The 230,686-nt window shown below is 67.8% G+C and carries 156 protein-coding genes, 2 pseudogenes and 1 riboswitch (2 of these 159 cut by a window edge); of the genes and pseudogenes, 54 read left to right on the top strand and 104 right to left on the bottom strand.

Annotated features, from left to right (window positions below):
- From F0U60_RS28570 to F0U60_RS28555, 4 genes are all read right to left on the bottom strand, one after another.
- Positions 1-47, bottom strand: partial view of a HEAT repeat domain-containing protein gene (locus F0U60_RS28570; protein WP_395804232.1) — the 5' portion only. 1,561 nt of this gene lie to the left of the window's left edge; only the first 47 of its 1,608 coding nucleotides appear in the window; it begins with the start codon at positions 45-47; the stop codon falls past the left edge of the window.
- Positions 48-228: 181 nt separating this feature from the next.
- Positions 229-1,407 (bottom strand): ARPP-2 domain-containing protein, encoded by a 1,179-nt coding sequence (locus tag F0U60_RS28565; RefSeq protein ID WP_395804230.1) that lies wholly within the window; start codon positions 1,405-1,407, stop codon positions 229-231.
- Positions 1,407-2,900 (bottom strand): hypothetical protein, encoded by a 1,494-nt coding sequence (locus F0U60_RS28560; protein ID WP_395804228.1) that lies wholly within the window; start codon positions 2,898-2,900, stop codon positions 1,407-1,409. The genes F0U60_RS28565 and F0U60_RS28560 overlap by 1 nt, the downstream gene beginning before the upstream one ends.
- A 222-nt stretch (positions 2,901-3,122) precedes the next feature.
- Positions 3,123-4,283 carry a hypothetical protein gene (locus F0U60_RS28555; RefSeq protein WP_395804226.1) on the bottom strand — a complete coding sequence of 387 codons (1,161 nt, stop codon included), beginning with the start codon at positions 4,281-4,283 and terminating at the stop codon, positions 3,123-3,125.
- Positions 4,284-4,328: 45 nt separating this feature from the next.
- Between F0U60_RS28555 and F0U60_RS28550 the strand changes: the two genes are divergently transcribed.
- A complete protein-coding gene (locus F0U60_RS28550) occupies positions 4,329-4,745 on the top strand; it encodes a hypothetical protein (protein ID WP_395804224.1) in 417 nt (138 codons plus the stop codon).
- Positions 4,746-4,760: 15 nt separating this feature from the next.
- On the opposite strand, the gene F0U60_RS28545 is transcribed toward F0U60_RS28550, so the two are convergent.
- The 9 genes from F0U60_RS28545 to F0U60_RS28505 form a co-directional block, all read right to left on the bottom strand.
- Positions 4,761-5,546, bottom strand: a complete 786-nt coding sequence (locus tag F0U60_RS28545; RefSeq protein WP_395804222.1) for an ABC transporter ATP-binding protein — start codon at positions 5,544-5,546, stop codon at positions 4,761-4,763.
- Positions 5,543-6,598, bottom strand: a complete 1,056-nt coding sequence (locus F0U60_RS28540; protein ID WP_395804220.1) for a FecCD family ABC transporter permease — start codon at positions 6,596-6,598, stop codon at positions 5,543-5,545. Before F0U60_RS28540 ends, F0U60_RS28545 begins: the two co-directional genes overlap by 4 nt.
- Positions 6,595-7,713 (bottom strand): ABC transporter substrate-binding protein, encoded by a 1,119-nt coding sequence (locus F0U60_RS28535; RefSeq protein WP_395804218.1) that lies wholly within the window; start codon positions 7,711-7,713, stop codon positions 6,595-6,597. The genes F0U60_RS28540 and F0U60_RS28535 overlap by 4 nt, the downstream gene beginning before the upstream one ends.
- Positions 7,714-7,822: 109 nt before the next feature.
- The gene (gene mxcL / locus F0U60_RS28530) at positions 7,823-9,109 is read right to left on the bottom strand and encodes a myxochelin B biosynthesis transaminase MxcL (protein ID WP_395804216.1); all 1,287 of its coding nucleotides are present in this window, start codon (positions 9,107-9,109) and stop codon (positions 7,823-7,825) included.
- A 38-nt stretch (positions 9,110-9,147) separates the two neighbouring features.
- Positions 9,148-10,371: a myxochelin export MFS transporter MxcK gene (gene mxcK / locus F0U60_RS28525; RefSeq protein ID WP_395804214.1), complete on the bottom strand. Its 1,224-nt coding sequence runs from the start codon at positions 10,369-10,371 to the stop codon at positions 9,148-9,150.
- A 187-nt stretch (positions 10,372-10,558) separates the two neighbouring features.
- Complete coding sequence (locus tag F0U60_RS28520) at positions 10,559-10,990, bottom strand: hypothetical protein (protein ID WP_395804212.1); 432 nt, start codon at positions 10,988-10,990, stop codon at positions 10,559-10,561.
- Positions 10,991-10,993: 3 nt separating this feature from the next.
- Positions 10,994-11,788, bottom strand: coding sequence for a hypothetical protein (locus F0U60_RS28515; protein ID WP_395804210.1), 795 nt, complete (start codon positions 11,786-11,788; stop codon positions 10,994-10,996).
- Positions 11,785-13,689, bottom strand: coding sequence for a protein kinase (locus F0U60_RS28510; protein ID WP_395804208.1), 1,905 nt, complete (start codon positions 13,687-13,689; stop codon positions 11,785-11,787). Before F0U60_RS28510 ends, F0U60_RS28515 begins: the two co-directional genes overlap by 4 nt.
- Before the next feature lie 143 nt (positions 13,690-13,832).
- Positions 13,833-14,774 (bottom strand): LysR family transcriptional regulator, encoded by a 942-nt coding sequence (locus F0U60_RS28505; RefSeq protein ID WP_395804206.1) that lies wholly within the window; start codon positions 14,772-14,774, stop codon positions 13,833-13,835.
- A 108-nt stretch (positions 14,775-14,882) separates the two neighbouring features.
- On the opposite strand from F0U60_RS28505, the gene F0U60_RS28500 reads away from it, so the two are divergent.
- A complete protein-coding gene (locus F0U60_RS28500; protein WP_395804204.1) occupies positions 14,883-15,971 on the top strand; it encodes an L-dopachrome tautomerase-related protein in 1,089 nt (362 codons plus the stop codon).
- A gap of 23 nt (positions 15,972-15,994) precedes the next feature.
- On the opposite strand, the gene F0U60_RS28495 is transcribed toward F0U60_RS28500, so the two are convergent.
- Entirely contained in the window at positions 15,995-16,567 is a 573-nt protein-coding gene (locus F0U60_RS28495) for a tRNA-uridine aminocarboxypropyltransferase (RefSeq protein WP_395804202.1), read from the bottom strand.
- A gap of 273 nt (positions 16,568-16,840) precedes the next feature.
- On the opposite strand from F0U60_RS28495, the gene F0U60_RS28490 reads away from it, so the two are divergent.
- Positions 16,841-18,883, top strand: coding sequence for a hypothetical protein (locus tag F0U60_RS28490; protein ID WP_395804199.1), 2,043 nt, complete (start codon positions 16,841-16,843; stop codon positions 18,881-18,883).
- A 66-nt stretch (positions 18,884-18,949) separates the two neighbouring features.
- On the opposite strand, the gene ppdK is transcribed toward F0U60_RS28490, so the two are convergent.
- Entirely contained in the window at positions 18,950-21,757 is a 2,808-nt protein-coding gene (gene ppdK / locus F0U60_RS28485) for a pyruvate, phosphate dikinase (protein WP_395804197.1), read from the bottom strand.
- 387 nt (positions 21,758-22,144) lie between these two features.
- Here ppdK and F0U60_RS28480 point away from each other — a divergent pair, with 387 nt between their 5' ends.
- Positions 22,145-23,731 (top strand): cellulose binding domain-containing protein, encoded by a 1,587-nt coding sequence (locus tag F0U60_RS28480; RefSeq protein ID WP_395804195.1) that lies wholly within the window; start codon positions 22,145-22,147, stop codon positions 23,729-23,731.
- Between the two features lie 4 nt (positions 23,732-23,735).
- Here the strand turns inward: F0U60_RS28480 and F0U60_RS28475 are convergent, their stop codons facing one another.
- Positions 23,736-25,688, bottom strand: coding sequence for a permease (locus tag F0U60_RS28475; protein WP_395804193.1), 1,953 nt, complete (start codon positions 25,686-25,688; stop codon positions 23,736-23,738).
- 191 nt (positions 25,689-25,879) lie between these two features.
- Between F0U60_RS28475 and F0U60_RS28470 the strand changes: the two genes are divergently transcribed.
- The 3 genes from F0U60_RS28470 (at position 25,880) to F0U60_RS28460 (ending at position 29,193) form a co-directional block, all read left to right on the top strand.
- Positions 25,880-26,284: a hypothetical protein gene (locus tag F0U60_RS28470; protein ID WP_395804191.1), complete on the top strand. Its 405-nt coding sequence runs from the start codon at positions 25,880-25,882 to the stop codon at positions 26,282-26,284.
- Position 26,285: 1 nt separating this feature from the next.
- Positions 26,286-28,562: a heavy metal translocating P-type ATPase gene (locus tag F0U60_RS28465; protein ID WP_395804189.1), complete on the top strand. Its 2,277-nt coding sequence runs from the start codon at positions 26,286-26,288 to the stop codon at positions 28,560-28,562.
- A 130-nt stretch (positions 28,563-28,692) separates the two neighbouring features.
- The gene (locus tag F0U60_RS28460; RefSeq protein ID WP_395804187.1) at positions 28,693-29,193 is read left to right on the top strand and encodes a DUF3060 domain-containing protein; all 501 of its coding nucleotides are present in this window, start codon (positions 28,693-28,695) and stop codon (positions 29,191-29,193) included.
- A gap of 84 nt (positions 29,194-29,277) precedes the next feature.
- Here the strand turns inward: F0U60_RS28460 and F0U60_RS28455 are convergent, their stop codons facing one another.
- From F0U60_RS28455 to F0U60_RS28440, 4 genes are all read right to left on the bottom strand, one after another.
- Positions 29,278-30,840 (bottom strand): phytase, encoded by a 1,563-nt coding sequence (locus tag F0U60_RS28455; RefSeq protein ID WP_395804185.1) that lies wholly within the window; start codon positions 30,838-30,840, stop codon positions 29,278-29,280.
- A 176-nt stretch (positions 30,841-31,016) separates the two neighbouring features.
- A complete protein-coding gene (locus F0U60_RS28450) occupies positions 31,017-35,510 on the bottom strand; it encodes a discoidin domain-containing protein (protein WP_395804183.1) in 4,494 nt (1,497 codons plus the stop codon).
- A gap of 181 nt (positions 35,511-35,691) precedes the next feature.
- Entirely contained in the window at positions 35,692-38,301 is a 2,610-nt protein-coding gene (locus F0U60_RS28445) for a carbohydrate binding domain-containing protein (RefSeq protein ID WP_395804181.1), read from the bottom strand.
- 370 nt (positions 38,302-38,671) lie between these two features.
- Complete coding sequence (locus F0U60_RS28440; RefSeq protein WP_395804179.1) at positions 38,672-39,631, bottom strand: transporter; 960 nt, start codon at positions 39,629-39,631, stop codon at positions 38,672-38,674.
- A 388-nt stretch (positions 39,632-40,019) separates the two neighbouring features.
- Here F0U60_RS28440 and F0U60_RS28435 point away from each other — a divergent pair, with 388 nt between their 5' ends.
- Positions 40,020-40,904, top strand: a complete 885-nt coding sequence (locus F0U60_RS28435; protein ID WP_395804177.1) for a hypothetical protein — start codon at positions 40,020-40,022, stop codon at positions 40,902-40,904.
- A gap of 133 nt (positions 40,905-41,037) precedes the next feature.
- A complete protein-coding gene (locus F0U60_RS28430) occupies positions 41,038-41,940 on the top strand; it encodes an IclR family transcriptional regulator (RefSeq protein ID WP_395804175.1) in 903 nt (300 codons plus the stop codon).
- A gap of 155 nt (positions 41,941-42,095) precedes the next feature.
- Here F0U60_RS28430 and F0U60_RS28425 read toward each other — a convergent pair whose 3' ends face one another.
- Genes F0U60_RS28425 through F0U60_RS28415 form a run of 3 tightly spaced genes read right to left on the bottom strand, consistent with a single transcriptional unit; the run spans position 42,096 to position 46,534 of the window.
- Positions 42,096-43,676, bottom strand: a complete 1,581-nt coding sequence (locus F0U60_RS28425) for a DUF1501 domain-containing protein (RefSeq protein ID WP_395804173.1) — start codon at positions 43,674-43,676, stop codon at positions 42,096-42,098.
- Between the two features lie 12 nt (positions 43,677-43,688).
- Positions 43,689-44,699, bottom strand: coding sequence for a hypothetical protein (locus F0U60_RS28420; protein ID WP_395804171.1), 1,011 nt, complete (start codon positions 44,697-44,699; stop codon positions 43,689-43,691).
- Positions 44,699-46,534 carry a DUF1549 domain-containing protein gene (locus F0U60_RS28415; RefSeq protein ID WP_395804169.1) on the bottom strand — a complete coding sequence of 612 codons (1,836 nt, stop codon included), beginning with the start codon at positions 46,532-46,534 and terminating at the stop codon, positions 44,699-44,701. Before F0U60_RS28415 ends, F0U60_RS28420 begins: the two co-directional genes overlap by 1 nt.
- A gap of 159 nt (positions 46,535-46,693) precedes the next feature.
- Between F0U60_RS28415 and F0U60_RS28410 the strand changes: the two genes are divergently transcribed.
- Together F0U60_RS28410 and F0U60_RS28405 are read left to right on the top strand one after the other, a co-directional pair.
- Positions 46,694-47,488 carry an ABC transporter ATP-binding protein gene (locus F0U60_RS28410; RefSeq protein ID WP_395804167.1) on the top strand — a complete coding sequence of 265 codons (795 nt, stop codon included), beginning with the start codon at positions 46,694-46,696 and terminating at the stop codon, positions 47,486-47,488.
- A 242-nt stretch (positions 47,489-47,730) separates the two neighbouring features.
- Positions 47,731-48,102: an STAS domain-containing protein gene (locus F0U60_RS28405; RefSeq protein WP_395804165.1), complete on the top strand. Its 372-nt coding sequence runs from the start codon at positions 47,731-47,733 to the stop codon at positions 48,100-48,102.
- A 12-nt stretch (positions 48,103-48,114) separates the two neighbouring features.
- Here F0U60_RS28405 and F0U60_RS28400 read toward each other — a convergent pair whose 3' ends face one another.
- The 4 genes from F0U60_RS28400 to F0U60_RS28385 all read right to left on the bottom strand — a co-directional run bounded on the left by F0U60_RS28400 (position 48,115) and on the right by F0U60_RS28385 (position 52,315).
- On the bottom strand, positions 48,115-49,383 hold the full coding sequence (locus tag F0U60_RS28400) for a hypothetical protein (RefSeq protein ID WP_395804163.1): 1,269 nt from the start codon (positions 49,381-49,383) through the stop codon (positions 48,115-48,117).
- A gap of 99 nt (positions 49,384-49,482) precedes the next feature.
- Positions 49,483-51,063 (bottom strand): hypothetical protein, encoded by a 1,581-nt coding sequence (locus tag F0U60_RS28395; RefSeq protein WP_395804161.1) that lies wholly within the window; start codon positions 51,061-51,063, stop codon positions 49,483-49,485.
- Positions 51,060-51,812, bottom strand: a complete 753-nt coding sequence (locus tag F0U60_RS28390; RefSeq protein ID WP_395804159.1) for a DUF4384 domain-containing protein — start codon at positions 51,810-51,812, stop codon at positions 51,060-51,062. The genes F0U60_RS28395 and F0U60_RS28390 overlap by 4 nt, the downstream gene beginning before the upstream one ends.
- Positions 51,809-52,315, bottom strand: coding sequence for an RNA polymerase sigma factor (locus F0U60_RS28385; protein WP_395804157.1), 507 nt, complete (start codon positions 52,313-52,315; stop codon positions 51,809-51,811). Before F0U60_RS28385 ends, F0U60_RS28390 begins: the two co-directional genes overlap by 4 nt.
- Before the next feature lie 166 nt (positions 52,316-52,481).
- On the opposite strand from F0U60_RS28385, the gene F0U60_RS28380 reads away from it, so the two are divergent.
- The gene (locus F0U60_RS28380) at positions 52,482-53,540 is read left to right on the top strand and encodes a hypothetical protein (protein WP_395804155.1); all 1,059 of its coding nucleotides are present in this window, start codon (positions 52,482-52,484) and stop codon (positions 53,538-53,540) included.
- Here the strand turns inward: F0U60_RS28380 and bluB are convergent.
- Positions 53,475-54,176: a 5,6-dimethylbenzimidazole synthase gene (bluB, locus tag F0U60_RS28375; protein WP_395804153.1), complete on the bottom strand. Its 702-nt coding sequence runs from the start codon at positions 54,174-54,176 to the stop codon at positions 53,475-53,477. The genes F0U60_RS28380 and bluB overlap by 66 nt on opposite strands.
- Positions 54,177-54,257: 81 nt before the next feature.
- Here bluB and F0U60_RS28370 point away from each other — a divergent pair, with 81 nt between their 5' ends.
- From F0U60_RS28370 to F0U60_RS28360, 3 genes are all read left to right on the top strand, one after another.
- The gene (locus tag F0U60_RS28370; protein WP_395804151.1) at positions 54,258-55,058 is read left to right on the top strand and encodes a cyclase family protein; all 801 of its coding nucleotides are present in this window, start codon (positions 54,258-54,260) and stop codon (positions 55,056-55,058) included.
- 305 nt (positions 55,059-55,363) lie between these two features.
- A complete protein-coding gene (locus F0U60_RS28365; RefSeq protein WP_395804149.1) occupies positions 55,364-56,143 on the top strand; it encodes a YgaP-like transmembrane domain in 780 nt (259 codons plus the stop codon).
- A gap of 13 nt (positions 56,144-56,156) precedes the next feature.
- Positions 56,157-57,329: a zinc-dependent alcohol dehydrogenase gene (locus F0U60_RS28360; RefSeq protein WP_395804147.1), complete on the top strand. Its 1,173-nt coding sequence runs from the start codon at positions 56,157-56,159 to the stop codon at positions 57,327-57,329.
- Between the two features lie 137 nt (positions 57,330-57,466).
- Here F0U60_RS28360 and F0U60_RS28355 read toward each other — a convergent pair whose 3' ends face one another.
- The 5 genes from F0U60_RS28355 to F0U60_RS28335 form a co-directional block, all read right to left on the bottom strand.
- Positions 57,467-58,240: a hypothetical protein gene (locus tag F0U60_RS28355; RefSeq protein WP_395804145.1), complete on the bottom strand. Its 774-nt coding sequence runs from the start codon at positions 58,238-58,240 to the stop codon at positions 57,467-57,469.
- 173 nt (positions 58,241-58,413) lie between these two features.
- Positions 58,414-61,035: an ATP-binding protein gene (locus F0U60_RS28350; RefSeq protein ID WP_395804143.1), complete on the bottom strand. Its 2,622-nt coding sequence runs from the start codon at positions 61,033-61,035 to the stop codon at positions 58,414-58,416.
- 4 nt (positions 61,036-61,039) lie between these two features.
- Positions 61,040-62,611 carry an ABC transporter substrate-binding protein gene (locus F0U60_RS28345; RefSeq protein ID WP_395804141.1) on the bottom strand — a complete coding sequence of 524 codons (1,572 nt, stop codon included), beginning with the start codon at positions 62,609-62,611 and terminating at the stop codon, positions 61,040-61,042.
- Positions 62,612-62,631: 20 nt separating this feature from the next.
- Positions 62,632-64,215, bottom strand: a complete 1,584-nt coding sequence (locus F0U60_RS28340; protein WP_395804139.1) for an ABC transporter substrate-binding protein — start codon at positions 64,213-64,215, stop codon at positions 62,632-62,634.
- 86 nt (positions 64,216-64,301) lie between these two features.
- Positions 64,302-66,494, bottom strand: coding sequence for a response regulator (locus F0U60_RS28335; protein ID WP_395804137.1), 2,193 nt, complete (start codon positions 66,492-66,494; stop codon positions 64,302-64,304).
- Positions 66,495-66,918: 424 nt separating this feature from the next.
- Here F0U60_RS28335 and F0U60_RS28330 point away from each other — a divergent pair, with 424 nt between their 5' ends.
- From F0U60_RS28330 to F0U60_RS28320, 3 genes are all read left to right on the top strand, one after another.
- Entirely contained in the window at positions 66,919-67,824 is a 906-nt protein-coding gene (locus tag F0U60_RS28330; RefSeq protein WP_395804135.1) for a LysR family transcriptional regulator, read from the top strand.
- Positions 67,825-67,903: 79 nt separating this feature from the next.
- Positions 67,904-68,359: a hypothetical protein gene (locus tag F0U60_RS28325; RefSeq protein WP_395804133.1), complete on the top strand. Its 456-nt coding sequence runs from the start codon at positions 67,904-67,906 to the stop codon at positions 68,357-68,359.
- Between the two features lie 147 nt (positions 68,360-68,506).
- Positions 68,507-71,482, top strand: coding sequence for a TonB-dependent receptor domain-containing protein (locus tag F0U60_RS28320; protein WP_395804131.1), 2,976 nt, complete (start codon positions 68,507-68,509; stop codon positions 71,480-71,482).
- A gap of 93 nt (positions 71,483-71,575) precedes the next feature.
- Here F0U60_RS28320 and F0U60_RS28315 read toward each other — a convergent pair whose 3' ends face one another.
- From F0U60_RS28315 to F0U60_RS28300, 4 genes are all read right to left on the bottom strand, one after another.
- Positions 71,576-73,909 carry a hypothetical protein gene (locus tag F0U60_RS28315; RefSeq protein ID WP_395804129.1) on the bottom strand — a complete coding sequence of 778 codons (2,334 nt, stop codon included), beginning with the start codon at positions 73,907-73,909 and terminating at the stop codon, positions 71,576-71,578.
- Positions 73,910-74,067: 158 nt separating this feature from the next.
- Positions 74,068-74,238: a winged helix-turn-helix transcriptional regulator gene (locus tag F0U60_RS28310; RefSeq protein WP_395804127.1), complete on the bottom strand. Its 171-nt coding sequence runs from the start codon at positions 74,236-74,238 to the stop codon at positions 74,068-74,070.
- 61 nt (positions 74,239-74,299) lie between these two features.
- The gene (locus F0U60_RS28305) at positions 74,300-78,307 is read right to left on the bottom strand and encodes a GH92 family glycosyl hydrolase (protein WP_395804125.1); all 4,008 of its coding nucleotides are present in this window, start codon (positions 78,305-78,307) and stop codon (positions 74,300-74,302) included.
- 73 nt (positions 78,308-78,380) lie between these two features.
- Positions 78,381-78,767 (bottom strand): DUF2809 domain-containing protein, encoded by a 387-nt coding sequence (locus F0U60_RS28300; RefSeq protein WP_395804123.1) that lies wholly within the window; start codon positions 78,765-78,767, stop codon positions 78,381-78,383.
- An 89-nt stretch (positions 78,768-78,856) separates the two neighbouring features.
- On the opposite strand from F0U60_RS28300, the gene F0U60_RS28295 reads away from it, so the two are divergent.
- Together F0U60_RS28295 and F0U60_RS28290 are read left to right on the top strand one after the other, a co-directional pair.
- Positions 78,857-80,224 (top strand): TIGR02996 domain-containing protein, encoded by a 1,368-nt coding sequence (locus tag F0U60_RS28295; protein ID WP_395804121.1) that lies wholly within the window; start codon positions 78,857-78,859, stop codon positions 80,222-80,224.
- Positions 80,225-80,518: 294 nt separating this feature from the next.
- Positions 80,519-82,024 (top strand): hypothetical protein, encoded by a 1,506-nt coding sequence (locus F0U60_RS28290; RefSeq protein ID WP_395804119.1) that lies wholly within the window; start codon positions 80,519-80,521, stop codon positions 82,022-82,024.
- Between the two features lie 135 nt (positions 82,025-82,159).
- Here F0U60_RS28290 and F0U60_RS28285 read toward each other — a convergent pair whose 3' ends face one another.
- Complete coding sequence (locus F0U60_RS28285; protein WP_395804117.1) at positions 82,160-83,041, bottom strand: NAD(P)-dependent oxidoreductase; 882 nt, start codon at positions 83,039-83,041, stop codon at positions 82,160-82,162.
- A 169-nt stretch (positions 83,042-83,210) separates the two neighbouring features.
- Positions 83,211-86,159, bottom strand: coding sequence for a hypothetical protein (locus F0U60_RS28280; protein WP_395804115.1), 2,949 nt, complete (start codon positions 86,157-86,159; stop codon positions 83,211-83,213).
- Between the two features lie 643 nt (positions 86,160-86,802).
- Between F0U60_RS28280 and F0U60_RS28275 the strand changes: the two genes are divergently transcribed.
- The 4 genes from F0U60_RS28275 to F0U60_RS28260 all read left to right on the top strand — a co-directional run bounded on the left by F0U60_RS28275 (position 86,803) and on the right by F0U60_RS28260 (position 89,393).
- Positions 86,803-86,943 (top strand): hypothetical protein, encoded by a 141-nt coding sequence (locus tag F0U60_RS28275; RefSeq protein WP_395804113.1) that lies wholly within the window; start codon positions 86,803-86,805, stop codon positions 86,941-86,943.
- A 96-nt stretch (positions 86,944-87,039) separates the two neighbouring features.
- Entirely contained in the window at positions 87,040-87,774 is a 735-nt protein-coding gene (locus F0U60_RS28270; RefSeq protein WP_395804111.1) for an SDR family oxidoreductase, read from the top strand.
- A gap of 183 nt (positions 87,775-87,957) precedes the next feature.
- Positions 87,958-89,166 carry a hypothetical protein gene (locus F0U60_RS28265; RefSeq protein WP_395804109.1) on the top strand — a complete coding sequence of 403 codons (1,209 nt, stop codon included), beginning with the start codon at positions 87,958-87,960 and terminating at the stop codon, positions 89,164-89,166.
- Positions 89,163-89,393, top strand: a complete 231-nt coding sequence (locus tag F0U60_RS28260; protein ID WP_395804107.1) for a hypothetical protein — start codon at positions 89,163-89,165, stop codon at positions 89,391-89,393. Before F0U60_RS28265 ends, F0U60_RS28260 begins: the two co-directional genes overlap by 4 nt.
- A gap of 13 nt (positions 89,394-89,406) precedes the next feature.
- Here F0U60_RS28260 and F0U60_RS28255 read toward each other — a convergent pair whose 3' ends face one another.
- Entirely contained in the window at positions 89,407-91,365 is a 1,959-nt protein-coding gene (locus tag F0U60_RS28255) for a BTAD domain-containing putative transcriptional regulator (RefSeq protein WP_395804105.1), read from the bottom strand.
- A gap of 160 nt (positions 91,366-91,525) precedes the next feature.
- On the opposite strand from F0U60_RS28255, the gene F0U60_RS28250 reads away from it, so the two are divergent.
- The 3 genes from F0U60_RS28250 (at position 91,526) to F0U60_RS28240 (ending at position 96,077) form a co-directional block, all read left to right on the top strand.
- Positions 91,526-92,698 (top strand): Kelch repeat-containing protein, encoded by a 1,173-nt coding sequence (locus F0U60_RS28250; RefSeq protein WP_395804103.1) that lies wholly within the window; start codon positions 91,526-91,528, stop codon positions 92,696-92,698.
- 568 nt (positions 92,699-93,266) lie between these two features.
- Positions 93,267-94,514: an alpha/beta hydrolase gene (locus tag F0U60_RS28245; protein ID WP_395804101.1), complete on the top strand. Its 1,248-nt coding sequence runs from the start codon at positions 93,267-93,269 to the stop codon at positions 94,512-94,514.
- A 495-nt stretch (positions 94,515-95,009) separates the two neighbouring features.
- On the top strand, positions 95,010-96,077 hold the full coding sequence (locus F0U60_RS28240; RefSeq protein WP_395804098.1) for a glycoside hydrolase family 105 protein: 1,068 nt from the start codon (positions 95,010-95,012) through the stop codon (positions 96,075-96,077).
- A 61-nt stretch (positions 96,078-96,138) separates the two neighbouring features.
- On the opposite strand, the gene F0U60_RS28235 is transcribed toward F0U60_RS28240, so the two are convergent.
- The 33 genes from F0U60_RS28235 to F0U60_RS28075 all read right to left on the bottom strand — a co-directional run bounded on the left by F0U60_RS28235 (position 96,139) and on the right by F0U60_RS28075 (position 127,893).
- On the bottom strand, positions 96,139-96,915 hold the full coding sequence (locus F0U60_RS28235) for an adenosylcobinamide-GDP ribazoletransferase (RefSeq protein ID WP_395804096.1): 777 nt from the start codon (positions 96,913-96,915) through the stop codon (positions 96,139-96,141).
- Positions 96,915-97,985, bottom strand: a complete 1,071-nt coding sequence (gene cobT / locus F0U60_RS28230) for a nicotinate-nucleotide--dimethylbenzimidazole phosphoribosyltransferase (RefSeq protein WP_395804094.1) — start codon at positions 97,983-97,985, stop codon at positions 96,915-96,917. Before cobT ends, F0U60_RS28235 begins: the two co-directional genes overlap by 1 nt.
- Before the next feature lie 17 nt (positions 97,986-98,002).
- On the bottom strand, positions 98,003-99,481 hold the full coding sequence (locus F0U60_RS28225) for a cobyric acid synthase (protein WP_395804092.1): 1,479 nt from the start codon (positions 99,479-99,481) through the stop codon (positions 98,003-98,005).
- Positions 99,478-100,530 (bottom strand): pyridoxal phosphate-dependent aminotransferase, encoded by a 1,053-nt coding sequence (locus F0U60_RS28220; RefSeq protein ID WP_395804090.1) that lies wholly within the window; start codon positions 100,528-100,530, stop codon positions 99,478-99,480. The genes F0U60_RS28225 and F0U60_RS28220 overlap by 4 nt, the downstream gene beginning before the upstream one ends.
- Positions 100,508-101,464, bottom strand: coding sequence for an adenosylcobinamide-phosphate synthase CbiB (cbiB, locus tag F0U60_RS28215; RefSeq protein WP_395804088.1), 957 nt, complete (start codon positions 101,462-101,464; stop codon positions 100,508-100,510). Before cbiB ends, F0U60_RS28220 begins: the two co-directional genes overlap by 23 nt.
- Complete coding sequence (gene cobU, locus F0U60_RS28210; protein ID WP_395804086.1) at positions 101,461-102,006, bottom strand: bifunctional adenosylcobinamide kinase/adenosylcobinamide-phosphate guanylyltransferase; 546 nt, start codon at positions 102,004-102,006, stop codon at positions 101,461-101,463. Before cobU ends, cbiB begins: the two co-directional genes overlap by 4 nt.
- Positions 102,003-102,689 carry an adenosylcobinamide amidohydrolase gene (locus F0U60_RS28205; protein WP_395804084.1) on the bottom strand — a complete coding sequence of 229 codons (687 nt, stop codon included), beginning with the start codon at positions 102,687-102,689 and terminating at the stop codon, positions 102,003-102,005. The genes cobU and F0U60_RS28205 overlap by 4 nt, the downstream gene beginning before the upstream one ends.
- Positions 102,686-104,077, bottom strand: coding sequence for a cobyrinate a,c-diamide synthase (locus tag F0U60_RS28200; RefSeq protein ID WP_395804082.1), 1,392 nt, complete (start codon positions 104,075-104,077; stop codon positions 102,686-102,688). Before F0U60_RS28200 ends, F0U60_RS28205 begins: the two co-directional genes overlap by 4 nt.
- Positions 104,077-104,607, bottom strand: coding sequence for a cob(I)yrinic acid a,c-diamide adenosyltransferase (gene cobO, locus F0U60_RS28195; protein ID WP_395804080.1), 531 nt, complete (start codon positions 104,605-104,607; stop codon positions 104,077-104,079). The genes F0U60_RS28200 and cobO overlap by 1 nt, the downstream gene beginning before the upstream one ends.
- A complete protein-coding gene (cobA, locus tag F0U60_RS28190; RefSeq protein ID WP_395804078.1) occupies positions 104,604-105,938 on the bottom strand; it encodes a uroporphyrinogen-III C-methyltransferase in 1,335 nt (444 codons plus the stop codon). Before cobA ends, cobO begins: the two co-directional genes overlap by 4 nt.
- Positions 105,928-106,695: a precorrin-4 C(11)-methyltransferase gene (gene cobM / locus F0U60_RS28185; RefSeq protein ID WP_395804076.1), complete on the bottom strand. Its 768-nt coding sequence runs from the start codon at positions 106,693-106,695 to the stop codon at positions 105,928-105,930. Before cobM ends, cobA begins: the two co-directional genes overlap by 11 nt.
- Before the next feature lie 10 nt (positions 106,696-106,705).
- On the bottom strand, positions 106,706-107,101 hold the full coding sequence (locus F0U60_RS28180; protein ID WP_395804074.1) for a precorrin-3B C(17)-methyltransferase: 396 nt from the start codon (positions 107,099-107,101) through the stop codon (positions 106,706-106,708).
- 2 nt (positions 107,102-107,103) lie between these two features.
- A complete protein-coding gene (gene cobJ / locus F0U60_RS28175) occupies positions 107,104-107,937 on the bottom strand; it encodes a precorrin-3B C(17)-methyltransferase (RefSeq protein WP_395804072.1) in 834 nt (277 codons plus the stop codon).
- Positions 107,930-109,069 carry a cobalt-precorrin 5A hydrolase gene (locus F0U60_RS28170; RefSeq protein WP_395804070.1) on the bottom strand — a complete coding sequence of 380 codons (1,140 nt, stop codon included), beginning with the start codon at positions 109,067-109,069 and terminating at the stop codon, positions 107,930-107,932. Before F0U60_RS28170 ends, cobJ begins: the two co-directional genes overlap by 8 nt.
- Entirely contained in the window at positions 109,066-109,836 is a 771-nt protein-coding gene (gene cobI, locus F0U60_RS28165) for a precorrin-2 C(20)-methyltransferase (RefSeq protein WP_395804068.1), read from the bottom strand. Before cobI ends, F0U60_RS28170 begins: the two co-directional genes overlap by 4 nt.
- Positions 109,833-111,083, bottom strand: coding sequence for a precorrin-6y C5,15-methyltransferase (decarboxylating) subunit CbiE (gene cbiE, locus F0U60_RS28160; RefSeq protein ID WP_395804066.1), 1,251 nt, complete (start codon positions 111,081-111,083; stop codon positions 109,833-109,835). Before cbiE ends, cobI begins: the two co-directional genes overlap by 4 nt.
- Complete coding sequence (locus F0U60_RS28155; RefSeq protein ID WP_395825476.1) at positions 111,080-111,724, bottom strand: precorrin-8X methylmutase; 645 nt, start codon at positions 111,722-111,724, stop codon at positions 111,080-111,082. Before F0U60_RS28155 ends, cbiE begins: the two co-directional genes overlap by 4 nt.
- A gap of 5 nt (positions 111,725-111,729) precedes the next feature.
- Positions 111,730-112,836 carry a cobalt-precorrin-5B (C(1))-methyltransferase gene (locus F0U60_RS28150; protein ID WP_395804064.1) on the bottom strand — a complete coding sequence of 369 codons (1,107 nt, stop codon included), beginning with the start codon at positions 112,834-112,836 and terminating at the stop codon, positions 111,730-111,732.
- A complete protein-coding gene (locus tag F0U60_RS28145; protein WP_395804062.1) occupies positions 112,833-113,570 on the bottom strand; it encodes an FAD-dependent oxidoreductase in 738 nt (245 codons plus the stop codon). The genes F0U60_RS28150 and F0U60_RS28145 overlap by 4 nt, the downstream gene beginning before the upstream one ends.
- Before the next feature lie 4 nt (positions 113,571-113,574).
- On the bottom strand, positions 113,575-113,949 hold the full coding sequence (locus F0U60_RS28140; RefSeq protein ID WP_395804060.1) for a DUF3209 family protein: 375 nt from the start codon (positions 113,947-113,949) through the stop codon (positions 113,575-113,577).
- 11 nt (positions 113,950-113,960) lie between these two features.
- A complete protein-coding gene (locus F0U60_RS28135) occupies positions 113,961-115,169 on the bottom strand; it encodes a CbiX/SirB N-terminal domain-containing protein (protein ID WP_395804058.1) in 1,209 nt (402 codons plus the stop codon).
- Complete coding sequence (locus F0U60_RS28130) at positions 115,166-116,023, bottom strand: energy-coupling factor ABC transporter ATP-binding protein (RefSeq protein WP_395804056.1); 858 nt, start codon at positions 116,021-116,023, stop codon at positions 115,166-115,168. The genes F0U60_RS28135 and F0U60_RS28130 overlap by 4 nt, the downstream gene beginning before the upstream one ends.
- On the bottom strand, positions 116,020-116,658 hold the full coding sequence (locus F0U60_RS28125; protein ID WP_395804054.1) for an energy-coupling factor transporter transmembrane component T family protein: 639 nt from the start codon (positions 116,656-116,658) through the stop codon (positions 116,020-116,022). The genes F0U60_RS28130 and F0U60_RS28125 overlap by 4 nt, the downstream gene beginning before the upstream one ends.
- Positions 116,655-116,873, bottom strand: coding sequence for a hypothetical protein (locus tag F0U60_RS28120; protein WP_203405053.1), 219 nt, complete (start codon positions 116,871-116,873; stop codon positions 116,655-116,657). The genes F0U60_RS28125 and F0U60_RS28120 overlap by 4 nt, the downstream gene beginning before the upstream one ends.
- Entirely contained in the window at positions 116,870-117,694 is an 825-nt protein-coding gene (locus F0U60_RS28115; protein ID WP_395804052.1) for an energy-coupling factor ABC transporter permease, read from the bottom strand. The genes F0U60_RS28120 and F0U60_RS28115 overlap by 4 nt, the downstream gene beginning before the upstream one ends.
- A 28-nt stretch (positions 117,695-117,722) precedes the next feature.
- Positions 117,723-117,931, bottom strand: a riboswitch (cobalamin riboswitch).
- A 45-nt stretch (positions 117,932-117,976) separates the two neighbouring features.
- Positions 117,977-119,395, bottom strand: a complete 1,419-nt coding sequence (locus F0U60_RS28110; protein WP_395804050.1) for an NAD(P)/FAD-dependent oxidoreductase — start codon at positions 119,393-119,395, stop codon at positions 117,977-117,979.
- Positions 119,392-120,789 (bottom strand): radical SAM protein, encoded by a 1,398-nt coding sequence (locus tag F0U60_RS28105; protein WP_395804049.1) that lies wholly within the window; start codon positions 120,787-120,789, stop codon positions 119,392-119,394. The genes F0U60_RS28110 and F0U60_RS28105 overlap by 4 nt, the downstream gene beginning before the upstream one ends.
- 25 nt (positions 120,790-120,814) lie before the next feature.
- Positions 120,815-121,648, bottom strand: coding sequence for a hypothetical protein (locus F0U60_RS28100; protein WP_395804047.1), 834 nt, complete (start codon positions 121,646-121,648; stop codon positions 120,815-120,817).
- A complete protein-coding gene (locus F0U60_RS28095) occupies positions 121,645-123,042 on the bottom strand; it encodes a hypothetical protein (RefSeq protein WP_395804045.1) in 1,398 nt (465 codons plus the stop codon). Before F0U60_RS28095 ends, F0U60_RS28100 begins: the two co-directional genes overlap by 4 nt.
- A gap of 27 nt (positions 123,043-123,069) precedes the next feature.
- Positions 123,070-124,554, bottom strand: a complete 1,485-nt coding sequence (locus F0U60_RS28090; RefSeq protein WP_395804043.1) for a ferritin-like domain-containing protein — start codon at positions 124,552-124,554, stop codon at positions 123,070-123,072.
- A 170-nt stretch (positions 124,555-124,724) separates the two neighbouring features.
- Positions 124,725-125,798 (bottom strand): 3-deoxy-7-phosphoheptulonate synthase, encoded by a 1,074-nt coding sequence (locus F0U60_RS28085; RefSeq protein WP_395804042.1) that lies wholly within the window; start codon positions 125,796-125,798, stop codon positions 124,725-124,727.
- Positions 125,799-125,839: 41 nt separating this feature from the next.
- Positions 125,840-126,856 carry an endolytic transglycosylase MltG gene (mltG, locus tag F0U60_RS28080; protein ID WP_395804041.1) on the bottom strand — a complete coding sequence of 339 codons (1,017 nt, stop codon included), beginning with the start codon at positions 126,854-126,856 and terminating at the stop codon, positions 125,840-125,842.
- Between the two features lie 110 nt (positions 126,857-126,966).
- Positions 126,967-127,893 (bottom strand): MBL fold metallo-hydrolase, encoded by a 927-nt coding sequence (locus F0U60_RS28075; protein WP_395804039.1) that lies wholly within the window; start codon positions 127,891-127,893, stop codon positions 126,967-126,969.
- Positions 127,894-127,958: 65 nt separating this feature from the next.
- Here F0U60_RS28075 and F0U60_RS28070 point away from each other — a divergent pair, with 65 nt between their 5' ends.
- The gene (locus tag F0U60_RS28070) at positions 127,959-128,852 is read left to right on the top strand and encodes a LysR family transcriptional regulator (RefSeq protein ID WP_395804037.1); all 894 of its coding nucleotides are present in this window, start codon (positions 127,959-127,961) and stop codon (positions 128,850-128,852) included.
- Here the strand turns inward: F0U60_RS28070 and F0U60_RS28065 are convergent.
- A complete protein-coding gene (locus F0U60_RS28065; RefSeq protein ID WP_395804035.1) occupies positions 128,847-129,284 on the bottom strand; it encodes a hypothetical protein in 438 nt (145 codons plus the stop codon). The genes F0U60_RS28070 and F0U60_RS28065 overlap by 6 nt on opposite strands.
- A gap of 86 nt (positions 129,285-129,370) precedes the next feature.
- Between F0U60_RS28065 and F0U60_RS28060 the strand changes: the two genes are divergently transcribed.
- Entirely contained in the window at positions 129,371-130,699 is a 1,329-nt protein-coding gene (locus F0U60_RS28060) for a M24 family metallopeptidase (protein WP_395804033.1), read from the top strand.
- Here F0U60_RS28060 and F0U60_RS28055 read toward each other — a convergent pair.
- The 5 genes from F0U60_RS28055 to F0U60_RS28035 all read right to left on the bottom strand — a co-directional run bounded on the left by F0U60_RS28055 (position 130,677) and on the right by F0U60_RS28035 (position 136,063).
- On the bottom strand, positions 130,677-131,207 hold the full coding sequence (locus F0U60_RS28055) for an alpha-ketoglutarate-dependent dioxygenase AlkB (protein WP_395804031.1): 531 nt from the start codon (positions 131,205-131,207) through the stop codon (positions 130,677-130,679). The two genes, F0U60_RS28060 and F0U60_RS28055, sit on opposite strands and share 23 nt — an antisense overlap.
- Positions 131,204-132,265, bottom strand: a complete 1,062-nt coding sequence (locus tag F0U60_RS28050) for a DUF2891 domain-containing protein (protein ID WP_395804029.1) — start codon at positions 132,263-132,265, stop codon at positions 131,204-131,206. Before F0U60_RS28050 ends, F0U60_RS28055 begins: the two co-directional genes overlap by 4 nt.
- A gap of 42 nt (positions 132,266-132,307) precedes the next feature.
- The gene (locus tag F0U60_RS28045; protein WP_395804027.1) at positions 132,308-133,321 is read right to left on the bottom strand and encodes a PKD domain-containing protein; all 1,014 of its coding nucleotides are present in this window, start codon (positions 133,319-133,321) and stop codon (positions 132,308-132,310) included.
- A 135-nt stretch (positions 133,322-133,456) separates the two neighbouring features.
- Entirely contained in the window at positions 133,457-134,047 is a 591-nt protein-coding gene (locus tag F0U60_RS28040) for a hypothetical protein (protein WP_395804025.1), read from the bottom strand.
- A 90-nt stretch (positions 134,048-134,137) separates the two neighbouring features.
- Positions 134,138-136,063, bottom strand: coding sequence for an ATP-binding protein (locus F0U60_RS28035; protein WP_395804023.1), 1,926 nt, complete (start codon positions 136,061-136,063; stop codon positions 134,138-134,140).
- 191 nt (positions 136,064-136,254) lie between these two features.
- Between F0U60_RS28035 and F0U60_RS28030 the strand changes: the two genes are divergently transcribed.
- From F0U60_RS28030 to glnD, 4 genes are all read left to right on the top strand, one after another.
- Entirely contained in the window at positions 136,255-136,872 is a 618-nt protein-coding gene (locus F0U60_RS28030; RefSeq protein ID WP_395804021.1) for a TIGR02265 family protein, read from the top strand.
- A 22-nt stretch (positions 136,873-136,894) separates the two neighbouring features.
- Positions 136,895-137,659: a DUF3592 domain-containing protein gene (locus F0U60_RS28025; protein WP_395804019.1), complete on the top strand. Its 765-nt coding sequence runs from the start codon at positions 136,895-136,897 to the stop codon at positions 137,657-137,659.
- 100 nt (positions 137,660-137,759) lie between these two features.
- Positions 137,760-139,427, top strand: coding sequence for an N-acetylmuramoyl-L-alanine amidase (locus F0U60_RS28020; RefSeq protein WP_395804017.1), 1,668 nt, complete (start codon positions 137,760-137,762; stop codon positions 139,425-139,427).
- 76 nt (positions 139,428-139,503) lie between these two features.
- On the top strand, positions 139,504-142,194 hold the full coding sequence (glnD, locus tag F0U60_RS28015; RefSeq protein ID WP_395804015.1) for a [protein-PII] uridylyltransferase: 2,691 nt from the start codon (positions 139,504-139,506) through the stop codon (positions 142,192-142,194).
- On the opposite strand, the gene F0U60_RS28010 is transcribed toward glnD, so the two are convergent.
- On the bottom strand, positions 142,195-142,938 hold the full coding sequence (locus tag F0U60_RS28010; protein ID WP_395804013.1) for a TVP38/TMEM64 family protein: 744 nt from the start codon (positions 142,936-142,938) through the stop codon (positions 142,195-142,197).
- Positions 142,939-143,284: 346 nt separating this feature from the next.
- Between F0U60_RS28010 and F0U60_RS28005 the strand changes: the two genes are divergently transcribed.
- From F0U60_RS28005 to xerD, 6 genes are read left to right on the top strand one after another with little or no spacing between them, the layout of a single operon-like run.
- Complete coding sequence (locus F0U60_RS28005; protein ID WP_395804011.1) at positions 143,285-143,725, top strand: general stress protein; 441 nt, start codon at positions 143,285-143,287, stop codon at positions 143,723-143,725.
- 37 nt (positions 143,726-143,762) lie between these two features.
- Positions 143,763-144,101 carry a hypothetical protein gene (locus tag F0U60_RS28000; RefSeq protein WP_203405040.1) on the top strand — a complete coding sequence of 113 codons (339 nt, stop codon included), beginning with the start codon at positions 143,763-143,765 and terminating at the stop codon, positions 144,099-144,101.
- 34 nt (positions 144,102-144,135) lie between these two features.
- Positions 144,136-145,362, top strand: a complete 1,227-nt coding sequence (locus F0U60_RS27995) for a sodium:proton exchanger (protein ID WP_395804008.1) — start codon at positions 144,136-144,138, stop codon at positions 145,360-145,362.
- Positions 145,359-146,657: a cation:proton antiporter gene (locus F0U60_RS27990; RefSeq protein WP_395804006.1), complete on the top strand. Its 1,299-nt coding sequence runs from the start codon at positions 145,359-145,361 to the stop codon at positions 146,655-146,657. Before F0U60_RS27995 ends, F0U60_RS27990 begins: the two co-directional genes overlap by 4 nt.
- A 10-nt stretch (positions 146,658-146,667) precedes the next feature.
- A complete protein-coding gene (locus tag F0U60_RS27985; RefSeq protein WP_395804004.1) occupies positions 146,668-147,279 on the top strand; it encodes an L-threonylcarbamoyladenylate synthase in 612 nt (203 codons plus the stop codon).
- Positions 147,280-147,331: 52 nt separating this feature from the next.
- On the top strand, positions 147,332-148,291 hold the full coding sequence (gene xerD, locus F0U60_RS27980) for a site-specific tyrosine recombinase XerD (RefSeq protein ID WP_395804002.1): 960 nt from the start codon (positions 147,332-147,334) through the stop codon (positions 148,289-148,291).
- A 4-nt stretch (positions 148,292-148,295) separates the two neighbouring features.
- Here xerD and F0U60_RS27975 read toward each other — a convergent pair whose 3' ends face one another.
- Entirely contained in the window at positions 148,296-148,622 is a 327-nt protein-coding gene (locus F0U60_RS27975; RefSeq protein WP_395804000.1) for a DUF3574 domain-containing protein, read from the bottom strand.
- Between the two features lie 241 nt (positions 148,623-148,863).
- Between F0U60_RS27975 and F0U60_RS27970 the strand changes: the two genes are divergently transcribed.
- Positions 148,864-149,466: a Uma2 family endonuclease gene (locus F0U60_RS27970; RefSeq protein ID WP_395803998.1), complete on the top strand. Its 603-nt coding sequence runs from the start codon at positions 148,864-148,866 to the stop codon at positions 149,464-149,466.
- A 57-nt stretch (positions 149,467-149,523) separates the two neighbouring features.
- Here the strand turns inward: F0U60_RS27970 and F0U60_RS27965 are convergent, their stop codons facing one another.
- Together F0U60_RS27965 and F0U60_RS27960 are read right to left on the bottom strand one after the other, a co-directional pair.
- Positions 149,524-153,486 (bottom strand): protein kinase, encoded by a 3,963-nt coding sequence (locus F0U60_RS27965; RefSeq protein WP_395803996.1) that lies wholly within the window; start codon positions 153,484-153,486, stop codon positions 149,524-149,526.
- A 96-nt stretch (positions 153,487-153,582) separates the two neighbouring features.
- Positions 153,583-154,776, bottom strand: coding sequence for a DUF4388 domain-containing protein (locus F0U60_RS27960; RefSeq protein ID WP_395803994.1), 1,194 nt, complete (start codon positions 154,774-154,776; stop codon positions 153,583-153,585).
- 236 nt (positions 154,777-155,012) lie between these two features.
- On the opposite strand from F0U60_RS27960, the gene trpS reads away from it, so the two are divergent.
- The 7 genes from trpS to F0U60_RS27925 all read left to right on the top strand — a co-directional run bounded on the left by trpS (position 155,013) and on the right by F0U60_RS27925 (position 164,796).
- Entirely contained in the window at positions 155,013-156,026 is a 1,014-nt protein-coding gene (trpS, locus tag F0U60_RS27955; RefSeq protein ID WP_395803992.1) for a tryptophan--tRNA ligase, read from the top strand.
- 18 nt (positions 156,027-156,044) lie between these two features.
- Positions 156,045-156,911, top strand: a complete 867-nt coding sequence (locus F0U60_RS27950; protein ID WP_395803990.1) for a segregation and condensation protein A — start codon at positions 156,045-156,047, stop codon at positions 156,909-156,911.
- Positions 156,898-157,875 carry an SMC-Scp complex subunit ScpB gene (scpB, locus tag F0U60_RS27945; RefSeq protein ID WP_395803988.1) on the top strand — a complete coding sequence of 326 codons (978 nt, stop codon included), beginning with the start codon at positions 156,898-156,900 and terminating at the stop codon, positions 157,873-157,875. Before F0U60_RS27950 ends, scpB begins: the two co-directional genes overlap by 14 nt.
- A gap of 31 nt (positions 157,876-157,906) precedes the next feature.
- On the top strand, positions 157,907-159,913 hold the full coding sequence (locus F0U60_RS27940; RefSeq protein WP_395803986.1) for a pseudouridine synthase: 2,007 nt from the start codon (positions 157,907-157,909) through the stop codon (positions 159,911-159,913).
- Between the two features lie 66 nt (positions 159,914-159,979).
- Positions 159,980-162,100 carry a HEAT repeat domain-containing protein gene (locus F0U60_RS27935; RefSeq protein WP_395803984.1) on the top strand — a complete coding sequence of 707 codons (2,121 nt, stop codon included), beginning with the start codon at positions 159,980-159,982 and terminating at the stop codon, positions 162,098-162,100.
- A 1-nt stretch (position 162,101) separates the two neighbouring features.
- A complete protein-coding gene (locus F0U60_RS27930) occupies positions 162,102-163,889 on the top strand; it encodes a cyclic nucleotide-binding domain-containing protein (protein WP_395803982.1) in 1,788 nt (595 codons plus the stop codon).
- Positions 163,890-163,971: 82 nt separating this feature from the next.
- Positions 163,972-164,796: a hypothetical protein gene (locus F0U60_RS27925; protein WP_395803980.1), complete on the top strand. Its 825-nt coding sequence runs from the start codon at positions 163,972-163,974 to the stop codon at positions 164,794-164,796.
- Between the two features lie 2 nt (positions 164,797-164,798).
- On the opposite strand, the gene F0U60_RS27920 is transcribed toward F0U60_RS27925, so the two are convergent.
- Positions 164,799-166,046 carry an SLC13 family permease gene (locus F0U60_RS27920; RefSeq protein ID WP_395803978.1) on the bottom strand — a complete coding sequence of 416 codons (1,248 nt, stop codon included), beginning with the start codon at positions 166,044-166,046 and terminating at the stop codon, positions 164,799-164,801.
- Positions 166,047-166,112: 66 nt separating this feature from the next.
- Here F0U60_RS27920 and rtcA point away from each other — a divergent pair, with 66 nt between their 5' ends.
- A complete protein-coding gene (gene rtcA, locus F0U60_RS27915; protein ID WP_395803976.1) occupies positions 166,113-167,186 on the top strand; it encodes an RNA 3'-terminal phosphate cyclase in 1,074 nt (357 codons plus the stop codon).
- A 54-nt stretch (positions 167,187-167,240) separates the two neighbouring features.
- On the opposite strand, the gene F0U60_RS27910 is transcribed toward rtcA, so the two are convergent.
- The 3 genes from F0U60_RS27910 to F0U60_RS27900 form a co-directional block, all read right to left on the bottom strand.
- On the bottom strand, positions 167,241-168,236 hold the full coding sequence (locus tag F0U60_RS27910) for an SDR family NAD(P)-dependent oxidoreductase (RefSeq protein ID WP_395803974.1): 996 nt from the start codon (positions 168,234-168,236) through the stop codon (positions 167,241-167,243).
- 105 nt (positions 168,237-168,341) lie between these two features.
- Positions 168,342-168,536 (bottom strand): hypothetical protein, encoded by a 195-nt coding sequence (locus F0U60_RS27905; protein WP_395803972.1) that lies wholly within the window; start codon positions 168,534-168,536, stop codon positions 168,342-168,344.
- 26 nt (positions 168,537-168,562) lie between these two features.
- Entirely contained in the window at positions 168,563-170,032 is a 1,470-nt protein-coding gene (locus F0U60_RS27900; protein WP_395803970.1) for a hypothetical protein, read from the bottom strand.
- Between the two features lie 688 nt (positions 170,033-170,720).
- On the opposite strand from F0U60_RS27900, the gene F0U60_RS27895 reads away from it, so the two are divergent.
- Entirely contained in the window at positions 170,721-171,449 is a 729-nt protein-coding gene (locus tag F0U60_RS27895; protein ID WP_395803968.1) for a Nif3-like dinuclear metal center hexameric protein, read from the top strand.
- A gap of 26 nt (positions 171,450-171,475) precedes the next feature.
- Here F0U60_RS27895 and F0U60_RS27890 read toward each other — a convergent pair whose 3' ends face one another.
- Together F0U60_RS27890 and F0U60_RS27885 are read right to left on the bottom strand one after the other, a co-directional pair.
- Positions 171,476-172,684, bottom strand: coding sequence for a M48 family metallopeptidase (locus tag F0U60_RS27890; protein WP_395803966.1), 1,209 nt, complete (start codon positions 172,682-172,684; stop codon positions 171,476-171,478).
- Between the two features lie 34 nt (positions 172,685-172,718).
- On the bottom strand, positions 172,719-173,270 hold the full coding sequence (locus tag F0U60_RS27885) for an ester cyclase (RefSeq protein ID WP_395803964.1): 552 nt from the start codon (positions 173,268-173,270) through the stop codon (positions 172,719-172,721).
- 51 nt (positions 173,271-173,321) lie between these two features.
- Between F0U60_RS27885 and F0U60_RS27880 the strand changes: the two genes are divergently transcribed.
- The 3 genes from F0U60_RS27880 to F0U60_RS27870 are packed head-to-tail and all read left to right on the top strand — an operon-like array spanning position 173,322 to position 182,438.
- Entirely contained in the window at positions 173,322-176,675 is a 3,354-nt protein-coding gene (locus tag F0U60_RS27880; RefSeq protein ID WP_395803962.1) for an AAA family ATPase, read from the top strand.
- Positions 176,672-180,145: an AAA family ATPase gene (locus F0U60_RS27875; RefSeq protein WP_395803959.1), complete on the top strand. Its 3,474-nt coding sequence runs from the start codon at positions 176,672-176,674 to the stop codon at positions 180,143-180,145. Before F0U60_RS27880 ends, F0U60_RS27875 begins: the two co-directional genes overlap by 4 nt.
- Complete coding sequence (locus F0U60_RS27870; RefSeq protein ID WP_395803957.1) at positions 180,138-182,438, top strand: AAA family ATPase; 2,301 nt, start codon at positions 180,138-180,140, stop codon at positions 182,436-182,438. The genes F0U60_RS27875 and F0U60_RS27870 overlap by 8 nt, the downstream gene beginning before the upstream one ends.
- A gap of 12 nt (positions 182,439-182,450) precedes the next feature.
- Here F0U60_RS27870 and F0U60_RS27865 read toward each other — a convergent pair whose 3' ends face one another.
- From F0U60_RS27865 to sbnA, 15 genes and pseudogenes are all read right to left on the bottom strand, one after another.
- Positions 182,451-183,236 carry an aspartyl/asparaginyl beta-hydroxylase domain-containing protein gene (locus tag F0U60_RS27865; protein ID WP_395803955.1) on the bottom strand — a complete coding sequence of 262 codons (786 nt, stop codon included), beginning with the start codon at positions 183,234-183,236 and terminating at the stop codon, positions 182,451-182,453.
- 52 nt (positions 183,237-183,288) lie between these two features.
- Positions 183,289-184,614 carry a nucleotide disphospho-sugar-binding domain-containing protein gene (locus F0U60_RS27860; RefSeq protein WP_395803953.1) on the bottom strand — a complete coding sequence of 442 codons (1,326 nt, stop codon included), beginning with the start codon at positions 184,612-184,614 and terminating at the stop codon, positions 183,289-183,291.
- A 42-nt stretch (positions 184,615-184,656) separates the two neighbouring features.
- A complete protein-coding gene (locus tag F0U60_RS27855) occupies positions 184,657-186,177 on the bottom strand; it encodes a hypothetical protein (protein ID WP_395803951.1) in 1,521 nt (506 codons plus the stop codon).
- Positions 186,174-188,285, bottom strand: a complete 2,112-nt coding sequence (locus tag F0U60_RS27850; protein WP_395803949.1) for a condensation domain-containing protein — start codon at positions 188,283-188,285, stop codon at positions 186,174-186,176. Before F0U60_RS27850 ends, F0U60_RS27855 begins: the two co-directional genes overlap by 4 nt.
- A gap of 302 nt (positions 188,286-188,587) precedes the next feature.
- Positions 188,588-201,805, bottom strand: a pseudogene (locus F0U60_RS27845) (non-ribosomal peptide synthase/polyketide synthase); the annotation flags it as partial.
- A 26-nt stretch (positions 201,806-201,831) separates the two neighbouring features.
- Positions 201,832-206,385, bottom strand: a complete 4,554-nt coding sequence (locus F0U60_RS27840; protein ID WP_395803947.1) for an SDR family NAD(P)-dependent oxidoreductase — start codon at positions 206,383-206,385, stop codon at positions 201,832-201,834.
- A complete protein-coding gene (locus tag F0U60_RS27835) occupies positions 206,385-210,251 on the bottom strand; it encodes an amino acid adenylation domain-containing protein (protein WP_395803945.1) in 3,867 nt (1,288 codons plus the stop codon). Before F0U60_RS27835 ends, F0U60_RS27840 begins: the two co-directional genes overlap by 1 nt.
- Positions 210,252-210,407: 156 nt before the next feature.
- A pseudogene (locus tag F0U60_RS27830) lies at positions 210,408-210,551 on the bottom strand (hypothetical protein); the annotation flags it as partial.
- Positions 210,547-221,316 carry an amino acid adenylation domain-containing protein gene (locus tag F0U60_RS27825; protein ID WP_395803943.1) on the bottom strand — a complete coding sequence of 3,590 codons (10,770 nt, stop codon included), beginning with the start codon at positions 221,314-221,316 and terminating at the stop codon, positions 210,547-210,549. The pseudogene F0U60_RS27830 and the gene F0U60_RS27825, both read right to left, overlap by 5 nt.
- 57 nt (positions 221,317-221,373) lie before the next feature.
- Positions 221,374-222,870 carry a GMC oxidoreductase gene (locus tag F0U60_RS27820; RefSeq protein WP_395803941.1) on the bottom strand — a complete coding sequence of 499 codons (1,497 nt, stop codon included), beginning with the start codon at positions 222,868-222,870 and terminating at the stop codon, positions 221,374-221,376.
- Positions 222,867-223,949 (bottom strand): Gfo/Idh/MocA family protein, encoded by a 1,083-nt coding sequence (locus F0U60_RS27815; RefSeq protein ID WP_395803939.1) that lies wholly within the window; start codon positions 223,947-223,949, stop codon positions 222,867-222,869. The genes F0U60_RS27820 and F0U60_RS27815 overlap by 4 nt, the downstream gene beginning before the upstream one ends.
- Positions 223,946-225,580, bottom strand: coding sequence for a cyclic peptide export ABC transporter (locus F0U60_RS27810; protein ID WP_395803937.1), 1,635 nt, complete (start codon positions 225,578-225,580; stop codon positions 223,946-223,948). The genes F0U60_RS27815 and F0U60_RS27810 overlap by 4 nt, the downstream gene beginning before the upstream one ends.
- A gap of 60 nt (positions 225,581-225,640) precedes the next feature.
- A complete protein-coding gene (locus F0U60_RS27805; protein ID WP_395803935.1) occupies positions 225,641-226,936 on the bottom strand; it encodes a glycosyltransferase in 1,296 nt (431 codons plus the stop codon).
- On the bottom strand, positions 226,937-227,950 hold the full coding sequence (sbnB, locus tag F0U60_RS27800; protein ID WP_395803933.1) for a 2,3-diaminopropionate biosynthesis protein SbnB: 1,014 nt from the start codon (positions 227,948-227,950) through the stop codon (positions 226,937-226,939).
- A gap of 53 nt (positions 227,951-228,003) precedes the next feature.
- Positions 228,004-228,963, bottom strand: a complete 960-nt coding sequence (gene sbnA / locus F0U60_RS27795; RefSeq protein WP_395803931.1) for a 2,3-diaminopropionate biosynthesis protein SbnA — start codon at positions 228,961-228,963, stop codon at positions 228,004-228,006.
- Between the two features lie 190 nt (positions 228,964-229,153).
- Between sbnA and F0U60_RS27790 the strand changes: the two genes are divergently transcribed.
- Together F0U60_RS27790 and F0U60_RS27785 are read left to right on the top strand one after the other, a co-directional pair.
- On the top strand, positions 229,154-230,026 hold the full coding sequence (locus F0U60_RS27790; RefSeq protein WP_395803928.1) for a serine hydrolase: 873 nt from the start codon (positions 229,154-229,156) through the stop codon (positions 230,024-230,026).
- Between the two features lie 62 nt (positions 230,027-230,088).
- Positions 230,089-230,686: the 5' portion of an outer membrane beta-barrel protein gene (locus tag F0U60_RS27785; RefSeq protein ID WP_395803925.1), read on the top strand. 206 nt of this gene lie beyond the right edge of the window; 598 of the gene's 804 nt are visible here — the first part of the coding sequence; its start codon is at positions 230,089-230,091; its stop codon lies off the right edge, out of view.

The raw sequence follows: 230,686 nt of genomic DNA, 5'->3' as shown, positions 1-230,686 counted from the left end.
TTCAGCGCCTCCAGCAGGGCCCGGGCACGTGGCGAGAGGTTTCTCATAACGGCTCCTGGACGCGCCGGGGACGGGAGGACTGACGTGTGTGACTTGGGCGCCGATGGTATCGCTGGAGCTCAACAAGAGGTTACTTCCACGTCGATAGCGATGATGACGATGTCATTCCCGAGGTGTGGGAGATTAAAAACGGGCTCCTCCAAAAGAGGAAGAGAAGTGGGTAGCCATCTATCGTCGGCCCTGCTGCCGCCGCAGGGCTGCCTCGAGCACGGACTCCTTGAGCAGGTAGCCGAAGCCCGCATTGCTCAGTCGCGCCACCAGGTCGTCCCGGGTTGTCTTCAAATTCCCCGCAGTGCGCTCCAGGTTCCACTCCGCATGCGCGAGCTGCTTGAGCAGGTAGGCCCGCCGCGTCTGCGCCGCCGACAGGCGGTACGTCTTGAGGTACTCGAGCGTCCCGTCCCCGCGCACGATGACCTCGCCGATGTGGTTCTCCTCGGTGGGCACCAGGCCGGTGACGAAGCGCTGGAGCTGGAACGGCCCCGCCTCGTAGACGGTGCTCGCCGAGACCTCCACGCCGAAGAGGCCCCCGGCCATGAAGCCCTGGAAGCTGGCCCAGTCCTTCCTCATCTGCTCGACGGCGGCCCGTAGGTCCCCGACCGAGGATACCCGCTGCTCATCGATAGACAGTCCCAGGGGCGGCACGTCTCCGAGGAAGCCGTATTGGAGCAGCAGGTCTCCGTAGAAGTCCTCCACCAGCGCTCGGTGCAGCGCGCGGTAGTCCTCGGGGTGCGAGACGATGAAGGCGGACAACAGCAGATCGGCATGGAAGATGAGCACGCCCACCTGCTGCTCGTGGATTTCAAAGAGCCGCAGGGCCTCGTCGAAGGCGGTGCTCGCCCAGCCCCCTACGGACCACTCGCCGCGGGGGTTCAACCCCCGGGAGAGGGCCTCCTGCGAGTACTCGGACCACGCCACCTCCGGTCCGCCGAAGTGCAGGGCGAGGAAGCCCTCCATTGCCAGGTGCAGCGGCAACAGCCGCAGCCGGTTCTTCTCCTCCCGGTGCACCATGCGGTGCATCAACCGGACGGTGAACGGACCCACCTTCAGCGCCTTGCCCTCGGGCTTGTGGAGCTGCGTCCCGAAGGCCGCTGCCGCGCTCCGGCTCCGGTCGTCCCACGCCATCACCAGGCCGTGCGGCACATAGGAGACGTACTTGAGCCCGGGCTCCATCAGCCCGCCTTTCAGCGCGACGACGGTGAGATCGTCATCGTACGTCCGCCGGGCGAAGCGCAGATCTCCCCGCACCTCATCCCTTAGCACCGGCACCAGGCGGATGCTGCCCCACGCCTGCGCGGGTGCCAGCCGCAAGCCCGTGGGAAGGAGGTGCTTCGTCTCTGTGCGGGCCATTACTCCTCCTCCTCGACAGTGGACGCTCCGGCGGTCTCCTGGGGCTCCGCACGCGTCTGGCTCCGCTGACCGCGCTCCATCAACCGCCGCACGCGTGCCGCGAGATAGTCCTCGAGCTCCGACAGCGGGGCCGCGCCCTCCGCGAAGCGAGCGAAGCCGAGCACCGTCGGCAGATCCTCCGCATCCCGCACGCCCACCGTGGGTACGTGGAGGCCAATGCCTCGGGGGGCGTAGAGCTCCGAGGCGAACACGGGGTTCACGTGGACGATGGACGTGCGACGAGCCGGGTCCAGCTTCGTGCGGAAGACGCGGGTCACCTCGGCCACGGCGTTCGGCGGATCATTGTCGTAGCCGTCGGACACGACGACGACCAGGTCTGGCTTCCAGTCCAGGGCATCGAGCAGCGGGGTGGACAGATCGGTCTGTCCCCGCGCGCCCATGAGGAGCGGATCCTGCACGGGGCTCGTCCAGAAGGCGCGGTACTCGCGGGCCGAGGCTGACAGCAGGTAATGCGCGGCGAGAGCCACCCCCAGCGGGCGGCGGCGCTTCTCGGTGGAGCCCGAGGCGGAGTAGCTGTTGTCCAGCACGGCGGCCACCCGGCCCAGGGGCACGGAGGCCCGGCGCAGCGTGCGGGTTGCTGCCTGCTCTATCGCGGCATGCAGCTCGGCTTGTCGCTCTCGCCTCACCTCCGGCTTCAAGGAGAGCACGTAGAGCGCCAGCTTCGTGAGCGGTGCGCGCCCCAGCTCAAATGAGAGCGTCACTCCGTCCTCGCGAGCGGCCGACCCCTGCAGGCGCAGCCGCTCGGCGGCGGTGAGGCGCGGCTCGATACGCGTGAGGAACACGTCACGGGGAATGCCGTGCTTCACGGCCAACCCCTCGGCGACGGTGAAGGGCAGCTCGAAGAGGGCGGACGCGTCGTAGTGGGCTTGGCGGAACTTCTCCAGCAGCGGCGTCGTGAACACGCGCTTGCGCCAGCCGTGGAAGAGGAAGGGATTGAGCTCGCCCCCGAGCTTCAGGTGCCCGTGCGCCACCGCGGCCCGCAGCTTGGCTCGGTACTTGATCGCATCGAACCCCAGGTCTGGCCGTCTCTCTAGATACTCCTGGACGATGGCGCGCGTCCGGCGGTTGTTGATGCGCCGTTCGCGCAGCACCTCCAGCACCCGGAAGGCCCGCTGCGGTGGCAACATCCGGAGCGCCGCCGCGATGAGTGCTCCCTCCTCACGCCGATCCGTGGCCGGCGTTTGCTTTCCGGTGGCCAGCAGGTTGAGGATGATCTGCGCCTGGTTGAAGTGGTTAATGCCCGCGGCCAGCGTCCGCGCATAGAGGCGGCGGTAGTTGCCCAGGATATAGGCGTGCAGGAACTCGATGGAGACCGCCTGCCCGCGCGCGTCGTTGTAGAACTCGCGCTGCCCCGTGCAGGAGAAGCACGCGTTCACGAACATCACCAGGTCCTCGCGTGCGACCTGCTCGGCGCGAGCCAACGCCACGTCCATCACACGTCCACCTCCCGAGAGCCTGTCTGGGCCTGGGCGAAATGAAGGAGCCGCTCGGGGAAGGCGGACACGACCAGCTAGTCAAGCTCCAGAGGCTCGGTTCGGAAGTCGCATCACAGTCCCGCGAGCGGCCCCTTCACCCTAGCACGACGGACGGTGCGCCAATTCCTGACGCGCCCGGAGGGGCATGTGTCCCCTCACTTCCCCATTCGTTGATTTCAGCTAGGGCTTCGGCTCCGCAGGGGAGAGACGGGAGAGCCGGCCGAAGGCGGTGGTGCTCACGGGCGGGTAGCGGGCGTGGTCCGGGTGGGCGACGAGCCGACTGAAGGTGATGGTCCGGCCTGTGTGCTGCGTTCCGAGCGCGACCTCTGTCTGCGGAGCAGCCCCGGGCGCGTCCGCATCCGAAAAGATGACGGAGAAGGGCTTTTGCCAGGAATCTGCCCGCGGGTTCACGCTCAGACTGGAGAGCAGCAGGTCCACGAGGAAGGAACTCCCGTCGAACGCTACGGTGGGCGGGGGCTCGGTGGAGTCAGGGGGCGGGTGCCAGCGGACGAGTGGTCCCCCCTGCTCGGTGCGTGCCACCACGAGCTGGCGCCTGGGATCGTAGCCCCACTGGATCTTCAGGTGGTCCACACCGAGCAGCTCCGTGTCGCTCAGACCCTCCGAGGCGGGAATGAGGCGATCATCGCGCACCTGGATGTGCAGGCGGACGGTGTCAGCCCTCAGGGGGAACGCGGTGACTCGCACGGAGGCGTCCTTCTCGCCCGTCCAGTGCTCGCGCCCAAAGAGGACGTGGTTGTACGTGGGAGGGAGCGCGGCGGCGGCCTCGGGTGAGGCGAGGACGGGGAGGATGGCTCCCTCGAACCGCTTCGTGCCGTGCTTCTCCGGGACGGAGTGGGTCATCGAGAAGCGAAGTCCCTCCCAGTCCTTCTCCTCGGAGGAGGTGCCGGGGCCGTGCATGAAGGGACTGCTCCGCGAGGACGCAACGAAGACGGGCTGGCCCTCGCGGAAGGCGAGGCTGACGCGGGACTCCTCATGCCCGTCCTTTCGTGACAGCTCCAGTCGGGAGGGCAGTGGCCTCGCTCGAGGGGGCTTGGAAGGGCAGGGGAGCTGCTCGGGAGGGGCGTCGAGGCCCCAGAGGATGCCGGGTTGCTGCTCCAGCACGTAGACGGAGGAAGAGGGCTCGCGAGGGTTACACAGGCGGGCGAGGTGCTCAGGCGCGGGGTCCTCGTCGAGCTGGGCACTGGAGCTCCAATCCACGGAGAGGGAGCGGTGGCGAGCGTACGCCTCGAGCTGCTCGCGGAAGGAGGGCGCGGCTCTCACGAGGGAGGGCCCGAGGAGGAGCGCGGCGAGGAGCGAGCGGGGGACGTCGGGAAGTCGCATGGGAGGGATATAACAACAGCGTGTTCCAACCCGTAAGATGAGCGAATGGATTCCCGACCAGCGAGTGACGACGAGTTCCTCGAAGCAGTGGAGGCGGCGACGTGGCCGGGTGAAAGCTTCGGACACCGGGAGCACGTGCGGCTGGGATGGCTGTACCTGCGCCGGCACGGGAGCGAGGCGGGATACGCGCGCATCCAGGAGACGATCCGCCGCTACGCGACGGCGTTGGGAGCGGCGGGCAAGTACCACGAGACGATGACGAGGGCGTGGAGCGCGCACGTGTACGCGGCACTCCGGGAGACACCAGAACTGGAGCGCTTCGACACCTTCTTGGCGGCGCACCCGGAGCTGCTGAACGGAAAGCTGCTGGAGCGGCACTACCGGAAGGAGACGCTGGAGTCGGATGAGGCGCGCCGGAACTGGGTCGCGCCGGACGTCTCACCGCTGCCGGGGTTTCCGTGACTCAGCAGGCCGCGATCACCGCGTTTCCACCGCGTGATCGATCAGCACCACCGGCATATCCAGTGAGCAGCGTTCCACGCGCCCTTCGACACCGTACGCCTCGCGAAGGATGTCGGACGTCATGACTTCGGCCGGAGGGCCCGCCGCCAGCAGACCCGGCTTGCCCAGGACGATGACGACATCACAGAAGCGCATGGCCAGGTTGATGTCATGCACCGCCATCAGGCAGATGGCCCCGTCACGGGTTGTAATGGTGCGAACCGTCTTGATGACGCTCAACTGCCACCGCAGATCCAGCGCGCTGGTCGGCTCGTCGAGCAGGAGCAACCGCGGCTTGCGCACGAGCACCTGTGCCAGGCCGATCATCTGTCGCTGCCCACCCGACATCTCCGCCAGGCGTCTCAGCGCCAGGTCGGAAAGGCCCAACGCGTTGAAGGTTTCCGACACCAGGGACTCGGCGCGCTTGGTGGGAAGGTCGGGGCGAACCGCTCGCACCGCGCTCAGCATGGCTTCGTAGGCGACGAGAGACGTTGGCTGCGGCAGGGTCTGCGGCAGATAGCCCACCAGACGGACCCGCTGGCCAGGGCTCTGCGTCATCAGCTCCACGCCGTCGAGCAGGATGTTCCCCGTCGCCTTGTGCAGTCCGGCGAGGGTCTGGAGCAGCGTCGACTTCCCGACCGCGTTCGGGCCGAGCACGGCGACCATCGAGCCCGGCGTGATGACCGGCAGGCTGAGGCCTGACAGCACCCGACGCTTGCCGTAGCCGGTGGAGAGCTGGGTGACCTTCAATCCCTCGTTCACGATCGCCTCCGCTGCGCGAGGATCAGCCCGACGAACAAAGGAATCCCCACGAACGTGGTGACCATGCCCACAGGGAGGATGAGCCCCGGCACCAGCGACTTGCTGACGATGGAGGCGAGCGAGAGGGAGAGCGCCCCCGCCAGGGTGCTGCCGGGCAGGAACACCTTGTGGTTCTCTCCCAGCGCCATGCGAGCAATGTGCGGTCCGACCAGGCCCACGAAGGCGATCTCACCCACGAACGAGACCGCCACGGCCGCGAGCAGGCTGACCCGCAGGAGGACGAGCAGCCGCAGTCGCTCGACGGAGATGCCGAGGCTGCGGGCGTGGTCCTCGCCCCCGCGAAGCGCGGTCAGGGACCAGCTCTGACGCATCGACAGCGGCAGGCAGAGGGCGAGCGTCACCGCGACGATGCCGATCTTGTCCCAATTGGCGCGCGACAGGCTGCCCATGGTCCAGAAGATGATCTCCTGAGAGGCGCTGGCATCCGCCATGAAATGCACCAGCGAGACCATCGATTGGAAGGCGAAGTAGAGCGCGATCCCGAACAGGACCACGACGTCGAGCGAGGCGCCATAGAACCGCGACAAGCTCTGGATGAGGAGGGTGGCGCAGATCGCCCCCACGAAGGCGCTGGCCGAAATCACGTAGTTCGAACCCACCCCGGGGAGATCGAACTGGAACACGATCGCCAGCGAGGCCCCCAGTGTCGCGGCCCCCGAGATGCCCAACGTGAAGGGGCTGGCCAGTGGGTTGTTCAGCACCGTCTGCATCTCGGCGCCCGAGAGGCCCAGCGCCGCCCCCACCAGCACCGCCATCACCGCATAGGGCAGGCGCACGTCCCAGAGAATGACCTGCTTGCCAGCATCCAGCGCCGAAGGCTCGATCAGGCCCGTGACGATGTCGCCTACGGGGAACGTCGACGGACCCGTCGCGACATCGAACAGGAAGGACAGCACCAGAGCGGCGGCGAAGCCCGCAATGACGAGCAGCCGCACCAGCAGGTAGCGGCGGTAGCCCGTGGCAAGAGAATCACCCGACGCGGCAGCGATCACTTCAATCCAATCCAGTAGGTGCCATCCAACTCCATGGGCTGGAAGCGGCTGTAGAGGGTGCGCAGGGTCGCCTCGGGATCAACGTCGGCGAACAGGTCCGGGTGCAGCCATTTGGCGAAGGCCTGGACGGCGGCGACGTTGAAGGGCGAGTTGTAGAAGTGATGCCACACGCCAAACGCACGTCCCTCCTTCACTGCCTTCAGCGCGCTGATGCCGGGACGGCTGGTCGCCCGCTTCAGGGAGGCGCGCGCGACCTCCGGTGTGACGTGCGCACCCAGCGCGATCTGGTGGCCGCTCTTCGTGGCGGTTGCCGCCGTGCCGATGGCGGTGCCCACGTAGACATCCGGCTGGTGGGTCAGCAGGTATTCCAGGCTGACCGTTCCGTGGACTCCCGGCACCACGTCACGCGCGAGGTTGGTTCCGCCAGCCCATTCGACAAAGCGGCCCATCATGCCGTTGACCATCGTGCTGCAGCACTCTTCAGAGAGCCCGACGCGGTTGTCGATGAAGACCGAGGGCTTCTTCTGGGCCTTCGCGATGCGATCGGTGACCCGCTTCATCTGCTCGTTGTAGAAGCCCACGAAGTCGGCCGCGACCTTCTGCTGGCCCAGCACCTTGCCCAGCAGCTCGATGCTGCGCGGCGTGTTGACGAGTGGGTCCTGACGGAAGTCGATGAAGATGACCGCGATTCCGGCGGCCTCCAGCTTGGCGATCACATCTCCCTGGGAGGGAGACGGGCCATGGCCCTCGAGTCCGAAGATCGCGACCTGCGGCGACAGCGACACCGCCTTCTCGAGGCTGAACGTGTCCGCCGACGCATTGCCGATCAACGGCACCTTGGCCAGCTTCGGGAAGCGGGAGAGATACTGCGCGTACCCCGCCGGATCCAGGCGCTGGAACTCGCCGAACTGCCCCACGACTCGCTTGAGGGGATCCTCGCGATCGAAGATCGCCAGCACCGGCACGTAACGGCCTTCGCCAAGAATCACCCGCTCGACCTTGGCGGGCACCTTGACGGTTCGCCCAGCGAGGTCCGTCACGGAGAGGGTGTCAGCGGCAAGCGCCGAAAGGGGAGTCAGTACCAGGGAGAGTGCGAGCAGAAGCAGACGCAGCATGACGGCTCCGGAGAGTATGCGTTTTTGACGGAGAGGGCGATGCTTTCCGTGAGGCGGCTCCCCCCAGGAGTACGGAGGGGGGAGTCTCAAGGCCCGGGAACGTCCGGACTCAGGCCGCGCTGGTGGCGGAGGCCTGCTGGAGGCACTCGCGCATCGCTTCCTCGGCCATGTCGATGGTGTAGTCGATCTGCTCGACCGTGTGAGCCGCACAGATGAAGTTGAGGTCGCGGCGCAGCAGGATGCCACGGCGTGCCATGCCCGCCTGGAAGGGCTGGGTGAGCTTCGCGTTCTCCACGGGGTTCTTGGAGAAGCGGAACAGGGGGATGGCGTCATAGCCCAGGATGCGCAGCGGCGAGCCCACGCGCTCGGCCCGGGCGTTGATGCCCGTGGCCAGCCGACGGCCCAGGTTCGCCAGGTGCTCGGTGAAGCCCGGCTCGCGGCTCACCTTGAGCACGGCCTCGCACACCGCCAGCGACAGCAGCTCGCCGCCGAACGTGGTGGACACCTGCAGATCCGCCAGCTTGCTCAGGAACTTCTCCGGCCCCGCCACCGCCGACAGCGGCATGCCCGCGGCGATCGCCTTGGACAGACAGACGAAGTCGGCCCGCACGTCGAAGTACTGCTGGGCACCGCCCGGCGCCAGCCGGAAGCCGGTGATGACCTCGTCCTGGATGAGCAGCACGCCGTGCGCCGTGCACGTGGCGCGCAGCTTGTGCATGAACTCGCGGGTGAGGCAGCGGTTGAAGGGCACCGACAGCAGCACCGCCGCGAGCTTCTGACCCGTCTCCTCGATGCAGCTCAGCAGCGCCGCCTCGTCCGGCTCCTCGAAGAGCGGCATGCGCCGCGTGTACTGGGACAGCACCGCGGGCACTCCCGGTGTGTCATACATGAAGTGGTCGTGCCAACCGTTGTAGCCCACCGTGATGATGTGCTCCTTGCCCGTGACGTAGCGCGCCAGGCGCACCGCCGCCGAGGTGGCATCCGCTCCCGTCTTGAAGAAGCGCGCCATCTCCGCGCCGGGGATCATCTCCACCAACGTCTTCGCGGCGCTGACCTCCCAGGCCGTGGGCAGCGAGTGCAGCAGCCCCTCCTCCAGGTGCTTGCGGATGGTGTCCACGACGGCCGGGTGGTTGTGGCCGAGCGAGCTCGCGCCCAGTCCGCAGATGTAGTCGATGTACTGCTGACCATCCACGTCCTCCACCAACGCGCCCTGTCCACGGGCGAGGTAGACCGGGAAGGAGCCCGGAGCGAACATCTCCGGCTTCTTCATCATCGTCTGGGTGAGACCGGGCACCAGCCGCTTCGCCTCGGCCAGCAGGCGGTTGGAGTTGGTGAGATCCATCTTGCCCACGATGGGCCGGGGCAACGACGGATGCCTGTTCGTTTGTGCGTCCATGGGATTCCTTCGTGTGAATGGGAACTGCGTTGGAAGACTCAGGCCGGCACCGCGCTCGGAGCAGGGGTACGCCGGTCAAACAGCCAGAGCATGCCGAGCGCGCAGCCCGTCACCCCGGCGGCGATCCAGCCCACCCGGCTGAACCCCACCAGCGCGCCATCCGGCGCCACCGTCAGCAACAGGCCTCCGACCCACGCGCCGAACCCGGAGGCGCCATCGCTCGCCGCCATGTTGATCGCCATGTAGCGGCCGCGCAGCGCGGGAGGCACTCGGGAGGCGACCAGCGCCAGGGTGGGGATGGCCCGCCCGGAGGTCAGCACCATGAACAGCACGAACACCCCCGCCACGGCCGGCAGCGGTGCCGGGGACAGGTGCGTAAACAACAGGTGCGGCCCCAGGGTGCCCACCAGCAGCGCGCCCAGGACGCGGGCCGGACCGAACCGATCAGCCAGCCGCCCCATGAAGCGCGAGCTCAACAACGTGGCGGCGCCGCCCGCCAGATACACCCAGGACAGGTCGGACAGCTGCAACCCGAGGTTGCCCACCATGAAGGGGCTCAGATAGGGAATCAGCAGGAAGCCCGAGGACACCACGCAGAAGGTCAACACCCACCCGAGCGCCAGGGCGGGCGTCCAGCTCTGCACGGGCGCGGAACCGCCTCTCGCATCAGGGCCTCTTGACGGGTGTGGCGGGACCGGGGGCAGGGCGGACAGCAGCGCGAGCCACAGCACACTCCCGAGCGCGCCAATGACCCAGAACGGCGAGCGCCACCCCCACTGGCTCGCCAGCCACAGCCCCAGGGGTACGCCCGCCACCGCGACCAGGCCATACGATGACATCACCGTGCCAATGGCTCGGCCCCGACGCTCCGCGGGGATGACGTCCCCGATGATGGCCTGCACCCCCGCGCTCATCAGCCCCGCGCAGGCTCCCGCCACGGAGCGCGCCACGAACAACCCGAGGTGGCTGTCCGCGACGCCGCACAGCAGCGTGGACACGATGAACCCCGCGTAGAGCCCGAGCAGCGTGCGCTTGCGATCGAACCGATCCAGCCACAGCCCGCCCAACAACCCCATGCCCGCGGAGGCCAGCGTGTACGCGGACACCAACGCCCCGAACTGCGCGGCCGAGATGCCCAGGCGCCGCATGAACTCCGGCCCCAGCGGCATGACGATCATGAAGTCCAGCAGGTGGGTGAACTGCACGGCCGCCAGCAGCCAGAGCACCCGCTGCTCGGATTTCGGCGAGGAGGAAACGCTCACGACACGCTCCGGGGACACGACGTTTTTTTAATTCGTGATATTGAGAATGAGAATCAAAATCACGAACCGGGCGCACTGTAGGCGATGTGGAGGGCATTCGGCAAGTCCCTCCATCTCTCCGAGAGGGTGTCAAAGGACTCGCGAGGAGGCGGAGGTCCGTGAGGAGGGGGGGATTGTCCTGGGGCGCTTATGGGTCGAATCGCCGCCCGGACTTCTTGTCCGAGAGGTCGTGAACGAAGTGGTACGCCAGCCCGTGGTTCGGCACTTCGCGTACCCTGAATCCGAATCGCTCAAGCACGCGGCGCAGCTTCAGGTTGGGTTGGGCGCAGTGGACCGCATGAACAATCCACTCGACCGAGGCCAGCTCACGGGTGCTCGCATATCGCTCGGCGAGGAGCCAGAGGGTCTGGAGGATGCCTTCACCGCCTCCGTCGATCTGTGCCAGCTCCACGACGAGCTGGTTCTCCTTCACCTGGAATTGGCCGAGGACTTGCGCCGAGCCAGCCTGGAAAACAAGAGGCTCGTTCGTGAAGACGAAGGCCCGAAGCTCTTCATCGGAGAGCTGGAGGATGCTCTCCGGCGTGTAGCCCTCGAGCAGGAGTTGTCGGCGAGTCGTCATGGTCTACTCGTGCAGGCGCACGTCGAAGCCGAGCCCCGCATGGGCCGTCAATGCGAAGCGCTGGTAGGCGTCGTCGCCGATAAGGAAGTAGTCCGCCCCCACGTCCACCAGTGCGACGAAGCCAGCCGGCAGCGCCAGCCTGCCGCCCACCACCGCGCCGACGCCATAGCCTCCTGCTCCGGGGTTGAGGGTGGCGCGTACGCCCACGAAGGGCCGCACGCGGCCCCGGCTCGGTACAAGCCCTCCCTGGAGATGAAAGGCCGGAGGGCCCCCGAGCCACACATGGGCCCCCGCCTCCAGCAGGCCCCGGTTGATGGAGACGCCCGCGCCCGGTCTCCACACGCGATTCAGGGGCTCAACGAGCGCCAGGGCTTCCGGCCGCAGGATGAGCGTCTTGCGTGCCCGCTCCAACGCCTGGCGCTCGCGCAGAGCCGCTTGCTCCGCCGCGTACAGCTTCTCGGCTTCCACCCGCTCACGGATACCCTCCGCGAGGGCGACCAGCTCGGGCGGGAAGCGGACGGGATCTACCCTCATCCCCGGGTGCTCACGCGCGAGCAACTCGAGCTCCTGCTGGACTCGGTTCGCATAGCCGAGCACCTGCAGGGAGGCTGCTAGGTACATGCGCGCCATTCCCCGCTCCTCGGCGGGACGCTCCGGCCCGGCCAGTACCTGCTCGCAGGCCTGGACCGCCGCCTCGTACTGCCCGCTTTCATAGAGGCCGCTGCACGACGGTGGCTCCGCGCGGATGGCCCGAGGCAGGAGCAGCAGCACCACGAAGGCGAGGACGCTTGGGCTCATGGCAGGGGGGAGGCCAGCTCAATGGGCTCGAGTTGGGTGGTGTACGTCAGGGTTTCGTTCGGGGAGATGACGATCTTCTGTCGGTGGGGCTTGATGCCGGGATTGCGCAGCTCGAGCTCATGCTCGCCCGCGGTCAACACGTAGCGGTGCAGGGGCGGCACCCGCCCGAGCATCTCTCCATCCACCCAGACGTGGGCCCAGGCGCCCTTGACGGTGAGGTAGAGCGTTCCGGTGGTGCTCATCACCGGGGGCTTCTGCGTGGACTGAGTCGTGGTGGGCGGCACGGCCGGTTGCGTGACAGGTGATTTCCCAGTGGCGTTCGTCACCAGGGGGGCGGGCTTTGCGGGCGGGGGCGTCTGCTCGCGCACAGGAGCCGGGCGGGGTGTCTTCTTCGCCACGAGGGGAGGGGATTTCGCAGGGGCAGACGCCGCCGGGAGCGGCGAAGAAGCCTCTGGGTTAGGCCGGGGCTCCGGGTCAGGCGTAACAGAAGGGGGCGGTGGGGCCGCCAGGGCGGGGCTTTCTTCGGCCACGGCCGGCACCTTCGTCACGGGCGTCACGGAGGAAGGTCCGCGGCCCAGAAGCGAGACGCCCCCGAGCCCGAGGACCAGCAGCCCGCCCGCCACCAGGCCCTGCTGCCAACGCGCACCGCGTGCAGGAGATGGCTGAGGCTCCGCTCGCACCATCGGCGTTGGCGTCGCCAGGGACTGCATGGGCGTTGGCGTCGCCAGGGACTGCATGGGTGTTGGCGTCGCCAGGGACTGCATGGGCGTTGGCGTCACAGTGGGCGCCAGGCGCTCACCGGAGGGGGAGCCAGAGCCAGCGGACGGTCCCCGGAGGGTCGCGTCATCCAGGAAGGCGAGGGCAGGTGCGGGCTTCACCTCGTCGAGGGAAGAAGGCTTGCTCCTGGCGTTCCCGGGCTTCTCCTGCTCCTGAAGCAGGGCTCTCATCTCCCGAGCCACCTCGCTGGCTGAGCCCGGGCGCTGACTGGGCTCCTTGGCGAGCAATTGGAAGACGAGATCATCGAGCCTGGGAGGCAACACCACGTAGGAGGAAGGCCGGATCGGCGGGCTCTTCAGGTGATGGGCCACGATCTCCATGGACGAACGGCCCGGGAAGGGGCGCCGTCCAGTCAACATCTCGAAGGCGATGACGCCCACCGCGTACAGGTCGGTCCGCGGGCTCACCGCTTCGCTCAGGGCCTGCTCCGGAGCCATGTAGTGGGGCGTGCCGACGATCAGGTCCGAGCGTGTCTGGGATGCGGTGCCATCGGGCTGGGTGCTGTGCTTGGCGAGCCCGAAATCGAGCACCTTCACGAGCTCCGTGCCGTCCACTTCCCGCACGACGAAGATGTTGCTCGGCTTGAGGTCGCGGTGGATGACGCCTCGGGCGTGGGCGGCCGAGAGTGCATCGAGCACCTCACCCAGCAGCTCCACAACCCGAGCGGGTGGCAGGGGGGCATACCGCGCGATGACGTGGCTGAGCGGCTCGCCCTCGAGGTACTCCATGACGAGGAACTGGCCGATGCCTGGCTCCTGGCCGAAGCCGAAGACGTCGATGATGCCGCGGTGCTGGATGGCACCCGCGGCCCGGGCCTCGGCCAGCAGATTCCTCGCGTGGGGGCCCCGGGCGTGCTCCTCACGCAGCAGCTTGAGGGCGACCCTGCGACCGATGGCCACATGCTCGGCCTCGTAGACGACGCCCATGCCCCCGCGGCCGATGCACCGGAGCACCTGGTACTCGCCGAGCCGCTGGCCCACGAGCGCGTCATCCTCCGCCGTGGGCTGCACGTCCCGCCCATCATCCGATGGCTCGGTGATGGGGCCGTGCAGAGGGCACGCCACCGCCCCCGGAGGCAGGGAGTTGCCGCAGCTCGGACAGGAACGAGAGGCAGGCGGGCTCATGTGGGTATCAACTGGCGCTGGCTGTCGTACCACACATGGGAACCCCTGCGGACTCCCGAGCCCGAGTATGGCGCGGAGTGAACCTCCTCTACCCTGAGTGTTCAGCTTGCCTGCTCACGGGACGGGCATCGTACTCAACCCGGTCAGGGGCGCCTCGAGGTGGCTCCTCGGGGCCCCGCACCGGGAGCGGACGCGAGGGCGGCCTCGGTGGCCTCGAGGACGGCGCGCAGCCGGGGATGCCGCTGGAAGTCCCGGTGATAGCCCACCCAGATGTCCCGGCCAGGAGGTGGCTCGCCGAGGTTCACCCGCTCCAGGCCGGGCAGGGCATCTCCCATCTGACGAGGCAGCACCGCGAGTCCCCCTCCCGCGGCGCACATCCTCGCCTGCACATCGCGGCTGTTGCTGCGCCCGGTGATTCGCGCCTCGGGCAGTCGTCCCGTGAGCCAGCCCACGTCCGCCAGGTGGTTGAACGCCGAGTCCATGGTGATGAGCCCATGGCCCGCGCCGCCCGTGGACGGGTCCGGGCGCCCGCGCCGCTCCAGGTAGTCGCGGGAGGCGTAGGCCTCGTAAGAGATGTGTATGAGCCGTTTCTGCACGACGTGCGCTTCCTCGAAGCGGCGGAAGCGGAAGACGAGGTCGGCTTCCCGGCGATCGAGGTTCAACAGCCGGGTCTCCGTGACGAGCTCCACTTGCAGCTTCGGATGCTGGAGCTGGAGCCGGGCGAAGATGGGCGCCAGGACGTGGCTGGCGAACCACTCCGAGCTGGAGACGCGCAACGTCCCCTCCACCTCGCTGTCCCGCCCCGCGAGGCGCCGCGCGAAGGCCAGGGCTTCCTCCTCCATGCGCTCGGCGTGGGCAAGCACCGCCGAGCCCTCCTCCGTCAGGACGAATCCCTCGGCGGTGCGCCGCAGCAACTTGCAGCCCAAGGCCTGCTCCAGCGCCTGGAGCCGGCGTCCCATCGTGGGCTGCGTCTGGCCGATGGCTCGCGCCGCGCCCACCAGGGAGCCCGCTCTCGCGATGGCCAGAAACACCTTGAGATCGTCCCACTGGGTGTCGTGCACGTCCTTCGCCTGGTTCGCTCGCATGCATGAACGCATACCGCGAATTCAGAACTGTCGATTTCCGAAGGCGGTTGTCTTGGCCATTTTGTGCGCCGTGACGGTGCCCACACCGTTCTTCTCAGGAGCATCGACGTGAGATCTCTTCCGCTCGTTACGAGCCTGCTGTTGTCCTCCGCTTGTGCCACCTCCACGGTTCAAAACCCACCGGCCTCTTCGCTCGTCGTCGCCGCCGAGAGCGACAGCATGATCTGGAACGCCGTGGCCCTCTCCGACGAGGGGTCCGTGTTCGTCGCGGGCCCGCGCTGGACCGGGTCCACGGGACCGTCCCTCGCCCGCCTGGACGCGGAGGGCCAGCCGCACCCCTATCCCGATGAGCGCTGGAACGGGTGGCAGCCCGGGCAGGACGCCCGCGAGGCCTTCGTGAACATCAATGCCATCCATCGAGGTCCGGAGGACTCGCTCTGGGTCATCGACACGGGCTCTCCCGACTTTGGCGGAGCGCCCCTGCCGGGTGGGGCGAAGGTGGTTCGCATCGACTTGAAGAGCGGCCAGGTGCTCCGGGTCTACCCGCTGGGGTCTGAGATCGCGACGCCCACGAGCTATGTCGATGACATCCGCCTCAAGGGCACCCGGGGCTATCTGACCGACGCGGGCCGTCCGGGACTCATCGTGCTCGACCTGGAGACGGGCGCGGCGCGGCGGGTGCTGGACAACGCCCCCGCCACCACGGCCCCCACGGATCGTCCCATCGTGCTGGAGGGCAAGGTGCTCCATGCTCCGGATGGTTCCGCGCTCCGGGTGCACGCGGATCCGCTGGAGCTGAGCCCCGACGGACAATGGCTCTACTTCGCCTCCCTGCATGGGCCCTGGTCCCGCATCGAGACACGTTGGTTGGACGATGCCAGCCTCACGCCCGAGGCTCTGCTGGCCCATGTCGAGCCCTGGGCCGATCTGCCTCCCACCGGGGGCACCTGGCTGGACACGAATGGGGACCTCTACTTCAGCGATCTCGCGGAGGACGCCCTGAAGAAGCGCACGCCCGAGGGACGCATCGAGACCGTCGTCGCAGATCCCCGGCTGCACTGGGTGGACGCGCCCTTCCTCGCCGCGGACGGATGGCTGTGGTTGCCGGTGCCGCAGATGGACCGCGTAGCCCTGTTCAACGGCGGAGTGGCGCGTACGGTTCGGCCCATCCAACTGCTGCGCCTGCGGGTGCGTTGAGCCTCGTGGAAGGCCGCCTGGGACTACATCAGCGTCCCGCAGTCGGCGATCCGTTGCACTCGAAGCGCGGCCAGCCGCTCCAGTGGTGCCGCCGCTTCCGGTCCCTCGAGCATCGCCACCGCGCGGGCGATCGCATCCAGGGTGGACATGCCTGACGGGTGCGTGGGCTCGCGGAGCCGGAGCATCCCGGGCGAGGGCGGTGGCAGCACCAACCGGGGGAGCGTCCGCAGCGCGGGGATCCGCTGGGTCATCCGCCGGGCCTGCGACCAGCTCGCGTCCAGTACCACCAGTTGCTTCGGCGCGGGGGCGTCCGGCGGTGAGGTGGGGCCATCGGGGTAGAGCAGCCAGGTGCCGGGCTCGGAGAGCAGGGCGGTGTCGAGGGACTCGTCCTGTGCCCCATAGGTGAGCAGCTGGGAATTCGCGAGGGCCAGCGCAGCCAGCCGCCCGGTGTTGCTCTTCTTCCAGGTCTCCACCACGTGCTGAAGGAGGAGGATACGGGTGCGCGTCTCCACCCGGGGGAGCTCGGCACACAGGCACAGGTGCTGCGGAAGGTTGCAGCGGTCACAGCGGGGCCGGAGGAAGACGCGGGGAGACATCCTTCGGGCATCCTGTTCCGGGAGCCACGGGAAGAGAAGTGTTCGTTCGTGGCCTCGCCGCACTGTGGGCTTCTACCTTCTGTGGGCACGGACGAGCAGCTCGAACGATCGGTGTATGTGTTGACGAGCAGGGGGGCGGTGCCTCACAAGGAGCCTCGTTTTTTCATGGCGGGCCGGCGCCTTTGCGAGGGGGATATCGTGAAAGATTTCCGATGGGTTGGATTGTGTGCCGTGGTCTGGGCGGCTTGCGGAGCACCGGTGCAGGAGCAATCCGTGCTCATGCGCGTCGAGGAGGAGCCAGCCGGCGCGTCCTGCGGCTTCGGAGGAAAGGCCATCCACCGGGGGGTCGATCGGAATGGCGACGGCCAGTTGCTCGATGCGGAGGTCGAGTCCACCGAGTACGTCTGCCGGGACACGCCGGCGCCCGCTCCCTCGGTGCTGGTGCGGCGGGAGAACGTGGCGCCGGGCACGCCCTGCAAGGCCGGAGGCGTCCGGGTGGAGGCCGGGGCCGATACGAATGGGAACGGCGAGCTTGAGGCAGGCGAGGTGCGGTCCACCGAGTACGTCTGCCAGAACGAGCCCGAGCCCGCTCCATCCGTCCTGGTGACGCAGACGCCCGATGCCCCGGGGCCCGCCTGCGCGGCCGGGGGATTCTTCGTGCGCGCCGGAGCGGACACCAACCGCAACGGGACGTTGGACGACGCGGAGGTGCAGCGCTCCTTCCATAGCTGTCAGTCCGAGCCCGTGGCCGTGTTGCTGCGCACGAAGGCCGAGCCCGTTGGGACGAACTGCGCCGATGGAGGAGTGGCCGTGCAGGCCGGCCCGGATACGAACGAGGATGGTGCGCTGGGTGACGGCGAGGTGGAGACGACGTCGTACGTGTGCGGCGAGGCGCCCGAGTCCGTGCTGGTCAAGACGGTGACGTTCTCCTCCAACGCGCAGTGCGAGGAGGGCGGCACCCACGTGCTCGCGGGTGCGGATGTGAATCGCGACGGCGTCCTGGACGACGCCGAGGTGACGACCCGGAAGACGGTGTGCGCGGAGAAGCAGCCCGGCTGGACGTACTACGGTGACTACAAGATCCTCACGGCGGCGGACGTGGTGGCACTGCAGGGCGCGAGCCGCATCCGGGGCAGCCTGCAGATCGTGGGCGCCGAGGTGGAGCAGATCGATCTGCCGGACCTGTGGTTCGTCGACGGGGCCGTGTCGATCCACGACAACCCGAAGCTGACGCAGTTCTGGGCGAGGATCCAGAGCATCAGGAACATCTTCCTCGTGCATCAGAACCCCGTGCTCACCTCGGTTTCCATCTTCGGCGGTGGAGTGCTCGGCGGCGACGTCATCCTCTCCCACAATCCGCTCCTCGGTCATGTCCGGTTGGGTCGCGATCCGACACGGATCTCCGGCAACGTCTCGGTGGAGGACAACGCGGCGCTGGGGTCGCTCTCTGGGTTGGAATACGTCTCCCGCATCGACGGGACTGTGTCCGTGACACGCAACGCCTCGCTCACGTCCGGGTGGGGCTCGCTCATCGACTCCTGGCCCAGGGGGCCGCGTTTCATCGGCGGCCGGCTGACGGTGTCGCAAAACCCCAAGCTCTCGGAGTTCGTCACCCACCTGGAGGGGGCGGGGGATGGCATCTACGTGATGGACAATCCGAGCCTCTATCGGTTCGAGGTGGAGCGGGTGGAGTTCCTGCCGGGCAGCCTCGTCCTCCAGCGCAACCCGGTGCTGAGCTACCTGCTTGGTTTTGAGCTGCTGCGGGTCGTCGGGGGAGACCTGACCCTGGAGGGGCTCGCCGCGTTGGAGGCACTCCGCCTGGATGCCCTCTTACAGGTGGGCGGGAGCTTCTCCTTCGTCGACAACGACAAGGTGTGGAGTTTCTTCTTCCTCGACAACCTGCTTTCTATTGGCGGAGATCTGCGCCTGACCGACAACGCAGTCCTGGTGGACGCGGGCTTCCTCCGTCTGCGCGCCGTGGGGGGCGGCGTCTATGTCGCGCGCAACGCCGCGATGATCTTGCTGTTGGGTCAGGAGGGACTGACAGAGCTTCATGCACTCGACATCCGCGACAACCCCCAACTGCGCTCGCTCCGCAATCTGATGCGGTTGTCCAGGGTGGAGTATCTGGAGGTCTCCCGCAACCCGATGCTCAGCTCGTTGGAGCTGCCCGCGCTCAAGTACGTGTCCTCATTGACCATCACGGACAACACCGGGTTGTCCACCTGTCTGGCCAAGGGACTGCTCGGGCAGCTCTCGCCCGTGCCTGGCTCCGTCACCATCAGCGGGAACGGCGTATCTCCCGAGTGCCCGTGACGAGGGGGAGGACCTGCTGCGGCGGGCTCAACACTCGGCCCGCTGCGTTGGCTCCTGCTCCGTGAGCTACGGCGCGGTGGCGAGCGCGGCGTGGGCCGCGGCCAGGCGCGCGATGGGCACCCGGTACGGCGAGCAGGACACGTAGTCGAGCCCGATGCGGTGGCAGAAGGCGATCGTCTTCGGGTCACCGCCGTGCTCGCCGCAGATGCCGATATCCAGCGTCGGCCGTGTCTTGCGGCCGAGCCTCACCGCCATCTCCATGAGCGCTCCCACCCCCCGCTGGTCGATGGTGGCGAAGGGGTTCTCCGGGAGGATGCGCTTGCTCAGGTACTCGCTGAGGAAGCCCGTCTCGGCGTCATCGCGCGAGATGCCATAGGTCGTCTGCGTGAGGTCGTTCGTCCCGAAGGAGAAGAACTCCGCGTCCTGGGCGATCTGATCCGCGGTGAGGGCCGCTCGGGGGATCTCGATCATCGTCCCGAACTGGTAGGCCACCTTCAGGCCCCGCTCCTTCATCACCGCCCGAGCCTCGGCCTCGAGCGTCTCCTTCTCCACGCGCAGCTCGTTGCTGTGCGCGATGAGCGGAATCATCACCTTGGGGAAGACACGCACGCCCTCGCGGGCACACTGGCAGGCCGCCTCGAAGAGGGCCCGCACCTGCATGCGCACGAGCGCCGGCAGGTGGATGCCGAGCCGCACTCCGCGCAGGCCCAGCATGGGGTTGGCCTCGCGCATCGAATGCACCGCCTCCAGCATGCGCCGCTTGCTCGCGAGCGTCGCCTCCATCCCAACCGCCTCGGGCTTGCCCTTCAGCAGCTCCAGCCGGGTCTCCAGCTCAGTGACGTCGTGCAGCAGTTCGTCGTGGCTGGGGAGGAACTCGTGCAAGGGCGGGTCAATGAGGCGGATGGTGACGGGCTGGCCGTTCATTGCCCGAAACAGCCCGAGGAAGTCCTCCCGCTGGAAGGGCAGCAGCCGCGCGAGCGCCTCGTCCCGCTCTTCATCGGTGCGCGCGAGGATCATCCGTTGCACGTGCGGCAGGCGGTCCGTTTCGAAGAACATGTGCTCGGTGCGGCACAGCCCGACGCCCTCCGCGCCGAGCTCCCGGGCCTGCTGCGCGTCCCGCGGGTAGTCCGCGTTCGCGTACACGCCCAGCTTGCGGAAGCTATCGGCCCACTCCAGCAGCTTCAGGATGTGCGGATCCTTCAGGTCCGGAATGACGGTCTCGAGCGGGCCCGCGAAGACCTCGCCGGTGGTACCATCGATGGAGACCGTATCGCCCTCGTGCAGCACGCGCCCGGCGACGGTGAGCTGCCGCTTCTCGCAGTCCACCTCCATCGCCGACACGCCCACCACCGCCGGCTTGCCGAACTGCCGCGCCACCAGCGCCGCGTGGCTGGTGCGCCCGCCGCGGCTGGTGAGGATGCCCCGGGCCGCCAGCATGCCGTGCACGTCGTCCGGCTTCGTCTCGGGCCGCACCATGATGACGGCCTTCTTGACCTCCTTGCTCCAGCGCTCGGCGGTGTCGGCATCGAAGGCCACCACACCGCTGGCCGCGCCCGGCGACACGTTCAGCCCCGTGGCGAGCAGGTCTCCCCGCTCCCGAGCCGCCTTCTTGTCGGCCGGAGCGAACTGCGGGTGCAGGAAGAAGTCGATCTGCTCCGGCTTCACCCGGAGGACAGCCTCTTTGCGGTTGATGAGCCTCTCTCCGGCCAGCTCCACCGCGATGCGCACCGCGGCCTGGGCTGTGCGCTTGGCATCGCGTGTCTGCAGCATCCAGAGCTTGCCCTGCTCGATGGTGAACTCGACGTCCTGCACGTCCCGGAAGTGCCGCTCCAGCTTCTGGCAGTACCGCTCGAGCTGGGCATAGAGCTTCGGGTGCAACTCCTTGAGCGCGGAGATGCGCAGGGTGGGGCGCGTTCCCGAGACCACGTCCTCGCCCTGGGCGTTGGACAGGTAGTCTCCTTCCATCTCCCGCTCGCCGGTGGACACGTTGCGCGTGGTCACCACGCCCGTGCCCGAGTCCTCGCCGCGGTTGCCGAACACCATGGTGACGATGTTCACCGCCGTGCCCAGGTCATGCGCGATGCCGGCGGCGTTGCGGTAGTCCACCGCGCGCTTGCCATTCCAGCTACGGAAGACGGCCTCGGTGGCCAACCGGAGCTGCTCCACGGGCTCCTGTGGGAAGTCCCGGCCGGTCTTCTCGCGGACGATGGCCTTGAAGGACTCGGTGATGGCCTTCAGGTCCTCGGCGGGCAGGGCCGCGTCGTTCTCCACGCCCTGTTGGCGCCGGTGCTGCTCGAGCACCTGCTCGAAGGGCTCGTCGGGCACGCCGAGCACGACGGTGCCGAACATCTGCACCAGCCGGCGGTAGGCGTCGTAGGCGAAGCGCGCATCGCCCGTCCGAGCCGCGAGGCGCTCGGCGACGGCGTCATTCATCCCGATGTTGAGGAGGGTGTCCATCATCCCGGGCATGGAGAACCTGGCGCCGGAGCGACAGGACACGAGCAGCGGGTTCTCCGGATCCCCGAGCGAGCGGCCGGCCCGCTTCTCCAGCTTGCGCAGAGCGGTGAGCTCCTGCTCCCAGAGTCCCTCGGGGAAGCGGCTGCCCGCGGCGAGGAAGGCATTGCACGCCTGGGTGGTGACGATGAATCCGGGAGGTACCGGCAGTCCGATGCGGGTCATCTCGGCGAGGTTGGCCCCCTTGCCGCCGAGCAGGTCCTTCATGTCTCCCCGGCCCTCGTCGAAGAGGTACACCCACTTCTCCCGGGAGGCCGGGCGGGCACGCGAGCCCTTGGGCGCGCGGGAGAGCCGAGCACTGCTCGAGCGAGCGAGGGAACGGGGTGGAGGGAGCGGAGTCTTCCGGGCACGAGTAGGCATGGTGCTGCTCCGTCAAAGGGCGTGAAAGCCACGCAGGGAGCCACAGAGCATTCGCTGCGCCAGAGGGTTTCCGAGGGAGCGGCACCTCCCGGCGCGCAATTCTTGCGGCCCCATCCCTGGAAGTTGGGGGTGGGGCGATCGGTCGCGCAAGACGAGAGGACGCTTGCTGGCGCGACGCCCCAGCGGGTTGGCAGGCCTCGTGGGGAGGACCGCTGCCGGGTGCAAGCAGGAACGTCCTTTCTTGTTTTTTGAGCAAACAGCTCTTGCGTTTCAATCAAGAGGTGAGTGCTGATTGGAGTATAAATAAATCACTACTTGCAATGTCATATCGAAATCAGGATAACCACCTAGTCAGGTGAAGAATGTATTCCTGAAAAGGGAGGCTCCATGAGTTCGAGCTGGAAACGCTTGGGAGTTGTCGAGCGATGTAGGCAAGTCTGGCAGCACAGCTTCGGTCTGCGCCGCACATGTGCGACCCTGCTCTCCGTGGTGTCCCTGGTGATCCCCTTTGAAGAGAGCCTCGCCGGGACGAATGATTTTACTGTGCAGTATCAGAACATAAACAGCGACGGCCCGAATGACGACATCCTCGAGGCCGAGATCAAGATTCGCAATAACACCTCGGCCTCGATTCCCCTGAGCAGCATTGTCGTGCGCTACTGGTTCACAAAGGGCAATGCTCCGGACGCGACGGTCGCATGCTGGTATTGGAATGGGTCTGCGGCTTGCCCCAACCTGACGGTGTCGTCGGGAATTGTGTCCTACACGGGGGCTGACCGGTACGCTGAGATTCGGTTCACCAGTGGTGCGGGAAGCTTGGCGCCTGGTGCGTGGATCAGTCCTATCGATCTCGGGGTGATGTTTGGCGCCAATACCAACGAGACCGACGACTACTCATACGGCAGCCACAGCACCTTCATCGATTGGAGCCGGATCACCGTGCACGATGTCGGTTCCACGCCCACGGGTGGGCTGCGGGGCGGAACTCCTCCCTCGGCGGGAGGCAGTGACGGAGGAGTGGGTGACGGCGGTGTCGGTGATGGTGGTGTCGGTGACGGAGGAGTGGGTGACGGCGGTGTCGGCGATGGTGGTGTCGGTGACGGAGGAGTGGGGGACGGTGGTGTCGGTGACGGCGGAACGATCACGACCGAGTTCTTCGACGACTTCAGCTACACGGGTACCAGCGACTCCAGCTTCAGGAGTTGGTGGTACGTGCGCAATGACTCCAACTGGTCGGGCCCTGGGCCTCAGCCGGACTATGGCGCTCCGTGGAGCTCGGCCAACGTGTCCTTCGTCGCCGACTCTTCGGCGGCCAGCAACAAGCTGATGCGACTCCAGGCGAGCACGGGCGGCACGACTGGGAGCACGCTGCAGGCCGAGGTTTCCTCCACTGCGAGGAAGTTCAAGTTCGGCACCTATGCTGCCCGGGTGAAGTTCAACAACACCCCGCTGTCGGGCACCCGCTACTTCGCTGACAAGCCCGTCGAGACCTTCTTCACCATCACCGAGTACGTCCAGAATGATCTGAACTACTCGGAGCAGGACTTCGAGTACATGCCCAATGGCGGCTGGGGACAGGGCAACCTCAGCACCCTCTGGATGACCTCGTGGGAGGACACGAGAGCCGACATCCAGCAGTCAGACAAGGTTTCGAACCGTGTCAATGGAGACTATGCGTCGCAGTGGCAGACACTCGTCCTCCAGGTCTCCGAATCGTCCATTCGCTATTACGCCAATGGCGTGCTGCTGGCGACGCACAGCGACCTCAAGTACCTCCCCGAGACAGACCAGTTCATTTACTTCAATATCTGGTTTGATCAGCTGGACAGGACCAAGACCACCTCGCGGACGTATCACCAGGATGTGGACTGGGTGTACTTCGCCGAGAACGCCCTCCTGTCGTCCTCGGAGGTTACCGCGAGGGTTGCCGGCTTCCGTGCCTCTTCGACGACCCGCAAGGACACGGTGAAGTAAAAGGCTAGGGCCTGCTGTGGGAGCAGGCCGCGCCGTTCTGGCACTCGGGGCCGTGGACGTGCGCCTTGGGGAGCAGGAGGAGGGGCGCGCGGGCACCGTGCTCGTGCGTACAGCCAGGACCGTGGACGTGCGCCTGGGGAAGAAGAAGAAGGGGCGCACGGGCTTCGGAGCTGGGGTGAGCGTGGTCGTGGCCACATGCCGGCCCGTGGACATGCAGCTCCGACAGCTTGTTGCCGGTGGGCACCGTGCTTTCGCCAGAATCCCCACCGGGCAGCAGCTGCGTGAGGAATGCACGCGGGCCCTGCCGCAGTAGCGAGGCGAGGAAGAGCGCGCCCAGCAGCACCAGCCCCACCCACTCCACCAGCCCTTCGTGATCCGCGTGCTGCGGTTGATGGGCCAGGCCCGTCTGCGCCGGGAGCAGCATGTTGAGTGCCAGCCCCAGCCCAATGGAGCTGAGCGCCACCACCGCACCGAAGGCCAGCGTCACCTTGCGCCCGTGCAGCCGGGACATCACCGCGAAGGTGGTGACGTTGGTGGCGGGCCCCGTGATGAGGAAGGCCAGCGCGGCGCCTGGCGACAGGCCCTTATGGAGCAGCACCGCCACCAGCGGCGTGGCTCCCGAGGCGCACACGAAGCTGGGCACACCCAGCAGCGCGAAGAGGGGCACGTCCAAGCCCGGCGGCAGGCTCGAGAGCCACTCGGCCGCCAGCAGCGGCTCCACCAGGGCCGCCATCCCCAGCCCTACGAGAATCCAAGGCGCTGTGTGATCCACCGACTCGACGAGCCCCTCGCGCAGCCCGTGGGCCAGCCGCTGACGCAGGGGCAGGGTGGAGGAGCCCGCGGACGGGGAGGCCATGGCCGCGACCTGTGAGGCCGGAATCAGGCGGCTCACGAGGACGCCGGAGAGTACAGCCACGGCGAAGGCCCCACCCAGGCGCGCCAGCGTGAGAGGCCAGCCAATCAGCGGCACGGAGACAAGGAAGGCGCTTACGCCCAGCTCCGGCGCGGCCACCAAGAAGGACAGCGCGGCGGCGATGGGAACGCCCTTGCGGATGAGACCGCGATACACGGGCAGCACCCCACACGAGCACAGCGCCAGCGGCATGCCCACCATGCTGCCGCGCAAGGCCTGTGACAAAGCAGAGCCGCGACTGAGCCAGCTCAGCGAGGCCTCGCCAAGCAGGGCCTGGAAGAGGCCGGTGAGGACATAGGCGGCCAGCAGGGCGGGTGCTGTCTCCAGCGACAGGTGAAGGAAGGTGGTGCCCGCGCCGAGCTCGCCGGGCTGCGCGCCCAGCACCGGGTGCGCGTGGGAGACGAGCACCAGCAGCGCGATGGCCGCGATAGCCCCCAGCCCCGCGGCAAGGCGCTGCGCTGGCTCCTCTGCACTGCCTGCGCGTCCCCGGAAGAGGGCGGGGAGGAAGGCGCCAGCGGTGAAGGCTTGGATGAGGGCAGCTCCCTTAAGGAGGCCGGGTTCGAACGCCGACCCGCCCCAGCCCATGCCCATGCCCCCGACGAGCGCCACGGTCACCAGCAGCGCACTGGCGCCCAGGGTCCCCACCACCGGCCGGACGAGCCACCACAGGCCCAGGCCCAGCGGCAGCCGGTGCAGCACCACGGCGAGCAGGGCGAGCACTCCACTTCCGGTGCCGTGCATCGACAGGGCTCGCCCTTCGAGCGCCGCGTGCACCGCCAACCCCACCACTGCCAGCACCAGTCCGGCTGCTGAGGGCAGCCGCCGCCCCAATGCGAGGGCCAGTCCGAGCCCTCCCACCGCCGCCCCCAACGCTCCCATCCCCGCCAACGACAGACTGTGTGGAAGGATGTGCACCAGCACCATGCCGCCCAGCGCGACGAAGACGAGGCCCTCCAGTGCCGCGGTGGCCGGGCGCCTTCCCCTCACACACCACTCGACAAAGGGGGCCATCACCCACGCCGCCAGACTCAGGGGGAGCGTCATCGGGGTCATCCTCGCATTCTAGGACAAAACCGAGAGGTTTGCCCTGGGGTTGTATCTGCAACTCAATTGCGTTCCAAGTCTTTGAATTCTCGTGCTTTCTGGAGCGGGTATCGGCCTGGCGCTCAAGCGATAGGTTGTCGGGTGAAGAACACCGCCCTATCTCGACCAGAGTGGGATGAAAGGAGAGGGACATGGCCGAAGGGTCAAGGGCCAAGGCAAGGGTGATGAGGGCTCGGGTAAAGGGGGATGAGGGTGTGGAGGTGGAGTCAGGGGGGAGAGAAGCTGTCCCCCGCCGGGGCGTCAGTGGGCTCACGGGCTTTGGCCTGGGCTTCGCGCTGGCGGCGGTCATGGGGGCCGCGGGAGGGCCCATGGCGAAGGCCTTCCGGCCTGTGTTGCGGACGGCCGTGAAGGGAGGCATCCGGACGGGCCGTTGGCTGTCTCAGGTGGCCGAGCAGACGCGAGAGCACTTCGAGGATGTGGTCGCGGAGGCGCGCCACGAGATGGGCGAGGAGGGAGAGCCGCACGGCCACCACCACCACGGGCACGATCACGGGCACGTCCATCCCGTCCCGACTCCTCCCAAGAAGGAGAGCTGAGATGGCGGTGGCCGGAGCGCGACGCGTGGAGGTGCTGTCGGACATTCCGGGACGCACGCGCTACCGGGTGGCGCGGGTGAAGGGGCGGAGCCGGCTCGCGCGGGCGCTCGAGCTGGAAGTGGCTCGCCTGCCTGGGGTGGAGCGGGCGCAAGTCAACCCGCTCACCGGCGGTGTCCTGTTGCTCTGGCGCGGCGAGGCTCCGCCCACCGAGGCGTTGGCTCAGGCGGTGGAGGCGCTCGCGTCACGCCCGGAGCCGCCCCCGGAGGCGTCGCAGTCGCGGGGCACACCCCACGTGCATGAGTTGTCGGGCAAGCACACCGACACCGAAGGCGTTCCGGGCCACCATCACCACCATGACAACCCCTACGAGCTCACCCCGGAGGAGAGTGATGCGGTCGAGCGGGGACACATCCTCCGGTTGATGATCGGCGGGGCGGTGCTGACGCTGGTCTTGGCCAAGAAGCTGCTGGTGGGCCGGCGCGACGCACCTGTTTCGGGACCTCTGAAGACGGTGGCGGGCCTGGTGACGCTCGTGACGGGCTACCCCTTCTTCAAGGGGGGCGTGCGCAGCCTGGGGCAGCCGAGCCATATCGACACGGACACCCTGGTGACGGTGGCCACCATCGCCAGCCTCGTGCTGCGCGAAAACGTGCCGGCGCTGGTCGTCATCTGGTTGCTCAACCTGGGCGAGTACCTCCGCTTCCTCACGTTGCGGCGCTCGCGCCAGGCGATCGAAGAGCTGCTGTCGCTGGGCGAGGACACGGTCTTCGTGGTGGTGGATGGCACCGAGGTGAAGCGTCCGCTGAGCGAGGTGCAGGTAGGGCAGACGGTGGCCTTCTACGAGGGCCAGAAGGTGGCTGTGGACGGCACCGTGCTGAGCGGCAACGGCACCGTCAACCAGGCGCCCATCACGGGTGAGAGCCTCCCGGTGATGAAGTCTTCGGGAGACGAGATCTACGCCGGCACGCTGTTGGTGGCGGGCAGCCTTCAGGTGAAGGCGACGCGCCTGGGCAACCAGACGGCCATGGGGCGGCTCATCCAGCGGGTGGAGGAGGCGCGCGAGCACCAGGCCCCCATCGAGCTCGTGGGTGAACGCTTCAGCAGCCGCTTTGTGCCGTGGTCCTTCGCCATGTCTGGCCTGGTGCTGCTGCTCACCGGGGACTACCGCCGGGCCCTGACCATGCTGGTGGTGGCCTGCCCGTGCGCTGCCGGTCTCGCCACGCCTACCGCCGTCACCGCCACCATTGGCAACGCGGCCCGGCGCGGCATCCTCATCAAGGGTGGTGCCTACCTCGAGGAGGCGGGCTCGCTGGACACCATCGTCTTCGACAAGACGGGGACGCTCACCGTGGGGACGCCACGGGTGACGCGCGTTGTCTCGTTGGACCCGGAGTACCCGCCGCTGGACGTGGTCACTGTTGCAGCCAGTGGCGAGCTGCACAGCCAGCACCCGCTGGCGCTGGCGGTGCTTCAGTACACCAGCGAGCGGGAGATGAAGGTGCCAGAGCACACCAACTGCGAGGTGGTGGTGGGCCGGGGCATGCGGGCGGACCTGGCGGGAAACCGGATTCTGGTGGGCAGCCGCCGGCTGCTGCGCGAGCACGAGGTTCCTGTGACGGAGGCGCTCGACCGCGAGGTGGAGGAATTCCAGCGCAGCGGCGACACCGCCATCTGCGTCGCGGTGAACGACAGGGCTGTCGGCGTGGTGGGCGTGGCCGACACAGTTCGGCCCGAAGCCGCCGAGGCCATCAAGGGCCTGCGGGCCTCGGGTATCCGTCGCATCCTCATGCTGACGGGAGACGCTGCCACGAGTGCCGCCGTGGTGGCCCGCCACCTGGGCATCGACGAGGTGAAAGCGAACCTTCTGCCGGACGACAAGTATGCCCTCGTCCGCCAGTTGCGCGACGAGGGGGCCCGGGTGGCCATGGTGGGTGACGGCATCAACGATGCTCCCGCGCTCGCGCTGGCCAATGTGGGCATCGCGCTGGACACCGCCGGCAGCGACGTGGCCGTCGAGGCCGCGGACATTGCCCTGGCCTCCAATGATTTGCGCGGGGTGGTGGACGTGCTGTCGCTCGGACGCCGGACGCTCCGTGTCATCCAGCAGAACTACGCTGTGTCCGTGGTGGTCAACTCGGGCGGTGTGGCCATTGGCGCGCTGGGCCTGCTCAACCCGGTGATGGCGGCCATCATGCACAACCTGAGCACGCAGATCGTGGTGCTCAACTCGCTCCGGTTGATGCGCTACCAGCCGGCACTACCGGAAGGCCAGCCGTGAATGGGAGTTCCAAGGGTCCCGCCCACGCCCTCCGGTAGCCCTCCCCATTGCACTCCGCTCAAGGTCCGTGTTGATTGCGCCCCCAGCGGAGGCCCTCCCCGGCCTCCGAGACATCACAGGGAGGGGTGCAATGTCGAAGTTCGTTCGTGGTGCGGTGTTGTCGGGTGTGGTCTCGAGCCTTCTGCTGGCTTCGGGCATGGCCGCGGCGCAGGCATCCGTGAAGGTGGGCAAGAACGGCCAGGTCGAGGTGAAGGCGGGCAACGCCTCGGTGACGACTGACGGGGCCGAGGTGAATTCGCAGGTCGGCGCCGAGGTGCGAGCGGAGGGCAATGGCGAGGGCGCGACCGCTGGCGCGCAGCTCGAGATCGCGGGCTCCAGCAGCCAGGAGACGCATCGCTGCTCGCCGAAGACCGAGGTGAATATCAGCGGCAGTGACAACGAGATCACGCTGACGGGTGAGTGCAAGAGCGTGAGTGTGAATGGCTCCAGCAACAAGGTGAAGGTGGAGGCCGTCGCCGCCATCAACGTGACGGGCAGCGAGAACGAGATCACCTGGAAGCGGGCGGTGGGCGCCAAGAAGCCCAAGGTGAACCGCCTGGGCGTCGACAACAAGGTGACGCAGGCGCGCTGAGCTCGGTTGACGAAACAGGGCTCCGGGCTGCACGAAAGACGTGGGTCCGGAGCCCTCGGGATGCAGGGGTTGCTTCAGCGCCGCTCAATCATCGTGCGGGTCGCGAGGATCGTACTCCTTCGTCTCGACCTTGAAGCCAGGAGGGACCGCCTCCGCGATGTCGTCCCAGCGCACGAGTTTGAACTGCGTCGAGCCGTCATACTCGTAGCCATTCACCGGGTCGGTGTTCGCTGGGGGCGAGGCCTTGCCCGTCTGAAGGACGACGAGCCCCCGCGGGAAGTTGGCGCCCATGGGCACGTTCACCACGTCATGGCCGTCCGTCTCGCCCACGCCTTCCACGCGGAAGCTTCCGAGATGGCGGTTGCCGCGCTCGCGCGTCCATCCCCCCTCGCGGTCGTAGATGTGGAGCGTGTCATCGCCCTGGCTGGAGACGAGGAGATAGCCCTCCTTGTCCTCCGTGTAGTACAGCGCGAGCCCCTCGACATCCGCCTTCAGGTGCTTGCCACCCACGGAGGGGTTGCCCGGTACGGCAATGGTTCCCTCGGGCATCGGAGCCGGAGCCTCCAGCTCGCAGGTGTATTCGTCCTCATCCGGGACGGCCCAGTACGGGGCGCCGAAGGACTTCACCGGATCGATGAGACGGCTCGGCGGGACGTCCACCACACGCGGGAGCGACACGGTGAGCGGCACCTTCCACAGCCCCACCACTTCCTGCGCCGCGTAGAGAATGCCCTCCTGCTGGTCCACCACGAGCCCTTCGAGTTGCGGATCCTCCGCCGGCTCCTCACGGCAGGGCGACCACAACAGCTGTCCGTGGCCATCCGGCGAGGGAAGGGAGAAGCGCGGGTTGAAACGGAACTCGCGCACCTTCCGGTAGCCGACCTGATCCGTGCCCGCCTCGTACAACTCAAGCCAGGCCACGACACTGCGGCTGCGCTGCGTCACGAACGCGTGAAAGCGATCGGACGGGTCGCGGTACAGCCCGAGCCCGTAGGCCGTGCTCTGGTCATCCAGCGGATTCGGCTGCAAGCCCACCGCCTCACCCGTGGGCTGGAAGGGTGAAGGCTGCACGTAGCGCTCCGGAAAGACGCGCGCTGCCGTGCGCGCGGTGACATCGAACAGCGGTCCGCCCGCGCGTCCGGGCTCAATGGCATAGATGCGAAGCCGGTCACAACCGCGGTCCGTCACCACCGCGAGATCCACCTTCCGGACCCGACCATCCGTGCCGCGCAGCGGAAAGCCATACTGGATGTCCACGTTGTTGAAGCGTCCGAACGTCTCGCCGTCCTCGCTCTCCGGGCACGCGGAGGTCCCCGCTTCGGGCTGTGGCCCGGGAGCGATGGGATCCTGGGCCGAGAGCGCTGGACGGTTCGGCGGGAGAACGGTCTGCACCACCCGTCCGTTCAGATCATAGACCTGAAGGCCGGCCTCCTTGAGCACACCAATGACGAGGCCCCGCTCCGGACGACTCGGGTGGACCCAGATGGCCGGGTCATCCGAGTCCGGGGTGCGCGGCGCATCGTCGTACCGGTGCAAGACGGGGGTCTCGGCACGTGGAGGAATGACGGGCAGCTCGGCGTTCGACGCGAGCGGAACCAGCACGAGCGCCAGCGAGGCGCTTCCCAGGACACAACGCTTTCCGAACATGGACTCCTCTGCGGTGGATGCGCTGCCCATGCAGCGCGGGCGGCGCATGTTGGAGGAGCCTGCGTGGCGCTTGAGCAACAAAGCCGTCAACAACGGGGGCACCACGTCGAAAGGGGCGGCCCCTCGCGGAGCCGCCCCCTTGTTTTCACCTTTTCGGAAAGTGCTACTCGCTAGAGCTACTTCGTGAACGAGATGGGGCCGTTGGACTGCGTGCTGTTGTTGGCTCCGTCCACAGCGCGCACGCGCCAGGTGTGGCTTCCGGCCGCCAGCCCGGTCAGCGAGGTCTGATGCGTGGCCAGGCCATACACCTCGAACTCCCACAGCGAGTAGCCAAACTGCGTGGAGCGCTTCACGCCACGCATCCGTACGAACTGGCCCACCCCGCTCAGATTGGAGAGGTCATCGATGCCGCCGTTGCCAGCGGTCTCCGTGTAGAGCGGCTTCCAGGTGGTGCCATCGAGCGAGGTCTCCACCACGTACTGGGAGCCGTACGCGGCCTCCCAGTTGAGCACCACGCGCTTGATTGAATAGACGGCGCCGAGATCGACGGTGATGGACTCGGTATCCGGGCTGGCGGTGTCCGAACGGCTGGCCCAGCGCGTGGCGGGGTTTCCATCCACCGCGTCGTTGGCGCTGCCGAACTCGTTGGAGGTGGCGGTGACGTTGCGGCCGCGCGCCAGGTTGACGGTCGGGGCCGTGTAGGCACCGGCGGTGATCGCGGGAGTGCGGTCCGTGCCGTCCACGGTGAGGATGTACTGGGCGACGCCCGCGCCCACGTCGTTCGTGCGCTCCCAGATGAACTGCGTCGAGCTCCCGGGAACCGACGAGCCCGCCGCCGGAATGAGCGCGGAGAAGGCCGCGGGAGGCGTGGTGTCATTGAGGGTGAACGTGAACGTGGCCGAGGTGGTGGTCACGTTGGCCCAGTTGGTGGCCTTCACGTACCAGGTGTGCTGGCCGTTGGAGAGCTTCAATCCCTCGAGCGCGGCGGAGGTGGCCTTCGTCCTGCTCCCCAGCACGGCCTGACCGTCGATGAAGAGCTCGTAGTGCTGGATGCCCGTCTGCGGATCGCTGCTCGCCGTCCACGAGAACGGAGGCCGCGTGCCGGTGATGGTGGTTCCGTTCGCGGGCGTCTGCAGGGTGAACGTCGTGGGCGGCGTGGAGTCGGTCAGCCCGAAGCCCTGGATGCCGTCGCCGTAGCGGTAGAACGGGTTGCCATAGATGGGCTGCACGGGCAGACCCTTGGCGATCCGGTCGCGGATGGCGGCGCGCTCGGCCTCGGTGGCCCCGAGGTCGAACGGCAGATCCCAACGCTCCTTCTGGTCGGTCTCCACGTCCGTGCCGATCTGATCCAGCGAGCGCGGCAGATCCCACGGCAGCTTGCCCCGGGGCAGCACGTCGCCGAACAGCACGTCCGCCAGCGCCACGCCACCCAGGTCTCCGGGCCGGTAGACGACCACCAGCGCGTTGCTCTGCGGCGCCACGTTGGTGAGGATGTAGGGCCGGGGCAGGACGACCACCGTGGTCGTCGGGATGTTCTGCGACTTGAAGCGGGTGATGATGCCGTAGTGATCGCGGGGCTCGTCCGGCCTGGAGAAGGCGGTGTGCGGAGGACCCGCCGGGTCACCCGGGATGTAGGGCTTCTCCTTGTCCCATGCGGTGCCGTGCGTGAAGTAGCTCTCGCCCACCACCACGATGGCCGCGCTCGGGGTGACTCCCGCGGGGGCTGCGTCCTTGTACACCGTGATGCCCGCTGCCTCGGCGCGCTGCTTGATGGCCTGGTAGATGGTCAGAGCCCCGAACTCCGTGTTGTGGAAGTCCGAGCGCCACGTGACCATGCAGGACGGGTCGTCGGCGCGCGGGCCGGCGACGACGAGCGAGGAGCCCGCGCCCATGCGCAGCGGCAGGGCGCCGTCGTTCTTGAGCAGGGTCATCGACTCCTGGGCGGCCAGGCGGGCCGCGTTCTTGTTGTTGGCCGTGTGCCACTCGGCGGTTCCCGCGAGACCCTTGCGATAGGGGTCCTCGAACAGGCCGAGCCGGAACTTCAGCTCGAGGACGCGGCGGGCGGACTCGTTGATGCGGGCATCGGTGACGCGGCTCTCGAAGTCACCCATCTGTCCGGGGTCGGCGCCGCCCATCACGTCGGAACCGGCCATGAGCGAGCGGACCCAGGGATCGCCCGCGGGCAGCCAGTCCGTGCAGATGACGCCCGTGTAGCCCATGTTCTGGCGCAGGTAGTTGATGATGCCGGGGCTGTCGCCCGCGCCCCACTGACCCGGGGCCAGGAGCTTGCTGCCGGCGTAGCCGGGCATGATGCCGCTGGTGCCTGCCTCGAGCGCGGCGTGCCACGGACGCATGTGGTAGTGGATGGTGGTGCCGTCGTAGGTGATGCCGCCCTCGCCACCGGCGCCCTGGCTCGGCCAGTGCTTGGTGGTGACCCAGACGGAGTGAGGATTCACCTCGGGGCCACCCTGCAGACCGGCGATGAGGGCGCGCGTGAAGCCCGCCGCCACGTCCGCGTCCTCGCCACTGCCTTCCTGGATGCGCGGGTAGAGGATCTTCGTGCCCACCTCGGCCAGGGGGGACAGGGTGCCGCGGCTTCCCACGGCCAGCTGCTCGCGCCGCTGGATGTCTCCCATTTCATAGGCGAGCTGTGGGTCGCGCGTGGCGACCAGACCGGGCTGGGTGGGCCAGCTCGTCTTGAAGCCGTGAATGGAGTCACCCGCGTCGATGTAGGGGATGCCCAGCGGCGTGGCCGCGGAGGCCTTCTGGAAGGCGACGATGTCCTCCGGCGCCAGCGGACCCATGGTGAAGCCCGCCTCGGGGTACTCCTTGGCATTGAAGAACAACTGCATCGCCTTCTGGTGCCGCGTCATCCGGCTCATCAGATCGTTGACGCGCGTGGCGATCGGGTTGCGCCAATCCTCGTACGGCTCGATGGTGCCGTTCTTGTTCAGGTCGCGCATGCCGTTGATGACCGGCACCCCATCCGCGACGGTCTCGACCTCCGGAATGTAGACGCTGAAGGTGCGCAGGTCCGAGCGGCTGGTGGCCCCGCTCGCGAGCGTGGCGACGACGTACCACTTGTAGGTCCAGCGATCGACCAGGTCCTGGTTGAGGGTGAGCGAGGTGCCGGTGGTGGAGCCCACTTCGCTGAAGCGGTTGATCAGGTCACCGGGCGCCATCCAGTCGTAGTCATTCCGGGTGATGTTGACGAAGAGCTTGTAATTTGTGGCGCCGGTGACGGCGGCCCATTGGAACGTGGGGCGGCGGGTGTTGGTGATCATCGCGCCATTGGCGGGCGCGGTCACCGCGAACGAGCCGGTTGTCGCCGGAGGGGCCACCTTCACGTACGGGTCGGGGATGATGGGGCCGGAGGGATTGCCAGGGTCGGTGGTTCCGGTGCTGTAGATCTCCACCTGCCACACGGCGTCCTGCACCGCGAGCGCGGTGACGGACTGCGCGCGCTGGGTGGTGCCCGTGAAGTCCGTGACCACCAGGCGGATGTCGGTGTTGGGCTGGGTGGGGGAGAACTGGTTCTTGGACATCGTCACCGTGGTGTTCGGCGGGAAGGTCACGGAGTAGGTGACCACCTTCGCCGGGTTGCGCACGGAGGGGGTCGCGAGGCCTTCTTCTGGAACGGGTGACACGGCCAGCGGCGTGGGCGAGATGCTCACCTTCGCGTAGGCCAGGTCGGGGAAGACCAGCTTGACGGTCTGGTTGGTCGTCTGGATGGGAGGCTGCTGGGTGCCACCGGGCTTGTAGACCTCGAAGGACCAGAGCGAGTAGCCATAGGCCGTGATGCCGCGCGTCGTGCCGCGCATGCGCACGTAGCGGTACGTGCCCGACACGGGAATCTCCCGGCGGCCCGCCGCGCCATCGGTGATGGTGGCCAGGGTCGTCCAGGTGGCGTCGTCGTTGGAGCCATCAATGGTGTATGCCTTGCCATAGGCGTTTTCCCAGTCGAGCACCACCTTGCCCAGCTGCTGGGACGAGCCCAAATCGACACGGATCGACTGAGGATCCGACGCGCCGGAGGACCAGCGCGTGTTGGCGTTGCCGTCGAAGGCGAAGGAAGGCCCGAGGTTGACGTCGTTGTTCTCGATGCTCGTGGCCGTGGCGGGACGGCCCCGGGCGAGGTCCGTGTTCGCCGTCGGCCCACCCTCGCCATACACCTCGAACTCCCACAACGAATAGCCGTAGCCGGTGAGGGCCCGGAGCTGTCCGAGCATCCGGATGTAGCGGCCCGAGCCGGATACAGTCAGCTCGTCGATGCCCCCATCACCGTTGGTGACGGTGCTCAGGGTCGACCAGTTCGATCCGTCGTTGGAAACCTCGAGCTTGTAGCTCTTGCCGTAGGCGCTCTCCCAGTTGAGGACCACGCGGCTGATCGTCACGGCCGATCCGAGGTCGATGGAGATCCATTCGTTGTCGGAGAAGCCGCTGCCCCAGCGGGTTCCGGGATCGCCGTCGACCGCGGAGGGACCTGTGAACACGCTTTCCGACGAAGACACCGTGACGGGCTTGCCGAGGGCGAGGTTGGTGAGGGTTTGCGCTTGCGCGGCGACGGGCCAGGCAGCCGTCATGCCCACGAGCACCAGGCTCGCGCAGGCAGACGCCCACCGTGTCCAGGCGCCGCGTGCGCCCTGGAAGAGGGAGTGGATGGGATTCATGGAGGGGGTGGGGGAGGGGAGAAGCGGTTGAAGAATGTCAGACAGCCACAGCCAGGCAATGACAGCCGGAACAAGGACATCCAGACAGCAGGCAACAACCGACAACGACAACCCGGATGAACGAAGGACCCCGTCCGGCGGACAGTACCGGAAGGGGCCCTCGCGACATCCTGGGGGACTGCTACTTCAGGTCGAGGTAGTCGACCGAGAAGACCCAGCCGTTCGGGTGGGTCAGGCCCGCCAGGCACAGCGTGCCCGTGCCGCTCGCGGAGACCGCCGTGGTGAGGTTCGTCAGGCTCGGGCTGCTCCAGCCCCCGCTCGCCGTGCTCATGGTGAACGTGCCGAGCACCGTGCCATTGAACTTCAGCTGCGCCTGGCCACCGGTGTACGGCGCGCCCACGTGAGCCGTCGCGGAGGTGATGCCAGACATGTTCACGTTGCTCCAGCAGATGGTGTCATTGCCCTCGAAGGCGACGACCTTGCCACCGCTGTCACCGCCGGCCTCGGCGAAGCAGCCCGTCAGCGTGGCGTTCTCCGCCTCCAGGCGCACGGGCGTGGGGCCCGTGCCGACGCACTGGCCCGAGCTGTTGCACGTCGTCCCGGTGCCGCAGGTGCCGCAGGTGCCGCCGCAGCCGTTGCTGCCGCACACCTTGCCCGAGCACGACGGCGTGCAGGTGCTGGTGCACTGGCCCGAGCTGTTGCACGTCTGCCCGGTGGCGCAGGTGCCGCAGGTGCCGCCGCAACCATCGCTGCCGCACACCTTGCCCGAGCACGAGGGCGTGCAGGTGCCGCCGGACGCCACACACTGGCCCCAGCTGCCGCAGGTCGTTCCGGTGCGGCACGCGCCGCAGGAGCCACCGCAGCCGTCGCTCCCACACAGCTTGCCCGTGCAGTCCGGCTGGCAGGCGTTGGTCGTGGTGCCGAGGTACATGTCGTCCAGGTAGAGCTGCGCGCCGGTGTAGGCGGAGCCACCCAGGGAGAGCTCGAACTTGTAGGTGTCCGTAGCGGGCGCGGTGAAGTTGGGCCCGGTGCACGTGGTCCACGAGGTGCCCACGTTGCAGTTGAAGGTGGCGATGGCCGTCCACGGATCGTGCGCCTGGACGATCTTGATGGGCACCGTGCGCGCCGCGTTCGACTTCAGGTCCACCTTCCACTTGTACGAGGTGCCGGCCTGGAGCTGGAAGCCCTCCTGCCGCACCTGCACGCTGTGGTTCGCCCAGCCGCCGTTGTCCACGCGCACCCACTGCACGTAGCCGCGCGTCCCGCCCTCGTTGATGACCTCGGTGAGGCCCGCGCCACCGTCGAAGAACAGGTCGGCGCGGTGGTAGGTGAAGTCCTCGTTGAAGCCGCAGTTGCGGATGAGGTTGTCGGGCACGCCGTTGCCGTCGATGTCCTGGCACGAGGCCCGGGGCGCCTGCGCATAGCCCGAGTTGCGGTGGTACCAGCGGATGTAGTCCACCTCGAGCTTGGCCTTGTCACCATGGGCCGCCCAGTCGATGTTGATGCACGAGGCCGCCGTCTCCTGGCACTTGCCATTCGTGCACGCCGCGCCGTTGGCGCACTGCGCGCTGGAGGTGCAGGCACGGTCCTTCCAACCCAGGCAGCCCAGCTCGCCTCCCACGGCGTTGTTGAGGATCAGGTACATCGGCTGGCGGAACTCGGTCGCGCCGTCACCAATGGAGAACGTGCCCACCGGCTGACCGCCGTTCTGCGGCATGTTGTCGATGTAGATCTTGAAGCCGTTCTCGTCCCAGAGGAAGCCCCAGGTGTGCCACTGGTGGTAGTCGATCGTCTTGCCGTTCCAGGTGGCTCGCGCGCCGCCCACGTCCCCATCGCACTTGGCGTCACCGTTGTTGGGCCAGGAGCTGCACGCGTTGGGCTCCCATCCGCCGGGGTTGGCCGCCAGCTCACCCGCCTCGGGGAACTCGCGCCACAGCACGTTGTAGCCCATGGCCTCGTTGGACGGGTAGAGGGCCTTGTTCTCCTTGATCTGCGTGTACTCCATGATGTCGATCTCGCCATTCATGGGCCAGGTCGAGCTGTCATCACGGCCACCGTTGGTGATGGCGCCATTGGCGCCGAGCAGCCAGATGGCGGGCCACATGCCATTGGGCGGCGTGGCCCCGGCGGGCAGATCCGCGAAGGGCATGCGCGCGCGGAACTCGATGTAGCCGTAGCGGTACTCGACCTTCTCGTCGCTCTTGATGCGACCCGAGGTGTACTTCGTCCCGTTGGTCGGCGCGTTGGCCGTGCCATTGAACGGCGCGCACTCGTCGTGATCGTAGACGCCGTTCTTGTTCTGGTCGTAGACGCAGTAGCCGGTGGACGCGCACGTGCCGTTGGTGCCGCATTGGCTGGTGCTGGTGCACTGCTGCCAGACCACGCAGTCCAACGGCTCCTGCCGCGCCAGCAGCGTCAGCTTGCCGTTCTCGACACAGTAGTTCCAATTGTTGGGATTGTTGGGACACTCCCGGTTCGTATATGCCTGCTGCTCGAAGTTGACGCCCAGGTTCTCCTTGGTCCAGTTTTGGGTGTTGAGATAGGACTTGGGCTGGCCCTTGTTCAGGTCGCCACCAAAGTCATCCTCCCACGTCAGTCCGAAGGTCTGTCCTCCGATGGTGAGTGTCCTGGAGCCGTAGGACTCCAGTGACGCCTCATACCCGGGCTCCGTGGGGTCCATGGCCTCCTCGCTGGTGGCCACCGCGCAGCCTACTCCCGCGATGACTCCCACGGCCCAGAAACCACCTGCCACCGCGAACTGCTTCCAGGACGAGCTCCTGCTTCGTTTCATTCCCTGAACCTTTCCACGTCGCCTGAGTACGCAATACGAGAAGAAGAAGTAAAACGAGGAAAAGGAAATTTTTATACCAATCCCTCGCCCCGGGGAACGAGAAAGTGTTGACGCGACGCGGCGGGCTGGAGGCGGCCTGGAAAATCGAAACGATTCGATTTGATGCTTCCTGACGGCCCAGGTTGGGACGACGACGAGGTCCTACGAAGCCCGAAGTCCCTGAGACGACAGGGGTTGTCAGACGCGCCACGTCATGCAGCCTCGCGCGCGGAGGAGGCGCGACAGAGGAGGCGTCTTCCAGTGCACAAACATCAAGACCCCGGACGCCATCAGGCGAGCCGGGGTCTTTCTCGTGAGGGGTGGCTCAACGTCAGAAGAAGTGGGTGAACCGGACCTGGTAGGACTGGTTCCTGGAGGCGCCACCGGTCGCCCTGAAGTCCTTCTGGTATTGCAGCATGAGCAGTGACGAGGGATTCAACCGGATGGTCGGTGAGAAGCGCACGCTCTGGACGGTCTGTTTCTCCGTCAGGACGAGGTTGAGCTGCTGCCCGCCCAGATCGGCCCTGAGGTTCTGCCTCCCGTTGGCTGTCAGAAAGTAGGAGAGGGCGAGGTAGAAGCTCTTGGAGAGGTCGACCGCCAGGTGTCCCTCGAAGCTGTAGGACAGCTCGCGGCTGTTCTGGAACTGGACCAGTGTCGGGGGAGTGCCCGCGGGGGCCACGTTGAGGCGGAAGTCGTCATTCGTCGTGGAGAAGCCCACGTTCCCGACAAGCTGCGCGGTGAGGATCTTGTACCGCTGGTAGATCGAGAGCTGAGGCCGGAAGATCCAGCGGTTCTGCCCGATATTGAGTGGGCCTCGATTCGGGTCGTAGTCGCCGACGGGAATGGTCACGTACACGGTGCTCGCCACGGCCGTGGGGTGGTCCGATTGCTCGTTGAAGCCAAGCCCGAAGGTCGGGGCGTAGATCAGGTCGGAGATGCCCGTCATACCGACCTGCTGGCCGCCCGTCGCCGCGCTCGTGATGTTCACGTTCGTGGCAGCGAAGATGAGATCGATGGGCGCCATGCCGATGTTGCCGTACTTGAGCAGGTAGGTTCCGCGCAGCACCATCGTGGCTTGCGAGGCGAGCTGCTGGTCCGACGTGGACGAGTAGCGCAAGTAGGTGTTGAGCATCAGGGTCTTCGAAGGCAGGTAGATACCGGCCTCGTAGTCTCGCGCATCTGTTTGTGCGAGCGCCCTCTGCGGCAGCAAAAAGAAGAGGGCCAGCACGCAAGAGATCAGGAGCGGTATGCCGTGACCGCGCTGCGCGGTCTTGGAGGGGTTGTTCATCATGGTCCGGGTCGTTCCTTGCTGGTTCCGCAGGTAGCGGGAGCTCCAGGATACCCATGAATCCCTATCCGAGCTCATAGCGCGTTGGCATGACGCAACCCGCCAGCCAAGACCATGCAAATATTGCCGAGACACTGGTGCTGCGGCTCCTTCCGAGCGCCGAACCTCCTGTCGCTGGGGTCTCATTTCGCATAGCGAAATGAGCTGAGAGTGATGGGGCTGTTTCGCATGGCGAAATGAGCTGTGAATGACAGAGCTGTTTCGCATGGTGAAACGGCTTGCATGGCAATGAGATGCTTGAATGTGTTGGCTTGATTTTCTGTTTTTCATCGGTAGTGTGTGTGATTGCCTGGGAATGCGGTCTAGCCCCCTCCGGGCAAAGGGAGAAGTCATGAAAGCGACGGCAGGTTCGAGGATCCTCGTTGCGCTGCTCTTGTCCATGGCGTGGAGCACCTCCGCCCTGGCCCAGAGTCTGACCAGCTTCACGGCGACGTATAGGGGCGGTAGCGGCGCTATCTGTGGCACGTCGTACAGCATCAGGGGCAGGGAGCCCTTGTCCTCACAGAGCAGATACCCGGTGTTCATCTATACGGTGGGCACCACGGAGGGGTACGACCACGCCTCGGCACTGGCCGCCGTCGAGGAGATGGCGAGCCGTGGCTATGTCGCGGCCACCGTCGAGTATGACAACGCCACCTTTGGCTCCTGCTCCACGCTGGAGAGCCGTGCCAGGTGCATCTTCGATTCGAGCCGATCGACCAGCGCCATCAACACGATCTGTTCGCGCGCCAAGGCGGATTGTTCCAAGGGCGTTGTCGTGGCCGGCTTCAGCCAAGGGTCCATCATGGCCATCCTGGCCAAGAATTATGACAGCCGGGTGCAGGCCGCCTATGGGCTGGGAGCGGGGGTTGAGTATTCCATCTACGACCTTCGCTCCTGCGTCGCCAACGGCAACCGTGCGCTGCCGAGCGACCGGCTCCGGGTTGTGAATGGAGAGAACGACGCGTTCATGGGCTCGACCGAGCTCACCGTGCGCGGCCAGGTTCAGGAGATGACGGGGCTGTCGTGTCCGTTGGCGACCTCCTGCTTCCGCAGCAACAACAGCGGCTGGTATATCGTGGAGAACTCCGAGGCCTCGGATGGGAGTGCCGACCACTGCTACATGCGTCAGGGAACCTGCATTGGCCTCACCCTGGACCAGAAGTGGCGCACGGGCACCTACGGCTGGTCATTGAGGACCAACCTGAACTGGCTGACGCAGTTCACCCAGCCATAGCGAGCGGAGTGTTTCGCTATGCGAAACGGAGTTCCGCCCACTATGCGAAACTGGGTTCCGCCCACGTTGACCTGACGTGTTTGGGGCACCTATTGTCCTGATACCTGTAAATTCCAGGACTTCTAGGACGTCCATGCTCCGTTTCTCCGACCTCCCCTTGCCCCTGCAGGACTCCGCGGTCTCCGATGTGGGGCTCCTGCACGATCCCGATGAGGAAGAGGCCAAGGACCGCCAGTTTGTGACGGCGCTGGCGCGCGGACTTGAGGTGCTCCGTGCGTTCACGCCTCACACCCCGCTGCTTGGGAACCGGGAGCTCGCGGCCAGAACGGGCCTTCCCAAGCCGACCATCTCCCGCCTGACCCATACCCTGACCCGACTCGGCTATCTCAAATACTCGGAGCGTCTGGGGAAGTACCAGCTCGGCACGGGGGTGCTGTCCCTGGGCTACGCGGCGCTCTCCAGCATGAACGCTCGCCAGCTGGCCAGACCCCTGATGCAGGAGATGGCCGACGAGGTCAACGCCATGGTCTCCCTGGGCACCCGGGACAGGCTCAGCATGGTGTACGTCGAGCACTGCCGCTCCAACTCAGCGGTGACCGTGCGCCTCGACGTCGGCTCGCGCATCCCGCTGGCGACCACGGCCATGGGGCGAGCGCTGCTCGCCGCCCTGCCCGAGTTGGAACAACGTGTCATGATGGAGCGCATCGCCAGGCAGGACCCGGATCAGTGGCCACGCCTCCGCGCCGGCATCGAGCAGGCTCTCGAGGAGTACCGGACCTATGGGTTCACGCTCTCCATCGGCGAATGGACCTCGGATGTGAATGCAGTGGGCGTCGCCCTCATCCCGCCCGATGGGGGTCAAATCCTGGCGTTCAACTGCGGCGGCCCAGCTTCCCAGCTGCCTCGCGAGCGGCTCATGGGTGAGCTCGGTCCCCGTCTGGTGAACCTTGTCCGCGGTGTCGAGGAGAGTCTGCAGCACCGCTGCGAGGCGCAGCCAGGTGCCCGCCTTCACGGTCAGGGCGAAGGCGGAGCGTAGGTCCAGGCAAGGAGCTCTGTGTGCTGCACGGAGCTCCCGTCTCGCAGGACCTCCGTCCCCCGTCGGATCCACATACTTGCGCGCCACCATGGGATTGGACCTCGGAACGAGGCCCTGGGGGACGAGGCGGACTGGCTGGACACCGCTCGCGAGCCCTACGCCTTCCGGATCCCCGCGACCTCTCCGTAGCCTCCGGGGATGAAGAAGTCGTGCATCTCCATGCCCATGATCCGCAGCGCGGTGGTCACGGCATCAGCGGCTCTGGGCACGCGCTTGGAGGGCTGACCGTTCTCCTCGATGATGTCCACCGGAACGCCGAGTCCACGCGGGGTGTACGAGCCCACCTGCCGATTCGCCGCCACGTTTCCGCCCGCGAAGCAGACCGAGGTGTACGGGTGGTGGTCATCCGGCAGGGAGTAGGTGCCGTCACGTCCGCGCGAGGCCCAGCTGCGGCCGAACTCGCTCATCACCAGCACGAGCGTGTCATCGAGCAGCGTCTTGCCCGGCTTGCCGGGAGCAGGCGCGGCCTTGAGCTCGCCCAGGAAGCGCGCGACGCAATCCATCAGTCCGCGGCCGTGCGCGCAGCTGTAGCCGTGGCCGGAGGCGTTGTGCGTGTCGAAGTCGAGCTGCAGCGAGACGTGCACCGAGGTGCAGAGGTCCGACTTGAGCAGACGCAGCGCGAGATCCATTCGTGGGTCGAGCCCGGTGAGGTGGAAGTTCGCGAGGCCGAACGAGTACGTGAACGACTGGTTCCCGAGGTAGCTCGCCAGGTACGCGGGACGGTTCGCCGTCAGCAGGTCGATGCCCTTGGTGCTCTCCAGTACGGACACGACATCCGTCGCGAGCACGCGCGAGACCGACGACAGCGAGCCGTGCAGGCCCTCGAGGTAGTTGTCCACCTTCGCCGTCGAACGGCCCATCATCTGCGGGGTGCGCGAGAGCGAGAAGCGCTCCAGCATGTTCGTCTTCAGTGTGCCGCCGGTGGGCTGACCGCTCGCGTCCAGCTCGGGACCTTCGGTGCGCGCATCGAGCCCCGTCCACCAGGGATTGTCCGAGGGTTTCGCGGAGAGCTGCGGCTTGAGCGCATCGATCGATGGAACGCGAACGGGCGAGGCATGTGAGGGCAGCCCCATCCCGAGTGGCGTGCCGCGCTCCCCGGCAACGACCACGAACGGCAGCGGCCTGCTCTCGCGGTACTTCTCGAACAGGTGGTTGGCGATCACCGAATGAACGGCGGGCGCCCGGTAGTCCGCACCGGCGACACCGCACATCGACGCGATGAACGCACTCGAGTGATCGTTGGAGCCCTGGTCGATGCCGTGCAGCACGCTCAGCTGCTCATGCAGCGCGAAGTGCGAGAAGCCGTACATGAGCGGGCTGAAGGAGTCGCGCTCGGCGGGGTTGGAGGGGTTCCACGACTGCCAGGTCCGGAGCGGCTTGTAGGGACCGTTCGGGGGCGCGAGGTTCACCACCTTGCTCGCGTCGAAGAAGACGGGCTCGCCGCTGTAGCTGGAGGGCGCTGGCACGCAGAGCGGAATGTCCGCGTCGTCCATCGGGGTGAAGTAGTACGCCGGTCGGTAGCCGCCCGGGATGTAGAGGACCGCGAGCCGGGAGGGGACGTCGATGTCCGCGGCGCGCGCGGCGCTCGAGCCGAGGAGACCCGCGCGTTCGAGGAGCGCGAGCTGTCCCGCTCCGAGGGCCCACTTGAGCAGCGTGCGACGAGAGGTGTTCGGCATGATGTTCTCGGCTCAGTAAGTGATCCACAGCGGGTGACGGATGAGCGTCGCGCAGACGCCAATCCAGCCGAGGCGCGCGTTCTTCTGCGCTTCGAGCGGGACATAGACCTGTTCGTACAACTGCTTCGCCTCCTCTTCCGAGGGCGGCTGCCCGAGCATGCGCAGGTAGAGCGCGCGCAGGTTCTTCTGTACCGCGTCCGGATTGCTCGCGGAGGTGTCGGCGAGTGTCACGTAGCGCAACACGGCCGTGTTGCCCTTCTTGTCCACCGCGCGCGCGCACCAGGCCTGCGACATCTGAACCAGCGTCTGCGCGGCGGAGGGCCCGAAGCCCACGTCCTTCTTGCGGTACAAGAGCGAGTTGCCGCCTCCGAGTGCCTCGAACCGCTCGATGCTGCGTAAGTCGGAGACGTACTGGTCCGAGATACCGGGAGACCAATCACCGGGCCACACGAAGAGCTTGCCGCCATTCACCACGTACGCCTTGTTGCGCCAATCGGGATCGCTGGTGCTGACGAAGTCCTCGAGCGTGAGCCCGAGCTGATCCATCAAGCTCACGACCATCTCCTCGGCGGAGAGCCGGCGGACGGTGAACGCCTCCGCATCCGGAGCCTCCAGCCGCGCGGGAGGAGGAGGCAGATCTCGAATCCAGGCCTTCACCTGCTCGATGGTCAGCGAGGTGCGGCCATGGGCGACGAGCTCTTCGTAGGGCTGACCCGGCGGCATCTGCGGGTAGCTTCCGGCCGCGGTTCCCTCGAGCATCTGGACCAGCATGCTGTTCTCGGGGTCCCCCCGCTTCACGTACCTCTCGTCGTACACGAGCCCGTTCTCGAACGCGGTGAGCGAGGCGAAGAACGGCTTGTTTCCGGCGACGTGGCAGCCCGCGCACGCGGGCGCGAGCCCGAGCCGGATCTTTTCGTTCTCGCAGTTGTCATCTGCGCCCGTGACCTTCCCGGTGCAGGCCCCGGAGGTGAGCACGAGTGAGGCCAGCGTGACGGCTCCCAGTATCGAACGCAGCATGCGCATCACAGGCCCCTCCGCAGTTCGGGCTGTTCGAAGAGGTATCGGATGAAGGGCCGGAGCTTGCGGTCGCGTGCGACGAACTCCCTCGCGAGCTTGTCGATGAAGCCCTTCTCGGTGGCCGGGTTCAACTCACGGCCGATGAACATCGCGTAGAGCTTGCGCGAGGCGCAGCGGTCGAACTCGCCGGAGCGGACGAGGAGCTTCCCGAACCCGAGCGGACCCATCGTGCCGTCGCCTTGCATGCCGAGCAGCGTGTACGTCTCGGGCATCGTGTCGAGCAGCACCGCTTCCGGATTGGCCGCGATCTGCTCGGGGGTGACCGGGGTCATCACGGTGTTGGGAAGGAACGCGTTCTTCCACCGGTAGCCCGGCGAGTTGCCGATGTACGGATATCTACCGGACAGCCAGTCCTTCGTGACGCGGTGACGGCCCACGCCCGGAATGAAGGGCCACGGCACGTAGGTGCTCGAGGCTGCACCGAAATCCCACCGCTTGAACGAGATCGCCGCGGGATCGAGCGTCTTGTGGCAGTGCAGGCATGTTCCGCCGGTGGCGGGATCGACATCGTACGGAGGGAAGTGCACATCCGCGGGAGGGGGCGAGAAGCTCTGGCAGGCGAAGATCTCGAGGAAGCGCGCGGCCCGGACGCGCTCGCGCGGGAACGAGGACATCGCGCCGATCATGGTGAGCACCCCGGCGGTGGGGAGACCCTTCGGCGCTTCGGTTGTGGTGCGGGGATCGAATCTGTACGTGCGATCGAGACTGCCGGAGCGCGCCCGGTTGTTGGTGAGCGCGAGATGGAAGGGCTCCAGGTCCTCGACCACGAACTCGCGCCACGCCTGTGGATCATTCGGCGTCGGGTGCAGCGGATCGCGAGGGGCGTTGTCCGCGTCCGGGCGCCACCAGGTCGTGTTCGCGTCCAGCGCGTTGCTGCCCATCTGCCGGCCGAAGCGCACGTACAGCGCTCGCAGCCAGTTGGTTCCGACCGAGTAGTTGCCGAGGACGAGATCCGAGAGCGGCCGGTCGTGCCACGCGAGGTGCGCGAACAGGCGCGCGGGTTCCTCGTACGGATGGCGTCGTTGAACGCGGAGATCGTTGTTGCTCTTGGTATGCAGGCCGACCAGCGGCGCGCACCACACCAGGTTCGGTCCGCAGCCGCACCCGGTGGGCAGCATGGGATCGTAGTAGCCGCCGCCCGCGAGGCCGCAGTCGAGCGTCTGCCCCTTGGAATCGACGACCTGCGTGACGTTGGAGCCGGCCTTCCCCAGCACCTGGACCTGCGTTCCCGGCGCCCACCAGGGCTCGACTGTGTGCACCTCGGGCACCGCGGTATTGCCGTCCGCATCCTGGTCCTTGCACTGCCTGTCCGGATTGCCCGAGCTGAACTCGTTCACGTGGTAGTACGCGCCCGGGTGCAGGCTGTCCGCGGGGCACTTGAAGAGGTGGCCGGACATGTCGCCCTGGTACGCGTCGCCAGCGGCCCCGGTGGTGAACGCGCCCACCGCGATCCACTCGTGTCCGAATCGCAGCATCCGCTCGTAGAACTTCGGCGAGGCGAGCGCCTCATCGAGCGCCGACCGCAGGATCGCTTCTCGCGCTTCAGGCGTGGTCGCGGTCTCCATCGCTTCGTACTGTTCGAGGGTCGGCGTGGTCCCGGTGAGCCCGAGCACGATGCGCCGCAGGAGCCGTGTGTCGCTCATCTGGTCATTGAGAGGCTTGGCCGTCGCAGGAGCCTCGGGACCACATTGCTGAGCGTGCGCGTCGACCCCGACGAGTCCGGAGATCGCGATCATCACGGCCAGCACGGCTGCGCTCTTCGAATGCAGATACCAGTGCATTCGAGGAATCCTACAGAATCGAATATTTCCATGTAAAGGACTTACGCGGGTTTGTGGTCTCGGGTTGGGTCGCCCGCACCTCATGACGCACCAGGCAAAGCTCCTTGACGAGACTCTTCCACGGGACGAACTTCGGACGCGCACGGGTTCAGGTGGGCGATGAGCGACACGAGTAGCGAGTCAGCACACAAGCTGGCCATCGAGGTGCGGGACCTCCACAAGTCCTTTGGAGACAACGAGGCCCTGCGGGGCGTGGACCTCGTGGTGCCCGAGGGCACCACCTGCGTGCTGATGGGGATCTCCGGCTCGGGCAAGTCGGTGCTGATGAAGCACATCATGGGTCTGCTGCGACCAGACCGAGGGACGGTGCTCGTCGAAGGCCAGGATGTGGCGCAGATGGACGAGGCCACGCTGGACCAGATGCGCCGCAAGCAGGGCATCCTCTTCCAGGCCAATGCCCTCTTTGACTCGCTCACCGTCTTTGACAACGTGGCGTTCCCCCTGCGCGAGCGCACCCGCATGTCCGAGGCGGAGATCCAGGAGACGGTCAACAAGACGCTGGCCAAGGTAGGCCTGTCCCATGCGACCACTCGCTTCCCCGGTGAGCTGTCGGGCGGCATGCAGAAGCGCGTGGGCTTCGCGCGCGCCACCATCCTCCAGCCCCGGATCCTCCTCTATGACGACCCCACGGCCGGTCTGGATCCGCTCACCACGGCCGCCGTCAATGAGATCATCACCACCGGAAAGCAGCAGCTCGGGGCGACCTCGCTCGTGATTACACCGGATGTGGCCGCCGCCTTTAGCATGGCCGACAGCCTCGCCCTCATGCACGAAGGTCGCATCGTCGAGGTGGGCCCGCCGGACGTGTTCCGCGAGTCCCAGCACCCCGCCGTGAAGGCCTTCATCCGCAACTGGTTGGCTCGTCGTTCGCAACACCGCAAGCACCAGGGTTGATGGCGCTCAGGCTGTCGGCAGGGGCTCCACACTGGTGTGGAAGGTGCATCCCTCCACCGCAGAGGCTCCCGCGCCCGTCAGGGTCGCAGGAGAAGAGAGAGGCGGTCCTCTGGATGGGAGGGTGCAGGCCCTGCACGTCACGGGCGCGGGCGCGCATGAATTGCGCCCGGGGAACCGGTCCATCGAGCGGGTGTGGTTGGCACGTAACTTTCATGGCTCCCGTTGTGAAAGGAGGGATGACCATGGTCGAGACAGTGCTCATCACCGAAGCTGTGGAAACGACTCCGGAGCTCCCCAGCCTCGAGCTTCAGGGGAGCTTCGATGTCCGGGCGGCCCGGAATGCCTTGGAGACCCTCCGGCGGTATGCCGGCACGAGCTTGGTGCTGGTGGACTTCAGCAAGGTGCGCTTCTTCCAAGACTTCGCTCTGGATTTCTTTGCCCAGGAGTTGAGCCAGCTCCCGGAGATACGTCTCCAGACGCGGGGACTTCCGGGCCACCCGGCGCGTCTTCTCGAATATCTGCACATCGACCCGCACACGCTCACGCCCATCCGAGTGAGCCGCCGCTGCCCGGCCTACCACCCGGCACGGGACAATCGAGACCTCGACGACTGAGGTTTTACCGGGCTATGGCGCGAAGGTGAACGCCTGCTCGCGCACCAGCGCCACCATCACCAAAGCCTCGACGTCAAGCGAGTGGATGCGGGCCTCCACCTGGACCGTTCCTTCGGGCCCCGCGTACCTGGTGTCGAAGGTGTGCGAGAGCGAGCCCTCGCCGACGGTGGTGCTGCTGCCCGCGCTGCCCGAGGAGAAGCTCACGTAATATTCGTCGGTTCCCTGGGAGGCCGTCCATCGCAGCTCCAAGGGCTGACTCGCGCTCACCTGCTCGTCCGCGGCGGGGGAGGTGATGTCGAAGTCACCGGGCATCTGGAAGGTGCGGCGGATGGACTCGCCGCCCGCGTTCACCACGAGCTCGAAGCTGCCGCCGGGTACCAGCAGTGTCGTGTCCTCCTCTTCGAGGACATAGGCCTCGCGCTCTACGTCATAGGGGAGGGGGCGGCCCGCGAGCGTCACCGCCGCGTCCTGGAGCGGCGTGTTCTCGAGGGTGACCTCCAGCTCGGCCCTCGCCTTCGCGCCATCGAGTGTCACATGGCCGTCCACCGCGAGCTTGGTCGGTTCAATGATGATGCCACCGTCCAGGCCGCACACATCGAGGAACATGAAGGTGAGCCACCCGGCCTCGCAGACGAGCGCGTCGTAGAAGGGGCCGCCCTGGGTCAGGGTGAGCGGCATGTGGGTGTCCAGAGGCACCACCGCGCTGTTCTCGGAGTTCACCGCCTGGATGAGGTTGAAACCGGGCTTCAGGCCTGTCTCCGCCGGCTGTTCCGTGGTCACGTAGATGACGGTGAAGGCGGCGGAGGTCGGCTCGGCCAGAAGCGAGGAGCCGATGATCCGGTCCACCGGCGCGCCGTTCGTGGGAATGGTGTCGAGCTTCGCGTTGCCGTTGCCGTCCTGGTACGCCAGGAGGATGCCGAAGGCGCCCTTGCCTTGGAGGCCATCGCCGAGTGGCTTGAGCGCGCTCTCCGGCGGCGGGTGATAGAGGTGGAAGCTGTAGTTGGCCGGGAAGCTGCCCTGGTAGACCACGTCCTCGGTGACCACGTCCACGGGCCCACCTTGCGAGCCGCCCGTATCCTCCGCGGCCAACCACTGCGGGTACCACACAAACGCCAGACGCACCGGCCCTGTGATGCGTGCATCCGCCGTGGGGTTCATCTGCCCCTGGATCGTGACGAGGGGCTCGCCCGGATGGTGGGGGCCCACCACGCTGCCGCAACCCGCGAGGGTGAGTAGCAAGGAGAGCAGAAGGAAGAGAAGGCTGGGAAGTTGCCGAGACATGTGTCCCCCCCTTTGGGGAAGTCAGGTAGAGCGGCCCGGGATGGGCGCTCATGAAGGAAGACCGGCCCGGTGCCTGAAAATGGGAACCGCGTTTTTTCGCTAGAAGCGCCAGCCGGCGCCCGCGGAGACGTGCGCCGCGGGGAGCAGGGCGGGCTGTTCCGTGCTCGGCAGGTAGCGCAGGAGGAACTGCGCCTGGAGGAGCGCGAAGGCCTGACCGGGCAGTGGCACCTCCACGCCCGCGACCGGGCCCAGGCCCAGGCCCAGTGCCCGGCGGGGCGGTAGTGGCTCGACGCCGAAGGTGTCCCCGATCTCCTCCTCCCGCTGGCGCCGCAGTCGCTGCTCCAGGCCGGTGAGCTCCACTCCCATACCCACGTAGGGCACCAGCGCCCATTCCAACCAGCGGTAGCCGGCGGTCACCCCAGCGCTCAGGGCGCGCTCTCGCACCTCGAGCTCCACGGCCGGGTAGCCCGCCTGATTGAAGCTGACGACGCCCAAGGCCCACCAGGAGCCCCAGCTATGACGGTAGCCGAGCCCCGCGGAGAGGCGTGTCCCCGTGCCTCGCACCGGTGCGCTCTCCAGCCGCGCGAACCCCAGCAGCGCCGAGCCGCGCAACTCCACGTGGCCGCCCTTGAGCGCCACCTCCGTGTAGGGGCGCCACTTCAACTCCTCCTCGCGCACCTGGCGCTCACCGCCGTAGGGCAATTCCAACTCGAGCAGGCCGGTGCTGGCGCCCGCGCGCTTGCGCAAGAGGTAGCGGCCTGGTGGCACCGCCAGGCGCAAGGGGCGCCCCGGTGCCTTCTCCACCTCGGCCACCACGTCCGGCCGAGGCTGGCTCGCCACCACATAGCGGCCAGCGAGCGCCGCGGGGAAGATGAGCGCGCTGCGGGCCGCCTGGGGTTCGGTGAGGATGAGCTCCCCGGTGCCCGACAGCTCCCACGCATAGGCCGGGTGCTGACCCGCTCCAGCGGCTCCCGCGACCGTGCGTCGGTAGGCGTAGGCGTACGCCTCGGCGAGCGACACCCGCCCGTCATCCTCCACGTCCGCGTCCCCGCGCAGGCCCGTGAGCAGGTGATGGGTGAAGAGCGAGCCCTTGAGCGAGTCCCACTCCTCGGAGCTCTCCCCCGGGCCGCTGGAGGAGATGACCACCTGGCCGTGCAGCGGAATCTGCTCGAGCGACACCGAGAACTCCGGGCCCGCTCTACCTCCCTTGCGCCGTGCCAGGGTGCCGCTCTCGCACGCGTCTACGAGGAGCACGCTGAGCCGTGCACCCGCCTGGTTCGCGCTGTCTCTCAGCTCGGCGAGCGGCAGGTGGCTCCCTCTCAGGTGCAGCACGCCGCCCTTCGCGTGGGCCGAGACGTACACGATGAGCACTGCGTCGTCTCCCGCGGCGCGCAGCTCGGCGATGCGGCCGGTGACCTCGGCCAGTCGCTGGCGCACCACGGAGGCGGGTTGATCCACCACCAGATAAGAACGATCGGCGCGCACCCCGCCCAGCTCGACGAAGAGCTGCCTCACGCGTCCGGCGTCATCATCCGCGAAGCGGAGCACGGCGTCGTCGGGATCCCCCACGTTGGCGCCGATGGCCACCAACAGGCGGACGGTGGCCGCGGCGGCTCGCAAGGGACAGAGGAGCAGCGGCAGCGCCGCGAGAAGGAACCAGAGCGGGCGGGGTGGAATCATGGGCGCTTCTGGAGACGGAGCGTACTCACACTGCAATCGGGACACGAGAGGGTGAGCTCGGCGCGTCCTGCCTGCGTGCGCAGGGCTTCGAGCAGGGGCGCGGCTTGTAGCGGGCGGGGCGAGAAGACGGCGAGGAGCCATTCCGGGCCGGGCGCGTCGTCGAGCACCACGCTTCCTGGAAGGAAGTCGCGCTGCCCGGCTGGCAGGGGCGCGGAGGTGGCCGAGCCATAGGGATAGAAGACGCTCGCGGCCCCTCTCCCGTCCAGCTCGAGCACGAGCAGGTGTCCGGCCTCCTTCGCCTCGTAGGAGAAGCGCAGCGCATCACCCGACTGAACCTGTGCGTCGGGGCCCAGCAGCTCGGGGGCGCCCCCAGCGCGTGAGGCCGCCACACGGAACTCGCCGCCCTTGATACGCACGCCCTCCTCTTGTTCCAGTCGCGGAACGAGCACCAGCAGGGCCAGCAACGGGACACAGGCGCCGAGCACGGGGAGCAGCCAGCGCAAGCCTCGCCGCGGTTGGGAGGCGGCGCGCCGCTCCAGCTGGCGCAGGAAGAGCTCGGGGGGACGTGCGCGGACGAAGGCTTCGCGAGCGGTGGTGAGCGCCTCGAGCTGGCCACGGCAGTCGGCGCAGCCCTCCACGTGGGTACGCGTGGCCTCGGGGGCGGCCTCGCCAGCGCTCATCGCCTCGAGCTGGGCGGCTGGCGGACAGTGGGGACCGCGAGGAGAGGGGGGGAGGGGAGTGGGGCTCATCGTGTCTCCTTGAGGCCGGCGCGCGCCTGCCAGAGCTGACGGATGCGATCCTCGAACTGTTGGAGCTTCTTGCCGATGGTGCGGCGCGAATAGCCGGTCTGCGTGGCGACCTCCTCCTGGGTGTAGCCGTCCAGGAAGTGCAGCACCCCAATGGTGCGCGTCTTTCCATCGAGTTGGCGCAGCGCCAAGCCGAGCATCGCCCGGCGGTCTGCGTCCTCTGGTGAGCCTTCTCCTCGTTGCTCCAGGGCCGCCAGTTGTGACTCCTCCGCGGGCGGCTCCCGGCTGCTGCGTTCCATCAGATCGAAGCAGCAGCGCTGGGCGATGGTGTAGAGCCAGGCCAGCGTGGCGCCCCCCTCACGAGGTGCGCCATAGCGCTTCGCCCTCAGGAAGGTCTCCTGGAGCGCGTCCTCTGCATCCTCGGGGCGGCGCACCAGCTGCAGACAGCGGCGGTGCACGAGGTATCCGTATTGCGCGTACAGCTGGGCCAGCCAGGCGTCATCCATGGCATGGCCCTCCGCTGACGTGGTGTTGTGGGGTTGTCAGGCTCAGGGCGCTCTCCTCTCAAGGAGAGACTGGTCGAGGCCCGGAAAATGGGAACCAAGAAAATGACGTGAAGTGGGCGCTTCACCCGCGCATAGGGAGAGGGCTTCCTTGCGGCCAGGGGGGAGGGTGCCCACCTTTCCTCCAATGGGCCGGTGTGTATCTGCATGGGCGGTGACGCTCGTGGTGGTGCTCCGGGTGCTCCCGGCCAGTGCGGAGCCCCTCGAGCTACACCAGAGGATGGTTCCGCCCACGGAGCTACCCGATCGCCCCGCGTTCGAGGAGCTCCTCTGGTACTTCGCGGATCCGGGGCGGGCCTTGCAGGGGGGCTTCACCGTGCCGTCCCTCTCGCTTGCCGTGCGCGCGCGGGCTTGGGCATTCGTTCCGCCCGGAACGCGCGAGCAGCGGGAAGCCCGGGACGCCTTCTCCCTCGCGACGCAGGATGTCACCCTGTCGGAAATCCCCGCGGGAGGCCGTCTCGCCAGCTTCCTGGAGCTCGGTCCCGAGGGCGAACGGTTCCGGGTGCGTGACCTCGGCCATTGGCTCAGTGGGCCCCAGAGCCCCATTCAGGCAGCCGTGCGACCCTGGCTCGAACGCCTGCCTGGACAGGAGACGACCGCGGTGATTGCCGCGGGCGTGGCGGGGCTCGGGCTGGCCTACCAGTTCGGCACCGCGCATGCCCAATCCCTGGGACTGACGCCCGAGGTCAGGGGCACCTTGCTCCAGGGACGCCTCCACGCGTCCGTGCGGTTGCAGACGGAGCCCCACTTCAAGAATGCACGCGCGGACGTGGGGGCGCGCCTGCTCCTGCCGGAGTCGCTGCGGCTGCCGCAGATCGGCGGTCGGCTTGAACAGCTTGAGGTAGGAGGCTCGGCCGCGCGCGGTCCCGAGGGGCTCCTGCTCGATTCGCGGTGGGCCACGCTACGGGGCCGGCTGTCCTGGCTCGAGCTGGCCCTGGGGGTTCACTCCAACTCCGCCGACCCGTACATCTGGACGGATCTCGAGACGTGCGTGCGGCGCGAGCGCTTCGACCTGCGCGCCGTGTTCAGCCGCCAGTGGATGACCATGCGGACCTACACCACGGCCACGGCCACGCTGCGGACGGGTCCGGTGCTGTCCGGGCTATTCCTCGGGATGCAAGGGACCCTGAGGCGCACGTTCGGTCTGGTGAGCATGGGCTCGTTCTAACCACCGGTTCTCCCAGACCAGCTCTTCCAGCGGTCGGCGCGAGTCCCAGCCCTCCAGCTCCAGCATCGGCCGCTCATAGAAGGCCTCGACATGGCCGAGGCACAGGATGGCGATCGGCTCGCTGCCTTCCGGCGCCCTCAACACCTCCGCCAGCCGGGCGGGGTCGAACAGCGAGACCCACCCCATGCCAATCCCCTCGGCCCTCGCGGCGAGCCAGAGGTTCTGGATGGCGCAGCTCGCAGAGGCGAGGTCCATGTTCGGCATGGTGCGTCGGCCGAAGACATAGCGTTCACGTTGGTCCGTCAGCGCGACGACCCAGAGCTCGGGGCACTCCTTGATGCCCTCCACCTTGAGGCGCATGAACTCCCCGCCACGTGGGCCCAGCGCTTCGGCGGTACGGAGGCGCTCCTGTTCAACCAGGTCTGCGATGTCGTTCCGGAGTGCCCCATCGGTAATGCGAATGAAGCGCCACGGCTGCATGAAGCCCACGCTCGGCCCGAGATGCGCCGCATGGAGCAGCCGCGTGATGATCTCCGGCTCAATGGGCTCGGGCCGAAAGTGGCGCATGTCGCGGCGCTCACTGATCGCACGGTAGACAGCTTCTCGTTCCGCGGGAGAAAAGCGGTGGTTCGTCATGGGTCGTCGGGCCTTTGCCAAGGCATCTGCCGGGGCGCTCCATAGTACATTCCGCGCTTCACCCACAGTCGGAGTGCATGAATGACGAATCGTTCACCCTTCCTGCTCGTTCTTCCGCTCGTGGTCTGCGCCTGCGCGACGACGGCTCCCCGTTTCCCGTCGGGAGCGGTCGTCGACATGACCTATCCGTTCGACGAGCAGACCATCTACTGGCCCACGGAGGCGGGCTTTCAGCTCAAGAAAGAGGCCTATGGGCACACGCCCCAGGGTTACTTCTATGCCGCCAACAGCTTCTCCTCGGCCGAGCACGGCGGAACGCACTTCGACGCGCCCATCCACTTCGCGGAAGGGCACCCCTCGGTCGACCAGATTCCGCTCGAGAAGCTGATGGGAGAGGCCGTCCTCATCGACGTGACGCGGCAGTGCGCGGCGAACCCGGACTATCAGGTCACCCAGGAGGACTTCGCCGCCTGGGAGAAGGAGCACGGGCGGATTCCGGACGGAGCCATCGTCCTGTTGAGGACCGGCTATGGCGCGCGGTGGCCCGATCGCAAGAGCTACCTGGGCACGGAAGAGCGCGGCGCGGAGGCGGTCGCGAAGCTCCACTTTCCGGGGCTCCACCCCGAGACCGCCCGGTGGTTGGTCGGCAACCGCTCCATCAAGGCCATCGGCCTGGATACGGCGAGCATTGACTACGGCCAGTCCACGCTCTTCGAGAGCCACCAGGTGCTCTTCGCGCACGACATCCCGGCGTTCGAGAACGTGGCCAACCTGGACCGTCTGCCCGCCAAGGGCTTCGCCGTCATCGCGTTCCCGATGAAGATCAAGGGCGGCAGCGGAGGGCCGCTACGGATCGCCGCCGTCCTGGGCCAGGGCTCCTGATCCACGCTCACGAGGAATCGCCCGGTCCTCTGCTCGCCGTGCCTCCGGCCCTTTGAGCGCCCAGGGTGCGGCTCGCTCCCTGACGGAGTGTTGTGCACCGGGCTTGTTGCACTGGGAGTGTCTCCCAAGCTTCTCCGGACGAACGACCCGCGTCGTCTTCCAGACAGGCACAAGAGGAGACACTGCCCATGACAGAGAAATCTCAAGAGCCGTTTGCCCCCACGCCACGAGGTCCGGTTCCGAAAAAGGGAGCCGCTCGTAAGGGAATTCTCGACGAACCCTCGGGCGCGAAGGGCAAGCGAGCAGTGAGCCGGAAGGAAAAGCATGAGGCCAGCGCCCCACGGGAGTCGGCTCCTTCCTCCTCGAAAATCAATGTCGGCGCCGTGGAGCGAGTGGCCTCCACGGTGCTCGGCGGAACACTCCTGACGCTCGGCGTCGGGCGTCGCTCCCTGGGTGGAGCAGCGCGGGCAGCACGGACGATCCTCGGGGGAGGGCTCCTCTACCGGGGCGTCCGCGGGTACTGCCATCTGTACCAGGCGCTCGGCATCAACACCGCGAAGGATCGCGGGCAGGGCGAAGCCGGAGTGGTGGCCGGTCCCATCGAGCTGCAGCGCTCCATCACCATCGGCAAGCCCGCGGACGAGCTCTACCGCGCGTGGCGCGAGGCGCGGAACCTGTCGCAGATCCTGGGTCACTTCGCCGAAGTCACCGCCGTGGGTTCGGATCGCCAGCATTGGAAGGTGAGTGGTCCTGTTGGGAAGGGCCTCGAGTGGGACTCGCGGATCGTGGATGAGCGCCCCGGCGAGCTCCTGAGTTGGGAGTCGCTCCCAGGTGCGGATCTTCCCAACGATGGCTCGGTGATCTTTCGGCCCGCCCCGGGTGAATGGGGCACCGTGGTGACGCTCCACTTCCGCTTCAACCCGCCGGGCGGTGTGATCGGCGAGGCCGCCGTGAAGCTCCTGGGCATCGTGCCCGACACGCTCGCATTCACGACGCTCCGGCGATTCAAGAGCCTCGTCGAGACCGGCGAGATTCCGACGACCGCGAAAAACACCTCCGGCCGCGCGAGCGCCCACACCCACTGAGGAGAACACATCAATGCGAGCACTCTGCTGGAATGGGATCAACGACCTGCGCGTGGAGACGGTTCCCGATCCGGAGATCGTCAATCCGCATGACGTCATCCTGCGCGTGACGATGTCCACGACCTGCGGCTCCGACCTGCACTTCATCGATGGGTACCTCCCGACGATGCGCGAGGGGGACATCATCGGCCATGAGTTCATGGGCGAGGTCGTCGAAGTGGGCCGTGAGGTGAAGAAGGTGAAGAAGGGTGACCGTGTGGTCGTCCCGTCCTTCATCTGCTGTGGCAACTGCTGGTACTGCCAGCACGACCTCTGGTCGCTGTGTGACAACACCAACCCGAAGGCGGAGCTCCAGGAGCCGGCATTTGGATATCCGACCGCCGGTATCTACGGCTACACGCATGCCTTTGGCGGCTACGCGGGAGCGCACGCGCAGTACGTCCGGGTGCCGCATGCCGACAATGATTGCTTCCTTGTCCCCGAGGGGGCGACGGATGAGCAGATCATCTTCCTGTCGGATGCCGTTCCCACCGGCTACATGGGCGCTGACTTCTGCAACATCCATCCCGGGGACACCGTCGCTGTCTGGGGTTGCGGTGGTGTGGGCTTGATGGCGATGAAGAGCGCTTTCCTCCTGGGCGCCGAGCGGGTGATTGGAATTGACCGCTTCCCCGAGCGGCTGAAGATGGCGCGGGAGAAGGTGGGCGCGGAGACCATCAACTACGCCGAGGTCGACAGCGTTCTGGAGCTGCTGAAGGAACTGACGGGTGGGCGCGGTCCGGATGCGTGCATCGACGCGGTGGGCATGGAGGCCCACGGGACCGGGGCCGAGTACGCCTATGATCGCGCGAAGCAGGCGCTTCACCTGCACTCGGACCGCGGCGAGGCGCTCCGCCAGGCGATCCGCGCGTGTCGCAAGGGCGGAACCCTGTCCATCCTGGGTGTCTACGGGGTGATGGACAAGTTCCCCATCGGCGTCATCATGAACAAGGGACTCACCGTCCGCACCGCGCAGCAGCACGGACAGAAGTACCTGCCGCGCCTCCTGGAGCACGTGAAGCGGGGTGAGCTGGATCCCTCGTTCCTCGTGACGCACCGGTTCTCGCTCGAGGAGGCGCCGCGCGGCTACGAGATGTTCAAGAAGAAGGAGGACGGGTGCGTTCGGGCAGTGTTCCTGCCCTCCTGATGACCCACGCCCCTAGGGCGTGAAGAGACTCTATTGGGGCTTCTTCACGCCCAGCACTTTCGCCCGAAGAGGGTGTCGTCGTACCTGACGGCACCCGGTGGGCAGGCCTCCTCGAGCGGCTCATCGATGTGGCGCAGTCACTGCGGGCGGACAGACTGCCCGATGAGGTAGGTGATGGTCATTCCCCCCGCGCGCTGGACTCCGCTTTTCCAGCGGTACCCATCACCGCCGAGCCCCGTTGTCAGCCGCTCGAGGTCCGCGGGTGCATAGGTCCGCAGCGACGACACCACGCCATCCCACAGGATGAGCAGGGGGATGATGGGCACCAGATAGGTGAGGACCAGGCGCCACCCGTGCTGCGGACGGATGAGCGGGGTGAAGCCCCACACGAGGGGGATGACGAGCAGGAACTGGCCGAGGAGGTACGGCAGCGAGCGCTGGGTGATCTCGAAAGCGGCGAAGGGAACCCCGCGTGCGGCGGCGTCCGCGAAGAGGGCGCGGGCTTTCTCCGGAGGGAAGTGGTGCAGCCCTTCGAAGAGAGTCCGCACCCCCGTCAGCTCCTCGGGGATGCGAGTGGCGTCGACCGGGGTGTCGCGGTAGTGCGCGCCGGGAGGCAGATCCTGCCTCGGGACGGGATGGAGGTCGGTGAGCACCACCCCGGCCCCGCCGTGCACCGCCTGCAGCGCCGGGAGCAGGGTGCGCCACGGGCCCCCCGCGCCGGAGCAGAGGTCGACGACCTGGTCCGTGCCCGCCGTGCGGAGCAGCTCCGCCAGTTGCGGCGCCACGCCGTCATAGGGCCGCATGCGGTCGAGCACGATGCGCAGGTAGTCGACCACGCCACGGCGCAACGGTGCGGGCAGCCACGACTGGTCGAGGAACTCGAAGAGTTGGAGGCGGGGGAGCAGGGGCATTGAGAAGAGGATAAATCCCGATCGAGACTCAAATCCTCTGAATTCTAAGCGGGTGTGCCTCATTCAAGGAGCCAGGACACCGTGTCTCCATGCGCGCCAACAGGCGGTGAAGAGAGCGCTCGCGGCCAGAGCCGAGACCGAGCGCAGCTCTACAGGCTCATGATGAGCTCCTGTCAGGTCGCGCCTCGCCCCCGGCGACTGCCGTCCGTCAGGTGACGCTCCACGAGCCCGAGAATGGCTCTGGACTGATACCCCCGTGCCAGTTGGCTGACCTTGGTGGCGAACGGACCATACTGCTCACCGCGCTCCGTGAGCTGCGTCGCCCAGTGGAGGATGTCCCGCATGTTGCCGGCCAGGGCGAGTTGGTGAAGCAATGCCAGCTGATCCTGGGGTGGGGGAGTCAGCTGTTGGGCGGTGTCTTCCTGCGCGGCGGGTTGTTCCCGGGGTGGCTCGTAGGTCCAGCTCAATCCCAGGCAGGCGCCCATTTCCTTCAGCAGCACCCCGTCATGGATGGGCTTGGCGATGAACGCGTTAGCGCCGGCCGCCAGACTCCTGTCCCGATCTTCCTGGGCGGCACTGGCGGAGACGGCGAGGATTGGCACTTCCCGCCCATGCGGCAACTGGCGAATCCGGTGCGTGGCCTCCAGGCCGTCCATCACGGGCATCATGGTGTCCATCAAGATCAGGTCCGGTTGGTGGATTCGCGCCTTGTCCAATCCCTCGCGGCCGTTCTCCGCCTCGGTCATCTCGAAGCCGAGCCGGCCCAGCAGTTCGACCACCATCGCCCGGTTCTCAGCGACGTCGTCCACCACGAGGACCTTCTTGCGCGGCCCCTGGTAGCCAGCCACGACGCCATCCAGCGGTGGCGGGGCAGTCTCAACCTTCACCACAGGCAGCTCCAGCTCGAACCAGAAGGTGCTGCCCTGGCCGACCCGGCTCTCGACCTGGATATCCGCGCCCATCATCCGCACGAACTGCCGGCTGATGGCCAACCCCAGGCCGGTTCCCCCCTGCCGACGCCGTGCCTCGCCCACCTGTTCGAACGGCTGGAACAGGATGCCCAGCTGGTCCTCGCTGATGCCGATGCCTGTATCCTGCACCTCAAAGCGTATCCGGTCGGGAGGCGCAAAGCGCACGCTCAGCCGGACCTGGCCGCTATCGGTGAACTTGACCGCATTGGACAACAGGTTGAGCAACACCTGGCGCAAGCGCTTTTCGTCGGCTCGCACCCAGGCTGGCAGGTCCGGTGCCATGTCGCAGCTGAAGTCCAATCCCTTCTGCGCCGCCCTGACGCTGATCATCTCGGTGATGGTGCGCAGGAAGCGGGCGAGCTGGAGGTCCGTGACGTAGAGCTCCAACTTGCCCGCTTCAATCTTGGCGAAATCCAGGATGTCGTTGATCAGCGTCAGCAGATGCTCGCCGCTTTGCTGGATCACGTTCACACCCGCGAGCTCCCGTTCACCCAGCCTCTTGTCCCGGCGCAGGATCTGCGCGTAGCCCAGAATGCCGTTTAGCGGGGTGCGCAATTCGTGGCTCATGTGGGCCAGAAACGTGCTCTTGGCGCGGTTGGCCGTTTCGGCCGCGTCCTTCGCGCGCCGCGCCTCGGCGAAGACCGTTTCCAGGTGGCCGATGGTCTCGGCCAGGCGCTGCGTCATGATGTTGATGCTGATGGCGAGCACGCCGATCTCGTCGCTCGATTCAACCGTGGCGCGCGCGGACAGATTGCCGGCTGCCACCTGTTCCGCCACGCCGGTCAGCCGGTGCACCGGACCGACGATGTTGCGCCGGAACAGGAAGGCCATGGCGAAGCTGAAGATGACAGCCACCAGCCCACCCGCCACGGTTTGCAGGCGCGCCTTGGCGAGGCTGCTGCGTGCCCGCGCGAGATCGGTCTGCAACTGGGCCTGCTGATGCTCGGTCACCTTCCCCAGCAGGCCGAGCAGGATATCCGCCTGCGGTGTGACCTGGGTGCGGTACAGGTACAGGTCCTCGTACGCGTGTTCGCCGTTGAGGATGCTGACGAGCTGCAGCGCCAGCTCCGAGAATCCGGCCCGATCCCGCGCGATGTCATCGAGTGTGGCCCGCTGCTCGGCGGACAGCAGGTGGCGCTTACTGGACAGCTCATTCCAGATGGTCGCGTTGGTCGCCAGCTGGGGCCCGTAGGCCAGCTTGAAATTGAGCTCCCCGGAGGCGCCGTAGGCCATCAGGTTGGTCGCCATCGCATCGAACGAGGTCTGGAAGCCCAGCATGTCCGCCAGCAGCTCGCGGCTCTGTGGCGAGGCGCCGCGTGTCTTCTGGAGGTCGATCAAGGTGTCGATCTGCTCCAGGATCTGGATCCGCAGCGCTTGGATGTCGACCCGGGCGAGCCGTAGCGCGGGCCGGTTCTTGAGTGGGTTGTCATGCAGCTCGAACAGGTGCTGTGGCAGCTTGACCCAGCGCGCATAGGTCTCGGTCAGTTCGGCCACCCACCTGGCCTCTTCGTCGGGCCAGTTGACGGACATCGCCTGCAGCGAAGACAGACTGTCCTCGAAGGACTTTCTCGCCAGGTGGTATTGCTCGATGTCCAGCGGATCGGACAACACCAGATAGCCGCGCACGTGCAGTTGCATCCGCAACAGGCTGGCCTGAGCCTGCGCGGATGCCAGCGACGCTGGTCCGCGCACGCCCTCGGTGATGTTGATGTCTTCGGTGGCGCTGCGCCCAGCAACGAAGCCCAGCGCCACGACCAGCAGCGTGACAGCGGCCAGCGTGCCGAAGCCGAGCGTGAGCTTGCGTCCGATGCCCAGGGGCTTCAAGCGGTCACAACCCCAGCGATGCCCGGTAGGCACGACGCTGACGCTCGCGCCCGAGCCGGAGGGTGATTTCCTCGAAGTCGACGGCGGCCGCCTTCAAGGCCGCTTCCGGGCTCAACTGGCCGCTCTCGGCTTCCGCCAGGTGAACATCGAGCGCTTGCCAATAGCTGTAAGCACCGGGAATGCGCAGATAGGGCAACTGCAGCGGGTTGCCGAAATTGTCAGAATAGGCCCGCAGGTAGTCGCGGATGTCCGCCTCGTCCCAGCCCGCCTTCAGGTAGGTGTCGAGCTTCCCGCTGCCGTCGGGCGGCAGGAAGTGGAAGCGGCGGCCCGGATCAATGCCATCCCAGCCGCGCGCCGCGTACACCTGGGACTTCTCCTTGCTCGCCATGAGCGCCAGCAGGTAGTAGGCCGCCTCCGGCGCCTTCGAGTACTTCGAAATCACGCCAGCCCACGAGCCGCCGGTGGTATTGCCCACCAGGTTGGGCTGTCCGGTCTTCACCCACTTGCGTTGCGCGATGTTGTAGTAGCCGTGGGTGCCCGGAATGGGAGCGGCGCCGATCCTGCCCTTGACCTTGCTGCCCTCCTGCTGCGCCAGCGCGCCCAGATCGCCCCAGGTGAAGGTGAGCGCGGCTCGCCCCTCCAGGAAGTAGTCCCAGCTTTGCCCGTGGTCCCAGGTCAGCATCTCCCTGGGCCCGAACCGGACCAGCTCGACCAGTAGCTCGAGTGCCCGCACATGGCCGGGGCCATCAATCAGCGGCTTCATGGTCTTCGGATCGAACCAGTACAGCTTGGGATTGTCCGGTCCGATCACGAACGGCGCCGATAACAACATGAAGTGGAACAAGCCCTGTGCACCGGGTTTCAGGAACATCGTCAGGCCGCTGTCGGACACGCTATCGCCGTTGAGATCGCGGCCGTTGAAGTACTCGGCCACATCCCGGAACTGCTCCCAGGTCTTCGGTACGGCCAGCGCATAGCCGAACTTCTGCTTGAAGGCGGCCTGGTGCCGTGGGTCCTCGAGCAGGTCGCGACGGTAGTACATGACCTGCCCGTCATGGTCGTTGGCGACCATGTACTTCTTGCCGCCGTAGAAGAGCAGGCTGCGCGGACCTGGCAGCACCTCGTCGATGTCCCACTTTGGAAAGCGCGGGTCGTTGTAATACTTGTCGTAGGCAAGGATGTAATCGCCAGCCACCAGTTCGCCCAGCCACCAGGCGCCGGCGATCGATGCGTCGTATTTGCCAGCGCCATTGAGCACGTCGGAATAGAAATTGTCGAAATGCTCGCTGAACGGAACCTGGACAACCGTGAGGGTGGCACCAGTGGCGGCCTCGAACTCGTCCTTCAACTCCGGAATGGCCCAGGCGATAGGCCCGATGGACACGATCACCGTCACGTGCTGGCCGGCGAACGGGCAATGACCGGGTTTGCACGCGGGTGCCACCCGAGGAGGGGGGAGGTTGCCTGTCTTGACCACCGTGACCGCCGTCCCCCCGGGTTTCGAGCTCCCGGCCAGCGATGCCGGAGCAACCAGGAGCGCCAGGAGGATGCCGAGGCCTGCCTTTGAGAGTTTCATGCGCATCCTCACATTTCCCACTAAAGCCCCAGCGATACCCGGTAGGCACGACGCTGACGCTCGCGCCCGAGCCGGAGGGTGATTTCCTCGAAGTCGACGGCGGCAGCCTTCAAAGCTGCTTCCGGACTCAGCTGGCCGCTCTCGGCCTCCGCCAGGTGAACATCGAGCGCCTGCCAATAGCTGTAGGCACCGGGAATGCGCAGATAGGGCAACTGCAGCGGGTTGCCGAAATTGTCAGAATAGGCTCGCAGGTAGTCGCGGATGTCCGGCTCATCCCAGTCCGCCTTCAGGTACGTGTCGAGCCGCCCGCTACCGTCGGGCGGCAGGAAGTGGAAGCGACGGCCCGGATCAATGCCATCCCAGCCGCGCGCCGCGTACACCTGGGACTTGTCCTTGCTCGCCATGAGCGCCAGCAGGTAGTAGGCCGCCTCCGGCGCCTTCGAGTACTTCGAAATCACGCCGGCCCACGAGCCGCCGGTGGTATTGCCCACCAGGTTGGGCTGTCCGGTCTTCACCCACTTGCGTTGCGCGATGTTGTAGTAGCCGTGGGTGCCCGGAATGGGAGCGGCGCCGATCTTGCCCTTGACCTTGCTGCCCTCCTGCTGCGCCAGCGCGCCCAGATCGCCCCAGGTGAAGGTGAGCGCGGTGCGCCCCGCCAGGAAGTAGTCCCAGCTCTTCCCCAGATCCCAGGTCAGCATCTCCCTGGGCCCGAACCGGACCAGCTCGACCAGTAGCTCGAGCGCCCGTACATGGCCGGGGCCATCAATCAGCGGCTTCATGGTCTTCGGATCGAACCAGTACAGCTTGGGATTGTCCGGTCCGATCACGAACGGCGCCGACAACGACATGAAGTTGAACATGCCCTGTGCACCGGGCTTCAACGCGATTGCCAGGCCGTTATCGGACACGCCATCGCCGTTGAGATCGCGGCCGTTGAAGTACTCGGCCACATCCCGGAACTGCTCCCAGGTCTTCGGTACGGCCAGCGCATAGCCGAACTTCTGCTTGAAGGCGGCCTGGTGCCGGGGGTCCTCGAGCAGGTCGCGACGGTAGTACATGACCTGCCCGTCATGGTCGTTGGCGACCATGTACTTCTTGCCGCCGTAGAAGAGCAGGCTGCGCGGGCCTGGCAGCACCTCGTCGATGTCCCACTTTGGAAACCGCGGGTCGTTGTAATACTTGTCGTAGGTGATGATGAAGTCCTGCGCCACCAGTTCGCCCAACCACCAGGCACCGGCGATTGCCGCGTCGTACTTGCCGGTGTGATTGGTCATGTCGGAAATCAAATTGGCGAACAGTTCCTCGTGCGGCATGTAGATGATGTTGAGCCTGGCACCTGTGGCGGCCTCGAATTCATCCTTCAATTCCAGTACTGGCCTTCCAATCAGACGGCTGTTGACCACCAGCACCGTCACGCTCTGGCCAGCGAATGGGCAATTGCCGGGCTTGCACGGTTGCACCACTCGGGGCGGAACGATATCGCCCATCTTGACCACGGACGCGTCCGTCGGACCGGTCTGATTTGATTGTTCCTGGTCCGCACCCCACGCGGACAACGCGAGCAACGTGAGCAGTCCACCCAGCCACCTCATCTTGCGGCTCATGTCACGCTTCCTCTCGAGGATGGGCGAGCGGAGGTTGAGCGCACACAGTCCGAGAACCCGATCGCCGGTCTACTCCTTTTCCCTGCTCATGCACTCGACATCGCTTCGCGATAGGTACGGCCGGCCAGACTCGCCACATAGGTCATCAGCTCCAGGGGATCCACCGGCTTGGCCAGGTGCATTTGGTATCCCGCCAGGATCGCCCGCGTTCGATCCTCGGCGCGAGCGAACGCCGTCAGCGCCAGTGCCGGCACGGCCCCCCCGTGAGCCTGCGGCAACCGTCGTATCTTTTGGATCAACGAGTACCCGTCCTCCTCCGGCATGCCGATGTCGCTCACCAGCACCATCGGATCGAAGCGGGCGAGCTCCGCCAGCGCCTCCGCCGCCGAGCACACCGTCCGCACCTCCGCGTGGTGCTCCGCCAGAACCATCGCAATCAACTCGCGCGTGTCGGGCTCGTCGTCCACCACCAGCACTCGGACTCCCTGCAACTCCACGAGCTTGCCGCTGAGCTCCGAGGTGGCCCGACGCCGGGGCGCCGCGGCTGTCCTTTCAGCCAGGACCCCGGCATGGCTGGCTTCCCTGGGCAGCTTCACCGTGAAGCTCGATCCCTGGTTCTTCCCCGCGCTGGCCACCTCCACCGTCCCCCCGTGCAGCTCTACCAGGCACAGGACGATCGCCAGACCCATCCCCAGCCCACCGTGTCGTCGCGTGCTCGACGCGTCCGCTTGCCGGAAGGGCTCGAACACGTGCGGCAGGAACTCGGGTTCGATGCCGATCCCCGTATCGCTCACCGTGAGCTGCACATGCGGGCCCTGTTGACTCAGCGCTACCTTCACCCGTCCGCCCTGCGGCGTGAACTTGATCGCGTTGCTCACCAGATTCCAGGCGATCTGCTGCAGACGATTCGGGTCCGCCATGAGCTGCCCGACCGACGGGTCGAGCTCCTGTTCCAGCTGGATGGCCTTCGCTTCGGCCGCCGGTCTCAGCGACTCCACCACCGCTTCGAGCACCGCCGTCGGACCGACCACCCGCACATCCAGACGCATCCGGCCGGAGACGATGCGTGACATGTCCAGGAGGTCATCGATGAGCTGGGCCTGCGCCCGCGCGTTTCGTGCGATCGTCTCGAGCCCGCGACGCAGATCCTGGGTCAAGGTGTGGCGGGTGAGGAGTAACTGAGCCCACCCGAGAATGGAGGTCAGCGGCGTTCGCAGCTCATGGCTCAGCGTTGTCAGGAACTCGTCCTTCATCCGGCTGGTGCGTTCGATCTCTCCCCGTGCTGCCCGCTCACTGGCGAGGAGCATCTCCCGCTCTTCCTCTATCCGCTTGCGCTCGGTGATGTCCGTGGAGATCCCACAGATCGCATAGGGCAACCCTGACTCATCCTGGAGTGGGCATTTGATCGAGATGTAGGTGTGGAGCCCGTCGTCCTGTGGCATGAGCTCCTCCGCTTCCAGGGCCCTCCTGGTCGCCACCACCCGCTGGTCGAAAGCGCGAAATGCGTCGGCATTCGCCTTGGGGAACAAATCGTAGTCGGTTTTGCCGAGGACCGACTCCCGGGTGAGGTGAAACAGCATCAGGAAGCGGCGGTTGGTCAACAGGTAGCGGCCCTCAACGTCCTTGACGGAGATCACCGCTGTCGAGTTGTCGATGATGGCTTGAAGCAGGCGCTGGCTCTCACGCAAGGCCTCTTCTATCCGCTGGCGATCGGCGATCTCCGCCTTCAGGGTGGTGTTCGCGCTGGCCAGATCGGTCGTGCGCTCCTGTACCCGTTGCTCCAGCTCATCCTGGATGCGCCGCAGTGCCGCCTCTGTCTCCCGGCGCGTCGTGATCTCCCGCTGCAGCTGTGTGTTCTTGGCTTCGAGCTGTTTTTGAGCCTCGCGCAGGGCCAGGTGCACCCGGGTCCGGGCGACCAGTTCTTCGATCTGGAAGGGCTTGGTGACGAAATCGACCCCTCCCGCCTCGAACCCCGCGAGCTTGTCGGCCGCGTCCGAAAGGCAGGTCATGAAGATGACGGGGATCTCGCGGGTGCTTTCGGCCATCTTCAGGCGCCGACAGGTCTCCAAGCCATCCAGCCCCGGCATCACCACATCCAGCAGGATGATGTCGGGCCTCATGTGCTCGGCCCGCTCTAACGCCTCTTCACCATCCTGGGCGACCAACACCCGATAGCCCATGAGTTCTAGATGCTCTACCGCCACGCCCAGGTTGGCAGGGGTGTCATCGACAATCAGGATGGTGGAGGGACAGCCGTCAGGCGTGGAGGTGCTGCTCATGCTCCTCGCCCCCCATACGCCGCGACAGCGAGCTTCGTAGTCCCGGTGCGCTCGAATGCTCGCCTCCCCAGGCCTGTGCTGTTTGACCGGATCCACGATCGCCAGGAGAGAGCCCGGGCTCGCGCTTTGGGTTGGAAACAGGCTTCCACGGAATGGGTTGGAAGAGCGGCACGGGTTGGTCCTGCAACTGGAGCGTCATCCCATTCCCCTGGTGGAAGATCCTGGCGTGCAGCCGCAGCCAACTGATCCTCACAGGCGCAACATGCGCGTCCCCAAGGGCCATTCCTCATCTCATGAGTCCTCAGATGACGACGCGCAAGGGGACCCATAGGCTCTTAAGCGGTGCTTCACAGTGGGGCGTAAGCGCCTCGGTCGCATCGTCCGCAGTCGTGCTGGTGGCCCGGCACCGGAAGGTACTCTCGCAATGAATACGGCTCTCCTCCCGCAGCTCCAGGTGTTCCTCACAGTTGCCCGCCTGCGCAGCTTCAGCGGCGCAGCGCGCGAGCTGGGAGTCTCCACCCCCGCGGTGAGCCAGTCAGTGCGGCAGCTCGAGGAGCAGCTGCGCGTGGTGCTGCTTACCCGCACGACGCGCAGCGTGTCGCTGACGGAGGCGGGGAGGCGGTTGGTGGAGGGCGCAGGCCCGGCACTCGGACAGGCGTTCGCTACCCTCACCGAGGTGTCCGCTCAACCGGGAGAAACGGTGGGCCGGGTGCGGCTGTCGGTGCCTCGGGCGGCGGTGCCCTACGTCATCACCCCGGTGGTCCCCACTTTTCGAGAGCGTCACCCGCGGGTGGAGGTGGAGGTCGTCATCGAGGAGCGCTTCGTGGACATCGTGGCGGAGGGCTACGACGCGGGCGTGCGGCTGAGCGAGGCCATCGAGCGAGACATGGTGCAGGTGCGGCTCACCGATGCCTTTCGCTTCGTGGTGGTAGGAGCCCCCAGCTACCTCGAACGTCACGGTACACCCCAGCGGCCCGAGGATTTGCTGCGCCACGAGTGCATCACCTTCCGCATGCGGAGCACCGGGGCGCTCTACGCTTGGGAGCTGGAGCGGGGCCGCAGGAACTGGCGCGTGCCGGTGCGCGGGGGCGTGGTCACCAACGACAGCCAGCTGACGGCGTCCCTCGCGGAGCAGGGCCTGGGGCTGGCGTACGTCTTGGAGCCCATGGTGACGGAGCAGCTCCGCACCGGGCGGCTGCAGCGGGTGCTCGAGGCCTACGCGCCCACGGTCCCGGGCTTCTTCCTCTACTTCCCCAGCCGTGCGCAGCGCTCCCCGGCGCTGCGTCTCTTCGTGGATGCGGCGAAGGAGCTGGCCAGGCACGCGGTGTGAACGGCCTGGGCAGAAGGGAAACGCGGGCACGGATGTCAGTCCTCCTTTGTACCGTGTGTTTCCCTTTCACGGAGGAACCATGCGTCACATCATGTTCGTACCGCTCCTGTCCCTCTCCCTCTTGTTCGGCTGCGCGACCGTGCAGGGAAGCACCCTCTCTGACAAGGAGGTCGCCGACTATGGAACGATGAGCTTCAACGCTCCTCGGGACAGGGTCATGGCAGCCGCAGTGGCCACCCTCACTTCGATGGGCTTCGTGGGGGCCGTCGTGGACCTGGAGAAGGGGCTCATCCAGACCGATCGGAAGATCATCCGAGTGGATGGGGTCCAGACCGCGCAGGATCAGGTGGTCAGCCTCACCTACTCTCGCCAGTACGTGCTCCGCTTCACGGAGAACGGCGACACCACCGTGGTGAGCGCCAAGCCCCGCCTGTACGAGAACGACGTGGAGATCTCGGACAAGCCCATCTGGAGCATTCAAGGCGAGCAGCAGCTCTGGAAGCAGCTCTTCACCGACATGGACACCGTCCTGTAGCGCGGGAGGAGCCCGCGTCTGTCACGGCTCCTAGGAGTCCCAAGTTGTGCACACTGCGTCAAAGAGCTGACTGCTTCACTCTGAGGGGACCTTCCTCACCTTGACGCCGTTTACACCCAGCGGGGAAGCGTCTAGATGCGCAGGAGAATGACCGGAATCGCTCGGGACAGCTCAGAGGACAGCATCAAGGACATGGCTCGCAGTGCTCGCGCCTCCAGTGCGAGGGGGGCGCGAGCTGCGCGCATCGGGAGCGCGTGGGGACTCGCCGTGTTGCTCACGGCCGCGCCAGCGCTCGCGCAGAAGACGACGGCGGACATCCGGGTCGGCCTCAGCAAGCTCAGCGGGCCGGCCACCGGCGTGACCGTCGTCGCGGTGAACACCCACAGCGGCTTCTCGACGAAGGGGATCGCGCGCTCGGATGGCTCCTTCTTCCTGACGGGCCTTCAGCCCGGCGAGTATGTCATCACCGTCACCCAGCCCGACGGCAAGGAGGTCTACCGGACGGTCACCGTCCAGGTCGGCCAGACGGTGGACGTGAACATCAACGTCGAGGAGGAGGTGGCACTGGATCTCGGCCAGGGCGAGACCCTGTTCGTCCAAGGCAAGGCCCCCGAGAGCTCGACCTCCGAGGTCGCCACCAACGTCAGCCGCGAAGAGATCGCGAACCTGCCCCAGAGCAACCGCAACTTCCTCAACTTCGCGGCCCTCGCCCCCGGCGTTCGCGTCTCCAACGATGAGTTCAACAAGAACTTCGCGTCTGGCGCGCTCGCGGCGCGCAACACCAACGTGTTCGTGGATGGGGTGAGTCTCAAGAACAACGTCATTGAAGGCGGGCTGGTCGGTCAGGACTCGAGCCGCGGAAACCCCTTCCCCCAGCTCGCGGTCAGCGGGTTCCGCGTCATCACCCAGAACTACAAGGCCGAGTACGAGCAGGCCAACGCCGCGATCATCTCCGCGATCACGCGCTCGGGCGGCAACGAGCTCCAGGGCGACCTCTTCCTCACCTTCCAGAACCAGGCGTTGATGGCCCGGGATCACTTCGCCTTGCTGCGTGGCGAGCTGGAGCGGCCCGAGCAGTTGCGCTCCCAGTTCGGGGCGGCGTTGGGGGGCCCCGTGGTGAAGGACACGCTGCACTTCTTCGTGACCTATGAGGGCAACCTGCAGGACCGCTCGAACCCGGTGACGCTCGGCAATCCGACGGAGGAGAACCTGAGCCGGTTCGGCCAGTTCCAGGGCAACTTCGGCAGCCCCTTCCGAGAGCACCTCGGCTTCGCGAAGCTGACCTGGAGGCCGGCGGGCAACCAGACCCTGGATGTCAGCGCCAGCCTCAGGCGGGAGACCGACATCCGCAGCTTCGGTGGCGTGGTGAGCTTCGAGAGCGCCGAGAACGTGCGCAACAATGTCATCACCACCTCGGCCAGGCATCAGCTGCGGCTGGGCTCGCTGACGAACGAGGCCACGCTTCAGTTCCTCGACTCGCGGTTCAACCCGGTCGCCACGATCTCCGACGTGGTCGGGCGGGACTACGAGGGCGTCATCCGGCTCGGCGGCCGCGATACCAGCCAGGACATCCGCCAGCAGGCGTTCACGTTGCGCAACGACACGACGTTCGCGAACTTCGACTGGGCCGGCCAGCACGTGGTGAAGGCGGGCGCCAAGCTTTCCTTCCAGCACTACCAAATCGAGCGCACGCAGTACGGGAACCCCGTTTTCCGCTTCCGCCAGGATGCCGAAAACGGCCTCAGCTACGACTTCCCGGCCGAAGCCTCCTATGGCATCGGCGACCCGAAGGCGGCCTCCAACAACACGCAAGTGGGCCTGTACCTCCAGGACGATTGGGAGATCGCGAAGAGGCTGACCCTGAACGTGGGCCTCCGGTGGGATGTCGAGACCAACCCCCTGAACAACGACTACGTGACTCCCGCGGAGGTCCGCGCGGCGGTGGAGGAGCTTGCTGGCATCGTCGCGCAGACGAATGGGCCCGACTTCTTCCCGGTCCAGAACTACCTGACCAACGGCAAGCAGCGCCCTGTCTTCCTGGGCGCGGTGCAGCCGCGGCTCGGCGCGGCTTTGGACGTGATGGGCAACGGCCACACGGTTCTCTTCGCCGGTGCTGGGCGCTACTACGATCGCACCCTGTTCAACACCGGCGTGGACGAGCGGCTTCGTCTTCAGTACCAGGTCCGCACGTTCTATTTCTCGCAGGACGGCGCCCCCCGCTTCGGGCAGCCGACCATCGCCTGGCGGCCCGAGTACCTGAGCCGGGAGGGGCTCGATTCGCTGATCGCAAGCGGCGTGGCACCCGCTCCGGAGATCTTCCTGCTCGAGAACGACACCCGGCCGCAGTACAGCGACCAGTTCAACGCGGGCGTCCGGCAACAGGTGGGCCCGGTCAACACCTCGGTGACGCTCACGCACATCCGCAGCAGGAATGGCATCGGCTTCTATCCCGCCAACCGCCTGTCGACAGGCTCCCGCGACTACATCCCCACGCCGGGTGGCTTCGGCAGTGTCCTCATCTCGGTCGACGACCGGACCTCCGTCTACAGCAGCGTGCAGGTCTCCGCGGAGAAGCCCTTTTCGAATGAGCTCTCGGCGGGGGGCATTTCGTGGGGGGCCTCCCTGGCCTACACCTTTGGTGTCGCCCGGGAGCGTGGGGGGGACTTCAACTTCGACTACCCGACCGTCAAGGACAGCCCCATCACCCCCACCGCCACGGACGAGCGCCATCGGCTCGTGCTCTCCGGCATCGTGGGGCTGCCCCTGGAGTTCAAGCTGTCCACGCTGATCACCCTGGGAAGCGGCTTGCCCTACACCATCTCCGATGCCTCCAAGGGCTTCGGTCCCACCGAGTTCGTGCTCCGCACCCATGGAGGCCGGGCGGAGGGCTTCATCCAGTTCAGCCAGGTGGATGTCCGGTTGGCGAAGGACTTCACGATCTCCAAGGGTCACCGGATCAACGCCTTCGCCGAGTGCTTCAATCTCTTCAACACCAAGAACTTCGGCGGATACGACGGGTTCATTCCACCGGAGGACGAGCCCGCGAACCCGAACTTCGGCAAGCCCACGATCCTGGTGGGGCCGCCGCGCAGCTTCCAGTTCGGAATGGGCTACAGCTTCTAAAGAGGACGACCTGGGGGTTCCTCCCAGGAGCGGGTGCGAAGGATACCGCCGCGGCAATGCGGGCCGCGGCGGTAGGCTGCCTAAAAGCCCCCTTTATGGGGCTGGGTTTGGCTGTCCGAAGGATTCCGTGCTGCAAACATAATAGTGCAACTTCGGGTCTTTCATGCAGGTTGCGTTAGGGATATCCTCCACCCATTGCCTCTGTGGCCAGACAATATTCGCCCACGCTGCGACATCCTCGATAAGCGGCCTCTCGACGCCGAAGTTTTTGAAGTGCGGAAGCATGTACCAGATCCTGTTTCCCGCGGAGCCCGTGTAGAAGCCATTGATGACTTCCGAGGGGCTGGCAACTTCGGGTGGTTTCCTCCACCAGACATCGGTGCTCGTATAAGTTTTGGTTTTCTGGAACCAGGCAAAAAGCATGGTTCGCAGAATGTTTTTTCGCTCCTCCTCCGTGATGTCGCGCCATCCTCGGATGAAGTTGGGCACCACGAGCTTGCTGATATCCACGACGGTTTTCGGAGACCAGCCAGGAGAAGGAATAGAGGGATCCAGGAGTCCATGCTGCTCATCGCGCTTGGTGTATTGCCCATCGGGCCCGATGCCGTTGTCCGCCACATGCATCGCCTTCATCAACCAGAGCGTCAACAGACCATTCAAGGGGACGTACAGCTCGGGTTTGTTCTGGAGATCTGCCGGTTTGCTTTGAAGCTCCGCGAGAAAGTCATAGGCGTAGGGCCAGTCGATGGGGCGCTGTCCGTCCCGGTTTCTTCCATCGGCGTGGTTGCCATTGTAGATCGTGAACGAGACCTGGTACCACGCCGCGGAGAAGTAGGTGAACATCAGCTTTGAGTTGTTGTTGATTCCCGTCTGGTCCCGATGCAGATGGAGCAGGTTGGGGGACGTGTCGAAGCTGTAATTGCTCATCCACCCCCACTCCTCCCGGGAGTCCGAGAACAACTGCTTCTGGTGCCCCTCCAGACCGAACTCCTGCATGATCTCCCACATCTTGACCATGGACCAGAGCGCGGTGGAGTACATCTTCTGGCCATACTCCGCGTCATGGCCAATCTTCTCGTCGGGGATCTTCTCTTTCCCACCGGGGAATATGAAACATCTATCGTTGGGATACCTCGGACAGAGGAACTGGTAGAGTGCGAGGGTCCACCGCTGGCTCGCGTAGTGCATCTGATTGAAATAGTCTACGTAGCCGTGATCTTTGGTGAGTTGCGCACGAGCGCGCATGTTCTTGGGATGAGCATCAATGGAGGTGCAGTCACCCGTCGAGCCGTCGTAGCATCTGTACGCATTGTCGTTGAGGATTTCGTCTCCCCACGCGTCCTTGGGATGGATGGTGGGCAGCCAGTGATTCCAATCCGGGAGTTGCAGGGGGATGGGCGTGATGCGGGTATTGATATAGCCCTTCGTGCTCACGTCACCTAGATCGATTTTGGGGAAGTTGGGGAAGAGGTACGGGAGGATGTCCCGGTCCTTCTCCAGGACGGCGTCAATACCCGCTCCCGCGGCCCAGTGCGAGACGGGTCGGAATTCGACGCTGGGACCCGGCTGGTACGGAGGATTCCATGGCCGGCCAGGGTTGAGAACACCCTGGAGCGTCCGGATATAGGAGGCGATCTTCTTGCCCTCGTTCTCGTCCAGCCCGTGGAACTTCGCGCGCTCGATAATGGCATGGTTCGAGTAGTTGAAGTACTTGAGATCCCTGCCGTCCCGGGTGTGGCAATCCATGCAGTACGCTTTGATTTTGGCGAAGTTCGGGTCGTTGGTGGGGTTCGGGATCCTGTTGGATTTTTTCAGTTCTCTTCTTTCCCACAGCGCTTTACCCGCCTCGATGGAGGCCGCATCCGTGAAGGGCGGCTGCCAGGTGTTTGGATCCTCCTGGGTGAACTGGCTCTCCGCGAAGACCCGGCTGCCATCGGGCCGGATGAAGTTGAGCTTCAGCACCCGGAATCCAATGGTCCGTTGATCATCGCATGGTTGGGTGATGGGCACCGTCTCGCATGGTTTGTATCTGAAGTGGAGCGTGTTGTTCCCGGGCTTGAGGGCACCAGCTGGGAGGGCGACTTGCAACCGGAGCGTGGCAAAGGCGCCTCCAATTCCGCCGTAGTTCTTCCCGAGCCCTTCGACGGTGACGGTCGAATTGGTGAGGTCCATCCAGGCGCCCGTGTTGACGCGGATGCTCGCCTTCTTCTCGGAGCTCAGGTTGTGGACCTGCAGCCAGAGCGTGAGGGAGGAGAGCACCTCCTGCTCCGGGATGGAGACGGAGATTGACCTCTCGGCTCCAGTCGCGCCGATGACCTCGATGGGCAGGGTGATTCCGAGAGAAGCGGCGCGTGGCTCGGTCGGCTGTGCTTGGGGGCTCCATGCGCTCGTGACCAGGGCGATGAGCGCGAGGAGGGTCGCACGCAATACCGCCGACGGTATCGCGTCGCGATGGGGTGAGGACTGCTCTGCTTGATAGGACATGCACTGAAACTACCTCGCGTTTTGTCTCAGTGCTTGTGAGAAGCCCATGAACTTGCGTCTGCTTCTTTGGACGCAGTGTTCGTGCATCTTTTAAACAGGGCTTAGTCAAGGTTCTTGGAACCTGAGGATTTCGCGGCCCACGATTGGCGCCGACGCTGAAGTTCCTCCCACCAATCGCCCAGTGCATTGAGCAGGGGGACCAACTCGCGGCCATCCGCCGTGAGCTCATAGTCCACGCGCGCGGGAACGCCCGGGTAGACCGTACGGGACACGATCCCGGCCGCAGACTGCTCAGGCCGGCCGCGAGTGCTTACGGCCGGCCCAGTGCTCGCGCTACGGCCTGGCGAGGAGCTCGAGCTCGGCGAGCGACATGCCCGCCGCGCCGGTCAGCTCGAGGCGGTAGTACGCGTAGGCACCCGGGTTCGCGACCCGGAAGGCGCGCGTCTGCGTGCGCCAGCTGAACGTCTGCGCGCTGCGCTCGTCGAGGGTCGTGAAGGTCACGCCGTCGTTCGAGCCGCTCAACGTCCAGCCCATCGGGTCGACCGCGGTGGTGCCCGACGTCAGCGTGTAGAAGGTGACCTGCCGCGCGCCGGAGGTGAAGTGGTACAGCACCGAGGGGTTCTCCGCGGTGAAGCTCACGCTCGTGGTCGAGGTGTTGTCGAAGAGCGCGCTTGGGTTCGTGCCGTCGCTCGAGGTTGCCACGCCGTCCGTCGCGGTGTCGCGCAGCGGCTGCGGGACGCTGCCATCGGTGGTGATCGAGGGCGGCGCGTCCTCAGCTCCGGTGCCCCACGTGGAGGGCGAAGGGCCCATCTCGAAGTCGAGCGTGGCGCCGGCGGTGAGCTGCGCGTGCGTCACGTAGGTCTTCGTATACGCCGTCCCGTTGACCTTCAGCGCCTGCACGTAGACGTTCTTCGGGCTGTTGTTCGGCGCGTTGATGGTGATGTTGCGGCCGTTCTCGAGGTGGATGACCGCCTTGGTGAAGAGCGGTGAGCCAATGACGTAGTTCTCGCTCCCCACCGCGAGCGGGTAGAAGCCGAGCGCGCTGAAGAGGTGCCACGCCGACATCGCGCCGTTGTCCTCATCGCCGATGTAGCCCTGGCCGATGTTGCTCCCGACAAAGAGGCGCGCGAGCGCGTCGCGAACCTTCTCCTGCGTCTTCGCCGGCTGTCCGGCGTGGATGTACATGTACGGGATGTGGAACGAGGGCTGATTGCTCAGGCCGAGCTGGCCCATGCGCACGTCGCGCGCCTCGACCATCTCGTGGATCACTCCGCGGTAGGAGCCTACGAAGCTCGCGGTCTCGGGCGTGGCGAAGAACTGGTCGAGCTTCGCGGCGAGCTGGGTCTTGCCACCGTACAGGTTGGCGAGGCCGAGGCCGTCGAAGGGCGCGTCGAAGGCCATGTTCCAGCCGTTGGTCTCGGTGTAGTCGAAGCCCCAGATACGCGGATCGTAGAGGCTCGCCGGCGTCGCGAAAGCGCCGCTCGCCGTCCTGCCCTGGAAGAACTGGATCGCCGGATCGAACAGGTTCACGTAGTTCTGTGCGCGCTCGAGGAAGTACTCCGCGCTCTCGGCGTACTCCTGGTGGCGCGGGTCGCTCACGTTCTTGGCGAGCTCGCTCGCCATGTTCGCGATGCCGAAGTCGTTCAGATAGCCGGCCATCGCCCACGACAGGCCGGCGTCGATCGAGTTCGGGGTGTAGCCCAGGAAGATCGACGACTCGAGCCCCTTGCGCCCGACGCTGCGGTCCGTCGGACGGACCGTCGCGTTCCGCACGGCCGCATCATAGGCCGCCGCCACGTCGAAGTTCCGGATGCCCTTCACGTAAGCGTCGGCGAAGGCGACGTCGGAGCTCGTGCCGGTCATGAGATCGGCATAGCCGGGCGAGGACCAGCGCGTAATCCAGCCGCCTTCCTTGTACTGCTGCACGAAGCCGTCGATCAGCTCGCCCGCCTTGGTCGGCGAGAACAGCGCGTAGGCGGGCCAGGTCACCCGGTAGGTGTCCCAGAAGCCGTTGTTCACGTAGATCTTGCCGCTCACGATCTTGGCGCCGGTCTTCGTGGGCGTGCTTGCGCCGACCGGAGCCGCCACCGGGCTTGCGTGCGCATATTCGGGCGCGTTCGCCGTGCCGATGTTCTCGAATCCCGAGTTCGGATAGAGGAACAGCCGATACAGGTTGGAGTAGAGCGTGGTGAGCTGGTCCTCACTGGCGCCTTGGACCTCGATGATGCCGAGCTTCTGGTCCCAGAGCTGCTGCGCGCGCGTCTTCACATCTTCGAAGCTCTCGGTGTTCGCGATCTCGAGCTCGAGGTTCTTCTTGGCCTGCTCGACGCTGAGGAGCGAGGTGGCGATGCGCATGGTCACGGTGCGGTCGTCCGCCGGGACGGTGAAGCGGAAGTAGCCGGTCACGTTCGCGCCGCCGCCGCCGGTGAGCATGCCGCTCGCGGCCACCGGCTTGTCGAACGTGGCGTAGACGAAGATCCGCGTGGCGCCCACCGAGAGCCCGCTGCGCGCGTCGGAGTAGCCAGTCACCACGCGCGAGGAAGGGTCGAGGGTGAGCCCACCGTTGTTGTTGACGTTATCGAAGATGAGGCTGGCGTCGTCGCCGGGGAACCTGAAGCGGAAGATCGCGGCATGGTCGGTGGGCGTGAGCTCCGCCTGGATGCCGTTGTCGAACTTCACGCCGTAGTAGTAGGGCCGAGCGATCTCGTTCTCGTGCACGAAGGAGAGGGCGCGTGCGGCGCGGTTGGCGTTCGGCGTGCCTGTGGCCGCCGAGGGCATGATCTGGAAGGTCTGCCGGTCTCCCATCCACGGGCTCGTCTCGTGGCTCAGGGAGAGCGCCTGGAGCGCCGGGTGGTTGTTCGCGTCGTTGCGGCGGTGGTACTCGTAGAGCCAGCTCATCGAGCTGGCGTCGGTCACCGGGGTCCAGAAGTTGAAACCATGCGGGACGGCCGTCGCGGGGAAGTTGTTGCCGCGCGAGTATCTGCCGCTCGAGTTGGTACCGCGCAGGGTGGTCACGTAGTCCGACAGGTGCTCGGGCTTCACGTGCGTGGGCCTGGCGGTGATCCGCACGTCGTCGATCCAGCCGCCGAAGGCGGAGACCGGCCCCTGCGGCTGGTCGTAGCCGACCAGGATGCGCTTGATCCTCTTGCCAGCGGCGACATCACCGATGCGGGAGACCTTGTGGTTCCACTCGTTGGGGTAGAGCGTGCGCGACGCGCCCTGGCCCACCGGGCTCAGCGTCGCATGGTGCTGGTCGACAGCGTTCAGCTCGCTCAGGTAGGTGCCGTCGTCGAAGGCGAGATCGAGCGCTGCGTAGGTGCTCGGGGCGGTCGGGTCGTTCATCGTCGCATCGACGAAGAGCAGATACGACAGCTCCGTCGTCGGCGTGACCAGGATGTCGACGTCGAAGAGCTTGTTGTAGGAGTAGCCGCGGCCGTTTGCCAGGACCGCGCCCGCGAAGCGGAGGGCATGCGTGCCGGTGAAGCCAGCGCCGAGCTTTGCATTCCACGAGGAGCCAGGACCGTTGCCGACGACGCTCTTCATGTCGGTCACCGGCGGCGGCGTGTCGTCGCCATTGGAGAGCTGGAGATCGGCGATCTGCAGGATGTTGCCGCTGTGGTTGGCGGTGACGTTGAGCCGGTAGTAGCGATAGGCCGTGGTGTTGGTGAACTCGTAGGTGTGGGTCTCGAAGCGGGCGGAGAACGACTCGTTGCTGCGCTGGTCGAGCGCGGTCCAGCTCGTTCCGTCCTGCGAGCCTTCGAGGGTCCAGGCGGAGGGGTCACGCTCGGGCGCGTCGTTGGCGGAGGAAATGGCGTAGCGCTTCACGGCGATGGGCTGCGCGAGCTCACACCTCACCCAGCCAGTGCTTGTGAACGTCAGCCACTTGGAGGTCAGATCCCCGTCGGCGATGCGGGGGGCGATCTCGTCGGGAGGGTTCTCGCCGCTGGCGGTCACGCTGGTCACCTGATCCATGATGCTGCCGCGGATCCGCGTCTCCGGCTCCCCGGTGACCCCGGAGGACTTCTTCTGCCCCTTCGCGTCGAGCTCGACCGTGGAGATCCATGTGGGCTGCGGATCCGCAGCCTCGAACGATGAATAGAAATCCTGGGGAGTTTCGGTTGACCCGCCATCGGTGCCAGCGTCGGTGTCAGTGCCGGCGTCGGGGTCAGTGCCAGCGTCGGTATCGGTGCCAGCGTCAGTGTCGGTGCCGGCGTCGGTGTCAGTGCCAGCGTCGATATCGGTGCCCGCGTCGGTCCCGGGTTGGGGCGAAGGGTCGCAACCGATGGTCAAGGCGGTAGCGATGGCGAGTAAGCAAGTGAAACGCAGTGAACGAGCGATCATGCGTAGACCCTTGGGGGGGTGAGGGGGCCGAACATCCTAGACGAAGAGTGCTCTCTGAATAGCCGGGAAGGTGTCAAAAGCCGCGTTTTCTCCACCTCCATTCGAGCAGCACCGAGAGGGTGAGTCCGATGGCGTACACCAGCAGATCCCAGGCATCGAAGGTGGAGCCCGTCACGATCACCAGGGGAGCCGACGCTCGCGTGGTAAAGATACGCGCCCATTGCGCCAGCTCGATTCCGACGGCCAGCACGCCAATGGCGCCAGCACGAGCCGCGGCGGGGCCTCGCCAGAAGAGGCTGAGCAGGTGATAGAGAAAGCCGACGACGAAGAGATCCCCTAACGTCCCGCGGGTGAAGCGCCAGCCAGGGCCTCGGTAGAAGAGGACGAAGAGGCCCGCGAGCAGGAAGGCGCATCCGGCGGCGAGGTGGAAGCGGCGGAAACCGTCGAGTCGTTGCTGCATGGGCCTCCCTTGCCATGGAACCTTGAGCGGGAGCCAGTTCCCACGTGGTGGCGCCTGTAGCGCGCGTCTCACCGGTATATCTTTCCGACATGGCTTCTTCTGAAGAGCAGGTGCTCCTGAGGGCTGTCCTGGATGCTCCCCGGGAGGATGCTCCACGGCTCGCGTATGCGGACGGGTGCGCCCGGTGGGGCGACTCAGACCGGGCGGAGTTCATCCGCGTGCAGTGCGAGCTTGGCCGCATGAACTGGGGCGAGCCCCGGGGCCGGCCGTTGTACGAGCGCATGCAGGCGCTGCTCGAAGCCCACTTCGACGAGTGGGCAGGAGCGTTGCAGCCCGTGGTGGCTCCAGCGGGTTTCTGGCGTGGGTTCATCGAGTCCGCCCATGGCTCTCCCCAGGCGCTCCTGTCGCACGCGGACACCCTGAACGAGCGCACGCCCCTCGAGCGGCTCCGTCTTGAGGACTACCCCGAGACTGTCGACGATGACTTCCGCCAGCTGGTGGCCCATCCCCTCATCGAGCGGGTGCGCGACGTGCGGTTCGCCGAGACAGCGATGGGCGCGGAGGGCGTGCGGCTGCTTCTCTCGTCCCCCCGGTTGCGAAGGCTCGAGACCCTGCATCTCGGCGATGAGGAGTGCACGCCCGCGGTCGCGCGTGTGGTCGCGGACCTCCTGCCGCCCTCGGTCAAATCGCTGGCCTTCCTGGGCTTCGAGGCGGCCACCTTCGGTGATGGCGCGGCGAAGGTGCTCGCTGAATCGCCGCGCCTCGGGGGACTGGAGACCCTCTACCTGTACAATTGCCGCATCGGCCCGGAGGGAGCCAGGGCGCTCGGGCGCTCCGAACATCTGGTGCGTCTGGAGAACCTGTATCTCGGGCTCGGGCAGCCTACGGGCAATGAGATACAGGCGGAGGGGGCCAGAGCGCTGGCCAGCGCGGTCTTCCTGTCGGCCCTGGTGGAGCTGGATCTGGATTTCAATTCGATTTCGGATGAAGGGCTGAATGCCCTGGTGGATGCGCGGCGCTCACAGAAGCTCAGGTACCTGCATCTCCGGGGAAATGAGCTCACCGACGCCAGTGTGCGGCGGCTGTGTGAGTCTACGATGATGGCTACCCTGGAAATGCTCGACCTCCGCTCCAACCGGCTGGGGCCCGCGTCCGCCGAGGCGCTGGCTCGTACGAACCCGCCGCGGTTGACGACCCTGTGGCTGTCCGCCAACGCTCTCTCGGATGAGGGCGTGCGAGCGCTCGCACGCAGTCCCTGGATGGCCCAGCTCCGCGAGCTGAACCTGGACGGCACGGGCATGAGCGACAAGGGGGCAGAAGCGCTGTTGCGGTCGCCTTACCTGGACTCGGTTCGCAAGATCATCTGTTTGAACAACAGACTCTCGGGGACGATGGAACAGCGATTGAGCGAGAAATTCGGCTCGCGGCTCGACCGGTCGCGTCTCTCACCCATGTGATCCCAGAGATTGAAATAGTTCTCCATCTCGATCTTTCCGGGACCCGTTCCACCATGCTGAACGAGCTGATTATGGCCTGCGCGGGCCTTCGCTCCTACCCACCTCGCCTGCACCTCAGTCTTTTCGGCCTTCTTGATGCGGAGACCCGTGTACGGCTACGCTGAATCCTCAGCTAAGGGGGGCAACATGGCCGAGACAACCGGTGACAGCACCCGGCAGGGCGCAAAACCCAATAAGAGATGGCTTGCCAAAACGGGCGGAATCGTTCTGGCGCTGACTGCTGTGATAGGAGTGGTGCTCATCATCCTGAGCATCTTCGTACCACCGGAGTTGCGCATCCCGACATCGGTGGGGACTGCCATTGAATTCATCCGGGGTTTGATGGGGCTCGGGGTCATTACTCCCAGCCGCCTCTTCCTGGGGTTGCTTGTCACGGGCAGCATCGCCATGCTGTTGCTCTTCAAGGACAATCAGGGTTTGCGATTGGTCCTCGGGCTGGTGGTCGGGGGACTGACCGTCATCGGTGTCGGCGGAAACCTGCTCGATCCCCAGGTTGTGTGGGGGTGGACTCTTGCCGCGCTCCCGGCTCTGCTTGTGGTCAACCACGGGCTCTACCTGGCACTCATCAAGCCCCGGTTCATCACGGAAGAGGTGCGGCAGAAGGTCGTCCAGCCGCAGGGTCAACTCAAGGAGCTGTTCGATTCGAGTGACCGGTACTTCAGCTCCACCAACATCGCTCTGCGCTACGGCCTGTCGGCCCTGGTCATCTTCGCGATTGGCACCATCATCTTCTTCTGCCTCAACCCGGTCACGGACTGGGCGCTCAACACAACGCTCCTGAAGAACGACAAGGAGTGGATCACCTATCCAACGCTGGAGGCCGCTCGTTTCGGGGCCGTGGGCGCCTATGTCTATGTGTTGCTGTATCTGGGCCAGCGTGGCTTCCGCCATGACATCACCAGCGGTGCCGCATTCTGGTGTGCGGTGACCCTGGCCCTGGGCCCTATCTTCTCGGCGGTCTTCTCCAAGGTCTGGCTCCCCCAGGGGCCGCAGGGCGCTACCAACTGGACCACGCAGGCCATGTACTTCGTGGTGGGCCTCTCTCCTCGCCACATCGCGAAGTTCGTCGAGCAACTGGCACGACGCCTCACCCTCGATCCTGGCAAGCAGCCTCCTCCAGATCGCACCACCCCGTTGACCACCATCCGGGGCATCACTCCGCAGGTCGAGGAACGGCTCATCGAAGAAGGAATTTTCGACACCGCGAGTCTGGCGACCGCGGATCCGCTGCGGCTCCAGCGTGCCACCCACTTCGACAAGCACCAGATTCTGGGATGGATCGACGCGGCCATCCTTGTGCACACCCTGCCCGACTCCTGGAGTGATTTGGAGAAGAAGGGCATCCGGGGCGCGACGGATCTGGTCTGGTACGTACAACAGCCCGGAGGAAGTACGGGCGTAGGTCTCGCCGCGCTTGCGTCTTCTCCCCTGACGCGGGGGCTTCTGGAGGACATCTGCCGACGGCTCGAGGCTGACGTGCAGGTCCAGCGCATCTTGTTGCTCGAGAAACTCACCGCCAAGGAGCTGGCGGTGGAGGAAACTCGGGAGACGGAGAAGAACCCCGGGTCCGCGCAGCAGTCCCCCCCATCTGAGCTCGCGGTCGACTCACTCGCCAAAGCCCTGATGAGAACCGCTCTTCCGGTGGCCACCCTCCTTGTGGGTGGCCCAGACGGTGGGGGGCCAGGCGGTGGTGATGGTTCCCAGGCTGCGGACAATAGGAAGCAGAAAGGGAGCGGGTAGTGGCAGGCCCAGGATAGGCAATCTCCGCGAGCGGGGTGGTCTCGCGAACAAGGCAGACGCACCCCGAAGCTCTTGACACGGGCAGGTCGGTCGGGCCGAACAGCTCCTGCTCGTCCGGCCTCGATGACCCGGCCACTACTCCTGCGTCAGGGTCTGGAACACAGCCGGCAGTTCCTTCTCACCCAGGCCCGCGCTGAGCGCTCGCTTGTAATTGTCGAGCAACTCCTTCGGGAAGCGCGCGCTGAGACGAGCGTCCTTGCTCAGCCGCACGATGTGCTCGATTGCCGCGACGTGGGTATTGAGACTGCACTGGTCGCCAGAGAAGTCGTTGTTCTCAATCATCCCCTGCGCGGCGTCGGCGGTGACGGAAATCAACCCGAGGAACGAGTTCTTCTGAGAGAAGAAGGTCTTGGGGTCCAGGCCTTCCGCCTTGCACATGGCCGCGGCGTGGAGGAATGCCAGGGAGCCTCCGTAGTAGGCCTCGAGAATCGCGCAGTCGAGCGTCGCGGCGGAGCCGATCTTCTCGTCGACGTAGACGGAATTCCTGGCAATGGCCTGGAGGGTTTCGAGGTGCCGGTCGAAGACCGGACGCGACCCGGCGTAGAAGACCGTCGCGTAATCGGTGGCGACGAAACCCGGGTAGGCGAGGATGGCGGCGTCCAGGTAGTCCACGCCGTGTGCCTTCGCCCACTCCAGTCCCGAGCGAGCGTCCGCGGGTGAGCCGCTGGTGAGCTGCACGAGCGTCGTTCCGGCCAGCGCCGGGGCGACGCCCTTGGCGGAGAACACCTCGAAGGAGGCGGCGTAGTTGGACAGGGAGACGACGACCAGTTCCCGTCCCGACACGGCTTCGACCAGGTTCTCCATCGCGACCGTGCCACTGCCCACGGCCTTTGCCTTGCCTGGAGTCCTGTTCCAAACGGCGACGTCGTGACCCGCCGCCGAGAAGGCTCGCGCCAGGGCGCTTCCCATGAGACCACAACCCACCACCGCGATTTTCACAGACCTGCTGGGGGCCATCTTCCGTCTCCTCTCGTTTCGAGCCAGCCGGGGTACGGCCTGGCGGATGGGGCACGCCGGGCAGCCGGACGGCCCAGGAGAAGCTCACCCGTGAGCTTCCCTGGCGAGAGTAGCCGACCCAGGGCCGCTGGCGCATCCGCACCCGGAGGGTGACAGGCCCTTCCATGACTCAGGGAGACAGAATGAGTCGTGCCATCACACGCTCGCTGTTGGTGCTCGCCGAAGCATGGGAGCTGCGATAGGCGACGAGCGAGCGTTCCCCTCCCATGGAGGCAAGAACGGGCTGGGCTTCATTCATCGGCTCGGCGGAGATGACGAAGCCATGGGTGTCGAGCACCGTGCCGGTTTCACTCACCCGCGCACCGTAGACATCAGAGTAGCCGGTGCCGCCACGGAAGTCCTCCCACACGACCAGGAAGTTCGCGCCGTCGTAGACCACCGCCGGGGTGTATTGAATGCTCGTGGAGCCAGCGATGGAAATGCCACTGCGGTCGAGCACCGTGCCGTCGCTGCGCATCCTCGCACCGTAGATGTCAGCACCGCTGCGACGATCCTCCCACACGACCAGGAAGTACCTCCCGTTGTAGGCTACCGCAGGGTCATACTGGCTGTTGGTGGCGGAGGAAATGACGATTCCGTTCGTGTCGAGGACCCTGCCGTCGCGTCCTACCCTCGCACCGTAGATGTCAGCGTTGGTGCTGACGAGGTTGCGTTCGTCCCGCCACACGACCAGGAAGTTTGTCCCGTCGTGGACCAACACGGGGTCAGCCTGGCTATAGGCGGCGGCGGAGATGAGAATACCGTCGGTATCGAGCACCGTGCCATTGCTGCTCACCCTCGCACCAAAGATGTCATGGCTGGTTTCGCTGCGGTAGACCTCCCACACGATCAGGAAGTTGGTCCCGTCATGGGCCACCGCGGGGGCGTACTCGGAGTTGTTGGTGGTGGAGATGGAGATGCCGTTGGTGTCGAGTACCGTGCCGCCGCTGCTTACTCGTGCACCGTAGATGTCGCTACTGCCGCTGCGGGAGTCCTCCCACACAACCAGGAAGTTGGTCCCGTCATGGGCCACCGCGGGGGCGTACTTGTAACTGCCATAGGTAGAGATGGGAATACCGCTCGTATCGAGCACCGTACCGGTTTCATGCACCCGTGCACCGTAGATGTCGCTACTGCCGTTGCGGGAGTCCTGCCACACCACCAGGAAGTTCGTCCCGTCGTGAGCCACCGCGGGAGCGTTTTGGCTATTGGCTGAGGTCGAGATGGAGATGTCACCTGTACCGAGCACCGAGCCGGAGCCGCCTACCTGCGCACCTTGGATATTGGAACTGTTGGCATGGGTGTAGTCCTGCCATACCACCAGGAAATTCGTCCCATCATGAGCCACCGCGGGGAATTCCGTGTAACTGGCGGCGACAGAGATGAGAATGCCGCCGGTGTCCAGCACCGTACCGGTGCTGTTCACCCGCGCACCGTAGATGTCATAGCTGCTGTAGTCCCGCCACACGACCAGGCAGTTCGTCCCCATACAGGCCAACGCGGGGTTCACCTGGTCATAGTCACCCACGAAGATGGGGATACCACTGGGGTTACGCACCACGCCAGTCCCACTCACCTGCGCACCGTAGATGTCATAGCCCTTATCGTTGCGGGAGTCCTGCCACGCGACCAGGAAGTCCACCCCGTTATAGGCAACGACGGGGCGTTCCTGGTTGTTGTAGTCGGTGGAAATGGGGATGCCGCTGGTATCTAGCACCGTGCCGGTGCGGCTCACCCGCGCACCGTAAACACCGCAGCCTTCGCCATAGCCATGGTCGTCACGGGAGTCCTGCCACACGACCAGGAAGTTCGTCCCGTTGTAGGCCACTGCAGGATATCTTTGCTCATTCGCGGCGGTGGAAATGGGGATGCCGTTGGTGTCGAGCACCATGCCGGTACCGCTCACCCGTGCACCGTAGATGTCATAGGAGGTGCCGCTGCGGTAGTCCTCCCATACAACCAGGAAATTCGTCCCGTCGTGGGCCACAGCGGGGGAGCTCTGGCTGTCAGTGGCGGTGGAGATGGGGATGCCGTGGGTGTCGAGCACCGTGCCGGTACCGCTCACCCGTGCACCGTAGATGTCGGAGTAGCCGTTGCGGTGGTCATACCAAACGACCAGGAAGTTCTCGCCACCGTGGGCCACCACAGGTTTGTACTGGAGACTGCTCTCGGTGGAGATGCGAATGCCGCTGATGTCGAGCACCGTGCCGGTACCGCTCACCCGTGCACCGTAGATGTCGGAGCCGTTGCTACGGGAGTCCTCCCAAACGACCAGGTAGTTCGTCCCGTTGTAGGCCACCGCAGGAGTGTATTGGTATCTATCCGCAGGACCATACACTGGCGCGTCCATCCCGAACTCAGGCGATACGATGGGGTCGAGCACGGCCGGATAGGTCGAGGCATCCACCACCCACGCCGGCACGCTCAACACGATGGTGCCCGCCACGAAACGGGCGGACACGGGCGTGCGGTGGCCATCCGCATCCACCCAGGTACCGTGGCCATAGCGCACACCCAGTCCCGAGGCCCCAGCGGCGAAGTGCAACCCGTTGGCTGTCTCTCCCACAAAGCGCCCGCTCTCCACCGGCAGCCGCACCTCGAGCGCCCCTGTTCCCCCGGGCCTCTGCTCGAAGCTCCAGCTCTGCTCCACTCCGTCCTCGCTGTTGCGGAAGTGTTCGGCCACTTCTCCTCGGTCAAGGGTGAGCCCTCCGGTGTCCTTCACCTGGCCCCGCGCCCTCCTGCTCGGCAGCAACAGGTCCCCACGGCTCACCCGGGCGGCGCCAATGCGCACGGGCTCTCCTTCCACGTACTCGCGGGAGGCGGACGCCACCCCTTGCCCTCTCTGCTCTGGCGAGCGCCTCGGGGCCTCCGCTCCCTCGGACTGGACTCGAGGGTGGTGGTAGGGCGTCATGCTGAAGCCGTTGGCCGCCACCTGCACCGCATAGGTGCTGTGCCCTCCCTCCCAGGCCTCGCCTTGGGGCCGGAACGCGAAATGCACCTGCTCCATGACCTTCTGCACATCGAAGGGGGCCTTCTCCTGCCCCGGCTTCGCCGTGTGTGCAGGGGCTTCGTCGTGCAAGGGAAGTGTGCGCTCTTCTCGCGCACAGCCTGACAGCAACCAGGCCGCGAGAACTCCCGCAGCCCATCGAATGCTTGAATGGATATTCATTGTCGGGGTTTATGTGTTTGGAGGTTTATTTCCACCACGAGCCATTGTTCTGCCGTGGCGCCACTGACTCTACCCCAAGACCCGTTCACGGGCGCGGCGAGCCGTGTCACTGCATGAAGAGGTCGCCTCACTGCATCGCCCTCAAGTCGGCTGGTATACTTTCCATGGCCCCCCGATCTCCCTCTGCACGAAAGCACCGTTCGCCGCGCCATCCCTCGTGGACCACATCGTTCGCGCGCACGGGGGCTCGGGTCGGCCACTCCCTCGCGCTCGACGACGTGGCTCCACCCGTCCTGGAGGCGCCGCTCGGCCGAGCGGCAAACGGGCGCTTCACCCGGGCAGGCGAGTAGCGAGCCTGCGCTCCCTCATCTCCCTCTCAGGCACGAGCGAGCCGGTGGTGTCACTTCGATGCTCGTGCGTCTCAATCCTGTGAGGGCCTGCGCTGTTCTTCCTTCCCGGGAGTCTGTCCTCACCAGGCCCGTGGGCACTCTCGCCCCAGAGGCCTGTCGCTCCTGATCGAGGTCAGGGACCGCGCACAGGAGGGGGGTGCACCATGTCATTGGATCATACTCGGGCCGCGAACGTGGAGGGGCTCGTCCAACTCCTGCGAGGGCTGTGCGAGAAGGCGAGCCGGCTCGAACAACGCGGAGAGCGGCAACCCTCGCGCGGTGGGCAGCGGGGGCTTTACTGTTGAAATGCTGGCCGAGTTGCTCCGTCTCACGCGCGAGGCTCAGGCCCGGCTCTTCCCATCCACCGGCCTGGGCTGCGAGGCTGATGAAGAGGTGATGCCATGCGAACCGCAATCGTGACGGGAGGATCCCGCGGTATTGGCCGAGCTGTTGTTCGGAAGCTGGCGGCAGATGGGTTTCGAGTCATCTTCACGTACAGCCACGACGCCGCGGCAGCGAACGCAGTCGAGGAGGAGGAGGCTCGGCTCGGGGGGCAGGTAACGGCCATCCGCTGTGACCAGGCGGTACCGAGCGAGCATGCGGGTTTGCTCGAACGAGCTCGACCCCAGCCCTCGGACACTCCCTATCTCGATGCCCTGATCGTCAACGCGGGAATCATCGACCACGGCTTCATCGCGGACACCACGGAGGCCACTTTTGATCGCGTGTTCGCGGTGAACGTCCGGGGACCGTTCTTTCTGCTGCGAGAGGCATTCCGGCATTTGAAGGACGGCGGCAGGATTGTGTGTATTTCCTCGACGAGTACCGCCTGGCCGTCACGTGGGGAAGCCGTCTACGCCGCGAGCAAGGGCGCGTTGGAGCAGGTGTGTCGCGTGGCTTCGCGCGAGTTTGGCGCTCGGGGCATCACCGTGAACATCCTTTCGCCTGGCCCGACGGACACGGACATGCTTCGGGGTGCAGTGGACGAAGGAACGCTGGCTGCGCTCGCCCACATGACGGCACTCGGCCGGGTGGGCACACCGACGGACGTTGCCGGGATCGTCTCGTTGCTGCTTCGCCCGGAAGCAGCATGGGTCACAGGGCAGAACATCCGGGCCGACGGAGGCCTCACGTGAGGGACGGAGATCCGGCTGCACGATGAGCGCACCGGCTCCAGGCGCGAGCCCGTTCACAGGAAAAAAAGGCCAGTTCACCGCACCGAAGGAGCAACTCACGGAATGTCTCCGGTGCACGCGCGTGCCGCGCTGTAGCGTGGCTGCGCAGAGAGTGGCTGGCACTCTCATCCAAGGAGGGGACTCGTGTTTCGACGTGCGGGAATGGCAGTGGTGCTGGCGTGGGTGGCTGCCGGATGCGGGGACGTGCGCCCGCTCGAGTCCTCCTTCGGCACGCTGCACCACGGAGACGGGGTGCAGCAGTCCGCCCAGGCGGTGGACCTGGTCTGGGAGCTGGTGGCGGGCAGCGGCCAGGGCGTCACGGAGGGTGGCATTGCCACGCAGTCGAGCTTCCCGGTGAATCATCTCACCGCGGGGCCGGACGGGTCAGTCTATGCCCTGGACATCCAGGCCGGCGTCGTTCGCCGCATCTCGCCGGACGGACGTGTCTACACCGTCATTGGTTGCAAGACAGGATGTGCTGTCACGGATGGTGGCGTGGGCGCGCCCGCCACGGCGACGGACTTTGGCTCGCTCTGGGCCCATGCGCTGGGTCCGGACGGGAGTCACTACGTCACGAAGAACAACAACCGCATGTACCGCATCACGCCGGATGGGATTGTCCATCATTTCGCCGGCAATGGTGAGACGCCCCAGGTCGGCACCCATGGAGAGGGGGGGCTCGCCACCCAGGCCAGTATTGGCTACGTTGGTTTCATCAAGGTTTCGCAGGGTGGGGATGTCTACTTCAGCACCGCCGCCAATGCTTATGCCCATCAAAGGCGTATTCGTCGGGTGGATGCGGCGGGAGTCATCACGACGGTGGTGGGCGACGGCTCGGATGTGAAGAGCTCCATGCCTGTTTTTCCCTTGAGCACGGGCGTAGGAGCGTATACGCGCGCCGCGGGATTCACTTCGTCGGGAGCCCTGTATTTCGCGGGGCAGAATGATTACCGCATTCGGATGCTCGGCGTGGATGGACTGGTGCACAGCATCGTGGGGAACGGGGTCTCGGGCTACTCGGGGGATGGTGGGCCGGCGGTGAATGCAGGGATCAGCAGCTTCTTCCGCGAAGGTGGACTCACACTGGGGCCTGATGGTTCGCTGTATTTCGTGGATGGCAATCGAGTGCGCCGCATCGGGCCCGACGGGATTGTCTCCACTGTGGCGGGGACCGGAGTGTATGGAGTCGGGCATCCAGTACCTGGGACCAGCGCCCTGCAGACGGACCTGTATCCCGCGCCCATGCACCTGGCGGTGACTCCGGATGGCGCACTCCATATCGCCTTCAACGCTCCGCACCGTGTGTACAAGCTCGTCCCGTCTTCCATTGACTGGCAGCATGTTCAACCTTGAGGAAGGCCCTTGCCGGGACGTGTGCGCTGGGGCCCCTCGCGGCGGAGGCGGTGCCGGTGCTGCTCCAGTGCGTGCGGACGGGTCGCGGCCTGCTTCAGGTGGAGGTGGCGGAGTTGGTGGGGCGGTTGGGCATGGCGCGCGCGGAGCTGGAGGCCCTGCTCTGCGAGCTGCTCCCTCAGGCGGACAGCGGGGCCCGGGGCAGCCTGGATCCGAGGCCTTCGAGCTGACACCTCCCCGCGCTCAGGCACCTCGTACGACCAGCGCCTCCTGCTGCGAGCGTTCGTCGAAGAGCGCGGCGCGCGCGACGTCTCCCGCCTCCCTCCAGTGGTGGGCGAGGAGCGAGGCGGGAACCTTCCGCTGGGAGAGGTGCTCCGCGACGCGCTGGTGCAACCACACCCCGACCGGAGCGGGAAGGTGCTGGAGCACGGCCTCGTAGAGGAGGTCGTGCGTGAACCAGTGGTCGCGCACGAGCTGCGCGGCCAGCAGCTCCTCCCAGCCCTGCTCGATGTGCAGCGGGTGCGCGTCCAGCACCTGCGCGGCCAGCTCCAGTGAGAACTGCTGCCGGGCCACCGCCAGCAGGCGCGCGAGCCGGAGCGCCGGTGCGGACAATCGCTCCAACCTGCGCTCGAGGATGGCGCCCACCCGGCCCGGAGGGGGAAGCGCGCGGGGCAGGCCCCGGGCCAGCTCCCCGGACTCGATGAGGCTCTTGAGCGTCTCGACGATGAAGAGGGGATTGCCCCCGGTGAAGCGGGCCAGGGGCTCGGCGAACCCCGAGGCCTCGGGCATGTCCACGCCGCCCAACATCTCGGCCACCTCGGACGTGGAGAGCGGTGCCAGATCCACGCGCACCGCCAGTCCGGCATCCGCCATGCGGCGGATGAGTGCCTCCACATGCGGGGCCTCGCCGGGGCGCAGGCCCGCCACCAGGTGCGGCAACCGCGGCATCATCCCGGTGTCCGTGGCGGTGGACACCATGTTGGAGATGGCCTCGAAGCTCGCCGCGTCCATGTACTGGAGGTCGTCGGCGATCACCGTCCCAAAGGACTCGCCCGTGAGGCGCAGCAGTTCCAGCATGGCGCTGAAGAGGCGCACCTTCTCCACCTCACCGGAGGGGGGGAAACTGCCGTCCTCCAGCTCCGGGAGGATGCACGCCAGCGCGCGGCGAGCCCAGGGCGGCAGCACGACGTCCGGCCGCTGCGCGAGCATCAGCCGCCAGAAGCGCGCGTGGCTGGCGAAGGGCACGGTGGTGTCCCCCGGCCGCGAGGCGAAGACAATGGGCCGGCCGCAGGTGGCGGCGAACTCGGTGAGCAGCCGCGTCTTGCCCAGACCCGGCTCGCCCACGACGAAGGCCGGCATGCGTGCCTTCCAGGCCGTCTCCAGCAGCGCCCAGGCCCGCTCTCGTCCGGCCAACACCCGCGGACGCAGGACGGACAGGGGAAGCTCCCGCCGCACGGGCCGTTCCGAAGAGAGCTCTGGCACGCCGCGCTCGATGTCTCGTGCCAGCGCCTGCGTCTCCTCCATGGGCGGCGTCCCCAGCTCGTGCTCGAGCACGGCGCAGCAGCGGGAGTAGGCGCGCAGCGCGGAGGCGCGGTCTCCGAGCAGGCAGTGCAGGCGCATCGAGCGGCGCCAGGCGGACTCGCGGGTGGACTCCTGCTCCAGCACGCGCAGGTTCCACTCCAGGGCGGCGCGCAGCTGGCCCTCGCGCTCGAGTCGCTCTGCCTCCTCTTCGCAGGCACGCAGGCGCAGATCGCGCAGGTGGGCGCGCTGGCCGTGCACCCAGCCACCCAGCTCGCCGCAGTCGTCATAGGCGTAGCCGTGGAGGAACTCTCCCTCCTGGCGTCCCACTTCGGCGTAACGACCGCTGGAGAAGGCTTGCACCAGCCGGGCCGCGTCGCAGTTCAACCGCGGAACGAGGCGCAGCGTCTCCTGCGAGGTATCCACCAGTCCGGTGCCAACGGCCTCCCGTAGCCGGCGCAGGAGTTGGCGCAGGTTGTTGCGCCCCGTCTCGCGTTTGGAATCGGGCCACAGCAACTCGGCCAACGGGGCGCGCGCCGTGGCACCTCGCAGCGCCAGATAGGCCAGGAGCGCGGCCGTCTTGCGCTCCAACCGCTCCAACCGTACCGCCGGTCCCTGGAGGACTGCACCGCCGAGCAGCTCCAGCCTCCAGCCCGTCCCGGCTCCGTCGTCGTGCGCCACCATGCGTCGCCGAACCATCCTTCCGGACGCGCAGCATGCCCCCGAGCCTGGGAGCCAGTCACCTGCCAGTCACTCTCGGCGCGGTAGGTCTTTCGTCCAGGAGGCGGCCCGAGCGTCTCCACAACAAAAATCCGCCTGACTCGCATCCCAAACAGAGGAAGACATGAATCACACGAAATTGCGAACCCTGATGTGCCTCGCTCCCGTGGTGCTGTCCGGTTGCGGCGAGTGGCCTGAAGAGGTGGTCCGTCCCGTGGGCGTGCAACAGCAGAGGCTGGCGGCCTGGGCGCCCACCGCGTCTCCAATGAGTCACGCGCGTTACGATCACACGGCGACGGTGCTCCCCAATGGCAAGGTGCTCGTGGTGGGAGGGCTCGGCGGGAGCACGCTCCTCGCCAGCGCGGAGCTGTATGATCCGAGCACCGGCGCGTGGACCCCGGCCGGCTCGCTCCAGACGGTGCGTTACCGTCACACGGCGACGCTCCTGCCGAACGGGAAGGTTCTGGTGGCGGGAGGTTATGCGGATGGATGGACCGAGAATTCGGTCGAGCTCTACGATCCGGAGACGAACAGCTGGACCCAGAAGGCCTCCATGAACGAGAGCCGGGCTGGCCACACGGCGACGCTGCTGCCGGATGGCAAGGTCCTGGTCGTGAGCGGCGAGGTGAACACCGAGCCCGTGTACACCTTCGAGCTCTACAACCCGGTGACGAACACCTGGAAGTCGAGCGAGGAGCTGTGTGTCGTCAATTCCTTCCCTTGCGAGACGCCGTATTTCTCGCAGCCTCGCTCCGGTCACACGGCGACACTGCTGCCAAACGGCAAGGTGCTCATCATCGGGGGAGGGGGCCTGTATGAAGACGTCGTCAGCGTGGAGCTCTATGACCCGGAGACCTATGCGTGGACCCCGCTCACCAACCTGACCGACGAACGCTCCAGTCACACGGCGACGCTGCTGCCGGATGGCAAGGTGCTCGTGGCGGGTGGCTACGATGCGTCGTTCAAAATCCTGGCTTCCGCGGAGTTGTACGACCCTACCGGGAACGGCACCACGACCTGGCTCGAGCACACCCTGAGCGAACCGCGCCGGGGTCACACGGCGAGCCTGCTCGCGAACGGCAAGGTCCTCGTCGTGGGAGGCAGGGCCAATACCTCCGTCAGCAACTCCGCCGATCTCTACGATCCCTCCACGAAGACCTGGTCCACGACCGTGCCCATGACCAGCGGGCGCGTCTGGCACGAGGCGAGCGTGCTGCCGACGGGGCAGGTGCTGGTCACGGGCGGCTATGACTCGAGTGGAGCCATCCTGTCCTCCGCCGAGCTGTACACGCCATAACCTGGCTCAGCCGCGGCGCGCCTGACGCTTCGTCTCATGGGTGTCGACAGCCGGGGCAACCCCGCGCTCGCTTGGCACGAGAAAGACGTGGTGCTGGTGCGTCGCTGGACCGGCACCGCGTGGGCACACATCGTGCATTGAAGGCCCATGCCGAGGAGGCGGCGGAAATCGACGCCCTGGGTGACACTCCGCGGGTCCGTGGGGTTTCAGGGAGCAAATGAATGAATCACGAAACAGAAGAACGAAGCCAATGCCCGAGGTGGTAACCTCCCTCCCTGCTCACCTCCAGCGTTCACGCGGTTCGCAGTGGGGTCTGCTCTCCGTCTTGATTCTGACGGCCGTGGCGGGTTGCTCGGACAAGGCCCCTCCCGACGCGGCTCCGGGGGAGGGGAGGCCCCTCCTCTGGGGGAATTGCCCGGCGCTTCCGGAAGGCGCCACCCGAGACCCTCGCCAAACATGTGCGACCCTTCAGGTCCCGCTGGATTATCACCACCCGGATGGGCGCACCCTCGAGCTCGCGATCTCGCGCATCGCCACCGCCAAGCCGGACTCCCGACGAGGCGTTCTCTTGTTGAACCCGGGTGGACCGGGGCTCGGAGGACTGGATCTTCCGAGTCTGGCCGCCACCGTGCTGCCTTCCGAGGTTCTCGAGCGCTACGACCTGATCGGATTCGACCCTCGCGGTGTGGGTCACAGCTCTCCTGTCACCTGCGGGCTGACCGACGTCAGCCTCGTCGACCTCTTCCCGTACCCCGCCGCGGACGGCTCGATCGACGCGAACGTCGCCCTCGCCCGCGAGACCGCGGCTCGATGTGCCGCATCCACTTCGGGCGACGTCCTGCCATTCATCACCACCGCCAACACCGCCCGCGACATGGAGCAGATCCGTCAAGCGCTGGGGGAGGGGAAGATCTCCTACTGGGGCCAGTCCTATGGCACCTACCTGGGGGCGGTGTATGCGTCCTTGTTCGCCGAAAACACCGACCGGATCGTGCTCGAGGGAAATGTGGACCCCACGAGTGTCTGGTATGGCACCTACCACTACTGGGGCGAGGGCATGGCCAGCCGATTTCCCGATGCCGCCCGCTTCGCCGCGGCGAACAACGACACCGTCCACTTCGGCACGACCGTGGAGGAGGTGACGGAGGCGTACCTCGAGCTGGCGAGCCGGCTCGACGCGACCCCCGCCTCCATCCCTGGAACGAGCGCGCGGATCTCAGGGGGGCTGTTCCGAACCGTCACCTACAGCCTGTTGCAAAGGAATGAGCAGATTCCGCTCCTCGTCCAATTCTGGCGCGCTATCGACAATCTCACCGCTGGAACTCCCACCGCCGAGGATGCCGCGCTGCTCCAGCAGGTCTTCGCCCAGGAACCGGCCAGGGCGGACGTTCCCGCCGACAATCAGACGGCTGTCTTCCTGTCGCTCGCCTGTGGTGACGCGAGCTGGCCCACGGACATCGAGGTCTACAGGAAGAAGACCGCCGAGGACCGGGCTGCCCATCCGCTCACCGCCGGCATGCCTTTCAATATCTGGCCGTGCGCTTTCTGGAAGACCCAGCCTCGGGAGGCCCCAGTCGAGGTGACCCGCCAGGGAGAGCACAACATACTCCTGCTGCAAAACCGACGCGACAACGCGACCCCATGGGAATCCGGGCTGGGCATGCGAAAGGCCCTCGGGGCGCGCGCGACGTTTGTCGAGCTCGACGCGGGCGGCCACTATGTCTACGGTCAGGGCTCATCCTGCGTGGATGGCGTGTTCAATACGTTCCTCGTGACCGGACAACTGCCCCAGGGCGACGTCTCCTGCGCGAATTAGCGCGGTTGGAGCGCTTCGAGGCCCCCATGCTCGAGAGGCTCTCCGCCATGGGCCGGCGGCTCGGGCTCCGCTCCGAGCCGCGGGTGTTCTTCCTGTGGGAGAACTCGGACTGACGGCTCCGCACGCTCGGTCAACGGACCACGCGGTCGGCGGGATCGATTGATTCAGGAACGGTATTCATCGATGCAGACTCTGGTTTAGACGGGAACGGCGCTTCCTTTCATAGTCTGGCATGCCGCTCGCCTCGCCATGTCATTGCCAGGCGGGGCATTGCTTAGGCTTGAGTCGTTTTCGTGGAAGTCTTCAGCGCCACCCAAGTGGTGATTGCGCTCTAATCGGGGGTAGACAATGATTGCATCGAGAGCGGTGGTTTTTCGAAAGAAGCGCCATTCATTCCAGTCCCTGGCGTTGATGGGTGTATTGAGCGCGGCCCTGGCAAGCACCTCCTGCGATCCGGACGAACCCGCCCCTCCAAGTAGCACTCCGAGCGTCGGAGTGGCACTGGCTGACTCCATCATCAAGGAGTGGCCAGACCCGGATACGATTACGACCAAGAAGTGGGAGTACACCAACGGCGTGCTCTTCGTCGGTTTTGCCCGGCTCTATGAGAAGACGCAGGACCGGCGGTACCTGGACTACATCAAGACGTGGGTGGACAAGTACGTCGACAGCAACGGGGACATTCCGTCATATCCCGCCGAACACAACCTGGACCTCATCCAGCCCGCCAACCTGTTCTTTCCGCTGTACGAGGCCACCCAGGAGCCGAAGTACAAGCTCGCGGCGACGAAGATCCGTGCCAGGTACGCCGACTTTCCGGTGAACACGGAGGGTGGGTTCTGGCACAAGACCAAATATCCCGACGAGATGTGGCTGGACGGCATCTACATGGCGGGGCCGTACATCACCCAGTACGGTGCCGAATTCGCGACGTCGGAGGAGGAGCGAACCGGGTCCTTCGATACGGTGGTCAAGCAGATCAAGCTCATCCACCAGCACACCTACAATCCCACGACGAAGCTCCACTTCCATGCATGGGATGCGGATCGGAACGTTGCGTGGGCCAATCCTGATACGGGCGTCTCCCCCATCCACTGGAATCGCAGCATGGGGTGGTTTGCGATGGCGCTGGTCGACACGCTCGAGCACCTCCCCAGCAGTCATTCGGGCTACCAGGACATCCAGGACATCTTGCGGAACGTGGCCGAGGGTTTGAAAAACACGCAGGATCCAGCGACCGGCTTGTGGTTCCAGGTGCTCGACAAGGGTGATCAGCCGGACAACTGGCTGGAAACCTCGGGCAGTGCCATGTTCGTCTACGCTCTGAAGAAGGCCGTGACTCTTGGCTACATCAGCAATGATTACGCCAGTGTGGCCCAGAAGGGGTGGGAGGGCGTGAAATCGAAAATCACCTACGGACCGGATGGGCACGTGGTGGTTCGCGACTCCGTTCAGGGCATGGGCGTCCAGGTCGACTACGCCAACTACGTCAACAAGGAGCGCGTGGAGAACCTGCCCCAAGGGATGTTCGCCGTCATGCTGGCCTCCACGGTGATGGAGTAACGGGAGCTCTGAATGCGCCCTCGGGTGTCTGGTGCTCGCCGTGGGCCAGCATGTTGAGGAGTCAGGCCGCCTCGCCGCGTGTCAGCGCCAGGACGAGCAGGAGGGCGCATTCCGCTATCTGTTGTGTGGCCCCGAGGAAGTCCCCCGTGATGCCACCCGCGCGCACCCAGAAGCGCCAGCCACACACGAGCGCGGTGAGGCCCGCTGCCGCCAGGAGCGCCCACGCCGTGGTCGTCTCCAGCCAGCCCGTCCAGAGGAGTCCGCCCATCAGCAGGACGGGGCAGGCCGTGGCCAGCATCGCCTGGGCACCGGTGATGCGCGCCACGGTCTGGCTGCGTGAGGTCGTACTGCTCGTCACGTAGGGGAGGGCGACCATCAGCCAGATGGGTGGGGTTCGTGCCAGGCACCCGGTGAGCACGAGGGCCAGGGGCGCGATTGCCTGGAGTCGCGCCAGAAGCGCGATGCGCAGCACCAGCACGACCACCAGCGCCGCCGCGCCGAAGGAGCCGATGCGACTGTCCTTGAGGATCTCGAAGAGGCGCGCACGCTCGTACGCCCCACCGAGCGCGTCCGCGGTGTCGGCCAGTCCGTCTTCGTGAAATGCACCCGTGAGCAGCATCCCCACGCCCACCACCAGTGCGGCGGCGGCAAACGGTCCCGCGCGCTCGACGGCCAGCCACACCAGGGCCAGCAGTCCTCCGAGACAGGCACCCACCAGCGGAAACCACCCCGAGGCCCACTGCCAATCGGCCGGGCTATAGGGAAAACCTCCGACGGGAATGCGGGTGTAGAAAGCAAAGGCCGCGCGGGCCCCCCGCAGCACGGGAGGAAGCTGCATCAGCCTTGCCCCCGGTCCGGGACTCCGGCTTCCTCGAAGGTGGCCATGCCCGCATGCAGTGCGCACGCGGCGTCCACCAGCGGCAGCGCTGTCAATGCGCCACTGCCTTCACCCAGTCTCAGTCCCAGGTCGAGCATCGGCCTCGCGCCGAGTGCCTCCAGGACGTGCTGGTGGCCCGCCTCTGCCGAGCGGTGGGCGAACAGCATCCACTCCCTCGCGCCCGGCGCCATCCGCTCCAGCGCCAGCATGGCCACCGAGACGATAAAGCCGTCCACCAGCACCACCTTGCGCCGCTCGATGGCTCGTGCTGCCGCTCCCACCAGGGCCGCGATGTCTCTTCCTCCGGCGGATTGGACGGCACGCTCGGGGCCAGCACCCTCGAGCCGCCGCACCGCATCGCCCACCACCTCCACCTTGCGTGCCAGGCCCGCGTTGTCCACCCCCGTGCCTCGGCCTACCACTTCCTCTGCCTTCCGCCCGAGGAGCAGGGCCGCCACCGCCGCCGCTGCCGTCGTGTTGCCGATGCCCATCTCTCCCAGCATGACAAGGCGCACGTCGTCCGGGAGTTTGTCTACCTCCTCGGCTCCCGCCGCCAGCGCACGCCGGAAGGTGGTCTCGCTCATCGCATCCTCGACCCGCAGGTCTCCCCCTGGCTCGTCCGCCACTGGGTCGCGCCGGAAGGAGATGCCCTCGTCGGGGGGTCGAGCTGGCTGTCGCAGCACGCCCACGTCGACCACGTGCAGCGGCACTCCCAGTTGCCGACACAGGACACTGGAGGCTGCGCCTCCCCGCAGGAAGTTCTCCACCATGGCCGCGGTGACGGCTGAAGGGTAGGGCGAGACGCCGTGCCGGGTGACGGCATGGTCCGCAGCGAAGAGCAGGGCCGCCGCGGGCCGGCTCCGAGGCAGCGGCGTGCCTTGCAGGGCGGCCAGCTTCACCGCGACTTCCTCCAATACACCCAGACTCCCTGGAGGCTTGGTGAGGCGGGACTGCCTTTCCCGTGCACGGTCCGCCGCCGTCTGATCCGGTGTCGGAATGTCCCAATGTCCCGGCTGCGTCTGCGTCTTCATCGCGCTCGTCCGTCCGCTCACAGCCCCACCATCCGGTCGAGATAGGCGAGGTCCAGGGCCTTCTCGAAGTGGTCGGCGAGCACCTCGTAGGGATCGGCCCGTGATGCGCCCGCCGTCACGCCGAGCTCCGTCAGCACCGCCCGCCGCACCGACTCGTTCTCGAAGAGGCCGTGCACGAGAGTGCCTGCCACCGTTCCGCCAGCCGCGACGCAGCCTTCGGTCTGCTGGCACGCCTCATTTCCGCGCCGCAACCATGTGCCGAAGGGCCGCGCCTCCGGCGCCACCGTCACTCGGCCACAATGGATTTCGTATCCCCGCACCTCCATCCCTCCGGCAGTGCGCATTCCCGGCAGTCCTTCCCCGAGTCGCACCGACACCGGCGAGGTGGCCTTCTCCTTCTCGAAGCGCGTCACCACCGGCAGCAGGCCCAGCCCCGCCACGTCCGGCTCAGGGGACTCGACACCCAGTGGATCGAGGATGCGCTCGCCCAGCATCTGGTAGCCACCGCAGATGCCTAGCACCGGCTGCCCAGCGTGCACCCGTTGCACCAGCGCTCCCGCCAGCCCGGTTCGCCTCAGCCAATGCAGATCATTCGCTGTGCACTTGGTGCCTGGAATGATGACGAGCCGCGCGCCCTCCAGCTCCTCGGGCCGCTCGCACCAGCGCACCTCCAACCCCGGTTCGCGCATCAGTGGCTCGAACTCGTCGAAGTTGGACAGGCGCGGCAGCTTCAGGATGCACACGAGCGCCCCGCCAGTCGCCTCTCCGGGCCGCAGGTCCAGTGAGTCCTCACTGGCGATGCCCGTGTCTCCCAGGTGGGGGATGACTCCGGCCACGCGGATGCCGCACTTCTTCTCGAGAAAGCTCACGCCTCCTTGGAAGAGGGAGGGGTCTCCGCGGAACTTGTTCACCACCAGGGCTTGAACTCGCGCTCGCTCGGAAGGCTCGAGCAGCTCCAGCGTGCCCACCAGCGCCGCCAGCGCTCCGCCTCGCTCGATGTCTGTGACCAGCACCACCGGGGCGTCAGCACGCTCGGCTACCCACATGTTCACGAGGTCGCGGTCCTTGAGGTTCACCTCCGCCGGGCTCCCCGCTCCCTCGATGATGACCAGATCATGGCGCTCGCGGAGGGTGTCCAAGGCCTGGCCCACCACCTCGCGCAGCTCGGGCTTGCGCCGGTGGTAGTCACGGAAGTGCATGCTCCCCAGCACCTTGCCCATCACCACCACCTGTGAGCCGGACGTCGTCTCCGGCTTGAGGAGGATGGGGTTCATCTCCGCGCACGGCACCGCCCGCGCCGCCTCCGCCTGGGCATATTGGGCGCGGCCAATCTCCGCTCCATCCGGCGTCACCGCCGAGTTGAGCGCCATGTTCTGTGACTTGAAGGGTGCCACCTTGAAGCCCCGCCGCGCGTAGATGCGGCAGAGGGCCGTCGCCAGCAGGCTCTTGCCCACGCTGGAAGCAGTGCCTTGGACCATCAGGGTACGGGCCTTCATTCGAATGTCTCCCGGATGCGCCTCCAGGCGGCGCGCAGAAGGGCGTGGTCCGACTCGAGTCTCACCCCGAGGCGGATGTGGTGGGGGAGGCCAAGGCTGGTGCAGTCGCGCACCCGAATGCCGGCCTGGACAGCGGCGGTGGCGAAGGAGCGGGCCTCGGGTACCCGGCACAGCAGGAAGGTTCCTCCGGTGGCGTCCACCTGGGCTCCGGCCTCGCTCAGGAGCTCCTGCTGCGCTCTCCGCAGCCGGCTGATCTCCGTGCGCACCGTGTCCACCTGCCCGAGGCACTCGAGCGCCACCCGGCCCGCCGCCAGCGCTGGGGCCGACACGTTCCACGGTGGGAGGGAGGCTTGCACCGCGTGCACCAGTCGAGGCTCTCCCAGCAGGTAGCCGAGCCGCAGTCCCGGCAGGGCGAACACCTTGGTGAGGGAACGCAGCACGACGATGTTGCCTTCCGGGCGCATGGGCTCCACGCCCTCGAAGAGCGGCTGGTAGGCTTCGTCCACCACCACCAGCGTCTCGGGCGCGGCCTTCGCTGCGGCTCGTACCGCCTCCAGCGGGAACACGGCGAGGCTGGGGTTGCTCGGCCGGCAGATGAAGAGGAGGGACGGCTTCTGGCGGCGGAGCGTGGCGAGCAACACCTCGAGGTCCCACTCGAAGGGCGGCCCCTTCGCGGCCAGCGTGTCCACCGTGGCTCCACTGGCGCGCACCGCCTGCGCGTACTCCCCGAAGGCGGGGGTGAGCACCAGCGCGTGACGCCCCGGGCCAGCGAAGGCGCGGGCCAGGGCCCAGATGAGCTCCACCGAGCCATTGCCCACCACCACTCCGTCGAGCGGCATCCCATGCAGCCTCGCGACAGGCTCTCGCAGGGGAAGGGCCGTGGGGTGGGGGTAACGCCGGACGTCCGCGGCACGGAAGGCCTCGAGCACCGCCAGCGGGGGCGGCAGTGGAGAGACTCCCGTGCTGAAGTCCACACACCCTGGCGCCGCGTCCCCTCCGTGCGGGGCGGGCTCCAGGTGCTGCAACTCAGGGCGAGGCAAGGGCAACACGGAATCCCTCCCCGCCGACATAGGCAGCCGTCAATGCCGCGGCTAGCAGCGAGGCCGCGACCATGAGGAAGACCGCGCGGCGGATGTCCTCCGCTCGCGGTTGGCGTCCTCCTGTTCCCAGTCTGTAGTGCCCCACCTTCTCCAACTCCACGCCCAGGCCCCCGGCCACCGCCGCCATGGGACGACCCGCGTTGGGGCTCTCGGTGGCGGAGCCGTCGCGCCACCAGGAGAGCACCGCCCGAGCCGGGGAGGCACCACACAGCGCGCATGCCAGCACGAGGAGCGCCGCGGACAGACGCGCCGGTATCAGGTTGAGCACGTCGTCCAGTCGGGCGGCGGCCTTGCCCAGCCACTCCAGCTCTCCGCGATACCCAATCATCGCGTCCAGCGTGTTCGCGGCTCGGTAGGCGAGCGCACCGGGCACTCCCGCCACCGCGTAGAAGAGCAGGGGCGCTACCACCGAGTCCGAGGTGTTCTCCGCCACGGACTCCACCGCCGCCGCCGCCAGCAGTGGAGGCTCCAGGCCCGAGGTGTCGCGCGACACGAGGCTGCGCAAGGCCAGGCGCGCCGCCGGATCATCTCCCTTGTGCAGAGCGTGGAAGACGGCCAGTCCCGCCTCGGCCAGAGCCCGGACCGCGAAGGCGCTCTTGAGCAGGTACACCTCCAGAGCGATCTGGACGAAGGGCCAAGGGGAGACGAGGTGGATCAGCGCCCAGCTTCCGAGTCCGAAGACGACGGGCCCGGTTATCGCCATTCCCAATCCGTGGAGGAACGCGGGGAGAGGCGCACGGGGTGCCAGCCGGCGCAAACGCCGCTGCAGGCGGCCCATCCACACCACGGGGTGCACTGGCGTGGGAGGCTCGCCCCAGACGAGGTCCACCACGAGCGCAAGCCCCAGCACCAGCGCCGCGTGCGTTCCTCCGTCCAGCATCATCCGGCAGCCCCCACCACCAGGTTCCCTGGCTTCAGCCGCAGCAGCAGCCCGAGCGCGCCGAAGTACACCTCGTCCGCCGCCGCAGCCAGGCGCTGGTGCGCTCCACCGCTCACGTCGCGGAAGGTGCGTCCCAGGGGCGACTCAGGGACGAGTCCCATGCCCACCTCATTGGTCACCAGAATGGTGGCGCTCCGCCGCCGCTGAAGCACGCCCACCAGTCGATCCACCTCGGCGAGGATGGCGTCTGGCTCATCGCCCCGGAGCAGGAGGTTGGACAGCCACAGCGTCACGCAGTCCACCACCGCCACGTCCGCCGTGTCCGCCTCCAGCACCTCGCACAACCGGCGTGGCTCCTCCACCGTCTCGAAGCGGCCCGTCCTCTCCTCACGGTGGCGCCGCGCGCGCTCGCGCATCTCGTCGTCGAAGGGCTCGGAGGTGGCGACGAAGGTGCGCCGCGGTCCCATCGCCTGCGCCAGCTCGAGGGCGAAGCGGCTCTTGCCGCAGCGCACGCCTCCGCCCACCAGGATGATTTTTCCGCTCACCGGATACCTCGTTCGTCCAGCCACCGGCGTACGCCTCGCGCGGTGGCCTCTCGCACCGCACCCCCCAACAGGCTGCCGAGTCGGGTGTGCTTGCCCACGTACGTCTCGCCTCCGGGCCCCTCCGGTGCCGCCACCACGATGCAGTCGGTGCCCGTTCCGGTCGCCACCCGTAGTGACCGGCGGCTGGGGACGCGTGCCTCCATGAGGGCTGCTGTCCGGGCCTCGGTCGCCAGCGCCACCGCCTCCACCAGCGCTCCCTCCGACAAGGGACGGGACAGCTGACACAGGAGGTTGATGGTACCCACGCTTCGCAGTGGCCCGGGCTCATCTCCGGCCGCCAGCGCGTTGCCTAGTCCCACGGTGGCCACGCAGCGCGCCGAGAGCGCACCGGAAGCAAGGCGCACGTCGTCGAAGGTGGACACGTCTCGCGAGGTGAGGAGGCCCACTGTCTCCTCGGACGACTCTCCGAGGCTCGCCGCGAGCAGCGCCACCGGATCTACTCCTGGGACGAGCTCGTCGTCGCGCACCTGCCGCCACACCACCGCCCGAGCGCGCCGACGGCCTCCATTGATGACGGCCCAGGAGAGGACGGCGTGCGGACGCTCGAAGCGCACCACCAGCAGTCGCCCGCCTCCCTCCAGCGAGGGCGCTTCCCCCTCCGGCGTGGCGACGGCGGCCTTCATGTCTGCTGCTCCTTGAAGGCGCGCGCGGAGCTCACGAGCCCCTCGGCAACCAGGGGATTGGAGGCCCAGTGGGCGTGGACGTAGGAGGCCAGCACGTTGGACGGGCCGAAGCCCTCGGTGTGCGTGACGCCGCCGCGACGCCGGCGGATACGCAGGGTTCCGCCTTGAGTGGGGACTCCCTCCAGCGTGGAGTAGCGGAACTGGTGCCCGCGGAAGCGCAGCCCCGCGCCACCCAGCACGGTGCGCACCGTCGTCTCCACCTCCACGTAGCCGAGCGCCTGCAGCTTGGGCGCCATCACCGCCACTCCGGGAATCAGCCCGACCATGGAGAAATCCTGGCCATCGAGCGTGCGGATGCCCTGGCTGAGGTACATCATTCCTCCGCACTCGGCGTAGATGGGACCGCCTCGCGCGGAGAAGTCGGAGATGGCGCGGCGCAGGGCGTGGTTGTCGGCCAGCTGTCGCGCATGCAGCTCCGGATAGCCGCCACCCAGATAGAGGGCATGCACATTCGGCGGAAGCGCCGTGTCCGAGAGGGGCGAGAAGGGCACGCACTCCGCACCGAGCCGCTCGAGCCGCCGCAGGTTGTCCGCGTAATAGAAATGGAAGGCAGCGTCCTGGGCCACCGCGATGCGGCAGGTGATGGGCGCTTGGCGACGTTCCTCCTCGGGTACCTCCGGCAGCGCGGGAGCTTCCCCCGCGAGGCGCAGGAAGGTGGCCGCGTCGTTCCACTCAGAGAGGAGCGCGCCCCAGGCGTCGAGGCGCTGCGTGGGGATGGCCTCTTCGGAGGCGGTGAGGAGCCCCAGGTGACGCGCGGGGAAGGTGAGCTCCTCCTGCTCGGGGAGCCCGCCCACTACCGGAACTCCCGTGCCGAGCGCCGCGCGCTGGAGCAGCTCCAGGTGGCCGCGGCTCCCCACCCGGTTGGCGAAGAGGCCCGCCACCTTCAGCTCCGAATCAAAGGCCGCCAGCCCGGTGCCGATGGCGGCGATGGTGCGCGCCATGCCCGAGGCGTCCACGACCGCGAGCACGGGCGCCGCCAGCCACTTCGCCACCTGCGCCGCCGAGCCCTCCTCGGAGTCCGGCGAGGCCCCGTCATAGAGCCCCATCACCCCTTCGATGAGGGCCACGTCGCAGCCCTGGCTGGCGTGGCGGAAGGTGGAGATGACGGCATCGCGGCCCATCAGCCAGCCGTCGAGGTTGTGGCAGGGCGCCTGGGTGGTGCGCGCGTGGTAGCTCGGGTCGAGGTAGTCCGGACCGCACTTGAAGGTGGCCACCTTCAGGCCGCGCGCCTGGAGCGCCCGGGTGAGGGCCACCATGACCGTCGTCTTGCCCACGCCGCTGGCGGTGCCCGCGACCACCAGCCGAGGAATGTGAGGAGTGCCGTCCATCAGAAGTCGAGCCCCACCTGGGCGGGAATGCCCTTCTCGTAAGGATGGCGCACGCACTTCATCTCGGTGACGAGCTCCGCGACGGCCAGCAGGGGCTCAGGCGCGGAGCGGCCGGTGACGATGACATGCACGTGGGAGGGACGTGCCGCCAGCGCCTCCAGCACCTCCTCCACGGGGACGAAGCCGTAGTTGATGACGTACGTCAGCTCATCGAGCACCACCACCTCGTGCTCGCCGCTCGAGATCAGACGCCGGGCCTCGGCCCACGCCTCCTGGGCGGCCCGCTTGTCCCGGGAGATGTCCTCGCTCTCCCAGGTGAAGCCCCGGCCCATGGTGAGGAAGACGAGGCCCGGCAGCGTCTCCGCGAAGGTGCGCTCGCCCGTCTTCCACTTGCCCTTGATGAACTGCACCACCGCGGGCTTCATGCCCCGGCCCAGCGCACGGAACACCACTCCGAGCGCGGCGGTGGTCTTCCCCTTGCCATCTCCCGTGTAGACAACCAGCAATCCCTTGGGTGTCTTCGAGCTCATGTCTCACTCCCGTGTGCTCGCCGCTCGAACCAGGCGAGGCGCTCGCGCAGCCGCACCACGTCGCCCACCACCACCAGGGCCGGCGGTCCCAGCGCGTTGCGCTCCCGCACCTGCGCGGCGAGCGTTTCCAGCGTGCCCACCAACACGACCTGCTCGGGCGTGGTGGCCGAGGCGATGTAGGCCGCGGGGGTCTGGGGGTTGCGCCCGCACTCCACCAGCCGGGCCAGGTTGGCCTCCAGCTTCCGCGTGGCCATGAAGAGCACCAGCGTGCCTCCGGCCGCGCCCAGCTTCTCCCAGCAGGTGTGGCTCCGAGGCCCCTCGATGTCGTGCCCGGTGACAAAGGACACGTCGGAGGCGTGCTCCCGGTGCGTGAGCGGGATGCCGGCATAGGCCGCGGCCCCGAGCGCGGACGAGACGCCTGGAACCACCTCGTAGGAGATGCCTGCCTCGAGCAGCTCCTCCGCCTCCTCGCCGCCTCGGCCGAAGATGAACGGATCTCCCTGCTTCAGCCGCACCACATGCCGCCCGGCGCGAGCCTGCTCGAGCACCGCCGGGTGCAGCCGATAGCCGGCCTGGGTGGCGCCCTGGTTGCGGTGGCCCACGAGGATGCGCTCCGCCTGGGGGCCGATCTCCGCGAGGACCGCGGGAGGAATGAGGGCGTCATAGGCCACCACTTCCGCCTGTTGCAGCAGCGTTCTCGCGCGCACGGTGAGCAGCCCCGGATCTCCCGGCCCCGCGCCGACCAGGGACACGAAGCCACCCCGGTCCTTGCCTGGCGAGCGCCCAAGGGTCTCCTCGCAGAAGCGCACCCGCTCCTCCAGCGTGGTGCAGGAGTCCGGAATGAAGTGCAACCGCGAGGCGGGGACGGAGCGGCGCAGGAGCGACTCGAGGACGAGCTGGTAGCGCAGCTCGTCCATGGGACTGTCTCCGCGGACTCCGTCCCGCTCGTAGGGGAGGGCGCCCCAGGGGAGGACGAAGACAGCGTCGTAGTGCGCCACGAGGGCCGGCGATTGGAAGAAGTCCGGGAAGAGCTCCGCGCACCCGTGCTGGAGTGCATAGGCAGCGAAGTCCGCGGTGCAGTTGTCCGCCACGAAGCCCTCGCGCCGCTCCTCCTCGCGCGCCCGGCGCGTGGACCATAGCTCCCGGAGGGCGTTTGCACGCTCAGGCATGGGCAGCTCTTCCAGACGCTTCCCGGTGCGCGTGATGAGCTCCCGCATCTCCTCGGGGACGACAGGCAGCCCGAGGCGGAGGCTCAGCGCGTGCACCAGCGTCGTCTTCCCCACGCTGGCCGAGCCGGTGATGGCAATGCGCCGCGGACGCTCAGCTTGCATTGTCCGTCCCCCTGCGGAAGCGGTGGGTGAAGGTCGGGTCGTACAGGCGCGAGTTGGCGAAGTCCTTCGCCTCCAGCACCTCGCCCACCAGGATCATCGCGGTCGCGTTGATGCGCTCGGCGCGTACCTTGTCACCGATGTCCGCCAGGGTGCCGCGCACGATCTTCTGATCCGGCCAGGTGGCCTTCTGCACTACGGCCACCGGGCAGTCCGGCCCATACGAGGGCAGCAGCCGCTCCACCACGTCGCGGATGAGCCCCGCGCTGAGGAAGAGCGCCAGGGTGGCACGGTGGCGCGCCAGGTCCTCCAGCTTCTCTCCCTCCGGCATGAGGGTACGTCCCTCGGCTCGGGTGACGATGACCGTCTGCGACAGCTCCGGCAGCGTCAGCTCCTTGCCCAGCACCGCGGCTGCGGCGGTGAAGGAGGAGACGCCCGGGATGATCTCGTAGTCGATACCGAGCTCCTGGAGCCTGCGGATCTGCTCGGCGGTGGAGCCGAAGATGGAGGGATCTCCCGTGTGCACGCGGGCCACGTCGTGATCCGCCGCCTGCGCCTCCTTGAAGATGTCGATGATCTGATCGAGCGTCATCGACGACGAGTCGAGCACACGGGCCCCCGGGCGGGCGCGGGCGATGACGGCCTGCGGAACCAGCGAGCCGGTGTAGAGCACCACGGGGCACTGCTCGACGAGCTCCGCGCCGCGCACGGTGATGAGCTTCGGATCTCCAGGTCCCGCACCGATGATGTAGACCTTCATTGTCTTCTCCTCAGGAGCAGCGCAGGACGGAGTCGCGCACCAACTCCCAGACGTGTCCGGGGACCTGCGCCAGCCAACGAGCGTTCGTCTCCGGACGGGCCTCGTGCTCGGTGACGAGCCGCCACAGCCGCTCCGACACCGAGCCGTTGCGGCGGATGACCAGCCGTTCGAACAGCAACTGCGCCAGGGCCTCGCCCTCGAGGTCCACCACCAACAGCGGCGGAGTCACCTCCACCGGGCGCACCGGCGAGAGGCGCACGAAGGGCAGCTCCGCCCCGGGAACTTGAGCAGGGGGCTCGAAGCCCGCCTTCGCCCAGTCACACGGCTCCTTGAGATCTCCCACCAGGAAGAAGGCTCCCTCGGTGGAGGCGAGCAGCGCTCCAGCCAGACGTCCCACGCGTGCCATGACTAGAGCTCCTCCTTCTGGTTCTGGAGAACGAGCGAGCGGCCCGGCATCTGTCCCGGCAGCACGTCTCCCTCCAGGGTGTACTTCCGCGTGTAGCCTCGGGGCGTCACCATGTAGCCCTCGAAGAGGAAGGTGTTCGAGTTGCCCACGATGACGGTGGTGAGCATGCCGATCTCGTAGTCCAGGAAGTGATCGAGGTCGGTCATCACCACCTTCTCCGCCTCGCGGTAGGCGCCCTTTACCAGCGCCACCGGGGTGGTGCCCTCGCGGTAGCGACGGATGATGGAGTGGGCCTCGACGATCTGTCGGGTGCGCCGTCCACTGGCGGGGTTGTAGAGCGAGATGACGAAGTCGGCCGATGCCGCCGCGTCGATGCGTTTGGCGATGACGGGCCAGGGGGTGAGCAGGTCCGACAGGGAGATGGTGCAGCTGTCGTGGACCAGCGGCGCCCCCACGCGTGACGCGCAGGAGTTGGCCGCGGTAATGCCGGGGATCAGCCGGAGGGTGGGGTCATCCCCGCGCTTCCAACCCATGTCCCGCAGCACCTCGAAGACGAGCCCCGCCATGCCGTAGACGCCCGCATCTCCCGAGGAGATGAGCGCCACGTTGGCGCCAGCCTTCGCGCGCTCAACCGCCGAGCGGGCCCGGCCAATCTCCTCCGTCATGCCCGTCTGCACCACCTCCTTGCCTTCGATCAGGTGGCGCACGAGCTTGACGTAGGTGCGGTAGCCCACCACGACCTGGGCCTCGCGGATGGCCTCCAGGGCGGCGGGGGTTGCGTGAGCGCCATCGCCAGGACCGATTCCGACGAGGGACAGGACTCCTCCGCTAGACATGGACGGACTCCTTTCGGGGAGAGTGGGGGATGCGCGCGACGGCGAACGTCATGGAGCGTCCGGCGCCGGGCTCGGTGTAGATCTGCTTGCGCACGAGCAGCTCGGTGGCTCCGGAGGCGAGCAGTGCCGACGGCTCGGCGACGCCTCGCGTGCCCACGTGCTTCTTCACCGTCTCCGATGGAGTCGGGACGGGGACAGCATCCAGCTCGGCGGCCGTGTACGTCTGGAGTTCCCAGTCGTATTTCTTGCACAGCGCCAGCAGCGCCGGCTCGTCCGCCTTCAAGTCCACGGTGGCCACGGTCTTCACCGAGGCGGGGGACAGGAGCGCCTGGGCGAGCAGTTGGGTCACGCCCCGCTCAACCAGCTCCTCCGGAGTGCCACGGTCGCAGCCGATCCCCAGCACGAGGCTGCGGGGCCGGTAGATGACCGAGTTCTCCCAGTGGGCGCGGTGGGTCTCGCGGATGTCCCGATCGGTGGCGATGAGGAGGATCTCCCACGCCTTCGGGTCCACCCCCTCGAGGCTCCGCGCATACCGCACGCCCGGAGGCAGCGGCTTGTCCTCCGGCCACCAGGTGGGCTCGCCCGCTTCCTGGACGAAGAGCACCGGGGTCTCGTTCACCACGGCGGCACAGCCGCGCGTGACGTTGCGCTCCAGGTCATCCAACCGCCAACCGAGCTCCCGCCCGAGGATGTCCACCGTGAGGGTGCCCCGTACATCCGAGGCGGTGGTGACCACGGGAGTGGAGCCGAGCACGCCGGCCACCCGCTCGGTGAAGGCATTGCCCCGGCCCACGTGTCCCGACAGCACGCAGATGGAGAAGCGGGCGGCGTCGTCGACGCACACCACGGCCGGGTCCACCTTCTTGTCCTCGAGCAGCGGCGCGATCATCCGCACCACCGCGCCCACACTGATGATGAAGACGTGGCAGTCGTAGGCGGTGAAGGTGCGCGACAGGGTGGGACCCATGGGCAGCTTCATGGACAGGGCGCCGGCGGGAGCCTTGGCCATGAGCTTCTCGGAGACGTAGAGCTCCGCGCCGGGCAGCCCCGCGAGGAGCCGCTCGGCGATGCCCAACCCGTGCAGGGTGATGGCGTAGACGGCGTAGGGCTTGCGGGCCGGGGGGAGACTCACCGTGTCACCTCCTCCGTCTGGGTCTGGGCGAAGCGGCCGGCGAGCACGCCACTGCGATCCTTCTTCGCCACCATCACCATGGAGAAGTAGTCGCACTTGTCGTTGCGGATGCTGCGCAGGTCGCGAACCACCTTCTCCTGGCCGGTGGAGGCGCGAGACACGTAGACGGCGCGATCGAGCAGCCCCTCGCGCTCGAGCGCCTCCACCACCTGCGCCATGACCGAGCTGACCTTCATCAGCAGCACGGTGTCGAAGTCGCGTAGCACGCGGGTGAGGTCCTCCACGCCGTAGGTGGCCGGCAGGACGGCGATGCGCTCCTGGCCATCCGCCACCGGTACCTGCACCGCCGCGGGCACGGCGGTAATCGAGGAGACCGCGGGCACCACCTCGGTGCGCGTCCCAGGGAAGCGGTTGGGAACCTCCGCCAGGAGGTAGATGAAGGTGCTGTAGACGAGCGGATCTCCTTCGGTGATGAAGGCCACCGTCTTGCCCGCCGCCAGCCGCGGGGCCAGCTGCGCGTACGCTTCCTCCCAGGCGGGCCGCAGCCGCTCCGGATCCTTCGTCATCGGGAAGGTGAGGAAGAGGCGCTCCTGCCCGGGCACCTCGCCCACGTTCTCCTTGGCGATGCGCCAGGCGAGCGACTCGTCGTAGACCGAGCGTCGGGGAATGGCGATGACGTCCGCCTTCCGGAGCGTGTTCACCGCCCGGAGCGTCATCAGATCGGGCGCTCCCGGTCCCACACCCACGCCAATCAACAGGCCACTCATGACTCGTCTCCCTTTGCCGCCGCCGGCCGGGTGGCCGCGAAGATGTGGATGGGGTTCTGCGCCTCGTACCGGAGGTAGTGCGCGAGCGGCTCACCGCGTGACACGTTGAGCAGCGTCACTTCCGGCGTCACACCGTGAGCCTTGAGGGCCGAGTAGGCCTCGGCCACGTTGTCCAGGGTGATGGCGTTGACCACCAGCCGGCCTCCCTCGCGCAGGCGCGAGAAGGCCACGTCGATGATGTCGCGCATGCTGCCCTTGCTGCCGCCGACGAAGATGGCGTCCGGGGCTTCCAGCCCCTCGAGCGCCTCCGGAGCGCGCCCTGCGATGACACGCAGGTTGTCCACGCCGTGGGAGAGCGCGTTCTCCTTGCACAGGGCCACGCCCTCCGGGTCCACCTCGATGGCGTAGACGCGGCCCCTCGGGGCGAGCAGCGCCGCCTCGATGCCCACCGAGCCCGAGCCCGCGCCGATGTCCCACACCACGCTGTCGTGCCGGATTTCCAGTTGCGCCAGGGACAGCAGACGCACCTCGCGCTTGGTGATGAGGCCCTTCTTGGGCATGCGCTTGGCGAAGGAGTCCTCGTGGAGGAAGGACAGACGAGGGGGAGGGCGCCAGCTCGGATCCGTTCGCACGAGCACGAGCACGTTGAGGGGCCCGATGTCCGTGCACTCCGCGAGCGCCTCCAGCGAGAAAGGCCGGACGCGTTCCTCCGGATTGCCGAGGCTCTCGCAGACCCAGGCCGTGAAGCCGCGCTCGCCGTACTCCAGAAGGTGGCGCGCCAGCACGGGAGGCGTGTTCTCTCCGTCGGTGAGGAGGGCCACCTTGGACAGCAGACGCAGCCGCGTGCACAGCCCTTCGCGCGGACGGCCGTGCACGGAGATGATCTCAGCATCGTCCCACGACACGCCGATGCGGCCGAAGGCGAGCTGCACCGATGAGGGGTGGGGAATGAACTCCACGTGCTCGGCGCCCACCTTGCGAGCCACCTGCGCGCCGATGCCGAAGAAGAGCGGATCCCCCGAGGCGAGCACGCACACCTGGTTCTCATGGGCGAGCTCGGCCACCCGCTCCAACGTCGGGCCGATGCCCGCGCTGAACGAGAGGCGCTCTCCGGAGAACTGGGGGAAGAACTCCAGGTGACGCTTGCCGCCGACCAGCACCTGGGCTTGCGCCACCGCGTTGGCCGCGCGTGCCGACAGGCCGAGGCAGCCGTCGTCTCCGATGCCCACCACCACCACCGGCTTCATGCCTTCTCCCCGTCGGCGCTGAGCATCAGCAGCGCGTGGATGATGGACACGGCGATGGTGCTGCCTCCCTTGCGGCCCCGCACCGCGATGTACGGCACCGGCAGCTCGAGCACAGCCTCCTTCGACTCCGCCGCCGATACGAAGCCCACTGGCACGCCGATCACCAGCGCCGGGCGGGCTCCCTCCTCACGCACCAGCCGCGCCACCTCCAGGAGTGCCGTGGGCGCGTTGCCCACCGCCACGATGGCTCCGTTCAGCAGCCCCAGCTTGTGCGCCTTGCGCATGGACTCGATGGCGCGAGTGGAGCCCGCCTCGCGGGCTGTGGCGATGACGTCCTCGTCGGAGATGAAGCAGTACGTCCGGCAGCCGTAAGCGGCGAGCCGATCCTCGTTGAGGCCCGCGAGGATCATCTTCACGTCGGCCAACACCGGGCTGCCGTCACGCAGGGCGCGGATGCCGTCGGTGATGGCATTGGGGGAGAAGCGGACCAGCTCCTTGAACTCGAAGTCCGCGGTGGCATGGATGACGCGCCGCACCACCTGCCACTCCCCGGGCGAGTAGGAGTGCGGACCGGCCTCGTTGTCGATGATGGAAAAGCTCTCGTCTTCGATGCGACGTCCGAGCGTCGTCATCTGCCGCATGTCATTCACGCTGCGTGTCTCCTCTCCGGGTACTGCCCGAGCAGGGTGCCGTTGAAGTCAACGAGGGTGGCGTGGATCTCGAGCGGGCCACCCGCGTGACGGGTGAGCTGCTCGACGACGCGCTGGCACACCAGCCCGGTGATGTGGGTGAGGCCGTTGGCCGCGCACAGCTCGAGCACGTGGCGGGCGGTGTTGGCGGTCCGGATGTCAGCCACCAGCTTCTCCGAGGCTCCGGCCTCAGCGGCCAGGTTGGCCAGCAGCTCCATGTTCACTTCAGAGCCGGCCGCATGTGTCTGCATGCGCCCATCGGCCATCTTGGACAGCTTGCCCATCATGCCCACCACGTCGACGCGGGTCGCCTGGCGCCGAGCCGCATGACGGATGGCCACGCCGATGAAGTCACCCACCTGGATGAAGCACTCCTCGGACAGGTGGGGCAGCAAGCCCATGGCGTACTTCTCCGACTTGCCGCCAGTGGTGAAGACGAGCTCGGTGTTGCCGCGCGCCCGAGCCACGTCGATGGCCTGCACCACGCTCGCCTTGTAGGCGGCGGTGGAGTAGGGCCGGACGATGCCGCTCGTCCCCAAGATGGAGATGCCGCCGATGATGCCCAGGCGTGCGTTGAGCGTCTCCTTTGCCATCTCCTCGCCGCGGGGGACGTGGATGGTGACGATGGCGCCCCGCCCCTCGGGCAGCTCCTCCTCCACCATCTCGGTGATGTTGCGGCGAGGCACCGGGTTGATGGCCGGGCTGCCCACCTCCAGGCCCAGCCCATCCTTGGTGACGAGGCCCACGCCCTCGCCTCGCTCGAGCACCACCCGCCCGTCGTCCGTCAGCCGCACCTCGGCGATCAGCTCGGCGCCGTGGGTGCAGTCCGGGTCGTCTCCTGCGTCCTTGATGATGCCGCAGCGCACCTTCTCCCCGTCCCACTCGCAGCGGTGCAGGGCGAACGTCACCTGCTGCCGGTTGGGCAGCGTCGTCTCCACATGGGTGAGACACTCGCCGCGCACCAGCACGCGCGTGGCCGCCTTGGCAGCCGCGGCGGCACAGGCTCCGGTGGTGAAGCCGGTGCGTGTGCCTCGCTTGTCACGGGCAGGAGGCGCGTCGCTCATGCTGCTGCCTTCCGAGCGGGGTTGTTGAAGAAGGACTCCAGCCGGATGGAACCTGCCTCCAGCCCGGACTCCACCAGCGCCTGCTTGAGCGGGTGCAGCACCGCTCCATCTCCGGCGAGGTACACACGCTCGGGCCCATGGGCTCGCGCGGCTTCCTGGACCAGCGCGAGCGCTCGTGCGGTGCGCTCCGGATGGCCCGGCGGCGGGCAGTCGTGGTGCTGGAAGTGGCAGCCCAGCGTCTCCACCTCCTCACGAACCTTCTCGGAGGGCAGGAACACCGTGGACGACTCGGAGAACCACAGCACCCGCGTCCGCGTCCGCTGCGGCGCGAAGGCTCGGCCGTGCAGCAGCCCCAGCGCGGCGGTGATGCCGCTGTCGGTGGCTACCACGAGCGTGTTCCGAGGCGTGGAGTCGTCCGGGAGGAAGCTGCCCCAGGGCCCGCTGAACGGCAGCTCCGTGCCTACCGGAGCGTCGTGGAGCATCGCCGAGCCAGGCCCCTGGGCCAGCCGGTAGACACAGATGCGGAAGGTGCGCTGATCCGCGTCGCTCGACACCACCGAGTACGCGCGCTTGTGCGCCTTGCCGTCGGCCCGCGGCACGCCGGTGTTGAAGATGAGGTACTGGCCTCCGGTGAAGCCGAGCTCGTCCTCGCCCTGCAGTTGCAGTTCGAGGAGTCGCCCGCGCTCGCCCACGGGCACGGAAGACAGGATTCGCGCGGTGCGGGAGACGGCCATGGCGCTAGTCCCTCGGGTAGATCTCGTGGGTGAAGTCGTGCACCTCCTCGAGGTCACGCCACATCCGCTGCAGCGACTCGGTCTGCCGCCGCAGCTCCAGCTCCACCGACTTGGTCAGCACGAGCAGCGAACGGTAATAGGACATCTTCGGATCATCCGGCTTCGTCGAGGAGACGCGCTCTTGCAGCTCCACCAACGAGGCCTCGAAGAAGCGCTGCAAGCTCGCCAGGTCGCGCGCCTGCATCAGCGAGCGAATGGGCCCCGGCGTCTCCGCCGCGCTCCCCAGCTCGGCCAGCTCGTGCTGCCGCTCGGCCGGATCGTCCACTCCCAGGATGTTCATCAGCGCCAACCGCAGCGCCGCCAGCTCATGACAGGCCATGTGTACTCTCCTCACTGCATGATGTTGTCGACCAGGCGGGACACGAGACGATCGCCCACCAGGTGCTCGTCCACGAGCTCCCGGGCGTCCGCCTCCGTGACTCCGCGGTACCAGATGCCATCCGGATAGACGGCCACGGTGGGCCCCTCGCCGCAGCGGCCCATGCAGGCGGTCCGGGTGATGCGCACCGTGCGCCCCTTACCGACCTCCTTGAGCTTGCGGCGCAGCGCCTCGATCAGCGCCACGCTGCCGCGATCGGCGCAGTCCGCGTTGCCGCAGACCAGCACGTGCTTCTCCAATGCGCGGTGGGCATGCGGGTGGGGCGCTGCCTGGGTGTGCGTCTCGCGGTGGCGGATGCTCCAGAGCAGCGCCTTGAGGCCTCCCACGTTCTCTTGCAGGCCCGCGAGCGGCACTCGGTACTGGCAGCCGTCGCACGGCAGGGGCACTCCGCCCGCGAGTGCCTCTTCAATGCGCCGGTCCACATGTTCCACGAGCGGCGCCATGCTGCCGTCGGCCAGGTGTGGTGCCACCTCGGCACGGAGCCAGGGATAGCGCTCGGCGAAGAGGGCCACCTGGACGTGCATCTTCTGGAGCAGGACTCCCGTGAAGAGGAGGTAGGGCATCACCAGGATGCGCTCCGGCCGTGCCCGGGCCACCCACTCCAGCGCCTCCTCGAGCGAGGGCTTCGCGATACCGGCGAAGGCGGGCTGTACCAGGGCGAAGCCCTTCCGCTCCGCGTAGAGGCGGGTCACCTTGTAGAAATCGCCGTTCGCGTCCGGATCCGACGAGCCGCGCCCCAACATCACCACCACCGTGCGCGCCGCCTCCTGGGGCGAGAGCTGTCCGGTGCGGACCTGGGTGCGCTCGAAGGCCAGTTGCGCAAGGTCCGGATGGACGCCGAAGGCCTTCACCGCCAGGAAGCGCACGCGCGGGTGATTCTTGCGCGCCGTGGCGAGCGCCAGCGGGATGTCGTTCTTCACGTGCTTGGCGGTGAAGAGGAAGAGCGGCACGACGAGCACGTCCTCCACCTCGGAGGCGAGGGCATCGAGCGCCTCGGGGAGCGCCGGCTCAGTGAGCTCCACGAAGCCCAGTCTCACGGGCAGCTCCGGGTGGGCCTCGCGGTAGGCATCCACAAAGCGGTGCACTTCGGCGATGGCCTGCGGATCTCGGCTGCCGTGTCCGACGAAGAGGATGCCGCGCCTGATCTGAGGGGTGCTCACGGATGCACTTCCTGGTGTGAGGGGGCGAGGAGGGGAAGGAGGCGGCTGGCGGCCTCTGCCACGGTGAGGGGCGGGGACGTGCCCAGCCCGGGAAGCAGGGGAGCCAGGTGGGCCCACAGCTCGGCGACGGCCGGTGCGCGCAGCCGAGCCCGCGCCAACAGCACCGCGTCTCGGAAGACATCGGCGGGGGCTCCGAAGGCGAGCAGCCGCCCCTCGCCGAGGATGGCCACCCGGTCGGCGAAGAAGGGCACCTCGTCGGTGGCATGGGTGGAGACAAGCAGGGCCACTTCACGCTCGCGGGCGAGGCGCCGCAGCAGGCCCGACGTCTCGCGCTCGCCCATTGGATCCAACCCAGCGGTGGGCTCGTCGAGCAGCAGCACCGCTGGATGCATCGCCAACACGCCCGCGAGGCAGGCCCGCTTCTTCTCCCCGAAGCTGAGCGCCTCGATGGAGCGGCCCGCGAGGTGCGTCAAGCCCGTGGCCTGGAGCGCTTCGTCCACCCGTGCCTGCACCACAGCCGGGGCCAGGCCCTGATGCAGCGGACCCATGGCCACGTCTTCCCTGACCGTTGCGCCGAACAGCTGGTCATCCGGATTCTGGAAGGCGAGCGCCAGTCCCGCCTCGGTCCGAGCCACCGCCCCGCGAGGAGCCTCCCGGCCGCGCAGCCACACCTTGCCGGCCTGCGTTGGCACCAGGCCCGCGATGCTGCGCAGGAGCGTTGTCTTGCCGCACCCGTTGGCGCCGAGCAACGCGACCACCTCTCCCGGCCGCACCTCCAACGAGAGGTCGGAGAGGATGGCGGAGCCGCCGGGGTTTCCCACCGCGAGCGCCTCGAGCACGAGCGCCGCCTTCATGGGTTGTCCCTCGGAGGAGGTGGAACAAGGGTGCCTCGGCAGCCGCGAGCAGCCATCGCCTCGGCGGTGGCATGGGCCTGATCGAAGGCGCGCACCAGGGTGAGGCCGCCGAGCGCTCCGAGCGAGTGCAGGCCGCGGCGAACATCCCGGTAGCCGAGGCGGAGGATCTGGGCCTCGCGCGCACTCTGGGCTGACCGTTCGAGGACGGTGGCGTAGCGCACCGCGAGCGCGAGCACATCGGCGAGCGGTGCCGGCACTCGCCACGAGCGCAGCGCCCCCACCAACTCCCAGGGTGGGGTGAGCGCGATGAGGAGGCCGAAGACGGTGGCGCCCGCGGCGACCCGCGTTCCCAGGATCAGCCCGGGTACCCAGGCTCCAGCCGTCTCCCGTTGCAGCAGGAGGTGCATGGCCCAGACGGCCAGACCACTGAAGACAGCGAGCCCGAGGCGGCGAATCAAGGCCCTGACGCGCTCGCCCACCGCGAGGGATGCGAGCAGCGCCAACCCCGTTACGCCCAGGGCGGTATGCGGCGCGGGCCCGGCGAGTGTCACCACCAGGGCCAACAGAGCGCCCCCCAGCTTGAGGCGTGCATCGAGCCTCGCGGCTCGCTCTCGCAGCTGGGAGGTGCGGCTCACGTCTGTTCCCTCGTCTCGACGAACAGGGCGCGGTAGAGGTAGCCGAGGAAGAATCCCCCTACGAGCCCAGCACAGAGGAAGGCGAAGAGGAGGACATCCCCCTCTATTGGGATCAGTGGTGGCTGCGGGGTGCGACCAGCGGCCTCGGCGAACGGGAGCACCACGTGCTCGTCGACGCCCGGCCAGCCCGTGGCGGTAGCGAGGAGTGGCGTCATGACGTGGCGGGAGCGGGAGGGGGGAGGGCGTGGAAGTGCAGGAGGGCGGGCCGACGGCGGGCGATGAAGACGACGGCTCCCGCGGTGAGGGCGCCCTCGAGAATACCCAGCGGAAGTTGCGTGGGGAGGAACGAGAGCAGCAGTGTTCCCAACGCGCTGCCCAGGGGCTGGGCGCCGTGCAGCGCGGAGGCCAGCTCGAAGGACGTCATGGCGTAGGTGGCCCAGTCGGACAGCATGCCGGCGGCGAAGGCGGCCACCGCGAGGGGGGCTCGCACCGCGCGCAGTCCGTGGAAGACGCCGTAGCCGACGAAGCCGCCCACCACACCCATGGACCAGATGTCGGCGCCCAAGGTGGTGAGCCCGCCGTGGGCGAGGAAGAGCGCCTGGAGCAGCAGCGCCACGAACGTCACCAGCACCGTCATCACCGGGCCGATAAGCACGGCGGCGAGCCCCGTGCCGCATGGATGCGAGCAGGTGCCGATGATGGGGACCGGCACCGGCATGCACGAGACGACGAAGACGGCGGCGGCGAGCATCGCCACGAAGGGCGAGTAGAGCGGGTTCTGCGCCACGCGCTGCCGCAATCGCGTGACACCGAGCGCGAGCAGCGGAAGGACGGAGACGGTCCAGCCCAAGGCCCATCCGAACGGAAGGAGTCCTTCCGCCAGGTGCATGGCGTGGGCGGGGTGGGGCAGCAGCAGGAGGGCCGCGAGCAGCCAGAAACGGGAGGGGGCCCGAGAGGCGTGGAGCGCTGGCTGAAGGAGGGCCTGGACGCGATGCCACAGTGCGGCACCACACCCACGCCCGGAGATACCCGGCATGGTAACCTCGCTCTCAATCCGCGGAGAGGTGGGGTTGAATGGCCTGGGTAGGTCTCCTGGCTCGTGGATTCAGAACGCCTGACGACGTTCAGCGCCGCCTCCACCTTCCCCGACGCGAGGGCATCGAGTGGTGACTTCGGAGGCTGCTCTCCACTTACAGTGGCGGGACCGCGCCGGATTCACACCGGCTTCCCTGTTATGCCCGTGAGAGTGGGCACCCATGGCTGGAATTCAGTTGTCGGGGCCAAGTACCGGAGGGGACGGGACCCTGTCAATGGATAGTCATCCACCGACGAGCAGCCCCTGCCGGTGAAGCCATCCCGCGATGGCCAGCCCCCGGTCTGGAGGAATCCACCGGGTCCATGCGCGGAGGAGCTCCTGGATCGTTCGTCCGTCGCCCAGGCACTCCAGCAGGGGCGCCAGTTCAACACCCCCCAGGTAGGCCACGGGGCGGGCGAGGCTCGGGTGGTTCAACGCGCGTCGGAGCTCCACGTACTCGCCCACGATACAGGGTGTGTCGATCAGGGCTGCTCCCTCCGCCAGGCGCACGCGGTGCTTCGGCCGCCTGCTCAGTTCCTCCCGGAGGGCGGGCGTGGGCGGCTCTGTCGCGGGCCGGGCGCGGCGCTTCCAGAAGGCCTCGTCCCGGTAGCGTGAGTGCTCGTGGTAGTAGCCTCCCGCCCACGCCGCGTGTTGCTCCACCGAGTGCCGCTGGTTCTCCCGGTAGAAGGCCAGGGCCGCCGCCGTGTTTCCCCGGCCGGACAGGAGCGTATGCACCACAACGCTCCCGCACAGCGCCGTCTGCAGTGCCTTCTGCACCCCGGATGAGGACAGGGGATCGATGCCGAAGCCGGCCTCGCCCAGCTTGATGCAGGTGTCGTCAATGGGCTCCGGGTCCGCGTAGCTGGTGGCGTCACACGCGATGACTGGGCCCATCCGTCTCGCGTCCTTCAGCCCATGCAGCAGCTCCGAGCCCGCCATCAGCTCGAGGTAGAAGTCCTCCAGTCCCGGCTTGCGAACGCCTCGCTGGCGCAACAGCTCCGGATCGACGAAGGCCATGGCGTTGAAGAGCCCGCCCGGAAGGTGCGAGCCCCAGAACCACGCCGCGCGCGCCGCCTCCACCCGCGTCTCCGCGTGATTCACGGGAGCGCAGTGCCAGTAGCCGTACAGCGCCAGGGTCCGTGCCGAGGTGGGCTCCTTCTGGCCGCCCAGCACGAAGGCGCGCCCGCTTGCGTCGGCGAGGAAGCGGGCCCGGACGAGGATCGCCCTATCTCCGCTCGACACGGAGACCTCCCAGCCTCGTGCCAGACGCCGGGGCTCGCTCGCGGTGGCGGGCTGGAGCACCGTGACTCCCACCGCCTTCGCGGCGCCGAGCAGCAGCGCGTCAAAGCGGCCCCTGTCCACCGCGAGGCCAGGCTCCGAGGCCCTTGCCCGAGCGACACGGGTCTCGTCGTCCGTCCAGCGGACACGTGCCTCGGTAGCGGGAAGAAAGCCCGAGGCGATTACCGCCTCACGGAGTTCGAGTGCCTCCAGCAGGGGCCACACCCCGGGCGTCAGCGACTCGCCCACGTGGAGCCGTGGGAAGGCGTGCCGCTCCACCAGGAGGACGCGGTGCCCGCGCCGCGCCAGCTCGCGAGCGAACGCCGAGCCCGCGGGCCCTCCGCCGATGACGCAGACCTCGGTCTCAAGGAGCTCCGTGCTCATGGTTGGTGCGCGGCCTCGGGCACCAGGCCGAAGTAGTCGGGCCGTCGCGCCACGAGCCGGCTGTACGCACCCAGGCAGTAGTGCAGCCAGCCGCGGATGTAGTCACACGCCGGGCGCCCTCGTTGGATGACCTCGTGGTGACAGCCGCCGCTGCACATGTACCGCGCCCAGCAGTTCCTGCACGGCTCCTGTCGGTGCACGTGGCGCTCGGCGAGCCACCGGGCCTGGCGCTCGCGATCCACACCCGTGCGCAGGTCTCCCATCGCGCCTTCCTCATCACCCACGAAGCGGTGACAGGCCGCGAGATTGCCCTCTGCCGACACACCCAGGTACCCCGCGCCCGCGCCGCACGGGTAGGGCCGGTGCGTGCCCTTGTGGATCTCCCGCATGGCATTGACCACGTTGGAGAACGGGTAGCGCTCTCCGGTGATCACCCGGCGCTCGAACTCCTCCCCGCAGGCGACCATCTGCTCGAGCATCACCTCGAGCTCGGGCAGGGCCATCTCGTCCTGGCCGGTGGGCGAGCTCAACATCGGCGAGAAGCCCACGGAGTGGAATCCCATCCGCACGAAGGTGTCGAGGGTGTCCTTCAGCTCCAGGTTGCGTGGAGTCACCGTCACCCGGGCGGACACCTGCATGCGCTTCTGCCGGGCCAGCAGGGGGGATACGTTGGCCATCACCTGCTCGAAGCTGCCCTGGCCGCCCTTGAAGGGCCGCAGCCGATCCTGCACTTCCTTCGGACCGTCCAGGCTCACCGTCACCGCGAAGCCGTGCTTCTCGAAGAAGTCGCCGTCCTCCGGTGTCACCCGCGTGCCGTTGGTGGTGATGGAGAAGGTGACGCGGATGTCCCGCTGCGAAGCGAGCCACAGAGCCCGCTCGGTGGCGGCGTGGATGACGGGCCGGTTGAAGAGCGGCTCGCCTCCGAGGAACGAGAGGTTCACCCGCTCTCCGGGAGCCACGTCGCGGAAGAGCAGGTCCACCGCCGACAGCGCGGTGGGCAGCGGCATGTTCCGGGCCGGGCCTCCAAAGTCTCCCTGCTGCGCGTAGCAGTACGTGCAGCCGAGGTTGCACTTCTGCGCCACCGCCAGGGAGAGCGCCCGCACCGGCGGCGACGTCAGGGGCGAGTCGTCCACCAGCGGCGGAGCCTCCACATCCAGCTCCGCCAGCAGACGCGTGACGGCGGCGCCATCCCGGGCCCGCTGTGCCCGGTCCAGCGCCTCATACGTCGGCACGTCCACGTCGAAGAGGCGGTTGCCATTAACCACCAGCAGGTGCTGGCCCACCGCGGTGCGCAGCAGGTGGAGGTGCGGTGTGGCCGGAGCTGACAGCTCGAACAGCTCCCGGGCCCGGCTGCGCGTGGGGCTCGCAGCCGGCACTTCAGTGGGAAGGTCCATCGCTCGCGCCTCCGTGCTGGGGTGGCTACTCGCCGTCCTTGCCGCCGATGATGAACCGCAGCTTGCCCTGCCAGTCCTGGAACAGATCGTCGTACGTCACCAGCCGCGAGTCTTCCCGGTTGTCCAGCACGTACTCCTTGGGCACGCGATCCACCGACATCCAGTTGTTGCCCACGCTCACGCCCCGCTCGTCGAGCTCCGTGTTGATGTAGTCGGGTCGGCTCGAGGCCCAGTAGTAGCAGGCGCACTCGCGGTAGTCGTTCTGCCAGGGCGAGCACAGGCTCTGCGTCAGCTCGCCCGGCCTCACCAGCTGCTCCTCGATGACCGGCAGGTTGCTCAGCGCGAGCTCGCTCCAGGCGAACAGCGGCCGGATGCGCAGCTGGACCGCTTCCAGCTCCCGCGGCTGGCCGTTCGCGTCCGTGAGGCCCACCGGCAGCGGCTCCTGCTCGAGGGTGAACTCGCACGTCACCATCCTGCCGGCGTTCTCGTGCAGCACCTTCGCCAGGACGTTGGACCACTCCATGGCCCACACGCCCTCCGGGTTGATGCCCGAAGTGAGCGGGACGGGGCTGCCGCCCGGGCTCTGCGGGCCGGCCACCTTCACCACGATGGGTTGCGCTGCCACGCGCAGCAGGCGACGCCCCTTCAGGCGTTCGTACTCGCCCTCGCCGCGGACGACGTAGTTGTCCGCCTCGTGCAGCTCGATGCCCTCGAAGATGCGGCGCCAGAGATTGCGGAAGTCGAACTCCAGGCCTGGGTAGCAGTTGGAGATGGCCGAGTCGGGCAGGGTGCTGGGCGGGTTGCCGGCGGCCCGGTGGAGGAGCTGCGCGGTCAGGTTCTTCGGATCGATCCTCTTCATCCCTGCTCCTCCTTCTTGTTGGGCGGCGGGGTGGCGAGTCCGGGCTCCTCCGGCGCGAAGATGTCGCGGCGGGCCACCTTGCGGATGAGATCCACCTGTCGCCGGGTCAGCGCCATGTAGCGTCCGTCTGCGCCGCGCATCAGCGCCGGCATCTTCCGCCGGCCCTTGGCGGACAGGTCTCCAATCTGGTCGTACTCACGCAGCACGTCCGAGAACCACGGTGCCGTGCCGCCGCGCAGCGCGGTGAACACGTTCTGGTGCAGGTTGAGCACCGCCTCGGTGTCCACCAGCGACGAGGCCATGATGGGCTCGAAGCGGCGGCCGGTATCCGCGGTGTCCTGCCGCACCATGGTGCTGGCCACGTCCACCTGGCCGTTCACGGTGTTGCCGTTCATCACCGCCGTGTTCATCAGCCGGACCGTCTCGAAGGCCCGGCGGATGATCTCCTCCGCCTGCGCCAGCGTGGCCTCGTTCTGTGGTGTCACGGGGCCGTGCATGGCCTGCTCCAGCTCGTCCGCCACGGTGCGGACCGGGTAGCTGTCGGGCGCGTAGGCGGGAGGGCCCGCGCCGATGCGGCCATAGGCGGTGAGCGTGCGCCCTTCCACCGTCAGCTCCACGTAGACGAGGCCATCGCACTCGTCATCCAGGTAGCCCTTGCTAACCCAGTTGTCGCCCACCTGGTCGCCCGCGTAGATGTTCGCGGGGATGGTGAGAGTGGGGTCTCCGCTCTTGTCGTAGTGCCCCTGCCACGTGCCCTTGTTGGCGTCGTACAGCACGTCGGAGATGTTCGGGTCCGACGACTTGCCCTGGGGCTGCTCCTTGCTGGAGCCATAGACGTTCCCGTGCGCCGGCGTGAAGCGCAGGCGGATCTCCGGGAACGTGTCCGTGGGCTTGATGTATTGCACCTGTCCCAGAGGCAGGCGCTTGTTGGGCCAGAAGTTCTGACAATCGCCCAGCAGCGCGTGCGGGGCATGGTCGGAGAACGGGCCCACGACTGCTTCAATCCGGTCGGCCTCCACACCCGTGCGGCGGTACACCTTGTGGTTGCCCACGTGGACCCGCCACGTCACGGCCGCGGGCGTCAACCCGGCGCGCTCCAGCAGCGTCTTCGTCAGCGGCTCGAGCTGGCCCTCGGAGGTGAGTGCCCAGACCTCGAGGAACGGAGCCACCGACCGCACCTTGCCGTTCTCGGTGAAGCGCAACACCTGGGGCACGCGGGTGCCGGTGATCTCCCCCGTCCCCGGGTCTATGACGAATGTCTCCGCGGGCGTCAGCTTCCGGTAGCCGAGCGGCTTCTGGGGATCGACCTCGGCATTGTAGTTATCCATGGGCGAGCCGGCGCCCAGGCGTCCGACGGCCAGGGGTGGAAGGATCCGCAATTCCTGGATGGTCATGCTGTCTCCTTATGGGGCGAGCGCCACTTACCGCCGGGCGATGAGGCGTTGGAGCTGCTCCAGCGCGAGCCGGTCCGACTGCTCCAGGGATTCGAGGTAACGCTTTCGCTCGGGTGGAACGAGGTCCCACAGCGAGCGGATGAGGAGCTGCGCGGCCTGGACGAGATCCCTCTGCAGCAGCCAGCAATCCGAGTCCTCCTCGGGCAGCTCCAGCGAGTAGGGCATTTCGAAGGGGGGACCGGCGCGGGGTCCGTTGGGCTGCTCCGCGTCGAGCGGGAGCTGGAGCAGCATGCCGGCGACGGCACGCAGGTTGTACATCTCCGCGAAGGTGCGGTGGATGAGCGAGCCGCGCGCGGTGAGCGAGTTACCGTCGTTGAGCGGGCCCGCCAGCCGGAAGGCGTGCGACACGTCGAGCAACAACATCCGGTAGCGCAGGTTGAACAGGTGCCCCCACTGGAGGGCTTCCGGGTGGGTGATGACGTGGCTGACCGGCGCTTCGCGTCCCTCGGCCCTCGCGGTGCCCATGAACATCGTTTGGACGACGGTCACCTGGTTCAGGTTTTGGCTCGTCTTGGGATTCTCCGCCACCGGGCGTGTCACCAGCGCGAGCTCCTCGGCGCTCAGCGCTTTCATCTCCTGGTAGATGCCCAGGAAGCGGCGGAAGTGTGAACGCTCGTCCAACCCCGTCTCGTCCTCGGTGAAGGCCTCTCCCTGCTGGCCGACGGCGTGGAGCGCCTGGCGGGCCGAGTCACGCGAGGTGACCGGCTCGATGAGCAGCTCTGGCGCCTGGACGCTGGGAACGTTGCCGGATTCCCGGCCGCGCTCGCCCTGGGTGTAGCCGCGGCCCCACTCGTCCCAGGAGGCTTGATACGGCAGCGTCTGCGCCTGGAAGATGGCATCTGGCAGCCATTCGCGATTGGCGAGGATCTGATCGAGCCGCGCATACAGTGCGCCCACCCGGTTGACCTCCTGGCCCGCGTCATAGGCGGCGCGCTGCTTGATCTCCTCGGCCTCCGGGCCGCTCCAGCCGGCGGGGCTCTCCGCGCAGACGTACTTGGCCAGTGAGTCCAGTGTCAGCCGTTGCAGGGTGAACGTGAACGGGTAGAACTCGGAGCCCCAGGGGTAGTCCTCGCGATCGAAGTTGAGCGGCGCGCCCAGCACCGTGAGCAGGTTTTGCACGGTGACCAGGTGGCCCATCTCCTCCTTGGCGATGCCGAGGATGATCTCCTGCCAGCGGCGAACGTTCGCTCGCAGGTGCTCGGGTACCTGCGGCCCGCCCAATGAATAGGCGGCGAACAGGTATTGCACCATGAGCGAGTGTTCAATCTCTGACGCCACGTGAAACAGCATCACCGTGTAGTCGCGCCAGTTGAACTCGGGCGGGAGCACGGGGACTGTTTCTGTCCTGGGAGTCCCCGTACTCTTGAGGCTCGCAGCGGTGAAGGCTTTCGGAATGGCGGCCTGGACCTCCGGCAGCACGAGGCCCAGGTGCCTGCTGATTCGCGAACGCATCGTGTCCCCCCACGACCCACTGGGTTCACAGCGAGTGAGGGTGTGAAGGGAAACAAATACTTTAAGTGAAGTCAATGGCTGGCATTGATTCCACTGATTCGTCACACCGCGTCGCAGCTCCGGTGCGCCCGCGGATGTGAGGGATTTCGCTTACAGGTTGAGCCTGTCGATCACGCTGCCTTGCGCGCAGTCAGTACGTCGCGCAGGGCCTGGTGGGCACCGCGCAGCATCTCCTCGGTGGTCTTCCAATCCACACAGGCATCGGTCACCGAGCAGCCGTAGCGCAGCTGTGAGAGATCGGCGGGGATGGGCTGGTTGCCGGCTTCGATGAAGCTTTCGATCATCAGGCCGACCACCGAGCGATTGCCCTCACGAATCTGATGCACCACGTCGCGCATCACCAGCGGCTGCAGCTCCGGCTTCTTCCAGGAGTTGGAGTGTGAACAATCCACCACGACATTGCTGGGCAGTTTCGCCTTCGCGAGCGCCTGCTCCGCGAGGGAAATGGACACCGTGTCGTAGTTGGGCCGTCCGCCACCACCTCGCAGCACGAGGTGACCGTAGGAGTTGCCGCGGGTGCGGATGATCGCCGACGCGCCGTTCTCGTTGAGCCCCAGGAAGCTGTGCGGACGGGAGGCGGAGAGGATGCCGTTGACTGCAGCTTCCAGGGAGCCGTCGGTGCTGTTCTTGAAACCCACGGGGGTCGAGAGGCCCGAGGCCATCTCGCGATGCGTCTGGGATTCCGCGGTGCGCGCGCCGATGGCGGTCCAGGAGATCAGATCGCCATAGTATTGCGGCGCGATGGGATCGAGCGCCTCGGTCGCCGCCGGCAGGCCGAGCTCGGCCACGTCCAGCAGGAAGCGGCGGCCCCGCTCCATTCCTTCCTCGATGTGGAAGGAGTCATCCATCCGTGGATCATTGATGAAGCCCTTCCACCCGGTCGAGGTGCGCGGCTTCTCGAAGTACACCCGCATCACCACGTGGATGGTGTCCCGGACCTCGTCGGCGAGCGCGCGCAACCGGCGCGCATAGTCGATACCTGCCTTGGGATCATGGATGGAGCAGGGACCCACGACCACGAACAGGCGAGGGTCCTTGCGATCCAAGATGTCCATCAAGGCCCGTCGGCCGGCGAGCACGGAGCCGGCCGCGCGTTCGGTCATCGGCACGCGCTCCTTGATCTCCGCGGGGGAGGGCATGCGGTCGAAGCCGACAACATTCAGGTTTTCAGTACGAGCGGTCATGGTGAGCCCGTGTTCTAACAGGGCCACCACCACCATCTGTTTCAGTACACGTTGTACTTGCGGCGCAGGGCCTCGTGCTCCTCGGCGTTGCGAGACGGGTGGAGGCGCCGCTCGGCGTCGTGGAGGTAGTACCAGAACTCGCTCGGCTTGGGAGCGAGCGCGGCCTGGAGCGACTCCACGGTGGGCGCGCCGATGGGGCCCGGCGGCAGTCCCTTGCGGTGGCGCGTGTTCCAGGGGTCCTCGAGGTTGCGCAGGCGCTTGAGGAAGGCCAGTCGGTCATTCCACTCGGCCAACTCGTAGCGGGAGGTCGCGTCCACGCCCAGCGGGAAGCCCTTGTCGACGCGCTTCCAGAGGATGCCGGCGACCAGTGGCCGCTGCGCCGGTACGGGCTCCTCACGCTCCAGCATCGAGGCCATCACCACCACCTCGTGGAGGCTGCGACCGCTGCGAGCGATGGCCTCCTTGTTGGGCGTGTAGAAGCGCTCAGCGAAGGTGTCCAACTGGCGCTGGAGCATCTCCTCCACCTTGAAGGCGCCAGGCACCACCCGGTAGGTCTCCGGGTAGAGGTAGCCCTCGAGCGTGCCCTTGGGGAGCGGGAAGGGGGCGGTGAACCGCTCGGGCTGGCTGGCGGCGGCGATGTAGGCGCCGGGCTTGATGAGGCCCGCCGCGGCGAGTGCCGCATCGGTGTCGCGCAGGCGCCATCCCTCGATGACAACGAAGGGAACGTCATCGGGGATGGGGGCGCCCTCGAGCGCGGTGGCGATCTCCGCCATCGTCATGGAGGGGCTCACTGCATGGCGGCCGGCCTTGGGCGCGAAGTGACCGCGGCGGAAGAGGAGCCAGCGCCAGAGCCGGGCATCGCTGATCAGCCCCTGTGACGCGAGTTGCGGCCCCAGGCCGCGCCCCGTGGTGCCCTTGGGCACGGTGAACTCCACAGTGGGGGCACCCGGCGGGGCCACGGAGCGCTGCACTCCGCTCTCCGCCCAGAAGAATGCACCGGCAACCGCGCTCACGGCGAGGACCACGACCCCGACCAGGACAAGAAGAATGCGCTTCATCACCGGCGCAGGTTAGCACCCGCGCGGGCTCCTACGGTGGAGGAGTAAGCGGCTCCGGGGGTGCTCTGGCTGGTAGAGAACTCCCTCCCCAGGCGAGCGGGCTTGACGGTTCACAACTGGTGGCCGAGGTGCACCTGGAGGGTGGGGTGCTCGGCGGCGAGCTGGCGCAGGCGCGCGAAGCTGTCGGCGCTCTTGGGGATGTTGCTGGAGAAGGTACCCGGCTCGACGTCGTGCTCCCAGCCCCAGCGCGTGTGGCTTGCATCACCGGTGAGAAGCACGGGGCCCTTCGTTGTGCGCACGAGGTACGCGGTGCTGCCCGGCGTGTGGCCCGGCACCCAGAGCGCCCACACGGATCCGTCCCCGAAGATGTCGAGCACCCCGGCGAAGCGGCCGGTCGCATCGGGCTCGAAGGACCACTCGCTGATGGGGGCCTTGCCCTGGAGCGCGCGATCCGAGTTTCCCTGCACGAACACATTCTGGAATTCGCGGAACGAGGCTTCGCCCGGGCCGGTGTAGACGGCTGTCCCCGCGGGGACGTCCGCCATGCCCGCGATGTGATCGAAGTGCAGGTGCGTGAGGAACACGCCCTGGAGGGGCGCCTCCTGCTTCGCGAGCCAGTCCCCGAGAGGTTCGTTGAACTTCATGGTTTCGAGCTTCATGACCGAGGCCACCAGCCCGCGTACGGCGGCCTTGCTGGGATTGTCGCGCAGGGCCTTCTCGACGCCGGTGTCGACGATGAAGGTGCCGTGCGTGGGGTGGCGCAGCACGTGGAAGAACACCTGGATCTTCTCCGGCCCGTCGGTGAGGCCCGCTTCCTTCGCGCGCGGGTGCTTGAGGTTGATGAGGCCACTCCGGTCGACTTGCCAGTCGCAGGAGGCGACCGTCTCGAACGTGATGGGGCCGGGTTGGTCGATGACCGCCAGCATGTCCGCGGACGAGCGGGGGACTCCGAGGGTGGACTTCTGGGTGGAATGGGAGCTCACCGCGCATCCGGAGAGCAGGGCAGCAAGGGCAGTGGTGACGAGCAGGTTTCTCATGGGCGCAACCCTACCTATTCGCGGATGGATTGAAAGCGAGCGTTTCGGCATGATGCCATCCATTCATGGATATCCCCTGGGAAGACGTGCGGCTGTTCCTGGCGGTGGCGGAGACGGGCAGCCTGAGCGGCGCGGCGAGGAAGCTGCGCATCGGTCAGCCCACCGTGAGCCGCCGTCTGGCCGCGTTGGAGTACTCGCTCGGCGCGGCCCTTTTCCGGCGGAGCGTGGACGGGGCTTCGCTCACCAGCGCGGGCGAGCGGTTGTTGGTCCCGGCGAAGAAGATGGCGGAGTGGGCTGGTGAGGTGGGCCGGGCCGTGGACTCCTCCGACCGGTCACCGCGAGGCCTCGTCCGCATCACGGCGAGTCCTTATCTGTCTTTCGACTTCCTCGCGCCCTTCGCGGCGTGGCTCGCGGGCAAGCACCCGGGCCTGCGTCTCGAGGTGCTCTCGTCCGTTCAATACCTCGACCTCAACCGGGGAGAAGCGGACCTCGCATTGCGCAGCAAGGCGCCGACCCAGGAGGGATTGAAACAGGTGCTGGCGCTCGAGTTCGAGAACACCGTCTGTGTTTCGAAGTCGCTCGCCGCGAAGCTGCCGCGCAAGCCGAGCCTCTCTGATCTGCCGTGGATCGCCTGGTCACCACCGCTCGACACGCTGCCGCCCAATCCGCAACTCGAGGAGCTCATTCCGGGGTTCACCCCGGCGTTCACCTCGGACAACTACCTCGTCCAGCTCGCGGCGGCGGAGGCCGGCATCGGTGCGATGGTGATGGCCCGCTTCCGGCACCGCTTCTCGCGCCCGACGTCGCTCGTTCCGCTGTCTATCGATCTCGGGCCCTACCAGCGCAGCACGCTCCATCTGGTGTGCGCGAAGTCCGCGCTCGACATCCCACGCGTGCGCCGGGTCTCGGAGTTGCTCGTATCCGAGCTCGAGAAGACAGGGGCCTCGAAGGCCTCATGACCGCCAGATGCCGACATAGACGGGTTGACCCTGGTCATCGAGCTCCATCCGGAACCCGCCCTCGTTCATGGGGCCATAGTTGCAGTCCGCATACACCGCGAGAAGATCGCGGTAGGGCGCCACCTGGAGGATTCCCACCCCCGTGGAGGGAGCGAGCCCCTGGCGTTCGAGCTCCGCCTGCCGCACGGCGAGCTGGCGGAGGGCGTCCCACTGCTCGCGTCGGACGAAGCCCGATGAGGTCAGGAACCACGCCTCGGTCAGTGGCACGACGGATTCGAGTGGTTCCGTCTCTTCGCCATTCCGGATGGCTCCCCAGAGCAGCAACCACATTCCCCACGGCCGGTAGGTCCAGCTCCGGCTCATCCAGTTGTCGACGAGGTGCTGGACGGCGAGCCGGGTGAGGCGCTGAAGGTCTTCGTGTTGGGAGGACATCGCGATGAGCTGGAGGCAATCGGGTTGGTCGAGGTCGGGCCCTGGGTGAGAATGGCGGCCCCTGTTGCCCAGGAGGCTTCCTCTCGATGCGACGTGCCCTGCTCTCCGCCATCCTACTGCTCTCGGCCCTGCCCGCGAGCGCCGCTGAGTCCCACGCCCAGCGAGCCTGGCCGCGCATTCGCAAGGCCCGTATCCAGCAACTGCTGCCGGCGGCCATGGAGCGAGCGAAGGTGGATACCTGGGTCGTGCTCTGCCGCGAGAACGACAACGATCCTCTGGCCGCGCACATCGGCTGTGAGAACGCAGGCTCTCCCGCCGCCTTCCTCTTCCTGAAGCAGAAGGCCGGCGTGCGCTCCATCGCGCTCTCTCCGGCGGGTGAGGCGAAGGCACTCAAGGACGTGGGCCTTCATGACGAGGTGGTCTCCCTGGATCGCGGCACGGACCTGTACGCCCGGGTGGCCGCGAGGCTCGCCGAGGCGAAGCCCCAGCGCATCGCGGTGAACTCCTCGAGCACCTTGACGGTGGCGGACGGGTTGTCGGCCACCCAGCGTGCGCGGATCGAAGCGGCGTTGCCTCCCGCGTTGCGCGCTCGCCTCACGTCCTCCGAGGAGCTCGTCTTCGAGTGGCTGTCGGTGAAGCTGCCCGAGGAGGTGGAGATCATGCGTCGGGCCGCCGCGCTGACAGCCTCGCTCCAGGAGGAGGCCTACCGCACCGTGGTGCCGGGGACGACGCGAGACTCAGACGTGGCGCGCTTCCTCAAGAAGCGCATCGCTGAGTTGGGTGTGGAGGATGGTTGGCAGCCGGACCAGAACCCCAACGTGAACTCAGGCGTGGACCGTGGCCACTCGCACGCGACGGACCGGGTCATCCAGCCGGGTGACTTCATCCAGACGGACTTCGGCATCAAGGTCGAGGGCATGTGGGTGACGGACATCCAGCGCTTCGCCTACGTGCTCGCTCCGGGCGAGACGCAGCCGCCGAAGGACGCGCTGGAGAAGTGGGAGAAGTCGAAGAAGGGTAACCGTGTGGCGCTCGCGGCGATGAAGCCAGGAGTGCGCGGCTACGAGGTGGACAAGGCCCAGCGGGACTGGATGCGAGAGGCGGGCTCGGAGCCGGTGATGTGGGGCACGGGGCATCCCGTGGGGTACTGGGCGCACGACGTGGGCCCGGCGCTCTCGGGGGCACAGACGGGCAAGCCGCCCACGGGCAGTGCACTCAAGCCCATTCGTCCCGGGCAGGTCTTCGCCTTCGATGGCTTTTTCGCCTGGAAGCTCGCGACGCCTGGCGAGACGAAGACGCTCTCGGTCGAGGAGATGGCCGTGGTGACGGAGAAGGGCGCGGAGTACCTCATCCCGCCGCAGGAGGAGCTCATCCTCATCCCCTCGCCAGTGGCTAAAGGACCTGGCGGAACGTGAGGCTCATCCGAGGCGGTGCCTCGGGTTCGGGCGGCAGCGCGTGCATCCACTCGTCCTGCACGCGCTGCTGCATCACCAGCAGAGAGCCACTTCGTAGCGGCACGTCCACGATGTCTTCCTTCGCCGCCTTGTGCCGGAAGCGCAGGATGCGTGGACCGCCCAGGCTCACGATGGAGACGGTGGTGCCTGGCTGGAGATGCGCATAGGAGTCCGAGTGGAATCCCATGCTGGATGTGCCCTCTGGGTAGAGGTTGATGAGGCAATTCGTGATGCGGTGCTGGACCACGTCCTCAATCCGCTGCGCCAACGCATCTAGCTCCGGGGGCATGGGCACAGGTGGGTAGGTGATGCCGGAGTAATTGTACGGTGCGCCAAAGCTGGCGGTGAGCCGCGCGCGCATGCGCGTGTCCCAAGCAATGGTTCGCTGGAGGGCGTCAAAGAGGGACGCAGGCTCCGCAACGAATGCCTCGATGTGCCCGACTCCCTCAAGCTTGGGATACGGATTCATGGCTTCCGTATACCCCTCCCAGTCACGAGGTACACGGCGAAGCTGCCCAGCCAGTGGCCACCCTCATAGTGGGCGCCCGTCACCGCACGGAGTCCCGCCTCGCGGTGCAGTTGCGCCGTCGCCTGGAGCGAACGGAGCCGTTTGTCCGCGGGCGGAAGGCCGGAGATGATCCCCTCCAGCATCCATGCCCGGCTCAGGTTGAGGCCATCCAGGTGCGCCAGCTTCGGATCGCTCGGATCCGTCACGACTGCTGGCTCGAGCCACTTCGTGGAGCCATCGTTCGGAATCTCCGGCAGGAAGCCGCGCAGCCACGTGGCGAAGCGCGCCGGTGGGAGGATGCGCCTCATCAAGTCCGCCTCGGCAAGGCACGGCGAGAGGAAGTCCTGTCCGGAAGGCTCGTAGGAGAGCGGGCCTCGGCGATCCTTCCCGTAGAATGTCTCCACCCGCTCCGTCAGCAGTTGTTCCATGGCGCGATCTTCCGCTTTTCGCGCCCAGTCCAGGATGAGCCCGAAGGAGAAGGCTGTCTGATCGTGCTCGCCCTCGCGGATGGGCCGCGAGAGCTTGGGCAGCCACTCCCGGAGTCGATCGGCCGCGCGCGCCTCGAGGGGCTTTAGCGTGGCCGACCACTCGCGTGCCTGGGGATCGTCCCACTCCCTCAGCTCCGCCGCGAGCTGGAGCAACCACGCCAGCCCGTAGGGACGCTCGAAGGAGACCCGACCCAGAGCGCTCAGGTAGCGCACCTCTGCATCGATGTTCGCGGGCGTCAGGCTCTTGGCCACCGCCTCCCGAGCCCGAGCCGCAAAGGGCGCCTCCGGGTGAGTCCTCGCCAGCCGCACGAGGAGCCAATGTCCGTGCACGGCGGAGTGCCAGTCATAGCAGCCGTAGAACGCGGGGGTGAGCTCGCGGGGAGGGCGCACGTCTGCGTCACCGCTCATCACGTGGGCGATCTTGTTTGGGTACTCCCGGTGGACGCAGGCGAGCGCGAGGTCCGCGAACCGTGTCGCGGCCTCGACGCCGAAGTCCGGTGATGGGGGAGTGCCGGCGGAGAGTGTTGCCATGAGGATCGCCAACGGGAGCGGCGGCATCATGAGGCTGGAGGCTCAGTTGTTGAGCGCGCCGGCGAGGATCCACGAGCGGATGCGGGTGAGCTCGCCGGGGTGCTCGTCGAAGTAGGTGGGGTTGTCCGTCGGCATCCTGCTGCCGCAGGGCAAGGGACCGCTGCCGAGCTTCGTCACCATCAGGGACTCATCGGGCTTGCCCGGCGTAACGCGCATAAGGCCCGTGGGGCTGCAGGGTCTGCCGGCGGCTCCGACATTAACGATGGAGGCATAGGACTTGTCCGCATCCAGGGTCAGACTTCCGCGGCCCGGCGAGCCGGTGTGGCATCGCACGCACTGCACGTTCCAGATGGGCTGGATGTGGGCGGCATAGGAGGGGACGTCGACGCGCACGTTCACCGAGCGTGTCACGGAGTCGGTTCCATCGGACACGGTCACCTGGAAGGTATAGGTCGTGGCCTCGTTGATGTCGGAGGAGCGCCACTGGGCGGCGGCGGCCGTCGCGTTCGTGAAGGTGCCCAGGTTGGCAGGGTTCGTCGTCCAGGAGTAGGTGAGCGTGTCGCCGTCCGGATCGCTGGCGACAATGGAGAGGTCGGCGGTGTCTCCCGCGATCACCGACGCAGGGGCGGTGATGGTCTCGGCCACGGAGGGCGCGCGGTTGGGAGCGGCAACATTAGCCACCGCAACATCCACCGTGGCCTGGCTCGAACCTCCCTTTCCATCCGAGACCGTCACCTGCAGGGTGAAGGTCGTGTCGCTCGCCACGAGGGGCGCGGTCCACGTCTGGGTCTCCCCGGTCCCGTCGTTGAAGGAGCCCGTGGGCGCGGCCGGGAGCTGGGTCCAGGAGTAGGTGAGGGAATCCCCATCCGGATCGCTGGCGGCCACCGTGAGCGTGGTGCTCGTTCCCTCGTTGATGGCGGCCGACGCGGCGCTCACCTGGGTGATGGTGGGGGCCCTGTTCTCCTTCTCGTCATCTCCCTGGAACAGATCGCATCCGATCCCTCCCAGGCTCAGAATCAGTACCGCATGGAATGACGTCCTCTGAAACGCGTGCATGTAATTCCCCAATTTCTGATATTGCTAGGCTGACGGGGAGTGCTGATTAACGCACGTAGAGTAAATAGAAAAGAAAAACGGCCCGGGCACGCCTTCGCGCCCGAGCCGTCTTGTTGTCTTAGTATTTGCGAGCGCTCAGCCCTGCGGCACCGACCAGCTCCCCGTCCACTCGGAGGGCTTGTCCGGGTGCAGTGACGTGACCTTGTAGTTGCAGTGCTTCTCGCCGCTCGGGTCCGGGCTCCGGATGGTGAAGAGCGGCGACAGCCGCGAGCCGCGCTCCGTGCCAGCGTACTGCACATCGTACTCCTTGCTGGTGGTGCTCGTGGTGGTGGTCTCGCCACTCGCGGTCTTGCGCGTCGTGGTGCACTGGGCCTCGAACTTCACTCGCCAGGTGCCCTTGTCACCCACGCGCGGCACCTTGAGCTCGGCGCGCATCATGTACTCGCCGGGCGGAAGATCCTCGGCGTTGGTGCCAATGAATTCCTCGCAGTCGCGGCCCTGGCCCTTGCAGATGCCGATGCTCTGCTCACTCCAGGGCTGCACGCCCTCGCGCACGTCCGTGAGCAACGGACCCACCAGGCCCTGCTCGAAAGCCGAGAGCCCGGAGGAGCCTCCCGAAGAAGAAGACGTGGCGCAATCCGTTGAGCTGGCTGCTCCGGTCGTGTCTCCGCCCTTGCACGCCAGGAGCGTGCCCGCGGCCGTGATCGCCAGGATGAATGTCCTCATGGTGTTCCCCCCTCGTGTTGTGTCGAGTGGGGACGCTCATAGCACCGGCTCCCGGGCCCGGCTGTGAACGGGTTCACACTCGCGGCGGGCTCAGCTCCGGGGCTCCTCGCACTGCATGGGCAGCTCGAGGGTGAAGGTGGCGCCCTGGCCAGGTCCCGCGCTGTCGCAGGTGAGGCTCCCGGCCATCTCGATGGCGGCCAGCGCGCTGATGTGCAGCCCGAAGCCGTGGCCGTCCTTCTTGGTGGTGAAGCCCTGGGTGAAGAGGCGCGCGAGGTGCTCGGCGCAGATGCCCTTCCCGTTGTCGGACACCTGGATGTGCAGTCGATCCTCGGGAGCGGGCTGGACGCGCAGGGTGAGGCGCTTGTCCGGACGGCCACTGTCGATCAGCGCGTGGCGCGCGTTGCTCAGCAGGTTGAGGAGGATCTGCAACAGCTTGTGACGATCCAACAGGATGGGCGGCACCTCGGCGTACTCACGGTGGATGTCGATCTTCGCGCGCTCGAAGGAGACGGCGTGCAGGCGCAGGGCGTCATCGATGAGCCGGGTCACGGACATCAGCTCCATCATGCCGGCGACGCGGGCGTGTCCCTGCTGCATGGTGACGATGGACTTCACGTGATCCAGTCCGTCGGTGAGCGTCTGCTGCTCGGCCAGTAGCGCCTGTTGATCCTCGGCGAGCTGCCCGGAGAGGGCGATGAGATAGGCCGGGAGCTGCTGCCCGCGGGGATCCGTGGCGAGGAAGGTGCAGAGATCCCCTTCATGCTCGCGCAGGAGCTCCGCGGCCCGGATGAGGCCTCCCACGCGAAGGCCGCGGAGGCGGTCGGTGATGAGACTGGCCGAGACGTTGACGCTGTTGAGGGTGTTGCCCACGTTGTGCATCAGCCCCGTGGCCATCTCCGCCATGCCCGCCTGCCGCGACACGTCCAGCAGGGTGCGGTGCATCTCACCGAGCTTCGTCTCCGCCTCCCTTCGCTCGGTGACGTCCCGTCCGAAGAGGGTCACGCCCTGGGGCTGACCGTCCTCTCCGAAGACGGGCTTGATGGAGATATCCACCACTTGCACCCGCTCTCCCTGTTTGTGGATGTCTTCGATCCGTACGCTCTGCCCGGTGATGGCCTGGCGGATGCGCTGTCGTATCTTCTCCTGGATCCCCGCGGGGTCGTGGATGGGGAGCGGCTCGCCCGGCACCGGCTCTCTGCCATGGCGCTCACGGAAGGCCCGCCGCATCGCCGAGTTGGCGATGATGACCCGTCCCTCTATATCGAGCGAGCACACCTGATCATCGGTGTTCTCGATGAGGCTGTGCAGCTTGCGCTCGCTCTCGCGGAGCGTGCGCAGTGCCTGCTCGCGTGCCGCCTGGGCGTGCTCACGTGCGGAGGTGTGCAGCCAGCTCACCGCCCAGATGCCCAGCATGCAGAGGGCGGCGAAGGTGTCCAGCATCCACAGGTGGCCGGCCGGGATGGGGGGCGACACGACGCCCGGGGTCGTGAACCGGAGCGGGTGGAGGATGCCCACGTACAGGCTCATCAGCACGGTGAGGACGAGCCCCGAGCGGGGCCCCACCAGGTAGACCGAGAGCGCCGGGAGCAGCATGCCCGCCGCGTGCGAGGCCGTGTAGGGCCAACTGCTGGTGAGGCTGGAGACCACGAAAGCGCCGGCGATGGTCCAGCAGACGAGCAGCGCGGAGAGCTCGTGCGAGGAGCGTCGGCGCAGGAACACCAGCGCGAGCACGTTGAGCAGGAGGGAGACGAACGCGACCGGGCCGTCATTCCAGGCCTGGGGGTTGAACGGGAGGAAGAGCAGGGCCAGCACGTCGACGACCATCAGGCCCAGGGCGATGCAGACCAGCAGGCGGTAACGGCCGTGCTCCTCCAACGGTGTCCGGCGCAAGGGCTCGGACAGGAAGACATCCAGCCGAGAGAGGAACTGCCCCTCGGTTTTCCGGGATGACGGCTCCTGCGGCGTGATCAGTCCCGGAGCGGCTTGTCCCATTTCGACGATGGATGTTCTCGACATGACGAAATTGCATCTCCCATGCCGCGAACCTGCGGGAGGCTTGTACACAATCATACACCGTTGAAGAGAGGGCCTATCCCTCGGCCGTTTGTTTTGAATCCGAACTTCTGGGAGAAGTTTTCGTGCCGTGAGTGTGTCTCTCACCGATATTGGAGGAGGGGACTGATTCGGGAGTGGGAGGGTTGTCGCACATGAGGCGTGAGACCGGCGCGGCCCCTGGCGGAACCGGGGCCGAACGGGAGCTAGAACGGCGTCTGCTCCTGGCTACGCCTGCGGACACCGTGCGGGGGATGTTCTTCCGCAGTGTCCTCGAGGTCATGCGCGAGTTGGGCGACGCGGTCTCCATGGAGCGGTGCGTCGAAGCGTGTGGGGAGCGGCGGTTCGTGGACTTCTCCCGCTACCCGGCGAGTACCTTCTTGCGGCTGCTGTGGACGGCGTCGCGGCTGTTGGGGAACGGGTATGGGGACTTCGAGGGGGCGCTGCGCGCACTGGGTCGCCGGGGCGCGACGGACTTCTTCGCCTCTTCCACGGGCAGGCCGTTGCAGTCTCTGCTGATGGGCAATCCCAAGCGGCTGGTGGACAGCCTGCCCATGGCGTACGCGGTGGCTTCATCCAATGGCGGGCAGTGCTCGGTGACGTGGGAAGAGTCGAGGCGGGTCCGCGTCCTGTTCGATCACGACTTCCTCCCCAGCGCGTACGTCGAGGGCGCGTTGACGGCAGCGCTCGAGGTGATGGGCGCGAGAGATCCCCGGGTGCGGGGGCGGATGCTGGGTCCGCTGAGCTGCGAGTACTCGCTGACCTGGGTGTGAGCCGGGGGTATAGGATGGAGCGATGCAGCTCGCCATCCCCCAGGCCCCTCGGCGTGTTCCCCTCTTCAAGGTGCCCGGAGCCATGGGTCGGCTCGTCCGAGTGCTGGCCATGGGGCTGGTGCTGATGGCGGCGCTCGGCGCGGGCGCGAGGGCCCTGGGTCGCTTCGTGGTGGAGGAGCAGGGCTTCCTCTCGCGAGCCCAGGAACTGGAGGGCCGGGTGGCTGCCATGTCGCTGCCGCCCCGTGGCGAGCGCGAGGGCGCCGAGGCGAAGCTGGAGGTGCTCTACGCCGTGGACAAGGTGCAGTACTCGGCCAGTGGCGTGCGCACCCATGCCGAGTATGCCGAGGGGCTGGCTCCGGGCGCTCTGATCACGCTGCTGGTGGATCCCCGCGTGCCGGACAAGCCTCGGGAGGCAGCCTACGTGCGCTCACGCGCGCAGGCGCTGGGGCTGGTGCCCTGGGGGTTGGGGCTTGGGGCGCTGGTGGCCGTGGGGCTCTTCGCCTGGGAGCTGCGGCGGACACTGCGCGCGGAGCTGGAGCCACTGCGCAAGGGCATGTTGGTGTGGCTGACGCCGGACGGTCCGCTGCCCGAGTCTCGTCGGGAGGTGTTCTTCCCCGCCACCTTCCGGAAGCAGGAACAGACGCTCACGGTCCGCGCGCGTCTGAGCCCCGGCCGGGCTCCGGTGCGCAATGGGGACAAGGTGCTGGCGGCGGTGCTGTCATCTCTGCCCGGCCAGGCCCGCGTCATCGACGAGGAGCTCGCTCGGGCACTGGGTTGGGTGCGCTGAGGCCCTCGTCGGTCCGGAGTTCCCTAGGGGGCGAAAATTTGCGGGGGCAGGGGGGCCGTGACACACGTCTGTAGCCCTCGCCTTCCTTGGAGGACTCTTCATGGTCCCTCGCCTCGTCCTGTTGCTGGCCCTGCTGTCACCGATCGCCGCCCAGGCGAAGCGTGACCCGGCCGAGGAGGCCTACCAGGAGGCCCGCAGGTCCTACTACGCCCTCAAGGACGACGCTGCGCGACGCAAGCTGCGCCACAACTGGCTCAACGTGGCGCACAAGTTCGAGTCCGTGGCCAGCCGCTTTCCCAAGAGCCAGCGCACCGCCGAGGCCCTCTACACCGCGGCGGAGCTGCTCAACGGGCTGAGCCGCATCTCCTTCGTCGTCGAGGATCAACAGGCGGCCATCGCCGACTACACCCGCGTGGTGGAGGCCCATGCGCGGCACCGGCTCGCGGATGACGCGGCGTTGGCCCTCGCGCACATCTACTTCGAGCGGTTGGATCAGCCCGAAGCCGCGCGTCGTGTCATCACCAGCAGCCTCGCCGTCAGTTCGAAGGGCGATCGTGCCCGGGAGCTGAAGGCGCTGCTCTCCAAGCTCCCACCGCCTCCTTCGCCCAAGGCGCCCGCGCCCGCCCCCGCGCGCGCCAAGCCCCCGGTTCGTACGCCGGAGCCCGCGCCCGCGCCCGCCGTGGCTTCCTCCGCGCCCTCCACGCCGGCTCCCACGGAGCAGGTGCCGGTGGTCCGCGTCGAGCTGTCCAAGCCGAACACTCCGGAGCCGGCTCCCGCCCAGGCCGCAGCTCCCACTCAGGCCGCGACCCCCGCTCCGGCTGCGGCTCCTGCCCAGGCCGTGGCTTCGGCTCCGGAGGGCGCGAAGCCCGAGGTGTCGCCGCTGATCGAGGCCATCAACAATCAGTCGCGTGAGCCCGCCGCGAAGCAGCCTCCGGCCGCGCAGCCGGCGGAGGAGCTCGCGTCCAACAAGCCTGTGACTGCTCCGGTGGACGATCATGTCGCCCAGGCTCGCCTCAAGGCTGTTGCCAAGGCGTCCAACTCCTCCGAGCTGACGCTGGCGGAGCAGCTCGGGCTGAAGGTACGTCGGGTGGTCATCGACGCGGGGCACGGTGGGCATGACACCGGCGCTATCGGTCGCAAGGGCACCCAGGAGAAGGAAGTGACGCTGGCCATCGCGCGCAAGCTCGCTCGAGAGCTGCGTACCCGCGGGCTGGAGGTGATGCTCACCCGCGAGGATGACCACTACCTCAAGCTGGAGGAGCGCGCGCGTCTGGCCAACGAGATGAAGGGCGACCTCTTCATCTCCGTCCACTGCAACGCGGCGCCCTCCTCGAAGCTGCGGGGCATCGAGACATATACGCTCAACACCTCGGCGGATCGCTACTCCATCCGGCTGGCGGCGCGCGAGAACGCGTCTTCGGAGAAGGGCATCAGCGACCTGCAGTTCATCCTCGCGGACCTGGCCACCAAGGCCAACACCGAGGAGTCCACACGGCTGGCCAACCAGGTGCAGAAGAACCTGGTGAGCCACCTGTCCAGCCACTACAAGGGTGTGAAAAACCTGGGCACCAAGGAGGCGCTCTTCTACGTGCTGCTGGGCGTGAAGATGCCGGCCATCCTCGTGGAGACGTCCTTCCTGTCCAACCCCGAGGAGGAGAAGCGTCTGGCCTCGGACACGTACCAGGAGGAAGTGGCCCAGGCCATCGCTCACGGCGTGGAGGACTTCCTCGGCGGTCGGCGTCAGATGGCCACGGTGAAGGTGCAGTAGCGGGGCCACGGCGGTTCTTGCATCCTTCGGTTGTGACAGGGTCGCCAGGCCTTGTCCCATCGATCGCGAGCCAGCCATGAGCGTCCCGCCCATTCCGTCACCGCCATCGCCGAGCCACCGTGCGGCCCTCGGCTCGCTCCCCGGGTTTCCCCCCGGTGGGCCTGAGGATCGACTGGCTCGTGCGCGTGAGTACCTCCGCGAGTCCCACGCTCGCGTCGAGGCGTTCCACCGGGGCGGTGCCGCTGGCTTGTCCACCTGCCGCCTGCTCTCCGCCGCCACGGATCGGCTCGTCCAGGGGCTCTTCTCCGAGCTCGCCGCCGAGCTTCACGCGCCCCCGGGGCTCGCCCTTGTCGCGCTCGGCTCCTACGGGCGCCGCGAGTTGTCTCCCCAATCGGATTTGGATCTGCTCCTGCTGCGCGGCCCTGGTGTCTCCGAGGAGTCCGTCGCGCCCCTGGCCCGTGCGTTCCCCACGCTCCTGTGGGATCTCAAGCGCGCCGTCGGCTGGAGCGCCCGTGGCCCTGACGAGTGCGTTCGCGCCGCCGATGCCGATCACACCATCCGCACCGCGCTGCTCGATGCGCGCTTCCTCACCGGCGACGCCGCCGTCTTCCACGTGTTCGAGGAGAAGGTCCTCCCCGCGCTCCTCACCCACCGCGCCGACGCCTACATCCAGGACAAGGTCCAGGAGCTGCGCTCCCGCCGCGAGCGCTTCGGCGACTCCGTCTTCCTGCTCGAGCCCAACCTCAAGCAGGGCGATGGCGGCCTGCGTGACCTGGAGACCGCCCTGTGGATCGCCCGAGTCCGCTTCCGCACGCGCGGCCTCACCGGCCTGCTGCAGCAGTCCATTCTCCCTGGTTCGCAGGTGACGCGGCTCAAGGCTGCCCGAGACTTCCTGCTGCGCATCCGTCACCAGCTCCACTTCCTGCGCGGACGCAAGGAGGATCGGCTGACGTTCGATCTCCAGGAGGAGCTGGCGAGCTTCCTCGGCTACCAGCAGGGCCCCGTGCTGCCTGTCGAGGCCTTCATGCGGGACTACTACCTGGCCGCCAACGCCCTACGCCAGGCCGCTGACGCGCTCATCGCCCGCTGCGAGGAGATCAGCATCGCTCGGAAGGTCTCGTTCCTTCCCGAGCGCCGGCTCGGTGCCTTCAAGGTCTTTCGCGGCAAGCTCACCGTGTCCGATCCGGGCCTCTTCACCCGTGAGCCCGCCTCCATCCTCGACTTCTTCCGCACCGCCGAGGAGAACGGTCTGCCTCTCTACTCGTGGGCCCGCGAGCAGGCGGTGCAGGCCTTGCCTGCGCTGGAGACCGCTCGCGCGACTCCTGCTGTCACCGCCGCCTTCAAGGCGCTCTTCGCCCGGCCGGGCACCCGAGGCGAGCGCCTCTTCGAGCTGCATGACGCCGGCGTGCTCGGCACCGTGGTGCCTGAGTTCGGCCGCGTCACCGCCCACCACCAGCACGACCTGTACCACGTGTACACCGTTGACGTTCACACCCTCTTCGCCGTGCGCCGCCTCTACGCGCTGCGCGCTGGAGATCTGGTGGCGCAGGAGCCCGAGCTCTCCCGCGAGATGCGCGACCTGAAGGATCCGCTCCCGCTCTACCTCGGCATGCTTCTCCACGACGCGGGGAAGGGGATGGGCGGCAACCACTCGGAGAAGGGCCGGTTGCTGATGGTCGCCCTCGGCGAGCGCCTGGGGCTCTCGCCCCGCCAGCGCGAGGTGGCCGAGTTCCTCGTGAAGGATCACCTGGCGATGAGCCACACCGCCCAGCGCCGCGACCTGAGCGACCCGGCCCTCATCGCCGACTTCGCTCGGAGCGTGGGCGATGTGGAGAAGCTCACCTGTCTCTACCTCCTCACCTGGGCGGACATCAGCTCGGTGGGGCCTCGCATGTGGACAGGGTGGAAGGCGCAGCTCTTGCGCGAGCTGTATGAAAAGGCCCGAGCCCACCTGGTCGGCTCGGCGACGCCCTCGGGAGAGACTCCCTTCGAGCGCGTGCGCTTCCATGCGCGCTGGGCCCGTGCCTTCGGCGAGGCCCGGGCGCGTGAGCTGGGTCGGGTGCTCCCCGAACGCTACTTCCTCGGGACGGATCCCTCGCACGCCACGCTTCATGCGCGCCTGCTCGCGTGCGCACGAAAGCGTCCGCTGGCCGCGGCTCTGCGCCACCACCCAGAGGCCGGCTACAGCGAGCTGTCCCTCGTGGCCCATGACAGGCCCGGCCTGCTCTCGCTGCTCACCGGCGTGCTGTCCGCCCACCGCATCGACATCCTCTCCGCGCGCATCGTCTCCACCTCGGACGGGCTCGCGCTGGACGTCTTCGACGTGCGGCCTCCCCATGGCCTCCTGCTCGAGCGCTCCCGCTGGCGCATGGCCCGGACGGATCTCCTGCGCGTCCTCATGGACGAGGTCTCCATCGAGGACGTGCTGCGCCGACGCCGCACGGGCTCGCTCCTGCAGCGGCACCTGCCGCCCGTGCCTCCCCGGGTGACGGTGGACAACCGCGCCTCTCGCGACTTCACCGTGGTGGACGTGGTGACGCAGGATCGCGTGGGTCTGCTGCACGCGATCTCTTCCGCCCTCACCCGGGCGGGCGTGCAGATCGCCGTCGCCAAGGTGGCCACCGAGGCCCACCGCGCCATGGACTCGTTCTACATCACTCGGCAGGGCGCCCGGGTGGAGGGTCCGGGCGACGAGGCCGCGCTGGTGGAGGCGATCACCGCGGCGCTGGACGCGCTGGAGCGGGAGGGAGCGGAGACCCGCGCCTGATCACGGGCCCGTAGGTGGGAGCTCCTGGAAGGTCGAGATCGCGGGCCGGCCGAGCTGTCCCTTCGCCGCGAGCGGTGCACCCCGTGTCGGGGCCCGAGTCTCACGCTGCTCCTCCTCGCTGGCCGGAGCCTCCTCGTTGATCTCCTGGTAGATGCGGCGGCCGAGCACCGCGCCCAGCACCAGCGACAACACCATCCCCACGCCGGACACCACCGTCACCACCGTCTGGCCCTGCGCCAGTCCGCTGCCGAACTGCGCGGTGAGGAACGTGCCCGGGATGGTGCCCAGCAGCACCCCCAGCGTCAGGGGCCAGAAGCGCGCCCCCGCGGCCGTCGCCGCCGCGATCATCACGTCCGTGGGGAACAGGGGGTTGATGCACATGAGCAGCGCGAACTTGAAGCCGTGCCGTCGTGCCACGCGGGTGATCGCCGGGTAGCGGCTGCCCGCCATGCGCTTCATCAACCGCGTTCCCAGCCAGCGCGACAGTCCGAAGATGAGCGCTGCGGCCAGGAAGCTGCCCAGCAGTGAATAGAGCGTCGCTGCACGGGTGCCGAAAATCATTCCGCCCACCGCGGTGAACACTTGACCGGGCAAGAGCGTCACCGGCCGCACCGCCAGGAAGAGGACGAAGATAATGGGCGCCCATTTCCCCATCGGCGCCAGGAAGCCGTGGAGCTCCTTCTGGTTGATGAAGTCAGGCCCCAGCAGCCGCAACATCGTCAGCCCCGCGATCGAGGCCAACACGGGCGTCAGTATCCGGAGCCAGACCTTCAGACCGCCTCCGCCGCCACCATTCACGCAGATCCTCCCGGACTGAATTGGCGTGAAAGGTGGGACAGCGAACGGGAATCGGCAATGTGGAGTGGCGTGTTGTTGACAGTGAAGCATCCGGGCGGGCAGGCCGTAGTCTCGCCCGTACGGAGAGCGTGTACCCCCAACCCCCCGAAATTCCTGGGGATTGGATGTGCTCTGTCTGGCGTGAACGGCTGGCGGTGTACGGAGCTTGCTTGCATCGGGGCGCTTCCGTCCCAAGTTTTGGGGCAAGGGGCACCCTCGCGGGGAAGGGGGAGTCAGCAGGAGGAGGCAAGACATGCAGCAGGACAAGGACAACAAGGGCAGCATGACGGTGGCCGAGGCGGGGCGGAAGGGCGGAGAAACCGTCCGCAACGAACGGGGCCGGGAGTTCTACGAGACGATCGGTCGCAAGGGCGGAGCGACCGTGAAGGCCGAGCGGGGCCGCTCCTTCTACGAGGAGATTGGCCGCAAGGGCGGAGAGACCGTCAAGGCCGAGCGCGGCGCGAAGTTCTACGAGGAGATCGGCAAGAAGGGCGGAGACCGCGTGAAGGCGACGCGGGGTCCGAACTTCTACGAGGAGATCGGCCGGAAGGGCGGCCAGAAGGTGAAGAAACTCATCGAGGAGGGCAAGCGGGCTGCTCGCGCGGCGATGGAGAAGCAGGAGGGCGCAACAACGGAAGAGTCGCCATCTGCGGCGGCGCCGCCCAGCGAGCCGAGCCCAGACCGCACCGAGTAGCGTGACGGAATGGCCGCGGACCGGATAGACACGGGTCGTGTACCTCTTCCTCGCGTTCCTCGACCACGCGGACCAACCTGAACGGGCCATTCAGCGGCTCCGGGACTTCGGTATCCCGGAGCCGTTGGTCGTTCGGGCCCGAAGCGCCGCGGCGACCCTGTCTGCCGAAGTCCCCGTCTTTGCCGGCCTGCGCAGCCTCGCGCTCGGGGCGGACGAGGACCGACTCATCCTGGTGAGCCTGCTGCCGGCCTTGCCGGCCGAGGAGGTGGAGCGGCTCGTCCACCGGGTCCAGCTGGAGATGGATGCGGACGACCCTCCGATGGGCCGCCTGGTGGCTTTGCCGGTGATCGGCGCCCCCGTGCATCGCCGGGAGTGACGGAACAGGCCGGGGCGGTGTAAGCACCTGCCTTGTGCAGGCGCTGCTCGTTCTACTCGCCATCGCGGCGCTATCGCTGCTGGCCTCGAGCCGGACGGTGCTGGACCCTGGCCGTTTCCCGGCCCTGGCCCAGCTGGCCGCCAGTGGACTGCTCTTCCTCGCCTTTGGCGCGGTGATGGGCCCGGACGCCCTGCGCTTGCTGTCCTGGAAGGACCTGGCGGCGCTGCGCCCGTTGCTCGCCCTGGGGTTGGGGGTGGCGGGCGTCATGATCGGCCTGAATCTGGAGCCTCGGTTGCTGCGGCTGCTGCCCCGGGAGGTGTACGCGGCGGCGCTCGCTCATGCCGGGACGGCCTTCCTCTGGGTGGCGCTGCCCCTGGCGGGTCCGCTGCTGTTCACCATGGGGCTGCCCCCCGGGGCGGCGGTGGCGGCGGCAGCGTTGCTGGGGGCCTCGGCGAGCCTCTCCTCTGGCCACTTCGCGGTGCTGGGCTATCGCAGCGGGCGCATGGAGCGCCGGCGCGGGCTGTCCGTAGCGCTGCTCACCATGTTGGATGATGTGGTGGGGCTGGGGGTGCTCGTGCTGGCGCTTGCCTTCGGCGCAGCGAGCAATCCCCTGGAGGGGCTGGGGTTGGTGGCACTCGCGCTGCTGCTGGGCGTGGCGTGTGGCGCGCTGCTCGCCTTCCTCATGCATGGAATCAAAGACCAGGGCGAGCTGATGGCGGTGCTGCTCGGCGGGGTGGCGTTGGTGTCCGGTGCGGCGGCGTACCTGCGGGTGTCGGCGCTGCTGGCGGGCGTGGCCTGTGGGGCGACGCTGGCCCTGGTCGGTGGCCGCGCGGTGGAGCAGGCGGCGCGCATGCTCGGGCGCTTCGAGCGGCCCTCGTACCTGCTGCTGGTCTTCCTGGTGGGCGCGCACGTGCAGGCACGCGACATCATGGCGTGGGCGCTGCTGCCCGCGTACCTGGGCCTGCGCTTCCTGGGCAAGGTGCTGGGAGGCGCGCTCGCGCAGCGCATCGCTGGAAACACGCTCGCGCTGCCGCCGAAGCTGGGCTACGCGCTCATCTCCCAGGGTGGGCTGGCGCTGTGCCTGGTCGTGGAGTACCTGACGCTGGTGCCGGGGCCGTTGTCCCAGCGCGTCTTTGACGTGGTGGTGGCGGGGGCCGTGGTCAACGAGCTGCTCGGCAGCCGCGCTTTCCGCTACGTGCTGGAGTCTGCTTCCGAGGAGGCCCCGGGAGAAACACCGCAGGCGCCTGGAGGCACCTCATGAAGGGCGCGCTTCTCCGGCTGCTGCTGTTGGTGGTGGTGCTGGCGGCCATTGGCCGAGCCCAGGTGTGGCGCGTGGACACGGGCACGTCGGTGACGCTCGCCGCTGGGGCGTTGCTGCTGTGCGGGCTGTTCGCGGGGAAGGTGGCCAAGGGGCTCGGGCTGCCCCGGCTCACGGGCTACCTGCTGGTGGGCGTGGCGGTGGGGCCTTATGCCCTGGGCTTCATCCCCGGCGCGGGCGTGAAGGGGCTGGAGCTGGTGAAGGGGCTCGCGGTGAGCCTCATCGCGCTGGTGGCGGGCACGGAGCTGCAGCTGGGGCTCATCCGCCGGGTGGGTACCAAGGTGGCGGCCCTGTGCGTCGCGGTATGCGGGGTGACGTTCCTGGCCGTCTTCGGGGCGCTCTTCGCGCTCAAGCCGCTGTTGCCCTTCCTCGCGCCCATGACGGTGTCGCAGGCCCTGGCCGTCAGCGCGCTCGTGGCCACGGTGGTGGTCTCCTTCTCTCCCACGGTGACGATCGCCATCGTGCAGGAGACGAGCGCGCGCGGCAGCTTCACCGAGTTCCTCATGGCCCTGGTCATCATCGGGGATCTGCTCGTGATGGTGGGGTTCGCCGTGGCGGCGGGCTTCACGCGGGCGAGCTTCGGCGGTGGGCTGGACGTGTGGGGGCTGCTGCGCGAGGTGGGATGGGAGCTGTTTGGCTCGGTGGTGGTGGGGGGCGTGCTGGCGGTGGCGATGCTGCTGTACATGCGGCAGGTGAAGCGCGAGCTGCCGCTCTTCCTGGTGGGGCTGTGCTTCGCCTCGGCCGAAGGCGGCGCGCGCCTGCACCTGTCACCGCTGCTGGTGTCGCTGGCGGCCGGGGCGCTGATCGCCAACCTGGACGAGCGCGAGGGCGAGCGCATCCACCATGCGATTCAACGGGCGGGCCTGCCTGTCTTCGCGCTCTTCTTCGCCGCGTCCGGGGCGGGGCTCAAGCTGAACGCGCTCATGACGGTGGGCCCGGCGGCCCTGCTGCTGGTGGTGCTGCGCGCGGTGGCCATCTACGGCTCGTGTCGGCGCTTCGCTCCGGTGGACGATGCACGGCTGCGCCGCTACCTGTGGATGGGCCTCATCTCACAAGCGGGCGTGACGTTCGGACTGGCGGCGCTCATCTCTCGAACCTTCCCGGACTTCGGGCCGCAGGTGGAGGTGCTCATCGTGGCGATGATCACCGCCCATGAGCTGATCGGCCCGGTCCTCACCCGGCGTGCCCTCCAGCGGAGTGGGGAGATACACTCCGAGGACGCTCCCGGAGCGGCCTGAGGAGACACGCATGGCGGCAGCACCCATCATCGAGGTGAACGCGGATCACCCACAGCCCAGGCATGTGCAGCGCGCGGTGGAGGTGCTCTCCAGCGGTGGGGTGATCGCCTACCCGACGGACACGTACTACGGCCTGGGGTGCGATCTGGGCTCCAAGAAGGGCATCGAGCGGCTGTACCAGCTCAAGGGGCGGGACAAGAAGAAGCCCCTGTCTTTCCTGTGCCCGGACCTGTCGGATGTGGCGAAGTACGCGCACGTGAGCAACTTCGCCTACCGGACGATGAAGAGCCTGACGCCCGGGGCCTTCACGTTCATCCTTGATGCCACGCGCCTGGTGCCCGAGGCGATGATGTCCAAGCAGAAGCAGGTGGGCATCCGTGTGCCGGACTCGGAGCTGGCGCGGGCGCTCGCCGCAGCGCTCGGGCGGCCCATCGTCACCACCTCGGCCACCAACGGGGAGGGCGAGCCCCTCATCGATGCCAAGGACATCAAGGAGGCGCTGGGGTACGGCTTGGATCTCATCCTCGATGGCGGCGTGAGGCTGATGGAGCCCTCGACCGTAGTGTCGCTGATCGGCGACCAGATCGAGGTGCTGCGGCAGGGCAAGGGACAGCTCGACTGAGCGCCCGGCCACAAGGTTGCTGACTCGTCGCACTCGGCTACCCTGCGAACCCATGGAAGGGTACCTCGACGCGTTCATCGCCTTCATCCGCGCCGAGCGCGGGCTGTCCGGCAAGACGGTGGATGCCTACGCCGCGGATCTGTCGGTGTACTTCGCGGACTTGAAGCGCAAGGGCATCACCGACGTGACGCGCGTGAAGCCGGATGACATCACCGGCCACCTGGTGACCTTGAACACGCGCCGGTTGTCCCGGCGCAGCCAGGCGCGGCACCTGGCGGCGATTCGCGGCTTCCACCGCTTCCTCGTCGCCGAGAAGTACGTAGACAAGGACCCGACCGAGGACATCGACACGCCTCGTTCAGCGCGCAAGCTGCCCGTCTTCCTCACGCTGGAGGAGGTGGAGCAGCTGCTCGCCGCCCCCGACGAGCGCACCCCGGCGGGCCTCCGGGACAAGGCGATGCTCGAGGTGCTGTACGCCACGGGCCTGCGCGTGAGCGAGCTGGTGGGCCTGGGCATCAACGACATCCAGCTGGGCGCGGGCTACCTGGTGGCGAAGGGCAAGGGCTCCAAGGAGCGCATCGTCCCCGTGGGCAGCATCGCGACGGAGAAGGTGCAGGCGTACCTCGAAGGCCCTCGGCAGTTGCTGCTGGGCGAGCGCGAGTCGAAGGCCCTCTTTGTCACCCCCCGCGGAGATGGTTTCACCCGGCAGGGATTCTGGAAGCTGCTCAAGCGCTACGCGCTCAAGGCCGGCATCCGCAAGCCACTGTCACCGCACAAGCTGCGGCACTCGTTCGCCACGCACCTGGTGGAGCGCGGAGCGGATCTGCGCGCGGTGCAGGCCATGCTGGGCCACGCGGACCTGGCCACCACGCAGATCTACACGCACGTGAACAGCGCGCGGCTGCGGGCCGTCTACGACAACGCCCACCCCCGCGGAGACGACGTGCGCGGCCGCGGCGGCGCCATGGGCGGTCGGGCCGCCGCGGCGAAGAAGCGGGCAGGGGGCACGTAGGGCTTCAGAAGGCCACGCAGGACATCGTGTCGACGCGGAGCACAGACTCCTGGTCGAAGCGCTGCTTGTACTCCTCGCGGATGGCGTCGATGTCCCTCGAGTGCGCCGGGCTGCCCTCGTGAAGCAGGACGATGACCTTGCTGTTCTCGTGGACGAGGTTCCCGTTGTCCATCAGGTACTGTCCGTCCGCGTCGAACATCGTCAGCCCGTCCTTGAACCGCGGCGTGACCGCGGTGTCGACGAAGTCCTGCCACTCGGCTTCGCTGACGGGCTCGGCGTTCTCCCGGTCGAGGCCGAAGAACAGTTCCGTTCGATGAAGCTCTGAGCCCACCGCACAGGTCTCCTCGTTTCCGCAGGCGGTGACGGTCAATCCCAGAGCCAGCAAGAGAGGCAGGTGGAGGGCGGCGAGCTTCCTCGGGAAAAAGGGGGCGGTGTTCATGGAACGGAGGTTCTACCTCAAGGAGAGAGTCCCTCAGCGCGCGGTTGTGAGCCTCTTGTCATCCCAAGGACCCTACCGGAAAAGTCAGGACCCGGTGTAGACTCAGGAGGACTCGCAAGGAAGGGGTGGGGAGATGGGGAAGACGAAGAAACCGGCGACGTACGAGAACCTCGAGGCGCTGCCGGTCGGGTGGGTGGGGGAGATCCTGGGGGACGAGTTGGTCGCCTCTCCTCGACCGGCCATGCCCCATGCGCGAGTGGTCTGGGCCCTCAGTGCCCTGCTGGGCCCTGCTTTCGATCTGGGTCAGCCAGGGATTCGGGGCGGATGGTGGCTCCTCTATGAGCCGGAACTCCATCTCGGCCGGGACATCGTGGTTCCGGACCTCGCGGGCTGGCGCCGCGAGCGGGTGCCTGTCCCTTCGTTCATGGACGCGCCCTTCTCGACGGTGGCTCCGGACTGGGTGTGCGAGGTGCTCTCTCCGTCGACCGAGGACGTCGACAGGCATCGCAAGCTTCCCCTCTACCATCGGGAGGGGGTGAGTCATGTCTGGCTCATCGAGCCGTCGACGCGCACCTTGGAGATATACCGTCGGCAGGAGCGGGATTGGCTGCGGGTTGCCCGGCACAGTGGCGACGGAGAGGTTCTCGCCGAGCCGTTTGATGCGATCACGTTGACGCTGGGCTCGCTGTGGTGGCCACGGGCCGGATCTCCACGGGCCCCTTTACCCTCACCCTGAGCAGGCGCTGCTTGTAGCCAAGGCACACCGCACCCATTCCAAGGCGGTGCGGGAACTCTACTCCAGGAACTCACCCCAGCGCTGGTGGGCCAGCTCAAGGGTGCGGGCGTTCTCGGGCACTTGACGCAGGAATCGTTCACGGAGGGCGGGGTCGGGTATGTCGCTGGCCCGCTCCCGCACACACTGGAGAGCCTTGCGCAGGGCGGCCTCTCCCGCACTGGCATCTCCTTGCGCGAAGCAGACCTGCGCCAGCGCCAGTCGTGTGGGGACCGCGTACACGCCCGAGTTGCCCATCTGTTCCAACTCCCGCACGCCCTGCTCCGCCTGCTGTCGAGCCTCCGCGGCGCGTCCCTGGGCGAGTAGCGCGGAGCTGAGGTACGATCGGGCGTGGATCAACTCGGTCCCATACGTGGCCAGCAGCTCACAGGCCTTGCGCGCGTAAGGCTCGGCCTCGCACGGATTTCCCTGTTCCGTCATCACCTTGGCCAGCGCGGCGTGCATCATGCCCTGCCGGAAGGAATAGTCGTTCTCCACGCCCACCACCCACTCGCGCGCCTGAGTCTGGGCTTCCTGCCAATGTTGAGGATTGGGACTATCGGCCAGCATAAGACACAGAAGGTGCTGGTTTGTTTCGCTCGAGAATCGCGGCCCTTGTTGCTGGTTGGTGATTACGTCCCGCATTCGCTCCACTCCCTCGAGGACATCTCCCAGCGCCGCCAGGGCCATTCCTGAAATGCTCTGCAGCGCGAGTGCGTGCCATTCCATACCCAGTTCACGGAAGTCCCGCATCCCCTGCTCGGCCTGTATGAAGGCCTGCCAGGGCTTGGCCTCGAAGTTGTGATGGACGAAGGCCTGGATGCATCGGGCCCAGCCCAGCCCCACGCTATCGGAGGCCCTCTGCCCCAGCCGATCGAGCACATCCTGTGCCTCCCAGCGGTCGCCGGACAGCACGTGCGCGAGGCCAAGGCTGGCGACGGCCCAGTAGTAGGCAGAGACCGCCTCGGGTTCCGGAGTTGTGCTTAGCAGGAACTGCCTCAGTCGGGCTGATTGTGCCCACTGATCGCGAGAATAGACGGCGGTGACCACCAGACTTCCCATCACCCAACACCACAGCCGGCTGCCCACTTCTAGCTCTTCCAGTTCCGAGCCGCCGAGCTCCAGAAGCTTCGAGAAGTCGTACATCCAGAAGGCCACGACGGCCTGGAGCGCGCGCAACCGGACGAGTTCCCTGCCCTGCGCGCCGCAGGCCAGGGCCAAGTCCACACACCGCTGCGTTCCCACCAGATCATCCCGCTCGAGGAGCCGCTCGGCGGCTTGTATGTAGAAATGTGCGGCCCGTGCTGGCTGCTCGCTGCGCTGGTAATGTGTGGCGAGCACCAGCGGATCGGGTTCTCCCATTCGTTCCAGCCAGTCGACCGCCAGCCGGTGTCCCTGGGTTCGTAGCCCGTCAGGAGCGAGACCATAGGCGGCATCTCTCACCAACGCATGGCGGAAGCGGTATTGGGTCTCGGTAGGGAATCGGCTGTCGGGTTGCGGCTCGATGACCTCTAGCTCCACCAGCCGCCGCAGGTGCTCTTCCCACAGTTCGTCCGGGCCTTGGCTGATCAACAACTCCCTCACTCCACCAGACCAGAAGTGACGGCCAAAGAAGCTAGCTGCCAGCAGTGTCCGGCGTACACCGGGATCCATCCGCATCAAGCGCGCCTGGAGCACCGCCAGCACCGTTTCTGGTGGTGCCTCGCCGCGCCCCTCGGCCAGCATGCGGATGAGCTCCTCCAGGAAGAGCGCGTTGCCATCTGACTGCTCCACCGCCTTCTGGACGATGGCCTCGGGCACCTGGGACCCGAGCACCTCGCGCACCAGTTGGGCACTGGCCTTGCGGCTCAATCCTCTTAGCGGCAGCTCCTGCAGGTACCTCGACCACAGGCTGGGAAAGAGCGTCTTCACCTCGGGACGCGCCAGTGCCAGCACCATGAAGGGCAACTCGGCTAGGGCGCGTAGCGCCTCGTCCACCGCTTTGACGGTGAGTGCATCGCTCCAGTGCAGGTCTTCCAGCACCAGCAGCACCGGCTGGTGGGCGCATTCGGCCTTCAGGAAGGATACAAAGGCCCGGCTCACCTGGGTGCTCATCAATCGTGGGTCGCCTCGAGCCGCGCGCAGGCGGGGATTGGACTCATCGGAGAAGGGGATGGCGCATAGTTCACCCAGGAACTCGACGGCCTCCCGGGCCTCGGAGGCGCGCAGGTGCCGGGACATGCGCTGGACGAGGCGGGCCCGGTGTGATTCCAGGTCTTCTCCCTCGACGCAACCACAGAGCAAGCGTAGGGCCTGCCCCAGCAGGCCGTACGAGGCGCCCGCGCTCATCGGATCTCCGCGTCCCAGGAGCACCAGGACCGGCTGCTCCCGGCGCTCGATGCGGCGCAGGAATTCGTGACGCAACCGGGACTTCCCCACGCCTGGTAGAGCCGTCACCAGCAGGGCCTGGGTGACTGTCTCCTCAATGCAGGAGGAGAGGGTGAACTCGAGCAGGGCCAGCTCCTGCTCTCGGCCCACGCACGGGGTGGGTTTGCCCAACAGCGGGCGGGCCGCGTCGGCGTTGAGTTGCTCTCCTTGCAAGACAAAGGTGTCCGGGCTGGAACGGGACAATTGGAAGTTGGGCCCGAGCAGACTGGCGGTGACCTCATCCATCACCACGACGGACTGGGCTGCCATTTGTTCGGCCTGACGCAGCAGCCGGGCCGCCTTGTCCATGGCCTCACCTACCGGGAGGTGCTCGTCGAGTATGCCGAGTCCGGTGGCCAGCACCACCGAGACCTCGGGCCAGCGGTCCTTGATGGAGAGGGCGCAGCGGGCCGCCAATGCCGCCTGATCGGTGGCAACCCCCCGTTCAGGAGCCAACGTGACCACCAGCGAGCCGTCCACCAGCAATTCGACCCACGCACCGTAGGGCGCGAGTGCCGTCCGCATCGAATCGCGAAGTTCGTGTCCACGCGCCATTTCCACTCCTGGCGAGCTGGTGGCCAGGGCTGGGATGGACACCAACAGAATGCTGACGAACCGTTGCTCGGCTTCAGGGAGCTGGGAGGCACGGATCGCCGCCGCAGCGTCTGGTGGCTGCAGTTCGGGAATGGATTTGAGCGCCGAAAGAGCGTTCAGCAGGTGGGTGGCATCCGGCAGCCGCCGCTGTGGATCCTTGGCCAGCATGCGATTCACCAGCATCTGCAAGTCGGAGGGCAGATCTGTGCGCAGTTTTTCAAGGGGCTTGGGCTGGGCGTAGAGGATCTTGGCCAGAACAGCCGCGAAGTGGTGTGCGACGAAAGGCGGTTGGCCGGTGAGGCATTCGTACAGCACGCAGCCGAGGGAGAAGATATCGGCGCAAGGAGGAATCTCGGATTGGCAGGAGGCCTGCTCAGGTGCCATGTAGCCCGGAGTGCCGAGCACCGTGTTGATGCCCGTCACCTGCACCAGGGTCGGCGCGACATGGCGGGCCAGTCCAAAGTCCAGCAGCACCACGTTCTCAGGGCGGCCCCCGCGCAGGAAGAGGTTCGAGGGTTTGATGTCACGGTGGACGATGCCCTGGCGATGGGCAGTGGCGAGCGCCTCGGCGGCGCGGCACAGCAGAGCCAGGGTTTCGGAGACGCGGAGCGGCTGACGGGTGAGTCGACGCGCGAGGTCCTCACCTTCGAGCCACTCCATGGCCAGGAAGGGCTGACCCTCCTTGGAGGTGCCATGGGCTACGTAGGAGACGATGGCGGGGTGGCTCAACTCAGCGAGCAGCACGGCCTCGCGGTTGAAGCGGTAGACGGCCTCCGGAGAGGCGGAGGCATGCAGCAGCTTGAGGGCAACACTGTTGCCCGTGCTCAGGTCGGAGGCACGGAACACGGAGCCCATGCCGCCGCGGCCCGCCAGTTCCTCGATGCGGAACCGGTCTGCGACGAGGGTTCCGGGGGACAGGGGAGATCGTCCGACGTTTCCATCTGGAGATACGGGAGGAGAAGTAACCGTGCTGTCGACGGCCATGGAGGGCTCCTCCCGCCCACCATACTCCAAGGATTGGACCCAGGGCCTTTGACCCCGACAGGTACTGCGCGAGGTAGGCGTCCGCTCCCGCTTCGCCTACCTGCTCAACCCTCTCCCAGAGGGAGAGGGGACATACACGGGCACTCCGTAGGGGTCTGTTCTGGACCTTCGTTTCGGCGTCGTGTTGTCCGGCATCACCCTCGCGATGTCTGCGTCCATCAGCCGCCTCAGCGCACGGTACGCCGCGAGCTCGCCCATGGCTGCGTTCCGCAGGACCTCACGCACGCTCCGGCTACCTCGCAGCTTCGCGTACAGGTAGAGATCGTCCGCCGTCAGCGACGGCGGGAGGGGGCGCGGCAACGGCTCGAAGTAGAGCCTTCCGTCCAGCGACAGCACCTCGTCCGCCAACGCCACTGTCAGCCGCACCTCTGCTTCGCGGTAGAGCGCGTGGGCCTCCGGCACGGGCGCACGCTCCAGCGCCTGCCCCACAACGGCTACTGCCTCCTCGTACCGGCCCGCTTCCACCAGGCCCCGCGCCAGCGCCAGCAGATCTGCCAGCGCCGTTGCCTCGCCTACCTTCGGGCCCCGTGGTTTGCGCGGCGTTAGCGCCCCTCGACGATACAGGCGCAGCACCCACCGCGCCCCGTGCAGCGGTCCTTCCGGCGACGCCGCCAGCAGCTCGCTCAGCGTCGCCCCCTTCTCGGCCAGCTGCAGCAGCTGCTCCTCCGCCGCCGACACCCGCTCCACCGCGAACTCCCGGTACACCCCGAACGTGGTGCTCGGTCCCGGGAACAGGTCCCAGAACACCTTCCACTCGCGCAGCCGCACCAGCGCGTCCCGGTGCAGCTCCTTCAGGCCTAGCTGCAGCTCTACCGCACGCCCCAGGGGCGGCAGTCCCGGGCGGAACTCCACCTCCCCAGACTCCCACCCGTAGCAGTCGAAGAGCGCCTCGCGCGCCTTGTGCTCCATCGCCTCCATCAGCCGCGCCTTCGACACCAGCCCTCGCTCCACCAGCAACGTGCCGAAGGGCACTCCCGCCGCCTCCGCCGCGTCGAAGGCCGCCGCCGCCCCCGCCGCGTCCAGGATGCGCAGCCTCACCAGCACCTGTCCCAGGTGCTCCATCGGCTCACTCGAGCTCTCTCCCACCAGGTATCCGCGCTGGAAGAAGAAGTGCCGGCGCACCGCCCCCCGCTCTACGCGCAGCATCCCGTCCACTGCTGGTGCCTCGAAGAACGCGGGCATCAACAGCTGCAGTCGGTAGCTCGCCAGATTCCCCTTGAACCGATCCATGCCAAAAACTTCCTTCTTCCTGGGGGGAAGGGCAGGGTAGCGGACGCTGTCCCCCTGTACAACCCTTTGAATTCACACACTTTTGTCTCGCGTCCCAAGAAGTTCTCGGTAGTCGGACTGGCCGGGGAGCGGGCGGGCAGGTGGGGTGTGTGGAAAGGGCTTGCAGGAAAGTTGCAGGGTGCCTCTGGGTGTGCGAACCAGGGCTGTCACCCCCTTCGTGTATAGGCGTGGGAGTTATGCGGATCCTCTCGGGAGTCCAATCCTCGGGCCGATTGCACATCGGCAACTACTACGGCGCCCTCCGGCAGTTCGTTCAACTGCAGGATGAGGGCGAGGCGTATTTCTTCATCGCCAACCTGCACGCGCTCACCACCGTGCGTGATCCGAAGCTCGCCGAGGAGCTCACGCGCGAGGCCGCCATCGCCTACCTCTCGCTCGGGTTGGACCCCAAGAAGGCCGTCCTCTTCCGGCAGAGCGATGTGAAGGAGGTGCTGGAGCTCAACTGGATCCTCGGCACCGTCGTGCCGCACGCCCACCTCGAGCGCGCCCACAGCTTCAAGGACAAGGTGGCCAAGGGCATCAGCCCGGACTTTGGTCTCTTCGCCTACCCGGTGCTCATGGCCGCCGACATCCTGCTCTACAGCGCGGATGCCGTGCCCGTGGGCAAGGATCAGATCCAGCACATCGAGTTCGCCCGTGACTGGGCAGTGAAGTTCAATGTGACCTACGTGCCCGGGTACGATCCCCAGGATCCCGAGGGCAAGGAGAAGGGGCACAGCCCCGGCATCCTCAAGCTCCCAGCGGCACGCATCCAGGAGAGCACCGCCGTGGTGCCGGGCATCGACGGACAGAAGATGTCCAAGTCGTACGGCAACACCATCGAGCTCTTCGGGGACGAGAAGGAGATCAAGAAGCGCATCATGAGCATCAAGACGGACTCCACGCCCGTCGAGGCTCCCAAGCCCACCGAAAACGCGCCCCTGTACGATCTGCTCAAGGTGATGCTGCCCGAGTCCCGCTTCCCCGAGGTGGATGCCTCGTGGCGCGCGGGCGGCAAGGGCTACGGCGAGTACAAGAAGCTGCTCGTCGAGGCCTTCCATGACGCCTTTGGTCCCGCGCGCAAGCGCCGCCAGGAGTTGATCAACGATCCGGCTGAGCTCGAGCGCATCCTCCAGGATGGTGCCGAGCGCGCCCGTGCCGAGGCCTCCCGCCTGATGCAGCAGGTGCGTCGCGCTGTGGGTATCCCCTGACCCCGTGAAGGAAGTTCGGTGACCGCAGGTCGTCGCAGCACCCCTCCCACCGAGGAGACCCTCGAGGCGGACGTCCCCACCAGTGTGGGTGACGCCTTCCGGGTCGCCTTGCCCAATTTCGAGGGGCCGCTCGACCTGCTGCTTCACCTCATCAAGGAGCACCGGCTCGACATCTTCGACATCCCGCTCGCGCTCATCACCGAGAAGTACCTGGAGCACCTTGAGCGGATGCGGGAGATCAACCTCGACATCGCCGGCGAGTTCCTGGTGATGGCCGCCACGCTCGCGCACCTCAAGAGCCGCATGCTGCTGCCGCGCCAGGACACCGCGGAGCAGCCGGTGGACGCGGTGGCGGAGCTCCAGCAGGAGGAGGCGGAGGATCCGCGCGCCGAGCTGGTGCGCCGGTTGCTCGAGTACCAGAAGTACAAGGACGCCGCTGAGCAGCTCGCCATGCAGGACATCCTCGAGCGCGACGTCTTCCCGCGCCGGGTGCCTGTGGAGGCCGTGCCCATCCCCGAGGAGGAGGTGGGCCTGCAGGAGTTCTCCGTCCTCAAGCTGATCGAGGCGCTCGACCGGGTATTGGAGCGCCTGACCCCCAAGCTGCAGCACGAGGTGGTGCGCGAGAAGGTGAGCATCACCGAGGCCATCCGCCGGATCGCCGAGCGCTTGAAGGGTCAGGAGTCCTGCTCGTTCGAGAGCCTCTTCGATGAGCAACGGACGCGGCAGGAGGTGGTGATTACCTTCCTGGCCATCCTGGAGATGGTGAAGCGGCGTCTGCTCAAGGTGCGCCAGGAAGCCCCCCTGGCAGACATCATCCTCACGCCCAACGGAGACGCCCTGGAGCGGCTGCTCCCATCGGAGGTGGACGAGAGTGACTACCGGTAACAACGGCCCCGAGGACACCGGCCCGAAGACGCCGCGCGGCTCCGGCGGCCCCAGCCCCTTCACCGAGGAGGAGATCGCCGCCGTCACCGGCCCCGGCGACGAGGACGAGCTGGAGGACTCCGACGTCGCCACCATCGAGGCCGACGAGGCCCCGGACCTCCAGACGTCCTTCGAGAAGCTCGTCCAGAAGAGCCGCAACCTCTCCCCGGAGCGCGTCCGCACCATCGTGGAGAGCGTGCTCTTCGTGGCGGACAAGCCCCTGGACCTGGACCAGCTCTTCGAGGCCACGGGCATCGATCGCGAGAAGATCCAGGAGGCGCTCAACCAGATCTCCGGCGTACACAGGGACGGCATCAGCGGCATGGTCCTGTACGAGGTGGCTGGTGGGTGGCAGTTCCGCACGGATCCGCACTCGGCGGAGTACGTGCGGCGCTACCTGCGTGTGAAGCCCCAGCGCCTCACCCGCGCCGCGGTGGAGACCCTGGCCATCATCGCCTACCGGCAGCCCGTCACGCGCCCCGAGGTCGAGGACATCCGAGGCGTGGACTGCGGCGCCGTCATCAAGGCGCTGTTGGATCGCAAGTTGATCAAGATCCTGGGCAAGAAGGAGGAGGTGGGCCGGCCCATGCTGTACGGGACGACCCGCGAGTTCCTCGAGTTCTTCGCCCTGAAGGACCTGTCCGCCCTGCCCACGCTGCGCGAGTTCCACGAGCTGACGCAGGAGCACCAGGAGATCGTCGAGAAGGAGCGGCCCGCCGCCCCGAGTGCCAGTGGCACCGTGGAGACGCTGGCGGACCCGGAGTTCCAGAAGCGGATGGAGAAGAGCGTGGCGGCCTCCGAGGCGGCGCTCGAGGAGCTGGAGCAGGCCATGGACGCCGCGGAGAAGACGCAAAAGGTGGCCAACAGCATCCTGAACCCGACCCCGCCGCCCTCCGAGGGCGACAAGGGGCCCGAACCCGCTTGACGGGTGGGCGAAGAAGTGGAAGGTGGCGGAAATGGCGGCTGAACGTTTACAGAAATACCTCGCGCGCGCGGGCGTGGCCTCGCGCAGGCACGCGGAAGAGCTCATCACCGAAGGTCGTGTCACGGTGAACAACGAGAAGGTCACCGAGCTGGGCACCAAGGTGTCCCCGGGAGACCTGGTGACCGTGGACGGCAAGCTCGTCTCGCCGCCAGAGGAGTCCTCGTACTTCCTTCTCTACAAGCCCGTGGGCGTCGTGACGACGCTGTCGGATCCGCAGGGCCGGCCCACTGTGGCCAGCTACATCGAGCAGACCGGCAAGCGGCTCTTCCCGGTGGGCCGGTTGGACTACGACGCGGAAGGGGCGCTGCTCGTCACGGACGACGGGGCGCTGGCGCACAAGCTGACGCACCCGAGCTTCCAGGTGCCGCGCACGTACCTGGCGAAGGTGAAGGGCACACCGGACGCGGCCACGCTGGACAAGCTTCGCGGAGGCGTGCGGCTGGAGGACGGCATGGCCACGCCGCTGTCCGTGGACGTCTTCGAGCAGGCCGAGCGCAACACCTGGCTGAAGCTGGTGGTGGCCGAGGGTCGCCCGCACCTCATCAAGCGGCTGTGCGCCGCGGTGGGCTACCCGGTGGTGCGCCTGTACCGGCCGTCGTACGCGGGCATCACCGTCGAGGGCGTGCGCCCCGGCGAGCTGCGCCCGCTCACCGAGAATCAGGTGCGCATGCTGCAGGAGGTGGCCGATGGGAAGGCTACGCCTCCTGAGCGAGAGCTGAAGCTGCCGCCGCGGCGTCACGGACGCTCGGCGCCGGGCTTCTCGGCGGACATGGACGACGACGATTTCGGCGAGGAGGCTCCCGCGCCGGTGCGCTCGCGTGCGGCAGGGAAGCCCGCGCGGGCCACCCGGACGGAGCGCCCCGAGCGCAAGGCCGGAAGGGCGGAGCGTCCGGCTCGCGCCGCGGGTCGTCCCGAGCGCAAGGAGTGGGCACCGCGTGGCGAGGGTGGCTCCCGGCCCGCGTTCCGTGGCGCGGCGGGTGGCCGTGCCGAGCGCCGCACGTGGACGCCTCGAGAGGACGAGCTGGAGGAGAGCCAGGGCGAGTTCGGCGAGGAGGCCCCCCGTCGCGAGGAGCGAGCCGAGCGGGGTGCGCGTCCCGAGCGCCGTGAGTGGGCGCCTCGTGGCGAGGGGCGCGGTGGCGAGCGCGGTGCGCGTCCCGAGCGCAAGCCCTTCGCTCGTGGCGAGGAGCGCGGTGCGCGTCCCGAGCGCAAGCCCTTCGCTCGTGGCGAGGAGCGCGGTGGCGAGCGCGGTGCGCGTCCCGAGCGCAAGCCCTTTGGTGCGCGCGCTGAGCGCCCGGAGCGCCGCGAGTGGTCTCCTCGGGGCGAGGAGCGCGGTGGTGCGCGCGGTGCACGTCCCGAGCGCAAACCTTTCGCGGGCGGAAGTGCCGAGCGCCGGGTTCCTGCGCGCACTGAGCGTCCGGAGCGCCGTGAGTGGGCGCCTCGTGGCGAGGAGCGCGGTGGTGAGCGCGGTGCGCGTCCCGAGCGCAAGCCCTTCGGCGCGCGCAGTGAGCGTCCGGAGCGCCGTGAGTGGGCGCCTCGTGGCGAGGAGCGCGGTGCGCGTCCCGAGCGCAAGCCGTTCGCGGGTGGAAGTGCCGAGCGCCGGGTTCCCGCCCGCGCTGAGCGTCCGGAGCGCCGGGAGTGGGCGCCTCGGGGCGAGGAGCGCGGTGGTGAGCGTGGTGCGCGTCCCGAACGCAAGCCCTTCGGCGCGCGCGGTGAGCGTCCGGAGCGTCGGGAGTGGTCTCCTCGGGGCGAGGGGGCTGCGAGGCCCGCGCGTAAGACGTGGGGGGCCGCTAGCGAGGACTCGGGGCGCCCGGCTCGTCGCGGTGCGGCACGTCCGGGGAGCGAGGGGGCCGGCGAGGGCTCGAAGCCCTTCGTGAACTGGCGCGCCAAGAAGCACCAGGAGCCCGCGCCCGAGTGGAATGCTCGTCCTCCCAAGGGTGCTGGGGGTCCCAGGGGGCGAGGGCCTCGTAAGGGCCGCTGAGTCGTGGGCGGTCGCGCGCACCGCTGATATAACCGCCCGCGTCTCATGTCTTTCCCCCGGAGACCGATGCGAACCGGCGCGCGCACCTTCCTCTTTGTCCTGGCCTTCCTCCTCACCGCCGGGTGCAGTGGGAGTCGGGATCAGCTTCTAGCGGACCTGCAGAGCCCACGCCCCGAGGTGCGGGCTCTCGCCGTGAAGAAGCTGGCCGAGGAGTCCCGTCCTGACGACCTCGCCCTGTTCACCCGTGCGGCCAAGGACATGGCCTCCATCGTCCGCGGCGAGGCCGCCGCCGCGCTCGGCAAGAGCCAGGATCCCCGCGTGGTGGATCTGCTCGGCGAGCTGCTTGAGGACTCCGATGTGGACGTCCAGGGCAAGGCCGCCATGGCTCTGGCGCAGGTGAGGAACGACAAGGCCAAGGCCTACCTCACCCTGCAGTACGGTCGTCGAGGCCGGCAGACCCGGCAGGTCATCGTCCAGGCCCTCAAGCAGGCCAACGTGCCGGGCGCCATGGCCGAGGTCGTCGCCGCCGAGTCCAAGGTCATCTGGGAGCGCAACCTGCTGACCCTCAACGAGGGAACCCTCCCCGAGCGCGTGGGCGCTGCCGAGGAGCTGGGCAAGAGTGGCCGCCCCGATGCCTTCAACCGGCTCGTGCCACTGGTGCGTGACAGCCAGGTCATCCTTGCCGCCGCTGCGGTGAGGGGTCTGGGTGACTTGGGCGACAAGCGCGCCGTGCCCGCCATCCTGCCCCTGCTCGACGAGAACTTCCCCGAGCTGCGCGAGTCCGCCATCACCGCGCTCGTGCGGCTGCAGGAGCCCCAGGCCATTGCCCGGCTGCAGGCCGTGGCCGTGGAGAAGAGCACCGTGAGCCCCCTGGCCATCGATGCCCTCCTGGAGCTGCCGCGCCAGCCCCAGACCGATGCGGCGCTGTGCTCCATCGCGCTCGACGCGGAGACCTCCGAGGCCATCCCCGTGGCCCGGGTGATGCGCGAGCGCGGTGGCTGTCCGCTCGAGCCCATCGCCGATCGTCTGTCGCGCCCCGCGTCCGCCGCCAGCGGGTTGCAGGTGGTGATTGGCCTCGGCCCCCTGGCAAAGGACCTGCTGCCCAAGGTCCTGCCCTACATCTCCCAGGGTGACGCCACGCTGCGCGCGCTCGCCGTGGACGCGGCGGCTGCCACCGGGGACGCCTCCGCAGCCCCCGTGCTTCAGAAGGCCTTTGACCAGGAGCTCGCGTCCGTGCGGGCGCTCCGACAGGACTGGGTCGCCCAGGCGCTGCCCGAGCGCTATGGGCCGGGGTTCGATCCCTCCCAGCCTCAGGAAGGCACCTCGAAGGGACGGGAGAAGCAGAGGGGCGAGAAGCACGCCAGCCTCATGTCACGCGTGAAGGCGCTCAACGCCGCCAAGGCGCGTGACCTGGGTCGGCCCGTGGTGCAGCAGCGCGCGCCCACCGAGCTGTTCGACGATGTGGAGTCCCCCCAGCTCGAGCCGCTCGCCGGGCTGTTGCGCGCGCTCGGCTCCGTGAAGGCCCCCGGGGCAATGGAGCTGCTCAAGGGGTTCGCCGGGGACTCCAGCGTTACACTGCGCACGGCGGCGCTGGTGGGCCTGACGCGGCTGGGGCCCGAGGGCGTGGCGCTCGCCAAGAATGGCCTGTTCGAGGCCGAGAGGGATCTCCTGAAGGCCCTGGCCCAGGCGCTCGCCGAGCAGGGTGAGGCCGGGCAATCCGCGCTGGTGGAGTTGCTGCCGCAGATCAGCGGCGAGAAGCTGGTGCTGCTCGATGCGCTGAGCAAGACCGGTGCGCCGGCTTCCGCGGTGGAGGTGCTCCAGAAGATAGTGCCCGAGGGCGGCCCTGAGTCGGTACTGGCCACCTCGCTGCTGGGCCGGATGAAGGCGAAGGGGGCGGTTCCCACGCTGGTGAAGGCGCTGGAGGATCCCACGAGCGTCGGACGGCGTGAGCTGCTCACCGCCCTGGGAGAGATTGGCGACAACTCGGCGGCCGAGGTGGTGGCGCGCGACCTGTACCATGATCTGCCGGAGATTCGGGCCGCGGCGGCCGGTGCGCTCGCGAGGATGGGCACGGGCGCCCAGGCCGACGCACTGGACGCGCTCAAAAGTGACTACTACCGTCGTGTCCGTGAAGCCGCTGTGACGGCGTTGGCAAAGACGACCACAGCAGCGGAGGGGGCACGCTGACATGGAGCCACGGCAGCTCAGGGACAAAGCCAACGAAGCGCTCACCAAGGGACGCTTCACCCGAGCAGCCGAACTCTTCGAGGAATACTGTCAGCTGGACCCGAAGGACTACCAGGCGCGCGTACGCCTGGGAGATGCCTGGGTGAAGGTGGGCAACAACGCCCGAGCCATCACCGCCTACCAGGCCGCCGCCGAGGGCTTCGCCCGCGAGGGGTTCCTCCCGCGAGCCATTGCCGCCAGTAAGCTCATCCTGGAGCTGGATCCCTCGCACCAGGGGGTTCAGCAGATGCTCGCCGGCCTCTACGCCCGCCGCGGCGGAGCGAAAGGTGGGACTCGCGCGGTGACGCCCGCGCCCGTGGCGACTCCCCCGACGCCCCAGGCCGCGCTGTTCATCGAGCTGCCACCGGAGCTTGACGCGACCTTGGCCCAGGACGAGGCCACCGAGGTGGAGCTGGACCTCGAAGACGCGAGCACCCCGCCGCCCGCCCCGCCGGCAGAGCCTCCGGCAGACCTCGAGGTGGAGCTGGATCTCCGCGAAGCGGAGGAGGGGCGCGCGGAGGCCGCGCCTCCCCAGCCGACCGTGGCGAAAGCCGCGCCCCCTGGGCTGCGCCGCCGCTCGAGCGATTCCCGACCGCCTGAACCTTCACCCGAACCTTCGCCTCAGCCCGAGCCCCTCCGGGTGGCCGAGGTGCCAGCGACGTCCCCACACGTCGAGCGCTTCACGCCCCAGGACGGCGTGGACTTCCAGCCTCCGGTGCCAGGCAGCACGCCCTTTACGGAGCTCGCCGTCCAGGCGGATTCGCTCCTGCATGCGGTGGAGCTGGCGGCGCTCGCGGGCGCGGCCGCGGCGCAACAGCCGGAGCCGGTCGCTCCTGGGCTCCCGGCGGATGACGCGAGCACGGCGGGCGAGGAGTCTGTCTCCGAGGCTCCTTCCCAGGATGATGGGCTGCCGAAGATCCCTCTCTTCTCGGATCTGCCGCGGGATGCCTTCATCGCGCTCTTCGAGCGCTGCCCGTTGCGCCGCTTCCCCGAGGGCACGCGCATCATCGAGCAGGGAACCCGAGGCGATGCCTTCTACGTCATTTGCGCGGGCCGCGTGCGCATCGAGCGCCAGATCGGTACCGAGCAGCGTTCGCTGGCCGTCCTGGGCGAGGGGGCCTTCTTCGGCGAGATGGCGCTGTTGTCCGGTGCGCCGCGCTCGGCCTCGGTGGTGAGCGCCTCCGAGGAGACGCAGGTCCTGGAGATCTCCGCGCCGGTGCTCGCGGCCCTGTCGCGCCGTTTCCCGCAGGTGGCCAAGGCGCTCAGGCGCTTCTGCCGGCAGCGGCTGCTGTCGGACGTGGTGAACACCTCGGCGCTCTTCCAGCCCTTTGGCCGCAAGGACCGGCGCGAGCTGGTGGAGCGCTTCCGGGCCCGGGAGGTGCGCCGGGGCGACGTCATCATCCACGAGGGCCACCAGGTGGACGGCCTCTACGTGGTGCTCTCCGGCGAGGTGGCCGTGAGCAAGGGTGGCCAAGCGCTGGCGCGGCTGCGAGAGGGGGAGCTGTTCGGGGAGATGTCCCTGCTGCAGAAAACGCCCGCCAACGCCACCGTGACGGCCGCGCGCAACACCTCGCTCCTGCGGCTGCCCCGCGAGGACTTCGACACCCTCATCCTCACGCACCCGCAGATCCTCATCCTCGTCTCCGAGCTGACGGATGCCCGCCAGCGCAGCAATGAGGCCCTCCTTGGAGGGCATAGGAACGTCGCGGGAGAGACGGAGGCGCCCCACGAGGAGCTGTTGCTGTTCTGAAGCCTGCTCCCCCAGGGAGTGAGTGTGCTTCAAATAACGCCGTTCACTGGGTAGACGCGGAAATCTGCTGTATGTGAAGGGAATGGCGCGGAACTCTTCTCTCCTCTTCCTGGCGCTGCTTACCGCAGGCTGTGCCTCACAGCGGCTGGCCGGCTCGGACCTGGATCGGGTAGCCCGGCCCGCTTTCATCTCTCGCATCGAAATCGATGCCGGACCGCGGAGCCTCGTGTTCCGCGAGGATGATGCCTACAAAAACAAGCTGAAGAAGCTGGAGCCGAAGGAGGCGGATCGCCGGCTCCAAGCGAAGCTGACCGCGGCGGTGTCCCGCTTCGAGGTCTCCGAGCGCCTGCGGGTGACCACGTTCCGGCAGCTGCCGCCGGAGCGGCCGTGGGTGGACGCGTTGGATCCCGCGCGGGTGGCGACGATTCTGGAGAGCTTCCTCGTGGAGGAGGTGCCGGCGAACGCCCCGGACTACGATCTGCTGGCGCGCCTGGGCGCGGACACGGTGGTCGAGTTCGTCATCCAGGACTACGGCATGCGCAGCGATGACGGGCGCGCGGGCGCGTACATGAAGGGCTACGCGCGCATGTTCAAGATCAACGGGCGCTCGGAGCTCTGGCGCCGTCCGTTCCAGGTGGATCGCGTGGCCGAGGGCGCGGAGCACCTGGATCCCTTCAAGGTGGGCAAGGATCCGTCGTTGTTCCGCCGGGAGATTACGGCGATGCTGGACGCCCTCTCGGAGCAGTTCGCCCAGGAGCTGAGCCCGAAGGATCGCAAGGGGAGCGTGGTGCCCAAGGTGGGCGGCGAGCCGGACGGCGTGAACCGCGCGGGCCGCGAATTGCCGCAACCCACGCCGCCCCCCGAGCCGACCCTGGCGCCGGGTGAGCTGCCGGATCCGGATCCGTAGCCCTAGAACAGCGCGTGCTCGGCGAGTAGCACCGCGAGCCCCAGCACGAAGCTGATGAGCGTGATGGGGATGCCCACGCGCAGGTAGCCGAGGAAGCTGATCTCGGCCTTGCCGCGCGCGGCCTCGAAGACGATGAGGTTGGCCACGCTGCCCACGAGCGTGAGGTTGCCGGCCAGCGTGGAGCCCAGCGCCAGCACGTGCCAGCCGAGCACCGGCTCGTGCAGCGTGGGCACCCAGGCACGCGCCAGCATGACGAAGGGCACGTTGCTGAAGAGGTTGGAGGCCACCAGCGTCAGCCCCGCGAAGCCGAGCGTCTCGCGCCAGGGCGGCCCGGACATGAAGGGCGAGAAGATGCGGTAGATCTCATCCGCCCAACCGGCCTTGTTCACGCCGTAGACGACCACGAAGAGGCAGGCGAAGAACAGCAGCAACACATAGTCCACGCGCTCAATGGCCTGGCGTGGGAAGCGGCGGGCCAGGGTCATCAACACCGCGGCGCCAGTGAGGGCGCTCCAGCTCATGGGCAGGCCGGCGAAGAAGGCGGCCACCACCCCGAGGAGCGTCACGAGCGTGAGCCCCAGCAGCGGCCGATCCACCGCGGGTGGGGGGGGATGGGTCTCGAAGCGCTCGTGGGAGAGCTCCTTGCGGAAGACGAAGAGCAGCCCTGCGACGACCACGGCGGTGGAGACCACGGCCGGTAGTGCCATGTAGGCGACGAACTGCGCATAGGGCAGGCCGGAGGCGCCCTGAATGAGCATGTTCTGCGGGTTGCCGGTGAAGGTGGCCACTGAACCGGCGTTGGAGGCCATGCACACGGCGAGCAGGTACGGAATGGGGGGGAGGCGCGCATCCTCGACCACCACCAGCACGAGCGGGGTGAGCATCAGACAGATGGTGTCGTTGACGAGGAAGGCGGACAGGAAGGCGCTGGTGCACGCCACGGCCACGAGGAGCAGCCGAGGGGTGTGGGCCTTGCGCAGCGCCCAGGCACCGGCCGCTCGGAAGAAGGCGGCCTGCGAGAGGTAGTCCGCGATCAACATCATCCCCAACAGCAGCACGAGCGTGTCCATGTCCACGGCGTGCCGGGAGGGGTCGGAGCTGTAGTTGAAGACCTCGGCGGGGGAGACGACACCGGCCACCACCATCAGGACCGCGCCCACGAGCGCGCCGCCAGGGCGGTCCAGCTTGGGGTAGGGAAGGCGGATGCCGGCAATGAAGACGTAGGTGAACAGGAAGATCGCGAGGGCCAAAGCGGGCGGACAGTAACCGAAAGCCTTCTGCTACGCTGCGCCGACCTTTTTTGGACGGGGAGGGGCATGGCAGGCGCCGACCGCCACGACGGACCGGTGGAGCTCGATGGGAGTGAGGGCGAGGGAGGCGGGCAGATGCTCCGCTCGGCGCTCTCGCTGTCGCTCATCACCGGGAGGCCCTTCCACATGACGCGGGTGCGGGCCAACCGCCAGCCGCCGGGGTTGCGTCCCCAACACCTCGCCTGCGTGCGGGGCGCCGAGGCCATCAGCGGAGGTCGGAGCGAGGGCGCGGCGGTGGGCTCCTCGGAGCTGCGCTTCGAGCCGGAGCCGGTGCGTCCGGGCGACTATGTGATCGAGGTGGGCACCGCGGGCAGCACACCGCTGCTCTTCCAGTGCCTCTTCTACCCGCTGGCGCTGGCGGGGGGAGGCTCGCTCACCTTGCGTGGAGGGACGCACCTGCCGCACAGCCCCAGCTACCACTACGTCGTCGGGGTGTGGCTGCCGGTGACACGGGCGTACGGACTGCACACCTCGCTGCGCCTGATGCACGCGGGCTTCTACCCAGAGGGGGCGGGGGAGTTCATCGCCGAGGTAGAGCCGGTAAGCGATCCCCCGAGTCGGGTGGAGCTGCCAGCGCGTGGGACGCTGCGGGACATCTCCGTGAGCTCGTTCGTGGGCGGATTGCCGTTCACCATCGCGGAGCGGCAGTCCAAGGCGGCGGTGGCGGCGCTGCGCGAGCAGGGCATCTACAGCCATGCGGAGAACCGGCCGCTGCCGACGACACGCTCGGTGGGAACGGTGACGTTCATCCTGGCGCAGTTCGAGAACACCCTGGCCGGCTTCACGGCGCTGGGAGAGCGGGGACGTCCAGCGGAGGAGGTGGGGCGCGAGGCGGCCGAGGAGCTGGCGCGCTTCATGGAGAGCGGGGGCGCGCTGGACGAGCACCTCGGGGATCAGATCCTCCTGCCCGCGGCGCTGCTGGCGGCGGGGAAGCTGGGTCCGGCCTCACCGGGGACGACGCGCTACACGACGGAGCGGGTGACGGAGCACCTCACCACGCACGCCCGGCTCATCGAGCGCTTCCTCCCGGTGCGGGTGACGGTGGAGCCAGGAGGCGCCGTCGAGGTCGCCCCCACGTAACGAAGCAGGTGCCGCTGGAGGAGCCCTTCAGGGCATGTCGCATGTCCATGGGAGTCAGCGGGCATCCGGAGCCCGCGGCACGAGCCCCTGTTCGCGGAGGAACGCGACGGTCCGCGCGATCCCCTCGGAGAGGGGCGTAGGCCGGAAGCCCAGTTCACGCTGGGCCTTGCTCGCGTCCACGCGGACGTCCCACAGGAGGAACGAGAGCTGACCGGGGGCGATGAGCGGCGTGAAGCCAAACGTCCTCGCGAGTGGCGCGGACGTCGAGGCGAGCAGCTTCATCAGCGCGGCGGGAGCCGTGGGGGGCGTGCTTCCTCCGCCAGCGGCCCGGAGGATCTCCGTGGCCAGCTCGCGGTTGCTCACGTGGGTGTCGGAGACGAGGAATCGTTCGCCTGACGCGCCTCGATCGGCCGCGGCGAGGTGCACGTCCGTCACGCCGTCCACATACACCACGGGCATTCCCCCGGGTGGTAGCGCGGGCGCCTTGCGGTTGAGGACCTGGAGGAAGAAGGTGTTGAGGCTCACGTGTACGGGGCTCGGCCCGTACACGGCCGCGGGGTTGACGTACACCACGTCGAGCCCCTGCTGGCGGATGACCTCCGCCTCCCGCTCCGCCGCCTGCTTCGAGCGCTCATAGGCGGTGGGTTTGGGGTGGGGATCAATGTTCGTCTCCACCAGCGTGCCCCCCCGCGGCGCGGCGAAGACGTCCATCGTCGAGGTGTACACCACGCGCTTCACCCCCGCCGCGAGCGCGGCCCGCAGCACGTTCACCGTGCCCTGGCGGTTCACCTTGTCGAAGAGGGTGTCGTCGGGTTGCCACTGCTCGGGTAGGCCCGCGGTGTGGAAGAGCCGCTCGGTCCCGCGCATCGCCGCGGGCAGTGACTCCGGGTCCGTGACGTCGCCCCGCACGAGCTCCACCTCCGCGGGCAGGATGCGCCTGGCCCGCTCGGGATCTCGCACCAGCGCGCGTACCCGGTTTCCTCGTGCCACCAGCCTGTTTGCGAGGGCGTTCCCGATGAGGCCCGTGGCCCCGGTTACCAGCACGTTCATCTTGTTCCCCCAGTGTGGGCGTATCTTCTATTAGGGGAGGTGGATTCAATTCCACCGCAAGCTCAAAGGCCTCCGTGATGGCCCGAGCGCTCGGTGACGGCGCCGCTACGTTTCCTCCGGCTCCTGGGGCCTCGGGCGGAAGAGTGGGCACCTGAGCACCGGCTGGGGCGGATACTTCTGAGGCAGCAGCGGGCAGAGGATGAACGTGGACGTCTTCGTCCGCACGTACTTCGGTGGTGCGGCGCAGCGGTGGCAGAGACTCGTCGGGAACGGCAGCGGAGACGGAGGGGCCTCATCCATGATCCCCTCCGTCTATCACGCCCTCCTCAAGGCATGCTTGCGTTGGGGCAGGCGAGTTGTCCCCCATTGAGGAAGTAGTTGTTCGTTCGCAACAGGGCATGCCCGCTGTCGGTGGAGAGGTTCGTCTGGGCTTCCTCGCCCGCGCCGAAGATCATTCCGATACCATGCGCGGCGGCGACCTCCTGCGGGTGGTCGAAGAAGTAGTCCAGACGGTTGTCCTTCCAGTGCAGGTCGTAGCCGAGCATCGACATATTTCCCACGGGGATCTGCCACCACAGGTTGGGCAGGTGCATTCGCTCCGAGAGTGCCTTGGCGAACCGGAAGGCCTGGCGGAAGTTGGGGAGCGTGGCGTTGGTCGCGTCCCACCAGCTGTTGCGCCCCAGCCGCACCTGGTAGTACTGGGCGTCGCGATCGCTCGTCTCCACTACGACGAAGTCTCCCGAGCCCCCGCCACACTCGCGCAGGAAGTCCGCCACCTTGATGGCCTCGGCCTCGACGTTGAGCGCGGGATCCCGGTTCATCATGGCGTCGATCTTCGTGGCCCACGCGGAGGCATGCAGGCCCACCTTGGCATTGGGAGCGTACTTGCGAGCCATGGCGATCATGCAGCGGCCCATGCCGGCAATCGTGTTCTCGAGCGTCCCGCAGTCCGTGGGGTTGGCCGAGGCGACCGCCGCCGGAATCAGGTGAGGGTTCGTGTTCACGTGCTGGGCATACGCCCAGAAGTCTGGCTCGATGTGGAGCAGGACGGTGGAGTTCCCAATCTGCTTCAGCACGAAACGCCAGTCATTGTAGTAGCGCTGCATCATGGCGACGTCCTGCGCCTTGGCCACCTCCTGTGCGCCCTCCGCCACACGGCTGGTGTGGAGGAGCTCGTAGTAGGTGATCATGGGGATCTGCCCCAAGAGGGTGGTCTGCGAGAGGAAGTCGCGCAGGTACTGCCCAGGGGCAAGCTGATCCCACTGCCAGCAACCCCACCATCCGCAGCCATTGGAATTCCAGCTGGCGCAGGACTGCCCCGCGGCGGAGCAGCTCGTGCTGCATGAGTTGCACACATCCGCGCTGTCGAACAGTCCACCCGCGAGGTAGATGTAACGGATATCGAATGGGGCCAGCCCGGCCACGTCGTCGCCCGTCTTCGCGCCAACGAGCACGTGGTCCTTCCCGAGCGAGTTGAGCAGCGGCTCTCCGAGGCAGCCCGTCACCGGGGGCGTACCGGCATCGGAGCCGGAGCCCGCGTCGGGAGTGCCCGCGTCGTAACCCGTGCCTGCGTCGTAACCCGTGCCCGCGTCAGAGCCGGAGCCCGCGTCGGGAGTGCCCGCGTCATAGCCCGTGCCGCCGTCGGAGCCGGTGCCTCCGTCCGTAGGCGGGCACTTCTTGCACGTTCCGCCTCCCTTTTGGGGGGCCGCCTCGGCAACGGTCGGTGCTCCACTGAGAGTGGAGACCAACAACAAGCCAGGGACCACCAGCAACAACCAACGCGAGCTGGATCTCATAGGGCTCCTCGTGAGTTTCGCGTCTGATGCTTCGATGTAAAACCAGACTCTCGATCCACGAGAACGACCACCTTCAATTCGTCTTCATACCCCATTTCATGTTTGTTATTCCGGTGGCAGCGGAAGTTTTGAGCGGTTTTCCTGGATTTCCAGTACGGACAAAGGTTTTCAGTGGCTGATTTGTCGGAACGTCAATCCGAGTCGTGCTCTGTGTATTAGCGGGCATCCAGCGCCCGCGATACGAGCCCCTGCTCGCGGAGGAATGTGACAGTCCGTGCGATCCTCCGCGCGCGGTGTGGTTGTTGAGACGGGCCTTTTCACATCTGGCGCTGCTGTCGGAGGCTCTCCGCCTTCCGCCCTGCCGCCAGCTACCAACTCGGGCGTGCCTCACGTCGGCTGCTCGCTTGTTCGGATTCCCGAAAAGAGGATGGATATCGTGCCTACATTTCGCTACAATGTGTCAAGTATGCTGGGTGTCATGCCTACATTTGCTCCATTTGTATGCATGGCTTGTTCGAGGAATAGAAATACATATCAAGTTAATTCGTTATTGCTTTGCACTTGTCGTGTCAGTGTTGTTTTTTGTGGTTGATTTAATTTGATTGTGTTTGTTTTTGCGGGTATGTTTGTGTTTGATTTTTGTTTGTGTGTTGATGTGTAAATAATAACAAGCAAATGAGAGTGATTGATGGGGCGTAATTCCTTGCATCTTCCTGCGCTCGGCGAGGTTGTTGAATACATTGATCACTCGCTGGGGGCTTCCGCAGAGACGGGCGAACGAACCCGAGTCGTCCTCGCGCGGGCGGAGCCCGTGGGCAGCTTGGGGTTGGCGCTCGAGCCATGGGCGGAGCTCGCGGAGTGGGGGCATACGGAGCGGCTCGATGCGCTCTTCCTCCATCGGCACTGGCGGCTCGATACGGAGTCACTCCCCTCGGGCCTCGGGGTGATAGCCAACCACGCTCCCTTCGACGAACGACTCGGGCTCGGGTTCAACCGACCTCTGGCGGAGGCGCTCGGTCTCGGCTCCCTGGTGCCGTTCGGTGAGCGAGCCGGGCAGTCTCTCGGTATGGTGGGCAGTCTGTCGCCCCTGTCGTCAGGCGAGCTCGTGCAACGGCTCGAGCAACTCTTTGGCGCGGTCGAGGACGTGGTCCCTGGTTCAGCGGGGCAGGTGGATCGAATCGCCGTGGCCCGGGCCATGAACGATGGGCTCGTGCGCGAGGCGGCTGGGCTTGGAGCAACCGTCTATGTGACCGGCCAGTTGCGTGTTCCGGCCCAGCGGGCGCTCGCCGACACAGGCATGTTTGCCATTGCCCTGGGGCACGCACGTTCGGAGCATTGGAGTTTGAAATTACTTGTTCAGCTCCTGCGCGAGCGGTGGCCCTTGCTTCGTACCGTCATTGCCCCCGCTCACGATTGAGCAGGGCGGGGACTCGTTGGGGTCAGTCAGTCCAGTGGGTGGGCGGCGCCCCGGAGCGCTTCGTCCACCAGCCAGGCAGGTACGGACAGCGCTCCGGCGATTCGCCGCAGCTCCAGGAATCCCTCGTCGCCTACGTTTCCGTCCGGGGCCGCCACCAGGGTGAGGTGCTGCACCAGCCGGGCTCGCTCGGAGAGGGTCGCCTCCTGGTTCACCCGGGCCAGCGTCACTCCCAACTCCCTTCGAGCCGCCTCAGGAGAGGGAAGGGGGGTTCCCTCCTCGTTCGAGGGGCTCACCACGCGCTCGCCCTGGACGAGTGCCCGCCGCAGCAACTCGGCACTCCCGGACGTCTCCTCCAGGTACGAGGGAGCCAACTCCTGGAGGTCATTGACCAGGAGGCGGTCGGCATCCTCGTCCAGGTGCCCCTCCTCGCTCGCGTAGCGGCCGGCGATCCGCAGGAAGGTCCTCGTCCTGGCGAAGGCTGCAATGCCGCGCAGCCGTGGCGCACCGAACGCGTGGGTGCTGAAGAGGCCGAGTGTCTCCTCCTCCTCGCGGGGCTTCTCCCGAGCCGAGGCTCCGGACAGGAGCGCATCGACCTGACGTATATGGGCCCGCAGCTCGGATTTCACGGGCGCCGAGGACATACCGCTCGCCAGCTTGAACAGAGCGCTCGCGGCGGCTTCGGCGTCCCTGGCGCACAGCAGTCCCGCGCGATCCGCGCTGAGCTCCGCGGCCCGGCTCCACTGGTACAGCCGGAGGGTCGTGGTGTGCCGGACGATCCGCCCCGAGGCTTCCCCCGCCATGGTCGTGGCAGGCAGCGGAAGGGTGAAGTGCCCGAAGGCGAGGTGGCCGAGCTCGTGCCCGAGGACGAAGCGCAGCTCGGCTTCGGGGAGCACCTCGAGCAGCCTCGCGGAGAGGACGATGGCGGGTGTTTCCGGTGGGCGATACACCGCCGCGGCCCGGAGCCCTGGCTCCGGATGGACGAACACCTCCACGGGGCCCTCGTAACCGAGCGTCTCCTCGCAGGCGGTCAGCGCAGCCATGACCGCCGGCGCCGTCGAGTACGTCAGCCGGAACGCGTCCGATACCAGCCGTCTCCGCCTCGCGAGGGGGGCAGACCTGGCCGGGTGCTCCTCCAGGTGACGCAGTGCCCGTTGGATGTCCTTGTCGGCGAGCAGCTCGTCGCGCAGGCGCCGCTCGGTCGCGGACTGGAAGAGGATGGGGTTCACGTGCGCCATGGTGAGGTACGCCTCCTCCCCCCAGCGTACCCCATCACTCGCCTTTTTCAGGGTTCTGGGCGCGCCGGATCAGCTCGTTCATCGGTTGGGTCGGATTCAGGACCTGTTGCGCGATCTCCGCGCCCCGGACAGGGAGCGAGCGATCAATGAGCCCCAGCTGCACGAGCACCGAGGCCTGATCCCAGTACAGGTGCTCGTGAGCGATCTTGCCTCCCTCAAATTGAACGATGACCACGAACGGCAGCTCGATGCGCTTGCCCGTCGGAGCGAGGCCCGGCAGCAGCCAGTCGATCCGCATGGAGTGGGTGAAGCTCGCGACCAGTTCGTCGACAACCCGGCCTTGCCCCACGGTCCGCGAGACCGGGACCATCGTCATGTCCGGAGGAATCTGGGACAGGAAGTGCTTCGCGTAGAACTCGTGGAGCTGCTCCCGGCCAACGGCGCCGGTCATCAGCGGGACCATGTTGACGTGGGGGTTCGCGGTCATCGTCGCCAGGGCCTCATCGGGGCTCTTGGCTGCGAACTCGGAGGCCAGGTGCTGATCCCACACGCCGCTCATTGCTTTTTCAGTGTCTGCGTCGCTCATGGCATGCGCTCCTATCAGGGAGGGTCTTCGCGAGCATAGACTGCCGGGCTCATGGCCTCTTCCGATGCCGCATCCGGGACCCTCGACTTCTCCACACCCCTTCTCTGCCAGCAGCTCTGGAGCGGTGACTACCAGGTGTTCCCCGTGGCCGCGCCCTCCCTGACGAGCCACGCGCACAGCCTCGAGGCCTGTCTGTCGGAGCAGCGGCTGTTCCTCGAGGAGCACTTGTCCAAGGTGGAGCCCGAGGAGCTCGCCCGGTTCTCCCTCCCCGCGCAGGTGCGGCTCGAGATGCTGGAGATTCAGGCGTCACGCGCCGACCTGCCCAAGCGCCTCGTCAAGCCGACCACCCTGGAGATGGCCGCGGTCGTCGTCCCGCTCCCGGAGGAGACCTGGGTCTTCGTCCCCTCGTTGGATCACACCGTCTACGTCGGTCCAAAGCAGGACGTCCGAGAGACCGTTCGCGCGGACGTGGAGCGGCTGCTCGCTGCGCGTGAGCCGACCGCTCATGAGTACCTGCGGCTGCTGCCTCCGAGAGTGGTGACGCTTGAGACTCTCGCTCTCTCGCTCCGGCGTCTGGATGCGAGCGACAAGGCCCGGCAGGCGAAGAAGAAGTGGGAGGAGAAGCTCAAGCGCGACCGGGCGAACGAGGTGCTCCTCTCCGTCTCCACCCCCTTGCACACGCGCGAGGAGGCGAAGCACGGGCCACCGCTCGTTGGCCGGGACACGGAGCTCGCGCTGCTGTCGGGATTGCTCGGGGGGGAGAAGCGGCAGGGCGTGTTGCTCGTTGGCCCCGAGCTGGTGGGCAAGTCGGAGTTGCTCCAAGCGTGGCTCCGTGCCGAGCGGAAGGCCGGCCGCTCGCGTCAGGTGTTCGCGACGAGCGGCTCGCGGCTGATCGCTGGGATGTCCGGCTTCGGCCAGTGGCAGGAGCGTGTGCTTCGCGTGATGCGCGCGGCGCAGGACCTCGATGCCGTCCTCTATTTCGAGAACCTTGGTGAGCTGCTCGCGCAGCACTCCACGGAGTCCATCGACATCCCCGGCGCGATGAAGCCCTTCCTGGAGGAGGGTCGGGTGCGCTTCCTCGGTGAGCTCACGCCTGACGCGCTGGATCTGCTGGAGAATCGGCACCCGGGTCTCTTCGCTGTGCTCTCACGTGTGCGCCTGGAGCCCCTGGCGACGAGGCACACCCGAGAGGCGCTCCGGAGCCGGGCTGCCTGGCAGCGCCAGGCGGAAGCCTCACGACCCACGCTGGCTGATGACGCGGTGGATCCCCTCGTGGACCTGGCCGAGCGCTACCTGCCCAGCCGCGCGCTGCCGGGCAAGGCGGTGCGGTTGTATGAGGAGCTGCGCGCGGGCCTGCAGCAGGAGCGCACGGGAGATGGCCGAGTCCCCGTGCTCACCCGCGAGCGGGTGTATTCGCTCTTCAGCCTCAAGACCGGTGTTCCCGAGTTCCTGCTCCGCGAGGACCGAGCGCTGCTTGCCGCTGAGGTCGAGGCGCACTTCCGCCGCCAGCTCGTCGGCCAGGAGCTCGCGGTGCGCCGCGTCGTGGAGACGCTGTGCATGGTCAAGGCGGGGCTCCAGCCACAGGGCAAGCCGCTGGCTACCTTCCTCTTCGTGGGTCCCACGGGAGTCGGGAAGACGGAGCTCGCGCGGCTGCTCGCTACGTTCCTCTTTGGCTCGCCGGAGCGGATGTTCCGCTTCGATATGAGCGAGTTCATGGACCCCTGGGCCGCCGAGCGCCTCATCCGAGGCAATACTCAGGGCGAGGGACTGCTCACGCGGCGTGTCCGCCAGCAGCCCTTCTGCGTGCTCCTGCTCGATGAGATTGAGAAGGCCCATCCGGCTGTCTTCGACCTGCTCCTGCAGGTCTGTGGGGAAGGGCGACTCACCGATGCCCGGGGCCAGACCGCCTGGTTTCACAATGCCCTCATCATCATGACGAGCAACCTCGGAGTGGCGCATCGCCGCGCTCCGCTGGGCATTGGTGCCACCGCGGTGGATGACGCCTCGTACTACCTGCGCGAGGTGCACCGGCACTTCCGGCCCGAGTTCGTCAACCGCATTGATCAGCTCATTCCCTTTCATCCGCTCACGGCTGAGCAGGCGGCGGAGGTGGCGCGCCTCGGCGTGGACAGGCTGGGGCAGCGGCGCGGGTTGTTCCAGCGCGGTATCTCGCTCCACGTCCCGCCGGAAGTCACCACCACGCTCGCCGCATCGGGGTACCAGGAGGCCTATGGCGCTCGCGCCATGCGGAGGCACCTGGATCAGCAGCTCGTGGTCCCCATTGCGCGTGTGCTCTCCGCCGCCGGGGCCGACGCCCAGGGCGGACACGTGGAGATCTCTCCGCGTCCGGAGGGGCTCGCGGTGGAGCTGTCCAAGGGAAGCCCGAAGTCGGCGCGGAATCAGCTCCGGCTGGTGTACGACCTCCAGGCGGGACGGCGGGAGATCGACGCGCTCTTCCGATTGGACGCGGTGGAGCACCTCGCGGAACAGCTTCGGTTCCTGGTGGCCCAGCTCGCGCAGGGCGAACAACGGAATGCTCGCGGACCCGAGGCCGTCTCAATGGGGAAGCAGCGGCACGAGCACAGCCGGCTCGATGAGCTCTGGTCTGAGAGCCAACGGCTTCGCTCGGCGCTGCTCGCTGCCGAGGAGCTGGCGATGGTGGCGCTCTTCGAGCAGCAGGACGCTACCCCCTTTGTGGGTGACGGCCACGAGCAGATCCGCGCGCTCCGTCGATTGATGCCTTCGGTGCTGCTCGCCCTGCAGCCGCGGAGGGATGGGATCACGCTCATCCTCCAGGAGGCGGGGGAGACGCGGGCGCTCGAGCGCTGGCTTCTGCCTCTGCTCGCGGATGCCCCCCGGCGCGGGTGGTCGATCGGAGGCCGCCTGTCAGTCATCAGCAAGGGCAGCGAGCGCACACGCAAGTGGGCGGATGAGGTCCTCGGCCTCGAGCCACTGCGGAAAGCACTCACGGATCCCTCACGCACCTCCCGGGAGGTGCTGTTGTCAGTCAGTGGTCCGTATGCCGGTGCCTTCCTGGCGCTCGAAGCCGGGCTGCATCGCTTCCTTCCTACGGAGAAGGAGGAGTCGGTCATGCTCACCGTCAGGCCCGTGGGAATGCTCACCATCCTGTCCGAGAAGGAGCTCGAGCTGCCTGCCATCGCCCCTCGACCGCAACCGCCCCTTAAGGAGCTCCGGTTGACGCCGGCCGAGCGTGAGCACCTCCCCGACGGCTGGCTCTCACTGTGCGATGGCGCGCGCAAGCTCCAGCTCGACGGCGAGAACTACTTCCAGCAGCTTGAGCTGATCCTCCTCGAACACATCCTCCACCTCGAGCGCTCCGGCGGGTTCGATCCCGAGAGCGGCTTCTCCTTTGTGCTCGACACGATCAGGGGCGCGAACCGATGAACCTCACCATCGCCGTCTACCAGAGCCGGGATTCCTCCGGTGGCTACCGGTGGACCACCCTCGCGCTCGGCCCCTATACCCGTGACCGCGAGGGCCGGAGCACGGTCAAGCTCCAGCAGAAGCTCGTGGAGGACCTCCGGAACACCCTCGGCGAGCTGCCGGTCCGGGAGCTTTCATACTTCCAGCTTCCTCGCGGCATTCGCCTGGAGCGGTTGCAGCTTGAGCTCGACTTCAAACGCGTGCGCGCTGGAACCGAGACACCTCGGCTGTCAGGACTCTTCCCGCTGATCCTCGAGCCGCGTTGGCGCACGCGCGACGAGCTCATGACCATCGCGTACCACCCCGCACGCCAGGGCGAGTGGTTCCCAGTCGATACCGGTGTCAGCCTCGAGGAGCAGGCGAAGGTCTTCTTCACCCGCGCCTGGGCTGGGCTGGAGTCCTACGAGCTGGAAGAGCTGCGCTCCAACCGCAAGGACAGCCTCAAGGCGCTCGCGTTCGTGGCCAGGCCGAAGTCGTTGCTCGATGCGCTCGGCAAGAAGAAGGGCCCCTGGGACGATCTGGAGATCGAGGACCGGCCCGGCAAGGACAAGGACAAAGACAAGAAGAAGAAGTCAGGTAACGGCAACCGCGTGCTGGGCAACCTGGGGACGAACCTCACCCTCCAGGCCGCGGAGGGCTCGCTCGACATCGGCATGGCGCGCAGCCCTTACCGCGAGCAGTTGCAGCTCCTGCTCGGTGGAGAGCGGCGCACGCCGGTGCTGCTCGTCGGGCCTCCCGGCTGTGGCAAGCGGACCCTGCTCAAGCGCTTCGTGGCCGAGCAGCTCGAGGCAGAGGGCTTCCAGACCCACCGCAACCTGGACAAGGTGACGGAGGTTTGGACGCTCGCCGGCAAGCGGATCATCGCTGGCATGAGCTACGTCGGCGACTGGGAGCAGCGCTGCCTCAAGCTGCTCGAGGACGCGAAAGGGGGGCGGCGCATCCTCTTCATTGAGGATTTGCATGCCTTTGGACGCATCGGCCGCTCGCGCGACAGCGATGCCAACCTCGCGCTCTTCTTTCAGGGATCACTCGCCCGCGGGGAAATCACGCTCGTGGGCACGGTGACACCGGAGCAGCTCCAGCGGCTCGAGTCCGACGCTCCGTCCTTCGCCGCGCTCTTTACCCAGCTCCACGTGCGGCCCACCAGCACCGACGAGACGCTCCGCATGCTGCTGCATGAGTCGCGCGAGCTGGAGGCCAAGCACCGCGTCTCCTGGGATGTGCCCCTCTTTCCGGCCCTGCTCGAGCAGGCCCAGTCGCTCCTCTCCGGGACCGCGCTGCCGGGCAAGGCGCTCGATCTGCTGCGTGCACTGGCCACCGATATGGGGGCTCCGGAGAAACATCTCGGGGTCGAGGCGCTCTTCGAGTACCTCTCTCGCAGGACGGGGCTGCCAGACTTCCTGATCCGCCCCCAGGAGAAGCTGGCGCCGGAAGAGGTCCACGACGCGCTCTCTCGCAAGGTCATGGGGCAGCCGGATGCGGTGGCGGTGGCGTGCGATCTCATCGCGCGCATCCACTCCGGGCTCACCGATCCTCGGCGGCCCTACGGCGTCTATCTGTTCACCGGTCCCACGGGCACCGGGAAGACCGAGCTCGCACGCGCGCTGGCTGGCTACCTGTATGGCGATGCCTCGCGCATGGTGCGGCTCGACATGGCCGAGTTCCAGACGGCAGAGGCCGTCGCGCGGCTCACCGGTGATGCGTGGCAGCCGGAGGGTCGTCTCACGCGGCTCATCCGCGAGCAGCCATTCTCGCTCGTGCTGTTCGATGAGATTGAGAAGGCGCACCCCTCGCTGCTCAACCTGCTCCTGCAGACGTTCGACGAGGGCCGGCTGACTGACGCCTCGGGCGAGACGGCGGACTTCACCCATACCGTCATTGTGATGACGAGCAACCTCGGGGCTCGGCGCAAACCGGCGGTGGGCATTGGCTCGCCGGACGCGCAGGCCCTGGCGCTCGACGCGGACCGGGCCGTGCGCGAGTTCTTCCCGCCCGAGCTCTTCAACCGCATTGATCGCATCGTGCACTTCGCGCCGCTCTCGCGGGAGGTGGGCGAGAAGGTGGTCGAGAAGGAGCTCGCGCGGCTGCTGTCGCGGCACGGGTTGACCTCGCGCCACATCTTCGTGTCCGCGGACGACGCGGTGAAGCGGCGCATCGTTGAGGAGGCCTTCGATCCACAGTTGGGGGCGCGCCCGTTGAAGCGCTACCTGGAGGAGAAGGTCGGGCAGGTCCTCTCCGAAGCCATCATCAAGGGACCCCATGCCCTGATGCGGTTGTTCCAGCTCTACACCCGCGACGGTCGCTTCGAGGTGCAGGCCGATGCGCTGATCCCCCGGGAGCCGGTGGCCGAGGGGTTCGCGTTGGAGCCGCACCTGGCGATCCCTGTTGCCCGGCTGCGCGAGAAGATGCTCGAGGCGCGCGAGGTGGTGCGGGAGATGAGGGAGAGCGCCGACCTCGGCTCGCTGTCCGAGCAGGTCCGCTTCCACCTCGATCGCCTGCGCACGGGCGAGGGCGAGCACGCCGAATCGCTGTACACGCTCGACTCGATGCGGATGTACCTGGAGGAGTTCGCCTCCCAGCTCGAGTCCCTCGCTCGCGCCCCCGAGGAGGAGGCGCGCGAGATGATCGAGGTCGAGCGCTTCGGCACCCTGGAGCGGCCCAAGGTCGATAGATGGGACTCAGGGGGGCGCATCCGGATCTTCGACCGGCGAGCACTCGCGCCTGTGAAGGTCGTCTCCCGTGAGCAGATGCTCGATGCGCTGGCCGAGGTGTACTTCCTGCAACGCATCCTCCGGAATCTCTCCAGCCCCGATCAGCACGTGCTCACCCTGGAGCTGCTTCCCCTGGGGCAGTGGCGGCAGGGCGCGTCCAGCGGCTCCCTGCTCACCCGGTGGCTTTGTACGGCCTATGCCTGGTCGCGAGGCGACATCGAGTCCTTCGCCGTGCACCTGCCCGGAGGCGCTGTGGTGACGGGAGGTGCCCGACGGCTTCGGGAGTTCCTGGGCTCGTCGATGGCGGAGCCGGTGCACGCCGCGATCAAGTTGGTGGGTCCCGGCGTGCGGCCTTTCTTCGAGGGAGAGGGGGGACTGCACGTCTGGCAGTCCTCGGGGCGGCTCCCGGAGATCGTGAAGGTCCGTGTCCATGAGGCGAGCGCGCCTGAGCCCTCGGAGCTGCTCGCGTTGCACGGTGCGAAGCTCCTGGCCTTCCACAAGGCCCGTCAGGAGGGGGTGCGCCCGCTCCCGGAGGATCCTGAATCGGCCGCCCCTGTCGTTCGTGCCTACCGCTTCGAGCCGCCCGCGCGGCCAGGGACGATCTCCGTGCTGGAGCTCGATGACTACCTGCTCACCCACAGCGGCAGCCACCGTGTGAGGACCCCCGCGGATGCCCTGCCTGCCCTGTGGCGGTTGAGGATGAGCCAGAACCATGAGTGACAAGAGCCTTCGCGTCTACTTCACGACCCACCACGATGGTCGGCTCTCCGGACAGCTCTTGCCCGTCTGGGACCGCCTCTTCGACGACCCTCCGCCTTCCGCCTACGGCACCAGCGAGGCCGAGGTCTATGCCTTGCTCGAGATGAAGGTGCGGCAGCTCCTGCTCGAGGATTCCTCCGCGCTCGAACGCTTCCTGTGGGAGGAGACCCTGGAGGCCCGGACCATCTCCGTGGAGATCCACCCGCAGACGGTGCACAAAAAGCGGCCGGTGATCGCCAAGGCGCTCATCCCGCTGAAGCTGACGTACGTCTACGGGAAGTTGGAGAGTGGCGCCTGGCGCGTGCGGGTGCCGCGCTTCGGCTGGTCGTTTGTCATCGAAGACCTCTCCATCGCTCGCGAGGTATTGCAGAACGCGCTCACCACCGCGCTGCTCGGGGAGAAGCCCAAGGGGCTCTACGACTTCCGCCACGAGGGCCCGGAGTACGTGTGCAGCTGGGACCCGGGCGGACTGCAGCGGGACTCCCGCGGCGGCAAGCGCGAGGTCCAACGGCCGGAGGTGCTGGAGCAGATCGGCGAGGAGTTGACCTCTCGGGCCTTGGGCGGCAGGCAGCCTGCGCTCGTGTACGACGCCGAGGCCATGCGCTCGTGGCTCGCCCATGCGAAGCGACAGCCTCCGCAGTCGCTGTTGCTCGTCGGAGGACCCGGTGTCGGCAAGACGAGCCAGGTGCTGATGCTCGCGCGCTTCATCGCCGAGCGGCGGCGTGAGGACAAGGAGACGCGTCTGCCGGACATCTGGCGCACCAGCGCCGAGCGCATCGTGGCCGGCATGGTGTACCTGGGCATGTGGCAGGAGCGCTGTTTGAAGATCGTCGACGCGCTCTCGTATGAGAACGACTACCTCTACGTGGATCGGCTCACGTCGATCCTCGCGCCTCAGCCGGATGGATCGTCGATCGGGGATCTGCTGATCCCCGCCGCGATGAGCGAGGAGATCTCCCTCATCGCCGAGTGCACCGAGGCCGAGCTCGAGCGCTGCCAGCGGCGCTTCCCAGAGGCCCTGCGGCCCTTTCGTATTATTCGCATCGAGCCTCCACCGGCCTCGCAGGTCCCGGAGTGGATGCTGCGCTACCAGTCAGCGAAGCGCAGCAGTGTGAGCATCCACCCCCTGGGCCTGCGGCAGCTCGTGGGGCACCTCGAGACGTTCCAGCGTGACAGTCTGTTCCCGGGAAAGGCCTTCCGTTTTCTCGACTGGCTCGAACAGCAGGGCGAGCGAGGCAAGGCCCGCACGCTCTATCCGCGTGATGTCTCCGAGGCCTACGCGCGCTACACGGGACTGCCACTCCAGCTCATCAGCGATGAGATCCCCGCCGAGCAAGCCACGCTCGCGGCGCAGTTGCGGCAGGGTGTCGTCGGTCAGGATCGTGCCTGTGAGCTGGCCGCGGGCGTGCTCGCACGGTTCAAGGCCGGGCTCAATGATCCGGAGAAGCCGGTAGGCACGTTGCTCTTCGCCGGGCCTACGGGCGTGGGGAAGACGGAGTTGTCCAAGCAGCTCGCGCGCACGCTCTTCGGCAATGAGGACCGGATGATCCGGCTCGACATGTCCGAGTACATGCTGCCCGGCTCGGCCCAGCGGCTGATGGAGGTCGGTCCTGGCATCACCAGCCTCGCCGAGCGCGTTCGTCAGCAGCCAATGTCGCTCGTCCTCTTTGATGAGATTGAGAAGGCACACCCGGACGTGTTCGATCTGCTGCTCGGGATTCTGGGGGAGGGGAGACTCACCGACAGCCTGGGGCGGCTGGTGGACTTCCGGATGACGGTGGTTTGCATGACGAGCAACCTCGGCGTCGAGTCGTCTGAACCCGCGGGCTTCGGTGCTGAGCGGGGCTCGGAGGATTTCTTTCGGGCCATCCGTCAGGCGTTCCGTCCGGAGCTGTTCAACCGCATCGATCACATCATCCCGTTCCGCCGTCTGTCGGAAGCGGACGTGCTGCGCATCGTGGACCTGGAGCTGGAGAAAGCGGCCTCACGGGCGGGACTCCTGCGGCGCAGGCTTCGGCTGGTGGTGGAGCCGGACGCGCGGGCCTGGCTGGCTCGTCACGGGTACGAGCCGAAGCTGGGCGCTCGGCCGTTGAAGCGGCTCATTGAGGCCAAGGTGATGGCCCCCATCGCCGTGAGGCTCTCGGCCGATGCCGCTCTAGAGGGAGCGATGCTCCCGGTGGTCGTGGCCGGCAGTGCCGCCGAGCGGATGTTGGGACCTGAGTACCGCGCGCTCGCGACGGTGCTCGAGGCCTGAGAGGGGGCAGGCTCACCTGCCGGGAGCCGCACGGCGGAGATCGAACTCCTGACCGAAGTACTCCTCCCAGCGCCGTGAGTTCTGCTCGCTTTGCTGGATGTAGGGCGACAGGCTGATCAGCTTCACCACCAGACGGTTGAGGCCGTCGAGCAGCGGCGGCATGGGCCGTAGGAAGTCCACGAAGAGCACGACGCGGTCTCCTTCGTTCTCCTTCCAGACCTCGTGGTCGTGGGTGTCATCGAAGATGAGGCTGCGCCCCTCCTGCCAGGAGGCCGTCTCCTGGCCCACGCGGATGCGGCACTTGTCCGCGGGCTCGGGCACGAGGAGGCCCAGGTGGTAGCGCAGCACGCCCTTATAGTGGCCAGAGTGCGCGGGAATGTGCTTGCGGCCCCGGAGGATGGAGAACATGGCACTCGTCATGCCAGGGATGCTCTCCAACAGGCGCGTGGTCTCTGGGCAGCGACGGCAGTTGTCCTCGAACTTCACCCCGTAGCCGTAGAAGGGGAACGTCTTCCAGCGATCATCCGTGGTCAGCTCGCGCTGCTCCTGCATGAGATCCTGGAAGTTGGGGATGATCTCCACCCCGCGCATGACCGCGTCCAGCTCCTGGCGGATGACCCGCCAGTTCTGCTCGATACGGGCCGCGAAGGGGAACTCCGTGGGCTCGAAGAAGGTGCGGCGCGCCTCCGGGGTTCGCTCGATGGCTTGCGTGACCTGTCTGGCCGCGAAGATGGCGCTGTGCGTGAGGGCGGTGCCCGCCAGCTGTCGCGCGCGCTGTTTCATTCCGATGTTGTCCATGTCCAACCTTTTCCGAGGTGTCGATTGAAGAGGGGGCGCTTCAACTGGGCGCTCATGCGCGGCGCAGGTGTTTCTCGAGGGCTTCGACCATCGCCTGCTCCTGCTCGGCCGCTTGGAACAGTGCCTGCATTCGTGCCAGTTCGCGTCGGTACGAGGGATTCTCCACGACCTCGTCGAGCAGGGGGACGAAGGTGTCGGGCGTCAGCTCGTCGATGGAGGCACGCACCCCGAGGCCATGGTGGACGACCCGGGCCGCCACTCCGGGCTGGTCGAACTGGATCGGCAACACCACCATCGGCACACCGAAGTAGATGCACTCCTTGACGCTGTTGAAGCCGCCGTGGGTCACCATGGCGGACGCGCGTCGCAGCATCTGGAGTTGGGGCACATGCTTCACGGACACGAGGTTGGCCGGGGCCTGTCCGGGTGTCTCCTCCGTCCACTGGTTGGTGGCGACCACGAACTGCCACCGCGGGCGTCGTCGCGCCGCATCGGCCACGGACTGGTGGAAGCGTCTGGCCCGCTCGGGATGGATGACCATCGTTCCCAGGGAGCACACGACGAGGGGCCGTTCTCCATCGAGCCGTTCCCAGGGGAAGTCCGGCTCCTGCCGCTGCAGGTCGATGCTGGGGCCCGTGTAGTGGTACTCGATGGAGAGCTTCGCATCGCGGAACTCCACGAACTCGCGCGGGCAGAGGATGAGCATGGGATCGTGCTCGCCGGTGGGTCTGCCCGCGAAGTCCAGGCCCGAGAGCGGATAGCCATGCTTGCGCGCCAGCTTGCGCCGGTACCCGAGGCCGTCCGGTTCGAGCCCCACCCACGTGCTCAAGGCACCCAGCTTCGCGTCGAGCAGGACGCGTCCCCAATCCAAGGCGCCCTGGACCTTGCTGGAGAGCCGGCCGTCGGGAATGCACCCGGAGGTGGGGGGCGGCGTCATCGGCTCCCATCGCAGGGGGATGCTCGTGTTCAGCAGCAGGGCGGGTACCTGATGGCCACGGAGGACCAGGAATGTCTCGGGGAGCAGCACGTCCGTGATGCCCAGGTCCGGACGCGTCCGGGAGATGATCTGGTCGAACTCGCCCTGGAGCAGGGACTCGAGCATCCTCGTCTGCTTGCGGACCAGCTCGCGCACGTAGAGGAACCGTGACAGGCCGCTCAAGCTCCCGAGCCGGGCTTTGATCTCCGTCTGGAACCCCTTCGGGTAGAGGTGCTCGAAGAGGCACTCGAACTCGAACCCCTCTGCCCGGATGAGGTCCTCCATGTCTCGGAGGCCGCAATAGACGATCCGGTGTCCGCGCTTCTGGAGGGCCCTGGCCATCTTGAGCGAGGGGTTGATGTGCCCGCGCTCGGGCATGGGAACGAAGAGAATGGTCGACACGTGTGTACCCGGGTGGAGAGGCGCGCCTGGTCGGGCCAGCGGCTACCTCGTGACGGTGTCTTTCAGGAGAGAGGGCTCGAGGAACGCGGAGCCCGGCGGATACCAGGACCACGCGCCCCAGGTGGGCCTCGGGGGCTCGGCGCCAGCGGGCGGTGCAAGCGACAGCACCCCCTTGTCGAAGAGCCCCTCCATCCGCGCGAGGTCCGTCTCCCCGTGCCCCAGCTGGCCCGCCGGCCGGCCTAGGAGCTCGTTCATCAGGTCCCGCTCCTCCGGACTCAGTCTGGCGTTCACATAGTCGGAGCTGAACGCCCCGCTGGCCTCGTCGAGCCGACGCACGAGGGGGCTCAGTCGCACCACCAGTTCGTCGAAGCTCCAGTGGGGAGTCGTCGTGTCCGACTCGAGCCGATCCACGCAGGCCCGGAGGCTGGCGGAGAAGGCCTCGCGGGTGAAGGTGCGGCGGATGAGCGCGGCTCCCCGTTGGCATTCCTCTCGGACTGGGCCCGGCGCGAGGAGATCCTGGAGGATTCTCGCCGCCACGGTGGCATAGGCGTTCGGGGCCCCCGCGGCCATCTCCCCGCTCTCGCGCACGATGATGCCGTGGCCCGGTGGGAGCGCATGGCGGTTGTTGCCCGCTCCATTGGTATAGATGGGGCAGCCGTTGAGCACGGACTCGAGCACGTACATCCCGAAGGGCTCCGGCGAGGCGTTGTAGGCGAGTCCGAAGCGCGCCTCCCGGAAGAGGCGGAAGAGCGCGGGCTGCTTCAGGTGGGGGACTGGCAGCAGGAGATCCTCCAGCCCGGCCTCCGCGGATTGGAGCGCCGCGGCCAGCGCGGGCACGGGGAAGGGATAGCCGTAGCGGAGCGCGTGCTGGATGAGCGCGAAGTCCTGGGCCGCCACCACCAGGCGCACGGGAGGATGGCCATGTTCCCGGGTCAGCGCTCGCAGGTGCAGGAGGATGGAGCAGACGGCCAGCCAGTTCGCCTTGGTGGGTTGGATCGCATGGCCCAGCACCTCGCCGCGATCCAGCGCCTCTTGCACGGACTCGGGCAGCTCTCCTCCTGGCAGGCGGGCATCTCCCTCCGCGGCTTCCAGGCAGGGCAGGGTGGGGACGAGGGAGCCGACCACCTGGGCGCCTCGTGGATCCAGGCACCGGCGCTGCCGCCAGTCCGGCGTCATCAGGAGAGAGGAGAGCGTGTCGTGGAGGTAGGGCGACAGCGTCCCGTACAGGTCGATGAGGGGGTTGCCGAGCCAGAGCGTGGGCTGGCCATGGAGCCCGTGAAAGAACACGAACGTCCGCCGGGCCAGCTCTCGGCTGGGAGGGTGAATCCCCAGGCCGAGATCGCAGAAGACGGCCAGGTCCGCTGGAGGCCTCGAGCGCAGGGTCAGCAGCCGCCGCGCATTGGCCAGCGGGATGCCCGTGTCCCCCGCGTTGGGGCGGTAGTGGTTGTGGCGTTCGAGCTCATGGCCGAGCGCCCGCAACTCCTCCTCCACCCAGGCGTTGATGGCTCCCGAGGCGCTCTGGAACGGCTCCGCCTCCACGAACAGATAGGCCTTGCGGCTCATGCGAGCTCTCTCTCTTTCGAAGGTGCGGGGAGGAGCCGGGCCGGCAGCGGGGACAGAGCCTCCAGGGGCCGATCCGGATCCTCCACCACCTGCGTCAGCTGCGTCTGGAGTGCCTCGGCCATCGCGGCGATTGTCTCTGGCTCGAAGAGCTCGGTCCTGTACTCCAAGCGGCCCACCAACCCCTCCGGGCCGTCCACCAGCAGGAGTTGCAGATCATTGAGCAGCAGCTCCAGCTCCACGTGCATCACGCGGATGGCGAGGCCGGCCACCGTGGTGGTGACCGGAGCGGAGCCCTGGAAGACGTAACCGATGGGGCTCAGCGGGCGGCTGTCCACCTTCTCCGGACGCAGGAGCTCCACCAGCTCCGCGTGGGGCAACGCCTGGTGCTCGGACGCTTCCAGGTAGCCCGCACGTACACGCCGCAGCACCTCGCGGAAGTGGGGGTTGCCGGACAGGTTCGTGCGCAGCAGCAGGTAGCTGGCGAACATGCCCACCAGCGGCTCCAGCTCCGGGCGGGGGCGGTTGGCGTGGACGAAGCCCACCATCAGCTCCTCCTGCCGGGTCATCCGCGCCAGGAAGGTCTGGAAGGCCGCCAGGCCCAGCATGAAGGGGGTGACGCCTTCGCGGCGAGCCAGGGCTCGGAGCTCGTCGGACACCTCCCGCGAGAGGGTGAAGGTGTGGACGCCCTTGTGGAAGCTCCCCACCTCCGGACGCGGGTGATCAAAGGGCAGCGGCGGCGGAGGCGGTGGGTCCGCCAGCCGGCGGCTCCAGTAGGCCCGGTGGTGTTCCAGCACCTCGCCCTGCATCCACTCTCGCTGCCACAGGGTGTAGTCGCGGTAGCTCAGGGTCAGCTCGGGCAGCGGTGAGGGCTGATCCTCGCTGAAGGCGCCGTAGAGCGCCGACAGCTCGTTCATCATCACCCCGCCGGACACCAGGTCCGTGACGGCGTGGTGGATGGCCAGCATCAGCACGTGCAGCTCGTCCGAGAGCCGGTAGAGGAGGGTGCGCATCAGCGGCCCCTGCTCCATGTCGAACGGGCGCCAGCCCTCCTCGTTCAGCCGCCGCAGGACCTCGGCCTCGCGAGCCTCCTCCGGCACGTGGCTGAGATCCTCTACGGGCAGCACCCAGGGCATCGGCGGAGCCACGCGCTGCACGCTCTGGCCGTCCACCACCGGGAAGGAGGTGCGCAGCGGCTCGTGGCGGCGCACCAGCTCCTCCAGGGCCATCCGCAGTGCCTCCACGTCCAGCCGTCCTTCCAGGCGCAGCGGCGTGAGGACGCGGTTGTAGATGCTCCCTGCTCCCATGCGCTCGGGAGACCAATAGGCCGCCTGCGCGAAGGACAGGGGCACGTCCCCGGTCTCCTGGGTGGGTGAGATCGGGGGCGGTCTCGCGGGCGCACCGGCACGCGGTGCTGCGAGCCGCTCGGCCAGCTTGGCCACGGTGGGCAGGTCGAACAGCTCCTGCAGGGAGATGTCCACGTCGAACACGGCGCGGATGCGCGCCACCAGTTGCGTGGCCGCCAGGGAGTGGCCGCCCAGGTCGAAGAAGTCGTCGTGGATGCCCACGCGCTCCACGCCCAGCAGCTCCGCCCACAGGCCCACCAGCAGCTCCTCCACCAGAGTGCGCGGAGGCACCTGCGCCGCAGCCCGAGCCGCGGACGTGCCCGGTACCGGAAGCGCCCGCCGGTCCAACTTCCCGTTGGGCGTGAGGGGGAGCGCGTCCAGGAAGACGAAGGTCGCTGGCACCATGTACTCGGGCAGCCGGCCCTTGAGCGTGGCGCGCAGGACTGTCTCCTCGGGCTCGTCGTCGCGGGACACCACGTAGGAGACGAGGCGCTGGAGGCCGGGAGAGTCCTCGCGAAGAAGGGTGAAGGCGTCGAGGACGGAGGGGTGCTCGCGCAGAACGGAGGAGACCTCGGAGGGCTCGATGCGGAAGCCGCGCAGCTTCACCTGCTCGTCAATGCGGCCGAGGAACTCCAGGGAGCCAGAGGGCAGCCAGCGAACGAGGTCCCCGGTGCGGTAGAGGCGAGCACCAGGCTCTTGGGAGAAGGGATTGGGGACGAAGCGCTCGGCGGTGAGGTCCGGACGGCCGAGGTAGCCGCGAGCCACGCCCGGGCCACCGACGAAGAGCTCGCCGGGCAGGCCAATGGGGAGGGGCTGAAGGCGGGAGTCGAGGACGTAGAGGAGGGCGTTGGGGAAGGGACGGCCGATGGTGGGCTGGAGAGGGTCGAGGCGGGACTCAATGGAGGCGCAGACGGTGACCTCGGTGGGGCCGTAGGCGTTGAGGAAGCGGCGACCGGAGGACCAGCGAGAGGCGACGTCGGGAGGGCAGGCCTCGCCAGCGGAGATGACGGTGAGAAGGCCCTCGAGGCCCTCGGTGTCGAGCTGGGAGAGGACGGAGGGGTGAGGGTGACGGCGGAGATGGAGCGAGAGCGAAGCAGGGAGTGGAGGGGAGGCCCAGGCAGCAGGCTGTCGCGGGGAGCCAGGTGGAGGCAGGAGCCAGCGAGGAGGGAGGCGAAGACTTCGCAGACGGAGGCGTCGAAGCCGAGGGAGGCGAACTGAAGGACGCGGGTGTCGGGGCCGAAGCCGTGCTCGCGGACGGCGGCCAGGGCGGTGTTGCACAGGCCGCGGTGGGTGAGGAGGGTGCCCTTGGGCCGACCGGTGGAGCCGGAGGTGTAGATGACGTAGGCGAGGTTGTCGGGTACGCCCAGCGGAGGGAGCGGCTCCGTGGACTGGGTGGCCACCTGCGGCCAGTCCGTGTCCAGGCACACGAGGAACCCGCTCTGCGAGGGCAGCTCGTCCGCCAGATGCTCCTGGGTGAGGAGCACGGGAACCTCCGAGTCGGCCAGCATGAAGGCAAGGCGCTCGGAGGGATAGGAGGGATCGAGGGGAACCCAGGCACCACCGGCCTTGAGGACGGCGAGCATGCCGATGACCAGATCATGGGAGCGCTCGACACACAGGCCGACGCGGGTCTCGGGACCGACACCCAGGGAGCGCAGGTGCCAGGCGAGCTGATTGGCGCGAGCGTCCAGCTCTCGGTAAGTGAGGGTGGAGTCGCCGGTGGAGACAGCGGGAGCCTCCGGTGTACGGGCCACCTGGGCCTCGAAGAGCTGGTGGGCGAGCACGTCGCGCGGGAAGTCCACGCGGCTGTCGTTCCACTCCACCAGCACCTTCCTCCGCTCCTCTTCCGTGAGCAGGGTCAGCTCTCCCAGTGGCTGATTGGGCCGGGCCAGCACCGCCTCCAGCGCGCCCCGCCAGTGCGCCAGCAACTGGTCAATGGCCTCCTGGGTGAAGCGCGCCGAGTCATACCCCAGCCGCAGGAGCAGCTCCCGATCGGGGATGACCATGGCCGCCAGCGGGTAGTTGATCCGCTCGTAGAAGTACACGTTGCGGATCGCCAGGGTGCTGCCTCGCTCGATGACAGAGGCGTCCACTGGGTAGTTCTCGAAGACGAGGAAGCTGTCGAAGAGAGACGTGCCGCGGGGTACCTCGCTCCAGCCCTGCACCTTCACCAGGGGACTGTGCTCGTACTGGCGCATCTCCACCTGCCACGCCTGCAGCTCCTTCAGCCATTGCAGCACCGGCACGTGCGGCTCCAACCGCACCCGCACCGGGAGGGCGTTGATGAAGAGCCCCACCATGGACTCCACGTCCGTCAGGTCCGGCGGACGGCCGGCAACGGTGGTTCCGAAGAGCGCGTCTTGCGTGCCGGCGTAGCGGCCGAGCACCAGGCCCCAGGTCGCCTGCACCAGCGTGTTGAGGGTGAGCTGGTGCTCTCGGGCGAAGGCCTGCAGCTCCGCGGTGCGCGCCGCCGTCAGGTGGAGATCCCGCTCGCCCGGGGGCAGGTGCGCGGCGTTCTCCCTCGGAGGCCGGGCCAGCGGCAGCGGCGTGGGCGTGGTGAAGTCCCGGAGCGAGCGTCTCCAGAAGACCTCCGCGCCCATGTCGTCCTGGCGCTGGAGCCAGGCGATGTACTCGCGGAAGGGCGGAACGGAGTGCTGGGGTGGCGCCTCGCCACTCAGCAGCGCCTGGTAGGTGGCGAAGAGCTCCTGGAAGAGCAGGCCGAGGCTCCACCCGTCCATCAGCACGTGGTGGTAGGTCCACACCATGTGCGTGACGTGCTCCTCCAGACGGATGAGCGCCAGGCGCATCAGGGGCGGGTGGGACAGCTCGAAGCCCGTGGAGCGATCCTCGGTGAGGAAAGCCTCCAGCCGGGTCCGCTGCTCCGCCGGGGGCACGCCTCTCCAGTCCAGCTCGAGCCAGGGCAGCTCCGCCCGAGGGCGTACCACCTGGAGCGGCCTGGCCAGCCCTTCCCAGTAGAGGGCGGTGCGCAGCAGCGGCTGACGCTCCACCAGCCGCTCCATGGCCCGGTGGAACGTGTCCGGTTGGAGCGGCGCGTGGAACGTCCACGTGAGCTGCTCGAGGTACATGCCCACCTTGGGCTCGAGCAGCGCGTGGAAGAGCATGCCCTGCTGCATGGGCGACAGGGGGTAGATGTCCTGCACGAGCGGATCCTTCTGGAGGATGCGCTCGAGCTCGGCCTGGGTGAGGCGGGCCAGAGGGAAGTCGGCGGGGATGCGGTGGGCGGCATCCGGGCTGGCGCGGCCCGCGATGATGCGCCGCAGCGCCTCGCGGAAGCTCGTGGCGAGCGCCTGGATGGTCTCGCGCGAATGGAGCGCCTCGCTGTAGCTGATGTAGAGGTCCAACCGGCCGGAGAGCACGAAGCCGCCCACCTCCAACACGTGGGGACGGCGTTCCCCCGCGCCGATGGTGGGGCCCGCGGACTCACGCACCAGGGCGAAGGGTCCTTCGGCCCTCGCGCCCGTGTCGAACTGGCCCAGGTAGTTGAAGCTGATCTCCGCGGCGGGCAGGGCGCGCAGACGCCGTGCCGCCTCGTCCTCGCGCAGGTAGCGCAGCAGGCCATAGCCGAGCCCTCGCCCCGGTATCCGCGCCAGCCCTTCGCGCACGGCGCGCACCGCATCGCCCGGGCTTGCCGTCTGGGGTGCCTCCAGCAGCGCCGGGTACAGCGAGGTGAACCAGCCCACCGTACGTGACAGGTCCACATCGTCGAACAGGTCCTCGCGGCCGTGGCCTTCCAGGTCCACCAACAGGCGCGACTGTCCCGCCCAGGGGGCCAGCGCCTGCATCAGCGCCGCCAGCAGCACGTCGTCAATACGGGCCCGGTAGGCGGAGGGCACCTCCTGCAGCAGCAGGCGCGTCTCCTCCTCGTCGAGTGACACCGTCACCCCTCGTGCCGAGGCGAAGGTGTTGTCACCGCCAGCCCCGTCCCTCGGGAGCGGACGCACGCGCGCCCGGGCCTCGTCGAGCCAGAAGGGCAGCTCCGCCGCCACCGCCGGCGAGCTGGCGTGCGCCACCAGCCGCTCCGCCCAGGTCTTGAAGGAGGTGCTCTTGGGAGGCAGCGCCACCGGCTGTCCCGCCTGGAGTTGCTGGCAGGCCGTGCCCAGGTCCTCCAGCAGCGTGCGCCAGGAGACGCCGTCCACCGCCAGGTGATGGATGACGAGTAGCAGTCGTGCGGTGCGTCCGGCTCCCGGCTCCACCAGGGCCGCCGCCACCAGCGGCCCGTTCTCCAGCGACAGGCCGCGTTGCAGCTCCTCGGCGGTCTGCTCCATTCGCGACGCGTCCACCCGCCGCAGCACCACGCCTCCGCTGCTCGGCTCGGCGCACTCCTGCCGCCAGCCACTCGCGGTCCTCGTGAGGCGCAGCCGGAGCGCGTCATGGTGCGCCAGCAGGTGGTCCAACGCCTGCTCCAGGAGCTCGGCCTCCACCGGCTGGCGCAGCTCCACCACCATCGCCTGGTTGTTGTGGTGCGGTGTCTCCAGATCCCTCTCGAGGAACCAGCGCTGGATGGGCGTGAGCGGCACGGGACCCACCACCGGGCCCTGCTCGCCCCGCGCGGCCCGTACCTCCGTCGCCATCGGCGCCAGCTCGGCGATCGTCTGGTGCTGGAAGAGCTGCTTGGGGGTGAGGCGCAGGCCCACGCGGTGCGCGCGGGCGATGATCTGCAAGCTGAGGATGGAGTCGCCGCCCAAGGCGAAGAAGTTGTCGTGGATGCCCACCTTCTCCAGCCTCAGCACGCGCGCCCAGATGTCGGCGAGCTGGCGCTCCACGGGCGTCCGCGGCTCCACGAAGCTGCTCCGCGCCGAGCGCTCCACCTCCGGCACGGGCAATGCCCGGCGATCCACCTTGCCGTTGGACGTGAGCGGCAGGGCCTCCATCGTGACGATGGCCGCGGGCACCATGTAGTCCGGCAGCCGCTGCTGGAGGTGGTTGCGCAGCTCCTCCGCGCTCGTCACCCGTCCCACGGCCGGTACCACATAGCCCACCAGCCGCTTCACTCCTGGCACGTCCTCGCGCGCCACCACCACGGCCTCGCGCACCGTGGAGTGCTGCGCCAGGGCCGTTTCAATCTCCCCCAGCTCGATGCGGAAGCCGCGGATCTTCACCTGCAGATCGGTGCGGCCCAGGTACTCGATGTGGCCGTCAGCTCGGAAGCGCGCCAGGTCTCCCGTCTTGTAGAGGCGCTCCCCGGGCCGCTGCGAGAAGGGGTGCGGCACGAAGCGCTCCGCCGTGAGCTCCGGACGGTGGAGGTAGCCGCGCGCCAGGCCCTGGCCACCAATGTAGAGCTCTCCGGGGACGCCCACCGGCTGTGGCCGCAACCGCTCATCCAGGATGAAGGCCTGTAGGTCCGGAATGGGCACGCCGACGATGCTGCCGGAAGCCCCCTCCGCGTCCGCTGCGCACAGCGGCCGGTAGGTGACGTGCACCGTTGTCTCGGTGATGCCGTACATGTTGACCAGCTGGGGCTTCTGCTCTCCATGCCGGGAGAACCAGGGCCGCAGGCTGGCGAACTCGAGCGCCTCGCCGCCGAAGATGACGTAGCGCAGGGACAGCTCGCCGGCCTCGGTGGAGGTGGCATCGGCGTGGATGAGCTGGCGGAAGGCCGAGGGCGTCTGGTTGAGGACCGTCACCCGCTCGCGGCGCAGCAGCGCCAGGAAGGCGTCCGGGGAGCGGCTCACCCAGTAGGGCACCACCACCACGCGCCCGCCGTACAGCAGCGCCCCCCACAACTCCCAGACGGAGAAGTCGAAGGCGTACGAGTGGAAGAACGTCCACACGTCACGCGAGTCGAAGTGGTACCAGTGCTCGGTGGCGCTCATGAGGCGCACCACCTGCTCATGGGGAATCTGCACGCCCTTGGGCCGGCCCGTGGAGCCGGAGGTGTAGATGATGTAGGCGAGGTTCTCCGGCCTGGTGCCCGCGTCCGGCGCGTGGGAGGGCTCGCCCTCGAAGCCTTCGCGGGGATCATCCAGGAGCACCACGCTGGCGCGGTGGGGCGGCAGCTTGTCCTGGAGCGCGGCCTGCGTGAGGAGCACCGGCACGGCGGTGTCCTCGAGCATGAAGGCCAGGCGCTCGGCCGGGTAGGATGGATCCATGGGGACGTAGGCGCCGCCGGCCTTGAGGATGGCGAGCAGGCCCACCACCATCTCCAGGGAGCGTTCCACGCACAGGCCCACGAGCGTCTCGGGACCCACGCCCATGCGGCGCAGGCGCCAGGCGAGCTGGTTGGCGCGGATGTCGAGTTGCCGGTAGGTGAGGTGCTGGTCCTCGTAGGTGACGGCGATGGCGTCCGGCGTGCGGGCCACCTGCGCCTCGAAGCGCTGGTGCAGGGCGGGGCCCCGAGCGAAGCCCTCGCGCGGGGTGTTCCACTCCACCAGGTGCTGCCGGCGCTCGGCCTCGGTGAGCAGTGGCAGCTCCGATACGCGCTGCTCCGGCTGAGCGATGGCGGCCCGCAGCAGCACCTCCAGGTGGCCCAGCATCCGCTCCGCGGTCGTCGCCTCGAAGAGGTCCGTGTTGTACTCCAGCCCCAGCTCCAGGCCCTGCTCACCGTCGGTGACGTAGAGGGTGAAGTCGAACTTGGCCGTCCGCCCCTCCACGGGCAGCGGGCGCAGGGTGAGGCCCGGCAGGGCTCGCTCCATCTCCAGGCCCTGCTGGTAGACGAGCATCACCTGGAACAGGGGCGTGCGGCTCAGGTCGCGCTCGGGCTGGAGCGCTTCCACAAGGCGCTCGAAGGGCACTTCCTGGTGGGAGAAGGCCCCGAGCACGGACTCACGCGCCCGGGTGAGCAGCTCGCGGAAGGGCGTGTTCGCGCCGAGCCGGGCGCGCAGCACCAGCGTGTTGATGAAGAGGCCGACGAGTCCCTCCAGCTCGGGGCGCCCACGTCCGGAGACAGGCGTGCCCACCGTGAAGTCGTCCTGGCCCGAGTAGCGGTACAGCAGCGTTTGCAGCGCGGCCAGGTACGTCATGAAGGGCGTGACGCCCTCGCGGCGGTGGAAGGCTCGCAGGGACTCGGAGAGCTCGCCTGGCAGGCGGCGGGTGCTCACGGCGCCCCGGTTGGTGACGAGCGCCGGGCGCGGCTTGTCCGTGGGCAACTCCAGGCCGCGCGGGGCTCCCTCCAGTTGCTGGCGCCACCAGGCGAGCTGGGCCTCGAGGACCTCGCCCTCAAGCCACGAGCGCTGCCAGGCCGCGTAGTCCGCGTACTGCACGGGCAGGGCCGGCAGGGGCGAGGGCTCGCCCCGGAGGAAGGCGTCATAGAGCGCGGCCAACTCCCGCAGCAGCACGTCCATGGACCAGCCGTCCGAGACGATGTGGTGCAGCGTCAGCAGCAGCACGTGCCGCTGAGGCTCCAGCTGCAACAGGGTGATGCGCAGCAGGGGCCCGCGGGTGAGATCGAAGGGCCGGTGGGCCTCCTCGATGGCGAGCCGGCGCGCCTCCTGCTCGCGCTCCCCGGCGGACAGCTCCCGCAGATCCACCACGGTGAGGGGCGCGGTCGTCCCCGGGTGTACGAGCTGTTCACCTCCGTGCTCGCCCTGGCGGAGCGTCGTCCGAAGCGACTCGTGGCGCTGGACGAGCTCCATGAAGCTGCGCTCCAGCACGCCCACGTCGAGCTCCCCCTCCATCTCAAGGGCGGCGGGGATGTTGTAGAGGGCGCTCTGGGGCTGCCACTGATCGAGGAACCACAGGCGCTGCTGGGCGAAGGAGAGGGGCAACGCGCCGTCACGCGGCGCGGGACGCAGGGGCGGCACGGCACCGTGCTCGTGGGGCCGGTGCTGCAAGGTGTCCAGCTGCTCGGCGAGCCGGGCAACGGTGGGGGCGTCGAAGAAGGCCCGCAGGGGCAGCTCCACCCCGAACGTCTCGTGCACGCGCGCTACCAGGCGGGTGGCGAGCAGGGAGTGGCCGCCGAGGGAGAAGAAGTCGTCGTGGATGCCGACTCGCTCCAGGCGCAGCAGCCGCGCGAAGAGGCCGCACAGCAGCTCCTCGGTGCGGGTCCGCGGAGGCGCGTGGGCGCGTGACTCCTCCAGCGAGGACGAGGGGGCCGGCAACGCTCGGCGCTCCACCTTGCCATTGGAGGAGAGCGGCAGCGCGTTCATCACCACGAAGGCGGCCGGCACCATGTACTCGGGCAACTGCCGCTGGAGGTGACGCCGCAGCTCCGCCACGTCAACCACTTGGCCCGTGGCGGGGACCACGTAGCCCACCAGCCGCTTGTCTCCGGGCACATCCTCGCGTGCCACCACAACGGCCTCGCGCACCGTGGGGTACTGGCCGAGCGAGGCTTCGATCTCTCCCAGCTCGATGCGGAAGCCGCGCAGCTTCACCTGGAAGTCGGTGCGGCCCAGGTATTCGATCTCTCCGCCAGGCAGGTAGCGCGCCAGGTCTCCCGTCTTGTAGAGGCGCGCGCCGGGCTCGGTGCCAATGGGATCGGCCACGAAGCGCTCGGCCGTCAGGTCCGGCCGACGGTAGTAGCCACGCGCGAGTCCGATGCCACCGATGTAGAGCTCCCCCGGCACTCCCACGGGCACTGGACGCAGGTGCGCATCAAGAATGTGGATGCGGAGGTTGGAGATGGGACGGCCAATGGGGACGATGCGCCGCGAATCCCCGCGCTCGCACGTCCAATGGGTGACGTCCACGGCGGCCTCGGTGGGGCCGTAGAGGTTGTGGAGGCTCGCGGGCAGCCGCTCAAGGCAGCGCTGCGCGAGCTCCGCGGGCAGGGCCTCGCCGCTGCAGATGATGCGCTCGAGGTGGGCGCAGGACTCCAGCCCCGGCTGCTCCAGGAAGACCTGGAGCATGGAGGGCACGAAGTGCAGGGTGGTGATGCGCTCGGAGGCGATGGTGCGCACCAGGTACGCCCCGTCCTGGTGGCCGCCGGGGATGGCCATGACGAGCCGGGCCCCGGTGATCAGCGGCCAGAAGAACTCCCACACGGAGACGTCGAAGCCGAAGGGCGTCTTCTGGAGGACGGCGTCCCTGGGCGTCAGGCCGTAGGCGGACTGCATCCACTCCAGGCGGTTGCGGATGGCCTCGTGGGTGTTGAGCGCCCCCTTGGGCCGGCCGGTGGAGCCCGAGGTATAGATGATGTAGGCGGCGCCCTCAGGAGCCACAGCCACCCGGGGCCGGTGTCCGGGTTCTCGTGCGATCTCCTCCCAGCCCGAGTCGAGGCACACCACGCGCCCAGAGCTCGCGGGCAGCACTGGCTTCAGGCGCTCCTGGGTGAGGAGCACGGGGGCGGCGGCGTCCTTCACCATGAAGGCGAGGCGCTCGGCCGGGTAGGACGGATCCATCGGCACCCAGGCGCCACCGGCCTTGAGGATGGCGAGCAGACCCACCACCATCTCCAGCGAGCGCTCCATGCACACGGCCACCGGCACCTCGGGGCCCACGCCCAGCGAGCGCAGGTGGTGCGCGAGTTGGTTGGCGCGCTCGTCCAGCTCTCGGTAGGTGAGCTGCCTGCCCTCGTACGAAACGGCGGGCGCGTCCGGGGTGCGGTCTACCTGGGCCTCGACGAGCTCGTGCAGCCGTGCGCCGGACCGCGGCTCCGCGCGGGTGTCATTCCACTCGACCAGCAGCTTCTGGCGCTCGGCGGACGTCAGCAGCGGTAGCTCCGCCAGGGTCTGCTCCGGCCGCGCCACGATGCCCTCGAGCAGCACCTGGAGGTGCCCGGCCAGGCGGGTCACCGTGCTCTCGTCGAAGAGATCGGTGTTGTATTCGAAGGAGACGCCCAGCCCCTCGGGGTTGTCGGTGAAAGCCAGCGACAGCTCGAAGCGCGCGGTGCGGCTCTCCACCTCCAGCGGGCGCAGGGAGAGGCCCGGCATGGCGCCCCTCAGCTCGAGTCCCTGCTGGTAGACGATCATCACCTGGAAGAGGGGCGAGCGGCTCGGGTCGCGCTGGGGCTGGAGCACCTCTACGAGCTTCTCGAAGGGCACCTCCTGGTGGGAGAAGGCATCCAGCGTGGAGGACTTCACCCGCGCGAGCAGCTCCCGGAAGGTGAGCCGGGCATTCGGCTGCGCGCGCAGCACCACGGTGTTGATGAAGAAACCGATGAGCCCTTCCAGCCCATGCTGCTCGCGGCCCTCCACGGGCGTGCCGAGGGCGAAGTCCTCCTGGCCCGAATAGCGGTGCAGCAGCACCTGGGTGGCCGCCAGCAACGTCATGAAGGGCGTGACGCCCTCGCGGCGGTGGAAGGTGCGCAGTGCGTCGGAGAGCGCGCGCGGCAGACGGGTCTCCCACACGGCGCCGCGGTAGCTCTGGTGCGCGGGCCTCGGGCGATCCGTGGGCAGCTCCAGCGCGTGGGGCATCCCCTCGAGCTGCTGGCGCCACCAGCCGACCCGGGACTCCAGCTCCTTGTCCTGGAGCCAGGTGCGCTGCCACAGGGCGTAGTCGGCGTACTGCACCGGTAGAGGCGGCAGCGGCGAGGGCTCGCCACGGTGGAACGCATCGTAGAGGGCGGCCACCTCGCGCAGCAGCACCTCGATGGATCTGTCATCCGAGACGATGTGGTGCATCACCACCACGAGCACGTGCTCCTGCTCGCCCATCCGCAGGAGGGTGACTCGGATGACTGGACCGGCGGCCAGATCAAAGGGGCGCCAGGCCTCCTCGTTGGCGAGCCGGCGCGCCTCGTGCTCCCGCTCGGACTCGGGCAGGGAGCGCAGGTCGATGACTGGGAGCGGCATGGGCCCTGGCGAGTGAATGACCTGGAGGGGCTCCTCCACCGTGGCCTGGAAGGTGGTGCGCAGTGATTCGTGACGGCGGAGGAGCTCGTCGAAGGAGCGCTGGAAGGCACTGACGTCCAACGGGCCCACGAGGCGAAGAGCGGCGGGGACGTTGTAGACGGAGCTGAGGGGCTGCCACTGGTCGAGGAACCAGAGACGCTGCTGGGAGAAGGAGAGGGGCAGCGCGCCGTCGCGAGGAGCAGGGCGCAGGGGCGGAGCAGAGGAGGTGCCCTGGGAAGAAGCCTTGAGAGTATCGAGCCGCTCGGCGAGACGGGAGGCGGTGGTGGCCTCGAAGAGCGAGCGGAGGGGAAGCTCCAGGCCGAGCACCTCGCGCACCTGGGCGACGAGGCGTGCGGCGAGCAGGGAGTGGCCGCCGAGGGAGAAGAAGTCGTCGTGGATGCCCACGCGCTCCAGGCGAAGCAGCCGCGCGAAGAGGCCGCACAGCAACTCCTCGGTGCGGGTACGCGGAGGCGCGTAGGCGGAGGAGGAGAGGGGAGCGTCGGAAGGAGGGGGAAGGGCCTTCCTGTCCACCTTGCCGTTGGAGGAGAGGGGCAGGGACTCCAGGAAGAGGAAGGCGGAGGGCACCATGTACTCGGGTAGGTGCTGGGCGAGGTGGGCGCGCAGCGACTCCACCTGGAGGGAGTGGCCAGGGCGAGCGGACAGGTAGGCCACCAGACGCTGCGCACCCGGAGAGTCCTCGCGCACCACCACCACCACTTCGCGCACGGAGGGGAGGCGAGAGAGGCAGTCCTCAATCTCCCCCAGCTCAATGCGGAAGCCGCGCACCTTCACTTGGAAGTCGATGCGGCCCAGGAAGTCGAGTGAGCCATCGGGCAACCAGCGGACGCGGTCCCCGGTGCGGTAGAGGCGGGCGCCGGGCTCACGCGAGAAGGGGTCGGGGAGGAAGGAGGAGGCGGTGCGCAGCGGGTCGAGGAGGTAGCCGCGGCCGACACCCGCGCCACCGACGAAAAGCTCACCGGGGACGCCGATGGGGCAGGGACGCAGGTGAGAGTCGAGGACGTAGAGGCGGGTGTTGCAGATGGGCTTGCCGATGGGGACGCAAGCGGAGGAAGGCGGGGAGAAGAGGGGCCCGTGAGTGACGTCGTCGGAGCACTCGGTGGGGCCGTAGGCGTTAATGAGGGGGATGGAGGGCCAGCAGAGCAACCAGCGGCGGGCGGTTTCAGCCGGGAGGGCCTCGCCGGTGGGGAGCATGAAGCGCAGGCGCGAGAGGGCCGGGCGAGAGGAGCCCAGGGCGTCGGCCTCCTCCAGCAGGGCGCGCAGCAGGGAGGGCACCGTCTCGGCGATGGAGACGGACTGCTTCTCCAGCGACTCAAGCAGGGCGCGGGGCGAGTGGGCCACGTCGTCGGGAAGGACGAGGGTGTGGCCACCGACGAGCAGGGCGCAGAAGAATTGCCAGACGGAGATGTCGAAGCACTGAGAGGCCGTCTGGGCGACGACGTCGGAGGGCCCCAGGGCCAAGTCCCGCACCTTGGCATGCAGGTGGTTGAGCATGCCGCGCTGCTCCACCATGGCGCCCTTGGGCACGCCGGTGGAGCCCGAGGTGAAGATGACGTAGGCCAGACTGGAGGGAGAGGAGCGCGCCGGGAGGTTGTGCTCCGGAGAGGCGGCGCTCAGGGAGGCCTCGAGGGAGAGGACGCGGGGGCGACGCTCGGTGGGCAACAACGCGAGGGCGGAGGCCAGCAGGGGCGCCAGCGAGTCGGAGACGAGGACGAAGGGAGCGCGGCTGAGGGAGAGGACCTGGGAGAGGCGGTGGGGAGGGTGGAAGGGGTCCAGCGGCAACCAGGCGGCGCCGGACTTGAGGATGCCGAGGGTGGAGGCGAGGAAGTCGCAGCCGCGGGGGGCCAGGAGGGCGACGAGAGAGTCGGACTGGAGGCCGGAGTCCACCAGGAGGTGGGCCAGGCGGTTGGAGCGAGCGTTGAGGGCGGCGTAGGAAAGAGAGGAGGAGGCATCGCGAACGGCGAGGGCGTCCGGAGTGCGAGCCACCTGGGACTCGAAGAGCTGATGGAAGCAGACGTCGAGGGGGACGTCGGCGTGGGTGCGGTTGAAGTCCACCAGCACTTGCTGCTTCTCGGCCTGGGGCAGCAAGGGGATGTCACCCACGCGCTGCTCTGGCTGGGCAACCACAGCCTCCAACACCGTGCGCAGGTGCTGGGTGAGGCGGGCGATTGTCTCCGCCTCGAACAGGTCCGTGCTGTACTCCAGGTGGCCGACGAGCCCACCTCGCTCCACTTCCACCAGCGAGAGGGTGAGGTCGAACATCGACTGGCCCGCGTTGCTCTTGATGCTCTCCAGGGTCAGCGCGCCGAGCCGGGGGCGCCCTTGGGGCTTCTGGAGAATGAGCATCACCTGGAAGAGCGGCGTGTAGCTGAGGCTGCGCCGAGGCTGGAGCTCCTCGACGAGCTTCTCGAAGGGCACGTCCTGGTTGTCGAACGCACCCATGGCGGCTTCACGCACCCGGCCGAGTAGCTCGCGGAAGGTGGGGTTGCCGGACAGGTCCGTGCGCAGCACCAGCGTGTTGAGGAAGAAGCCGATGAGGCTCTCCAGCTCGGCTCTGCCACGGCCGGCGCTGGGCGAGCCCACGCAGACGTCATCCTGACCCGAGTAGCGGTGCAACAGCGTCTGGAAGGCGGCGAGCAGCACCATGTAGAGGGTGGCCCCCTCACGCCTGCCGAGCGCCTTGAGCTCCTCCACCAGCGCCGCGGGAAGCTCCACCGGCAGCGTCGTCCCTCGGAAAGTCTGCACGGCCGGGCGAGGCCTGTCCGTGGGCAGCTCCAGCACCTCGGGTGCGCCGGTCAGCCGAGCCTTCCAATAGTCGAGCTGCCTCCGGAGGGCCGGGCCCTCGCGCTCGAGCTGCTGCTGGCGCGCGAAGTCGGCGTATTGCAGCGGCAACTCCGGCAGCACCGGACGGGTTCCGGCGCTGAAGGCCTCGTAGAAGACACCCACGTCCCGGATCAGCACGTCCATGGACCAGCCGTCCGAGACGATGTGGTGCATCGTCAGCAGCAGGATGTGCTCCTCCGGCGACAGCCTCAGCAGGGTGGTGCGCAGCAGGGGCCCTCGGGTGAGCTCGAATGGCCGCCGCGCCTCTTCCGCCGCCAGCCGGAGCGCCTCCTCCTCGCGCCGTTCCCGCGGCAACCCCGTCAGATCCTCCGGGTCCAGCTTCAGCTCCAGCGAGGGCGCCGCCACCTGGACGGGCTGTCCATCCTGCTCCAGGAACCGCGTCCGCAGCGACTCATGGCGCTCCACGAGCGCGTTCAAAGCACGCTCCAGGGCCCGCACGTCGAGCGGCCCGCGCAGGCGGAACGCCGCGGGAATGTTGAACATCGTCGTCCCGGGTTCCATCCGATCCAGGAACCACAGCCGCTGCTGGGCGAAGGACAACGGCGACGGTTCGGAGGGAGCGCGCACGGGCCGGGGGGCCGGTGGGGCCTCCTGCGCCACCTGGGGAGCCTGCTGCCGCTCGGCCAGCTTGCGCAGGAACTGCTCGCGCTTCTCGGGGGGAAGGTTGGCGATCCGGTTCCGAATGTCGCTCATGGTGCTCGATCTAGATGAGGGATGACTTATTCCAACTCGGCGAGGAGGGACTCCAGCTCCTCATCGCCCATGCTGTCGGCGCGGCTTTGGACGATGGCCACGGCCATGCCCGCGATGGTGGGGGTCTCGAACAGGTCGCGCATGCGCAGCTCCACCTGGAAGAGCTGCCGCACGCGCGCCACGACCTGTGCACCCACCAGCGAGTGCCCACCCAGCTCGAAGAAGTCGTCGTGGATGCCGGGTTGCGCGACGCCGAGCAGCTCCGCCCAGATGGCGGCCAGCTCACGCTCGACAGAGTCACGGGGCGCCACGTACTCGTTGCGCAAGCCGCGCCGGGCCTGGCTCTGGCTCGTCCGCGGAGCCGCGGCTTCGTGGGCCTGTTCACGCCGCAGCCACACCGCCTGGCGCGCGGGGAGCTCCGCGGTGGACACGGCCCAGCGACTCTCGGCTCGCGCGGCCAGCAACCGCCGCAGGGCGTCCGAGCCCTCTGCGAGCGTCATGTCGGAGGCGCCAGGTTCTTCTCCCTCCTGGTACCAGCCGTCCCAGTTCACGCTGAGCCACTGCGTTCCACCTGCTCGGGCCCGTAGGCACGCCAGCGTGTCCATGAAGGCGTTGGCCGCCGCATAGGCGGAGAACCCCGGGCCTCCCAGCACCACGGACAACGAGGACTGCAGCACCACGAAGTCCAGCTTCCTGCTGGCCAGCGCGGCCTCGAGCCACCGTGTGCCGTGCACCTTGGCGGCGAACTGCTCCTCGCAACGCTCGCGCTCCAGCTCCGCCAACGGCACGTGCGTCCGCATGCCGATGCTTCCCGCCGAGTGCACCACCCCGTGCAGCGCTCCGAAGTGCGCCTCCGTCCGGGCCAGCACCGACTCGACCTCCGGCCGTCGCGACATGTCCGCCGACAGCACCAGCACCTCCGCCCCCAGCGCTTCCATCGCCCGCAGCCGGCCGATTTTCCGCGACACGCCGTCCTGCTCGCCGTGTGCTGCCCGCCAGGCCTCCCACTCCTCCCGGGGAGGGAAGGGCGAGCGGCCCACCAGCACCAGCCGCGCCCTCACCGCCGCGGCCAGGTGCTCGGCCACTCCCAGGCCGATTCGTCCCAGGCCGCCCGTGATGAGGTACACGCCCTGCTCGCGAAGTGGCGCGATCCCCGTGCTTGGAGCAGGCAGCCGCGCTGGCTCGTAGTGCTCGATGTAGCGGCGCGAGCCGCGCCAGGCCACCACGGGCTCCGCCGAGGACAGGCGCACCTCCGCCGCGAGCCGCTCCAGCAGCTGCTCCACCTTCGCCTCGTCCTCGGGCAGGCGCACGTCGATGCAGCGTGGGCGCAGTCCGGCGTGCTCCTGGGGCACCACCTTGCAAGGGCCCACCACCAGGGCACGTGCGGGCACCAGCGGCTCGTCGCCCGTCACCTCCAGTGCGCCGCTTACTAGGATCGCCATGTCCACCGGCGCCTCGCCAGCCCGTGGTTGGAGGGCCCGGGCCAGGGCGATGACGCTGTGGAAGCCCCGCTCCATCTCAGCGGCGAGCGCCGCATCCTCCTCCCCCTCAAGCCCGGGACCCAGGCTCCATGCATGCACCACGTGGTGGGGCCGCCGGCCCGCAGCCTCCAGCTCCTCCAGCAGCGCGCGGTAGTGGGCGGGCTCGCCGGGAGCGATGCCATAGGTCCGCTCATCCAGCCGCGAGAACTCTCGTGCGGGCACCACTCGCACCACCTCGGCGCCTCCGGCCCGCAGGTGCTCCACCAGCTTCGCGCCAGGTCCCGTAGGGTCGACGAAGGCCAGCATGCTCCCGCCCCGGGAAGCGGGCGCCGCGGGGGGCGGCGTGGGCTTCCAGGCCGGCTGATAGAACCACTCCGAGACATCCTCCCTCTTGCGTGGCGTGGAGCCGGACGTCCTGGGGTGCTCTTGCGCGGCCTGACCACCCGCGGCCTCTACCCAATAGTCCTCCCGCTGGAAGGGGTAGGTGGGCAGCTCCAGCCGGCGGTGCTCGCCGGGTCCCTGGAGCCGCTCTCCCTCCAGCTCCACGCCGGCCAGCCACAGCCGCCCGGCTGCCTCCAGGAGCGCGGAAGAATCCGGCCGTGTGTCCTGGGGCCGGCGCATCGAGGGCACCACCATGCGCTCCGCCGCGCTGGCGGACTGCCGCGTCAACATCGTCAGCGTCTGTCCGGGGCCCACCTCCAGCAGCACCCGATCCGGCTCCGCGAGCAGCGTGGCCACGCCTTCGGCGAAACGCACCGGGCGCCGCACGTGCTCCGCCCACATGCGCGGATCCGTTGCATCCCTGTCCGTGAGCCACGTCCCCGTCATGTCGGAGACACAGGGAATCTTCGGCGGAGACATGCGCACGCGCCGCAGCCGCTCCTCCAGGGGCCGCAGCATCGGCTCCATCATCGCCGAGTGGCAGGCATGGCTGGTGTGCAACCGGCGGCACTCCACGCCGCGCCGGCCCAGCTCCTCCTGGAGGGCCTGCATGGCGTCGGTGGGGCCAGAGGCCACGCACAAAGAGGCCGCGTTGATGGCGGCGATGCTCACCGGCCTCCCTGCCAGCAACGGCAGGAGCTCGGCCTCGGGGAGTTGCACGGACAGCATGGTGCCCCCGGGGAGCTGTTGCATGAGCCGGCTGCGCAGCGCCACCAGCTCCACGGCGTCCTCCAGCGAGAAGATGCCCGCCAGGCAGGCCGCCGCGTACATGCCGAAGCTGTGTCCGGCGAGCGCCTGGGGCTGCACGCCCATGTCCATCCACCAGCGCGCCAGGGCGTACTCGAGGGTGAAGAGCGCCGGGTTGCCGATCGAGAGCAGCTCCAGCTTCCGTGTGGCCTCCTCGAGCTCGGACGCGGTGGGGTAGAGGGACTTGCGAAGGTCCACGCCCAGCAGCGGTTTGAACAGCTCGCAGCAGACGTCGACGTGCTCGCGGAAGAGGGGCTCGGACTCATACAGGCCGCGGCCCATGTTCACGTGGTACGAGCCCTGGCCGGGGAAGAGGAAGGCCACCGAGCGGCGCGCATCTCCCGCCACCTCGGTGAGCATCCGCGAGTCCCTCGCCGCCAGCACCTCCCGGGCCTCGCGCGTGTCCTGACACACCAGCATCCGCCGGTGCTCAAAGCGCCGCCGCCCCACCTGGAGCGTGTGGGCCACGTCCGCCAGCTCCACCTCCGGGTGCTGCTCGAGGTGGGTGGCCAATCGTGCGGTGGCCTCCTCCAGCGCGGGGCCGCTCCGGGCGGAGAGCACCAGCAGTTGCCAGGGGCGCGCCGCGGTGGTGCGTGGTGCCACGGTGGGCGCTTCCTCCAGCACAACGTGCGCGTTGGTTCCACCCAGTCCAAAGGAGCTCACCCCCGCGCGCCGCGGCTTTCCCTCGAGCCACTCCCTCGGCGTGGTGTTGACGGCGAAGGGCCCCTCCTCGAAGGGGACGCGTGGATTGGGGCGCTGGAAGTGCAGGGAGGGAGGCAGTTGCCGGTGCTCCAACGCCAGCACCGTCTTGATGAGGCCCGCCACGCCGGCCGCCGCGTCCATGTGTCCCAGGTTGCTCTTCACCGAGCCCAGTGCGATGGAGCCTCGCGGCAGGCCCTGGAACACCTGGTTGAGCGCGGCCACTTCGATGGGATCTCCCAGCGGGGTGGCTGTCCCATGGGCCTCCACGTACTGGATGGAGTCGGGCTCCACCCCCGCCATCGCGAGCGCCTCGGAGATGACCTGAGCCTGTCCTTCCACGCTGGGTGCGGTGAAGCCCACCTTGGAGGAGCCGTCGTTGTTGATGGCCGAGCCGCGGATGACGGCGTGGATGTGATCTCCCTGCTCCAGCGCGTCCGACAGGCGCTTGAGCACCACCACCGCCACGCCCGAGCCGCCCACTGTTCCCTCGCCCTTCTCGTCGAAGGGGCGGCAGTGCCCATCCGGCGAGAGGATGCCGCCCTCTCGGTAGAGGTAGCCGGCACGTTGGGGCAGCGTCAGCGCGACACCGCCCGCGAGCGCCATGTCCGACTCACCGGACAGCAGGCTCTGGCAGGCCAGGTGCACGGCCACCAGCGACGTGGAGCACGCCGTCTGCACCGTGAGGCTCGGCCCGCGCAGGTCCAACCGGTGGGACACCCGCGTGGCGAGGAAGTCCTTCTCGTTGGCCATCACCATCGAGAACAGGCCCTGCGAGGCCACCACGTCCTGCCGCGACAGCAGGTTCGAGAGCAGGTAGGTGCTGCGCCCCTCGCCGGCGAAGACGGAGATGGCTCCCGGCCAGCGCGCCCCCTCGTACCCGGCTCGCTCCAGCGCCTCCCACGCGCACTCCAGGAAGAGCCGGTGCTGGGGATCCAGCAGCTCCGCCTCCCTCGGGCTGTAACCGAAGAAGGCCGCATCGAAAGCAGCCACGTTCTCCAGGACGAAGCCGGCGCGCACGTAGCCCGACTGCTCGCGGACGGAGCGGGGCACCCCGGCTGCCTCCAGCTCCTCGTCAGTGAAGGTGGTGCGCGGCTCCACGCCCTCGCGCAGCAGCTTCCAGAAGGACTCCGGATCCCTGGCTCCGGGGACTCGCAGCGCCATGCCGACGATGGCGACCGCCTCGGCTCCAGGAGTGCTGTTCTGCTCCATTACTGGCCTCCCTTCTTCCGGCGGTTCGCCAGGCGCAGCTGGCGTTGTTGATCCATTCGCTCCTTCCGGCCCTCGCCCCGCTCCTGGCTGGCTTCCAGCTTCGGGCGGGTGTCGAGCCGTGACAGGTGCTCGGCCAGCTTGGCGATCGTGGGGTATTGGAAGAGCTCGGGCAGCGACACCCGCAGGCTCAGCTCCGCCTGCACCCGTGTCTGCACGCGGATGATGCTCATCGAGTTGCCGCCCACGTCGAAGAAGCGCTCGTTGCGTCCCACGCGCCGCAGGCCCAGCACCTCGCACCAGATGGTGGCCAGGGTGCGCTCCAGCTCACCATGCGGCTCCATGTAGGGCTGACCGCTGCCCACGTGTGCCTCGTCCGGAGCGGGCAGCGCCCGCCGGTCCACCTTGCCGTGAGCGGACAGGGGCAGCGCCGCCAGGGGAACGAAGGCTGCCGGTACCATGTGCTCCGGCAGCCGCTCCCGCAGGAAGTCACGCAGCGCTCCCGTGTCGGGCTCGCCCTCGCGGGACACCACGTAGGAGACGAGGCGCTGGAGGCCGGGGGAGTCCTCGCGAAGGAGGGTGAAGGCGTCGAGGACAGAGGGGTGCTCGCGCAGAACGGAGGAGACCTCGGAGGGCTCGATGCGGAAGCCGCGCAGCTTCACCTGCTCGTCGATGCGGCCGAGGAACTCCAGGGAGCCAGAGGGCAGCCAGCGAACGAGGTCCCCGGTGCGGTAGAGGCGAGCACCAGGCTCTTGGGAGAAGGGATTGGGGACGAAGCGCTCGGCGGTGAGGTCCGGACGGCCGAGGTAGCCGCGAGCCACGCCCGGGCCACCAACGAAGAGCTCGCCGGGCAGGCCAATGGGGAGGGGCTGAAGGCGGGAGTCGAGGACGTAGAGGAGGGCGTTGGGGAAGGGACGGCCGATGGTGGGCTGGAGAGGGTCGAGGCGGGACTCAATGGAGGCGCAGACGGTGACCTCGGTGGGGCCGTAGGCATTGAGGAAGCGGCGACCGGAGGACCAGCGAGAGGCGACGTCGGGAGGGCAGGCCTCGCCAGCGGAGATGACGGTGAGAAGGCCCTCGAGGCCCTCGGTGTCGAGCTGGGAGAGGACGGAGGGGGTGAGGGTGACGGCGGAGATGGAGCGAGAGCGAAGCAGGGAGTGGAGGGGAGGCCCAGGCAGCAGGCTGTCGCGGGGAGCCAGGTGGAGGCAGGAGCCAGCGAGGAGGGAGGCGAAGACTTCGCAGACGGAGGCGTCGAAGCCGAGGGAGGCGAACTGAAGGACGCGGGTGTCGGGGCCGAAGCCGTGCTCGCGGACGGCGGCCAGGGCGGTGTTGCACAGGCCGCGGTGGGTGAGGAGGGTGCCCTTGGGCCGACCGGTGGAGCCGGAGGTGTAGATGACGTAGGCGAGGTTGTCGGGTACGCCCAGCGGAGGGAGCGGCTCCGTGGACTGGGTGGCCACCTGCGGCCAGTCCGTGTCCAAGCACACCACGCGCGCGGAGGTGGAGGGCAGAGCGGACCGCGGCGTCTCCTGGGTGAGGAGCACGGAAATGTCCGAGTCGGCCAGCATGAAGGAGAGGCGCTCGGAGGGATAGGAGGGATCGAGAGGAACCCAGGCACCACCGGCCTTGAGGACGGCGAGCATGCCGATGACCAGGTCGTGGGAGCGCTCGACACACAGGCCGACGCGGGTCTCGGGACCGACACCCAGGGAGCGCAGGTGCCAGGCGAGCTGATTGGCGCGAGCGTCCAGCTCTCGGTAGGAGAGGGTGGAGTCGCCGGTGGAGACAGCGGGAGCCTCCGGCGTACGGGCCACCTGGGCCTCGAAGAGCTGGTGGGCGAGCACGTCGCGCGGGAAGTCCACGCGGCTGTCGTTCCACTCCACCAGTACCTTCCTCCGCTCCTCTTCCGTAAGCAGGGTCAGCGAGGCGACGGGCTGATCCGGATGGGCGATGGCGCTCTCGAGCAGCAGGGTCAGGTGCCCGGCCATGCGGGCCACCGTGGCCTCGTCGTAGAGGTCGGTGTTGTACTCGAAGGAGGCGCGGAGGCCCTCGTCGGTGTCGGTGAGGGAGAGGGTGAGGTCGAACTTGGCGCCCTGTCCGTCGAGCGGGAGCTGGTGCAGGGCGAGGCCAGGCAGGGCTCGCTCGATGTGCAGCTCCTGCTGGTAGGCCACCATCACCTGGAAGAGGGGCGAGCGGCTCAGGTCACGCTGGGGCTGGAGCACCTCCACGAGCTTCTCGAAGGGCACGTCCTGGTGGGCGAGCGCGCCGAGGGTGGATTCACGCGCCTGAGCGAGCAGCTCGCGGAAGGTGGTGTGGGGACCGAAGCGGGCGCGCAACACCAGGGTGTTGACGAAGAAGCCGATGAGGCCCTCCATCTCGGCGTGGGTGCGGCCGGAGACGGGTGAGCCCACGGTGAAGTCGTCCTGGCCCGAGTAACGGTGCAGCAGCGCCTGAGTGGCCGCCAGCAACGTCACGAAGGGAGTGACCCCCTCGCGGCGGTGGAAGACGCGCAGCGACTCGGAGAGCGAGCGCGGCAGCACCCGGGTGAGGAGCGCTCCGTGGAACGTCTGCAGCGCCGGGCGAGGCCTGTCCGTGGGCAGCTCCAGCGCGTGGGGCGCACCTTCGAGCTGCTGGCGCCACCAGGCGAGCTGTGCTTCGAGCGCCTCTCCCTGGAGCCAGGAGCGCTGCCACACGGCGTAGTCAGCGTACTGCACCGGCAGGGGCGGCAGCGGCGAGGGCTGGCCTCGGAGGAAGGCGTCATAGAGGGCAGCGAGCTCGCGCAGCAGCACCTCGGAGGAGCCGCCGTCCGAGATAATGTGGTGCATCACCACCACGAGCACGTGGAGCTCAGTGTCGAGCCGCAGCAGGGTGGTGCGCAGCAGGGGCCCACTGGCGAGATCGAAGGGCCGCCGAGCTTCCTCGTTGGCGAGCCGGAGCGCTTCCTGTTCCCGCTCGGACTCGGACAGGGCCTGGAGCTCCACCAGGGTCAGCGGATAGGTGAGCTCCGGGTGGATGTGCTGCACAGGTCCCAGCGGGCCGTCCTGGAAGGTCGTCCGGAAGGACTCGTGACGGCGGAGGAGCTCGTTGAAGGATCGCTGCAGGGCACTGATGTCCAACGGGCCCTCGAGACGGAGGGCGGCGGGGATGTTGTAGAAGGAGCCCTGGGGCTGCCACTGGTCGAGGAACCAGAGACGCTGCTGGGAGAAGGAGAGGGGCAGCGCGCCGTCGCGAGGAGCGGGGCGCAGGGGCGGAGCAGAGGAGGTGCCCTGGGAAGAAGCCTTGAGAGTATCGAGCCGCTCGGCGAGACGGGCGGCGGTGGTGGCCTCGAAGAGCGAGCGGAGGGGAAGCTCCAGGCCGAGCACCTCGCGCACCTGGGCGACGAGACGGGCGGCGAGCAGGGAGTGGCCGCCGAGGGAGAAGAAGTCGTCGTGGATGCCCACGCGCTCCAGGCGAAGCAGCCGCGCGAAGAGGCCGCACAGCAGCTCCTCGGTGCGAGTGCGCGGAGGCGCGTAGGCGGAGGAGGAGAGGGGAGCGTCGGAAGGAGGGGGAAGGGCCTTCCTGTCCACCTTGCCGTTGGAGGAGAGGGGCAGGGACTCCAGGAAGAGGAAGGCGGAGGGCACCATGTACTCGGGTAGGTGCTGGGCGAGGTGGGCGCGCAGCGACTCCACCTGGAGGGAGTGGCCAGGGCGAGCGGACAGGTAGGCCACCAGACGCTGCGCACCCGGAGAGTCCTCGCGCACCACCACCACCACTTCGCGCACGGAGGGGAGGCGAGAGAGGCAGTCCTCAATCTCCCCCAGCTCAATGCGGAAGCCGCGCACCTTCACTTGGAAGTCGATGCGGCCCAGGAAGTCGAGTGAGCCATCGGGCAACCAGCGGACGCGGTCCCCGGTGCGGTAGAGGCGGGCGCCGGGCTCACGCGAGAAGGGGTCGGGGAGGAAGGAGGAGGCGGTGCGCAGCGGGTCGAGGAGGTAGCCGCGGCCGACACCCGCGCCACCGACGAAAAGCTCACCGGGGACGCCGATGGGGCAGGGACGCAGGTGAGAGTCGAGGACGTAGAGGCGGGTGTTGCAGATGGGCTTGCCGATGGGGACGCAAGCGGAGGAAGGCGGGGAGAAGAGGGGCCCGTGAGTGACGTCGTCGGAGCACTCGGTGGGGCCGTAGGCGTTAATGAGGGGATGGAGGGCCAGCAGAGCAACCAGCGGCGGGCGGTTTCAGCCGGGAGGGCCTCGCCGGTGGGAGCATGAAGCGCAGGCGCGAGAGGGCCGGGCGAGAGGAGCCCAGGGCGTCGGCCTCCTCCAGCAGGGCGCGCAGCAGGGAGGGCACCGTCTCGGCGATGGAGACGGACTGCTTCTCCAGCGACTCAAGCAGGGCGCGGGGCGAGTGGGCCACGTCGTCGGGAAGGACGAGGGTGTGGCCACCGACGAGCAGGGCGCAGAAGAATTGCCAGACGGAGATGTCGAAGCACTGAGAGGCCGTCTGGGCGACGACGTCGGAGGGCCCCAGGGCCAAGTCCCGCACCTTGGCATGCAGGTGGTTGAGCATGCCGCGCTGCTCCACCATGGCGCCCTTGGGCACGCCGGTGGAGCCGGAGGTGAAGATGACGTAGGCCAGACTCGAGGGAGAGGAGCGCGCCGGGAGGTTGTGCTCCGGGGTGGCGGCGCTCAGGGAGGACTCGAGGGAGAGGACGCGGGGGCGACGCTCGGCGGGCAGCAGCTCGAGGGCGGAGGCCAGCAGGGGCGCCAGCGAGTCGGAGACGAGGACGAAGGGAGCGCGGCTAAGGGAGAGGACTTGGGAGAGACGGTGGGGAGGGTGGAAGGGGTCCAGCGGCAACCAGGCAGCGCCGGACTTGAGGATGCCGAGGGTGGAGGCGAGGAAGTCGCAACCGCGAGGGGCCAGGAGAGCGACGAGAGAGTCGGACTGGAGGCCGGAGTCCACCAGGAGGTGGGCCAGGCGGTTGGAGCGAGCGTTGAGGGCGGCGTAGGAGAGAGAGGAGGAGGCATCGCGAACAGCGAGGGCGTCCGGAGTGCGCGCGACCTGAGCCTCGAAGAGCTGGTGGAAGCAGACGTCGAGGGGGACGTCGGCGTGGGTGCGGTTGAAGTCCACCAGCACTTGCTGCTTCTCAGCCTGGGGCAGCAGGGGGATGTCACCCACGCGCTGCTCCGGCTGGGAGACGGCAGCCTCCAGCACCGTGCGCAGGTGCTGGGTGAGGCGGGCGATTGTCTCCGCCTCGAACAGGTCCGTGCTGTACTCGAAGCGGCCGCGCAGACCGTCGTCGGAGGCGGTCAGCACCAGCTCCAGGTCGAACTTGGAAGTGCGGTGGTCCACATCCAGCCGGCTGAGCACCAGACCCGCATGGGAGGTGTCGGGCAGGCGGTTGTTCTGGAAGGTGAACATCACCTGGAAGAGGGGCGAGCGGCTCAGGTCACGCTGGGGCTGGAGCTCCTCGACGAGCTTCTCGAAGGGCACGTCCTGGTGCGCGTAGGCGCCGAGGGCGGCCTCGCGCGAGCGGGCGAGCAGCTCGCGGAACGAGAGGGAGTCAGACAGACGCGTGCGCAGCACGAGGGTGTTGGCGAAGAAGCCGATGAGGCCTTCCAACTCGACGCGGTTGCGGCTGGCGATGGGCGTCCCCACGCAGAGGTCGTCCTGGCCTGAGTAGCGGTGCAGGACCACCTGGAGGGCGGAGAGCAGCACCATGAAGGGCGTGACTCCCTCCTGCTGGCCGAGCGACTGGATGGCGTCGGACAGCTCGCGAGGCAGGTGGACGAACCCACTCGCGCCACGGAAGGACTGGACGGCGGGGCGCGGCTTGTCGGTGGGCAGCTCCAGGAATCGCGGAGCGTCCGCGAGCTGCTGGCGCCAGTAGGCCAGTTGCTTCTCCAGGGCCTCGTTCCGCAGCCACTGACGCTGCCAGACGGCGAAGTCCGCGTACTGCACGGGCAGCGCGGGCAGCGACACGGGCCGCCCCGAGGTGAGCGCCGCGTAGATCGCCGTCAGGTCCTCGACGAGCACGTTCATGGACCAGCCGTCGGAGACGATGTGGTGCATTGTCAGCAGCACCACGTGCTCGCGCTCGGCCAGGCGCAGCAGGGTGATGCGCAGCAGGGGACCGCGCGTCAAATCGAAGGGCCGTCCCGCCTCGACGGAGGCCAGGCGCTGCACCTCCGCCGTGCGCTCCGACTCGGAGCGCATCGACAGATCGAGCACCGTGAAGGAGGGCTCCAGGCTCTCTGCGACGTGCTGGAGGGGCTCCCCATGGCCGCTGTGGAAGGTGGTGCGGAGGGACTCGTGGCGGCGGCTGAGCTCAGAGAAGGCGCGGCGCAGCGCGTCCACATCCAGCGCACCCGTGAAGCGCACGGCGGCCGGCACGTTGTAGGCGGCGCTGCCCGGATCAAGCTGCTCGAGGAACCACAGGCGCTGCTGGGCGAAGGACAGGGGCGAAGCCCCGGTGCGAGGCAGTGGCAGGAGCGGGGGCGGCACCTGTCCCCGTTGGGCTGCACGGAGCGCGTCCACCTTCTCGGCGAGGGCGGCGAGGGTCGGGGCTTCGAAGAGGCTGCTCAGGGGCAGGTCCACCTGGAGGGACTCGCGGATGCGCGAGATGGCCTGGGTGGCGAGCAGCGAGTGTCCGCCGAGCTCGAAGAAGTGATCGTACGCGCTCACGCGCTCCACGCGCAGGACGCGGGCCCAGACGGAGGCCAGCAGCTCCTCGGTGAGGGTGCGCGGGGCGACGTAGGGAGTCTCCGAGTGGGAGGCCTCCGGGGCGGGCAGTGCCTTGCGGTCCACCTTGCCGTTGGGCGTGAGGGGCAGGGCGGCCAGGGTCACAAAGGCCGCGGGCACCATGTAGCGGGGCAGGTGCCGCTGCACGTGCTCCTTGAGCTGCGCCGCGTCCGGCGAGTGTCCGGCCCGGGCCACGACATAGGCCACCAGGCGCTTCTCTCCCGGCGCGTCCGAGCGGGCATGGACGACGACGTCCCGCACGGCCGAGTGGGAGCGGAGCACGGCCTCCACCTCACCCAGCTCGATGCGGAAGCCACGCACCTTCACCTGGTTGTCGATGCGGCCGAGGTATTCCAGCTCGCCATCAGGCAGCAGACGGACGAGATCCCCAGTGCGGTAGAGGCGGGCGCCGGGCTCACGCGAGAAGGGGTTGTGGATGAAGCGCTCGGCGGTGAGCTCGGGCCGGTGGAGGTAGCCGCGGGCGAGGCCGGCGCCGCCCAGGTGGAGCTCGCCGGGTACGCCCACGGGCACGGGGCGCCCGCGCGTGTCGAGCACCCAGGCGGAGGTGCCAGGGAGTGGGCGTCCAATGGTGGGCTCGCCGCGGGCCTCGCGGGGCACGCGCACAGAGGTGGAGTAGGTGGTGTCCTCGGTGGGGCCGTAGAGGTTGTACACGTGCTCCACGGTGCCTGTGCGGTACATGTCTCGCACCAGCGAGCCGGGGAGGGGCTCTCCCGCGAGGTTCACCGTGCGCACGGAGGCAGGCAGGGCGCCGGCCCGCACCAGCTCCGTCATGGCCGAGGGCACCGTGTTGACGAGCGTCACCTCTCCGGCCGCCTTCAAGCCCGCGAGCGCCAGGGCATTGTCCGCGAGGATGACGGTGCCGCCACGAGCCAGGGGGGCGAACATCTCGAAGACGGACAGGTCGAAGCAGAAGGACGTCGCGGCGAGGACGCCGGAGAGCTGCTCACGGGAGAAGACCGAGAGTGCCCAGCGCAGGAAGGCCACCGCGCTGCGGTGCTCCAGGGCCACGCCCTTGGGCCGGCCCGTGGAGCCTGAGGTGTAGAGGACGTAGGCCAGGTTGTCCGGCTTGGTGCTGGCGGGCGCCAGGGGCTCGAGGTCCGCCGGCACTTCCGTGTTCGCCTCCAGGTAGACGACCCGAGCCCCGTGCGTGGGCAGTTGTCCTTCCAGCCGCCTCGTGGTGATGAGCACGGGGGCCTGGGAGTCCTCCAGCATGTAGGCCAGCCGCTCAGCGGGGTAGGCCGGATCCAACGGGACGTAGGCGCCGCCCGCGCGCATCACGCCCAGCAGGGCGAGCACCATCTCCGGCGTGCGCTCCAGACACACGGCGACGCGTGTCTCGGGGCCCACGCCCAGGGCACGCAGCGAGCCCGCGAGCCAACGGGTGCGCGCTTCCAGCTCGCGGTAGGTGAGGCGCCGCTCCTCGTGCACCAGCGCCACCGCGTCCGGCGTGCGCGCCGCCTGCGCCTCCACCAGGTGGTGGACACACGTGTCGCCCGAGGGCTCGGCCCGCGTCTCGTTCCACGCGCGCAGTTGCTGCCACTCGCGCTCGGGCAGCAGCTCCGCCTGCTCGTAGCGACTCTGGGGAGCCCTCGCCATGGCGCTCAGCACGCTCAGGTAGTGCGCCTTGATGGCCTCCACCTGATCGGCGCCCAGGCCGTTGCAGTCCAGGGCGATGTGCAGCTCGGTGCTGGCGGTGTTGACGTTGAAGTACGCCGTCCAGGCGAAATACGTCTGATCGGTGGCCATCATGTCGAGGACCTCGAGCCCGCGCAGCTCGCGCAGCCGGTCCAGGACATGGAACTGGGTGAAGTTGAAGGCCGTGTCGAAGAGGGGCTGGCCCGCGCCGAAGGACTTCTGGAGCTGGGCCAGTGGGAAGCGGCGGTGGGGCAGCCGGGCGCGCTCGGCCTCGAAGGCGTCGCGGGCCAGGTCGTGCCAGGTTCCGCCCGTCAGCTCCATGCTCAGGGGGATGGTGTTGAGGAAGATGCCCAGCACCAGATCTCCGCCGGGCACCTCGGGGCGCCCGTTGGCGATGATGCCCGTCACCACCTGATCCTTGCCGGTGAGCAGCGCCACGACACGCGAGTGCGCGGCGATGAGGACGCTCTTGAGGGGCAGCGTCGTCTCGCTGGCGATCTGCTTGAGGCCGGTGAACACCTCGCCGGCCACGGGGAAGATGATGCGGATGTGCTGGCCGGGGGACTCTCCATCACGCAGGGGCCAGTGCGCGAGCGGGGCGCGCTCCAGACGGCCGAGCTCCCGGGCCCAGAAGCTCCGCGACTCCTCGGAAGCCAGGGCCGCGCGCTCCAGGGCGACGAAGTCCCGGTAGGTGGTGGCAGGAGGTGGCTCCACGGGCGTCTCGCCCTGGAGCGAGGCGACGTAGAGCCGCAGTAGCTCTGACCACAGCGAGGCGACGCTCCAGCCATCGAGGAAGGGCTCGGAGAGGGTGATGCGGAACTCGTCGTCGGTGAGGCGATGGACGTGGAGCCGGATGAGCGGGGGCTTGCGCCAGGTGAAGCCCTCCCGCCGCTCGGCCTGGCTCCAGGCCTTGAAGTCCTGCCGCTGCGCCTTCTCCGTCCGGTCCCGCCAGTCGAGCACCGTCAGCGGAACCTCCACGTGCTCGTACACCAACTGCAGGGGCTCGCTGAAGGAGGAGACGTCGAAGGCCGAGCGCAGCATGGGGTGGCGCCGTGCCAGTTGCGCGATCGCCCGGCGCAGCGCGTCCTCCTCGAAGCGCACCCGCACGTGGAAGCTGGTGAGGTACACCTCGTAGCCCTGGCGCAGCTCGGCGTGGAAGACGAAGCCGGCCTGGAGCATGGACAGCGGGTAGGCGTCGGAGAGGCCCTCGGGAAGCGCCGCCCTGTCAGCCTCGGACACCAGGGAGAAGGGCTCGGTGCGCACGGACTCCTCGCCGCCGCGCCGGAGCGCCTGGGCCAGGGCCCGCACCGTCTGGTGCTCGAACATCTCCGCCACGCTGAGCGTCAGCCCCCGCGCGCGCGCATGTGCCACCACGCGCAGGCTGCGGATGGAGTCGCCACCCAGCTCGAAGAAGTTGTCGTCCACGCCCACCTGCTCCAACCCGAGCGCCTCGCCCCAGACGAGGCACAGCAGCCGCTCCAGCTCGTTGGCGGGTGCCACGTAGCCCTCGCTCAGCGAGGGGCGCAGGCGCTCCGGAGCGGGCAGGGCGCGCCGGTTCACCTTCCCGTTGGCGGTGAGGGGAATGGCATCCAGGAAGACGAAGGCGGCGGGCACCATGTGCTCGGGCAACCGCTCGCGCAGGAAGGCGCGCAGCTCTCCCACGGTGGGGGCCTCCGCGCCCGCGTGGGCCACGCCGTAGGCCACCAACTGCTTCTCGCCGGTGGCGTCCTCGCGAGGCACCACCACCACCTCGCGCAGCGCGGGGTGCTGGGCCAGGGCGTTCTCGATCTCCCCCAGCTCGATGCGGAAGCCGCGGACCTTCACCTGATCATCCAGGCGGCCGAGGTACTCCACATCGCCATCGGGCAGACGGCGGGCAAGGTCGCCACTGCGGTAGAGGCGGGCGCCCGGCTCAGTGGAGAAGGGATCGTCGAGGAAGCGCTGCTGGGTGAGCTCGGGGCGGTGGAGGTAGCCGCGCGCGACGCCCGCGCCGCCCACGTACATCTCTCCCGGCACGCCGACGGGAACGGGTTGCTGGTGCTTGTCCAGCAGCAGCAGGGAGAGGTCGGGAATAGGCTCGCCGATGACGCTCCCTGGCGCCTCGTCCACGTCCCGGGCGCGGAGGGGCCGGTAGGTGACGTGCACCGTCGTCTCGGTGATGCCGTACATGTTGACGAGCTGAGGGCGCTCGTCGCCATGCCGCTCGAACCAGGGACTCAGGCTGCGCAGGGGCAGGGCCTCGCCGCCGAAGATGACCTGGCGCAGGGCGAGGGGCTCGCTGTCGGCGGGCGCCGAGAGATCCGCCTGGATGAGGGAGCGGAAGGCGGAGGGCGTCTGGTTGAGGATGGTGACGCGCTCAGCGCGCAGCAGTTGGTGGAAGGACTCGGGGGAGCGGCTCACCAGGTGCGGCACCACCACCAGGTGGCCACCGTAGAGCAGGGCGCCCCACAGCTCCCAGACGGAGAAGTCGAAGGCGATGGAGTGGAAGAGCGTCCAGACGTCGGAGCCATCGAAGCGGAACCAGTCCCAGGTGGCGTCGAAGAGGCGGGCCACGTGGGCATGCGTCACCTGCACGCCCTTGGGGCGGCCCGTGGAGCCCGAGGTGTAGATGATGTAGGCCAGATCCTCGCCGGCGGAGGGCACTTCCAGACGCGAGCGCTCCTCGGACGAGATGCGCGAGTCCTCGCCGTCCAGCAGCACCACGCGGGGGGCCACGTCGCCCAGGGCGCCGCCGAGCTTCGTCTGCGTCAGGAGGACGCGGGCCTGGCTGTCCTCGAGCATGAAGCGGGCACGCTCGGCGGGGTAGGCCGTGTCGATGGGCACGTAGGCCGCTCCCGCCTTGAGGATGGCGAGCACGGCCACCACCATGTCCAGCGAGCGCTCCAGGTAGAGCCCCACGAGATCACCCCGCACCACACCCTGACGGGCCAGGTACCGGGCGAGCTGGTTGGCGCGAGCGTCCAGCTCGGCGTAGCGCAGGCGCTGCTGTTCGAAGGAGAGGGCCACGGCCTCGGGTCGCGCCGCGACGCGCTCCTCGAAGCGCCGGTGCAGACACACCTCTCCCGAGCGCAGCGCGTGGCGCACGCGGGGAGGCCGGGTGAGCGCTGTGCGTTCCTCCGCGGACAGCAGGGGCAGCCGGGAGATGGGCTGCGAGGCATCGGCGGCGATTCCCTCGAGCAGCCGGACCAGGTGTCCGGCCATACGGGCCATGGTGCCCGCGTCGAAGAGGTCGACGTTGTAGCGCAGCGAGCCGGCAAGCGTTCCATCCACCTCGGCGAACGTGAGCGTGAGATCAAAGGGCGCCACGTGTCGCTCGAGGGCGAGCGACTCCACCTCAAGGCTACCCAGGCGCATGCGCACGCCGCTCTCGTCCAGGGCGAAGCCACTCAGGGCCTCCTGGCCGGGAAGGTGCGAGCGCTGCAGCACCAGCTCCACCTGGGCGAGGGGCGGACGGCTGGGATCCCTGCGCACGCGCAGCCTGTCCACCAACGTGGTGAAGGGCAGCTCCTGGTGGGAGAGGGCGTCCACCACCACGCCGCGGGTCCGCTCCAGCAGCTCGAGGAAGGTGGGCTCGCCGGACAGATCCCCGCGCAGCACCACCTGATTGACGAGATAGCCGACGACGCCACCGAGCTGAGGGCGGGTGCGACCGCTGGCGGGAGAGCCCACCCACACGTCCTCCTGGCCGGTGTAGCGGTGGAGGAGGGTCTGGAAGGAGGCCAGCAGCAGCGTGTAGAGGGTGACGCCGCGCTCGCGGCCCAGGGTGAGCAGCCGCTGCGTCAAGGACTCGGTCAAGCGGAAGGCGTGGGCGGCGCCCGCGTAGGTCTGCACGGGCGGGCGCGGACGGAAGCTGGGCAGCTCCAGCGGGGTGGGCTCGCCCGCGAGTCGCTGCCGCCAGTGCTCCCACAGCCTCTCGCCCTCGCGAGCCAGGAACTCGCGCTGCTGGCGCTCGACGCCAGGCATGTCCAGGCGCACCGGGGGGAGAGCCGGCGTCTGGCCTCGCTTCTCGCCCTCGTACAGCTCGCCCAGCTCCTGGAGCAGGACGGCCAGCGACACCATGTCCACGATGATGTGGTGGATGCCCAGCACCAGCACGTGCTCCTCCGCCGAGCGGGAGAGGAGGTGCACGCGCATCAGCGGCCCGGACGCCAGCTCGAAGGGACGCGCCGCCTCTTCCCCGAGGCGCTGCTGCAGGCGGGATTCCTCCCACGAGGAGGCGTCCTCCTGGAGGAAGTGGACCTGGGCGTGAGGGAGGACGCGCTGAACGGGCTGGCCGTCCACGCGCACGAAGAGGGTGCGCAGGCTGGCGTGTCTGTCCACCAGGGCCTGGAATGCTCGCTGGAGGGCGGGCACGTCCAACGCGGAGCGCACGCGCATGGCGTGGGTGACGTTGTACTCGGTGGTGTGGGGGGAGAGCTGGTGCTGGAACCAGAGGCCCCACTGGCCGGGGGTAAGAGGGTAGTCACCGGAAGCGGAGACGGACGTCGCTGCTTCCGCGCCGGACGCGGGCTGCGCGGTGAGCACTTCCTCCATGAAACCGGCGAGCTCCTCCGGGGTGGGACCGGACAGCACGCGCGAGAGGGGCAGCGCCACACCCAGGTACTGCTCGAAGGCATTGCCCAGCTCCACGGCCGCCAGCGAGTCCAGGCCCAGGTGGCTCACCCGGCGGGTGGGCTCCACGGCCGACACGGGCGCCCGCAGGGCGCGGGCGAGCTCGCTGCGCACCAGGGCGAGCAGGGCCTGGCGGCGCTCGGGGGCGGGCAGGGCGCGCAGCGTGGCCACGTCCGGCATGGCCTCGGTACGGGCCTGCTCTTCCCGCGAGACGACCTGGAGCACGGAGCGGCCAACCACCTCCAGGCGGCCCTCGCGCAGCATCTGCCGGCAGGCGCGGCGCATCAGCTTGCCGCTGGACGTCTTGGGCACGCTGCCGTGTGTCACCAACACCACGGTGTCCACCCGCAGCTCGTGCTCGCGCTCCACGGCGGCGCGCACGGCGGCCGCTACCTCCTCCGTGTCCAGCCCCTCCCGCTGCATCACCTCCACCACCATCACCACCCGCTCACTGTCCGCTTCCTCCTCGGCGAAGGCCGCGTTGCAGCCGGGCCGTACCGCCGGGTGGCTGCGCTCGGCTGTCAGCTCGAGGTCCTGGGGGTAGTGGTTGCGCCCACGGATGATGATGAGATCCTTGCGCCGGCCGGTGACGAAGAGCGCGCCGTCGTGCAGGAAGCCCATGTCTCCGGTGCGCAGGTAGGGCCCCGCGCCATCGGCTGTGCGGGCCCGGAAGATCTCCTCGGACAGCTCGGGCTTGTCCCAGTACCCGCCGGCCACGCTCGGGCCGGACACCCAGAACTCACCCACCTCGTCTGGTGCGCGGCGCTCCCGCGTCTCCGGGTCCACCACGATGACCTCATGGCGGGGCACGATCCCGCCGCAGCCCACCAGCACGCGGGCCCCCGGCTCGTCCTCGCTCGCAGCCACGGCCTGGTTGCGCTCCAGCCCCGCGGCGTGCACCGCGTGCAGCACGAGCGGCTCGGAGGGCGTGCTGCCGGAGACCACGAGCGTCGCCTCGGCCAATCCATAGCCCGGCACGAAGGTCCCCGGGCGGAAGCCCTGGGGGGCGAAGGTCTCCGTGAAGCGCTTCAATGTCTCCGGGCGGATGGGCTCCGCGCCGTTGAAGGCCACCCGCCAGTGGCTCAGGTCGAGCGTGGCACGCTCCTCCGGCGTCGTCTTGCGCACGCACAGGTCGAAGGCGAAGTTGGGCGCGCCCGTCACCTGCCCTCCGAAGCGAGACAACGCCTCCAACCACCGGAAGGGCCGCCGCAGGAACGTCAGCGGCGCCATGAGGACCGCCGGGTTCTCCGCGTACAGCGGGTTGAGGATGCCGGCGATGAGGCCCATGTCATGGTAGGGCGGCAACCACATCACCCACTTCTCCTCCTGACGCAGGCGCAAGGTATGGGTGATGGCGTTCAGGTTCTCCAACAGGTTGGAGTGGCTGACCATGACGCCCTTGGGCATGCCGGTGGAGCCCGAGGTGTATTGCAGGAAGGCCAGCGAGCTCCCTGTCAGCTCCGGGCGCTGCCAGCGCTCCTCCAGGCCCTCGGGCAGCGCGTCGGTGGCCACCCACCGCAGCTCTCGCAGCTCGGGGGCGAGCTCGAAGATGAACTCCGCCATGGACAGGATGAACGAGTTGGTGAGCACCACCGTCGCCTGCGCGTCGCGGATGATGGCGCGCAGCCGTGGCAGCGTGCGCTCCAGGCGGGTCGGCTCTGGCGGGTAGACGGGGACGGCCAGGGCACCGGCGTAGATGCACCCGAAGAAGCCCGCGATGTACTCGGTGCCCGGAGGGTAGAGCAGCATCACCCGCTGGCCCTTGGCCCCGGACGCGAGCTCGGCGGCGATGCGCCGGGCCCGCGTGTCCAGGCCGGCGTAGGTCAGGACGGTCTCCTGCCCCGGCTCTTCCTCCAGGAACCTGTAGATGGGGAAGTCCGCGCGCTGTTCCACCCGGAACGTGAGCAGGTCCATCAGGGTGGAGGCCTTGGGGTGGTTCACTCGGTTGTTCATGGCTCTGGGGGAGGTACTCAGGAGGGGGGAATAAAGGCGTCGTGTGGCCGGGTGGGCTTAGGCGGCCTGTCCGCTCGGAGCGGGCTCGGTTCGTGGCTTCGCCTGCGCGATAGTGGCGGCGACGCGCAGGGACATGGCGATCACCGTCAGCGTCGTGTTGACCGCACCCGCGGAGGGGAGGAAGGACGAGTCGACGACGTAGAGATTGTCCATGCCGTGGACGCGGCAGAGCGGATCCAACACGGAGGTGGCCGGGTCGTCGCCGAAGCGCGCCGTCCCCACGAGGTGCCACAGGTCCGCGGGGCTCCGGGGGGCCACCACCCACTTGAAGCCGGCCTTCTTGAAGATGTCGATCGCGAGCCGCCGCAACCGCAGGAAGGTCTTCTCGTTGGGCTTCGGGCTGTTCATCCGGACGATCTGATCCCCCTGGAACTCAAAGCCTGAGTCCCGGCTGGGGATCGCCTCGGTCATCAAGAAGCACGTCACGCTGCGCTCGACGATGAACCGCACGAACGGTCTCACGACAGAGGGAACGCTCTTCCACAGGGGCAACTGCCCCGCGGCCTGGATGACGCCCAGGGGGTACGGCCAGTCCGAGGAGGGGGCGTAGAACGCGTTGATCGCAAACGTCTTCTGGTGCAGGGGCGGCACCCGCTCCAAGCCCCGGAGGGGGAACAGCAAGCCTGCGGTGTGACCCGCCAGATACCGGCCCAGGCACCCCGAGGCATTGCCGATGCCTTCCGGGTGCGCGTCGTTGCGCGAGCGCCGCAGCAGCAGCGGTGTCTGCGCGAAGCCCGCGCACACGGCCACCACGCCCGCGTTCACCACCCACTCCTCACTGCCCCGCTTCAGCAGGACGCCCGTGGCCCGGCGCCCGTCCGGCGTGGTGAGCACCCGGAGGCATTGCGTCTTCGTGAGGAGCTGGACCCGTCCCGTCGCCAGGGCAGGGCGCAGCGCGGCGATCTCCGCGTCCATCTTCGCGTCGCGCTGGCAGTAGTGGCCGTCGCACCTCGCGCAGAGGATGCACTTGCCTCCGGGCCCCACATCCACCGCCTTGGGAATGTACGAGACGGGCAACCCCTGGGCGCGGATCCGCTCGACGATGGGGGCGATGTACGGCTCGTGCTCGATGGGCCCGTGCGGGTACGGCTGGGAGCGGGGGGGCTCGGAGGGATCCTCGTGGGTCGAGCCCCGTACGCCATAGAGGCGCTCCGCCTCGCAGTAGAACGGCTCGAGGTCCGCGTAGCGGATGGGCCACGCGGGTGACTCGCCGGTCTCCGTCGGGGTGGCCTGGAAGTCCTGCTCGCGCAGGCGGTAGAGGGCCGCGCCGTAGAACTTCGAGGGCCCACCGACGAACGCCTGCTGCTCGCCGCGCACGAGCTCTCCCATGTGGATGCTCGGCTCGTCCGCTCGTGCGGGATTGGGCTGGAGAAAGTCTCCTTCCTCCACCAGGAGGATCCGGGCTCCACGCCGCGACAGCTCATGGGCGAGCGTGCTTCCGCCCGGGCCACTGCCGACGATCACCACCTCGTAATCACGCTGGAGTGGGCTCATGGCTGGGTCTCCTGTTCCACGCGAGCGGGGCGGACCACCTGGCGCTCTCGGGCCGCGGTGAGCAGGGCCTCGATCACCGCCACGTCGCGCAGCGCCTCTTGCGGCGTGTTGCGGATCGGCCGCCCCTCGCGCACGCCCGCCCGGAAGTCCTCGAACTGCTGCACCATCATGTCGTTCGAGCGCACCTTGATGACGGTGCGCTTCAAGCCCCTGACGAGCTCCACCCGGTCGTGCATGAAGAAGATCGAACCGCGCGTGCCCACGATGTGCTTGCGGCCGAAGCGGTCCCGGATGGGCCGCGCGGACCCGCTCAGCACCGCCCGCACCACACCCCACGGCGAGAGCCGTACCTGCTCCAGCGCATAGGAGACCGAGTAGTTGACGACAATCCCGCTCTCGAACGCGAGCGAGGCCACCAGCGTGTCGGCCGGGGGCAGCTCGGGGTCCACGCTCCGCACGAAGGCGCTGACCTCGGCCACCTCGCCCAGCATCAGCCGCAGGGCCGCGATGTCGTGCACGCCTCCGTCCAGCAGGAAACCGCCCTCGTACGCTGGCGTGCGGCGCCATCCGGTCTGGAACCACTGCGAGGATTTGATGGGCACCAGCGTCGGGTAATGACAGAGCAGGGGTGTGCCAATCTCCCCCGAGGCGATCAGCTCCCTGACGCGCCAGGCGGTCTCCCAGAAGCGGAAGTTCTCGGCGACGTACCACACCAGGCCCGGACGCCCTCCGGCCTGTAACGACAGCAGCGCCCGGGCGCGCTCCACGGACTCGGCGATGGGCTTCTCGCTGAAGACGTGCAGTCCCCGTCCGAGCGCCGCCGCGATGGTGTCCGACGCGGGCAGGATGGGAAGCGCCACGTCCACCGCTTCAATTCCTTCCATCGCCAGCGCCTGCTCCAGGTCCGTGAACACCGCCACGTGGCCTGCGAAGCCGCTCGCCACCGCTTGGGCCTTCTCCCGCGTCCGGCTGAAGACCCCCGCGACGCGGAACTTCGGACCCAGCTTCTGGAGCGCGGGGGCGTGTGCCATCCGGGAGAAGCCGGCGCCCAGAATGAGGAGTGGGATGGGATTGCTCATGCCGCCACCGCCGTGACGGTCCTGCCGAGCTCGAGCTTGATCACCCGATGCGCGAGGTGGAAGTACCGGTCGTCGTGCGTGATGACGATCACGCCCTTACCGCGTGCGGCCAGCTCCGGGAGGATCTTGCGGTAGAAGACCTCGCGGAACTCGGGATCCTGGTCGGCCGCCCATTCGTCGAACAGGTAGAACGGCCTGTCCTCCAACAGCGCGACGATCATCGCCAGCCGCTTGCGCTGGCCGGTCGACAGGCTCGTCGTCGAGAAGCGGCCCTCAACGACCTGGAGCTTCGTGTCGAGCTCGAACAGCCGCAGGTACTCCCGCGCGCCGCCCTCGAGCAGGGTGGGGTCCACGCCGCGCAGGTTCTCGAAGAGGTGGAAGTCCGTGAAGATCGCCGAGAAGGTGTTGCGGTACGCCTCGCGGTTCTGGTTCGTCACGGGCACGCCGTTCCACATGAGCCGACCGGACTTGGGGGTGTAGAGCCCCGTGAGCAGCTTGGCCAAGGTCGTCTTGCCGCTGCCGTTGCCGCCGACCACGAACACCAGCTCCCCGGGTCTCAGCGCCAGATCGATCGGACCGACGTGGAACGAGTGCGCCGCGTCCGTGTCGCCGAACGCGTAGGTCACTCCCTCGAGGAGCACCTCGTGGCGCCCGCCGGGTGGCAGTGCGACGGCGAGGGTGTCAGCGGCCTCGTCAGGCACCGGCTCGGAGAGCGAGACCTCGAGCTGCGCGAGCTTGTCCAGGGCGATGCTCACCTGTGGCCAGCGCCCAATGTCCTCGATCAACCCGCGGAACGGCCCCCACATGTACATCAGCGACAGGACGTATCCGCGAGTGGCCTCGGAGTCGTGCGTGGTCAGGGTGAAGACACCGAACAGCATGACGCCCAGCACGAGCCACGTGAAGAAGTGCACGAAGTTGCTGAGCAGCGCGCCGCTGATGGCCGCTCGCAGGCTCGCGTGGCGCACGTGTTCCACGGCGGGCGCGAAGTCCCGCTCCATGAACTCATGGCGGCGCGGCCCATGCAGCTTGAGCTCCTTGATGCCATCGAGCACCTGCTGCTGCTCACGGTGCAGCTCGTCTTGCGTGTCGCGCTCCTGGCGCCAGAGGGGCACCAGCCGTCTGGCCGCGAAGACGTAGAAGAGGACGAGCAGGGCCATCGCGGGCAGCACGAGCAGCATCCCCCGCGGGGACAGCCACACCATGTAGCCCAGGCAGCCGAGCACGATCGTCAGGCTGACCACGAGGCTGGGGAGTCTGGATGCCGTGTTGACGATGGACTGAACGTCTTGCGCGAGCGCCGCGAGCACGGGCCCCTTGCCGATCATCTCGAGGCGGCGGAAGGGCGCCGCGAGGATTCGCCGTCCGAGCTTGAGCCTCAGGTCGGAGGTGATCGCTCTCGACAGCCGTGCGAGCAGGATCTCCGGGACGGTATTGCCTACCAGCACGCCCGCGCACAACGCGAGGTACCCCGCGACCATCGTCTCCAGGGTGGACGGGGTGGAGCCGAGCGCCTGACTGATCAGCGCGATCAGGGCGCTGTTGCACAGGCCCGCGGCAATCCCGATGACGGAGATCGCGAGCATGGAGGTGCTCGAGCGACGCAGCAGAAGGGAGAACAGGGAGAGCATGATCGGAGTCCGCGACGCGTCACTACCCGTGTCGTGTCTTTCTTTCGCGTGCGCGAGGGCTCATGAAGCTGCCCGCCGGAGGACTGGGGGGGTGGAGCGGGTGTCGCGCAACAATCCCTCGAGCGCGTTGCACGCCTCCGCCACCGCATCCCTCTGGACGAGCCGTTGTGACAAGGCCTGGCAGGCCACGCGCACCTGGTGATCGCCGAGGAGCCTCCGCAGCACCGGCACCACGTTGTCGGCGGTGTACTCGTGTTTCTGGACGGAGTCCGCCACGCCGAGCTGGCGCAGGCGGTCGGCGTTGAAGGGCTGGTCGGAGAAGACGGGCACGATGAGCTGCGGCACCGCGGCCTGGATGCCGCGCGCGGCGGTACCAATGCCGCCATGGTGCACGACCGCGGCGCAGCGCGGCAGCAGCGTCTGGAGCGGCAGATACGGGAACGTCGCGATCGACTCGGGCAGCGAGGCCGGCAGTTGCTTCCTCGACTCCGACAGGAAGATCCCTCGCCGCCCGAGGCGCCGGCAGACCTCGACGCTGGTCGCGAAGAAGGCCTCCGCGCCGCCGCTGCGGAACGACCCGGCCAGGAAGAGCACCGGGGGCTCTCCCGTGGACAGGAACGACTCGAGCTCGGGTGGCGAGGGCTCGTCCTCCCGCGTCTCGTGGAAGACGAAGCCGGGCAACTGCATCCCAGGCGACCAGTGGTCCCGGAGCGGGTAGAACCAGTCGGGCCACAACCCGAGCGCGAGCTGCGGCGACTCGAACCACCGGGTCTGGATGTGCTTGACCGGTGCGAGCCCGAGCTCGGCGCGGAACGCGTTGAGGAACGGGCCGTACATCGGATCATGGATCCGGTCGATCACCGGGGTGAACACGCGCTCGTAGATCCACCGTCTCTTTGGATCCTTAGGTCCCAGGTAGGGCAACCAGGGCTCCAGCCTCACCGACTCGGCAGGGGTGATGTAGACGGTCGCCAGGGGGATGCCGAGCCGCTCTTGGGCCAGCCGGCCAGCCAGCGTCCACGAGCGGGCCACGATCACCGAGTCGCGCGGATCGGCGCGTTCCGCCAGCGCGGCGTACGTCGCCCGCATCTCGGGATCATGCCAGCGGGCGAGCCGTTCTTCATGGGAGAGGCTGCCCGGTCCTCCGATGTCACTATTGGCGTTCTGCTCCTCGTGGTAGCGCGCCACGGAGGCGTAGGGCACGAACTCGAATCCGAGTTTCTCCGCGCAGGAGCGGTGGTACTCGTTCAAGATCACCGTGACCTGGTGACCTCGCTTCTTGAGCTCGCGACCAAGGCCGAGGATGGGATTGATGTCGCCCCAGCTACCGCGTGAGGTCAGGAAGAAACGTCCCATTTAGCGCGTGAGCTCCCAGAAGAAGTCGTTCACCTGGACATGCTCGTCGCGGGAGACCGCCACGTCGTAGACCCACTTGCCGACGGCCAGGTCGAGCACCCCGAGCCCGAAGGGCGAGAAGATGATCGGCCGGGTGCGGTCCACCTGGCACCGGCCCTGGATGAGCTGGGCGAGCGTTCCCGTCACGAACTCCCGCCCGCCACTGAGCTTCTCGGCGAGGTGGGGTGACGTGTTGGCCTTCATGACGTGCTCAACGTCGTCCACGATGTTGTACGAGCCCAGCAGGAGCTCTGGGGCGAGATCCCGCAGGGAGATGTTGAGGACGATGGGGTTGTGAGCCAGCAGGCGCGCATCGTGGATGTAGGGCGTGCCGGCGACCGTCGCGAGGACGAGGAGGTCGCTGGAGCGCATCACGGTCTCCAGGTCGGACTCGCACCGGATGGCACGGTGGCGATCCTGCCGGCAGGACTCCCTGGCGAACCGCTGGGACTCCTCGGGGACGATGTCGTGGAGCAGGACCTCGTCCACCTCCCAGCCCAGCTCCATGAGGAACGTGTAGATGTAGCGGGCGATGAGGCCGTTGCCGACGATGCCGAGGGTCCGGGTGCGACGCTGCCGGCCGTTGAGCCACTCTGCCGCGAGCGCCGCCGAGCCCGCCGTGCGCGCCGCGGAAATGATGGAGCTCTCCAGGCAGGCGAAGGGGTAGCCCGTCTCGTAGCTGTTGAGCAGAAGGACCGCGGAGGCCCGGGGAAAGCCCTTCTTGATGTTGTCCGGGTAGCTGGCGATCCACTTGATACCGGACACATGGGTGTCGCCCCCCAGGTAGGCGGGCAGGGCGATGATGCGGCTGTTGGGCTTCTCGGGGAACCGGAGGAAGTAGCTGTCGGGGTTGACCGTCTTCTTCTCCTCGTGGGCGAGGTAGGCCTCCTGCACGCGCTGCGTGCACTCCCGGATGTTGCCCTGGATGATGGAGTGGATGGTCTTGCCGGTAATGATGGAGAAGGGAAATGACATGGTAGTTCTCTCGAGGCTGCCGCCTCGAAGGACGTCCGGAGGGAGGGGAGGGCTCAGGCGAAGCGCGTGGCCCAGGAGGGAGTGAAGATGGTCTCCAGGTAGGCCGTTCCACGGTCAGCGCACAGGAAGAGGACGGTGGGGGAGGTAGCCGAGGCGCGGAACCGGGGCAGGTAGCGTTTGACGGCCGCGTAGCATGAGCCCGAGGAACCGCCGACCAGCAAGCCGTGCTCCTGGAGCAACTCGCGACAGGCCTGCACCGTCTCTATCTCCGGGACGAGCACCACGTCATCGATGAGGGCGTGGTCGACCAGTTGAGGTCTCACGCTGGCGCCGATGCCAGGGATGTAGCGCTTCCCGGCCGCACCACCAAAGATGACCGAGCCCTGGGCGTCCACGGCGACCACCCGGACGGAGGGAAAGGCTTCCTTGAGCCGGTGGGAGACACCCGCGATGGTGCCGCCCGTACTCACCCCGATGAAGACATAGTCGAGCTGGGTGAAAGCCTTGCGGATCTCCTCCCCCGTCAGCTGGTAGTGCGCCTCGATGACGTCGGGATTGCCATACTGGTTGGGCCAGTAAGCCCCTGGGATGCTGGCACACAGCTCCTGCACTTTCTGGAGGCGTGTCTTCAAGAACCCGCCCATGTCATCACGCTCAGTGACCTTCACCACCCGCTCGCAGGTTCGCTGCAAGAAGGACTCGTAGGCGGGCGTGATGTTGGGGTCGATGACTGGGATGAACTTCAGCCCGAGCAGTCTGGAGTAAGACGCCAGCGCCGAGGCGAAGTTGCCCGAGGACGACTCCACGATGGTGGAGTCTTCATGGAGCTCACCCCGTTCAGCGGCGCGCCTGAGGACCCACATCGCAGGTCGGTCCTTGATGCTGCCCACGGGGTTCTGTCCCTCCAGCTTGGCGTAGAGGTTCAGCCCCTCCATGTGCAGACGCACCGTGGGTGTGTCTTGTAATACAAGCTGGAGAGCGCGGATGCGATCAGCGAGAGATTGAGCGAGCACGTAGTAGCATCATTAATAACTGTTAAATCCTTGACGGTCAAGATTCTCCAGCAAGACCTGAATAGTGGAGATACACTGGTTACACGGGAGGTAATGTTCCTCTCACAAAGTCAGTCCAGGGCTGCGGCGTGTGGAGGGGTTCGTGTCGGAGTCGTGATGCAATTGTGACGCGGTGTAGTCTTCTTCCCTCATGCTCTCCACCGCGCTGCTCATCCTCCTCGCCGCGACACCCTCTGGTACCGAGTCCCTTCGCGCCTCCCTCCAGGAGCGCATCGCCCAGGTGAAGGGCGCGTCCGTGGCGGTCGCCTATCAGCACCTCGGCGATTCCAGGGACTCGCTGTACCTGGAGGCCGATCGCTCCTTCCATGCGGCCAGCACCATGAAGGTGCCGGTGATGCTCGAGCTCTTCCGCCAGGCGGATGCCGGCAAGCTGTCGCTGGAGCAGCCGGTGACGCTGGCCAACCAGTTCACCTCCATCGTGGATGGCTCGTCGTACTCCCTGAATGCAGGGGACGACGAGGACGCGGCCCTCTACGAGCGGCTCGGCAAGCCGGTGCCGGTGCGCGAGCTCGTCGAGCGGATGATCACCCGCTCGAGCAACCTGGCCACCAACACGGTCATCGCCCTGGTGGACCCGAAGCGCGTCACGAAGACCCTGCGCACGCTGGGGGCTCGCCAGATGACCGTCCTGCGCGGTGTGGAGGATGGAAAGGCGTATGAGAAGGGTCTGAACAACACCACGACGGCGAGGGATCTCGCCACGCTGCTGGCCGCCATCGAGCGGGGACAGGCGGCGTCACCCGCCTCCACGAAGGCCATGCGCTCCATCCTGTTGGCCCAGGAGCTGAACCAGGAGATTCCCGCGGGACTGCCGCCGGGCACTCCCGTGGCGCACAAGACGGGGCAGATCTCCGGCGTCCTCCATGATGCCGCTATTGTCTACCCGTCCGGTCGTTCCCCCTACGTCCTGGTGGTGCTCACCAGCGGCATTCCAGACGAGAAGGTGGCCCGCGCGCTCATCGTGGACCTCTCCCGGCGGGTTTACGCGCACGTGACGCGTTGACGTCTGGAGACGAGGAGGGGCGAGGTGCTATGTGCTGGCGCCCTTCTTCGGAGGAAGACTTCTTGCGTACGTTGTTCATCTCGCTGGCCGTGCTTGCCTCGGGTTGTGCCACGACACCGCCGGCAAAGACCGCGGCCCAGCGCCTCGCGGAGCTCAAGCGCGAGCGCCAGGCCGAGGCGGCCGAGCAGGGGCAGGACCAGGCGAAGCCCACGGAGGATGCCCCACCGCCCACTCCGGCTGTTGCTGTATCCGAGCCGTCTCCGGCGAGTACTCCCGAGGCGCCGGAGGCTCCCGAGGCGCCGGAACCACCTGAGCCCCCGGAGCCTCCAGAGCCGCCCGAGCCCCCTGAGGCTCCAATGGTTGCCGTGGTCCCCGTTCAGTCTCTGGTGGAGACGGGCCCGCGTGCTGGCCGGTTTGGCATCCACGGCACGCTGTTCGGCTCTGGTTTCGGCCTCCCTTCGGTCAGTACGCCCCTGGGTTCCGTTTCGACGGCGGGTGTTCGCTACTTCCTCAGCGACTGGGTGGGCCTGGACGTCGAGGTGGGCTTTGCCATCGCGTCGGCGGAGAAGACGACCGTTGTGGGGTTGAGCGGGGGGTTTGGGCTGAACCTCTACGGCGGCTCCCCGGGAGACGACTTCCGTCCCTACTTCGCGGCCGGGC

Source organism: Archangium minus (assembly GCF_044360475.1).
Lineage (GTDB): Bacteria > Myxococcota > Myxococcia > Myxococcales > Myxococcaceae > Archangium > Archangium minus.
Note: the sequence above shows the minus strand (reverse complement) of the source record. Positions and strands in the feature narration are given on the sequence as shown.

Coding starts and splice junctions, on each gene's coding strand:
- F0U60_RS28075 (WP_395804039.1), bottom strand. CDS start 127,893: ATGAGAAACCTGCTCGTCACCACTGCCCTTGCTGCCCTGCTCTCCGGA.
- F0U60_RS27960 (WP_395803994.1), bottom strand. CDS start 154,776: ATGGATCGGTTCAAGGGGAATCTGGCGAGCTACCGACTGCAGCTGTTG.
- F0U60_RS28250 (WP_395804103.1), top strand. CDS start 91,526: ATGAATCACACGAAATTGCGAACCCTGATGTGCCTCGCTCCCGTGGTG.
- mltG (WP_395804041.1), bottom strand. CDS start 126,856: ATGAAGCGCATTCTTCTTGTCCTGGTCGGGGTCGTGGTCCTCGCCGTG.
- F0U60_RS28445 (WP_395804181.1), bottom strand. CDS start 38,301: ATGAAACGAAGCAGGAGCTCGTCCTGGAAGCAGTTCGCGGTGGCAGGT.
- F0U60_RS28060 (WP_395804033.1), top strand. CDS start 129,371: ATGCGACGTGCCCTGCTCTCCGCCATCCTACTGCTCTCGGCCCTGCCC.
- F0U60_RS28410 (WP_395804167.1), top strand. CDS start 46,694: ATGAGCGACACGAGTAGCGAGTCAGCACACAAGCTGGCCATCGAGGTG.
- F0U60_RS28095 (WP_395804045.1), bottom strand. CDS start 123,042: ATGACCATCCAGGAATTGCGGATCCTTCCACCCCTGGCCGTCGGACGC.
- F0U60_RS28400 (WP_395804163.1), bottom strand. CDS start 49,383: ATGTCTCGGCAACTTCCCAGCCTTCTCTTCCTTCTGCTCTCCTTGCTA.
- cobT (WP_395804094.1), bottom strand. CDS start 97,985: ATGAAGACGCAGACGCAGCCGGGACATTGGGACATTCCGACACCGGAT.
- F0U60_RS28320 (WP_395804131.1), top strand. CDS start 68,507: ATGACCGGAATCGCTCGGGACAGCTCAGAGGACAGCATCAAGGACATG.
- F0U60_RS28140 (WP_395804060.1), bottom strand. CDS start 113,949: ATGGCCTGTCATGAGCTGGCGGCGCTGCGGTTGGCGCTGATGAACATC.
- F0U60_RS27865 (WP_395803955.1), bottom strand. CDS start 183,236: ATGGACAACATCGGAATGAAACAGCGCGCGCGACAGCTGGCGGGCACC.
- F0U60_RS27805 (WP_395803935.1), bottom strand. CDS start 226,936: ATGGGACGTTTCTTCCTGACCTCACGCGGTAGCTGGGGCGACATCAAT.
- F0U60_RS28370 (WP_395804151.1), top strand. CDS start 54,258: ATGACGAATCGTTCACCCTTCCTGCTCGTTCTTCCGCTCGTGGTCTGC.
- F0U60_RS27935 (WP_395803984.1), top strand. CDS start 159,980: ATGCGAACCGGCGCGCGCACCTTCCTCTTTGTCCTGGCCTTCCTCCTC.
- F0U60_RS28100 (WP_395804047.1), bottom strand. CDS start 121,648: ATGAAGAGGATCGATCCGAAGAACCTGACCGCGCAGCTCCTCCACCGG.
- F0U60_RS28455 (WP_395804185.1), bottom strand. CDS start 30,840: ATGTTCGGAAAGCGTTGTGTCCTGGGAAGCGCCTCGCTGGCGCTCGTG.
- F0U60_RS28055 (WP_395804031.1), bottom strand. CDS start 131,207: ATGAATCCGTATCCCAAGCTTGAGGGAGTCGGGCACATCGAGGCATTC.
- F0U60_RS28045 (WP_395804027.1), bottom strand. CDS start 133,321: ATGCACGCGTTTCAGAGGACGTCATTCCATGCGGTACTGATTCTGAGC.
- F0U60_RS27820 (WP_395803941.1), bottom strand. CDS start 222,870: ATGAGCCCACTCCAGCGTGATTACGAGGTGGTGATCGTCGGCAGTGGC.
- F0U60_RS28115 (WP_395804052.1), bottom strand. CDS start 117,694: ATGCCGGGTATCTCCGGGCGTGGGTGTGGTGCCGCACTGTGGCATCGC.
- F0U60_RS28065 (WP_395804035.1), bottom strand. CDS start 129,284: ATGTCCTCCCAACACGAAGACCTTCAGCGCCTCACCCGGCTCGCCGTC.
- F0U60_RS28130 (WP_395804056.1), bottom strand. CDS start 116,023: ATGAAGGCGGCGCTCGTGCTCGAGGCGCTCGCGGTGGGAAACCCCGGC.
- F0U60_RS28205 (WP_395804084.1), bottom strand. CDS start 102,689: ATGAAGGCCGCCGTCGCCACGCCGGAGGGGGAAGCGCCCTCGCTGGAG.
- F0U60_RS28470 (WP_395804191.1), top strand. CDS start 25,880: ATGGCCGAAGGGTCAAGGGCCAAGGCAAGGGTGATGAGGGCTCGGGTA.
- F0U60_RS27875 (WP_395803959.1), top strand. CDS start 176,672: ATGAACCTCACCATCGCCGTCTACCAGAGCCGGGATTCCTCCGGTGGC.
- F0U60_RS28275 (WP_395804113.1), top strand. CDS start 86,803: ATGTCATTGGATCATACTCGGGCCGCGAACGTGGAGGGGCTCGTCCAA.
- F0U60_RS27985 (WP_395804004.1), top strand. CDS start 146,668: ATGGCGGCAGCACCCATCATCGAGGTGAACGCGGATCACCCACAGCCC.
- F0U60_RS28425 (WP_395804173.1), bottom strand. CDS start 43,676: ATGCCGAACACCTCTCGTCGCACGCTGCTCAAGTGGGCCCTCGGAGCG.
- F0U60_RS28550 (WP_395804224.1), top strand. CDS start 4,329: ATGGATTCCCGACCAGCGAGTGACGACGAGTTCCTCGAAGCAGTGGAG.
- F0U60_RS28030 (WP_395804021.1), top strand. CDS start 136,255: ATGAGGCGTGAGACCGGCGCGGCCCCTGGCGGAACCGGGGCCGAACGG.
- F0U60_RS27880 (WP_395803962.1), top strand. CDS start 173,322: ATGGCCTCTTCCGATGCCGCATCCGGGACCCTCGACTTCTCCACACCC.
- F0U60_RS28105 (WP_395804049.1), bottom strand. CDS start 120,789: ATGGACCTTCCCACTGAAGTGCCGGCTGCGAGCCCCACGCGCAGCCGG.
- F0U60_RS28475 (WP_395804193.1), bottom strand. CDS start 25,688: ATGACGCTCCCCCTGAGTCTGGCGGCGTGGGTGATGGCCCCCTTTGTC.
- F0U60_RS27900 (WP_395803970.1), bottom strand. CDS start 170,032: ATGAGATCCAGCTCGCGTTGGTTGTTGCTGGTGGTCCCTGGCTTGTTG.
- F0U60_RS28385 (WP_395804157.1), bottom strand. CDS start 52,315: ATGGATGACGCCTGGCTGGCCCAGCTGTACGCGCAATACGGATACCTC.
- xerD (WP_395804002.1), top strand. CDS start 147,332: ATGGAAGGGTACCTCGACGCGTTCATCGCCTTCATCCGCGCCGAGCGC.
- F0U60_RS28495 (WP_395804202.1), bottom strand. CDS start 16,567: ATGTCTCCCCGCGTCTTCCTCCGGCCCCGCTGTGACCGCTGCAACCTT.
- F0U60_RS28435 (WP_395804177.1), top strand. CDS start 40,020: ATGAAAGCGACGGCAGGTTCGAGGATCCTCGTTGCGCTGCTCTTGTCC.
- F0U60_RS28155 (WP_395825476.1), bottom strand. CDS start 111,724: ATGCGGCAGATGACGACGCTCGGACGTCGCATCGAAGACGAGAGCTTT.
- F0U60_RS28520 (WP_395804212.1), bottom strand. CDS start 10,990: ATGACGACTCGCCGACAACTCCTGCTCGAGGGCTACACGCCGGAGAGC.
- F0U60_RS28180 (WP_395804074.1), bottom strand. CDS start 107,101: ATGGCACGCGTGGGACGTCTGGCTGGAGCGCTGCTCGCCTCCACCGAG.
- ppdK (WP_395804197.1), bottom strand. CDS start 21,757: ATGCCTACTCGTGCCCGGAAGACTCCGCTCCCTCCACCCCGTTCCCTC.
- F0U60_RS27970 (WP_395803998.1), top strand. CDS start 148,864: ATGGGGAAGACGAAGAAACCGGCGACGTACGAGAACCTCGAGGCGCTG.
- F0U60_RS27940 (WP_395803986.1), top strand. CDS start 157,907: ATGGCGGCTGAACGTTTACAGAAATACCTCGCGCGCGCGGGCGTGGCC.
- mxcL (WP_395804216.1), bottom strand. CDS start 9,109: ATGGACGCACAAACGAACAGGCATCCGTCGTTGCCCCGGCCCATCGTG.
- F0U60_RS28070 (WP_395804037.1), top strand. CDS start 127,959: ATGGATATCCCCTGGGAAGACGTGCGGCTGTTCCTGGCGGTGGCGGAG.
- F0U60_RS28235 (WP_395804096.1), bottom strand. CDS start 96,915: ATGCAGCTTCCTCCCGTGCTGCGGGGGGCCCGCGCGGCCTTTGCTTTC.
- F0U60_RS28145 (WP_395804062.1), bottom strand. CDS start 113,570: ATGGCCGTCTCCCGCACCGCGCGAATCCTGTCTTCCGTGCCCGTGGGC.
- F0U60_RS28560 (WP_395804228.1), bottom strand. CDS start 2,900: ATGGACGTGGCGTTGGCTCGCGCCGAGCAGGTCGCACGCGAGGACCTG.
- F0U60_RS27965 (WP_395803996.1), bottom strand. CDS start 153,486: ATGGCCGTCGACAGCACGGTTACTTCTCCTCCCGTATCTCCAGATGGA.
- F0U60_RS28040 (WP_395804025.1), bottom strand. CDS start 134,047: ATGAGGACATTCATCCTGGCGATCACGGCCGCGGGCACGCTCCTGGCG.
- F0U60_RS27925 (WP_395803980.1), top strand. CDS start 163,972: ATGGCGCGGAACTCTTCTCTCCTCTTCCTGGCGCTGCTTACCGCAGGC.
- F0U60_RS28020 (WP_395804017.1), top strand. CDS start 137,760: ATGGTCCCTCGCCTCGTCCTGTTGCTGGCCCTGCTGTCACCGATCGCC.
- F0U60_RS28555 (WP_395804226.1), bottom strand. CDS start 4,283: ATGCGACTTCCCGACGTCCCCCGCTCGCTCCTCGCCGCGCTCCTCCTC.
- F0U60_RS28340 (WP_395804139.1), bottom strand. CDS start 64,215: ATGAGCCGCAAGATGAGGTGGCTGGGTGGACTGCTCACGTTGCTCGCG.
- F0U60_RS28005 (WP_395804011.1), top strand. CDS start 143,285: ATGCAGCAGGACAAGGACAACAAGGGCAGCATGACGGTGGCCGAGGCG.
- F0U60_RS28510 (WP_395804208.1), bottom strand. CDS start 13,689: ATGAGCCCGCCTGCCTCTCGTTCCTGTCCGAGCTGCGGCAACTCCCTG.
- F0U60_RS27910 (WP_395803974.1), bottom strand. CDS start 168,236: ATGAACGTGCTGGTAACCGGGGCCACGGGCCTCATCGGGAACGCCCTC.
- F0U60_RS28200 (WP_395804082.1), bottom strand. CDS start 104,077: ATGGACGGCACTCCTCACATTCCTCGGCTGGTGGTCGCGGGCACCGCC.
- F0U60_RS28325 (WP_395804133.1), top strand. CDS start 67,904: ATGCGTCACATCATGTTCGTACCGCTCCTGTCCCTCTCCCTCTTGTTC.
- cobA (WP_395804078.1), bottom strand. CDS start 105,938: ATGCAAGCTGAGCGTCCGCGGCGCATTGCCATCACCGGCTCGGCCAGC.
- F0U60_RS28270 (WP_395804111.1), top strand. CDS start 87,040: ATGCGAACCGCAATCGTGACGGGAGGATCCCGCGGTATTGGCCGAGCT.
- F0U60_RS28090 (WP_395804043.1), bottom strand. CDS start 124,554: ATGCGTTCGCGAATCAGCAGGCACCTGGGCCTCGTGCTGCCGGAGGTC.
- F0U60_RS28450 (WP_395804183.1), bottom strand. CDS start 35,510: ATGAATCCCATCCACTCCCTCTTCCAGGGCGCACGCGGCGCCTGGACA.
- F0U60_RS28440 (WP_395804179.1), bottom strand. CDS start 39,631: ATGATGAACAACCCCTCCAAGACCGCGCAGCGCGGTCACGGCATACCG.
- cbiB (WP_395804088.1), bottom strand. CDS start 101,464: ATGATGCTGGACGGAGGAACGCACGCGGCGCTGGTGCTGGGGCTTGCG.
- F0U60_RS28405 (WP_395804165.1), top strand. CDS start 47,731: ATGGTCGAGACAGTGCTCATCACCGAAGCTGTGGAAACGACTCCGGAG.
- cbiE (WP_395804066.1), bottom strand. CDS start 111,083: ATGAAGCCGGTGGTGGTGGTGGGCATCGGAGACGACGGCTGCCTCGGC.
- F0U60_RS28345 (WP_395804141.1), bottom strand. CDS start 62,611: ATGAAACTCTCAAAGGCAGGCCTCGGCATCCTCCTGGCGCTCCTGGTT.
- F0U60_RS28420 (WP_395804171.1), bottom strand. CDS start 44,699: ATGCGCATGCTGCGTTCGATACTGGGAGCCGTCACGCTGGCCTCACTC.
- F0U60_RS28480 (WP_395804195.1), top strand. CDS start 22,145: ATGAGTTCGAGCTGGAAACGCTTGGGAGTTGTCGAGCGATGTAGGCAA.
- rtcA (WP_395803976.1), top strand. CDS start 166,113: ATGGCAGGCGCCGACCGCCACGACGGACCGGTGGAGCTCGATGGGAGT.
- F0U60_RS27930 (WP_395803982.1), top strand. CDS start 162,102: ATGGAGCCACGGCAGCTCAGGGACAAAGCCAACGAAGCGCTCACCAAG.
- F0U60_RS28120 (WP_203405053.1), bottom strand. CDS start 116,873: ATGACGCCACTCCTCGCTACCGCCACGGGCTGGCCGGGCGTCGACGAG.
- F0U60_RS28395 (WP_395804161.1), bottom strand. CDS start 51,063: ATGATTCCACCCCGCCCGCTCTGGTTCCTTCTCGCGGCGCTGCCGCTG.
- F0U60_RS27815 (WP_395803939.1), bottom strand. CDS start 223,949: ATGAGCAATCCCATCCCACTCCTCATTCTGGGCGCCGGCTTCTCCCGG.
- F0U60_RS28050 (WP_395804029.1), bottom strand. CDS start 132,265: ATGGCAACACTCTCCGCCGGCACTCCCCCATCACCGGACTTCGGCGTC.
- bluB (WP_395804153.1), bottom strand. CDS start 54,176: ATGACGAACCACCGCTTTTCTCCCGCGGAACGAGAAGCTGTCTACCGT.
- F0U60_RS27890 (WP_395803966.1), bottom strand. CDS start 172,684: ATGGCGCACGTGAACCCCATCCTCTTCCAGTCCGCGACCGAGCGGCGC.
- F0U60_RS28295 (WP_395804121.1), top strand. CDS start 78,857: ATGGCTTCTTCTGAAGAGCAGGTGCTCCTGAGGGCTGTCCTGGATGCT.
- F0U60_RS27895 (WP_395803968.1), top strand. CDS start 170,721: ATGGGGCGTAATTCCTTGCATCTTCCTGCGCTCGGCGAGGTTGTTGAA.
- F0U60_RS27825 (WP_395803943.1), bottom strand. CDS start 221,316: ATGAACAACCGAGTGAACCACCCCAAGGCCTCCACCCTGATGGACCTG.
- F0U60_RS28460 (WP_395804187.1), top strand. CDS start 28,693: ATGTCGAAGTTCGTTCGTGGTGCGGTGTTGTCGGGTGTGGTCTCGAGC.
- F0U60_RS28515 (WP_395804210.1), bottom strand. CDS start 11,788: ATGAGCCCAAGCGTCCTCGCCTTCGTGGTGCTGCTGCTCCTGCCTCGG.
- sbnB (WP_395803933.1), bottom strand. CDS start 227,950: ATGTCATTTCCCTTCTCCATCATTACCGGCAAGACCATCCACTCCATC.
- F0U60_RS27990 (WP_395804006.1), top strand. CDS start 145,359: ATGAAGGGCGCGCTTCTCCGGCTGCTGCTGTTGGTGGTGGTGCTGGCG.
- cobM (WP_395804076.1), bottom strand. CDS start 106,695: ATGAAGGTCTACATCATCGGTGCGGGACCTGGAGATCCGAAGCTCATC.
- F0U60_RS28355 (WP_395804145.1), bottom strand. CDS start 58,240: ATGCCCCTGCTCCCCCGCCTCCAACTCTTCGAGTTCCTCGACCAGTCG.
- F0U60_RS27905 (WP_395803972.1), bottom strand. CDS start 168,536: ATGGATGAGGCCCCTCCGTCTCCGCTGCCGTTCCCGACGAGTCTCTGC.
- cobI (WP_395804068.1), bottom strand. CDS start 109,836: ATGAGTGGCCTGTTGATTGGCGTGGGTGTGGGACCGGGAGCGCCCGAT.
- F0U60_RS27790 (WP_395803928.1), top strand. CDS start 229,154: ATGCTCTCCACCGCGCTGCTCATCCTCCTCGCCGCGACACCCTCTGGT.
- F0U60_RS28305 (WP_395804125.1), bottom strand. CDS start 78,307: ATGATCGCTCGTTCACTGCGTTTCACTTGCTTACTCGCCATCGCTACC.
- cobO (WP_395804080.1), bottom strand. CDS start 104,607: ATGAGCTCGAAGACACCCAAGGGATTGCTGGTTGTCTACACGGGAGAT.
- F0U60_RS28110 (WP_395804050.1), bottom strand. CDS start 119,395: ATGAGCACGGAGCTCCTTGAGACCGAGGTCTGCGTCATCGGCGGAGGG.
- F0U60_RS28025 (WP_395804019.1), top strand. CDS start 136,895: ATGCAGCTCGCCATCCCCCAGGCCCCTCGGCGTGTTCCCCTCTTCAAG.
- F0U60_RS28335 (WP_395804137.1), bottom strand. CDS start 66,494: ATGAGCAGCACCTCCACGCCTGACGGCTGTCCCTCCACCATCCTGATT.
- F0U60_RS27810 (WP_395803937.1), bottom strand. CDS start 225,580: ATGCTCTCCCTGTTCTCCCTTCTGCTGCGTCGCTCGAGCACCTCCATG.
- cobJ (WP_395804072.1), bottom strand. CDS start 107,937: ATGTCTAGCGGAGGAGTCCTGTCCCTCGTCGGAATCGGTCCTGGCGAT.
- F0U60_RS28035 (WP_395804023.1), bottom strand. CDS start 136,063: ATGTCGAGAACATCCATCGTCGAAATGGGACAAGCCGCTCCGGGACTG.
- F0U60_RS28150 (WP_395804064.1), bottom strand. CDS start 112,836: ATGAGCGACGCGCCTCCTGCCCGTGACAAGCGAGGCACACGCACCGGC.
- F0U60_RS28505 (WP_395804206.1), bottom strand. CDS start 14,774: ATGCGAGCGAACCAGGCGAAGGACGTGCACGACACCCAGTGGGACGAT.
- F0U60_RS28415 (WP_395804169.1), bottom strand. CDS start 46,534: ATGCACTGGTATCTGCATTCGAAGAGCGCAGCCGTGCTGGCCGTGATG.
- F0U60_RS27870 (WP_395803957.1), top strand. CDS start 180,138: ATGAGTGACAAGAGCCTTCGCGTCTACTTCACGACCCACCACGATGGT.
- F0U60_RS28565 (WP_395804230.1), bottom strand. CDS start 1,407: ATGGCCCGCACAGAGACGAAGCACCTCCTTCCCACGGGCTTGCGGCTG.
- F0U60_RS28465 (WP_395804189.1), top strand. CDS start 26,286: ATGGCGGTGGCCGGAGCGCGACGCGTGGAGGTGCTGTCGGACATTCCG.
- F0U60_RS28535 (WP_395804218.1), bottom strand. CDS start 7,713: ATGCTGCGTCTGCTTCTGCTCGCACTCTCCCTGGTACTGACTCCCCTT.
- F0U60_RS28390 (WP_395804159.1), bottom strand. CDS start 51,812: ATGAGCCCCACTCCCCTCCCCCCCTCTCCTCGCGGTCCCCACTGTCCG.
- F0U60_RS28225 (WP_395804092.1), bottom strand. CDS start 99,481: ATGAAGGCCCGTACCCTGATGGTCCAAGGCACTGCTTCCAGCGTGGGC.
- F0U60_RS28300 (WP_395804123.1), bottom strand. CDS start 78,767: ATGCAGCAACGACTCGACGGTTTCCGCCGCTTCCACCTCGCCGCCGGA.
- F0U60_RS28430 (WP_395804175.1), top strand. CDS start 41,038: ATGCTCCGTTTCTCCGACCTCCCCTTGCCCCTGCAGGACTCCGCGGTC.
- F0U60_RS28255 (WP_395804105.1), bottom strand. CDS start 91,365: ATGGTGGCGCACGACGACGGAGCCGGGACGGGCTGGAGGCTGGAGCTG.
- F0U60_RS28285 (WP_395804117.1), bottom strand. CDS start 83,041: ATGGCCCCCAGCAGGTCTGTGAAAATCGCGGTGGTGGGTTGTGGTCTC.
- trpS (WP_395803992.1), top strand. CDS start 155,013: ATGCGGATCCTCTCGGGAGTCCAATCCTCGGGCCGATTGCACATCGGC.
- F0U60_RS27855 (WP_395803951.1), bottom strand. CDS start 186,177: ATGAGCCGCAAGGCCTATCTGTTCGTGGAGGCGGAGCCGTTCCAGAGC.
- F0U60_RS27840 (WP_395803947.1), bottom strand. CDS start 206,385: ATGGAGCAGAACAGCACTCCTGGAGCCGAGGCGGTCGCCATCGTCGGC.
- F0U60_RS27885 (WP_395803964.1), bottom strand. CDS start 173,270: ATGAGCGACGCAGACACTGAAAAAGCAATGAGCGGCGTGTGGGATCAG.
- F0U60_RS28330 (WP_395804135.1), top strand. CDS start 66,919: ATGAATACGGCTCTCCTCCCGCAGCTCCAGGTGTTCCTCACAGTTGCC.
- glnD (WP_395804015.1), top strand. CDS start 139,504: ATGAGCGTCCCGCCCATTCCGTCACCGCCATCGCCGAGCCACCGTGCG.
- F0U60_RS28085 (WP_395804042.1), bottom strand. CDS start 125,798: ATGACCGCTCGTACTGAAAACCTGAATGTTGTCGGCTTCGACCGCATG.
- F0U60_RS28360 (WP_395804147.1), top strand. CDS start 56,157: ATGCGAGCACTCTGCTGGAATGGGATCAACGACCTGCGCGTGGAGACG.